The organism is Humibacter ginsengisoli, from assembly GCF_054780095.1.
The window spans coordinates 514,110-741,731 of sequence record NZ_BAAGWZ010000006.1; the positions used below are offsets into that span (position 1 = coordinate 514,110).

The following is a 227,622-nucleotide window of genomic DNA, read 5'->3' on the forward strand; positions in this document are numbered from 1 at the left end:
CTGTGCTTTCGAGCGTGGGGGTTCAAGTCCCCTCTCCCGCACTCACGAGTGAGGCGAGAGAATCGAAAGCTCGCTTTCGCTTCAGAGCCGATTGTGTGAGGTAAGCGGTGCGGCAACGCCGCATCGAGATCACCTCGATTCGTGGGGTTAACACCCGGTTTCGCTCGACCCGCCGTCGGTAGACTCACTGCAAACGCGTATTCGACGCACTGCTCAGCGTCACATCCCTCAGCTCATCGCCGATGGCCGGTTGCCGCGTTCAGCGGGCGCCGACGACAGGAGACTCGTGTTCCACACCGCACTCATACCGTGGCTCGACCCCAACGTCATCATCCACTCGGTCGGTCCGTGGGCACTTCTCGTGGTGTGCGGGATCATCTTCGCGGAGACCGGGCTGCTGGTGGGATTCATCCTGCCCGGCGACACGCTTCTGGTGATCAGCGGCATCCTGACGTTCACGAAGATGGTCTACGGCCTGCCGATCTGGTGGGTCTGCGTCTTCATCGCCATCGCCGCGTTCATCGGCGGAGAAGTGGGCTACCTCATCGGCCACAAAGCCGGACCGAGCATCTTCGAACGCAAAGAGAGCGGATTGTTCAGCATTGAGAACGTGAAGCGGACGAACCGGTTCTTCGAACGCTTCGGACCGTTCGCGATCATCCTCGCGCGCTTCGTGCCCGTGGTGCGAACGTTCGCCCCGGTAGCTGCAGGCGTCGGGCACATGAGCTACCGCCGCTACACGCTCTACAACGCGATCGGTGCCTTCCTCTGGGGAGCAGGGCTGACGCTGTTCGGCTGGCTGCTCGGCTTCATCCCGCCCGTCGCGCACTTCGTCGAGCACTACATCGACATGATCCTGATCCTCGCCGTGGTGGTGACGGTGGTCCCGGCCCTTGTGCACTACCTGCTGGGCCTTCGCAAGTCGCGCAAGGCCAAGGCGGAGGCTGCGGCGACGGGTGCTCACTCCGCCACGCCCGATCCGGCGGTGGCGTCCGAGCCGGCTTCGTCCTCGAAGCGTCACGCCGACGAGCCCGAGGTCTTCGGCGGCTGATCTCAGCGCAACTCGAGACGTCAGCGATGCGTGTCGCCCTCGTGCTCCGCGTGTTCGGCCGGCTCGAGCTGGAACGTCGAGTGTGCGACGTCGAAGTGCTCGCTCAGGCATCCGCCCAGCTGGTCTAGCAGTGCGCCGGCCTGACCGTGCGCGAAGATGTCCGGCGACACGACCACATGCGCGGAGAACACCGGAGCACCCGAAGTGATCGCCCACACGTGCACATCGTGAACCGCGACCACTCCGTCCGTGCCCAGAATGTGTTTGCGGATCTCGGCCACATCGGTCGACGCGGGCGCCGACTCGCTGAGCACGCGCACCACCTCGCGCAGCAGGCTGAGCGCGCGAGGAACGATCAGCGCCGCGATGACGAGCGACGCGATGGCGTCGGCCCAGCCGAGCCCGGTGGCCAGAATGACCACTGCAGCGGCGATCGTGGCGAGCGAGCCCAGAGCGTCACCGAGCACTTCGAGGTACGCGCCCCGCATGTTGATGGATGCCTGCGCTCCGCCTCGCAGCACCAGCAGCCCGGCCACATTGCCGGCGAGCCCGATCACGGCGACCACGAGCATCCAGCCGCCCTGCACGTCCGGATGCCCGCCCAGACGGAACGCCGCGCCGATCGCGACCGACACGGCCACACCGATCAGGATGAGGGAATTCACGAGCGCACCGAACACCTCGACCCGCCGGAATCCGAACGTCTGGCGATCGGTGGCAGGACGAGCGGCGACCGTCGCGGCGACGAGCGCCACGATCAAGCCGACCAGGTCGCTGACGAGATGTCCGGCGTCCGCGAGCAGCGCGAGGGATCCGCTGAGGAGCGCGCCGATGATCTCGAGCACGAAGACACCGAGCACGATCGCGATGACGACCACCAGGCGGCGCCTGCTGGATGCGTGAGCGCCGTGGTCGTGGCCGACGCCGTGATCGTGGGAATACGACATGTCTCTTCAAGGGTAGGCGCGCATCCAGGGCGCCGATCGGGTGGCTACTCCCCCGCGAGCAACTCGTGCAGCACCGGAACCATCGCGCGGAACGCCCGCGCTCGGTGACTGTCCGCGTTCTTGACGTCGGAGTCGAGCTCGGCGGCCGTGTGCGTCGAACCGTCGGGCACGAATGCGGGGTCGTAGCCGAACCCGTTGGTCCCGCGCGGCTCGCGCGCTAGCGCGCCGTCCCACTCCCCCTCCACAGTGCGCTCGTCGGCGACGCGGCCGTCTTCGGCAGGTCTCACGAGTGCGATGGCGCAGGTGTAGTGCGCGCCGCGGTGGCGGTCGGGCACGTCGGCGACCTGAGCGAGGAGCAGAGCCAGGTTTCCGGCGTCGTCGCCGTGCCTGCCGCTCCAGCGTGCGGAGAACACGCCTGGCGAGCCGCCGAGCACGTCTACGCAGATGCCCGAGTCGTCCGCGAGCGCGATGAGGCCGGTGTGCTCCGCCGCGACGCGCGCTTTGATGAGCGCGTTCTCGGCGAACGTCACCCCGTCTTCGACCGGCTCCGGCCCGTCGTACTCGACGAGTTCGACCTGGGGCATGCGCTGCGCGATGATCGCGCCGAACTCCTCGAGCTTGTGCTTGTTGTGCGTCGCGAGCACGACACGGACCCGATCATCCGTTCGGATGCCCGCCTGTTGCACCTCGCTCACGACCCCGCAGCGTCGGACCCGCTGCTCGCCGCGCCCTGCTGGCCACCACGACGGTCGGCCTCGCCTTCGGACGAGTCGCCACCGAGAGCCCGGGACTGGAACGAAGCCAGCTCGCGGCATCCGTTCTCCGCCAGGTCGAGCAGGGAGCCGAGCTCGCGGCGGTCGAACGGCGCACCCTCGGCGGTTCCCTGCACCTCGACGAAGAGGCCACGACCTGTGACGACGACGTTCATATCCGTTTCGGCGCGTACGTCTTCGACATATGCCAGATCGAGCATGGGCTCGCCGTCGATGATCCCGACCGACACCGCGGAGACGCTGTCGATGAGCGGTGTCGCGCGCTGCGCGATGAACTTGCGCTCCTTGCCCCACGCCAGCGCATCCGCGAGCGCGACGTAGGCGCCGGTGATGGCCGCGGTGCGGGTGCCGCCGTCTGCCTGCAGCACGTCGCAGTCGAGCACGATCGTGTTCTCTCCGAGCGCCTTCATGTCCACGACGGCGCGGAGGCTGCGTCCGATCAGGCGGCTGATCTCGTGCGTCCGGCCACCGATGCGTCCCTTCACCGATTCCCGATCGGTGCGCTCGTTGGTCGATCGCGGCAGCATCGAGTACTCGGCGGTCACCCACCCCTTGCCCTTGCCGGTCAGCCAACGCGGAACGCCGTTCGTGAAGGATGCCGTGCACAGCACGCGTGTGCGCCCGAACGAGATGAGCGCACTTCCCTCCGCCTGTTCGTTCCAGCCCCGCACGATGCTGATCGGGCGCAGCTGGTCGGTCGTTCTGCCGTCGGCTCGGATGGTCTCGCTCACCGCTCCACCCTATCGGCGAGCGTCGAACCCGGGCAGATCGATCGCGCCGGTGCGCACGACGTCGACGACCGGCACCTCAGTGCCGAGCATCCGGCGCGCGAGCCGCACGAAGGCTTCTGTGTCGTCGCCGGTCGCCTCGTACCGGATGCTCGGCTCGCTCGCCGCCGTGCGCTCCAGTCCCTGCGACACCAGCACCCGGTACACGTCGTTCGCCGTCTCCACATCGCTGGAGACCAGCGACACTCCCTCGCCCATCACGTACGAGATCGCGCCTTTGAGGAACGGGTAGTGCGTGCACCCGAGCACCAGCGTGTCCACACGGGCGTCTTGAAGCGGACGCAGGTAATCCGCCGCGACATCCAGCAGCTCTGGTCCGCTCGTCACGCCCGCCTCCACGAACTCCACGAAACGCGGACACGCCTGCGTGAAGAGCTGCAGCGACGGAGCGGCGGCGAACGCGTCCTCGTAGGCGCGGGAATTCACCGTTCCGACGGTGCCGATCACCCCGACGCGGCCGCTGCGCGTCGTGGCGACGGCCCGGCGCACAGCGGGCTGAATCACCTCGATGACTGGAACGTCGTAGCGTTCGCGCGCGTCCCGCAGCATGGCTGACGATGCGGTGTTGCACGCGATCACCAGCATCTTGACGCCCTGCTCTACCAGGAAGTCCAGCGCCTCGAGCGCGAGTGCGCGCACCTGTGCGATCGGCTTCGGACCATACGGCGAGTTCGCCGTATCTCCGACGTACAGCACCGACTCGTTCGGCAGCTGGTCGCGCACGGCGCGGGCGACGGTGAGCCCGCCCACCCCCGAATCGAAGATGCCGATCGGAGCGTCTGTCACAGTTCTCCAGGATACGGCCGCCACCTGCTCCAATAGGCTGAGGCACGTGACGCCACCGCACGAGCGCCGCTCCTCCGCGCTACTCACGGACCGCTATGAACTCACCATGCTCGACGCCGCCATGCTCTCCGGCACCCACGAACGCGAGTCCGTGTTCGAGGTCTTCGCACGTTCGCTGCCGGGCGGACGTCGCTACGGCGTCGTCGCTGGTACGGGACGGCTGCTCGAGCTGATCGAGCGATTCCGGTTCGAGGATGCAGAACTCGAGTGGCTGCGCGACAACCGCGTCGTGCGCGACGAGACGCTCGACTGGCTGGCCGACTACCGGTTCAACGGCACGATCCGCGGCTATCGGGAAGGCGAACTGTACTTTCCGGGGTCGCCGATCCTGGTCGTGGATGCCCCGTTCGGCGAGGGCGTGCTGCTGGAGACCCTGGCGCTGAGCGTGCTGAACCATGACTCCGCGATCGCCAGCGCGGCCGCACGCATGGTCTCCGCCGCAGCTGGACGACCCTTGGCCGAGATGGGCTCTCGGCGCGCACATGAAGAGGCGGCGATCGCCGCTGCCCGTGCCGCCTACATCGCGGGGTTCAGCGCGACATCCAACCTCGAGGCCGGCCGCACCTGGGGCATCCCCACCATGGGCACCGCCGCGCACGCGTTCACCCTTCTGCACGACAGCGAAGAGGATGCCTTCCGCGCGCAGGTGCGCTCCCTCGGTCCCGGAACCACGCTTCTCGTGGACACCTACGATGTGCACAAGGCGATAGAGACCGCCGTCCGCGTCGCGGGGACCGAGCTGGGAGCCGTGCGGCTCGACTCGGGCGACCTGCCGGTTCTCGTCGGGTCGGTGCGAGCACAGCTCGACGCACTCGGTGCTCGCAACACCCGCATCACCGTGACGAACGACCTGGACGAGTTCGCCATCGCCGCGCTGCGCGCCTCGCCCGTCGATTCATATGGAGTGGGTACGTCGCTGGTGACCGGATCCGGTGCGCCGACGGCCGGCATGGTGTACAAGCTCGTTGCGCGAAAGGATGCGGCCGGCGCGTGGGTGCCGGTGGCCAAGGCATCCACCGGCAAGGCGTCCATCGGCGGAGCCAAGGTGCCCGTGCGGGCGATCGACAAGCTCGGTATGGCATCCGCAGAGGAGATCCACGTGCTGCAGAGCACGACCCCGATGCCGGCGGGCCGCCACCTGCACGTTCCGCTCATGCGCGACGGCGTCGCCGGGCGCGAGTATCTCGGCGCGGCGGGCGTCGAGGCGGCGCGACGCCATCACGCGATAGTGCGGGAGGAACTGCCCGAATCGGCGTTCCGGCTCGGGCGTGGCGAGCCGGCCCTGCAGACGGAGTACGTCTGAGATGCGCTACTCGTCGCTGAGACCCTCGTAGATCTTCTTGCACTCCGGGCATACCGGGAACTTCTGGGGGTCGCGATTCGGCGTCCACTTTTTGCCGCACAGCGCGATGACCGGCTTGCCCGTGACCGCGGACTCCAGGATCTGCTCCTTGCGCACGTAGTGCGAGAAGCGCTCGTGGTCGCCCGGCTCCATCTGCTCGTTCTGGATCAGCTCCTCGAGCTCGCGGTCGAGGGTGGCCAGGCCGCCGCCATCGGGTGCCGCGCCGGGACCGCCGGGTTCTGCGATGCTGTTGTCGACCATCCCGACAGCTTAACCGAGCGGCCGCCGGACGTCAGGCGTTGCGCAGTGCGAACGCCATGATCTCGGGTCCCCTGCGGTTGTAGGCGACCGCGCCGAGCAGCACGCCGGCGACGAAGACGACAACTCCGATGCCGAGCCCGGTCCACAGGCACATCGTGAACCACTCCGGGCTCTGCACGACGCCGAGCACCATCATGGCGATGGGCGCTCCCGCGAACAGCGCGGTGAGCAACAGACTCGCGAACTGCGCGAACGTCGCCGCTCCGCCTGTGTGCTGCGGATGCGCGAACGCGCTGTCACCGGGACGCGGAGCCGCATACGGCGTGAGCGCCGACGACACGCTGGAGAGTCCGAGCCCGGTCAGCACGAGGCACACGCTCACGCCCGTCACCGCGGGCAGAACGTCCCAGTTCCCATACGCGAGCACCGTGAGGATGCTCCCCACCGCGACCACGGGAACCGCGATCAGCACCACAGGGGCGAGGCGCCCGAGGCGATCGGGAACACCGCGGGTTCCGGAGGCGATGTGCAGCCAGATGGCCGTTCCGTCGTACGCGATGTCGTTGTGCGCCACCCACCCGACGAACAGGCAGATCACGGGCAGCGGGATGAGCGCGAGGTCATGCGGCCGCACAGCGCCGGAGATGAGCAGCGCCGCCACCATGATGAGCGGGAACAGCGGGACGAGCACGAGCTGCACCCAGTAACGCGAGTCGCGGCCCCAGTAGGTGAGGCTGCGGGCGGCGATCGCACCTGCCGGGCGCGCGGGCATCCTGCCGAACCAGCCCAGACCGGCGTAGGTCTTCACCGACACCTGCCGATCGGGCGTGACGACCATGTGGCGCACCAGGGCCCACCATGCGCCGGCGACGATGGCGAGCGTCACGATCGCGATCAGGAGCTTCAGCACGGCCAGGCCCCATCGACCGGCTGCAGCGTCGCCGCCCACCGACCAGGCGGCCCCGAAAGGCGTCCAGCTCACCCAGTTCGCTGCGGAGTGCACGACCCGGAGACCGTCTCGGCTCCAGTTCAGGGTCGCCAGGAAGAACGCGACAGGCAGAAGCATGACCACGATCAGCACCGCGACCGTCGCACTGAACTCCCGGGCGCGACGCGTCGACAGCGCGAACGCGGCAACGGATGACGTCAGTCGCGCCGCGAGCATCCACGTCGGCACGCAGATCACCGCCGCGATGAACGCGAGCACGGCCGCGCCCGGGGATCTCGACCACGTCACCACGGTGAACAACGAGCACACGAGAAGCACGAGCGCCGGCACCGATGCCAGCGCCGCGGCGCCCAGCCCGACAGCGATCTGCCGTGACTCGAGGCCCAGCATGGCGTACGACCGCGGGTCGAACGTCCCGTCGTGCCTGCTGAACAGCGGAACGAGCAGGAAGCACAAGGCGGCGGCGCCGCCGGCGATCACGAGGATGTCGCGCACCAGCTGCCCGTCGCTGGCAGTGCGCGCCGACGCCAGAACCCCGCAGACGACGACGGTCAGCGCCGCCGTGTAGAGCAGGCCGACGACCAGTCCGAACGTGTGCCAGCCGCCCCGACGGAATCCGCTGCCGAGCGACGCCAGCTTCAGTCGGAGAAACTGTGCAACCATTCGAGCCCCTCCACGGCCTTGCGGCCGCCTGCGAGTTCGATGAAGTGGTCCTCGAGCGTCTTCTCGCCGCGCACCTCGTCCACGGGTCCGGAGTCGAGCACGATACCGCCGACGATGATCGCGACGCTGTCGCAGATGCGCTGCACAAGGTCCATGCCGTGGCTGGAGAGCAGCACTGTGCCCCCGGCATCCACATAACGCTGAAGGATGCCCGTGACGGTCGCCGCCGACACCGGATCGACCCCCTCGAACGGTTCATCGAGCACCAGAAGTCTGGGCGAGTGGATCATGGCCGCGGCCAGCGACACCTTCTTCGTCATGCCCGCCGAGTAGTCCGCGACCAGACGGCCCATGGCGTCTTCGATGCCGAATGCGGCGGCGAGGTCGGCTGAGCGCTGCCGGGTCGTGGAGGCGTCGAGCCCGCGCAGCGTTCCTGCGTAGTACAGAAGCTGCGCGCCGGTGAGCTTGTCGAAGGTGCGCAGGTGGTCGGGCAGCACCCCGATGGCGCGTTTCGCGGCTCGCGGATGCTTGCGGGCATCCACACCGTTGACAAAGACGGCACCGGAGTCGGCTCGGAGCAGGCCGGTGACGATGGACAGCGTGGTGGTCTTGCCGGCGCCGTTCGGTCCGACAATGCCGTACATCGATCCGGCACGGATGCTGAGGTTGACGCCGTCGACCGCGACCACGTCGCCATACCGCTTGTGCAGGCCCGTCACTGCCAGCACCACCGGCGCCGTCGTCGGCGGAGCCGGCCGCGCCGGCGGGTAGGCCCGGGTCTCGGCCGCGCGGCGCGCGCGCGGGGGCGGCGAGGTTTCGAGCCCGGTCGCGGATGAGTCGTCCTGGCGCGTCAGCGTCGAGCGATCGATCGTCTCCTGCAGGAACTCGTCCTCGGGCGCACGCGCATTGAGCGTCTCTTCTCGCCGATCAGGTTCGAGCTGCTCCACGGACGGCGCGCGGCTAGGCGTGTCGTCCGCCTCGGTCTCCCGTACCAGCTCCGCCAGCAGGTCGGACCCGCCGTCTTCCACCTCTCGCTCGGTCTCAGCGGGCGCTGCCGCCGCTGCAGCGGCCCGTCGCCGCCGTCCGAAGAGCGTGATGCGCTGGCGGGATCCGGTGTTCTCGTCGACTGCCGAGGACAGCACGGGCATCGGTCCAGTGTCGACGTTGTCGTGATCCGGCTCGGGGGCCTTCGGCTCGACCGTTGTCGGCTCTGCGATCGGAGGCCCGACCGTTGCCGGCTCCGCCGCCTTCGGCTCGAACTTCCGCGGTTCCGCAGTCTTCGGCTCAGTAGTTCTCGGCTCGGCGACCGCAGGCGTCCTCGGCTCGACGACGGCGGGCCGAGCCGAGGTCGACATGCCGGCTCCCTTCGTCGCCCGGGTCACCGTGCCGCGAGCGCGTGAGGAGCCCCTCGGACCGCGCGGTCCCGTGGCCGTCACGACGGCGGCAGGTTCGCCCGCAGCAGCATCGGCCACGACGGAGGTGTCCGCGGCAGCCCCGGTCGCGCGAGGCCTCCCACCACGGCGAGCATCGCTCGACTTCGCGCCACGCGTGCCGACAACGGGGGCGTCGCCTGATGAGCCGGAACTGGGAGTATCCGTTCCACTCACCGTCTGGGCGCCACCCGCGATTGTCGTCTGCGGGTCTTCTTGCACGCGCCTTACCCCCGTTACCGTGGTCCCCTCGAACGCTCTACGCTAACGTACCAATCTTCGTCGGAACACCCCTGGATGGACCCATCGTTCTCTGCTGTCATGGTGCCTGCGCCACAAGGTGTGGTTCCCGTCGAACATCCCGTTCTGATCCTCCGAAACTCAGGTGGAACAGGCAGACATTCAGGCGGCCGGCCGACATCCGCTTTCTAAGAGCACTCCCATAAAACGATCACGAAACGGCAACGCCCCGCATTCGGGGCGCAGAGAGCCGGTAGATTCGATTTCGGCACAACGCGGTGTCTTTGTACACACGCATCAGTGACACTTCGGTGAACGGAAGCGGTCGGCGCGGAAACGCACCTCCAAGATTCACTGCCGATCGGCTGTCATCCGCAAGTCACACAGTTCAACTCATGGGGGGTCGACTATGCGCACGAATGACAGGAGACGAAACGTGACCACCGCACCGCAGGTCGTGATTCTCGCGGCAGGTATGGGCAGCCGGCTCGGGCGTTCGCTCCCGAAGCCGCTGACGGAGCTCAGTGACGGCCGCACGATCATGCAGCAGCAGTTCGACAACATCCACGCCGCCTTCGGACCGAAGGTCAAGGTCACCATCGTCGTCGGCTACAAGCTCGAGCACATCGTCGAGGCGTTCCCGGACGCGTCCTTCGTCTACAACGAGCAGTACGACCAGACCAACACGTCGAAGAGCCTCATGCGTGCGCTCAAGTCGAGCGGCAACGGTGGCGTGCTCTGGATGAACGGCGACGTCGTCTTCGACCCCGGTGTGCTGGTGCGCGCTGCGGCCGCGATCGCTCGCGATCAGTCGTTCGTCACGGTGAACACCGCCAAGGTCTCCGACGAAGAGGTCAAGTACACCACCGGCGCCGAGGGCTACATCGAGAAGCTCTCGAAGACCGTCAAGGGTGGACTCGGCGAGGCCGTCGGCATCAACTACGTCTCCAGCCACGACAAGGCCGCACTGCTGCACCACCTGCAGCGCGTCGACGACCAGGACTACTTCGAGCGCGGCCTCGAGCTGGCCATCCAGCACGACGGAATGCTCGTGGAGCCCATCGACATCTCCGACCTGTACGCGGTCGAGATCGACTTCGCAGAAGACCTGGAGCGCGCGAACCTCTTCGTCTGAACCAACCGCCCCACAATGTGACGGATGCCGTCGGCCCGCTGGGTCGGCGGCATCCGTCTTCTGCACAGCCGGTCATCGCTACGATCGTGGAGTGACGATCTCTGCCGCCGCGCGACCGACCGAGCGCATTCAGCGGTCGCCGGTCGGGCGCTACCGGCATTCACTGTGGTTGCTGACCAAGCGCGACCTGCACGTGCGCTACGCGACGAACGCGCTCGGTTACGTGTGGTCGATTCTCGACCCACTGCTCATGGCGGGCATCTACTTCCTCGTCTTCACCGTGATCTTCCACCGCGGTGGCATCACCGAGGAGCCGTACATCGTCTTCCTGCTCTCCGGGATGCTGCCGTGGACGTGGTTCAACGGGGCCGTCTCCGACTTCACCCGGGCGTACAGCCGAGACGCCAAGCTCATCCGTTCCGTAGCGATTCCGCGCACGATCTGGATCAACCGCATCGTGCTCAGCAAGGGCATCGAGTATCTCTTCTCGCTTCCCGTGCTGGCGTTCTTCGTCATCGTTACCGGCGCACAGGTGCACTGGCAGCTCGCGCTCATGCCCCTTGCGCTCCTCATCCAGGCTGTGCTGCTCATCGGCCTGGGGCTGCTGGTCGCCCCACTCGTGATGTTCTTCCGCGACCTCGAGCGCGTCGTCAGGCTGCTGCTCCGTCTGCTCTTCTACGTCTCCGCCGTGCTCTATCCGGCGACTGCCGTGCCCAAAGACATCCCGATCTTCAAGGTGTTCTCGGACCTGAATCCCCTGGTGGGTCTGTTCGGCATCTACCATTCGGCGTTCTTCCCGAACGACTTGCACTGGGATCTGGTGCTCAGCTCGGCGATCGGCAGCGTGATCTTTCTCATCATCGGCTGGCTGGTCTACTCCCGCACGATCCGCAGCGTGCTGAAGGAGATGTGATGACGACTTCGACGACCACCGGCACGATGATCGAGGCGACGGATGTCGGCATCCGCTTCAAGAGGAACCGTTCCTCGCGTCGTAGCTTCAAGGATCTGTTCTCGTCGCGCCAGCGCCGATCGAAGCCCGACGAGTTCTGGGCTCTGCGCAGCGTGTCGTTCGCGGTGCCCGCGGGTGAGGCGGTCGGTGTTGTCGGACGCAACGGGCAGGGCAAGTCCACGCTGCTGAAGTTGGTGGCCGGCGTCATCCTGCCCGACGAGGGCACGGTCGAGGTGAAGGCGGGAACCGCGCCGCTCATCGAGATCACCGGCGGCTTCGTCGACGACCTGAGCGTGCGCGACAACGTCTACCTGACCGCAGGACTCCACGGCATGTCCAAGGCGGAAATCGACGAGCGATTCGACGACATCACGGGCTTCGCCGACATCGGCAACTTCCTGGACACGCCGTACAAGCACCTCTCCAGCGGCATGAAGGTGCGCATCGCGTTCGCGGTGATCACGCAGCTCGACGAGCCGATTCTCATCGTGGACGAGGTGCTCGCGGTGGGCGACCGCATGTTCCGGGAGAAGTGCTACAAGCGCATCGAAGAGATGCTCGGCGAGGGTCGCACGATGTTCTTCGTCTCGCACAATGAGAAGGAGATCCGCCGTTTCTGCACCCGCGGTCTCTATCTCAATGACCACGGACTCGCGCTCGACTCCGACATCGATTCCGTTCTGTCACGGTACAACAGCGATTACGGCGCCTGAGGCCTCCCAGTTCAGACCGGCTCTCTCCGTCCACAGAAGACCGGTCGACGAGGGCATGCACATCGGATGCCCGCTCGTCGGATGCCCCGCCTAGCCTGCCTGCATGACCACGACTCGACCCGACGAGACCATCGACGACTCGACCCTCGCCTACCCGGTTCCGTTCGTCTTCGACCGCAGCTCTCCCCCGCGCTATCGTCTGCGCAACGCGAGTCTGGAGACATTGACCGGCGTGAGGTTCTCCCTCCTCGGTGCGGGCAGCATGCCCGTGCAGGCACCGATCACACTCGAACCGGGCGCGGTCGCCGAGATCCCGATCTACGGGCACGATCTCGCGCGGTCGACAGTTCTCGTCGTGCGATGGCACCGGGCCAACGGCGACGAGTACCTGTGGCGAGCGAGCTTCTGACGCGCGCTAACGCATCCGTTGGCGCGCTTCGAGCCACTCTTTGGCAGTGACGTTGTGCTGATGGCCCGGGTAGTCCGCCGTCGTCAGCCCCTGCAGCAACTCCCCCGGTTCGACTCCGAGCACGGTGGAGATTCGGATGATCGTCTCCATGTTCGGGTTCGCGCGACCGCGTTCGAGCTTGCCGTAATTGGTCGGGTGGATCTCCGCGAGGTGCGCCACCTCTTCCTGGCTCAGCGCCAGCCCGGTGCGGATGGCGCGCAGCCGCTTCCCGAAGACGCCAGCGGCGTTGGAGAACGGCTCGACCACGCCTTCTTGTCTACGAATCAGGCAGCGTTCGTATCCAGAGTGTTCGTGCCCTATGGATCAGTTCCGTAGAGAACTAGGCCTTCGAGATCTGAGCTTCTCCTCCCCAGATCCCGATGGGGCATCGTTATCCCACGAGCACGCCTGCGGAATGTCGACGCTGGAATCCCGCCCATAGAGTCCGGTGATTACACTGTAATTACCATGAAGGGCAAGATTGTGCGGATCGGGAACTCGCAGGGGGTTCGCATCCCGAAACCGATTCTTGAGGAAGCCGGGATCAGCGGACCACTCGAGATGGTTGTCGTGGATGACGGCATTCTGCTGTCACCTGCGCCCGAGCCGGAGTCAGATCTGGCTCTGATGCTCATGTCGCGCGACGCCCTGTCTGATTGGGAACGACCCGAAGAGGACGAGGCGTGGGCGTTCCTTCAGTAGGCGACATCGTGGTGCTTCCGTTTCGGCTTTCTGACGGAAGCGGTGTCAAACGGCGGCCGGCGCTAGTGCTCGCAGAAGCCGACGATCGCGATGTCATCGTGTGCCAAGTTACTTCTCGGCCCTACGCCAGCAGGCACCACGTGAAGATCGGCCTCGACTCCTTCTCGCATGGATCCCTACCCCTCGTGAGCTTTGCTCGACCGGAGAAGCTCTTCACCGCCAGCCGGGCATCCCTTGGCACTCCGGTTGCGGGAGTCGACGACGAGGTACTTCAGGCCGCCTTGTCGATCGCACGCGAGCTATTCGGGCATTCCCAGAACTGAGTCGGCACCCGCTCGCTATCGCCCTTCGTCTTCGCGGAAGACCAGCGGGTCCGGGTTCTCCCAGCCACGAGCGGCCGCGACGCGCTCGGCCTCCTGATCCATCGCATCCTGCGGCTTTCCGGCGCGACGACGCGTCGCCCAGCGGAACGTCAGCGCACGAGCGGCAGCCAGGTCGCCGACATCTGTGCGTTCGGAAACGCGCACGCACATCGCGAACCAGCGCTCGGCGTCATCCAGCCTTCCGAAGTAGGCCAGCTCCTCACCCACCCGCTCGAGCACCGTCCACGGAAGCGCACTCGCATCCTCACGAACGAGAGCACGTGCTTCCTTCACAACGTCTGTCACCTCGTCACCTCGGTCGAGTGTGAGAAGCGCCGTCACGAGGTCGGGGACCGCATCGAATGAGTCGGGGTCGCCGCTGGCCTTTGCGGCGCGCGCCAGTTCGAGGGCCCGCGGCGCATCGCCCAGGGTCAAGGAGTGCTCCGCCGCGATGCAGAGCAGGTGAGCGCGCGTGATGCCATCCAGCTCGATGTCCGCGCTGTAGGTCCATTCGATCAGCGTCTCGATACGCTGCCGCAGCATGTCGTCGCGTGATTGACCCTTCGCGGGCCGGGAGACCTCGAGGGCGCGGACGTCGTCTTCGGTGATCGTGCGAGGCACCCGTCTCACTCCTCGTCGGACTCGAGCTCGGCCGCGTAGCGCTCGATGATGATCGCGGCCGCGTCGTCGAGGGTGTCGCGCGGCATCCCGAGCTCGGAGCGAACACGTGCTCGGCCGATCAGCATCGACTCGTACTGCGACTCCGAGCCCGCGACGTTGCCGCTGTCCATCGCGCGGATGCCCATCGAGTACCAGCGCTGCGCCTGCTTGAACTCATCGACGAGTTCGAAGAACCCACCCAGCACCAGGAACGTATTGAGCTGCCGCGGGGACTCCTTGCGCAAGGCGTCCGCGAGCTCGAGTGCGGCATCCGTCTGACCGCCCTGGTACAGCGCCTGCACGATCAGGGCACGCGGATCGACGTAGGCGGGACCGCCGTCGTCCCGGGCCGCCTCGTACATGCGCAGCGCCTCGGCATGGTTGCCCGCATAACCGAAGTCCTCGCCGGCCTCGATCAGCACGGCTGCGCGCGAGACCTCGTCTGCAAGGCGATAACGGTCGGTCTCCATCGCCCACGCACGCAAGGTCTCGGCGATGGAGCCGTCCGCTCGGTCGGCGCGGAGGCGCACGTCGTCGAAGTCGTTCTGCGTGATCAGGCGAGGCACCCGGCCAGCTTAGGAGAAACCATCCAAGGTGCAGTCCCGCGGTCGCCTATGCGGCGTGCGGAATACGTCGCGTCCTTAGACTCGGATGCATGGCTCGCTCCAAGAAGGTCAAGCCGTTCGTCGGCGTCACCGGCACGAGCACAGCTCGCGGTGTCGCCATCCCGACCCGGCTGAACCGCGGGGTCGACCGCTTTCTCGCCGTGCAGCGACCCGTGGTGCTGTCGCATCTGAGAAGCATCAGGCGCAGGCATCCGGATGCCACACCCGGCGAAGTCGCGTACATCCTGGGCCGGCGCTACCTGGCGGCCGTCACCACGAGCGGTGCAGCGGTGGGTACGACTGCCGTGATTCCGGCGGTCGGCACCGTCACGACGCTGGCGCTCTCGGCGGTGGAGACCGCGGCGTTCCTCGAGGCGACGGCGCTGTTCGCTCAGTCGATCGCCGAACTGCACGGGCTGCCCGTTGACGACCCGGAACGCGCCCGCGCGCTGGTGCTGGCGCTCATGCTCGGCAAAGAGGGGTCCGACCTCGTGCGTCAGTGGGGCGTCGAGCTGACCGAGAAGGAGGCGACGCGCGAGCTGTATTGGCGTCAGGTCGTCTCCAGCAGCATCCCGCGCGTCGTCGTCGGCCCGCTCGTGCAACGACTCCAGTCCGCCGCGGCGAAGCGGCTGGCGACCACCGGAACGGCGAGCATCCTCGGCAAAGCGCTTCCGTTCGGCATCGGCGCCGTCGTCGGCGGAGCGGGAAACCGCATCACGGGATCCCGGGTCGTGCGATCCGCGCACGTCGCGTTCGGGTCGCTGCCAGAGGCCTTTCCTGCGGCACTGGACGTTGCGGCCACTGAGGAACCTGTCGACGGAGCCGAGCTGGCTGCGGTCGACTAGCGGCGGTTTCGGTACGCCTGCTTCGCGGCGCGCGGCGCGGTCGACGGCTATTGCTGATCAGACGACGGGCGGGCGGCCGGCCAGTGTCATGCGCCACACGGTGCGCCAGCGGATCGGGCGTCGTTCGCCGGGGTCGTCTCTCCAGCCCGCCGCCCAGCCGGCGAACCAGGGACGCAGCGTCTTCGGGCTGCGGCCGCCACGCAGGAGCTGCACGCCCGTCCACGTCGCCACATACACGGGCGCGAGCACGGCAGGAAGGTTGCGCCTTGCGACCCACACCCGGTTGCGCGCGTTGCGCCAGTAGAAGTCCCTGTGCCGGGTCGTCGGCACGTTCGGATGCCGTGCCTGCAAGTCGCCCGCGTACCAGGCACGTTTGCCCTGGTCCCAGACACGCCACGCGAGCTCGATGCCCTCGTGGGCGTAGAAGAACGGCCCGGCCCAGCCGCCCACCGCCTCGAACACGCTGCGTGGCATCACGATCGCGCCCTCGACGAGCGAGAAGACGGCGCTCGGCCGTGCAGGATCCCCCTTCCGCATGCGCGGGACCCAGCGGCGCGGTGGGATCGAGTCGTCGATCGTGCGCACCCGCGGCTGCAGCACCCCGATCGTGCGGTCGGCACGGAAGCGAGCGATGGCATCGATAAGGAACGTCTCGGACTCGACGTATTCGTCGTCGTCCAGAAAGAACAGGAACTCCCCCGTCGTCTCCGGCACACCGGCATTGCGGCCGGCAGGGATGCCGAGGTTCTCGGGCAGCCCGAGCGCTTTCACCCGCGCCGGCAGGCCGGTCGGCCTCCAGCCGTTGCCCACGCAGACGATGTCGACCTCGACGTCGCGCTGTGCGAGAACGGATGCCAGTGCCTGCGCGAGTTCCCGCGGCCGTGTTCCCTGCGTGAGCACCACGACGCCGACCGTGGGCACGCCGGAGCTCATGACTTGAGCCGCTTCGAACTCATGATCGCCAGGAAGTGACCGATCAGCCCCAGGATCGCGAATGCGAGCAGTACGACGAGGTAGACACGTTCAGTGACCGGCGACCCGGTGAACAGGGCGATGATGGCGACGACGAACGTGAGCAGCGTCAGCTCGACGGAGTGGAACATCCGGTGGAACGGGAAGAACTTCACCGCGCGACGAGCCAAGGCGATGAGGCGGTGCTGCGGGGCGGCATCCGCTTCGGCATTGCCGAGCCGGGGCAGGCCGGCATAGGCGCGTGCGACCCGGGTGAGATCGTTCAGCGCCTTGTTGAGCACGAGCACGAGGGCGAGCGCGAAGCCGAACGTGGTCCACAGGTAGTCGTCCGGTGCCTCGAACGGCCACGCCGCGGCGCGCAGGCCGAGGACGATGGCGATGAACGTCTCCGTGGAGTAATGGCCGACGGCATCCAGGAAGTGCCCCGCCGGCGACGAACTGTTGCGCCATCTGGCGACCTCGCCGTCGCAGCAGTCGAACAGCATCTGCAGCTGGCCGAGCACGACGGCGATCAGTGCACCCCAGAAACCGGGGATGAGCAGGGCGGCCGCGGTGAGCCATCCGGTCAGGATCATGAAGCCCGTCACGCCGTTCGCGCTGATGCGGGTCTTCAAGAGCGTCCAGGTGAGATACGGCGAGATGTCGCGCAGGTAGAGGTGCGCCGTCCAGTGCTCGGCGTTGCGCCGCTGCCGCACCTCAGGCGGTTGCGTCACTTCGCGCAATTGGGCGATGGACGCCGGCCGGCGGTAGGAATCCGAAGCCGACACGCTACCTCCCGGATCGGCTGTGCAGGTCGTGCGACAGCTCGAAGAATCCGCCGATGAAACCGATGCCCCAGCTCAGGTGGATCGTCGGCACGACGATGACGAAACGCAGCATAGCGGGGCCCCCGTCTCGGGAGCCGATGGTGAACGAGGCGGCGAGAACGAACAGAAGGTAGAGCACGGGAATGACGAAGGCCAGGGTCAGCCAGCCGAGCGGCGCTCCGATGATCAGACCAGCGATGCCCAGCAGGCCGACGATGACCGCTGCCGCGAGCAGGAGGACGAGCACGGGCGGCGCCAAGTAGCGCAATGAGTTCGCGGACGGGAAACGTCGCACGAGCTCGCCACGCCACATGCCGGTGGCGAAGAACTGGTTGACAAGCGAGCGGATGCTCGACCGCGGCTGATACGTCACCACAAGTCGCGGAGTGAACCAGACGGTGCCCCCGGCGGCTCGCAGGCGGCGGTTGAGCTCCCAGTCCTGGCCGCGACGCACGCCCTCGTCGAACAGACCCGCCGCCTCGAGGCGGTCACGCCGGAACGAGCCGAGATACGCGGTCTGCGCAGGGCCCTCCTTGCCGCCGACGTGGTGCTGCGTGCCGCCGAGGCCGATCCGGGAACGGTAGGCACGGGCGACCGCCTTCTCGAAGGGGGTCGTGCCGCGGGCATCCATCAGTCCCCCGACGTTGTCGGCGCCTGTGAGCTGCAGCGTCTCGACGGCGATCCGGGTGTACTCGGGTGGCAGCAGCGAGTGCGCGTCGACACGCACCACGATCGGGTACGAAGATGCCCTGATCGCGGCGTTCAGTCCGGCGGAGGTGGACGCGACCGGATTGGGCACGACGCGCACGTTCGGATGCTCGCGCGCCAGCTCGTCGAGCACGTCCTCGGTGCCGTCGGTGCTGGGTCCGACCGCGAGCGTGATGTCGTAGGGGCCCTGGTAGTCCTGAGCGAGAAGACGCTCCACCGCCGCGCGCACGTACGGCGCTTCGTTCAGCACCGGCATCACGTACGAGACACCTGGAAGTGCACCCGCCCTGTCGAGGGCGCTTTCGGCGCCTGAACTGCTGGCCTCGCCCATCACATCCGCTCGTCGAATCGTCGGCTCAGCCTATCAGCGCGATGAGAGCGGGCTCAGCGCGCTAGCGGGCAGAAACGATCGCGGGGTTGAGTCCGATTGTTCGAACTCAACCCGCGGCGCCGTGCTCCGACTCAGTCGCTCGACAGCGTGCCGAGCGTGACGTCGACCTGCTTCGTCTGCCCGCCTCGGTCGTAGGTGAGCGTGGCCTTGCTGCCGCCGGCCAGTGCCCGAACCTGGGCCGTGAGATCGGTGGAGTCGGTGATCGGTTTGCCGTTGAAGTTGGTGACGATGTCACCGGCCTGCAGGCCCGCGTTCGCCGCCGCGCCGCCAGAGCTGACCGACTTGATCAGCGCACCCACCGTCGTCGCGTTCTTGTCCGACGTCGAGTCGGTTACCGTCGCGCCAAGCAGGCCGCTCGTGGCCTTGCCGTTCTTGATGATGTCGTTCGCGACGCGCTGAGCCACGTTCGACGGGATGGCGAAGCCCACTCCGATGCTTCCGGACTGGCCGCTGGAGTCGCTCGACGAGTTCGCACTCGCGATCGCGACGTTGATGCCCATGACCTGGCCCTTGCCGTTGAGCAGGGGGCCGCCGGAGTTGCCCGGGTTGATCGCGGCATCCGTCTGGATGACAGGGAGCGAGATGGTGCTCTGTGCCGACGACTGGCCCTGGCTGTTGCCGTTCTGCCCGAAGTTCCAGAAGTTGAACGGGCTGTTGCCACCCTGGTCGTTCTGGTCCTGCTTGGGAGCCGCGGACGAGGCGATCGAGATGCTGCGGTTCAGCGAGCTGACGATGCCGTTGGTCACGGTGCCGGACAGGCCGAGCGGAGCGCCGATCGCGATGGTCTGGTCGCCGACGTTGACCTTGTCGGAGTTCGCGAACGTCACCGGCGTGAGGCCGCTGGCGTTCTGCAGCTTGATCACCGCGAGGTCGAGGATGGGATCGGTGCCGACCACCTTGGCCTGGTAGATCTTGCCGTCGTTCGTCGTCACGCTCACAGTCGGGTTGCCGGTGGACCCGTCGAGGGTCACCACGTGCGTGTTCGTCAGGATGTAACCGTCGGAGCTGAGGATGACACCCGACCCGGTGCCCGCTTCCTGGCCGCCCGTGACGTTGATCGTGACGACGCTCGGGCTGACCTTCGACGCCACCGCGGTGACGTTGGTGGCGGTCTGCGGGTCATTCACCGTGACGTTGGTGGCGCCCGTAGATGCCACAGGCCTACCCGTGTTCGAGTTCGCCGCATAGATGCCGACCACGCCGGCACCCACGCCGCCGCCGAGGAGGCCCGCGAGCACGAATCCGGTGATGAGCAGTCCGGCCCGGTTGCCCTTGCCGTCCTTCTGCCTGGCAGGCTTCGGTGCTTCACCCGGCTGCTGCTGGGCGTAGGGCTGCTGGCCCGCGTAGGTGGGCTGGCCGAATGCTCCGTGCTGAGGAGCCTGCTGGCCCGTCGGCTGACCTGCCTGCTGCGATGCGTACTGGTAGTGACCGGGCTGCTGCGGGTAGCCGGGTTGCTGGCCGTAGTGGTAGCCCTGCTGCGCGTACGGGTTCTGCGAGCCCTGCTCGGGCTGCGCCGGTGCCGGTGCCGCGGCAGTGTACGGCGGCAGTTGCTCCGTCGGCTGGGTCTGGTTGGCCTGGGCATCGTGAGCGGACTGCTCGGCCGTGGGCTGGTCAGCCGTCGACTGCTCCGCCGCGGACTGCGCGTCCCCAGGGTGCTGGGCGGACTGCACCGCCTCAGGGTGCTGGGCGGACTGCGCCGAGTCGGCAACCGAGTCCTGCGCGGGCGGCTGCTGCGGTGCCGTCTCCGGCGTCTCCGCGGGATCCTTCGGTGTGTCGGTCATCTGTCGTGCTCCTTCCAAGCACTCCAAGCATCCGCTGTCATGCTGGGCATCGCTTATGGGCAATCTGTGAACGGACTAGAACGATCCCATGGGACCGGAATGAGTGATTGACTGACGCGCCGCGCCTGCGCGTAGCGATGTGCGGATATCGGTCCCCTTGCGTCAGCAGCCCGGGCCGCGCGGGTCGGCTTGACAGTTGCGCTGCACCAGCACGGTCTTCGCATCGGCTGCGATGACCGTGAACGTCGGTGCGGACAACGTCAGCGTACCCGGCACGTCTCGCCATGGACCGCCCCCGATTCGATATTGCGCGGTGTACTCCACGGTGAGGCTGACGCCGTAGCTGCCGGCCGCGGTGTAGACGTGGCTGGTGGGCGTCGGGCTGAACTCTGGGACGCCGAGTGAGCGCCATGTGGCACCGCCTGTCGCGGTCGATGCGTGTACGCCGTCGCCGTAGTCCCACTCGAAGCGCACCGGCGTGAAGCGCACGGTGGCGGGCTGTCCTGCCAGGGGTCCGGATGCCGTGTGGCGGCCGGCGCTGGACACGAAGTTCGCGTCGAGCCCGATGATCGCCCAACCGTTGGGCTCGCCGGAGACCGTCGGCTTCTGCGGATAGAACGACGCGAGAGCCGACATCGTGACGCCGCCCTGCACTTGCACGACAGCGTTGCCGCCGCATGCGATCCCGGCCGGACAGGGGACGCCTGCTGGCGGGGTCGCGGCATTCGTGTCGTCTGACGCCTCGTCGTCTGACGCGTTGCCGCCTGCGCTCCCGTCGGAGCCACCGTGCGCACCCACGTCGACGTGATCGCCGGCGATGGAGCCGGTGGAGCACGTTCCTCCGTATTGACCGACGGGTCCACAGTCATCAGAGGCTGAAGAAGCCACGCCACCTAAAGAAGCGACGACGAGTATTGCGGCAACTAGGACTGGCAAAAGTCGCTCCCGGTCCAGAAGTCGCGCTTCGAAATGAGTAGCGTGCTCCCTTCATCTGCCTTAGCTTCGACCTGCCATGGAGTGCGCTTAGTTCCACTCGCCGCCGCCTGCGACTGACCGGATGAATTGAGAAGATCGGTATCACTCACGTCGTCACAAACGTAGAAGGAAACGCTCTTGCTGCTCCGTTCTTGGAGCTGAACGGAGTCGAAGCGCGATTCGCCGGTCGTGTGGAGGCCCTTCTCGCGGAACTGCCTCGCTCCATCGAGGGCCTTTTCGAGCGCGGAGCCGAGAGCCACTTTCTCGTATCGGTCCGCACCTTGACCGCCAGCATGAAGAACCTCATCGGTTACGTGCTGGTACGCGGCATAGGCATCCGTTGCGGCCTTCAGCGCTTCCGCATCTGAGGCGAAGAGCGGCGTGTGTACAGGGGTGGGCGTCGGCGAGGGGGTCGGCTGCGTGGGGCTACAGGCGGCCAGCGGCATCGCGAGGAGCGCGGCGATGGCCGCTGCGGGCATCCGTCGGCGCAGTGACATGGGGACAACCGTAGGGCACGACGATGCTCGGGGCAGGTGTTATCCACAGCCACGCGGGCACATCGGTACGCAGTGGAAAACAGGCGCAGCCTCGACCGGCGCACTACCTTGAAAACACGGTCCGCGGGCGATGAGCAGCCGTGGACCACGAGGAGGCGGAGGAACGATGACGGCGTTGATTCCCGGCAACTGGCAGCGCGCGGCGCACGGGGCTGGGCTCCTGAGCCCGGAGGGCGTGGTGTACGCAACGATCTTCGCCGAGATGAGCGCGCTGGCGACGCGAACCGGAGCGATCAACCTCGGGCAGGGGTTCCCCGACGAAGACGGACCGGCCGAGGTGCTCGACGTCGCAGTGCGGAGCATCCGCGACGGCGTCAACCAGTACCCGCCGGGAATCGGAATGCCCGTGCTGCGCGAGGCGATCGCCGAGCATCAGGAGCGCTTCTACGGACTCACCGTCGATCCGGATCGGGAAGTGCTGGTCACTGCGGGAGCGACCGAGGCGATCGCCGCAACGCTGCTCGCACTGCTGCAGGACGGCGACGAGGTCGTGACGTTCGAGCCGTTCTACGACTCCTACGGAGCGATCATCGCGTTGGCGGGCGGCATCCATCGCACGGTGGCGCTGCGGGCGCCGGACTTCGAGCCGGATCTCGACGAGTTGCGATCGGCAGTGACCGACAGGACCAGGGTGATCCTGGTGAACGATCCGCACAACCCGACGGGCGCCGTATTCGGACGCGTGACGCTCGAGACCATCGTGGAGCTCGCGCACGCGCACGACGCCGTCATCGTGACGGACGAGGTGTACGAGCACCTCACGTTCGATCGGCCGCACATTCCGATCGCCACACTTCCCGGCGGCCGCGATCGCACGGTGACGATCTCGTCGGGCGGCAAGACGTTCAACACCACGGGCTGGAAGATCGGCTGGCTGACGGCTCCCCCAGCGCTCGTGACGGCGATCACCGCGGTGAAGCAGTTCCTCACCTACGTGAACGGCGCACCATTCCAGCCCGCGATCGCGGCAGGGCTGAGGATGCCCGATTCCTTCTTCACCGAGATCGCCGCGACACTCGCCGCGAAGCGCGAGCTGCTCTCGGCAGGCCTGGAAAGCGCCGGGTTCCGGGTGTTCCCGTCGCACGGCTCGTACTTCGTGGTGGCGGATGCCGCACCCCTCGGCTACGCGGATGCCGTCGCCTTCTGCCGCGAACTCCCCTCGCTCGCCGGGGTGGTCGGCGTTCCGATCAGCGCGTTCTGCGGACCGCGTACGCGCGAAGAAGCGGCATCGCTCGTGCGCTTCGCGTTCTGCAAACGCGTCGACGTGCTCGAGCGAGCCGCAGCGCAACTCGCTCGCCTCGGTCAGGCCCTCGGCACGACGGCGTAGCGGCGCAGGGACAGCGCAGGGTTCAGGCTTCGGACCTGACTGATTCGCTCGCGATCGATCAAGGCGAGGGCGAGTCCGGGCTGCTCACCGGCATCCGCCAGCACGACGCCCATCGGGTCCACGATCAGGCTCGAGCCGATACTGACGCCCCCTGCTTGGTCGGCTGCGGCGACGAACACGGTGTTCTCGATCGCTCGCGCCGTGATCAGCGTGCGCCAGTGATGCTCCTTGAGCGGGCCGCGCACCCACTCGCTCGGGACGACGACGACATCGGCACCGGCATCCACGATGGTGCGCGTGATCTCCGGGAAGCGCAGGTCGTAACAGGTTTGGAGTCCGACAGTCAGACCGTCGACGCTGAACACCTGCGGCGCCTCGAGCGGTCCGGGTTGCACGACATCGGACTCGCGCACGCCGAAAGCGTCGTACAGGTGCTGCTTGCGGTACACGGCGCGGATGCCCGAGCCCGGCGCTACGGCCGCGAGCGTGTTGGAGAAGCGGTGCGGATCATCCGTGCGCTCGGCGAAGCCCGCGACGATCGTGAGCCCGAGTTCATCCGCCAACCGTGCGAGGGAACTCGTAAAAGGGCCGTCGAGCGGCTCGGCATGGTCGAGGAAACGGGCGTCGACCGGATCGACGAAGTACGACGAGTACTCCGGGAAGATGACAAGCCGGGCGCCGCGCTGAGCAGCCTGCGATGCAAGGCCGGCGATCGCGTCGAGGTTCGCCGCCGTGTCGGGACCGGGTGCGAACTGCGCGACCGCGACCGGAACGGGCGTCTCTGAATTCGACACGATGCCACCATTCGCTCGAGCGCCTCGCGCGAGGCGATACGAAGAAGGCGCCCCTCGCGGGACGCCTTCTCATTTGGTTGCGGGGGCAGGATTTGAACCTACGACCTCTGGGTTATGAGCCCAGCGAGCTACCGAGCTGCTCCACCCCGCGGCACGATCAATGAGCCTAGCACGGTGGACCGACACCCGAAAATCGAGGCACTTCCGGCAGCATAAATCGCACACTCTCGGGCGGGAGAACGCGCACCCTCGCGGAGAAGAACGCGCACCCTCGCGGAGAAGCAGACGCACCTTCGCGCGGGAGAACGCGCACCCTCGCGATGGGCCTACTGGGAGGGCGGGGTGACGGGCTCCGCGCCGCGCTCGATCTTGACGCCGGTGAACTCCACGTCGACGGGTTCGGTGAACCGACGGCCGTTGACCTCGTCGTGACGCATGAAGGTCGGCGGGTCGACGTGCACGCGCAGCACGTACTCGCCGTCTTCGGGCAGCGTCCAGTTGCGGGCGTAGTGGTAGATCATCGGATGCCACACCAGAACCTGGTCGTGCGGTCCCAGCTCTTCGCCGCTCGGCGTGATCAGGGTCGCCGTGACGGAGACACCGGGAATGAAGCGGCCGTCCGATCCGTCGCACACGACGATCTCCAGGTGCTGGTTCTCCTCCTGCGGGTTGTTCCACGTCAGCGTGCCGTCGTCGAAGCTGTACATGCCCTCGGCATCCTCAACCGCGTAGCCGATCAGGTAGTCGCCCTTCTTCTGCATGCCGCCGCCCTTGGCGATGTCGCCGACCATGTACTCCACGGCCTTGTGATAGGCGTCGCCCTGCCCGATGGCGAGCTCCAGTTGCCGCTTCGTGGCCTCTGACGTGTTCGGGTCCATGGGCGGCCTCTCGGCACCCGACAGATGGACATTCGCGCTCATCCGCCTCTCCTCTCTACTCTGCTTTGCGAGAGCAACGCTAGGAAGGACGGCATCGCGCGTCACCCGCTTTCCTTCAACCGCGAAGGGGTGGTACAGCGGCGCCGCCTACGATGTGAGGAGTCTTTGAGCCGCATGCAAAGACTCATCGCGGCCACGTATTGCCAGGAGTCGTTAGTGAAGTCACCACTCGCACGCATCCGCCGACAAGCGCGAAAGCTCAAGCGCGCTGCCGAATACGACAGGCACGCATACTGGCGCAAGCAGCCGGTTCGTCCGGGCACGGTGCTGTACGAGTCGTTCTCCGGCAACGGCGCCCTGTGCAACCCGGAGGCGATCTTCCGCGGCCTGATCGCCGATCCCGAATTCGCCGGGTTCGAACACGTATGGGCGCTGGCCGAACGCGACTCCGCCCCCGAACTGGTGCGCGAGTTCGCGAACGATCCCCGCGTCACCTTCGTGCGATACCGCAGCGGGGCTTACTACAAGGCGCTCGCGACCAGCCAGTATCTCGTGAACAACGCGACGTTCCCCGCAGAGTTCAGCAAGCGACCTGGCCAGGTGTACCTCAACACCTGGCACGGCACTCCCCTGAAGCAGATGGGCTTCGACATGCCGGGCGGGGCGCTCGACTCGGCGAACACGCTGCGCAACTTCCTGGCCGCTGACTTCCTGCTCGCAGCGAACGACTTCATGGCCGAGCGCATGTACGAGGATGCCTACCGCCTGCGGAACGTGTACACCGGGCGCATCATCACCGAGGGCTACCCCCGCATCGACCGGCAGCGGCTGGACAGCCCGGCCATCGGGCGGGTGCGGGCTGCCCTGGAGCGGTCAGGGGCCGAACTCGGCGGGCGCGGCATCGTGCTCTACGCGCCGACCTGGCACGGCGAGACGTTCGGACGACCAGAGGATGACGTCGACCAGCTGATCGTGGACGTGCAGCGGCTGCAACGCGAGCTGGGCCCCGACCACATCGTGCTGCTGAAGACTCACCAGATCGTGCACGGATTCGCGGCATCCAGACCCGAGCTGCGGCGCATACTCGCCCCGAACTCCTTGCCGACGAACGTGATCCTCGGGGTGTGCGATGGGCTCATCACCGACTACTCCTCGATCTTCTTCGACTACCTCGCCACCGGAAAGCCGATCGTCTTCTACACGCCGGATGCCGACGAGTACACGGAGACGCGCGGAACGTACTTTCCGCCGGAGGAACTTCCGGGACCGGTCGTCGACGACGCCGCGCTGGCCGGCCAGGCGATGGCGCGACTGTTGAAGGACGATCCGCTCACCGAGCGTTACGAACAGTGGCGCGACCGCTTCGCCTCGCACGAGGACGGCCACGCGACTCAGCGCGTCATCGACATCGTGTTCAAGGGCATCGTGGACGGCCACCACGTGCGGGCCGCCGGCAACGACGGACGCCGCCGTCTGCTTCTCTACCTCGGCGGGATGCGCTCAAACGGCATCACGACCGCCGCCATGAATCTTCTGGCCGGCATCGACCCCGAGCACTACGACGTGACCGCTCTGATGTCGTATTCGCGGCGCGGATGGGCGCGCGCGAATCAGGCGCTGATCCCACCGCAGGTGCGGCAGATCTACCGTGTCGGAGGAATGAACGGCAGCAAGCTGGCTCACGTGCGCCGCAAGCTCGACGAGCGGCGTGGCGAGGTGCTCCAGCACGACGATCCGCTGCGGTACAAGGCACTGTGGGACGACGAGTGGAAGCGCGTCTTCGGCGACGCGAAGTTCGACTGGGTCGCCGACTTCAGCGGATACAGCCCGTTCTGGGCCACGCTCCTGCTGCACTCCCCTGATGCCCCGCGGGCGATCTGGCTGCACAACGAGATGGCGGCCGACCGGCACCGCGAGGTGAATGGCAAGAAGCGCATGCTGCGCAGCCTCGGCCACGTGTTCGCGCTGTATCGCTCCTACGATCAGCTGGTCTCGGTCTCTCCGCGGCTGACCGACCTGAACCGCAGCGAACTGGCGGAGTTCGCGCCGGCCGAGCGCTTCGTGACCGTGCGGAACCTCCCGAATGTGGAACGCGTGCTCTCCGGAATGCAGCAGCCGCTGGCCGAGCTCGCCGGGCATCCGATCGACCCGGAGACCGAGGAAGTGCTCGTGCCGGACTGGGTGCGGCAGCTCGAACAGCACGAGGGCCGCTGGTTCGTGACGGTGGGGCGGTTGTCGCCGGAGAAGAACCACGCGCGACTCATCCGAGCGTTCTCGACGGTGCACGAGCGGCGCCCGGATGCCCGCCTGCTGATCGTAGGCGGCGGACCGCTCCGCGACGAGCTGCAGTCCCTGATCGACGAGCTCGGACTCACAGACGTCGTGACGCTGACCGGCGCCTATCAGAACCCGTTCGCGATCCTCGCCGCATGCGATTGCTTCGTGCTCTCCAGCGTCTACGAGGGGCAGCCGATGGTGCTGCTGGAGGCCGCCGTGTGCCGTCTCCCGATCGTCTCCACCGCGTTCGCGTCCGTGCACGACGCGCTGCCGGACGACGCGATCCACGTCGTCGGTCAGACCGATTCCGCTCTGGCCGACGGCTTGCTCGCGTACCTGAACGGCGAGGTTCCGCCCAGCTCGCTCGACGCCGACGCCTACCGCGCAGAGGTGGCCGAGGAGTTCACCGGCATCGCGGATGCCGCAAGGCTGAGCGCCGGATGACCGCAAGCGATCCGCTGCGCCCGGTGCGGCATCCGATTCCCCTCCTCGTACTGGGGATCTGCGGCATCGTGCTCACCGGAGCGCTCGGATTCGCCGTCACGCACGCGCCGCAGTGGACGGCGTGGGAGACGGACGCGCTGAACGCCTTCGCGACCACCCACACGCCGGCAGGGCTGGCGCTGGCCGGGTTCATCGCGTGGTTCTTCTCCCCGCCGGTCGCGGCCCCGCTCACGTTCCTGATCGCGGTAGCGGTCTGGGCGCTGACCCGCTCATTCACGCGCGCGCTCGTGTTCGCCGTCACGGTCGGAGTGTGCTGGGGCGCCACGGAGAGCATGAAGTTCCTGGTGCAGAGGCCGCGGCCCCGCCTCTCCGCACCGGTGTTCGAGACGCCCGCCAGCTTCAGCTTTCCTAGCGGGCACACCGCGTTCGCGTGCGCAATCGTGCTCGCACTGCTGCTGACTCTGCGCGACTGGCGATACGAGTGGGTCGTCATCGTGCTCGGCTCCGGCCTCGTGGTGCTCGTGGCGTGGTCGCGGATGTATCTGGGAGTGCACTTTCCGACGGATGTCACGGCATCCGTTCTGCTGACGGTCTCTGTCGCCGGCGTCGTGATACCCCTGATCCTGAACGTTGCGATGCCCGCGGTGCGCGGACGGTGGGGTACCGGTGTGGAACGAACCGGAGCAGAGGGTGCCATTCATGGGAAATAGCGCGAACGGCGAGACACGCCCCTTCCTCCTGCTCGTCGAGGACGACCTGAAGCTGGGGCCGCTCATGGCGAAGGTGCTGCAGTCATCGTTCGAGGTCGAGCTGATAGCCGACGGGCAGCAGGGCTGCGAACGCGCCCTCAGCGGAGACCACGACGTCATGGTCATCGACCGACGGCTGCCATCGATGGACGGACTGAGCATCGTGCAGCACGTCAGGCACGAGCGCGTGGCGACGCCGATCATGCTGCTGACGGCGCTCGGCACCACTGCCGACAAGGTCGACGGGCTCGATGCGGGCGCGAACGACTACCTCGTGAAGCCGTTCGAATTCGACGAGCTGCTGGCCAGACTGCGTGCGCTCACGAGACGTTTCGATCCCCAGGGCGCCGGCCTACCCGTGGGCGAATGGACCTTCTATCCCGACGACGGATGCATCTACTCGCCGCACATCGGACGCATCCTTCTGACTCCTCGCGAATGCGCACTGCTTCGCCTGCTCGCCGAGAACCCCGAGCGCACGTTCACCAGGGAGCAGATCCTGCGCGCCGTGTTCAGCGCCGACGACCAGCCAGGAACCGTCGACACGTACGTGCATTACCTGCGCCGCAAGACCGATCGCGACATCGTGCTGACCGTTCGGCGCAAGGGCTACCGACTGGGACAGCTGTGAGCCGGCGGCGGCCGGGCGACGGAACGGATGCCGCCGCGATCTCCCACGCCTCCCGGGTCGTGACCGCGCAGATCACGGTGGCTGCCGCCGCCATAGTCGTTCTCGTTGTCGCGCTGTCGGTGGCGTTCATCAAGAAGCAGTCCGAGCCGAGGGAGCTCCTCGAGAAGCCTGCACCCGGGCAGACGAAGATCTACGTCGACGCGAACGAGATGCTCGTCGCGCTCATCGTGGTCGGCATCATCGCGATCGCGCTGGCCGGTCTGATGAGCTGGGTGATCGCCCGCCGCGCGGTGCGTCCGCTCGGCGAGGCGCTGCGCATCCAGCGCACGTTCGTCGCGGATGCCAGCCACGAGCTGCGCACGCCCGTGGCGGTCGTCGCCGCGCGCGTCGAACTGCTCGGGCAGGAGATCGACGCGGGGACGGACACGGCTGAGAACCTCGCAGGGCTGCGGGATGACGTGCGCGTGCTCGGCGACGTGATCACCGACCTGCTGCTCACCGCCGCACCCCCCGCTGATGCCGAACCGGAGCGGCTCACCTCCGTGGCAGCGCTGTCCCGCGCGACGATCGCCGATCTGCGGATGATCGCCGGCCGGCGCGACATCACGCTCTCCCTGATCGCCGACGACGACCTGGAGGGCGCCAGGCTCGAGGAGACACAAACGCGTGTGCCGGCCAGCACCCTGCGCCGCTGTATCGTGGCGCTCGTCGACAACGCGATCGCGCACTCGCCGGATGGCGGCTCAGTGGAGGTCGTGCTCGCGTCGGCCAGAGACCGCGGATACTTCACTCTCTCGGTGCGCGACCACGGAGGGGGCATCATCGGCATCGACCCGAAGCGCCTCTTCGAGCGGTTCGCTCACGGAGACGGCGCCGCCCGGGACGGTGCCCGGTCGGGATTCGGGATCGGGCTCGCGCTCGTGCGAGACATTGCCGAACGGTACGGCGGACGCATCGAGATCGCCGACACCTCCCCGGCAGGAACCACCTTCACGCTCACGCTGCCACGGGCGTGAACGTCGCGATGCAAACATCCGTGAGGCACTCGACCGGCCATCTTCTGAGACGAAACTGGGATGACGAATGGCACACTCGGCAGGAGATTCGGGAGGACCTGTGGGCGTCAAATGGATGGCCGCGACCGCGACGTTGGGTGCGACGCTGCTTGCCGGTGCGGCCTTCTTCGCGCTGGCGCTGCTCGGCAACGAGAGGCGCCTCCGGAACGAGGAGGCGACTGCCGACGACGCCGACGAGGCAGACGAGTGACGCGCCGGACGCGCTCGGCGGGTTCGGTGCTCAGCGCGACGGATTCCTGCGGCGCATCGCCGGCAGCACCAGATCGAGCATGACCGGATAGTAGATCGCTGCGACCGCGCCGCCGACCAGGACGCCGGCGACCACATCCGTAGGGTAGCCGGCTCCGAGGTAGAGCCTGGCCCAGAGCGAGACGGCCAGGGCGATGCCTCCGGCGAGCGCCACGAGCCAGCGCCAGTTGCTTCCGCGCGCGGCGAGCAGCAGCCCGATGACGGTCGCTGTGCCGAACGCCGTGGGCGTGCTCGGGTAGCTGAGCGCTCCCGGTGAGACGACGGTGTGTCCGGCGGACGACTCGAGGAGCGGCCGGTTCACCGCCAGTGACACGGCGGTCGAGGCCAGCCACGCCAGGCACACGCCGCCGACGAAGACGACGGCTGTCGCCCCGTCCGCCATCAGGTACACCATGAGCGCGGCGATGAGCAGCAGAACGACCCCTGCCGCCGTGCTGACCGTGATGTCGAAGACGAGGGCGACGACGCCGATGAGCGCCGGCGACCCGACTCCGGCCCACTCGTCGACGGCGAGCTCGGCCGCGGACCACGACGGATGTCCGTCGAGCACGAGCCCGGTCACGAGCACGAGGACCATCGCGGCGATGCCGGCTGCGACCCAGAGCGCAGGATGCCGCAACGGCGCCAGCGCGCGCCGGGCGCGCCGCGTCTCCTGGGCGCCGGCCTCCGGCGAAAGCGGAGGCGCGGTGCGCGTTCGGGCATCCACGGCACCATGTTCGTCTCGGCGTCCTCATCGTGGTCTAAGAAACCTCATGTGCAGGTCTTCGGGCCGGCCGGTGATCTCCTCTCTGAATGCTGACAGGAAGCGCGCCGAACGGCGCGGTCTTAGCCGGTTCTTGGACTCGCGCGATTTGACTGCCAGCATGGTCGACACTGCCACCGCACCGGTCGTCAGCGCCGTCCGCATGAGCGAGAGACGCCGTCTCGGCGTCATTGCCGTGGCGGCGGGCGCGGCTGCCATGGTGGTCAGCCTGGTCGGCTCATGGATTCCCTCGCTGTGGGGCGACGAGGCTGCCAGCCTGCTGTCGGCGCAGCGCTCGTTCGGGAGCCTCTTCACGATGCTCGGACACGTGGATGCCGTGCACGGCCTCTACTACGTGCTGCTGCACTTCTGGGTGCACCTCGCGGGCACATCGCCGTTCGCCATCCGGCTGCCGAGCGCGGTCGGCGTGGGCATCGGCGCGGCCGCCGTGGCCTGGATGTGCGGCAGGATGCGCGGCGCACGGTTCGCCGTGATCGCCGGCATCGTCGTCGCCGTGCTTCCCCGCCTGACCTATGCGGGCGAGGAGGCGCGGTCGTACGCCACGGATGCCGCCCTCTGCGCCGTGCTGTGCGCGATCGTCGTCGAGATCGTCCTCAGCCGCCGGCGGAGCCTGGGTCTGTGGACGGCGTACGGCATCGTGCTCGTCTTCGCCACCTACCTGTTCCTCTACAACCTGCTCATCGTGATCGCGATCGGTGTGTTCCTCGCCATGACGCCGATGGCGCGCAGGCACCTCCGCGCGTTCGTGACGGCGACCGGCATCGCCGTGCTCGCCTCGGCGCCGCTGCTCGTGTTCGCCTATCTGGAACGCGCCCAGGTGGCGTACCTGGCCGATCAGGCGGAGGTGACGTCGTCGGCCGTCTTCGTGCAGATGTGGTTCAGCGCCGTGCCGTTCGCCATCGTGGCATGGCTCCTCATCCTCGTGGCCGTCGGCGACCTGGTGCTGCGCACCGAGCGCAGCCGCCGGCGGTCGCGCTCCATGCCGGCCGGCGCCGCCGCCTCGGTGCGCAGCTTCGCAGGTGGCAAGGCTGACCTCGTCGTGCTCGGGCTGTGCTGGCTCGTGCTGCCCATGGGCATCCTGATCGCGACGAGCGCCGTCTTCAACGACTTCACCGCCAGATACGGCACCATGGCGGCACCCGCTGCGGCCATCCTCATCGCCGCCGGCATCGATCGCCTCGTGAGCCTGACCGCACGCCGGTGGGGTCTGACCGCCCACCGATGGGTGGGCATCGCCGGCATCGCCGCCGTGCTGATCGCCGCTGCGCCGGTCTGGGTGAGCCAGCGCGGGCCCTACTCGATGAACGAGTCGGATTGGAACGAGATCGCCGCGACCGTGCACGCGAACGCCCATCAGGGTGACGGCATCGTGTTCGACGAGGGCGTTCGTCCGTCCCGCCGCACCCGGCTCGCGATGAGTACGGACCCGGCGGCATTCTCGGCCGTGAAAGATGTCACACTGCGGGTGCCATACGCGCAGAACGACACTTGGTACGACTCGGCGTATTCGGTGCAGCAGGCTGCCGAGCTCGGCCGCTTTCACGGAATCGACCGGGTGTGGGTCGTGGAGTACTCCATGCCGGGCCAGGTGTACCTGTGGGGCACCGAGTCGCTCGAGCGGCTGGGCTACCACGAGACCGCGCACTACTCGCTGCATCGAAGCGTGATCTACCTGTTCACCCGCTGACAGGCATCCAAGACCCCCAGCACCCCATCGACAGAGACAACGGATGACACCACCCGCCACCGCCCGCCACAGCAGCCCCCGACTCCCCCGCGTTCCCGACCCGACGCCGGTCTTCTGGATCACGAAGGCCGTCTCGACCGCCATGGGCGAGGCCGTCTCGGACTACTCCATCCACGTGCTCCCTCCGGTGGTGGCGGTGCTGTGCGGTTTCGCCCTGTTCGTGATCGCACTGATCGTGCAGCTCACCCGCGGCAGGTACACCCCCTGGTCGTACTGGCTCACCGTCGGCATGGTCGGCGTGTTCGGCACGATGGCGGCGGACGTCATGCATGTCGCGCTCGGCGTTCCCTACGTGGTGAGCACGACGTTCTACGCCGTGGTCCTGGCCGCCGTCTTCGTGCTCTGGCGACGGCTCGAGCACACGCTGTCGGTGCACGACATCGTCACCCCGCGGCGCGAACTGCTGTACTGGGCGGCCGTCGTCGCCACCTTCGCGATGGGCACCGCACTCGGCGACCTCACCGCGATCGGCTTCGGCATGGGCTATCTGGCGTCCATCGTCGTCTTCGCCGTGGTCATCCTCATTCCGGCACTCGGATTCCGGTTCGCCCGCTGGAATGGTGTGTTCTGCTTCTGGTTCGCCTACGTGGTCACCCGCCCGCTCGGCGCTTCGATCGCCGACTGGCTCGGCAAGCCGCGAGCAGACGGCGGACTCGGTGCGGGAGAAGGCCCGGTGGCGCTTGCTCTCGTGCTCTTGATGGCGGCTCTCGTCGGGTTCATCTACGTTCGGGCGCCTCGACGGGAGCGGGCACTCGCCGGCGGATCGTTCACGGGAGTCGAATCGTAGGCGGGATCCGTTCGGCCGTGCGAGCGAACTCGCCCGGCTCTCATCTCAATCGCCCATAGGCTCCTGTCATGACCACTGTGCTGGTGAACAGCCTCGTCGGCATCGCCGTTCTCATCGCCCTCGCCACCGGAGTTCTGTGGTACTACGGCGCCCCGCACCACTGGGCGCCGGCGCTGGCGGTGCTGCGCGGCATCCTGCAGCTGGCGGTCGTGAGCATCATTCTCACCGGCGTCATCACCAACGGGTGGTGGGTGGCGCTCGCGCTGCTCGTCATGTTCGGGGTGGCGTGCGCGACCGCGATCCGGCGCATCGGCTGGAACCTTCAGCACGCGATCATGATCGTTTCGGCGATGGCGGCCGGTATCGCCCTGACGCTCACGATCGTGTTCGTCACCGGCACCATCGAATTCTCAGCGCGCTATGTGCTCGCGATCGGCGGCATCGTCATCGGCAACACGATGACGATCGCCACGCTGGCCGGACGACGGTTCGTGGAGCTCGTGCGCGACCGCTGGGACCAGGTCGAGGCGTGGATGTCGCTTGGCGCGACTCCGCGCCAGTCCACTCATGAGCTCGCGCGAGACGCGGTCTACGCGGCGCTCATCCCGTCGACCGACCAGACCAAGACGACGGGGCTGGTCACACTGCCCGGCGCGTTCGTTGGTGCGATCTTCGGCGGCGTCTCACCGCTGGAGGCGGGCCGGTTCCAGATCGTGGTGCTGGCATCCATCATGGCGACCGGCGCCATCACGGCAGTGATCGTCGCGCTCTGGATGTCGCCTGTACGGGTGAAGCCCGCGGCGCTGGTGTGAGCATGCGCCGGCTTCTCGTCGGGCCCAAGCCGGCCGGAAGGCCCGAGCCGGCCGGAGGGCCCAAGCGGGCCGGAAGGCTCACTCCCGCCCGAAGATTCAGGCTGGTCGCCGCTGCAGCGGTTCTCTGCGTCGCGGGCGCCGCGCTGACGGCGTGCTCACCGGCATCCGTCGCCCCGGATGTCGCCACGCCGCCGATGGGCTGGAACAGCTGGAATCATTTCGGATGCTCCGTCACCGAGGCCGACGTGAAGGCGGCAGCCGACGCGATCGTCGCCGACGGACTGCGGTCGCCCGGCTACCGCTACGTGAACGTCGACGACTGCTGGCAGGCGCCGACCCGTGGCCGGGAGGGCGCACTGCGTGCGGATCCGAAGCGGTTTCCCGACGGCATCGCCGCGCTGGCCGCCTACGTGCACTCGAAGGGTCTGAGGTTCGGCATCTACGCCTCGCCCGGCGCGCAGACGTGCGCAGAGCGCTACCAGGGATACCCCGGACGGCTCGGCAGCCTGGGGCACGAGCAGCAGGATGCCGACACGTTCGCGGACTGGGGCGTCGACTACCTGAAGTACGACTGGTGCGCCGCCGATCGCGAGGGCGTCGGCCACGAGCAGGGGTTCGCGCGCATGCGGGCCGCGCTGAACGCGACCGGCCGTTCTATCGTGCTCAGCATCCACGACAAGCCGGAGCAGCCGGTGCCTGCCTGGCGCCACTGGGTGTCCGACCTCTCCCGCACCACGCCCGACATCCAGGACTCGTGGGCCTCTGTCGTCTCGATCGTGCGCTCGACGCTGAAGGTCGCGCACCTGGCCGGGCCGGGATTCTGGAACGACCCGGACATGCTCGAGGTGGGCAACGGAGGGATGAGCGCCGACGAGCAGCGCAGCCACTTCGCGCTCTGGGCGCAGCTGTCCGCGCCGCTTCTCATCGGGTGCGACCTGCGCACGGCATCGCCATCTGCGCTGCGCATCCTCGGAAACCGCGGCGTGATCAGGGTCGATCAGGACCGGCTCGGGGCCGCGCCAACGGTCATCCGATCGTCTCCGTCCGAGCTCGTGCTGCTCAAACGCCTCGCCGACGGTTCGTCGTCTCTCACGATCACGAACCTCGCGTCACACCCGCAGCGGCTGAAGGTGACGGCGGAGTCGCTCGGCATCGGTGCAGACTTCACCGCCCGGGACCTGTGGACCACGACGAAGGTCACCATGAGGCGCGGCTCGACCGGCGCCGAACAGGTCAGCGCTCGCTTAGCGTCGCATGCGACCGCGATGTATCTGCTTTCGCCGCGGTCGTAGCCGCGCTCGTCTCGCTGCGGGCTCGCTGCTCCCGCGCGGAGACGACCGCCGCAGCCAGGAAGAGCGCGCCGAGCCCCATCGCGGCGACGACGAACCCCACGGTCACCCACGCCCAGATCATCTCGGCACCCCCTTCGAGGTCAGGAATACTCCCGCGGGAACCGGTCCGCACCGGGAGACGCACCTTGGCGTCAGCCTTTCCATAGCGCTCTCAGAATTCGCCCAGGCGCCGGATGCCCTAGGGTGTTCAGGTCCTTCGTCCCCATGGAAGCCCTCGACACCATGGACGAATCCGTAACCAACAGGAGACGACACGTAACAGTGACGGCGCATTCGGCTCGACGCAAGCTCTACGAACTCGAGGTCGTACGCGTACTCACTTTCGCCTGCGTCATCGCGGTGCACGTGATCAGCCACACCTCACGCGGAAGCGTGCCGATCGTCGCCTCTCTGACGCTGCTGCACTTCACGCGTGAAGTGTTCTTCGCGTTGACCGGCTTCGTTCTCACGTTCAGCTACCTGCGCAAACCGAAGCCGATGCGCCAGTTCTGGCCGAAGCGGTTCCTCCTGGTCGGCGTGCCCTACGTGGTGTGGTCGTTCGTCTACTGCGTCATCAGCGCGATCGGCAAACCGTTCGACCTCGGCGGATTCGTGCTGCACTTCCTCTATGCCACGCTGACCGGGACGGCGTACTACCACCTGTACTTCCTGCTCGTCACGATGCAGATCTATCTGCTGTTCCCGCTGCTCATCGCGCTGGTGAAGGCGACGCGCAGGTGGCACTGGCAGCTCGTCGCACTCGCGTTCGCGGTGCAACTGACGATCAGCGCTCTGGATGCCTACAAGCCCGGCTCGCTGCACTGGATCAATCTGTTCAGCAACGTGATCAACTACCAGGCGTTCATCATCGGGGGCGCCGTCGCGGCCTACCACTCGGACGCCGCGCTGCAGTGGGTGCGCGACCACCTGCGCCTCATCGCCATCGTGACGCCGATCGCCGCGGCCGCCGCGATCGGCGTGTACCTGCTGCAGCTTCAGTGGGGCTACTCCGCCTACCGGGCGGCGACCGCCTACCAGCCTGTCGTCATCGCCTGGTCTGTCGTCGCGGGCGTCGCGCTGCTGGCGATCGGCGCCTGGTGGGTGGACCGCAATCCCGGCGCCCCGCACCGCGCTCTCGACTACCTCTCGGACCGGTCGTTCGGTGTCTTCCTCGCGCATCCGCTCGTGCTGTGGGCGCTGCTCGGCCTCGCCGGCGCACTGCTGGGCTCCTGGCCGCCGCTCGTATCCACCCTCGTGGCGTACCCGATCGTGGCTCTCGGTGCGCTGGGCATCGCCGACGGCGCGCGGCGCAGCATCCTGAGCCTGCCGCTGGCCGGGCGCCCACGGACAAGCCGCCGCAAGAACAACCCCTGAATCCCGCGCAACGCCAGGGCGAGCTACCACACCTGTACATGCCTATGCATGTACTTTGACCTGCCTGGGAGAGGTCGATTCTTGCGCTCGTCTCAAAACGGCACCAGGACCATCGCAGTATGACCACGTATCGACAGGAACCTTCCCGGCTCTCGTCCGACGCCCCGAGCACCGGCGTCGCCTGGGCTGTTCCCGGCGAGCGTGGCCGCACCGTCACCGACTGGTGGCGGGTCGGCGCGGTCTCGGTGGTGTGGCTGACGAGCCTCTTCGTCGTGGCGCTCTGGGTGGGCGGCGGCGCGGTGGAGGATCTGCTGCGCTGGAACGCCGACACCATCGATACGCTCGGCCGCATCACCGGCCTCGTCGCAGCCAACCTGCTGCTGTACCAGGTGCTGCTCATGGCGCGCATCCCGCTCTTCGAGCGCGGCTTCGGCCGCGACGGCATGACGAGGATGCACCGGCTGGTCGGATTCTGGTCGTTCTGGCTCATGCTCGCCCACATCGTGCTGATCACGATCGGCTACGCCGCGGAGAGCGGCACGAACCTCGTGGTGCAGGCGTGGCAGTTCGTGTGGGACTACCCGGGCATGCTGCTGGCGACCGCCGGCACGGCGCTGCTGATCCTCGTGGTCGTGACGTCGATGCGGCGAGCGCGGCGGCGCATCCGCTACGAGTCGTGGCACCTGCTGCACCTGTACGCCTACCTCGGCGTCGGATTCTCCATCCCCCACATGCTCTGGACCGGCGCGGACTTCCTGTCGTCGGCGCCAGCCACCGTCTACTGGTGGACGCTGTGGGCGCTCGCGGCCGGAAGCGTCGTCGTGTATCGCGTAGTGGTGCCTGTGGTGCGATCGATGCGGCACAGCCTTCGGGTGGCGTCGGTGGAGCGCGACGGCGACCGTGGTGTTCTGGTGCGCATGCAGGGTCGCGGGCTCAGCAGGCTGCGCGCCGAGTCGGGTCAGTTCTTCGTCTGGCGCTTCCTCGACGGACCCGGCTGGATGCGCGGACATCCGTTCTCGCTGACCGCGGCTCCCAGCGGGGATGAGCTAGCGATCTCCGCACGGGTGCTGGGCGACGGCACCCGTCGGCTGGCGGGCATGCGACCCGGCACGCGGGTCGTCTTCGAGGGACCGTTCGGCCGGCTGACCGGCCGCGACCGGCAGGGTCGCAAGCTGATCATGCTGGGCGCCGGAGCAGGAGTCGCGCCGCTCGTGTCCCTTCTCGAGTCGGAGCCGTACGCGCCCGGTGAGGCCACGCTCGTCGTGCGCGACCGCGCGCCGGGCGACGGCCTGCGCGGAGAAGCGATCGGCGAGCTGGTGCGTGGGCGGGGCCTTCGGTACGCGCTGCTGGACGGCCGCCGCTCGAGGGGAGCATCCGTCTGGCTCCCGGAATCCCATGCGGACTGGCCGGGTGCCGAGCTGATCCGGTACCTGGCGCCGGATCTCGAGGAGTACGACGCGTACGTGTGCGGGCCCGAGCCGTGGATGCGCAGTGTCACGCACGATCTGCGGGCGGCGGGCATGCCGGCGGCGCGCATCCACACGGAACGGTTCTCGGTGTGACCGGGCGAGGAATGGAGTTCACGCGATGAAGAAGATCATCTACGGGCTGCTGGCCACCGTGACCGGCACCGTGCTGCTGCTGAGCTACCGCACGTCGCTCGAGGCGGTGAATCCGACGTCGGCGACGAGCACGACCGGCTCCGGTTCCTTCACGAGCGGCTCCGGTTCGTCGTCGGCGTCCTCGTCGAGTTCGAACTCGAGCTCGAGTTCCACGAAGAGTGGGGCGACCTCCTCCGCGTCTCCCTCGGCCTCCGCCTCCGCCTCCTCGAGCGACCTCAAGGACGGCACGTTCACGGGGCAGTCCGTTGACACCCGGTACGGTCCCGTGCAGGTGCGCGTGACCGTGTCGGACGGAAAGATCACGCAGGTGGATGTGCCCACCTACCCCACGGAGAGCTTCCGCGACCAGGAGATCAACCAGCAGGCGGTCCCGCAACTGGTCTCCGAGACGCTGAGCGCGCAGAGCGCGAAGATCGACATGGTCTCCGGCGCGACGTTCACGAGCGACGGATACGAGCAGTCGCTGCAGAGCGCTCTCGATCAGGCGAAATCATGACCTCTATTGACCGACGACGTCACGTGCTAACCGATCAGGTGATGGGCACCGTGGCGAGCATCCATCTCATCGTCGACGGCTCCGCTTCGTGCGAGGATGCCGCGCTCCCCGAGGGGCTCGAGGTCGCCGTTCGCGCTTGCTTCGAGGAGCTGCACGACCTGGATCGGGTGTTCTCGACATATCGGCCGGACTCCGACGTCTCGCGTCTGCGCACCGGCGAGCTCGACCTCGGCTCAGCAGACCCGCGCGTGGTGCTCGTCCATGGTGCTTGCGTGGAGGCGAAGGAGGCGACGGGCGGCCTCTTCGATGCCTGGCACCAGGGCTGGTTCGATCCCACCGGGTACGTCAAGGGCTGGGCGATCGAGACAGCGGCGGAGCGAGCGTTGCGCCCGCTGCTCGGTCACGGCGGCGTGCAGGCTGTCGGCCTCGGTCTGGGCGGCGACATGCAGCTGTACACGGCACCCGGCTCGGACTGGTCGTGGCACGTCGGCATCGCCGATCCACACGGAGCAGGTCAGGTCGTCGCGACCGTGGAAGTGGGAACGGGAGCGGTCGCCACCTCCGGCACGGCCGAGCGCGGATCTCACATCGTCGATCCGCGAACCGGTTCGCCTGCGCTCTCTGTCGCCTCCGCGACCGTTATAGCCGATGGTGTCACGGACGCGGACCTGTGGGCGACGACGGCCGTGATCGCCGGATTCCATGACCTCTCGTGGATCACGGCGCCACGCGTGCAGTCGGGCCTCGTCGTCTCCCCCACCGGCGGTGTGCGGCGGTTCGCGCGCGGAGTCGAGCTCACGACGTGGGACGGGTCCGCATCGGTTCCCGGCTTGCCGCCGGCAGCCTGAGCAGGAAGACCGTTCCTTCGGGAGAGGTCAACTCGACCGCGACGCTGCCACCGTAGCGAGTGGCGACCTGCCGCACCAGGGCGAGGCCGATGCCGAAGCCGCGTCGCCTGCCCGTCTCGCCGGAACGGGCGAACCTGTCGAACACGCGGTCAGGATCGATGCCCCGGATGCCGCCGCCCTCGTCCCGAACCCGCACGGTCGCGAACGCGTCCTGCCGGCCGACCTGCACGGTCACGGCGGTCTGCGCCGGCGCGTGCTGTACCGCATTGTCGATGAGGGCGATGACCACCCTGGCGATGGTCGTCGCAGGGACCTCCACCGCGACATCCGAGGCGATGTCGGCGGTGAGCCGCACATCGGCATCCTCAGCCAACGGCTCCATCGCTCCGATCGCCTGCCGGACGGCGTCCGCCACGAGCACCGGTCGTTCTGGCGCGACGGCCGTTCCCTCAGCGGTGAGCAGCAGATCGGTGAGGAGCGCCGTCATGGCGCCGACGTCGCGGCGCAGTTCCACGAGCGTTTCATCGATCGGCTGTCTGCGGTCGTGGCGGCGCTGCAGCAGCTGGATGCGGCTGCTCAGGGCGGTCAGCGGGGTGCGCAGCTCGTGGCTCGCGTCAGCGACGAAATGACGTTGCAGCGTCAGTGCATCCGACAGCGGCCGCGAGGCGCGTCGCGCGGCCAGCCAGCCGACGACGGCGAGCAATGCGACGCCGACGATGCCGAGGCCGATCACCCAGGGAAGCACGCGGTCCACGTCGACGACGAAGCTGTCGCCCACGAAACGTCGTCCATCCGGAGGTCCACCCTGCCCACCCGGGCCGCCCTCGTGCCGGCCGGTGGCGAGGATGACTGCGAGCAGAATGCCGACGCCCGCCGCGATGATCACCGCGGATGCCACGCCGACGAAGAGCCCCACGGAGAGCGAGGCTCTCCGCGCGCGCCGTTGATCATCGCTCATATCGAACCCGCCCGGTATCCGCGCGCGCGAACGGTCTCGATGACCTCTCTTGCCGTCTTGCGCCTGATGAAGTGCACGTACGTGTCGACGGAACCGGGACTCTCGCCGCCCGGAAAGACGGACGCGAGGATCTCCTCACGGGTGAACACGTGCTCCGGACTGTCGGTGAGCAGCTTCAGCAGGGCGTTCTCGGTGGTGGTCAACGCGACGCGCGAGCCGCCATGCGAGTACATCGCCTGCGAGTCGGGCACGTACAGCCAGTCCGCCACGTAGCGTCGTTGTCCCTCCGCTCGGAATCCGCGGCGGAGCGCTCGCAGCCGTGCCAGGAGTTCGTCGAAGTCGAACGGTTTGACGAGGTAGTCGTTGGCTCCGGCATCCAGCCCCTCGACGCGATCCCGGGCGGCATCCAGGGCGGTCAGCAGCAGGATCGGAGTGGTGATCTGCGCCTTGCGCACCGCCCGCACGAGTTCGATGCCATCGGACCCGGGGAGCCTCCGATCGACGATCAGCGCGTCATAGTTCTCCAGCAGTGCGTGGCGTAGCGCCGTCTCGCCGTCGGTGACGTGGTCGACGTCGTAGGTCTCGGAAAGCACCTCGATGACCATGCCCGCGATCTCGCGGTCGTCCTCGACGTACAGGATGCCAGGGCGCGGATCGTGGGACATGTCAGAAGCACACCACACCGCGTCGGGGCAGCGCACGCCGCGCGGCTGCCTCCTACCGCATTCCGAGGCAGGTGGATGCCTGTCTGAGGCGTGTCGGTCAAGCGCCCTCGTCGCCTTCCTCGTGCAGCCCGCGTTCCCCTCTGCGCATCACGTCGTCGATGTCGCCGACCTCGTCGGGCGGCGCCTCCACGTCGCCCGCGTCGTCGGGACCGCCCTCGCCAGGGCCCGCCTTCACGGCGGCCTTGTCGATGTCCGGGTCGTTCAGCGCCTCGTCGCCCTTCGGCGACTCGTGCTGCCGCACCTCCGTCTCGCGCTCGCTCGACGGGCTGTACGAGGTCTGCCGCTCGATGTTCCTCTCGTCGCGCATGCCGCGTCCTTCCCCTTTGCGGTCGGCGCAAGGCTCTCGCGAACACCAAGCGGCATCAAGGGGTTGCGCGGAACTGCACCTCTTCGATGTACTCGGTCCGTCACACCGCGATCTGCAGCGGTGGTTCGGTAGCGGCAGTGACCTGCTCGACGGTGACGTCGGGGGCGAGTTCCCTGAGCACGAGCCCGGCCTCGGTGACGTCGATCACGGCGAGGTCGGTGATGATCCGGTCCACCACGCCCTTGCCGGTCAACGGCAGCGTGCACTGGTCGACGATCTTCGGGGAGCCGTCCTTCGCCACGTGCTCCATCAGCACGATCACCTTGCGGGCACCGTGCACCAGGTCCATCGCACCGCCCGGGCCCTTGACCATCTTCCCCGGGATCATCCAGTTCGCCAGATCGCCCGTGACGGACACCTGCATCGCGCCCAGGATCGCGGCGTCGATCTTGCCGCCACGGATCATCCCGAAGCTCAGACCCGAGTCGAAGAACGCCGCGCCCGGGTTCAACGTCACCGTCTCCTTGCCGGCGTTGATCAGATCCGGGTCCACGTTCTCCTCCGTGGGATACGGTCCGACGCCGAGGATGCCGTTCTCGGACTGCAGCACCACCGTCACGCCGTCTGGCACGTAGTTCGGCACCAGGGTGGGCAGCCCGATCCCCAGGTTCACGTACGCGCCATCCGGCAGCTCCAGTGCCGCACGGGCGGCCATCTGCTCCCTGCTAAGGCCCATGCTCAGGCCTCCTTCCGCACCGTGCGTCGCTCAACGCGCTTCTCGACATCCGGACCGACCACCACGACCCGGTCGACGTAGATCCCAGGCAGGTGCACCGCATCGGGATCGATCGCACCGGCATCCACCACCTGCTCCACCTGCGCGACACACACCCGGCCGGCCATGGCCGCCAGCGGGGAGAAGTTGCGGGCGGACTCGTGGAACACCAGATTCCCGTGCCGATCCGCCACCCTGGCATGCACCAGCGAGAAGTCGGTGCTGATCGCCTCCTCCAGCACGAAGTCCTTCTCCACCCCGTCCACGGTGAAGGACTGCACCGGCTTCGCCGGAGACGCCACCGCCACACTGCCATCCGCGTTGTACCGGCGCGGAAGGCCGCCCTCGGCGACCTGCGTCCCCACACCGGTCTGCGTGAAGAATGCGGCGATGCCGCTGCCACCGGCGCGCAACTTCTCCGCCAGCGTGCCCTGCGGCGTCAACTCCAACTCCAGCTCACCGGAGAGGAACTGCCGCTCGAACTCCTTGTTCTCGCCCACATACGACGACGTCATCTTGCGGATGCGGTGCGCGGCGAGCAGTACGCCGAGACCCCAGTCGTCCACGCCGCAGTTGTTCGAGACGACGCTCAGCTCGTCGACACCCGCCTCCAGAAGAGCGCCGATCAGCACCATCGGAATACCGCACAGGCCGAATCCACCGACGGCCACGCTGGCACCGCTCGGGATGTCGGCGACCGCCTCAGCCGCTGAACCCACCACCTTGTCGATCACGGCGCGGTCACCCCCGCAGCTCGATTCGAGAACGTCCGATGGTTGTACATGCCGGCCTCCTTGCCTGCTCGGGGGTCGCGCGGTCCCTTATGAGGATGCGTCGAGCCCGCGGATTCACGCGTGCCCGCGATCCGCGTGGTGGCGGGCCGCAGGCGCTCACTTCCACCATGGCACGACCGGCAGCGGTTCAGCGGCCGAAGCTCAGAGCTTGAAGTCGAAGATCGACGAGTCGAATCTGTTGTAGCCCTCGTAATCGATGAGATCGTAGAGCTCGGAACGGTGCTGCATGTCGCCGAGCTTGCCCGTCAGAGAGCCGTTGTCGACCAGCTCGTCGAGGCCGCTCATCGCGGCGCCCATCGCCAGACGCAGGAGTGACACCGGCCAGATCACGATGTTCAAGCCCACATCGGCGAGCTGCTGCACGGTGAACAGCTCGCTCTTGCCGAACTCCGTCATGTTCGCCAGCAGCGGCACGTCGACAGCGGCTCGCACCGCAGAGAACTCCTCCAAAGTCGTCATCGCTTCGGGGAAGATCGCGTCCGCACCGGCATCTTCAAGCGCCTTCGCCCGGTCGATTGCAGCCTCGAGGCCATCGACAGCACGGATGTCCGTGCGCGCCATCACCAGGAAGTTCGAGTCGCGACGCGCATCCACCGCCGCACGGATCCGCTGCAGCGCAGTCTGCTCGTCGACCACCTGCTTGCCGTCGAGATGGCCGCACCGCTTGGGATTCACCTGGTCTTCGATGTGCAGCCCGGCGAGTCCGGCATCCTCCAGCTCCTGCACGGTGCGTGCGACGTTCATCGGCTCGCCGAAACCGGTGTCCGCGTCGACGAGGGCCGGCAGATCCGTCATGCGAGCGATCTGACGCGCCCGCCCGGCGACCTCGGTGAGAGTCGTGAGGCCGATGTCCGGAAGGCCGAGATCGGCGGAGAGAACGGCGCCGGAGATGTAGACCCCGTCGAAGCCCTTGCGCTCGATCAGTCGTGCGCTGAGCGGGTTGAAGGCGCCCGGGAACCGCAGGAGACCGCCGGCGGCGAGCGCGGCTCGCAGGTCGGCTCGCTTGTCGGCGGGGCTCTTGGCTGAGTACAGCATCGATGCGGCCTTTCGCGTGATACGTGCGTCGCGCTGCGGTGGTTGCGCCGAGCGCTGTGCGCTTCTGCTGCCCGGATGCTCCACGGCGGCGGATCTTTCGACGTGAAGCTCCCGGCGATGCGCTCCCTCGAACGTAACAGCGCGCGCTGTCAACGTCTCGCACACGCGATCCCGGGCTGGCTAGCATCGCCCGCATGACGGCGGAGAGCAGGGCACTCGACACGGGCGACGAAAGGACATCCGCCATCGCATCCGTCACCGACACGGCCGCCGTTGTGCGGCGGGCACGGCTGAAGCGCAGCGATCCGAACGGACCGGGCATCCATCGCGTGAACGCTGATCCGCCCAGGTTCGTGGATGCCCGAGGACGGCACCTCACCGATCGGCACCAGCTGGATCGGATCCTCGCGCTCGCGATCCCGCCCGCGTGGCAGGAGGTCTGGATCAGCGCGGACGAACGCGGGCACATCCAAGCGGTGGGCACCGACGACGCGGGGCGGCGGCAATACCTCTATCACGAGGACTGGCGCAAGCAACGGGATGCCGCCAAGTTCGACCGCGCGCTTCTGCTGGCCCGTGCGCTCCCAGCCGCGCGACGCGGCGTCACCCGTGACCTGAAGCGAGACGGGTTCACTCACGAGCGTGCACTGGCGGCCGCGTTCAGGGTCATCGACCGTGTCTCGCTGCGCATCGGCAGCGAGGAGTATCTGCGACGCTACGGCAGCCGTGGCCTCACCACGCTGCAGTGCCGCGACGTGGTGGTCGACGGCGACGAGCTCACGCTCCACTTCCCCGCCAAGAGCGGCCAGCGGTTCGAGTCGCGGGTCGCGGACGCCGAACTGGCGCGCTTCCTCGGCGAGGTGATCGGCACCCGCCGCCCCACCGGTCGGGCGATCGCGTGGCGCACCTCCGCCTGGCACGCGCTCACCACCGGCGAGGTCAACGGCTACATCCGGCTTCGAACGGGAGTGGATGCCACAGCCAAGGACTTCCGCACTCTTCGGGGCACGATCGTGGCGGCCTCGGCGCTGGCCGAGATCGGTCCGCAACGCACCAAGCGCGAACGGGACTCGGCCGCCCGCGCTGCCGTCAACGCCGCAGCCGAGGCGCTCGGCAACACACCTGCTGTCGCCCGGGCCAGCTACATCGACCCGCGTGTGCTCGATCGGTATCGCGCCGGCGAGCTGCTGTCGCTCAAAGGGGCACCCGAGGCTGCACTGTGCACTCTGCTGGGGTGAGGATGCTGTTGCCTGCATGTGCCCGGCAGCGCATCCTGAAACGTAGGAGAGGCGGTCGACGATGTCCGAACCTGCTGCACGAGAACACGTGCTGGTCGTGGGCGTCATGGCCGGTGAATCGGGCAACGTGACCTCCGACGCCGTGCTGATCGAGGCCATCCGCTTCGCCCGGATGATGGGCGCCGAACTCGTTCTGGCGAACGTCGACACGACCAGGTACACGACCCGACGCAACGCAGACGGGACGGTGTCCGCCTTCCCGATCGATCCGGACTCCGCCGACTCCGTCACGGAAGTCGTCGATCCGCGTCTGACCGAACACGTCACGCCGATGCTGGAGCGCTCGGGCATCCGATGGAGCTTTCGTGCACTGGCCGGAGACCCTGCCCACGAACTGGCTAGGCTTGCGCACGAGGTGAACGCCTTGGCCATCGTCGTCGGCACACGCAAGCGCGGCCTGCGAACGACGGCGCACGAGTTCTTCAACGGATCCGTAGCCGTTCACCTCGCCCACCGACAGCACCACCCGGTGATCGTCATCCCGCTCGACCCCGTCGCCCACGACGAACCGCTTCCCTGGGAGGTATAGCCACCGGTGCACACCGCCGTCCTCGCCGCATCGCACGGCACCTCCTCCATTGCCGGACGCACGGCGGTACGGATGCTCGTGGAGCGCGTTGCCACCTCGCTCGACATTCCGGTGATCGGATGCCACGTGGACGTTGAGCAACCGGATGTCGACACCGCGCTCGCCGGTATCGCGGACAATGCCGAGCGAGCCGTCATCGTACCGTTGCTGCTCTCCGCCGGGTATCACGTGTACGTCGACCTCGCGGAGAGTGCGGAGCGGGCGCCGCTTCCGGCGACGGTCGCTGCCGCGCTCGGCCCGGATGACCGGCTGGTCGCAGTGCTGGCCCGGCGTCTTCGCGAAGCGGGATATGCACCCGGCACATCCGTGGTGCTCGGCGCTGCAGGCTCCAGCGATGAACGAGCCGTCGCGGACTGCCGGCGCACAGCCGGCATGCTCGCCGATGAACTCGGCATTCCGGTCGAGGCCGGGTTCATCTCCGCGGCCCAGCCGCCACTTGCCGAGGCCATCTCGTCAGCGCGGCGTCGGAATCCAGGGGCGCCCGTCGCGATCGCAACCTATCTCCTGGCACCGGGGTACTTCGCGGATCTCACGCATCAGGCGGGAGCGGACCTCGTGTCCGAGCCTCTGCTCACACCGCATTCGACGCCTCAGGAGCTGGTCGGTATCGTGCTGGATCGGGCCGCCGCACTCGTCTGACGCATCGGCAGGCGCTCATATGAGCAACGCCTCCCCAGCGCAAGCACGTCACGAACTATGACGCTCCGTGTACCGCTGTTGCGGCGGCGGTCGCGCATCCAGACGGGCGCACGTAGCGTGAACGCCGGTCCGGACATACAGCACCGTCATTCCAAGCGCAGCAGCACTGCGCAACCGTCGCCGGACCGACTCCAGCGAGGTGAGCATGACGTCAGTGGAATCACGACCGGCACGGCGGGTGCGCCCGCCGCGAGCGGGCACCCCGAACGGGCAGTGGAAGGTCGACGGCGCCGAACCGCTGAACCCGACCGAAGTGCTCAAACGCGACGACGACGGACTCAACGTGCGCGAGCGCATCGAGACCATCTACGCGAAGAACGGCTTCGACAGCATCGAGTCGACCGACCTGCACGGCAGGTTCCGGTGGTGGGGCCTCTACACACAGCGCCGGCAGGGCATCGACGGCGGCAAGACCGCGACGCTCGAGCCTGAAGAGCTCGAAGACCGCTACTTCATGATGCGCATCCGCACCGACGGGGGTGTGCTGAACACCATGCAGGTGCGGACGATCGGCGAGCTCTCCCGCGATTTCGCCCGCAACACAGCCGACATCAGCGACCGGCAGAACGTGCAGCTGCACTGGGTCGAGATCGAGAACGTGCCCGAGATCTGGCGCCGGCTCGAGGAAGTCGGCATGCGCACCACCGAGGCGTGCGGTGACGTGCCGCGCACCATGCTCGGCAGCCCGGTGGCCGGTATCGCGGCGGACGAGATCATCGACCCGACCGCCGCGCTCCGCGTGCTGAGCGAACGGTACATCGGAGACCCCAGGTACTCGAACCTGCCGCGCAAGTACAAGACCGCGATCACCGGGCATCCGAGTCTCGACGTCGCCCACGAGATCAACGACGTGTCGTTCGTCGGCGTCGTGCATCCCGAGCTCGGCCCCGGCTTCGACCTCTGGGTCGGCGGGGCGCTCGCTGCGACTCCGAGATTCGCCGAGCGACTCGGAGCGTTCGTCTCCGAGGAGCGGGTGCCGGAGGTGTGGGAGGGTGTCACCGGCATCTTCCGGGACTACGGATACCGCCGGTTGCGCAACAAGGCCAGGCTGAAGTTCCTGCTCGCCGACTGGGGACCTGAACGGTTCCGGCACGTTCTGGAGACCGAATACCTCGGTTACTCGTTGCCCGACGGCCCCGCCCCGCGGCGGGCGACCGGCCCAGGCGACCACGTCGGCGTGCACAAGCAGAAGGATGGCCGTTACTACATCGGCGCAGCGACCACGGTCGGCCGTACCTCTGGCACGGAGCTCATCCAGCTGGCGGACGCCGTCGAGCGGCACGGGTCCGAGCGCCTGCGGTTCACCGCATTCCAGAAGGTGCTCGTTCTCGACATCGCCGAGGAGCTCGTTCCCTCCATGGTCGCTGACCTGGACGCCCTCGGCCTCTCCAGCAGACCGAGTCCGTTCCGCCGCAGCACCATGGCGTGCACCGGGCTGGAGTACTGCAAGCTCGCCATCGTCGACACGAAGGACACGGCGCGCGACACGATCGCGGAGCTCGAGCGACGGCTCGCCGACGTCGAGCTGCCGGAGGCCATCAGCCTTCACGTGAACGGATGCCCGAACTCGTGCGCGCGCATCCAGGCTGCCGACATCGGGCTGAAGGGCCAGATCGTCACCGACGAGCATGGCGTGCAGCATCCGGGGTTCCAGGTGCACCTCGGCGGGGGTCTCGCCTCGCACACGCGGGCAGAGGCAGCGCTCGGTCGCACCGTGCGCGGGCTCAAGGTCATCGCATCCGATCTGCCCGACTACGTCGAGCGGCTCGTGCGCCGGTACCTCGCCGACCGCAGCGACGGCCAGACGTTCGCCGAGTGGGCGAATGCCGCAGACGAGGAGGCGCTGCGATGAGCGAAACGCGAACCCGCACCCGCTCGGCGGAGGAGCTGCGGAAGCTGGCAGAGGCCGGTGCCGCAGCCGTCGGTTCGGGAACGGATGTCGAGCCATCCGCCGCCGAGGTCGTCGCATGGGTCGCGGAGAACTTCGGCGTGCGTGCTGCAGCCGTCGCCTGCTCCATGGCGGATGCCGTGCTGCCGCACCTCGTCTCGCAGCAGCTGCCCGGTGTCGATGTGCTGTTTCTCGACACGGGCTATCACTTTCTGGAGACGAGGATCACGCGCGACGAGGTGGCTCGGTCGCTCGACGTCACCGTGGTCGATGTGCTGCCCGAACAGACCGTCGCGCAGCAGGACGCCGAGTACGGCGCCGAGCTCTTCTCCCGCGATCCTGGCCTCTGCTGCGCCCTGCGCAAGGTAGCACCGTTGAAGAAGGCGCTGGCCGGCTACGAGGTGTGGTTCACCGGGGTGCGTCGCGATGAGGCACCCACCCGCACCGGGACCCCGCTGATCCAGTGGGACGAGCGCCACGGGCTGGTCAAAGTGAACCCGCTTGCCGCGTGGAGCTTCGACGAGCTGCTCGACTACGCCGCCGAGCACGCCGTGCCGCTGAACCTGCTGCTGAGCAACGGGTATCCGTCGATCGGGTGCGAACCGTGCACGCGGCAGGTGGCGCCCGGAGAGGATCCGCGGTCCGGTCGCTGGGCCGGGCTCGCCAAGACGGAATGCGGGATACATCTATGAGCGACGCGACGCTGACCGCGACGGCGGGTTTCGATACGCGCGTTGCCGTGCCCGGCGAGGCCGGCGGGCGTACGGGCTCCGGCAGTGCAGGCACCGCCTTGGACGCGCTCGAGAACGAGGCGATCCACATCATCCGCGAGGTCGTCGCCGAGTTCGAGCGGCCGGTGATGCTGTTCTCCGGCGGCAAGGACTCCGTCGTCATGCTGCACCTGGCGGCAAAGGCGTTCTGGCCAGCGCGCATACCGTTCCCCGTGCTGCACGTGGACACCGGGCACAACTTCCCCGAGGTGATCGCGTTCCGAGACGCGACGGTCGAACGACTCGGGCTACGGCTGCACGTCGCGCGCGTGCAGGACTACATCGACGACGGACGCCTGTCCGAGCGTCCCGACGGCACCCGCAACCCGTTGCAGACGCTGCCCCTGCTCGACGCCATCCGCGAAGGAAGGCACGATGCCGTCTTCGGCGGCGGACGGCGAGACGAGGACAAGGCCAGGGCAAAGGAACGCATCATCTCGCTGCGCGACGAGTTCGGCCAGTGGGATCCGCGCAACCAACGGCCCGAGCTCTGGAACCTCTACAACGGCCGGCACACGCCCGGACAGCATGTGCGTGCGTTCCCGATCAGCAACTGGGCAGAGCTCGACGTGTGGCGATACATCCAGCGCGAGGGAATCGAGCTGCCGCCTCTGTACTACGCGCACGAACGCGACGTGTACCGGCGCGACGGGATGTGGCGCGCGGTCGGCCCGGTCTCCCCGCCCCGTCCGGACGAGCACGTCGAACGACGCTCGGTGCGCTATCGAACGGTTGGCGACATGTCGTGCACGGGAGCCGTTGAGTCGGATGCCGCCGACGTCGCCGCCGTCGTGCGCGAGGTGGCGGCATCCACCATCACCGAGCGCGGTGCCACCCGAGCCGACGACCGCATCTCAGAGGCCGGGATGGAAGATCGCAAGAAGGACGGGTACTTCTGATGCGCGGTGGAGCTGAAAGCGAAGGTCCAGTGAACCTTCGCCGCGACCCCAGCGCCGAGACAGCTGTGCTGTCGCGGGCCGATAACACGCTGTTCCGGTTCGCCACGGCCGGGTCCGTCGATGACGGCAAGTCCACCCTCGTCGGACGCCTGCTGCACGACAGCAAAGCCATCCTCGTCGACCAGCTGGATGCCCTCACCCGGGCCAGCGCCGCCCGCGGATTCGGCGGCGGCGATCGTCTCGACTTCGCGCTGCTCACCGACGGGCTCCGGGCCGAGCGCGAGCAAGGCATCACGATCGACGTCGCCTACCGGTACTTCGCGACCGACCGGCGCAGCTTCATCCTCGCCGACTGCCCCGGTCACGTGCAGTACACCCGCAACATGGTCACCGGAGCGACCACAGCGGACGCGGTCGTCGTGCTGGTCGACGTGCGCAAGGGCGTTCTCGAGCAGACCCGCCGCCACCTGTCGGTCGTGCGGCTGCTGCGCGTTCCGCACCTCGTCGTGGCCGTCAACAAGGTCGACCTCGTCGGCTACGAGGAGGCGGTCTTCCGGGGAGTCGAGTCGGAGGTGATCGCCGTCGCGACCGAACTCGGCATCGACGACCTACGGGTCATCCCGGTGTCCGCGCTGGAGGGAGACAACGTCGTCGAGCCGTCCGCGAACACGCCGTGGTACGAGGGTCCGGCCCTGCTCGAGCTGCTGGAGACCCTCAGCGTCGTCGACGAGGTGGAGTCCGCGACGGCGCCCTTCCGATTTCCGGTGCAATCGGTCATCCGTCCGCAGGGTGCTCTCGCGCCTGGACTGGATGCCGATGACTACCGGGACTATCGCGGGTATGCCGGCCAGGTCGCATCCGGCTCCGTACGGGTGGGCGACCGCGTCACCGTGATCCCCGGCGGCGCAACGACCACCGTCACCGCGATAGACCGTGCCGGCGAGGCGAGAGAGACCGCGTTCGCCACGCAGTCGCTCGCGCTGCGGCTGGCGGACGACCTCGACGTGGCGCGTGGGCACGTGATCGTGGGGGAGGGCACGCATCCGCTCCCCTCGTCCGACCTCACGGCGTCGCTGTTCTGGCTCGACCCGCGTCCGCTCACGCCCGGAGCGCGCGTTCTCGTGAAATACGGCACCGCGACCGTGCAGGCGCTCGTGCGGGAACTGCAGGGCAGGTTCGACCTCGACACGCTCGGGCTGCATCCGGCCGAGCGGCTCGAGATCAACGACATCGGACGGGCGACCCTGCGCCTGGCGTCGGCGCTGCCGCTGCAGCCGTACGCCGAGCACCGCAGGGCCGGAGCGTTCGTCGTCATCCATCCGCAGGACGGCGCCACACTCGCGGCCGGCACGGTCATCGACGCCGCCGCCTGAACCTGCATCCGCAACGAATCGCCGACACGAAAGGAGCACCACCATGGCGTTACGCACCCGTAAGCCCATCCTCCGACTCCTGAGCGTGCTGGCGATGTGCGCCGGCGTGGCGATCATGGCATCCGGATGCTCCTCCCCCGCCGCCGACGCCGCGGCGACCACGAGCGCTGCCAGGCAACTCAGGCTCGGGTACTTCGACAACGTCACCCATGCGCCCGCGTTGATCGGCGTGCAGGAGGGCATTTTCAGCAAGTCGCTCGGCTCCGTGGCGCTCAAGACCGAGCGATTCAATGCCGGCCCTGCCACCATTGAGGCGCTGAGCGCCGGCGCGATCGATGCCGCCTTCCTCGGTCCGTCTCCCGCGATCAACTCGTTCACGGCCAGCGGCGGCGCATCGCTCCGGGTGGTCGCCGGGGCGACCAACGGCGGTGCCGCGCTCGTCGTGCGCAAGGGCATCGACAACGTGTCACAGCTGAAGGGCACCACGCTCGCGACGCCCCAGCTCGGCAACACGCAAGACGTCGCTCTGCGCACCTACCTGGCGAAGAACGGCCTGAAGACCTCGGTCAGCGGCGGCGGCGACATCACCATCACCCCGACGGACAACGCCCAGACCCTGCAGCTCTTCAAGCAGGGCAAGGTGGATGGCGCGTGGCTGCCGGAGCCCTGGGCGTCCCGCCTGGCTCTGGATGCCGGTGCTCACGTTCTCGTCGACGAGCACACGCAGTGGAAGGGCGGCGCGTTCCCCACGACGGTGCTCGTGGTGCGCACCGACTTCTTGCAACAGCATCCGCAGACCGTCGCCGCCCTGATCGCCGGCGAGCGGGATGCCATCTCCTGGCTGAACCACCACGACTCCGCAGAGTCGGTGAAGGCGATCAACGCCCGGCTGACTGCGGACGGCGGATCCGCACTCCCCGACGCCGTCGTCGCGCGTGCGCTGAAGAACGTGTCGTTCAGCGTCGACCCTCTCGCCTCGACTTTCCCCCTGCAGCTGAAGCATGCCGTCGACGCGGGGCTGGCGAAGAACGCGAAGCTGAACGGCCTCTTCGATCTGCGCACCGTGAACACGGCGCTGAAGAAGAGCGGGGCTGCGCCGGTCTCCGCGGCAGGGCTGGGTCGACAATGAGCGCCGTGTCCACGGGTGCCGGCACGCCGCCTCGCGGCTACGCGGCCGGCCGGGAGACTGCCGCCGTCGACATCCGGGCGCTGACGAAACGCTATGCCGCCCGCGGGCCCGTCGTGCTGGACGATGTCTCACTCTCCATCGCGAAGGGTGAGTTCGCGTGTCTGGTCGGGGCATCCGGATGCGGCAAGTCCACACTCTTGAACATCATCGCGGGCCTGGAAGCCCCTACCTCGGGCACCGTCGACGTGCCCAGCGGCCGCGCCGCCGTGATGTTCCAGGAGCCTGCGCTGTTTCCCTGGCTGAGTGCATCCCGCAACGTCGAACTCGCTCTGAAGCTCGCGGGCACGCCCAAATCGCGCCGCCGCCCCCGGGCGCTCGAGCTGCTCGACCTCGTGAACCTGGCAGACGCCGCGGACCGACGGCCGCACGAGCTCTCCGGAGGCATGCGGCAACGCGTCGCACTGGCCAGGGCACTTGCCCAGGATCGCGACGTGCTCCTGATGGACGAACCGTTCGCCGCCCTGGATGCCATCACCCGCGACCTCCTGCACGACGAGCTCGTGCGGGTCTGGCGGGAAACGGGTCGCACGATCGTCTTCGTCACGCACAACGTGCGCGAGGCCGTGCGCCTCGGTGAGCGGGTCGTGCTGCTGTCGTCACGGCCCGGACGCATCGCGGCGCAGTGGCAGGTCGGGTCCGCCTTCGACGAAGCCGACGACCGCCGCATCGAATCGCCGGAGGTCTCGCGCCTGGCGATCGAGATCACCGACCACCTCCGAACGGAGATCCGCCGTGCCGCTTGACGCCCCGGTCACCACAGCTCGCCTTCCGGCAAGCTCAGGATCCGTCGCGCGCGACGACCGGAAGGACGCGTATCGAGACGACGCCGATGCACCGTCATCCGTCGGCGGTCCCCTGGACTCCGACCTGCGGTCCCTCGAGTCCGAGCTCGACTCCCTGCAAGCGGAGAACACGGGGTCGGGCCGCTCGTGGCGCCGCGTGCTGGGCAGCGTGCTGCTGCCCGTCGCGCTCCTCGTCGTGCTGGTCGTCGCGTGGCAGTTGTACGTGACGCTCGCGCATCCGCGTCCGGACATCGTGCCGAGCCCCGGAGACGTGGTGGGCTCGTTCGGCCAGCTGTGGTCCGCGGGGCGCCTGCAGGAGGCCGTGCTCACGAGCCTCGAGCGCGGTGTGATCGGGTTTCTCGTCGCCGCGGCCGTCGCGACACCGTTCGGGCTGCTGCTGGCCGAGGTGCGGGTGCTGCGACGTGCGTTCGGCCCGCTGATCACCGGGCTGCAGGTGCTTCCGTCGGTCGCGTGGGTTCCGGCCGCGATCCTCTGGTTCGGACTCACGGATGCCACCGCATACTTCGTCGTGCTGATGGGGGCGATCCCGTCGATCGTGAACGGTCTGCTGAACGGCGTCGACCAGGTGCCGCCGCTGTTCCGGCGCGTCGGAACCGTGCTCGGTGCCGGGCGTGTGCAGCAGGGCGCGCTGATCGTGCTCCCGGCCGCCTTGCCCGGGTATCTCGGCGGGCTCAAACAGGGCTGGGCGTTCAGCTGGCGCTCGCTCATGGCGGCCGAGATCATCACGACCGGCGGCACCATGGGTTTCGGGCTCGGCACCCTGCTCGACCAGAGCAGGCAGCTCGCCGACATCTCGGGGGTCTTCGTCGCGATCCTGTCGATCCTCGCGATCGGCATCGTCGTCGAACTGCTCGTTTTCGCCCCGATCGAACGCAGGCTCGCTCGCTCCCGCGGCCTTGCGCGCGGTGGTGAGCGGTGAGCGAGTCCGCCGCATCCGCCGTGGTCACCGCGGAGATCGGCAGTGTCGCGCTGATCGGCGGCGGCCCCGGCGACGCGGGACTGATCACCGTACGCGGGCTCGAGCTGCTGCACGCCGCCGACGTCGTCGTCGCCGACCGGCTCGGCCCCCGCTCTCTGCTCGGCGAGCTCGCTGACGACGTGCTCGTGATCGACGTGGGCAAGCACCCAGGCCATCATCCGGTGCCGCAGCACGAGATCGACCGCATCATCGTCGAGCACGCCCTCGCCGGCCGGGCCGTCGTGCGGTTGAAGGGCGGCGACCCGTTCGTGTTCGGCAGAGGTCCGGAAGAGGTCGCCGCGTGCCGCACGGCCGGGGTGCCCGTCGAGGTCGTACCCGGAGTCTCCAGCGCGATCGCCGTGCCGGCAGCCGTCGGCATTCCCGTGACGGCGCGCGGTATCGCGAACGGCTTCACGGTGCTCACCGGACACGAGGACATCGCCGACATCCCCCGCGGATCGAACCACACCGTCGTGCTGCTGATGGGCGTAGGCGGTCTCGCCGCAAGCGCGGCCGCCCTGGTGCGAGCCGGCCGACGCCCCGAAACCCCGGTCGCCGTGATCGAAGACGGCTTCGGACCGCGGCAGCGCGTGACGACCGGCACGCTCGGCACCATCGCGGCGATCGCTGCGATCGCAGACATCCGTCCGCCCGCCGTCACCGTGGTGGGCGACGTCGTGAACCTGTACGAGAGGAACCAACAGCAATGACCCGGCACCAAGAGATTCCGCCGACGGGTGGCGCCTACTGCGGTGTGCTGTCGCCGTCTCCTGCTGCGTTGTCGTCGTCGGCCTCACCACCAGTGAGGCACTCCTCCTCCGCCTTGCACGAGACGGCGACAGCACATCCTCGCTACGGCACCACCCCTCGGCGCAACCTCTTACGCGTCGCGATCGTCGGCGCCGGACCGGCCGGCATCTACGCCGGCGACATCCTGAGCCGAACCGGACTGGACGTCTCGATCGACCTGTTCGAGGCGCTGCCGGCGCCATATGGTCTGATCCGCTACGGCGTCGCCCCCGATCACCCGCGCATCAAGGGCATCGTGAACTCCCTGCACGAGATGCTCGACGGCGGCAGCATCAGGCTGCTCGGCAACGTCACGTTCGGTCGCGACCTCACTCTGGCCGACGCACGCCGGCTGTACGACGCGGTCATCATCGCGACCGGGGCGTCCCGCGATGCCGAGCTCGACATCCCGGACATCGACCTGCCCGGATCGTTCGGTGCGGCGGATGTCGTGAGCTGGTACGACGGGCATCCGGATGTGCCGCGCGAGTGGCCCTTGAACGCCCGCGAGATCGCTGTCATCGGCAACGGCAATGTGGCGCTCGACGTTGCACGCGTGCTCGCGAAGCTGCCACAGGACATGCTGCGCACCGACATCCCGGCCAACGTGTACGCCGGTCTGGCCGCGTCGCCCGTGACCGACGTGCACGTGTTCGGCCGGCGCGGCCCTGCGCACGTACGGTTCACGCCCATCGAGCTGCGCGAGCTCGGCGAGATCCCGGGCGTCGACACGATCGTGTACGAGGAGGACTTCGCCGACGCCGCGGGCATCGACGAGGTCGTCGCGGCGGCGGGCACGAACCAGGTCAAGGTGATGACGCGCACCATGCGCGGCTGGCTCGAGCGTGCGCGAACGGATGCCGCGCGCAGGCTGCACCTGCACTTCTGGCACCGGCCGGTGCAGGTGCTCGGCACGGATGGGGTCGAGGGCGTGCGGTTCGAGCGCACGGTTCTGCGCGGCGGCGCGGCCGTCGGCACGGGCGAGTTCCGCGACCACTCCGTGCAGGCGCTCTACCGCGCGGTCGGCTACGTCGGGTCGCCGGTGCCCGACGTGCCGTTCGACGTCGAGCACGGGGTCGTGCGCAACGAGGAGGGACGGGTTCTGGGCGAGGACGGCGTCCCGATTCCCGGCCTGTACACGACCGGCTGGATCAAGCGCGGCCCGGTCGGCCTGATCGGCCACACCAAAGGCGACGCAATGGAGACGATCGAACACCTGGTCAGCGACTTCGACGATCTGCCCCGGGCAGCCGAGCCCGACCCGGACGCCGTGCTCGCGCTGCTGGAGGGGCGTGGCATCCAGTACACGACGTGGCAGGGCTGGCTGGCCCTCGATGCCCACGAGCGCGCACTCGGCGCGGCCGACACGTCACCCGTGGAGCGCGAGCGGGTCAAGGTCGTCTCACGCGACGAGCAGGTCGCCGTCTCGAACGCCGCGGTGTCGGTCGGGTGAGCCGGCCCCGACGACCAGTCCACCGGGTGAGCCGGCCGCGCCACGTCCGCGCGGCGCAGCCTCCCACTCGCATGAGTTACGGTGAACCCCGATGACAACGCAGGAGCAGGCCGCGGTCGGAACGCGCAGCAGGTGGCGTCCGCTCACGTGGATCATCCCGCTCGTCGTCGTGGGCGCCGTGGTCGTGGTGCTCGTCGCACGCTGGTTCGTGGCGCTTCCGGCCGTCGCCGACTTCATCCGTACGTACCCCGGGCAGAGCGAGTTGCCGTCGTGGGCGCCTGTCGGCTTTCCGCTGTGGCTGGCGGTCCTGCACTTCCTGAGCGGCGCGTTCCTGCTGTTCATCGTGCTCTCCGGCTGGACCGTGCGGCGCACCCGGCGCTCAGGCACCCGGCCGCGCGAGTTCTGGATCCGCGACAACGACCGCCTCGTCCGCACGCCCAACCCGCCGGTGCGCATCACGCTCACGTCGTGGTGGCACCTCACTGTGGACGCCCTCTGGGTGCTCACCGGTCTGCTGTTCGTCGTGCTGCTGTTCAGCACGGGGCAGTGGGTGCGCATCGTTCCGACCAGGTGGGATGCGATCCCGAACGCCGTCTCCGCCGCGCTGCAGTACGTCTCGTTCCACTGGCCGCACACCGACGGCTGGGTGAATTACAACGCACTGCAGCTGCTGACCTACTTCGTCACCGTGTTCCTCGCGGCGCCGCTCGCGGTGCTCACGGGCATCCGTCTCGCACCGGGCCTCTCCGTTCGGTGGCGGCGGTTCGACAAGCGGTTCCCGCTGCCGGTGGCCCGGGTCATCCATTTCGCGACGATGATCTGGTTCGTGGCGTTCACCGTGGTGCACGTTGCGCTCGTTCTGCTCACCGAGCCGCTGCGCAACCTCAACCACCTGTACGGGCTGCGAGATGACGACACCTGGGTCGGCCTCGTCGTGTTCGTCGTCTCGCTCATCGTGATCGCCGTCGCGTGGGCCGTGCTGCGTCCGCCGCGACTGGATGCCGTCGCCGAGCTGACCGGCAGCGTCAAGCGGCGCTGAGCACTCGCCTCGGCCCCGGGCTCAGCGTGCGGTCCACCCGCCGTCTACGGCGAGCGTCTGACCCGTGATCAGCGATGCGGCCGGTGAGGCGAGAAACACGGCCGCACCGGACACTTCGCGCGGGGTGCCGATGCGATGGAGGCCGGCGATGCGCTCCACCGTGTCCGCTCGGAACGCAGGGTCGGAGAGTGCCGCCTCGGTGCCGTCGGTCTCGATGAAGGTCGGGGCGAGCGCGTTCACCCGGATGCCGTATTCGCCCCACTCGACCGCGTGGCATCGCGTCATGTGCACGACGGCCGCCTTCGCGATGCAGTACGACGACTCCCCTGGCAGTGCCACGAGCCCGGCCTGGGAGGCAATGTTCACGATCGCACCGCCGCCCGCGTTTCGCATGTGCCGGGCGGCGTGCTGCGACAGGAAGTACGTCGACTTCGTGTTGAGCGCCCACACCCCGTCGAAGTCCTGCTCCGTCACGTCGATGGCCGGTGCCACGATTCCACCGCCGGCGTTGTTGACCAGGGTGTGAAGCCGGCCGAACTCGTCGACCGTGCGGTCGATGGCCGTCCTGGCTGCGTCGAGGTCAGTGACATCCATGCGCACCGGCAGTGCGCGACGACCGAGAGCCTCGATCTCGGATGCCAGTCCTGCGTCGTCCGTCTCGTCGCGCAGTCCGATGGCGACGTCGGCGCCTGAGCGGGCGAACTCGAGGGCGATGGCGCGGCCGAGTCCGCGCCGGGCGCCCGTGACGAGCACGGTGCTGCCGGAAAGGTCGAACGGCGAGTCTGGGATGAGGGGTTCGGTCATGTCAGCCACGCTAGGCCGTCTTCCGAATCTCGTGCTGGCTTGCGGTGCGCTCGGCTAGGCCTGGGCCGTCAGCACCCGCACCGGCGTGCCGCCGAGGTACGCCAGAACGTCGTCGACGGCGTCGCCGTAGAACGCCCGGTAGTTGTCGGTGGAGACGTAGCCGATGTGTGGGAGCAGCAGCGTATTCGGCGCGGAACGCAACGGGTGGTCGGCCGGCATCGGCTCGCGGTCGTACACGTCGAGCGCCGCGCCCGCGATGCTGCCGTTGCGCAGGGCATCCAGCAGCGCCGCCTCATCGACGATGGGGCCGCGGGAGGTGTTGATCAGGTAGGCGTCCTCACGCATCAGTGCGAGCTCTGCTGCACCGACGAGACCACGCGTTCCCGGTGTGAGCGGCAGATGGATCGTCAGGATGTCCGGCACCGAGAACAGTTCGTCGCGTGTCACAGCCGTCACACCGTGCTCTGCGGCACGACCCTGCGTCAGCGAACGGCTCCACGCGATCACACGCATGCCGAACGCCTGTGCCAGCCGCGCGACCGGGACGCCGAGACGTCCGAGCCCGAGCACACCCAGCGTGCGCCCGGCGAGCCCTGGCCCGATCGTGTGCTGCCATCCGCCCGAGCGGACGGCGGCGTCCTCCTCCACGAAGTGCCGCATCAATGCGATCATCATGCCGATCGTCAGCTCTGCGACGCCGTTGCCCGCCGACCCCGTGCCGCACACGACGATGCCCGCCCGGCTCGCGGCATCCAGATCGATCGACGCGTTGCGCATGCCCGTCGTGATGAGAAGCCGCAACGACGGCAAACTCTCCAGCACCTCGGCCGGGAACGCGGTGCGTTCTCGCATGGCCACGATCGCCTCGCTGGAGCGGATGCGCTCCAGCAGCTCTGCCCCCTCGAGATGCCGCTCCACGACGTCGATGTCGAACACGTCGAGGAGCGATGACCAGTCCGCGGAGCGCAGCGCGATCCCCTGGTAGTCGTCGAGGATCGTCAGAACGCGACGTTTGCCCGCCGACGACACCCCTCCGCCCACGCCGAGTCTCGCTACTTCGAGCCGGACGACGAACTCGAACCCGACGAACCCGAGCCGGAGAGCGCCTGTTGTGCGGCGAGCGCGTCGGCGAGGTCTTTCTGCAGCCGGGCATCCTGTGCGCCATATGTTGTCCAGTCGCCCGCCTTGAGCGCGGCGTCACGGTCGGCGAGTGCCTGCTTCGCGTCGGTCAGCGCAGCCTGTAGCTTCTGCTCCTCTGAGGCGTTCTGCGACGATGCGCCGGAACCGCCCGTGCCGGTGGACGGGCTGGTCGTCGGCTCGCTCGTGGAGCCCGCCCCTGTGTCGCCGGCCGTCGCACCGGAGTCGCCTCCGAACAGCACGTCGAGCGCGCCGTCGAGGGTGTTCTCGAACGCGATCTTGTCACCGAACGAGACCAGCACCTTCTGCAGAAGCGGGTAGCTCGTGGAACCGCTGGACTGCACGTACACCGGTTCGACATAGAGAAGGCCGCCGCCGACGGGCAACGTCAGCAGGTTGCCGTTGATCACCTTCGTCGACCCCTGTCTCAGCAGGTTCAACGCCGTGGACACTCCCGGATCGGAGTCGAAATTGTTCTGCACCTGGCCCGGCCCGGGGATCGTGTCCTGCGACGGCAGACGCAGTAGTCGCAGCGTTCCGTAGTCGGATGCCTTCGTGCCCGGCTTGTTCCCGGCGTTCGAGTCGACCGCCAGGTATCCCTTGAGGATGCTGCGGTTCGATGCGCTCGTCGACTGCGGAATGTAGGTGGTGTAGAGCGAGAACTGCGGCGACTTCTGGCCGGGCATCTGCATCGTCAGGTAGTACGGCGGCTGCAGCGACGTGGCATCCGAGCTCGAGGGATCGTCGGGAACCTGCCACGCGTCGGTGCGCGAGAAGAACGACCCGGGATCGGTCACGTGGTACTGAGCGAGGATCTCGCGCTGCACCTTGAACAGGTCGGCCGGGTAGCGCACGTGGCTCATCAGAGCACCGCTCATGTCGCTGAGCGGCTTCACCGTGCCGGGGAAGATCTTCTCCCACGTCTTCAGCACGGGGTCCGAGGCGTCCCACGCGTACAGCGTCACCTTGCCCGAATACGCGTCGACCGTGGCCTTCACCGAGTTGCGGATGTAGTTCACGTTGTCCATGCCGAACCCGGCGGTCGAGGAGTTCTGCGAGTCGGAGATGGCGTCGCCGTACGAGACCTCCTGAGAGTACGGGTACTGGTCGCTGGTCGTGTATCCGTCGATGATCCATACGATGCGGCCGTTCACCACCGAAGGGTACGGGTCGCTGTCCAACGTGAGATACGGCGCCACCTGTCGCACGCGCGAGAGCGGGTCTCGGTTGTAGAGGATCTGCGAGTCGTTGTTGACGGCATCCGACAGCACGATCTGCTCATCCTGGAACTTGATCGCGTAGGCGAGACGCGTGAAGAGGTTGTCGAGCTTCGGGCCGCCGTTGCCGGAGTACGTGGTGTACGTCGCCTGCTCGCTGCCCGAGCCGGCCGGGTAGTCCAGCTCGACCGGTTTCGAGCCCTTCGGGGCACCCACGATCGAGTACCGCGGCGAGTCCTCGCCGAAGTACACCCGCGGCTGGTATTCGCCGAGCGCGCCTGAGGTCGGAATGCCGGATTCGAAGAAGTCCGGCTGTCCGTCGGCTTGCCGCTTGTTGCCGTACGCGGCGACGAGGCCATAGCCGTGCGTGTACACGAAGGTGTCGTTGTACTTGCCGGAGTCGCCCAGGCCGGACTGGTGCAGCTCGCGCACCGCCACCACGCTGTCCTGCTCCTTGCCGTCGATCGTGTAGCGATCCACGTCGAGGTCCTGACTGAACCCGTAGTACTGCCGGAACTGCTGCAACTGGGCGAACGCCCCCGACACGACGGACGGGTCGAGGATGCGGATGCTCGCCGTGGTGTCGGCATCCTTGCGCAGCGCGCCCTGCTTGGCATCCGTCTTCGCGTCGTACGTGCTCACCTTCACGTTGTCGACGCCGAACGCCTGCTGCGTCGACTTGATCGATCTGGCGATGTACGTGGACTCGATCGTCTTCTCGCTCGGCGCGACGATGAGCTTCTGCACACCCCACGGATAGATGACCCCGACGATGATGGCCGAGACGATGAGCAGCGCCGTGCCGACCAGCGGGTAGCGCCACCTGCCGATGAACGCGGTCAGCACGAAGAGCAGGGCCACGAGCGCGGCGATGCCGGCGAGGATGGCCCGGCCGGGAATCGTGGCCGTCACGTCCGTGTACGCGGCGCCGTTGACCCGGCCGCCGACGGTGGAGTCCGTGAGCGAGGCGTACCGGTCGAGCCAGATGCTGACTGCCTGCAGCAGCAGGTAGAAGGCGGCGATCACGGCGATCTGTACTCTCGCGGCCCGGGAGATGCGCACCTCGCGGCCGTTCACCCGAACCGAGCCGTAGAGGTAGCAGGTGGCGATCGTCGCCAGCAGCACGATGATCGTGACGGCCGACATGTACGCGAGCACGCTGCGGTAGAACGGCAGCGCGAACATGTAGAACGACACGTCGAGATGGAACTGCGGGTCGGTTTTGCCCGTAGACACGCCGTTCAGCCACAGGGCGGCGGTCTGCCATCTGCTCGAGGCGGCTGCTCCGGCGAAGAGGCCGAAGATGATCGGGATGCCGTAGGTCGCCACCCGACGGAGAGGCTCCACGACCTGCTGGTAGCGCCCGACGCCGGAGTCGAGCTTCGCGTACACGGGACGCAGGCGGTAGGCGAGGAACATGCACAGCCAGAGCGGGATCGCCATGGCGAAGAAGCCGACGAAGAACATCGCCCACCCCGCGAACCACTGCGTGGTGAGCACCTCGAGGTAGCCGAGCTGCTGGAACCACAGCACGTCCGTGTACAGGCTCGTGAAGATGAAGAACGCGATGACGAGCACGGCGACGATACCGAGCGTGATCCAGATCGCCGCTCGGCGACGTCGACCGGGGCGGCCTACTGCTGCGGATGTCACGAATGATCCTCTTGGTGGGGGCGCGCGAGCCTCACGGTTCGCTGTCGGGCGTCAGGATGCGCGTGCCGTGTGCCCGCTCGCGCGCCCTGAAACACCCATCCTAGGGTGGGCATCCCGCGCGCCGGTCGGATGTGACCTGGGAACGCGCTGGATGCGCGGTGCGACCCCTATGACGCCTTGCAGGTGGGAAGGTGCGCGGTGCTCGAGCCCGTACGCACGGCATCCAGCACCTTGAGCGAGTCGTTCAGGGTCTTGACCGCGTAGACGTGCAGGCCGGCCGGGATGTGCCCGGTCACCTCGTCGCAGTTGGAAGCCGGTGCGAGGAACACGGTCGCCCCCGCCGAGCGGGCGCCGAACATCTTCTGCCGAATGCCGCCGATCGGCCCTACGTTGCCCTCGTTGTCGATCGTGCCCGTGCCGGCGACGTGAGCTCCGCCGTTGAGCGAGCCGGGTGTGAGCTTGTCCATGATGCCGAGCGCGAACATCTGGCCGGCGCTCGGTCCGCCGACGTTGTTCAGCTGGATCGTGACGTCGAACGGGAAGGTGTAATCCATGGTCGCGCCGATGCCGATCACGACGGAGCCGGCGGTCTTCTCCGGCGTCACCGTGACGTTCTGCTTCTTGCCGTCCCGCACGATCGTGATGGTCGCCGGCGTTCCGGCCCCGTTCTTCGCCAGCTGGTCGCGCAGCGACTGCACGCCTTTCACTGTGGCCCCGTTGACGGCGGTGATCTCGTCGCCGACGTCGATGACCCCCTTCGCCGGGCCGTTCGCCACCTGTTTCACCATGATGCGCTGGGAAAAGTGGTAGCCGAGCTCGTTCAGGGCAGCGGCGACGGCATCCTTCTGCGAGTCCGTCATCAGCTGCGCGTTCTCGGCGTTCTGCTGCTGCACGTTCTGGCCGGGCGGGAACGCGATGCCGACCGGAATCACGGCGCGTGACGGCGAGAGCCACGCCTGGATGACCTCGCCCCAGTTGGGCAGCTGGCCCGGCGCGCCGATCTCGGAGACCGTGAGCAGGTCGAGCGACCCCTTCGTCGGGTAGGTCTTGTGCCCGTCCACCACGATGAGCGGCTTCTTCGCGTCAGCGTTCGACGGCGTCTGCCCGACCGGATGGTCGTCGCCGAGCGTGTTGAATACCGGCCCGGGCGCTTCGATCACGTACGGCGCTGGTGAGAGCGCCATCACGAGAAGCAGCACGAACGCCACGACCACGAGCGCGGCGCCGATTCGGCGTGAGCGGGAAACGCGAGCGTCGCCGGATGCCTCGTCGCCGGCATCCGCTGCCTCTCCGGTGCTTTCCGCCTGCGCGTCATCGGAGAACAGCGACACGGATGGCTCCTGTTCGCGACGGGCGGACGGCGGACCAGCCCAGCGTAGGCGATTTCCCACCTGCGGCTGCTGTGCAGCGGTCTAGCGTTGTTTCAGACGGTGATTCGCAACACACGGCGACGACGGGAAGAGGCATCGCATGTCCGATGACGACCGGAACGACCCCGACGACGAGCTGCGCGACATGCTGCGGCAGTTCCTGTCGGGAAACGCGTCGTTCGATCCCAGCCAGCTCGCCGGCGCGGCGGGACTGCCTGGCGATGCTGCAAGCATCCAGGCGCTGATGAGCCAGCTGCAGGGCGCGTTGCGCTCCTCCTCCGACGGTATCGACTGGAACATCGCGCTCGAGCAGGGCACGACGATCGCCTCGAAGGATGCCGTGGAGGCGACGCCTGCGGATCGCGCGTCGCTCGACCAGGCGTTCACCGTCGCGGCGCTCTGGCTCGACGAGGTGACGAGCATCTCCGAGCTGATGACCACACCGGTGCTGATGAGTCGCCGGCAGTGGGTGAAAGACACCATGCCGGTGTGGACGCAGCTGGCCGAGCCGGTGGCGACGAGCATCTCGGATGCCCTCACGACCGTCATGCAGGAGCAGGCACCCGAAGAGATGCGCGGCATGCTGCAGAACGCGAGCCACATCGTACGTGCCGTCGGCGGCACGCTGTTCGCCGTGCAGCTCGGCCAGGTGGTCGGGCAGCTGTCTGCCGAGGTGGTGTCCGGGGGTGACGTGGGCATCCCGCTGCTGGGCGACGGTACGGCCGCGCTTCTGCCGCAGAACGTCGCCGCGTTCGGCGAGGGGCTCGACATCCCCACCGACCAGGTGGCGATCTATCTCGCGGTGCGCGAACTGGCGCATGCCAGGCTGTTCCGGCACGCGAAGTGGCTGCGGTTGCGGCTGATCACCGCGATCACCGAGTTCGCCCGTGGGGTCACCATCGACGCCGACCGCATGCAGGAGCTCGCGGAGGGCTTCGATCCGTCCAACCCGGAGGAGCTGCGCGAGGCGATGGTGAGCGGTGCCCTGATCCCGCCCAGGACGGAGGCGCAGGAAGCGGCGCTCGCCCGGCTGGAGACTCTGCTCGCCCTCATCGAGGGCTGGGTCGACGTTGTTACGGCACGTGCCACATCGCGTCTGCCGAAGTCCGACGCCGTCGCCGAGACTGTGCGACGCAGGCGCGCTGCGGGAGGTCCGGCGGAGTCCGCGTTCGCGACGCTCGTCGGGCTCGAGTTGCGTCCCCGCCGGCTGCGCGAGGCGGCGGCGATGTGGTCGCAGGTGACGGATGCTGCAGGTGACGACGAGCGGGACCGCCTGTGGTCGCACCCCGATCTGCTTCCGAGCTCCGAGGACATCGACGACCCGAGCCGTCTCGTCGCGCGGCTCACGGCATCCGCTTCCGGCGCGGAGCCGGAGTACGACGAGATGGACGAGGCCATTGCGGCGCTGCTGAACGGTGTGGACATGGGCGAGGCGCCCGCCGGGGGCGACGGACGGCCGAGCGTCGATGGGTCGCAGAGTGGCGGCGGATCGCCGAGTGGTGACGACGAGAAGCCGGATGACGCCGGCGAGGGGCCGAAGCCCGTCTGATTCCGGCCGTCGGACTCTGGCTCGGCCGTGGACGCAGTCGAGGCTCGAGTCAGACGCGGAGCCGTTCGTGGGCGAGTGCCGACAGGATGGCCTGATCCTGGTACTCGCCATCGTGGAAGATGGCTTGCCGCCGGACACCCTCCTCGACGTATCCGCATTTGCGGTAAGCAGCACGGGCGCGGGTGTTGAAGGCCATGACACCGATCTCGATGCGGTGCAGACCCATTTCACGAAATCCGTAGCGGGTGAGAGTTCGGACGGCATCGACGCCATAGCCATGCCCGACGAACTCCCCGCCTGGCCGCACCGTTCAGCGTGTCGATCGATTCGATGGGAATGGGTTCGTGTTCGTTACCTCCCCCGTCTTTCCGTCCACAAGCGCCTTTCCTTCCGGTTTGTGCACAGGCAGATTCCCTGGTCAGGGGACGGTTCGGAATGTCGGTGGTCTCGCTTAGTGTCGAAGACATGAACGAGGATGAGGTGCCGGACGCCGAGCTGGAGGGCCAGCTGTGGTGGGTGGATGTCATCGACGAGTCCTCGCTCGTCGACGACTCCGACCGGTCCTTGTTCCAGTACTGGTCCGGCGCATCCTTCTCGGCGGAAGGGTTCGTGTCCTCGGCGAGAACGGTGTCGGGTGAGGAGGTGATCCGGTTCGCGTTGGATGATGCTGTGGCGTCGCAGACGATGGTGAATATTGAGGCGGCGCGGCAGTTGTTCGCGATCCGGGAAGCGTTCCAGATCGCGCGGCAGGACCCACGGATCTACGTCCCGGTGGGTGCGTGCGAGCGGGACCCTCGGGCGGATGAGGTGGACTTCGCTCTCCGGTCGGTCGCGTTCGATCTCGCCCAGCGGTTGCATGTCAGCGAGAACACGGTGCGGAACATGGCGTGGGAAGCAGATGTCCTCATCGCCTCCTTGCCGAAGTTGCGTGACCTGTTCACCTCGGGTCGGATCAGTGTGCAGCATGTGCGCGCCGTCGTGGATGCCTCCACCGGGCTCCCGGACGCTGTGCTGGGCACGTACGACGCACGCCTCGCCGGTGTCGCGGAACGGTTGACGCCGGGAGTGTTGGGGCGCAGGGCCCGGCTGTTGCGGGAGCGCCTGTGTGTGGACACCCTGGAGCAACGCCACCAGGAGGCTCGGCAGCGTCGCCGGGTGTGTGTGGAACCGGCCGAGGATGCGATGGGCTGGTTGTCCGTGTGCGGGCCGGTGCTTCAGATCGCGCAAGCCGAAGCCCGGCTCACCGCGGAGGCACGCCGCCTGCACGCCTTGCCGGGTGAGAAGCGCACCCTGGACCAGTTACGGGCCGACCTGGCCTTGCAACTCCTCACCATCGGCGGCACGACCACCCGCGGCGGCACCACTGGCGACGGTGACGCCGGCGGGGCGGGTGTCGCACCGGTGAAGACCGGGGTGCAACCGTTCGTGCTGATCGACGCGGATGGCCGGTTCGCGGAGCTTCTGGGCTATGGGCCGATCCCGCCCAGTGCCGCTGCGAAAGCGTTACGGGACGCGCCCTCGTTCCGGAAGGTGCTGGCGGCCCCCATCCGGCCGGCGACCTTGGACCTGGACACGAAGCGGTATCGTCCGACCCCGGATCAGCGGACCTGGTTGACGTTGAAGTTCGGGCTGGATGAGGACGCCGCCACGTTCCTGCCGGTCGGGGTCGCCACCGGTGCCGAGGTCGACCACGTGATCGAACGACAACATGGCGGGCCCACTGATGTGGCCAACCTGGCACCGTTCAAACCGAGGCTGCACCGGTTGAAGACCGTGACCATGATCCGGTTGGACCCCAAACCCGACGGCGGCATCCGAGTACGAACACCCACCGGATACGACAGCGACCCACCACCCTTCTAACAAGCCGGAGCTGAATTGCCGTCCCGGGGCCAAGGTGTTCGTGGTTGCAAGAGGATCGACGAAGGCGTAGCCGGCGCCGGCGTGCGAGTGCGCTCAGTGGAAGACTTGGCTCCCGGACAGCGCCACGATGACCGCCACGACCGCCGCGGTGACAACGACGGCTACCGCGATCAGAACCCAGCCTTGCCATGTAGACGGTGCATAGTTGCTCCCCGTCATGAAGAACCACGATGAGGAACTGGGCTTCTTCGTCTTGCGCGTCATTAAGGACCCCCAAGTGTGCAGGCCGACAAGCGCAGCACGCGAGAGCCCTTGGAGCCCGGCGTCGGCACGCTGTCACTCTATGCCGCGCTCTCATTCCACTACATACCGACGATGCGTTAGGCAGCCGGGAACGCCATTCAGCCGAGCAAGTGCCTCAGGTACCGCTGCGGGGAATCGAGATATGAGCGCCAGTGCTGCACCAGCGCAAGGTCTTCCCAGGTCACGTCGCGCATGCCCCATTCGCCCAGCTCGAGGATGCGTGCACCAGGCAGCGCTGCCAGCACCGGCGAATGCGTTGCACAGATCACCTGACCACCCTCGTCGGCGATTCGGTGCAGCGTGGCCACGAGCGTGAGCGTCGACCCGAACGACAGGGCGGCCTCCGGCTCGTCAAGGCAATAGAACCCGGGCGAATCGAAACGCGTCTCCAGAATGGCGAGGAACGACTCGCCGTGACTCATCTCGTGGAAGGCGGGCTCGGGCCCGCGGCGGGAGTTCGACGGGTGGTGTTCGAGATACGTGTAGAACGAGTGCATCGTCTCCGCGCGAAGGAAGAACCCCCAACGTCCGGAGCCGATACCGCGCTGCAGCTGCAACCAGTCCGACAACGCCGACTCGGTCGCGCGCGTGCTGTGCTGGGCGTACGCCGAACCACCTTCAAGCGAGAAGCCGTACGCGAGCGCGATACCCTCCACGATCGTCGACTTCCCCGACCCGTTCTCGCCCACGAGAAACGTGACCCCCGGCGAAGGCTCGAGGCCATTCTCGAGGAGTTGCGCGACAGCGGGCACGGTTAGCGGCCATTCCCCGACTCGGTCGCCGGCATCCGGCCTCCGCGAAATCGCGACCACGGGCGACTGCGAGAACGAACCAGGGGTGCTCACGCCAGCCAGTCTCGCAGCCACCGGAGACACACGGCACCCGAGGCTGTGGAGAACAGAATCGGGGCTGCCTCGAGCCTGGGCATGATGGCGCACATGATCCTTCGCCTCGATCCCGCGATACCGCTCGTGTGGCGCGACCCGCACACGCTGCAGTTGGGCGTGGATCGCGTGGTGTGCACGTTCGCGAACGTTGCACCGCAGACGGAGCGAATGCTCGCAGCGCTGCGCACGGGAGCTCCACGCTCGGCGCTCGAGGTAGAGGCCACGCGCGGTACACGGACCGATGCCGCCCAGCAGGTGGACGCTCTGCTCGCTTCGGTCGCATCCGCTCTGGAAGCCCCGGACGCTGCCCCACCGCGCTCCATCGCGATCGACGGCGCCGGACCGACCGCGGAGCGACTGCTGCGGTTGCTGCGAGAGGCGGGACACCAGGCCGTCCCCGCCGATCGAGCGGGTGGCGAGCCGGTCGGGGTAGCCGCGGCGGTCATCGTCGGCTCGTACGTGATCCCGCCATGGCGGCACGGCCCCTGGCTGCGGCGCGACATTCCGCACCTGCCGATCGTTTTCGGGGACGACGGGGCCCAGGTGGGGCCCTTCGTCGACTCGCCGTACGCCGATCCACCGATCGATGACCACGAGCACGATCATGGCCCCTGCCTGCGCTGCCTCTCACTGGAGCGACGCGACCTGGATCCGGCTTGGCCGGCCATCGCGGTACAGCTCGATGCGCTCCCGCGCCCTCCCGAGCCGGCTCTCTTGTCAGCGCAGGCGGCGTCGCTGGCAGCACGGTGGGTGGATGCCCGGTTACGGGCGGGCGACCGCTCTCACGCGGCCACGAGCATCCATGTGCACCGTGACGGACGTGTCAGCGAGGAGTCGCACTCGCCTCACCCGCTGTGCGGATGCCGAGCTCTGCCAGAAAACGTGACGGCTCTCGTGGGCCGGCAGCGTTCGCAGCCCAGCTCAGCGTCAGCCGGCGCCTCGCGCGCGTGATGCCGACGTAGAGCAGCCTGCGCTCCTCCTCGATCGCCTCCGGAGTGCGGGCGTAGCCGATCGGCACAAGCCCGTCGCCGAGGCCGACGAGATGCACGTCGTCCCACTCCAGCCCCTTCGCGGCGTGCAGAGTGCACAGCGTCACCGCCGCGATGGTCGGTTCGTGCTGCGCCGCCTGTCTGGCGAGCAGGTCGTCGGTGAACTGCCGGAACGAGGTGCCGGCCGGCGCGTCGTCGACGAGACCCATGAGCGCGTTGAGTGACTCCCAGCGATCTCGCACACTGCCCGCGGCCTGCGGCGCCTCGAGCGTCCAGCCCAGGGAACGAAGAACGTCGCTCACGGATTGGAAGAGCGGCTCGTCCGACACCGTGAGCGACGCGGCACGCAGCGTCATCACCGCCTGACGAACTTCGGGCAGATCGAAGAACCGCTTCGAACCGCGCATCTGATACGCGACGCCGGCGTCGGTCAGCGCCGCCTCCAACGGAGCCGCCTGCGCATTCACGCGGTACAAAACGGCGAGGTTCTGCGGCTTCGCGCCGTCACGGATGCTCGCACTCAACTCTGCGGCGACCGCTGCGGCCTCCTCGGCGTCAGTGCCGTAGCCTGCAACCGACGGCGCCGGATCCTTCGGTTCCGAGGTACCGCCGGTCGAGACCGTCGAAACCGCCGCCGCCGTGCCGGACGCACCGTCGTGTCGAATCGCGTGCAACGTCAGCGCGCCTGGCCGGCCGCGCATCAACCGGTTGGCGGTCTCCACAATGGGTGCGCTGGAGCGATAGTTCTGCTCGAGACGCACGAGCGTGGCATCCGAATACCGGCGGGGAAAGTCGAGCAGGAACGAACTGGACGCACCGGCGAACGAGTAGATCGTCTGGCTCGCGTCGCCGACCACGCACAGGTCGGATCGGTCACCGAGCCACAGGTCGAGCAGACGCTGCTGCAGGGGCGAGACATCCTGATACTCGTCCACCACGAAGAAGCGGTACTGCTCGTGCACGTGCATCGCCACCGACGGCTCGGTCTCGATCATGCCGGCGCAGGCGAGCAGAACGTCTTCGAAGTCGAGCTGCCTGCGCTCGTCCTTCAGCGCTTCGTACGCGCGCTGCAGGTCGATCGCCTGTTCGGCCCTGAGCGACCCGGGCGCGGGCCGCTGCGCCCGTGCGTAGTCGTCGATGCTCAGCTCGCTGACCTTGCGCCACTCGATCTCCGCGGCCACGTCGCGCAGGGTGGCGGTGTCGACCCGCAACCGGATGCGTTCCGCCGCCTGCCCGAGCAGCCTCGCCTTGCCGTCGAGCACGCGCGGCAACCCGCCGCCGACCACGATCGGCCAGAAGTAGTTCAACTGGCTCAGCGCGGTCGCGTGGAACGTTCGCGCCGCGACCCCGGATGCCCCGAGCGCCCGCAACCTGGTGCGCAGCTCGGACGCCGCCCGGCTCGTGAAGGTGAGCGCCATGACCCGGTTCGGCGCGTAGACGCCCGTCGCCACGCCGTACGCGATGCGGTGCGTGATCGCCCGCGTCTTTCCGGTGCCTGCGCCGGCCAGCACGCACACCGGGCCGAGCAGCGCCTCCGCCACGACACGCTGCGCGTCGTCGAGCCCGTCCAGGAGAGCCTGGGGCGACCCCGGTTCCGGCGGTGCCGGATCGGATCGGGCGAAGCCGGTCACACGGTCTCCGCAGGAGGCTGGTCCAGGGGCCCTCCGTACCAGTCCCGCACGATGGCGTGCGCGATCGACGAACCGCCTGGCAGCAGGATGTCGTCACGCTGCCGCCAGATGTCGTCGCGGCTGAACCAGCGCAACGCGAGAATCTCCTCGCCATCAGGACGAAGCTCCGTGTGACCGGACACCGCGCGTGCTTCCATGCCGATCATCACGGATGCCGGGAACGGCCACGGCTGCGATCCCAGGTACTGCGGATCGGTCACCAGTACCCCGGACTCCTCCCCGACCTCGCGCACGACGGCGTCTTCGAACGACTCCCCCGCCTCGACGAATCCGGCCAGCAGCGACCACCGGTTGTTCTCCCACAACGCGTTCGAGCCGAGCAGGATGCGGTCGTCCTGGTCGAGAACCCGCATGATCACGGCTGGGTCGGTGCGCGGGAAGATCTCGTTGTTGTCGACGAAGCACCGGCGCATCCATCCGCCGTGCTCCACGACGGTCGGGGTGCCGCAGCGCGGGCAGTGCGTGTGGGATGCGTGCCAGTTCGCGACGGCGACGGACTCGGTGACCAGTCCGGCGTCCCGGTCGCTCAGGGTCGTGGCGAGTTCGCGCAGACCGCGCCACGCGCCCTCGTCCGCCTGCAGTTCGCGGGCGGCGGCATCCGTCAGAACGGAGAGGATGACCGGGGTTCCAGCAGGTTCGTCTGGCCCGGCTTCGAGGGTGCGGCCGAGGTAGACGCGCGTGAGCGCCGACGTCACCTCGTCCGCCCGGAAGAGCGTGAGGCGGGCGCGACCTTCGGCATCCTTCGCCAGCACCCGGCCGTTCCAGAGCGGGAGAACTCTGGTGGATTCGTCTGCGAGCAGTTCGTCGAACAGGGAGTCGCGGGTGCGGCTGACACCATCGCGGTCGACGGCTGATCGTGCCAGCGGCAGCGGACCGAGCGGGCGGGGCATAGGTGATCTCCTCGAAAGCGGCGCGGCCTGTGCAGCTTGGCCTGGCCTGCAACGCGTGGCGCACAGCCTCGGTGCGCAAGCGGGCGCCTAACCTTGACGGTATGGCCAGATCCCACCTCACTCTAGCCGCGCTGGCCACGTCGGCCGTGCCCGACCTGGACATCGCCGGTACCCGCAGCTACAGCTACGATCTGCACGGCGATTTCGAGTCAGCGCTGCTCACCAGCCGCGACGGCACCGAGCTGATCATCCGGGTTCCGGCATCGCAAGACGCCGAGACGGAGCAGAGCGCCGACCTCGTCGCGCTGCACTCGCTCACGCCCGGGGTGCGCGCACGTCTGCCGTTCGACGTACCGGAATATGTCGGCCAGACCCCGATCGGCGGCACCCGCGCAGTCGTCTACACGTTCCTTCCCGGCGACAAGGTCGCGCTCGAGAACGTGCAGCCCGGCGACGGCCTCGCCGCCTCGATCGGCCGGGCAGTCGCAGCCATTCACACGCTGCCGACATCGTTCGTGAGCGAGGCCGGGCTGCCCGCGCTCACTGCCTCCGAGTGCCTCGCCGCGACGAAGACGCTCATCTCCTCGGCCGGAGCGACGGGCCTCGTGCCTGCGGCGCTGTCGAAGCGCTGGAAGGAGGCGGTCGACGACGAGGAACTGTGGCGGTTCCAGCCGACCGTGATCAACGGGGCGCTCACGATCGACTCGTTCATCGTGCGCGAAGAATCCGTGGTCGGACTCATCGGCTGGTCTGCGCTGCGCGTCGGCGACCCGGCACGCGACCTGCACTGGGTGCTCGGCATGAACGCGGATGCCGCGGAGAGCGCGATCGAGGCGTACTCGCTGGCGCGCGGCGCAGCATCCGACCGCAACCTGCTCTTCCGGGCGACGCTGTACGCCGAGCTCGAGCTGGCGCGCTGGCTCATGCACGGCCGCGAGCTGCACGATCAGCTCATCGTGGACGACGCCGTGGCCATGCTCGACAGCCTCGTCGAGCGTGTTCACGACGACGACGTCGACCCGCTGGCGCCGCACACCGGCCCGATCATGGCCGTAACGGACGTCGAGGCACTCCTGGATGCCACGCCGCTCGATCGCGACCACGGCGACGCTTCCCAGGGCCTCCCGCCGGTGGCCGAGGACCGTCCGCCGGCGGAGGACGAGTTCGAACGCGACGACGACTGACCGGTTTCCGCGGGTTGTGTAACGGTCACGCCGCGACGAAGCCGCTCGCCTCTGCTCCAGTGCTGGCGCGCCAGAGCCGCAGCAGCTCGTGTTCGTCGACAAGTTCCGTCGGGCGGATGATCCGGTCGTCGGCGACGTAGTAGAACGCGGCATCCACCAGACCCGGATCGATGCCTCGCCACCGCGAGAACGCCAGGCGGTACAGAGCCAACTGGAGCTGCTTGCTGGCGAGGTCGGCGTCGTCCTTCGGCGGTTTGCCTGTCTTCCAGTCGACGATCTCGTACCGACCGTCGTTCTCGTAGACCGCGTCGATCTTGCAGATCACGAGATGGCCGTCGAACGGAAGATGGATCTCGCGCTCGACCTCCACCGGCTGCCGGCCGGCCCAGGGCGACCGCTCGAAGGTGCGCTGCAGTGCGGCAAGTCGCTCGCGCTCCACCAGGTCGCCGGAGAGCCCGCCGTCGGCGTCAGAGGATGTGAGCGCGTCCTCGTCGAGCTCCGCGGTGAACGCGTCGATCACCTCGGTACCGCCCGAGACACCGGCACGGCGCTCCACCCAGGCGTGAAAGAGTGTTCCGAGACGCGTGGCACGATACGGCCGTTCCGGCATGGGCCGGCGCAGCTCCTCCGCCACCTCGCCGGGCGCGTCGATGTAGTCCTTGAAGCGGGATGCCGGCACGCGGGTCGGCACCGCCACGTCGCCGGATGCCCGCAGCATCCGCTCGCGTTCCCGCAGCAGCAGCTCGACGTCGTGACTCCAGCGACCGCGACGCCGCGGATCCGCGCTGCGCACCTGTTCAGCCGCGCGCTCGACCGCCGCTCGGCGACCCCCGAGCGGATCGATCGGCCACCTGATCGGCTCCGCGCCGTCGCCCAGCGGGTTCTCGTCGTAGACCGACGCCTCCGGCAGAGGAGCGACGATCCCGGCGTCCGCCAGCTCGGTCAGGTAGCGGCTCGGGCGTCGCGGCTGCTTCTGAGTCGACCAGAACGATCCGGTCAGCAGAAGGGAGTGCCTGGCGCGCGTGACGGCCACGTAGGCAAGGCGCCGCTCCTCACGTTCGTAGTGCTCACCCACCTCGTCTTTGAATCGCTGCCTGGCCTCCTTGACCTCCTTGCGAGTCATCGCCTCGCGCCAGGCGAACGACGGCAACTCGTCGGCATCGCCGCGGAACTCCCACGGCAGCCGCCCGAACCCGAGCCACGCGTTGGTGCCCTCGTTCGGCTTCGAGGGCAGTTCGTCCTCGACCAGCCGCGGAACGACGACATGATCCCACTCCAGTCCCTTCGAGCCGTGGATGGTGAGGATCTGCACGCAACCCGGCTCGGGCTTCTCCGACCGCGGCGCGAGCGAGTCTCGTTGCTCGGCCTCACGGAGCCAGCCCAGGAATCCCGGCAGCCCGGCCGTCTCGCTGACCGCCAGGTAGTCGGCGAGCGCGTCGAAGAAGGCATCCATTGCCCCGCGGCCGCCGGTGCGGAACTCGTTAGCAGCTAGCTCGATGTCGAGGCCGAGCTCGTGCTCGACCAGCGTCACTAAATCGAGGAGGTCGAGTCCACTGCGAGCGCGAAGCCGGGCGAACAACTTGCCCGCGTCGCGCATCCTCGCCAGTCCCACCTCGGAGATGCCCAGCAGCATGCTGTGCCCGTCGGGGGCGTGAACAAGCGCGTCGAGTGCATCGACGACGGATGCCTGCTCACTGTCGATCACGCTGGCCCGTATCGCGGCCCGCACGCCGGCATCCAGTCGCTGCTGCTTGTAGTCGTGCTGGGCGAGCCAGCGCGCCGCATCGCGCAGCCCCCGAAGGTCGCGCACGCCGATGCGCCACCGCGCGCCTGCGAGCAACCGCACCAGCTCGGACCCGGCCGTCGGATCGTCCACCACTCGCAGGGCGCTGACCAGGTCGGCGATCTCCGGCTCGGCGAGCAGCCCGCCCACGCCGAGCACGTGGTACTTCACGCCGTGCTCGCGTAGCGCGGCCGTAAACGCGGCCTGCGTCCCGCGGGAGCGGAACAGCATCGCGGCGCTCGGCACCGCACGGCGTCCCTGCGGGTCGAGCGCCGGGCGGCCCTCTGCGTCGAGAACCGGCTCGGCAAGCCGCTCCTTCAGCCATACGGCGGCAGCATCCGCCTCCTCGGCCAGGGTCCCGGCGAACACGCTCCGGATGCCCCTTGTGCTCGCCACCGGCGACGGCGTGAGCGCGTCGACCGCGACTCGGGACCGAGCAGTCAGGGGTTGTACCAGCCGATTGGCCGCGTCGAGGATCCGAGTGCCATTGCGCCAGCTCGTGCTGAGTCCATAGCGCCGGACCTCGCCGGCATCCGACTCGCCAGGGCCGGCCCCGTCGCTGTCGGCTCCAGCACTCGACCGCTCCTGCGAACGCTCACCGAAGGCCGCCGCGAACTGATCGAGGTTCGAGGCACTTGCTCCACGCCAGCCATAGATCGACTGGTGCGGGTCACCCACGGCCATCACAGGCCGCCCGGCGAACAGCGTGGACAGAAGCCGGGTCTGCACGACGGACGTGTCCTGATACTCGTCGAGAAGCACCACGCTGTGCCGTTCTCGGATGCCCTGTGCCACGTCGGCCGACCGCTCGACGATCTGCAGCGCGAACGCCACCTGATCCGAGTACTCGACGAGTCCCCGACGCAGCTTCTCCGCGTCGAACGCTCGTGCCAGGTCGAGAAGGAGCGGCAGGTGCCCGACGGCGCGCACGGGTTCGACCACCTCCTTCTGGTACGAGCCCGATCCGCCGTTCGGCAGTTCCTCGAGACGGGCGAACTCGCTGGCCATGGCGGCGACGGCATCCGCATCCGCTGTGTTGTCGCCCAGCTCGTGGGCGAGCTGCAGCACCGCACGGGTGACCTGGTCGACGGACTGGTCGAGGTCGTGCAGCCTGGCGTCGCGACTGGAGACCACGACGCTTCGCGCGAGTTGCCATGCGGATGCCTCGCCCAGCACCGCGCCGTCGCCCTCACGTCCCAGAAGCAGGGCGTTGTCGCGGTAGATGGTGTTCGCGAACGAGTTGTAGGTGGAGACCACCGGCGGGTCGAACTCGTCGGGTTCGTCGATCACTCCGGCGGCGGCGAGGCGTGCTATTCGGTCGCGGATGCGTTCGCGCAACTCCCCCGCTGCCTTGCGTGTGAACGTCAGGCCGAGCACCTGGCCGGGTTCGACCAGACGGTTTGCAAGCAGCCAGAGCACCCGGAACGCCATGGTCTCGGTCTTGCCGCTCCCCGCACCCGCCACGACGAGTGCCGGCGCGAGCGGAGACTCGATCACGGCTCGTTGCTGGTCGGTGGGCCGATGCGTGCCCAGGGCGTCGGCAATGGCATCCGCACGCACGATCTGCGTCACGGCGCTGCGCGGCCCCGGCGCACCGAACTCGTCCACTGCACTCTTCTCACTCACCGGGCTCTGCTCACGCACCGCGCTCTGCTCACGCACCGCGCTCTGCTCACTCACCACGCTCTGCTCACTCACCACGCTCTGCTCACTCACCACGCTCTGCTCACGCAGCACGCTCTGCTCACTCACCGCGCTCTGCTCACTCACCGCGCTCTGCTCACTCAGCACGCTCTGCTCACTCACCACAGACGGCTCCCACCCGGTGCAGCCGACGCACCGCGAAACCGGGACGGTGCTCGTCGAGCTCGGCCTTGCCCTCGAACTCGGCGACGGCGATCGCCTGAGCGGCCTGGCGAATGCGCTCCCGGAACGTCTCCAGTCCCTCCTCGTCGAGCGCCGCCTGCGCACCCTCGCGATACGCCTTGCCGCGCACACCGTCGCGCACGAAGAGCAGCTTCGCTCCAGCGCTGCGATGCGGTGCGAACGGCTCGCACGGGGCGTCTAGCTGCCCGGAGGCGTAGGCGAGCTGGTAGACGCCGAGCTGCGGCATCTGAGCCAGCTTCGCTGCGTTCGTCTCCGGTTTGCCGGTCTTCAGGTCGACGATCGTGATGCCGCCGGAAGGGTCGGCCTCGACCCGGTCGATCTTGCCGTGCACCTGAGCACGGCCGACATCGAGGCTGAACCCGGTCTCTGCCGCCACGAGTCGTGCTCCGGAACGCTCTGCGTCCGCGAGGTACTCCGCGACGCCCTGCACGAGCCGCCGAGCGGCGCGCTTCTCGCGTGCAGCGATCCACGGTGCCTCGAACACGAGTTCGTTCCAGCGGGACTGAACGGCGGCGTACAACGCGTCGACCGCCGGGTCGTCCACTGTCTCCATCGCCCAGTGCACGATGGTTCCGATGCCCATCGACGTGCTCGTGCTCGATCCGGCGATGTCGTCCAGAAACCAGTCGAGCGGCGACTCCTCGATCGCTTCGATGCGCGAGGGCGAGACCGGAACGACCTCGTCGTCATCGAACAGCGGCGCCGTGCTCGATGGTTCGAGAACCCCGTGCCACTGCGACGGATGGGCGCCCGGCACACCCGCCGAAGCCAGCGCGGCCAGCGCGGATGCGGCTTCGTCGCGTGCGGCTCTCGTCGCGTCGCCTCGCGTGAGTTCGCGACGCAGCCGGCCCGTCAGCCCGCGCAACGTGAGCGCGGCAGCCGAGACATCCACCCCCGGCGTTCCCGTCGGCGCGAGGCCGAACAGCACGCTCGGCGACTCGTCATCATCGGATGCGGCAGCGAGCACGACCTGCCTGCTGGCCCGCGACACGGCGACGGCGAACATGCGCAGCTCGTCGGCGGCGACCTGCTTGCGGGCGTCGAGCACCGCATCCGGCTCGCCGGACGCCGCCCTGATCAAGGCGTCGGTGTTCAGCAGCGTGCCGCGCACGCGCAGGTCGGGCCAGACGCCCTCCTGCAGTCCGGCGACGACCACCACGTCGAACTCCTGGCCGACGACACCGGATGGCGTCGCCACGAGCACCGACTCGGCGACGCGGGTCGGCGAGAGCCTGTCCTCTGGCACGTCGGCGTCGAGCACGCGGGAGAGGAACACTGATGCCGGCGAATCCGGTTCGCGTTCACCGAATCGTTTCGCGGCGGTGAACAGTGCGACCACCCCGTCGAGGTTGCGGTTCGCCTCGGATGCCGCCACCCCCGTCCCCGACGCCGCCTGCCTCCACTGCGCCCCGCGTCCGGTACGTTCCCACACCGTCCACAGCAGCTCTTCGATTCCCGCTCCCGCGGCGGATACCTTGCGCACGGCATCCAGCGTGCGGGCGAGGCGGTCCGCATCACGTGCGATGCGGTGGTCGATGGTGGCGAGGCGACCGGGCGCGGCCATGGCCTCCACGAGGAGTTCGTCGGCGGCGCGTACGCCGCCCGAAGCCACTTCCTCGGTGCGCAGCGCCACTCGCAGCCGCCGCACCGCCAGTCGATCCAGGCGCCCGAACGGGCCGAGCAGCATGGAGGTCACCGACTCGATGTCGAGGGCCGACCGGCCGATACCGCGGTCGACCATCTCGAGCAGCGCCCTGGCCGCAGGATCGTCGCGAAGGGCCGTTGCCGCGTTCGTCGTGCGCACCGGCACCTCGGCAACGGCAAGCGCTCTCGCCACCCCGTCGATCAGCGCGCCGGAGCGCACCACGACTGCCATCCGAGACCAAGGCACGTCGTTCACGAGGTGCCGTTCCCGCAGCACGCGCGCCACGGCCGCCCACTCTCGCGCGGGCGTCGGCGCCTCGATGGTGAGGAGCGGATCCAGCGAGTCGTCAGCAGCCCTGGCCGGAAGGGCGCCACGATGGCCCACCACCCCTGCAGTACCCACTCGCTCGGTGACCTTCCGCGTGAGGTCGCGCAACACCGGTGGCTGCCGGTGCGCGACACGAAGCAGGTGGGTGGGCATCCCCGCGGCGAAGCGGCCGACTACGTCGGCCGAACCACCGCGGAAGACGCTCGTGGAGGCATCCGGGTCGCCGAACGCCACCACTGTGACACCCCGCGAGCGCAGCGCCTCGATCAACGCCAGTCCCAGTTGCGTCGCCTCCTGCAGGTCGTCGACGGCCACGAGCCTCAGCCGTGCCACCGCGTCGCTGACTTCTCCACGCTCCAGCGCGGCGACGGCGAAACGCGCCAGCTCGGCAGAGTCGAGCTGGTCGGGTCGCGCCTGCGCGATGGATGCCAGGTAGTCGTCGATGAAGTCGGCCGCGGCCACCCACTCTGCGTGTCCGTGCTCCCTGCCGAGCACACGCATCCACTCCGGCGTCACGCCGTGCTCGGTCGCCCTGGCCATCAGCTCGCGCAGCTCCGTGCGGAAGGAGCGCAGACCGCGCACCGCCTCGCCCAGATGCTCCGGCCACTGGGGCACAGGCCCGGCGGACCCGGCTGCGTCTTCGATGTGCCCGGCCAGCAGTGCGGCCACGTCGGCGTCCTGCTCCGCCCCGGTGAGCAGGGTAGGCGGCTCGGAACCGGCTCGGATCGCGGCCTGAGCCACGATGTCGAAAGCGAGCGACGACACGGTACGCGCGAGGGGACCGTTCACCGCCTCGCCGACCCGCAGGCCGAGCCGGTCGCGCAGACGCGTCGCACTCGCACGGTCGAACGTGAGAGCGAGCACGGATTCCGGGGCGAACCCGCAGCGATGCACCCGGTCGGCGAGCAGTTCGACGAGCGCGGTCGTCTTTCCGGTGCCCGGTGCGCCGATGACGACGGCGGATGCCCCGGCATCCATCGCGAGGACCGCTCGCTGCGACGAGTCGAGGTCGGCAGCGCTCGCGACGATCGGGTTCTGGTGCATCACGCCATTCACGTTATGAGCCGCCACCGACACGCGACTGAGCCACGGCGATGAAGGCTCGCTTTCGTCGCAGTGAGGGCCTGTTCAAGGGTCAAGCCGACCGCGATCGGCGATGGCGTTCTGCCGACAGTGAACCGCGCGGAACGGATCGCGCTGCTGCCGTAGTGTGACTGACAACCAGCGAACACAAGTCGGAAGGCACCCCAGGTGGATATTCGCATCGGCATTGTCAACGCTCCGCGTGAGCTCAGTTTCGAGTCGAACCAGTCGGCAGCAGAGGTCGAGGCGGCCGTCAGCGCGGCTCTCGGCAGCGACTCGAGCACGCTCGAACTGCGCGACGAGCACGGCAGCCTCTTCATCGTGCCGACCGCCGGAATCGCCTACGTGCAGATCGGCAGCGAGGAATCCCGCCGGGTCGGCTTCGTCGCGTAACGTTCCTAGAGCAATGGAGCTTCTGTTCATCACGCTGGGCGGCGCCATCATCGGCCTCATCGCCCGCTACGCCCTCCCCTACCGGCACGCGCACGGCAGCGTGCTCGTCCCGGCATTCGGCGCGGGGTTCGCCGCCGCACTCTGGGTGGCGCTCACGTGGGCGGGCCTGAAGTGGAACGGCGGCTGGATCTGGTGGATCACGCTCATCGCCACCGCCGTCATGACCGTCGGTATCGATTTGCTGCTGGGAGCGCTGCGCACCAGGGGCGACGAACGGCGCCTGCACCGCCTCACTCGATCGGGCGTCTCCTCAGCGGGCGCCTGACGTGAGCGAGGCAGATCCCGGCGACCGGAACGACGTCACAGACTCGGTGCCAGGTGCTGAGCTGTACACCGAAGGAATCCCGAACCTGAGGGATGTCGGCGGCTACCGAACGACGGACGGCAGGATGGTGCGCCTCGGCCTCGTCTTCCGGTCGACCGCTCTGGACCGCGCAACGGATTCAGACCTGGAGCTCCTCGCACAGCTCGGGTTGCACACGGTCTTCGACCTGCGGACGTCCACAGAGCGGAGGGAAGACCCGGACCGGGTGCCTCCCGCGACCTCCGAGGTCGACCTCGACGTGCTCGCTGACTCGCCCGGGTCCGCGGCAGCGCGCATTCCCGAGGTCTTCGCGCACCCCGACGAGGCGAGTCGGCTGCTGTCCAAGACCGACATCCCCGCGATCTTCGAGGAGATCTACCGAGGCCTCGTCTCGTTGCCGAGCGCCCGCGCGTCCTACCGCACGCTGTTCCTCGACCTGTCGCGGGAGACCACCCTTCCCGCCCTGTACCACTGCACCACCGGGAAGGACCGCACCGGATGGGCCACGGCAGCGCTCCTCAGCCTCCTCGGGGTTCCGAAGGAGTCCGTCTTCCACGACTACCTGCTCAGCAACGAGTACCTGCGTCACGCCATGAAGCCGTTGCTCGACTCCTTCGCCGCTCGCGGAGGCAAGCCTGATCTGCTGAAACCCATCCTGCGTGTCGAACCGGAGTACCTGGAGGCGGCGCTTACCGAGATGCACGAGAGGTACGGCACCATCGAAGGCTATTTCACGGATGGTCTGGGCCTCGGGCCCGACGTGCAGCAGCGGCTGCGCGAGCTCTTGCTGGAGTGACGTGCCTCAGGCGGTGAGCCCCAAAGCGTCCATCCGCCGGGTGTGTGCCCCGATGATCTCCGTGAACACCGGGTCGATGCGCTCCTCATCAGAACGCTGATTGCCCGAGAGCTTCAGCGCGGAACGGGCCACGAGCAGCGTGTCGCCGACGAGCCTCCTGCCCCACATGGCCAGCCGCGAGCCGAGCGTGGCATCGGCCTGGATCTCCAGTTCCAGGATGCCTGCAAGCTGCTCCGTGCTGCCCTGCGCGCCGAGCAGGCTCGCCGCGCGTGGTCCCACGTCGCCGGGAAGCCCCTGGGCCAGGCGCATGAAGAAGTCGCTGAGCAGCCCGTCGGTCACGTACACCGCGAGCAGCGTCTCCTGCCAGTCGCGGCCGATCGTGATCGCCTGGAACCCGTCGATCGCCAGCGCGAACGGTGCCATCACGTCCGCCGGCTCCGCCTCGTGCCTCCGGATCTCGGCAACCACTGACTGGTGCTTGCTGAGGGCGGCGCCCGCCGCCAGCGAGATCATCTCTTTGCTCGTCAGCGACGGCACCTTCTGCACGACACCGGAGAGCGTCTCGAAGGCCTGCAGCTGCAAGTAGGCGACCTGACCCAAGTAAGGCAGCAGGTCGGGGGCGATGTCGTGCAGGTCCACGCGTGTGCCCGCCGCCTGTTCGCGTCGCGGCTTGAGCTTCGGCGCATCGACGGGCGGCGTCCTGCGCGCGAACCAGGGTGTCACGGAACCCAAGTTTAGGGGCCTATTGGTCGCGCTTCTCGCTCCGACTGGCTCCGTCGGCTCGGCAGAGCGAGCGAGCTCTGCTCTCGGCTCAGTCGCGGGTGATCGCGGCTTCGCCGCTCAACTGACTCCATCGCCTCGGCAGAGCGAGCGAGCTCGCTCTGCTCTCGGCTCAGTCGTCAGTAGACTAGTCACGCCGTCGGCACAGGATCGACGGCCACCGTGCCCAGTGAAGACGTGACGACCCGTGCGGGCGCGGCCACGCGGATCGCCTCGATCCGCCCCATCACCTTCGACAGGCAGACAACACTTGACTTTCTCCGATCTGAACATCGATGCCGACATGGTTCAGGCACTCGCCGCAAAGGGCATCACCGAACCGTTCCCCATCCAGCAGCAGACCATTCCGCTGGCGCTCTCCGGCCAAGACATCATCGGCCAGGCCAAGACCGGCACCGGCAAGACGTTCGGCTTCGGGCTCCCGCTCATCCAGCGGCTCGGACCCGAACCCGCTCTTGGCGTGCAGGCGCTCATCGTCGCCCCGACTCGAGAGCTCGCCATCCAGGTGGCCGAAGACCTCGAGTTGGCCGCCTCTGGGCGCTCCACCACGATCGTTTCGATCTACGGCGGCAAGGCGTACGAGGGCCAGATCGAACAGATCAAGGCGGGGGCGCAGATCGTGGTCGGCACGCCCGGCCGTCTGCTCGACCTCGCCGGCCAGCGGCTCCTCGACCTCTCGCACGTGCGCGAGATGGTGCTCGACGAAGCAGACCGCATGCTCGACCTCGGCTTCCTGCCCGACGTCGAGAAGCTCTTCTCCCTCACGCCCGCAACGCGTCACACGATGCTGTTCTCGGCCACGATGCCCGCGCCGATCGTGGCGCTGGCCCGCCGGTTCATGACGCGCCCGATCCACATCAGGGCGTCCGACCCCGACGAGGGCCTCACGCAGGCGAACATCAAGCACCTCGTCTACCGCGCGCACGCACTGGACAAAGACGAGGTGATCGCGCGCATCCTGCAGGCGGAGGGCCGCGGCAAGACCGTCATCTTCACCCGCACGAAGCGGGCCGCGGCGAAGCTCGTGGAGGAGCTCAACGACCGCGGCTTCAACGCCGCGGCGGTGCACGGCGACCTGGGCCAGGAGCAGCGCGAACGTGCCATGAACGCGTTCCGCGCGGGCAAACGCGACGTGCTGATCGCCACGGATGTCGCGGCTCGCGGCATCGACGTCATCGACGTGACGCACGTGATCAATCACACGATCCCGGAAGACGAGAAGGCCTACCTGCACCGTGTCGGCCGCACCGGCCGCGCCGGACGGGAGGGCACGGCCGTCACGTTCGTCGACTGGGACGACCTTCACAAGTGGGCACTGATCAACCGCGCCCTCGAGTTCGGGCAGCCGGAGCCGACCGAGACATACTCGTCGTCGCCGCACCTCTACAGCGACCTCGGGATCCCGGAGGGAGCCAAGGGCCGTCTCAAGCCGACCCCGCCGGTGAAGAGCGACCGCCCTCGTTCACGGACCGAGTCGGGGGCCGAGGGTGAGGCATCCGGTTCGTCGAGCCGGTCGCGCAACCGCCGTCGCACCAGGAGTGCGTCCGGTTCGCCGAGCGTCGCAGCGGATGCCGCGGCAGGCGCCGAGAAGGTCGCCACTGGCACGCACGACGGCCAGGGCCACCAGCACCACGACGGCAACGCCGCTCCGCAGCGTCGGCGGCGTCGCCGCCGTCCAGCTGGCGGCGCGCCTGCGGCGCAGTAGCCCGCGGACTTCTCGCTGACCGCGCGACGAGCACCTCAGGCAGTGCGGGCCAGGTAGGCGGACTCCGCCAGGATGCGCTCCAGCGCCTCGGGCGAGGTGGTGTACTCCCCCAGCCGGTTCGGCTTGCCCGCACCGTGGTAGTCGCTGGATCCGGTGAGTACGAGTCCGTAGCGGTCAGCGAGGTCGCGCAGTGCGATCTTGCCGTCGTCGGTGTTCCCCCTGTGGTCCAGCTCGAGGCCCGCGAGCCCCGCATCGATGAGCCGTTGCAGGTAGAAGTCCTGGATGATCCCGTCGCGACCCCTGGTGGCAGGATGAGCCAGCACGGGTACCCCGCCGGCACCACGGATCAGCCGCACGCCGTCGAGCGGCGTCGGCGCATAGATCGGCTCGTAGTAGCCGCCGCGCGGGTGCAGCAGCGTCGCGAAGGCCGCCGACCGGTCGGGCACAACACCCCTGGACACCAGCGCGTCCGCGATGTGCGGCCGCCCCACCGTCGCGCCGGCAGCCGTGTGTGCCATGACGTCGTCCCAGCTCAGGTCGTAGTCGAGTGCCAGTCGGGCGACCATCGTCTCCGCGCGGCTCCTGCGTCCCTCGCGGATGCGCTCCAGCTCGGCCGCCAGCGGCTCGTCCGACGGGTCGAAGAGGTAGGCGAGCATGTGCACGCTCTTCCAGCCATACCGCGTGGAGAGCTCCATGCCGGGAATGAACGTGATGCCGACGTCGGATGCCGCGTCCGAGGCATCCGCCCATCCCGCTGTCGAGTCGTGGTCGGTGAGCGCCACAGTGCCGAGCCCCGCGCCGGCGGCCGCCCGGACTAGCTCGTCGGGCGACTCGGTGCCGTCGGAGACGCTGGAGTGCGTGTGCAGATCGATCGGGGCACGGAAATCCCGTGGGTCGTCGGCCATCCCACCATCGTATTGCCGCGCACCACCCGCCGAGCGTGCCCGAACCTCCACACGAAAGTGCGCGAACGTCCATGCGACAGCGCGCGGACGTTCACACGAAAGCGCATTCGGGCGCACGCGAGAGAATGGACGCATGTCCGACACCGCCACCTCCTCGACCGAAGCCGCGGCGACGGCAGCACCCGCGGCATCCTCCGCGACGGATGCGCCGAAACCGCGCGCCACCCAGAATCGCTCGACGACGCCCGCGTCGTCCGCGTTCGCCGAGTACATCGGCTCCGGGTGGGCGGACCGGGACGAGACGGTGCCGGGGCCCCGGGATGCCGTCGCCTCGGCGGCCGCACACCGGCGGGCGATCTCGGACAGGCATCCGGGACAGCGACTCATCGTTCCTGCCGGGCGACTCAAGCAGCGCTCGAACGACACGGACTACCCGTTCCGCGCGCACTCCGCCTTCACCCAGCTCACCGGCTGGGGATCGGATGCCGAACCGGGCAGCGTGCTCGTACTCGAGCCCACCGCGAACGGCCATGACGCAACCCTGTACTTCCGGGAGCGCGCTGGACGCGACTCCGACGAATTCTACGCCAACCCCGAGATCGGCGAGTTCTGGATCGGGCCGCGCCCATCGCTCGCGCAGGTCGCCGGAGATCTCGCGCTGCCGACGCGGCACATCGCCGAGCTACGAGAGGTACTCGACGCCCTCGACGAGTCGACGCTGGTCGTGCGGGAGGCGGATCCCGAGCTCACCGCCGAGGTCGACGGTCTCCGCCTCGTGCAGCGGGACGCTAACGACGCCGACGTCTCCGCCGAAGACGCCGACGCCGAGCTGGCACGCGACCTCTCCGAGCTGAGGCTCACGAAGAACGATTGGGAGATCGCCGAACTGCGCGCGGCCGTTGCCGCCACCGCGAGCGGCTTCGACGACATCGTGCGCGAACTCCCCCGCATCGCCGAGCACGAGCGCGGCGAGCGCATCATCGAGGGAGTGTTCAACGCCAGAGCGCGGTTGGATGGCAATGCCGTCGGCTACGACACGATCGCGGCGTCTGGGCCGCACGCGTGCATTCTGCACTGGACGCGCAACAACGGCCCGGTGCGTCCCGGCGACCTGGTGCTCATCGATGCCGGTGTCGAGGTCGACAGCCTGTTCACCGCCGACATCACGCGCACGCTGCCGGTCACCGGCACCTTCACGCCGACGCAGCGGCTGGTGTACGAGGCGGTGCGCGAGGCAGCGGATGCCGCGTTCGCGATCGTGCGTCCTGGCATCCGTTTTCGCGAGGTGCACGCAACAGCCATGGGGGTGATCGCCCGTCACGTCGCCGAGTGGGGCATGCTTCCGGTCACCGCCGAGGAGGCGCTGCAGACCGACCAGCAGCAGCACCGCCGCTATATGGTGCACGGCACGAGCCACCACCTCGGCCTGGATGTTCACGACTGCGCGCAAGCACGACGGGACTTCTACATCGACGGCGAGGTGCGCGCCGGCATGACGTTCACGATCGAGCCGGGTCTGTACTTCCAGCCGGACGACCTCACGGTTCCGGAGGAGTTCCGCGGCATCGGCGTGCGCATCGAAGACGACATCCTGGTCACCGAAGCCGGAGCCGAGAACCTCTCGATCGCCATCCCGCGCACCGCCGACGACGTCGAGGCCTGGATCGCGCGGTTGCGATAGGCAGGCCGGTCAGCGCTGGCCGTCGTGCGGCGGCTCGCCCGCCCGCTCGCCGTACCGTGGCGGCTCGCCGGTACGTTCGCCGTAGCGCGGCGGCTCCCCCGACGGTGCGTTGCCACCGTTCGGGTCGTCCTCGTGGCCGGGCTCCTGCCCTGCGGGCGGCGCGGGTGGCGGGTCCGATGGATGCTCACCAGGCGGAGCGAACGTCGGCCCGGCACTGTCACCGGCTGGTCCGGAACCACTGCCTACTCCCCCAGGACCGAGCAGGTTCCGAGCGCGGTTCGCCAGCTCGGGGTCGACGATGATCGAGTAGCTCGTCGCGAGCACCTGCGTCATCGACGTGTAGTCGCGGCGACGGCGCGTGATCGCATACGAGACCAGACCGAAGAGGATGCCGAAACCGGCACCCAGCAGCAGCGCCGCCAACAGCACGCCGAAGCTCGTCGCCGGGCTGAAGATGAGCAGCAGCAGGCCGAGGAAGATGCCCAGCCACACCCCGGATGCGGCGCCCGCCGCAGCGACCCGGCCCCACGTGAGTTTGCCGGTGACCCGCTCCACGGTCTTGAGGTCGCTGCCCACGATGGAGACCTGCGCGACAGGGAAGTCCGCCCTCGCCAGCACGTCCACGGCGGCCTGCGCCTCCGGGTACGTCTCGAACGTCGCGACCACCTCGCCTCGCGGCACCGTCGGCTGCACCCCACGCTGACGCCCGCCCAACGGGCCTTGGCTGCTCATGCGGCCATTGTTTCATGCTCCCCTTGCGGCACTCAGTTGGCTCAGCGAGCTAGGCCTAAGGTTTACATGTGAGTGCAGCACGCGTCTTCGTGGCCCGGTTGGCCGGGTGCACGGTCTTCGACCCAGCGGGTGACCGCGTGGGCAAGGTACGCGACGTGCTCGTGGTCTATCGCAAGAGCGATCCGCCGCGCGTCGTGGGACTCGTCGTCGAGATCCCCGGTAAACGTCGCGTGTTCGTCTCCATCGGCCGGGTGACCAGTATCGGCGCCGGTCAGATCATCACGACCGGGCTCATCAACGTGCGCCGTTTCGAGCAGCGCGGCGGCGAGGTGCGGGTGATCGCGGAGATCCTCGGCCGCACCGTCGACTTCCGCGACGGCTCAGGACCGGCCACCATCGAAGACGTCGCGATCGAGCAGTCCTCACCAACCGAATGGTCCATCTCACAGCTCTTCGTGCGGCGGCCGAAGACGAGCGCGTCGCCCTTCGCGAAGGGCGCCACCGCATTCGTCACCTGGAGCGACGTGCGGGAGCGCCCGGCCAAGGGCGAGCCTCAGTCCGCCGAGCAGTTGATCGCGACGTACTCGGAGTTGAAGCCTGCCGACCTGGCGAACACGCTCCTCGACCTTCCCGAGCAGCGACGGCTGGAGGTGGCGGGTGAGCTGCCCGACGACCGTCTCGCCGACGTGCTCGAGGAGATGCCGGAGAGCGACCAGCTCGAGATCCTCTCCAGCCTCGACGACAACCGGGCCGCCGACGTGCTCGACCAGATGCAGCCGGACGACGCCGCCGACCTCGTCGGGCTGCTGCCGAGCGACCGCGGCGAGCACCTGCTCGGGCTGATGGAGCCCGAAGAGGCCGACGACGTCCGCATGCTGCTCAGCTACGAACCGGACACCGCCGGCGGTCTCATGACCACCGAGCCGATCATCCTCTCCGCCGACGCCACCGTCGCCGAGGGGCTCGCGCTCATCCGCAAGCAGGAGCTCGCCCCGGCACTCGGAGCCGCGGTGTGCATCACGCTGCCACCGTACGAGCCGCCGACCGGTCGCTTCCTCGGCCTCGTGCACTTCCAGCGGATGCTCCGCTACCCGCCGCACGAACGGCTCGGCACTATCATCGACCAGACTCTGGAACCGGTCACGGCGAACACGTCGGCGGCCGAGGTCTCCCGCATCCTGGCCAGTTACAACCTGGTCTCGGTGCCTGTCGTCGACGACAACTACCGGCTCGTCGGGGTGGTGACCATTGACGACATCCTCGACTTCCTGTTGCCCGACGACTGGCGAAGTCACGACGAAGACGACGAGCTGCCCGCCGGGCAGCGCTCGGCGGCGAACGTCCGCACACGCAGCAACACGGGAAAGAGGGTGAGCCATGGCACGCGCTGATCGGGCCGTCGCACGACTGGATGCCCCGAAGGGGCTTCGATCTCCCATGCTGCGCCTCGGCGGCCCTGGCAGGGGCGGCCAGAGTGGACGCGACGCCTTCGGGCGGTTCTCGGAGGCGTTCGCTCGCGCCATGGGCACCTCGGCGTTCATCATCGGGATGACCGTTTTCGTGGCGGTGTGGCTGGTGTGGAACATCGCCATGCCGCGGCCGTTGCAGTTCGATCCGGCGGCGACGAACTTCACCCTGCTGACCCTGATGCTCTCGCTGCAGGCGTCGTATGCTGCGCCGCTCATCCTGTTGGCGCAGAACCGGCAGGACGACCGCGACCGGGTGCAGATCGAGCAGGACAGGCAGCGCGCCGAGCGCAACCTCGCCGACACGGAATACCTGGCACGCGAGGTCGTGGCCCTGCGTCTCGCCGTGAAAGACATGGCGTCGAAGGACTTCATCCGCGCCGAACTGCGTGCTCTTCTCGAGGAACTGGAACGCGGCCGCGACGAGCAGGCACAGGACGAGCCGGGAGAGCCGGTGGGTGCCGAGACGTCCGGGGTTCCGGCGCCGCGGCGCGCGGCGCGCGACGAGCCCGCGCGTGGCTGAGGCCACCGATGGCGTGCGCTCAGCGCTGGCGCGCGTCATCGACCCGGAGATCCGGCGGCCCATCACCGAGCTGGGCATGGTCGATGACGTGTCGGTGGATGCGGCAGGCCGGGCATCCGTCGGCATCAAGCTGACGATCGTCGGATGCCCCGCCGCCGACACCATAGAACGCGACGTTCGCGAGGCGGTCTCCGCGGCCCCAGGCGTGACCTCTGTCGACCTGACGGTCTCTGTCATGACGCCTGCCGAGCGTGCCGCGCTCACGGAACGGCTGCGCGGATCCCGCGGCCGAACCAACCCGTTCACGCCTGACTCGCTGACGCGCGTGTACGCGGTGACGAGCGGCAAGGGCGGCGTGGGCAAGTCGAGCATCACAGCGAACCTCGCGGTCGCGCTGGCCGAGCACGGGCTCCGGGTGGGGCTTGTGGATGCCGACGTGTACGGGTTCTCGATTCCGGGCATCCTCGGCCTCGTCCACGACGGCACCACGCAGCAGCCGACGCGGGTCGACGACATGATCCTGCCGCCGGTTGCCTACGGCGTGAAGACCATCTCGATCGGCATGTTCCTCGACCCGTCGCGGGGGCAGGGCGCCTCGACGGCCGTGGCGTGGCGTGGCCCGATGCTGCATCGCACGATCTCGCAGTTCCTCACCGACGTGTACTTCGGCGACCTCGACGTGCTGCTGCTCGACCTGCCGCCCGGCACCGGCGATGTCGCCATCTCCGTCGGGCAGCTCCTGCCGGGCGCGGACGTGATCGTGGTGACGACGCCGCAGCCCGCCGCGGCCGACGTTGCGGTGCGCAGTGGCGTCGTCGCCAGGCAGACCGGACAGAACGTGTTCGGCGTCATCGAGAACATGGCGGGACTCCCCCAGCCCGACGGCACGGTCCTCGAACTGTTCGGCTCAGGCGGGGGCGCGGAGGCAGCCGCCCGGCTGTCCGAGGCGACGGAGCACGAGGTGCCGCTGCTGGCATCCGTTCCGCTCAGCGTTGCCCTACGACGGGGCGGCGATGCCGGAGAGCCCATCGTGATCGGGGATCCCGCGGATCCCGCCGCGGTCGCGATCGCAACGGTCGCGGACCGCATCGCTTCGCGTCCCCGCGGTCTCGCCGGACGCTCCCTGAACCCACGGCCACGAACCTGATACTCCGAGTGGAGCACCACGAGCAGCCGCCGAAAAAGGTGCTACGTGGCTTCGCTGTCGAACGGAGGAAGCGCCCCGTCTTCCAATCGGGTGGACTTGGCCGGCCTGCTCAGCGTCGGAGCCGGCTCGTCGTCGAGCAGGGCGTCACGGATGATGCGGCGCGGGTCGTACTGCCTGGGATCGAGTTTTCGCCAGTCGACGTCATCGAACTCCGGCCCCAGTTCCTCGCGCATCTTCTCGGTCGCGTTGGTGGCCATGTTTCGCAGATTGCGCGCCCACTGCCCGAGCATGGCGGCGTACTTCGGCAACCGGCCCGGCCCGATGAGGAACACGGCGATCACCGCGATGATCACCAGTTTCTCCATGGTCAAACCGAACACCCGTAAAGAGTAACCCGAGCGGCTGCGCACCGGCTGCGTCATCAGCATCTCGTTATCCATTTACTCCCGGTTTCGCTCCCTCGTGCCCCTCCAGGCGTCACTGCGCGGCGCGCCGAGCCTCCGGCACGGGCAGCCGGGCTCAACCGGAGACGAGGCCGAGCGCGGTGGCGGGGAACCTCGTTGCAGTGGCCGTAGTCTTGAGGCCGAGGAAGGAGCCTCACGTGTCTCATCACGATCAGAGCTGGAAGTTCGCGAGCGACATCGTCGCCGAGCCGGAGTCGATCCAGGCGGCCAGGGCGCAGTCCCTCGAGCTCGGCATCGAGCCCGTCGCACCCGCGATCGGTGCGCAGTCCGCTGTCATCGCCGCGGCATCCAGGGCCACGAGCATCCTCGAGGTGGGCACCGGGGTCGGGGTGTCCGGTCTCTGGCTGCTGCGCGGCGGATCCTCAGCCACGCTCACCTCGATCGACGTCGAACCCGACCACCTGCACAGTGCCAGGTCCAACTTCACCGAGGCGGGCATCCAGCCGGCACGCGTGCGGCTCATTACCGGCCGTGCCCGCGACGTGCTTCCGCGGATGAACGAGAACGCGTACGACATCGTGTTCGTCGACGCAGATCCGGCCGGCGCCATCGAGTACGTCGAGCACGCGCTGCGCCTGGCGCGCCCCGGCGGCACGGTACTCGTCGCGCACGCCCTGTGGAAGGGCAGGGTCGCCGACCCCGCTCAGCGCGACGAGGTGACCACCGGCTTCCGTACCCTCGTGACCGAGATCGCCGCATCACCCGCCGTCGTCAGCGCTCTGAGCACGGTGGGCGACGGGCTGCTGCAGCTCACCAAGCTCGGCGACTGAGCCGAACCGGCCCTCACAAGCCGGTCATAAGCGAACGAGAGCGGATGCCCTGCGGCATCCGCTCTCGTTCGTGTGGTGCTTTGTTACGCGTAGCGTCAGCTGCCCGAGATGACCGCGCCGAGCACGTCGTGAAGCTCCTGAGCCTCGGCGTCATTGACCGAGACGACGAGCCGGCCTCCACCTTCAAGGGGGACGCGCACGATGATGAGCCGCCCCTCCTTCACAGCCTCCATGGGTCCGTCTCCGGTTCTCGGCTTCATGGCCGCCATGTAGCTCCCCTTTCGTGGATGTCTCTCCATTATCCGACATCTGATGAACTGCTGGGAAATCGCCTCACGGCGGAGACCAGTCGAGACCGTCGACACCCCAGCACACGAGCAGCCATCCCCACTGCAGAGCGAGGCAGAGCACGACGATCGCGACGCGGTAGGTCCTGCTCTTCGGCTGCGCGATCGCGCCGGCCAGCGGCGACATCGGTGCCAGCAGCCGGAACGTGCTCGACTGCGGAAAGAACACCGCGAGCAGGTACAGCGCGTACGAGAGCGACCAGAAGCGAAGGTCGACGCCGAGCCTGCGCACCGACGGGGCGAACATCCAGATGCCGAACAGTGCGAGCACCGTCACCAGCGTGATGTAGCCCAACCACGGCGAGGTCTGCAGGAACAGCCCGAACCACCAGTCCGCCGCCTGCACCCACGGGGCGAAGGGCATCAGATGCACATAGCCGATATAGTCGGCGCGCCACGACAGCTCGGTCGCGGTGTAGGCATCAGGAACGCCGGTCATCAAGCCCGCGATCGCCGGCCACGCGATGCCCGAGACGCCGGCGACGGCCATCACGACGATGGATGCCACTCGCTCGCGCACCGCGAAACCGTTGCGTCGCCGCACCACCCAGCGATACACCACGTGGAAGCCCATCGCGAGGGCGAAGGCGAGCCCGCTGGGGCGTGTGAAAGCCATCACCAGCACGGGCGCGAGCATCCACCAGTACTGGCGTTTCAGCAGCAGGTAGAGCGCCAGCACGAGCAAGAACAGGTACATCGACTCGGCGTACGCCAGCTGGAAGAGCGGCGAGGTGGGGCCCGCGCAGAAGATCACGGTCGCGAACAGGCTCGTCGAGCCCGGCAGGCGCAGGGCCATCAGCCGGTAGAACACGAGCGCCGCGCCCAGCCCGAACCCGAGCGAGACCAGCACGGCGGCCGGCGACCAGGGCAGGAACGTGACGGTCATGACGACGCGCACAAGGAACGGGTAGGCGGGCAGGAACGCCCACGCGTTCTGCTGCACGGTGCCGTCGGCCCCGATGGGCAGGGACTTCGGGTAGCCGGCCTCGGCGACGATGTCGTACCACCGGCCATCCCAGATCGAGGCGTAGTCGAAGTACCCGGGATGCGCTCCCGTCCACGGGTTGGGGCCCTGCACACTCGCGAGCACGAGCAGCATCACCGTGCTCGCCAGCCGCGCGAGCAGGTACGCGACGATGACCTTCACCCACCACGGAGTGAGGCGATAACGCAGGCGGATCGGAAGCATTCTCGATCCCGTCGCCCGGTAACCGGTGTCGGTGCCCGTCACAGCGTCGTCACCGTGTCGAAAATCACTGCGTCGAAAGTCACTGTGTCGAAAGTCACCGTGTCGAAAGTCACTGGGCCGTGAGCCAGCGACGCAGCCCCTGCTCGCAGGCCACGATCTCCGACAGCGCCACCCGCTCGTCGTCCGCGTGCGCCTTCAGCGGGTCGCCCGGGCCGTAGTTGACGGCGGGGATGCCGAGCGCGGCGAAGCGTGCGACATCGGTCCAGCCGTACTTCGGCTTGGCCGTCGCTCCTACCGCGGCGAGGAACTCCTGGGCGAACGGCGTGTCGAGCCCGGGCCTCGCACCCTCGGCGAGGTCGACCACCGTGACGTGGTGCTCACCGAACAGGTCGCGCACGATCTGCACCGCCTCCTCGCCCGACCTGCTGGGCGCGAACCGGTAGTTCACGTGCACGACGCATTCGTCGGGGATGACGTTCGTGGCCACTCCTCCGCTGATCATCACGGCGTTCAGCGCCTCGCGGTACACGAGCCCGTCCACGTGCACCTCGCGCGGGGTATAGCGGGCGAGGGTCTCCAGAATGGGCGCCGCCTTGTGGATGGCGTTGTCACCCACCCATGGCCTGGCCGCATGCGCGCGCAGGCCGGTGGTGCGCACGTCGACGCGGAGCGTCCCGTTGCAGCCGCCCTCGACCTCGCCGCCGCTCGGCTCGCCGAGGATCGCGAAGTCGGCCTCGAGCAGGTCGGGTCGCTCGACCGAGAGCCGGCGGAGCCCGTTCAGATCGGAGGAGACCTCCTCGTTGTCGTACCAGAGCCACGTGATGTCGTAGCGCGGATCCACCAGCTGCGGTGCCAGCGCCAGTTGCACGGCCGCACCCGCCTTCATGTCGACCGTGCCGCGTCCCCACAGGTAATCGACCCCGGCCAGCGTTTCGAACCGGGTGGGCAGGTTGTCGTTCACCGGAACGGTGTCGATGTGACCGGCGATGGCGACCCGCTTATCGCGCCCCAGGTGCGTGCGGGCGACGATGTTGTTGCCGACGCGGGTCACCTCGAGGTGGTCGAGTGCGCGAACGGCGTGCTCGATGGCATCCGCCAGCTGCTGCTCGTTCCCCGAGACGGATTCGATGTCGCAGATGGCGCGGGTGAGGTCGACAGGGCCGGCCGTGAGGTCCAGAGGCACCCCACTAATCTAGAGCCATGCCCGCCGCCTCCCCTGATGCCGCCATGCCCGCCGCTTCCTCGGCCGAGCCGACCCACGCGTGGGGATACGGCCTGGTCACCGTCGCCGGCGACGGCACCGTGCTCGACACCTGGTACCCGCAGCCACGGCTGGGTCGTCTGCCCGCTGGACGGGAGCCGTGGATCGTTCCGGCGGAGCTCGAGGCGGCGAGCGGTGAGGATGCCCGCCGCAACGTACGCGTGGACGCGCGTGCGATCGAGATCGACCTCGCGGCACCGATCGGCAGCACACCGGATGCCTACCTGCGGCTGCACCTGCTCTCCCACCTTCTGGTCGCCCCGAACACGATCGACCTAGACGGGCTCTTCGCCCACCTGCCGATCGTGGCGTGGACCAGCGCGGGGCCGATGCATCCTGACGACTACGCGCGCCTGCGTCCGTCGCTGCAGCGCGCGGGCATTCAGGCCGGCGGCATCGACAAGTTCCCCCGCCTCCTCGACTACGTCGTGCCCGACCGGGTGCGGATCGCGGATGCCTCACGTGTGCGCCTCGGCGCCCACCTCTCCCCCGGCACCACGGTGATGCACGAGGGCTTCGTCAACTACAACGCCGGCACCATGGGCGCCTCGATGGTCGAGGGACGCGTGTCGCAGGGCGTCGTGGTGGGCGAGGGCTCCGACATCGGCGGCGGCGCCTCCATCATGGGCACGCTCTCCGGTGGTGGGACGCAGCGCGTCTCGATCGGCGAGCGCTCGCTGCTCGGAGCGAACAGCGGGGTAGGCATCTCGATCGGCGACGACTGCATCGTAGAAGCAGGTCTCTACGTGATGCCCGGAACCAAGGTCGTGCTCGTTGGATCCTCTCCGGATGCCTCCGGGCGGCCGCAAACGGTCAAGGCGCTTGAGCTCTCGGGAATGCCGAATCTGCTGTTCCGCCGCAACTCTCTGACCGGTGCTGTCGAGGTGCTGCAGCGTCGCGGCGAGGGCATCCGTCTCAACGCGACACTGCACGCCTGATTCGGGCCTCGCTCACCAGACCGCCTTGTTGGCGGCGTTCGCAGGAGTTGCCCTTCTGGGAGCGGATCCACTCGAGAACCTTCTCGGCCGCGGCCAAGTGCGCCGACTTCACGTCTAGCCGGCCAGATGTGCTCCACCATCAGACTCGATCACGGTTCCGGTGATGTTGGGGTTGGTCGCGAGGAGCACGAGGGCTTGGGCGACGTCATCTGCGGTAGCGATCCGCTTGGTAGGAAGGCCTGCAGCGACCTGAGCAAACAGCCCTTCGCGATCGGCGTCCGGAACCATACTCCACCACGGGGTGTCTACGTAGCCGGGCGAGACAGCATTGACGCGAACGGGCGCGAGTTCGGCCGCCAGCGGCGCGACCAGACCTTCCACTGCCGCGTTGAGCGCACCGATGCCGGCCGTACCGGGAAGGCCGGCGCGAGCGGTGATCGCCCCGACGAGCGTGACTGAACCCAAGCGGTCAAGGTACGGGAGCGCTGCCTTGATTGCAGCGACGGTGGGCCAGAACTTCTCATCGAACGCGCTGCGCAACACGTCGAGCTCAAGGTCGGCAAGCGATCCCGCACCCTTGTTGCCGCTGAGAGTGATGACGAGGCGGTCGATGCTGCCGAGCTCGGCAGCCAGGTGCCCGAGGGCTTGCGCGTCGCCTGCGTCGACGGTATGCGGCTGCAACGCCGGATGCGCCTGCGCCACCGACGCGAGTGTCTGGGCGCGGCGGCCGGCGATGTGAACGGAATCTCCGAGTTCCGCGAGGCGGATAGCGGCGGCCAGGCCGATACCGGAGCTGCCGCCAATGACGAGGGTGGTGGGCATGAGATTCCTTTCACGAGACGTTTCGGTTCGCATTTACGATAACAGAGAAACGAACCGGAGCGTCTCGTATTTGCTAGCATCGGCTGTATGACGCAGACCGAGCCAGTGCGCCGAGGTCCGAAACGTAACGAACGGGCCCGGTTGGCCATCCTGACCGCCTCGTTCGATTTGACCCAGGAAGTCGGCTATCGCGGCTTGACGATCGAGGGGATCGCAGCCCGCGCGGGCGTGGGCAAGCAGACGGTCTACCGATGGTGGCCGACCAAGGCCGACGTGCTTCTGGAAGCAGGCGCCCTGAAAGCGGATCTAGGTGTCTCAACCGCCGATTCCGGGTCGTATCGCGGTGATCTGGAGCAGTTCCTGCGCGACTCGTTCGCACTCTTGGCGTTCCCCGGACTCGCCGGGCTCCTGCGCAGCCTGATGGCTGAGGCACAGATCGACCCGGATTTCGCGGTGCGCTTTCGCGAAGGTTTCCTGGATCGGCGCCGGAGCGCCCTCATCGGGCTCCTCGATCGTGCTCGGGCGCGCGGAGATGCACCTGGCGACCTCCCTGCCGATCTGCTCGCCGATGTCGTCTTCGGTGTGATCTGGTACCGCCTGCTCGCAACAGAGCGTCCGCTGAATGCCACCGATCTCGCACCACTGCTCGACCTTCTCGCTCCCGCTCGACAGGAGGCTGCGGCTGCGTCGAGGCCGGCTTCTACGTGATTCCGGGAGGTGACGCGGGAGCCGAGGCCGCGCTGGTCGCGTCCGTTCCGCCCCGTCGTTCTGGCCCCCGATAGCATGGCCGCGGGGAGCAACACGAAGGAGTGATGTGGGCACCGATGCACCGCGCCTGACCCGCCGGCATCCGTTCTGGCGGTTTCTGGGCATTCTGCTCGCCATCGTCGTGACGCTGGCCGTCATCGCCGCCGTGCTCGGCTTCTGGACCGTCACCCGCTCGTTCCCGCAGACCACCGGCAGTATCTCGATCCCCGGTCTGAAGGCTCAGGTGGAGGTGCGACGCGACGACGCGGGCATCCCGCAGATCACGGCATCCAGCACGCACGACCTGTTCCTGGCGGAGGGCTATGTGCACGCACAGGACCGATTCTGGGAGATGGACTTCCGCCGGCACGTCACGGCAGGGCGCCTCAGCGAGCTCTTCGGCAAGAGCCAGATCGGCACCGACGAATTCATCCGCACGCTCGGCTGGCGGCGCGTCGCCGAGCAGGAGGTCAAGAACCTCGACCCCACCTCGCTCTCCTACTACCAGGCGTATGCGGACGGCGTGAACGCCTATCTGAAAGACCACAAGGGCGCCGACATCTCGCTCGAGTACGCCGTGCTGGGACTGCAGACACCGGGCTACACGCCCGAGAAGTGGACGCCGGTCGACTCCGTCTCGTGGCTCAAGGCGATGGCGTGGGACCTGCGCTCCAACCTCGAAGACGAGCTCGACCGCGCGCTGCTGGCGACGAAGCTCTCTCCCGACCAGATCGGGCAGCTGCATCCGCAGTATCCGTACTCGTCGCATCCGACCATCACGGATGCCGGCGGGGGCGACGCCTCGCTGGTCGACCCGACCGATTCCACCGCCTCCGCAGCCGCGCTGCTCGGCTCAGGGTCATCGGGCACGAGCGCGGATGCCGCTGCACACGACATCGCGACGCTCGCGTCCCAGGTGCGGGCATCCGCCGCCGAGGTGCCGGCGCTGCTCGGGATCAACAGCGACGACATCGGATCCAACTCGTGGGTCGTCGCCGGATCCCACACGGCGACGGGCAAGCCGCTGCTGTCGAACGACCCCCACCTTGGACCTGCCGCGCCGAGCATCTGGTATCAGGTCGGCCTGCACTGCGCGCACGTGAGCGCATCCTGCCCGTTCGACGTCGCAGGGTTCAGCTTCTCGGGGCTGCCCGGCGTGGTGATCGGGCACAACGACCACATCGCCTGGGGGTTCACGAACCTCGGCCCCGACGTCACAGACCTGTACCTGGAGAAGCTGAGCGGGAAGGGCTACGAGTACGACGGACAGGTGCTGCCGTTCACCACCCGCGACGAGACGATCAAGGTCGCCGGCGGCAAGCCGGTGACCATCACGGTGCGCTCCACCGTCCACGGCCCGATCGTGTCCGGAGGCGACTACGACACCATCGTGAAGAGCCATGAGAAGCCGGCCGGCGACGCTCCAGGCGGCAAGTATGCGCTGTCGCTGCAGTGGACCGCGCTCACTCCCGGCACGACGGCCGAGTCCATCTTCACCCTCGACAGGGCCACCGACTGGCAAGGTTTCCGCGACGCTGCCCGCCAGTTCGACGTGCCGGCACAGAACCTGCTCTACGCCGACACGAAGGGGAACATCGGCTACCAGGCGCCGGGGGTGATCCCGATCCGCAAGCAGGGCGACGGCACGACCATCACCCCGGGGTGGTCGAGCGCGTACGGCTGGAGCGGCTACATCCCGTTCGATCAGTTGCCCAGCGTGTACAACCCGGCGCGAGGGTTCATCGTCACGGCGAACAACGCCGCGGTCGGACCGGACTTCCCGGTGAACCTCACAAAGGACTGGGATGCCGGCTACCGCGCCGACCGCATCACCGCGCACCTCGAGAAGCTGATCTCCTCGGGCACGAAGATCACCTCGGCCGCCATGTCGAAGATCGACGCGGATACCTACGACGCCAATGCCGCCGCCCTGGTCCCCGTATTGAAGAGCATCTCGCTCGACCACGGAACCCAGCGGGCCGTCGACCTGCTCGACCATTGGAACTACCGCGACGACGAAGACAGCGCAGCTGCCGCCTACTTCAACATCTTCTGGCGCAACCTGCTGCACGATGCGTTCGCCCGCAAGCTTCCCGCCGGCGCTGCACCGGTGGGCGGCGACCGCTGGTTCCAGGTCGTCGACAGCCTCGCCAAAGACAAGGACTCCCCATGGTGGGTCGACGACGGCCTCGGCGTAGGCGACCGAGACGAGATGTTCGCGTACGCGGCCGATCAGGCATACCACGAGGCCGTGAAGCTCATGGGGCCGGAGATGTCTGATTGGAAGTGGGGAGACATCCACACGCTCGAGGTCACGAATCAGAGTTTCGGCGAATCCGGCATCGCACCGATCGAGTGGCTGTTCAACCGGGGACCGTACAAGCTGGGCGGCGCGTCATCGGTGGTGGATGCCGTCGGCTGGGACGCCTCGCAGGGCTACCAGGTGAACTGGGTGCCCTCGATGCGCCAGGTGATCGATCTGAGCGACTTCGACCGCTCCACTTGGATCAACCTCACAGGCGACTCCGGACACGCGTTCAACCCGCACTACGTGGACCAGACGCCGCTCTGGCAGCACAACAAGACCCGTCCGTGGGCGTTCAGTGCGGATGCCATCGCGAAGTCGACGCAGGACACGCTGACGCTGATGCCTGCCGCTTAGTCTTACCGCGTTGTCCGCGGGCGTGGTCCCCCGCTGCCCGTCCCAGCCTCATCCGAGATGAAATACGTCGAGCATGTCTCAGTAGATGCGGCTCCGCCCTGGCATCCCCGCCCTTTCTGAGACGCACTCGCCGCGCATGTCGCAGATCCTGCGGAATCCGCCGCGGGGACCAACAAGAACTGAGACATATCGTTCCGCGCTCATCGCAAATCGGGACGCCAACCTCCCTCGATCAGCGCTTCCCTCACTTTCGCGACGGCCACGCCTTCGTCGGGTCGCAGATGGTGGCTGAGGATGCGCACGTGGCGCCACCCCAACGCACGGATGTCATCCCAGCGGTCGGCATCACGCGCGAACTGGTTCTCGTCGAACGCGTGCGTGCGCCCATCGTGCTCGACGGCAACGCGGTACCGCGGATACGCGAGGTCGAGCCGCGCAACAAACCGACCCTCGGGAGTGCGCAGATCGATATTCAGCTCCGGGTGGGGCAAGCCGTTGCGTGTAAGCAGAAGCCTCAGGTATGTCTCCTCCGCGGTCTCGGCGCCCACGCGGATCTCGTCGAGTGCCCGTGTGAGCACGCCGCCCGTGACATCCCCCGCGTACTCGACTTCCCGGCGAAGTTCCTCGATGGTGGCGAGCCTCCTTCGAGGAAGCACAAGGAAGTCGCCGGCGGCGACGAGGTCGTCGAGCTGCCACAGCGAGCCGGCCTGCCGCCACAGCCGAGCAGGATGTTCTATGGGCACGCCCTGGACCTTCAACCTGGCCGGGCGTCGCTCTTGCAGCCGGTGGCCGACTACGCCTTCGCGGCGCGGCTTCGCGGCAGGGCGTCGTGCCGAGACGTGCAACGCGCGTTCGTCTTCTTCCGTGTACGGCAGTGGTACACCGAGCAGCGCGAGTCCGGTGTTGTGGCTCACGAACTGGTGGCCGGTGAGTGCAGGCGCGACCTGTTCGGTGCGACGGAGGAGTTCTTTGCGGAGCCGCTCCATTCGCTCAGATGCGGTCTCCTTCTCCGGCCGTCGTGGAGCATCCACTCGAACAGCGCGGACGCCGCGCGTCGGTGCGATCAGGTCCCCCGCTCGCAGTCGTGACATCGACACCCCTGAGCGCACCGCCTCAGCGACGGCGAACGGACGACTCTGCAATTCCGGGGGCAACGGCTGTGCTCGACTCACAGAACCACTACGCCACATGAACGGCGCTCGGTTCGTCCCGGGGAGACCGAACTGTGGAGAACCTTCGGGAAGCGTCTCCTGTGGACGGGTGCCGATGGCCCGGGCGGGAGCGGCGGGACTGCTGCGACCGTTGTCGCGGCACCGCTCACCGGCTGAGACCCGATGCCGTTGGCGCGACCGGCAAGCTCTCGTGAAGGCATGTCTCAGAAGACGCGGGCTCGGGTCGCACACGGCACAGGTTCTGAGACACATCACGGGAACATGTCTCAGAACCTGCCTCTAGAGGCACGCCCGAGCCGCAATTAGTGAGACATGCCTGCGGCGGCCGGCGGCGTGCTCAGCGCTCTGCCGGGTAGTCCCGCTCCGGCGCGCCGACGTAGAGCTGCTGGGGCCGGCCGATCTTCGTGGCCGGGTCGGTGTTCAGCTCTCGCCAGTGTGCGATCCATCCCGGCAGGCGGCCGATCGCGAACAGCACGGTGAACATGCGCGTCGGGAAGCCCATCGCCTTGTAGATGACCCCGGTGTAGAAGTCCACGTTGGGATAGAGCTTGCGCTGGCTGAAGTAGTCGTCGTCGAGCGCGATCTGCTCGAGCTCCTTCGCGATGTCGAGCAGCGGGTCGTGCACGCCGAGGTCTTGCAGAACGGCATCCGCGCTCTCCTTGACGAGCTTGGCGCGCGGATCGTAGTTCTTGTACACCCGGTGGCCGAAGCCCATCAGGCGCACGCCGTCTTCCTTGTTCTTCACCCGCTCGACGTAGCGGTGCACGCTCTCGCCCGAGTCGCGGATTCGCGCAAGCATGTCGAGCACTGCTTCATTCGCGCCGCCGTGCAGAGGCCCGTAGAGCGCGTTGATGCCGGCCGAAATCGAGGCGAACAGGTTCGCCTGGGTCGATCCCACGAGACGAACCGTCGAGGTGGATGCGTTCTGCTCGTGATCCGCGTGCAAGATCAGCAGACGCTCCAGCGCCTTCGACACCGTGGGATTGACCTCATACGGCTCGGCGAGCGTGCCGAAGTTGAGCCGCAGGAAGTTGTCGACGAAGCTCAGCGAGTTGTCCGGGTAGAGGAAGGCCTGACCGAGGCTCTTCTTGTGCGCGTACGCTGCGATCACCGGCAGCTTGGCCAGCAGCCGGATGGTCGAGAGCTCCACAGCCTCCGGGTCGCTGATGCTGAGCGAGTCCTGGTAGAACGTGCCGAGCGCTGAGACGGCGCTGGAAAGCACCGACATGGGGTGCGCGTCGTGCGGCAGCGCGCCGAAGAAGCTGCGCAGGTCCTCGTGCAGGAGGGTGTGGCGGCGGATGCGCTCGTCGAAGTCGCCGAGTTCGTCCGCGGTCGGCAGTTCGCCGTGGATGAGCAGCCAGGCCACCTCGAGGAACGTGGAGTTCGCGGCGAGTTGCTCGATCGGATACCCGCGGTAGCGCAGGATGCCCGCCTCGCCGTCGATGAACGTGATCTCCGAGCGGGTGGCTGCGGTGTTCACGAAGCCGTAGTCGAGCGAGGTGAAGCCGGTCTGCTTAGCGAGCGTCGAGATGTCGATGCTCGAGGCTCCGTCGACGCTGGGCAGGATCGGGAACTCGGCTGTACCGCCCGGGTACGTCAGAGTGGCTCGCGTGTCGCCGTCCCCTCCGTCGTGACCACCTGCGTTCACTCGAGCCTCCTCACAAGCACTGCCAAAGATCGTGCCAGTACAGCCTACGGGCAAAGGTGGTCCACTGTCGTACCCGCCAATGACCGCCCGCTTCGGTGCAGTGAAACCGAAAATCGGCCGGCCGGATGCCTGAACTGATAGGGATTCAGAGCGCCGCGAGCCGTTCCGCTGCCGCAGCGATCCGCTCGTCGGTGGCCGTGAGCGAGAATCGCACGTGCTGCGGGAAGAAGTCGCCGTAGAACACGCCGGGGCCGGCCAGGACGCCCACCTCGGCCAGCCTGCCCATAGTGGTCCAGGCATCCTCTCCCGCGGTCGCCCACAGGTACAGCCCCGCCTCGCTGTGGTCGATGCGGAACCCGGATGCCTCAAGCACCGGCTTCAGCACCTCGCGCCTGCGCCGGTAGCGGTCGACCTGTTCGCGCACGGCGTCGTCGTCGCCGAGCGCAATGACCATGGCGCTCTGCAAGGGGGCGGGAAGCATCAGTCCGGCGTGCTTGCGCACCGTGAGAAGCCGCGCGATCAACGCAGGATCGCCCGCGACGAAGGCGGCCCGGTATCCGGCCATGTTGGACTGCTTGCTCAGCGAATAGACGGACAGCACACCGGAAAGGTCGTGGCCGACCACGCGCGGATCGAGGATGCTCGGCACCGGCTCGCCGGCCCAGCGCCCCTCCCAACCGAGCTCGGCATAGCACTCGTCGTTCGCGATCACCGCGCCCAGCTCACGGGCCCTCGCCACTGCATTACGCAGGAAGTCCTCGTCGAGCACGCGCCCGTCAGGGTTGCCGGGCGAGTTGAGCCAGACCAGCCGCGTGTCCTCCGGCCACTCGGCGGGCTCGTCGGATGCCAGTGGCCTCGCCTGCACGACCGCAGCCCCGATCGCATACGTCGGGTATGCGGCGCGCGGGTGCACGACGACATCGCCCGGACCCAGCCCGAGCAGCACAGGCAGGAGGGCGACGAGCTCCTTCGAGCCGATCGTGGGCAGCACGCTCGCGCCGGTGAGTGCCGGCACGCCCCTGCGCCGCTGAAACCACGACACGATGGCGTCGCGCAGTTCCGGGGTGCCGGCCGTCTGCGGGTAGGCGTGCGCATCCGTCGCCTGGGCCAGCGCCTGCCGCACGGCCTCCGGAGTCGGATCGACCGGGGATCCGATCGAGAGGTCGACGATGCCGCCGGGATGCCTGCGGGCGCGCTGCGCGTACGGCGCCACCAGGTCCCAGGGGTAGTCGGGCAGCTCGGGCCGGGTCACTTCCGCGATCCGCGCGTTCAGTGGTTCTGCGGGGGAAGCGCCGCCACCAGCGGGTGATCCTTCGGGATCACGCCCACCTTCGCCGCACCACCAGGGGATCCGATGTCATCGAAGAACTCCACGTTGGCGCGGTAGTAGTCGCTCCACACCTCGGGCAGGTCGTCTTCGTAGTAGATCGCCTCGACCGGGCAGACCGGCTCGCAGGCACCGCAGTCGACGCACTCGTCTGGGTGGATGTAGAGAGTGCGCTCGCCCTCATAGATGCAGTCCACCGGGCATTCGTCGACGCAGGCTCTGTCTTTGACGTCCACGCACGGCAGGGCGATGACATAGGTCACGGTCCACTGGCTCCTCTCGGGCTTCTTGAGCGCCATGCCAGTCTAAGGGTGCCGCCGCGCCTCGCCGACGAGTCGCCGACATGCGACGCAACGATGCAGGGGCTCAGGTAGCCGGCCTCCCTTTGGGAGCGCCCGGCCATGCGACAGCGAGCAGCGCGATCACCACGGCGCCGGCCATCCAGATCCAACCCGGCACGCTGTTCGTGATGAGAACGGATCCGCCGAAGCTCCTCTGCGAGAGCAGGGCGATGGCGACCAGGGCACCGAGCGCGGCACAAGCCGTGTAGAGGCGTCCGTCGCTCAGGAGACGGATGCCCGCCAGCAGGCAGGCCAGCGCGAGCAACGCGACCACGATGCCCCACGGTACCTGCCACGAGCCCAGCGTTGAACTGTGCACCACGGTGCCGAGCATGCCGAACACGAGCCCGACGATGCCGAGAATCACGGCCGTGAGCGCTCGCAACAACATGGCGCCATATTACGGGCGGTGCGCACAGAAGTGAGGGGCGAGTGGACAGCCCGACCCCTTCGCGCCTACAGTCGATCCAGGTAAGGTTAGCCTTACCGAAATCCCACCCGATTGATCCGAAGGCTCCGCTGTGCTCGCAACCCTGGTCATCGGCCTTCGCGAAGGCCTCGAGGCTGCGCTCATCGTCGGCATCATTGCCGCATTCCTCAAGCGCAACGGGGCATCGCTGAAGCCGATGTGGTTCGGTGTCGTGGCCGCGCTGACGCTGAGCGTCGCGGTCGGATTCATCCTGCAGGCGATCGAGGCGAGCCTCCCCCAGGCCGCTCAGGAGGGCATGGAGACGATCATCGGCGCCATCGCCGTCGTCTTCGTCACCACGATGATCGTCTGGATGAAGAAGAACTCCCGCGGCCTGAAGAAGGAGCTGGAGCGGGAGGCGGCAGCGGCACTGGGCTCAGGCACGACGTGGGCGCTGGCCGGCATGGCGTTCCTCGCGGTGCTGAAGGAGGGATTCGAGACCTCCGTGTTCCTGCTGGCCACGTTCCAGGCATCCAACAGCGCCGGAGCGGCGGCCCTCGGGGCCGTGCTCGGCATCGCCGCGGCGGTCGCGATCGGCATCGGCCTCTACACCGGTGGTGTTCGGCTCAATCTCTCGCGGTTCTTCACGGTGACGGGCATCTTCCTGGTCTTCGTGGCCGCCGGTCTCGTCGTCACCACGTTGCGCACGGCGCACGAGGCGGGCTGGATCTCATTCGGGCAGCAGGCCACCGTCGACCTCTCCTGGCTCGCTCCCGCCGGATCGGTGCAGGCGGCACTCATCACCGGCGTGCTCGGCATCCCGGCCGACCCGCGCGTCGTCGAAGTGCTCGGCTGGCTGCTGTACGTGGTGCCCGTGTTGGCGTACTCGCTGTGGCCGAAGCGGTTGAAGCTCATCGGCCGAGCCGCTTCCCGGGCGATGCTCGTCTCCGCCGCCGTGTTCGGCGTCGCGGCGATCGTGCTCGCCGTCGCCGTTCCGATGGGATCCCGGCCCGAGCTCCCCACGGCGGTGCCCGTCACGGGCGGCGGCACCGCGTCCTTCCACCCTCAGGGCAACTCGGCGCGGCTCGTGGTCACGAAACACGATCCCGGCACCTTCAGCCTCAGCGGACCGGAACCGGCCTCGCACGCGGGCGCGAACCGGTCCTGGACCTCCACCACGACGGCGCACCCCGCGGATCGCCCCGGTTCACTCGGCCTCGACGCGCTCGTGAAGCTGAACCGCGGTCGTATTCCGGTCGGCATCGACCCGGTGCGCGCCCCTGGCCCGTATTCCGCGTCCTGGACGACGACCACGTCCGTGACCGCGTACACCTTCGACGCCGGACTCGTGGATGCATCGAGCCAGGTACGCACGGTCGTCACGATCTCGGGCGGCGGGCTCGCGGCCCCGCGGGCGTTCGCCGTCGACGACGGGCACGGTGCGTGGTCTGTGAAGCGGGCGGCCGTTGCGGCCTCGAGCGGCGCTATCGCGGCGGCACAGGCATCCGCTCGCGAGGCAGTGCTGTGGAAGCTGTGGCTCCCGCTCGTGCTCGCGATCGCGGCGATCGCACTGGCCCTGCGGGGCGTCCGCGAGCGCCGTGCGATCTCCCCGACCCCCGATTCGGGGTCGGATGCCCGCGCCGCCGCGTCGGCCGCGCCGGCGGGACCACAGACCAAGCCCGCAACGACCCCCACCGACGTCGCACGATCGACGGCGTCCTGAACACCGCTGGAGTACAACGAATGCAGCCCAGTAGCCGTCGTCGCGCCCGCGCCGGCGCGACAGCCGCCGCGGTGGTGAGCGCCACGCTCCTACTCGCCGGGTGCGCAGCAGACGACAGCGGCGCGAAGCCGTCGGCTTCCGGTGCGTCGCACGTGAAGATCACGCTGGCGAACGACGGATCGGCGGATGCCTGCAGCATGGACCACGCCTCGGCGCCGGCCGGTCCGATCACGTTCACCGTGCGCAACGAGAGCGCGACGGGCATCACCGAGGTCGAGCTGCAGAGCGATCAGCGGATCATCGGCGAGAAGGAGAACCTCGCACCGGGCCTGAAGCCGGTGAGCTTCACGCTCACCCTCGGCGGTGGCAAGTACACGCTCTACTGCCCGGGCGGCAAGAACGAGAACATCGCGTTCACCGTCACGGGCAAGGCAGCGACACAGAAGACGGGGAGCGTGCAGACGCTGCTGAAACAGGGCGCGACGGACTATGCGGGATACGTCGACGACCAGCTCGCCGGCCTCGTGCAGGGTGTCGCCAGCCTGAAGTCCGCTGTCGATTCCGGCGACGTGACCGCGGCCCAGCAGGCGTATGGGAAGGCGCGCCCGTTCTACGAGCGCATCGAGTCCGATGTCGACGGGTTCGTGCTGCCCGGCACGAAGGCCAACGACAACGCCGGCAACCTGGACTACCTGATCGACATGCGGGCATCCAACCTCGATGACTCCGTCGGGTGGCACGGCTTCCACGCCATCGAGCGAGACCTGTGGCAGAACGGTGCGATCACCGACAGCACCAAACAGCTCGCCGCCGAACTGCAGAACAACGTCACCACGCTCGCCGGGCTCGCGAAGTCGCTGAGCTACAAGCCGGAAGATCTCGCCAACGGCGCAGCGGGACTCCTCGAAGAGGTGCAGTCGTCGAAGATCAAGGGCGAGGAGGAGGCGTACAGCCACACCGACCTCGCCGACTTCGCCGCGAACGTCGAGGGCTCGCAGCAGGCATTCGAATATCTGAAGCCCGGGCTCACGAAGATCGATTCGAGCCTCACTTCGCAGATCGCGACGCAGTTCGACAAGGTGAACGCGATGCTCGACACCTACCGCGACCCGTCGGCCGTTGGCGGCTACAAGACCTACACGGCCGAGCTCCGCGTGAGCGACGCGAACACGCTCAGCCAGGCGGTGCAGGCCCTGCAGGACCCGCTCTCCCGCCTCGCCGAGAAGGTCGCCACCGCGCAATGACCGACGACCGCGAGTCCGCCACCGATCCCGCCGTACTGCCAGGCGAGTCCACGCCGTCCGCCGACGCGACCACCTCGCACGTGAGCCGCCGCGGCCTGTTCGCGATGGGCGCCGGCGGCCTCGCCGTGGGCGCACTGGCCGGGGTGGGCGGCACACTCGCCGCGCAGGCTCTGACGCCTAAGGATCAGGGTGAAGCGGTCGATGCGACGCTGAGCTACCCGTTCTACGGTGGCGTGCACCAGGCGGGCATCCGCACCGAGCCGCAACGGCACTGCGTCTACATGACCTTCGACGTGGATGCCGGCAGCACGGCGACGGATCTCGAGTCCCTGTTCGCGAGGTGGTCGGCCGGCATCGCTCAGCTCATGCAGGGCAAGCCGGTCGGGCTCGTGCAGCCCACCCGTCCGGGCGCCGTGCCGCAGGACACCGGCGAGGCGGCCGACCTCAGCCCCAACGCCCTCACCGTCACGCTCGGACTCGGACCCGGCATCTTCGACGACCGTTTCGGGCTCACTGCGAAGAAGCCGAAGCTGCTTGGACCCCTTCCCGAACTGCCCAGCGACAACCTGCAGGCGGGGCTCACGGGCGGCGACCTCAGCCTGCAGGCGTGCGCCGAGGACCCGCAGGTTGCTTACCACGCCATCCGCGACCTCGCCCGAATGGGCCGCGGCACAGTGAGCACCCGGTGGACCGTGATGGGCTTCGGCCGAGCCTCAGCCGGCGCAAACCAGACCACCCCTCGCAACCTGATGGGCTTCAAGGACGGCACCCGCAACATCCGCTCCGACGACGAGTACCGCGACTTCGTCTGGCTCGGCGACGACGCCGGATGGATGTCAGGAGGCAGCTACCAGGTCGCGCGTAAGATCCAGATGAACATCGAGATCTGGGATGCCGACCGCATCGGCGACCAGCAGACCGTCTTCGGCCGCAGCAAGTCCGATGGCGCCCCGCTCACCGGCACGAAGGAGTTCGACACCCCGGACTTCGGCGAGACCGCCAACGGGCAGCACGTCATCGCGCAGAACTCGCACGTTGCGCTGGCCGCTCACGAGAACAACGGCGGAGTCAAGATCCTGAGGCGCTCCTACAACTACACCGACGGCATCAACCAGTTCGGGCAGTTGGATGCCGGCCTCATGTTCATCGCCTACACGAACAACCCGGGCAACTTCGTGACCCTTCAGAAGAAGCTGGGCTCGTACGACCGCCTCAACGAGTACATCTCGCACATCGGATCCGCTGTGTTCGCTGTGCCTCCAGCGCCGGAGCCGGGACACTACCTGGCGGAGAGCCTGTTCGCGTAGGCGGCTACTTCTTCTCGGTCACCGTATAGTTGGCGACCCATTTCGAGGAGTCCTTGGCGATGACGACCAGCACCGAGTACGGATCCTTCGTGAACGAGACGGTCCCGCCCTTGTCGGTGCGGTTGTTCAGATCCTGCCGGAAGCCGGCATCCGCGAACTGACCGACGATCGCATCGAGCGGATCCGCGCCGCTGATCTTCATGGTGACGTTCCAGATCTTGCCGTCGGACGAGCCGACAGAGGCCGCAGTGACCACGTCGCCGTGCGCCAGCGGCACCGCCTTCGGAAAGTCGGCGGGCACCGACTTGCCGTCGAGGTTGACGTGGCCATGCGTCACGTTGCGCACTATGCTCTGCACGCTGCATCCCGACAGCGCCGCGGTCGACCCGAAGGCGAGCAGCACGGCGAGCGGTACGGCGACCAGAGCACGACGGGTGCGGATCATGCTGACTCCAGGTGCTCGACGCCGGCGAGAGCCGACACCGGTAAGGTAGCGCGGCCCGGTGCGAGGTCATCCGCGATTCCAAGCATTCCTCAAGGTTGACGGATGCTCGGCGCCGGCAATGCCTGGCGGCTCGCGGTTCAGCTCTGCGATTCCCGCTTCAGCCGGGCAGCGGCACGGCCTCGCGTCTGCTGGTCCAGCTCGACCTTGCGGATGCGCACCGCTTCCGGCGTCACCTCGACGCACTCGTCTTCGCGGGCGAACTCGAGCGACTCCTCGAGCGTCAGCTGACGCGAGGGCGTCATGGACTCGAACGTGTCGGCCGTGGAGGAACGCATGTTGGTGAGCTTCTTCTCCTTGACGATGTTCACGTCCATGTCGTCGGCGCGGGAGTTCTCCCCCACGACCATGCCCTCGTACACCTCATCGGTCGGGTTCACGAAGAACGTAATGCGCTCCTGCAGCTGGATGATCGCATACGCCGTCACCGAGCCGGCCCGGTCGGCCACGATCGAGCCGTTGCTGCGGGTGACGATGGGTCCTGCCCACTCGTCGTAGCCGTGCGAGATCGCGTTCGCGATGCCCGTTCCGCGCGTCAGCGTGAGGAACTCGGTGCGGAATCCGATGAGGCCGCGCGATGGCACGATGAACTCCATGCGCACCCAGCCGGTGCCGTGATTCGACATCGACTCCATCCGGCCCTTGCGGCCGGCCAGCAACTGCGTGATGGCGCCGAGGTGCTCCTCCGGCGCGTCGATGGTGAGGTGCTCGTACGGCTCGAACGTCTTGCCGTCCACCTTCTTCGTCACGACCTGCGGCTTACCCACAGTGAGCTCGTAGCCCTCACGGCGCATCTGCTCCACCAGGATGGCCAGCGCCAGCTCGCCGCGCCCCTGCACTTCCCAGGCATCCGGGCGCCCGATGTCGAGCACCTTGATGGAGACGTTGCCGATCAGTTCCCGATCGAGCCGGTCCTTGACCATGCGAGCGGTGAGCTTGTGACCCTTCACCTTGCCCATCAGGGGGGAGGTGTTCGTGCCGATCGTCATCGAGATCGCGGGCTCGTCGATGTGGATCGCCGGCAGCGGCCGCACGTCATCGGGGTCGGCGAGCGTGTCGCCGATCATGATGTCGGCGAAGCCGGCGACGGCGACGATGTCGCCGGGACCGGCGCTCTCGGCCGGGTAGCGGTCCAGCGCCTTCGTCATCAGCAGCTCGGTTACGCGCACACTGTGCACGTCGCCGTCGTGGCGCACCCAGGCGACCGTCTGACCCTTCCTGATGGTGCCGTTGAACACGCGCAGCAGGGCGAGACGACCGAGGAACGGAGACGCATCCAGGTTCGTGACGTGCGCCTGCAGTGGAGCCTCGTCGTCGTACGTCGGCGCCGGGATGTGCGTGAGGATCGCGTCGAACAGCGGCTCCAGGTCGGGGCTGTCCGGCAGCTCGCCGTTCGCGGGCTCGGCTGCGGATGCCCGGCCCGCCTTGCCCGATGCGTACACGACCGGCACATCGAGGATCGCGTCCAGGTCGAGGTCTGGCACGTCGTCGGAGAGGTCGGACGCGAGGCCGAGCAGCAGGTCCTGACTCTCGTGCACGACCTCGGTGATGCGGGCATCCGGCCGGTCCGTCTTGTTCACCGCGAGGATGACCGGCAGCTTCGCCTCCAGAGCCTTCCGCAGCACGAAGCGGGTCTGCGGCAGCGGCCCTTCGCTGGCATCCACCAGCAGCACCACACCGTCGACCATGGAGAGGCCGCGCTCGACTTCGCCGCCGAAGTCGGCGTGGCCGGGCGTGTCGATCACGTTGATCGTCACCGGCGTGCCGTTCGCGTGCTTGCCGTTGTACGAGATCGCCGTGTTCTTGGCGAGGATCGTGATGCCCTTCTCACGCTCCAGCTCGTTGGAGTCCATCGCGCGCTCTTCGACGTGTGCGTGCTCGGCGAACGAGTGGGTCTGGTTCAGCATGGCGTCGACGAGCGTCGTCTTGCCATGGTCGACGTGGGCGACGATCGCGACGTTGCGCAGATCGTCACGGGTGCGGATGGCCATGCTGTAGTCCTCGCGTGCAGAGATGAAGTGGATGCCTGACCGCTTTCGCAGCGGCCAAGCCGAAGTCGGATGCGTCGCCTCACGCACTCGGTGCGGGCGGGCGTGACGAAGGGGCGGGAGAACCCCGCCCCTGAGAGTCTACCGGAGGATGCCCGAGTGCCCCGTCAGGGAGCGCCCGGGCATCCGCTCAGTCGGTGGGACGCTTCTCGTCCGGCTCGGGCTCCTCCCCGCCTCCGCCGTATCCCGCGGCTGCAGGGTACTGCTGCGGCTCCGCGTACTCCCCCGCCTCCGGGTGAAGCGCCTTGTTGTCGTACTCGTCGCTGCCGGCCGCGAGGATGCGCGCACGCAGTTCGCGCCGCTCCCGCTGCACTTCCGGGTCGGGAAGCGGAACGGCCGCGATGAGACGCTGCGTGTACGGGTCCTGCGGATTCCGCAGGATCTCGTCGCGCGTCCCCACCTCGGCGAGACGGCCGAGGTGCATGACCGCGATGCGGTCGGCGAGCACGTCGATGACGGCGAGGTCGTGCGTGACGAACAGGCAGGCGAACTGGAACTCGGCCTGCAGGTTCTTGATCAGCTCGAGCACCGTCGCCTGGACGGAGACATCGAGAGCGGATGTCGGTTCGTCGGCGATGAGCAGCTCGGGGTGAAGCGAGATGGCGCGCGCGATGCCCACGCGCTGCTTCTGCCCGCCGGAGAGCTCATGCGGGTACCGCGACCGGTATGCGGTGGGCAGTTCCACGCTGTCAAGCAGGCCCTGCACCTCCTTCTCCAGGGCGCGGCCCTTGAGACCCTTCGCCAGCAGCAGCGGCTCCCCGATCGACTGGCCGATCGTCATGCGCGGGTTCAGCGACGAAGCGGGGTCCTGGAACACGATGCCGGCGTTCTTGTGTACCTGCCGCACGCGCTTGCGGTTCCACGTCGAAAGGTTCACCCCCGTGACGTTGAGCTCACCGGCCGTCACCGGCAGGAGCCCGATGGCGGCACGGCCGAGCGTGGTCTTGCCGGACCCGGACTCGCCGACCAAACCCATCACCTCGCCCTTGTGCACGGTGAGGTCGACCCCGTCGATCGCCCGGAACGCCTTCACACGGCCGTGTCCCGGGTACTCGATGACGATGTTCTTGAACTCCAGGACCTTTTCGCGGGTGTCGAGTTCGGCCGCGACCTCGCGAGCCTCCTCGAGCGCGCGCTCGTTCACCTCGATCTGCTCGAGCAGACCGGTCGGGGTGTCGTCCTCAGCGAGCGCGGCTGCCGCCAACGCGACGGTGACGTCGATCTCCTGACCCTCGGCGCCCTGGCCGAGGTGCGGGACAGCATCCAGCAGGGCGATCGTGTACGGATGCTTCGGCTCGCGGAAGATCTGCAGCGTCGGCCCAGCCTCGACCACTTCACCGCGCCGCATGACCGCCACGTGGTCGGCGAGGTCCGCCACCACACCCATGTCGTGGGTGATCAGCAGAACCGCGGAATCGAGCTTGTCGCTCAGGTTGCGGATCAGATCGAGGATCTCGGCCTGCACCGTCACGTCGAGCGCCGTCGTCGGCTCGTCGGCAATCAGAAGGCCGGGGTCGCAGGCGATCGACTGGGCGATCATGGCGCGCTGCCGCTGGCCACCGGAAAGCTGGTGCGGATACGAGTTGAACGCCTTGAGCGGATCGGGCAGCTCGACGAGCCCCAGTAGTTCGATCGCTCGCTCCCTTGCCTCGTGCGGCGAGATGCCGTAGTGGATGCGCAGGGTCTCCACGATCTGGAACCCGACCGTGAGCACCGGATTCAGGGCGGTCATCGGCTCCTGGAAGATGACCGCGATGTCCTTGCCTCGGATGCCGCGCATCTGCGACGGCGGCAGACCGCGGAGCTCGCGTCCGTTCAGCTTGATCGATCCGCTGACCCGGCTGTTCGGCGGGAGCAGGTCGAGCACCGACATCGAGCTGACGCTCTTGCCCGAGCCGGACTCGCCGACGAGCGCCATGACCTCGCCGCGCTTGATCGAGTAATTGAGCTTCTTGACCGCGGGAACCCAGACGTTGTCCACGGCGAAGTCGACACTGAGGTCGGAGACCTGCAGAACGGGGGTGTTGTTCTCCGGTGCCATCAGACGGCGGCCCCTTCTCGGCCGGTGGGCCGTATTCCAAGTCGTGCACGGCCGGTGGGCCGCGACGCGAGTCGTCGTGCAGCGCGGGTCGCGGGCGGCACGTGCACGGAAGCGTAAGCGGATGCTGCCACGATGGATCCATGCATTCTTCCGCGGCCGTCGACCGTGATGTCTTCGTTTCGAGATTCAACCGCGTGCTCGCGGTCATCGTGTGGGCCCTGGACGTCTTCGTCCTGGTGGGCTACGTATGGATCCACGGCAGCCTGCGCGATCCCTTCGCGATCGTTCCGGTCGCCCTGGTCGCTCTGCTGGCATGGGTGGCACTGTGGCGTCCGAGCCTCCGGATCGACGACGGCGGCATCCAAGTGATCAATGTCTTCCGCACGATCACCGTTCCGTGGCCGGCGCTCATCCACATCGACACCAAGTTCGCGCTCACGCTCTTCACCCCTGGACACCGTTACAGCGTCTGGTCGGCTCCGGCTCCCGGTCGCACCGGAGCGGCCATGGCGGCACGCAAGCAGGAACGGGGCCGTGTCGAGATGGCGCCGGTCAGCGAAGACGGCAGCATCCGGCCCGGAGACCTGATCGCCAGCGAGTCGGGCCAGGCGGCCTACCTCATCCGCGAACGATGGGCGCGTCTGCGCGACGCCGGACGCATCGACGCCGGCATCGCCGACGCGACGCCGGTCGACGTCCGTGTGCACTGGTGGCTGAACGGCGTCATGGCCGCCCTGCTGGTCGCCACCGTGCTCGTGTTCGTGCTCTGAGTCGATCCGGGTCGACAGAACGGTCATCGGGCACCGGTCCCGCTGCCCGGTGATCCGTCCCCGGAACCCGTCGATGCTCCTCCGCTCACCGGCGGCTCGGCGGCAGCGACCGCTGCCTGCGCCTGCGCTGCCTCTTCCTCGGTCGGCTCCGGCTCACGCGTGCGCTTCAGGCTGAAGCGCTGCTGACGCGGGTCGAAGGCCTCGCGAAGACCGTCTCCGACGAAGTTCACGCAGAGCGCGAGCAGCACGATGAAGAACGCAGGCCACCAGAACAGCCACGGGCGGGTGGTGAACGCGCTCTGGTTCTGGCTGATCAGAAGACCGAGTGACGAGTCCGGCGGCTTGATGCCGAAGCCGAGGTAGCTGATCGCGGTCTCGAGAAGGATGGCCGCGGCGATCAACAGGGTCGACGCGACGATGACGACGCCGATCGCGTTCGGCAGGATGTGCCGGAAGATGATGCGCGCATCCGAGGCGCCCGCAACCCGGGCGGCTTCCACGAACTCCCGCTCGCGAAGCGCGAGGAACTCGCTTCGAACGAGGCGGGCGATCACCATCCAGGAGACGAAGGCGAGGAGCACTGCGAGGCCCAGAGCGCCCAGACCACCCGCCGTACGTCCGACGATGGCGCCGATCACGAGTGCGGGGATCACGATGAAGATGTCGGTGATGCGCATCAGCACCGCGTCGACCCAGCCCCGGAAGTAGCCGGCGATGGCGCCGACGATGACACCGATGACCGTGGCGACGACACCGAGCACGACCATCACGAGAACCGAGTTCTGGATGCCGCGCATGGTCAGGGCGAAGTAGTCCTTGCCGATGCGGTCCTGTCCGAACGGATGCTCGCCGAGACTGAACGGCCACAGCTGCAGCGTGGGTGCACCCTGGTTGACCTGCGGGTTGAGCTGCGTGTAGGTGTAGTGCCACCATCCGTGGATCGGTCCGAGACCGATGGCCGAGATGGAGAACACCAGAACCGCCACGTAGACGATCAGCGCAGCGACCGCAACCTTGTTCTTCAGGAAGCGCCGGAAGATGATCCGGCCTTGGCTCTGGCCCTTCTCGGTCTTCTCGGTCTCGGCCAGTTCGAAGCCGTCGCTCACTCCGGGCTCGGGCAGATTTCCCTGAATAGTGCTCATGCGGCCACCTCCGCGGCCAGAAGTCTCGTGAGCTTCCGCTGAATGCTCGCCCCGGTCATCGCACACGCACCCGAGGGTCGAGCGCCGAGTACGTCAGGTCGGCGAGGAAGTTGAACGTGATGGCGGTGATGGCGACCACGATGAAGTAGCCCATGATCGGATTCACGTCTGTTCGGAACAGGCCGGCGATGAAGAGCTGCCCCATGCCGCTGATGCTGAAGATGTACTCCGTGATCACGGCGCCGCCCAGCAGCGCTCCCATGTCGGTGGCGACGAGCGTCGTGATGGGGATCAGCATGTTGCGGAACGCGTGGCGCACGATCACCGTCCGTTCCGGCAGACCCTTCGCCCGCGCGGTTCGCACGTAGTCCTGGTTCAGCACCTCGAGCATCCCGGACCGCGAGTAGCGCGTGTAGCCGGCGAAGCTGATCAGGAGCAGGCTCATGGTCGGCAGCAGGAAGTGCGTGAACGTGTCGAGACCGGTGATCCACACGTCGCCGTTCAGGCCAGGTGTGCCAGCGCCCACGGTGGCCAGCGGCCGGTCGTTGGTGAGATCCATGTACGCGGGCCACGACCGCATCAGACGATCGAGCACGACGACGCCCGAGGTGAGGAACGCCGTCAGCGCGCCGATGCGCATCATCAGGCCACGGTCGTAACCGCCGACGAAGAATCCGACGAGCAGGCCGACTCCGATCGCCACGACGGCGAGGATGATCAGGGTGCCGAAGCTCGACATGTTCAGCAGCCACTGCAGCCCGAAGTAACAGGCGATCGCGATCGCCGCTGTGATGCCGCCGGTGATCCACGCCTTGCGGTTGCGGGTGCCCGCCAGGAGCGCGACGACTCCGTAGGCGATCGCCGCACAGAAGATGATCACGACCACTGGCCCCAAGGACGGCTTGATGAACCACTGGGTCACCGACATGTACCACAGGATGAGCGCGGTCACCGCGCCTGCGATGAGGAAGGTGATCACGCGCTTCCGGAAGTTGCCGCCGGCAACGAGCTGCACGACGAGGCCGACCACGATGCCCCAGACGGCAAGTGCGAGAGGCGACAGCGTGGGATCCGCGAGGAAGTTGTTGTAGCCCAGCGCGATGAAGCTCTTCAGCAGCACCGCGATGAGGAACGACGGCAACGAGAACAGGAAGAAGCTCACGAGCGTGATCGAGTAGTCGAAGCCGCTGAAGGCACGCAGCGCCGTGATGATGCCGAGCGCAACGCCGAGAACGACGGCCAGCACGAAGGCCAGCGTGACGAGCTGGATCGTCGCCAGAGTCGCCTGCGGCAGGAGCTGGGTGACCGCCTGGTTCTGGAACGTCGTTCCTAGATCGCAGCCACCGCCGACGGGAACTACGCATCGTGCGACGCCCCCGAGCCAGAGCAGCCAACGAACGGGGGCAGGCAGATCGAGGTGCTGCGTGTGGATGCGGGCTTCGATGAGGGCTTGCTTGTTGGGGGAATTGCTGCCTTCGAGATCCTGTAGCGGATCACCGGAGTTGGCCGCGAGCACATACATGATGAACGACGCGGCGATGAAGACCAGGATCGAGACGCCAATGCGTCTCGCAATGTAACTCACCATTCGTTTGGAGAACCTCTAATTCACGCAAGGCGGGAACGCATGCGCGGCGTCGTTGCCGCGGGCTGCCTTGCAGATACTACGCCGAGACGGCTGGGCCCAGCGACGGGGCGCCGGTCCAATGGACACGGCGCCCCGCGCGACTGAGTGATCTTAGCCTTTCAGTCCGAGCCTGAGAGCTACTTGCTCCAATCCCAGACGTTCCAGACGATACCCGTCTGACCACCGAACCAGCCGACGCCCTTGAGCTTCGAGCTGGTGGCGAAGACACCAGGCAGCTGGAACAGCGGGAGGCCGTAGAAGTTGGTGAAGGCGATCTTGTCCAGCTGGAACTTGATCGACTGCAGCTTCTTCGGGTCCAGAGTCGTCTGCGACTGGTTGGCCAGCGTATTCGCCTCGGGAATGTTGAAGTTGTTGTAGTTCGACCCGTTGCCGGTCTGGAACAGCTGCGGCAGTGCCGCGTTGCCCACGCCAGGGTTGATCCAACCGAACAGCGATGCGTCGTAAGCGCCACCGGGGAGCAGCGAGCTCCACTGCGGCGAACCACCGTCGACCACATTGAAGCCGGCCTTGGCAGCAGACGACTGGATCGCCTGGAACGAGTCCACGCGGTTGGGGTTGCCCGTGTTGTACAGGATCTTCACGGTCGGCGTCTTGCCCGCGAGGAGCTGCTTCGCCTTGGCGATGTCGACCTTGTCGAACTCGCTGGAGCCGTTCTGCTTGACCGTCTCGTCATATCCGGCCTGCGACGGCAGGAAGATCTGCGAGTCGAGCACCTTCGCCTTCGGGTTGATCGGCGTGATGATCGCGTTCAGGATGTCCTGGCGCGGGATCGTGAGCAGGAACGCCTCGCGTACCTTCGGGTCGCTGAACACCGGCGACTTGAAGTTCAGGTCGAGGTGGTCGTACGCGACCTGGTCACCCGTGATGGTCTTGACCCCGGATGCGGCCTTCAGCGCCTTCAGCGTGTCGGCGGATGCCTGCGGCTGGATCGCGTCGACCTCGCCGTTCTGGAGAGCGGTGACCTGCGCGTTGGCGTCACCGATGAAGCGCATGACCAGCTTGCCGAACTTCACGGCGTGCTTGCCCTTGTAGTACTTGTTCGGCACCAGGGTCATGGACTGCTTCGGCGTCCACGCGGAAACCTCAAGCGGGCCGCCGGAGACGAGGAGCTTCTTGTCCTTCGGGAGCGACGTCGCATCGAAGCCGGTGTTCCAGAACTTCGCCGCCTTCTCCAGAGTGGGGTTGGCGGGAGCGGGGTTCGACGGGTCACCGGCCGGCGTCTTCAGGAACGCGTTGGTCAGGTCCTTGGTCGAGACACCGATCTCAGCCGCGACGACGTGCGCCGGGATCTGGATCGGGTTGACGATGTTCCAGTCCACGTACGGCTGCTTGTAGGTGAACGTGATGGTGTGGTTGTTGTTGCTGATCTTCGGCAGATCCGTCTTGAACACGCAACCGGCAGCGGTCGAGAAGTACTGGGTTCCCTTCACGACGTTGCCGTTGTCGTCCAGCGTCGACGAGTCGTAGTAGCACGACGTGGTCGCCCAGCCGAGCATGAGGTCGTCGGCCGTCATCGGCGTGCCGTCCGACCACTTGTCGTCACTGTTCAGCGTGTACTCGACCTTGAGTGGGTTGTTGCTGAGCTTCTTGTACGTGCCGAGGTCGGTGTTGGGCACGACGTTGAACTTCTGGTCCAGCGTGAAGAACTGCGGCTGGGTCAGGTAGTTGATGACGCCGTTCGTGTCGAGGTTGCCCTGCGGCGTCGCCTGGTTGAACGACGTGACCTCGTTGACCTGTGCGATCGTGATGGTCTTTCCGCCGGACGATGCCTCGCTCGAAGGCGTGCTCGTCGTGCAGCCGGAGAGCACAAGCCCTGCGGCGGCGGCGACCGCGACGGCACCCACTACGGGACGCAGACGCTTTCGCGTGATCTTCAATGTTCCTCCTGGTTGGGAATTGCGCACGACGAACAGGGGTATGTCGACGCGCACGAGATAGCAACGAAGATAGACACCTCTGCGGCGCGGCACAAAACCCACGGGCGCAACCGTTACGAGGTAGTGACCGTGGAAGCGCGATTCGGGCGTCTATTTCCGGTTCGCCGCGGATTTCCGGCGCGGATTGCAACATTTGAGCAATCTCGAGCATTGCTCACTATCTCCGATATCAGCGCGCGAACCTCGCCCGGCGCCCGCGCGCGTCGTGACAGGATGACTGGCATGGGCGAGGCGGGCGACGTGCGGCTGCCACGGGCATCCTTCTCCCTCGAGGTCGTGGCGGAACGCGGCGATCGCGCGCGCCTGTGGTGGGAAGTCGGCATCGTTCTCGGCCTGTCGCTCGGGCAGTCCGCCGTGTACTCGATCTTCACGATCGTTCAACGGCTCGCGGCTCCCACCCCGCTGAAGGATCAGAGCGCGCAGCTGAATCCGTCGCAGTCGTCGACACCGTGGGTGGACTTCACGTATCAGGTGCTCGACATCGGCTTCTCGCTGATGGCCGTCGCGCTCGCCGTGTACCTGCTGTGGCAGCCGGCGCGAAGCGGCTTCCGGCGCATCGGCCTGGACTGGTCGCGGCCGTGGCGCGACCTAGGTGGTGGCGCGCTGTTGCTGGCCGTGATCGGTGTACCGGGGCTCGGCCTGTACGCCGTGGGTCGCGCGATCGGTATCACGGTCGACGTGCAGGCCTCTCCGCTCGACCAGTACTGGTGGACGGTGCCCGTTCTGCTGCTCTCCGCTGTGCGCGCGGCGTTGCAGGAGGAGATCATCATGATCGGCTACCTGTTCACGCGCCTCAAGCAGCTGGGGTGGAACTCGTGGTGGGTGATCGTCGCGTCCGCGCTCGTACGAGGCAGCTATCACCTGTACCAGGGCATCGGGCCGTTCTTCGGCAACGCGGCGATGGGGATCGTGTTCGGGTGGTGCTATCGGCGGTGGGGGCGCACGGCGCCACTCGTGGTTGCGCACAGCCTGCTCGACATCGTGTCGTTCGTGGGCTACCCGCTCGCCGTCGCGCTGTGGCCGACCGTCTTCGGCCCCTCGAAGTGACGCGAGGCGTCGAGCCCTGCGAATCGCCGAGCTCCGCGACGCCGGTGAGACCGGCGAATTGAGCTGAGCTCGCGGCATTATGCGTGGGTCTCAGCACGATCGACCGGTCTCAGGCTGGCACGCAGAGTGTGGGTGGGAGCTTTCGAGACAGCGACTCGGGCGAGTTTTCCACCGATAATGCGTTCGTTGCCACTGCGCCAATCGGTTCGAGCACGATGGAGGGATGCCCGGCCCGGTTCCCTGCCCCATTCCATTGGTCGTCGCGCGGGAGAGGCTCAGCGGAAGCACCCCATACCGCGATCGAGCTCTCGTGCGCGTGCATCCGGGTGTCTACGCGCGGCGCGACCTTTGGAGCGCCTTAGCTCCATGGGAGAAGTACATCGCTCGCATCCACGCGGTCCAACGAGCCCTGCACGATCCTGTCTTCTGTCTGGAGTCTGCCGGCGCCCTCCGTGGAGGGCCCGTATTCGGCGAGCCGCGGCACGTTCACGTGATCGGCCGCTCCGGCGCAATGTCGGTCGACGGCGGTGTCGCTGTGCACGCCTTCCGTGACGAGCGAAGCCTCGACACGTCTGGCGGGATCGTGACGACTGCCATGCCCGACACTGTGGTGGATCTCGGGCTCGTCCTGCCCCCTGCGTTCGCACTGGCAGTGGCCGATTCCGCGTTGCACCAGGGGTTGGTGACCACATCTGAACTTCTCGAGCGAGCGGAGCTCCTGTCCAGCCGTCGCGGTCGGCGTCAATTGCGCTGGGTACTGGGGGAAGCGACGCCGGATGCCGAGTCGCCCAATGAGTCGGCCAGCCGCGCGGCCATCGACTGGCTGGGCTACGAACGGCCAGAACTGCAGGTGCGGTTCAACTACGAGAACGCGCATGATCGCGTCGACTTCTACTGGCGTCTACAGCGAATCATCGGTGAGGCGGATGGCTACGGGAAGTACGACGCCGACGATGCAGAGGCGGCGAAAGCTCAGTTCGTTGCGGAGAAGACGCGCGAAGACCGTCTGCGCCGGCACGAGGGCGGATTCGCTCGGTGGGATTGGGGAGACGTCCTGAATTACGAATCGCTGGACCGCAAACTTCGCGCTGCCGGGCTCCGACCGGTGCGCCAGCGGAATGTCTCGCTTCTTGCAACGCTCACGCACAACCCGCGATCCTTCGAGGCCACGAAATCGGGTGAGACCGACTGATCGCGCCGAAACCGGCGCACAGCTCCCCGGTCTCGGCACAGTGCGGCGATCTCAGGCACACAAGCACAGCGGCGGTTCCCGCCGCCTGAGGCGTTCGCTACGCGAACACCTCGCGCGCCGAAGGCGCCTGCCAGCAAGCAGTGCAGCGGATCCCGCCGCCTGAGGGGTTCGCTAAGCGAACGCTTCAGGCGGCGGGCAGGCGCAGAACAGGTTGCGGTCGCCCCAGGCTTGGTCGATGCGGCGCACCGGCGGCCAGTACTTGGTGCGCACGAGGCCCGGAACCGGGTACACCGCCTGCTCACGCGTGTAGGGATGCGTCCACTCCCCCACGACCGACTCCGCGGTGTGCGGGGCGCCTCGCAGCGGGTTGTCGTCGGCCGGGTAGGTACCTGCACCAACGGCATCCGCCTCGGCCTTGATCGAGATCATCGCCTCGACGAACCTGTCGAGCTCGGCGAGGTCTTCGCTCTCGGTCGGTTCCACCATGAGAGTACCCGCGACCGGGAAGCTCATGGTCGGCGCGTGGAATCCGTAGTCGATCAGGCGTTTGGCGACGTCGTCTACCGTGACGCCCGTGGCATCCGTGAGCGGACGGATGTCAATGATGCACTCGTGCGCCACCAGACCACGCTCGCCCGCGTACAGCACCGGGTAGTGCTCGCGGAGCCTCGCCGCGACGTAGTTCGCGGAGACCACGGCGGCACCGGTCGCACGAGCGAGGCCCTCGGCTCCCATCATGCGCACATACGCCCAGGAGATCGGCAGGATGCTCGGGCTCCCGTACGGCGCGGCAGAGACGGGTGCGCCATCGTGCGCGTATCCCACATGGTCGTTCGACTGCATGAGCGGGTGCCCGGGCAGGAACGGCGCGAGATGGGCCTTCGCCGCAACAGGTCCGACGCCGGGGCCACCGCCGCCGTGCGGGATGCAGAAGGTCTTGTGCAGGTTGAGGTGCGAGACATCCCCGCCGAAGTCGCCGAAACGGGCGAAGCCGAGCAGCGCGTTGAGGTTGGCGCCGTCGATGTACACCTGTCCCCCGGCGGCGTGCACGGCGTCGATCACGTCGACGACGTCGTGCTCGTACACGCCGTGCGTGGAGGGGTACGTGATCATCAGGGCGGCGAGTTCGGAGGCGTGCTGGGCCACCTTGCCGCGCAGGTCGTCGAGATCGACGTTGCCCGCGGCATCCGTCGCCACGACGACCACCCGCATGCCGGCGAGCACGGCCGATGCGGCGTTCGTGCCGTGCGCGGACTGCGGGATGAGGCACACGGTGCGGTGCGCGTCGCCGTTGGCATCGTGGTAACCGCGGATCGCCAAGAGACCCGCGAGCTCGCCCTGACTGCCCGCGTTGGGCTGCAGTGAGACGGTGTCGTAGCCCGTGAGCTCCGCCAACCACGTCTCGAGCTGGGCGATCAGGTCGAGGTAGCCGCCGACATCCGATGCGGGGGCGAACGGATGCATCGCCGCGAACTCCGGCCACGTGATGGCGGCCATCTCGGTGGCGGCGTTGAGCTTCATGGTGCACGATCCGAGCGGGATCATGCCCCGGTCGAGCGCGTAGTCGCGGTCGGCGAGCAGCTTGAGGTAGCGCATCATCGCCGTCTCGGAGTGATACGAGGAGAAGACGGGGTGCGTGAGGTACTCGCTCGTGCGGGCCAGGTGCTCGGGGAAGCGACGAATGCCCGAGGACGTTCGTGCCGGCCGCACGCCAGGCTCCGGCTCGTGGTCGTTGCCGAGCCGCTCCTGCGGCGCCCCAGGGGCGACGACGCCGACGATGCGTTGTATGTCGTCGACGTTCGCCTCGTCGATGCTGAACGAGAGCGTTGTCTCGTCGACGACGTTCGCCAGGATGCCGGCGGCGTGGAGCGCGCCTCCGACGGCGTTCGCGTCGTCGACACCAACCCGGATGGTGTCGAAGTAGGAATCGGTCAACACGTGCACACCGCGCTGCACCAACATGTCGGCCAGCAACGCCGTGTTCGCGTGCACGTGCTGTGCGATCGCGCGGATGCCGCGGGGCCCGTGGTAGACCGCGTACATCGACGCCATCACAGCCGGAAGCACCTGGGCGGTGCAGATGTTGCTGGTGGCCTTCTCGCGACGGATGTGCTGCTCGCGGGTCTGCAGCGTGAGCCGGTAGGCGGGCTTGCCGGCAGCATCCTGGCTGACGCCGACGAGGCGGCCTGGGAGCTGACGCTCGAGACCCTTGCGCACGGCCATGTAGCCGGCGTGCGGGCCGCCGAAGCCCATCGGCACCCCGAATCGCTGCGTCGTACCCACCGCGATGTCGGCACCCAGCTCGCCAGGAGCCTTGAGCAGAGCCAGTGCGAGGAGGTCCGCGGCGACGACTGCGAGGCCGCCACCGGCGTGCACGGTGTCGATGACGCGCGACGGGTCCCATATGTAGCCCGAGGCGGACGGGTACTGGATGAACGCACCGAACGCCTCGGGCAACTCGACCGGGTTCGCTGAGGCGAGGTCGAGCTCGACGAGTTCGATGCCGACCGCCGCTGCGCGACCGCGCAGGATCGCGAGCGTCTGCGGGAAGGCATCCGAGTCGACGAGGAAGACGCTGGACTTCGCGCGCGATGCTCGGCGGGCCAGCAGCATCCCCTCTGCAACAGCCGTGCCCTCGTCGAGCATCGACGCGTTGGCGATGTCGAGGCCGGTGAAGTCGCACACCATCTGCTGGAAGTTGATGAGCGCCTCGAGGCGCCCCTGCGAGATCTCCGGCTGGTACGGCGTGTAGGCGGTGTACCAGCTCGGGTTCTCCAGCACGTTGCGCTGGATGACCGCGGGGGTCACGGTTCCGTAGTAGCCGAGCCCGAGGAACGACGTGTTCACGCGGTTGCCGGAGGCGAGCGCCCGAAGCTCGGTCAGGACGTCGCGCTCGCTCACGCCCTCGACGGGCAGTGACCGGTTCGGCAGGTCGACATCTGCGGGCAGCTGGATGCCCTTGGGCACGGCCGTGCGCACCAGCTCGTGCACGGAGTCGAAGCCGAGGGCGTCGAGCATGCCACGCGTGGCTTCGGCGTCCGGACCGATGTGGCGGTCGGCGAAGGTGCTTCGGGCTCCGGTTCCGTTCACTGCGCTCTGCTCATTTTGGTCATGCTCGCTGGGGCCGTGCTCGCTCGGGCCGTGCTCGTGGGGACCGGCGCTCACTCCGCGTCGCCGATCAGCGCTGCGTAGGCGGCGGCATCCAGCAGATCCTCCAGCCGCGACGCGTCGGCCACGCGCACCTTCAGCAGCCAGCCGGAGCCGAACGGGTCGGAGTTGACGAGTTCGGGCGCGTCGATCACCGCCTGGTTGGCCTCGAGCACCTCGCCGCTGACGGGCGCGAAGAGTTCGCCGACCGACTTGGTCGACTCGATCTCGCCGACGACCGACCCCTCGGCGGCGTCGCTTCCCGCTGCCGGCAGGTCGACGAAGACGACGTCGCCGAGTTTCTCGGCCGCGTACTCGGTGATGCCGACGGTGACGGTGTCGCCGTCACCGAGCACCCATTCGTGCTCTGCGGTGTAACGACGATCGGTGGGCACGGCCATGTCAGTTCTTCTTTCTGCTGTAGAAGGGCAGGGTGATGACGGTGAACGGGATGCGCGATCCGCGCACATCCACATCGAGTTCGGTGCCGACGTCGGCATACTCCGGATCCACGTAGGCGAGCGCGATCGGATGCCCGAGCGTGGGCGAGAGCGCACCGGAGGTGATCTCGCCGATCGGGGCGTCCTGGCCGGCAGCCGGCCCGGCCTCGGCCTCGCTCGCCGCATGCGCATACAGTGCGTAACCGGCGCGGGCCGCGCGCTTGCCGGCGCCTTCCAGACCCACGAGCACACGGGCATCCGGCGCCGCGCCCCGCTCGATCGCAGAGCGGCCCACGAAATCACCTGGCTTGTCGAGCACAACGACGCGACCGAGCCCTGCCTGAGACGGGAACGTTCCCGCTGTGAGCTCGTGCCCGTAGAGCGGCATGCCCGCCTCCAGGCGCAGCGTGTCGCGGGCGGCGAGACCCGCGGGCACGAGTCCTGCTCCCGCACCGGTCTCCAGCAACGCCTCCCACAGGGCAGGCGCATTGTCGGGCGCGACATAGAGCTCGAAGCCGTCTTCGCCGGTGTAGCCGGTGCGGGCGATCAGCACCGGATGATCCTGGAACGTGCCGGACAGCGACCGGTAGTACTTCAGGCCGGCGAGCGCATTCTCGACGTCGGGCTCCTCGTGGTCTTCGGGAACGTGGTCTCCCGCCTCGATGCCGAGTCCCTCGACGTTCTGCAGGATCTCCAGCGCGCGCGGGCCCTGGATCGCGATCAGCGCGATGTCGTCCGACTCGTCGTAGACATCCGCCTCGAAGGATGCCGACCGCTTCGTCAGCTCCTCCGCCACGGTCTGCCGGTTGGCCGCGTTCGCCACCACCAGATACCGGTCGACGCCGGTGCGGTAGACGACGAGATCGTCGAGGATGCCGCCCCGCTCGTTCAGCAGGAGGCTGTACTTCGCCTGCCCGAGCTGCAGCGCCGACAGGCGTCCGGCGAGCGCATGATCGAGTGCATCGGCGGCTTGCGGCCCGAGCACGACGATCTCGCCCATGTGCGAGAGGTCGAACAGTCCGGCAGCCGTGCGCACCGCGTGGTGCTCGGCGAGGTCGCTCGAGTACCGCACCGGCATCTGCCAGCCGGCGAAGTCCGTGAAGCTCGCGCCTGCGGCGATGTGCGCATCGTTCAGGGGCGATAGCTTCTGAGACGAAGCCTGCTTCTGTGAAGAGGGCTGGGCCATGAGTTCTCCGAATCTGTTCGCGTTGGGAACCTGGGGGTCACCCGTCGAGGACGGACGCGTCATGCGACACGTCTCGTGAGAACTCCCCCTCTGTCACTGAATGCCTGAGAGATTCGGCCCGCGGTCGCGGACCTTTCACCGTGGGCGAGCCCGGGCTGATACCTCGGACTGCTCTCCAGAGCGGCCAGTTCGACGCGGTAGGGGTACCTGAGAGATTGTCGGGGAGGATTGCTCCTTCGGTGCCCGCTGCGGGAAGACCCGCGCGGACTCTCCCGCATCGACCGTGTGGCCCGATCTTCTGTTGTGCGCTCAGCCTATCGCCCTCGCTGAAGGTGAGTTCCAGTCATCCACACCACAAGGTGTATGATTACTTCAGGTCAATCGAACCTTTACTCTCATGACGAACTCCATGAACACGGACGCAGGCGGCACCGCCGCACGAGCACAGGCATCCGGCGCCGATGTCGAGCTCGCGGTCTCGACGGTCATCTTCGCCCTGCGGGCGGACGATCGGTTCGGCGCTGAAGGTTCAGCTCCGACGCTGTGGCTGCCGCTCGTCCGACGCATCCGCGAGCCGTTCGAGGGTCGGTGGGCTCTGCCAGGAGGTCCGCTCCACGTGACCGAGGGACTGTCGGATGCCGCACGCCGCACGCTCGGCGATACCACGGGACTCGCGCCCCGTTACCTGGAGCAGCTCTACGCGTTCGGCGACGCCGACCGCTCCCCTGCCAGCACTTCCGATGCGGCCCGCGTCGTCTCGATCGTGTACTGGGCGCTCGTCGGCTCGGGCGAGGCCGCCAGGGCGACGGTCGGCCAGAACGTGCGCTGGTTCCCGGCCGACGAGCTGCCTCCGCTGGCTTTCGACCACAACGTGATCGTCGAGTATGCGCTGTGGCGGCTGCGCAACAAGATGGAGTACTCCCGCATCGCGCACGCACTCCTCGGTGAGACGTTCACGCTTGCCCAGCTGCGCGAGGTGCACGAGGCCGTGCTCGGCAGGCCTCTCGACCCTGCCAACTTCCGCAGGGCCATGGAGGCATCCGACACGCTCGTCGACACCGGCGAGCGACTCACCGGCACCCGGCACCGGCCGCCCAAGCTCTACCGCTACGGCGGTTCCGTCGACCTCGCCGACAACGGACCGCTGCCGCCCCCGTGACGACGTACACCGGCATCCGGCTTCAACCAGGCCACCTACACAACCGAGAAGGCATCTCATGACGATCACCGCCTCCGTCGACCGCACCATCCAGCTCATCGCGTCGGGCGAGGAGCAGGGTGAGACCTGCACGCCCGAACTCGTCGAGGCACCGTGGTCGTTCGACCTCGGAATGCCCGGGTACGGGCCCGGGGCATCGAGGGCCGACCCGATTCCTGCGGACTCCCCTACCCAGGGCGAGCTGCCGCAGGAGTACCGCGACGCATCCGCCGAGGAGCTGGCCGACCGCATCCGTGCCGCCAAAGACACGCTCGGAGAGCGTGTGATGGTGCTCGGCCACTTCTACCAGCGCGACGAGGTGGTGCAGTTCGCCGACTTCGTGGGCGACTCGTTCCAGCTCGCGAACGCGGCCAAGGCGCATCCCGAAGCCGAAGCGATCGTCTTCTGCGGTGTGCACTTCATGGCCGAGACCGCTGACATCCTGACCGCACGCGAGCAGAGCGTCATCCTCCCCAACCTCGCCGCGGGATGCTCGATGGCCGACATGGCCGACATCGACTCCGTCGAGGAGGCGTGGGAGCAGCTCATGGAGCTGTACCGGGATGAGCAGAGCGGTGCGGATGCCGACGGCACGGCATCCGTCATCCCCGTCACCTACATGAACTCATCGGCTGCGCTCAAGGCGTTCTGCGGCAGGCACGGCGGGATCGTCTGCACCTCGTCGAACGCGTCGACCGTGCTGCGCTGGGCTTTCGAGCGCGGCAAGCGGGTGCTTTTCTTCCCCGATCAGCACCTCGGACGCAACACCGCGAAGGCGATGGGCGTGCCGCTGACGGCGATGCCGATGTGGAACCCGCGCAAGAGTCTCGGCGGCAACAACGCGCAGTCGCTACGCGACGCGAAGGTCATTCTGTGGCAGGGCTTCTGCTCGGTGCACAAGCGGTTCACCGTGCCGCAGATCGCCCGGGCCCGGGCCGAGCATCCCGGCGTGCGCGTCATCGTGCACCCGGAGTGCCCGATGGACGTGGTCGACGCCGCGGACGAGTACGGCTCGACCGACTACATCGTCAAGGCGATCCAGGCGGCGCCCGCCGGGTCGACGTTCGCGATCGGCACCGAGATCAACCTGGTGCAGCGGCTGGCGGCGGAGTACCCGCAGCACACCATCTTCTGCCTCGACTCCGTGGTGTGCCCGTGTTCGACGATGTACCGCATCCACCCCGGATACGTCGCGTGGGTGCTGGAGTCGTTCGTGCGCGGCGAGGTGGTCAACCAGGTGCGCGTCACCGATGAGGTCGCGACGGATGCCCGGGTGGCACTCGAGCGGATGCTCGCGGCACGTCCCGACACGACGATGGCGGCCTGACATGTCTCGCGTTGTGGTCGTCGGCAGCGGCATCGCGGGTCTCACCGCTGCGCTGCGGATCTCGACGTTCGCGGAAGTGACGCTGATCACGAAGGGAGCGTTGCAGGAGAGCAACACGCTCTATGCGCAGGGTGGCATAGCTGCCGCGCTCTTCGACGACGACAGCGTCGAGCTGCACGTGCGGGACACGCTCCTGGCGGGCGCCGGGCTCGGGAACGAGGATGCCGTGCGCATCCTCTGCTCAGAGGGTCCGGCGCTCGTGCGTGAACTGGTGCGTTTCGGTGTGCCGTTCGACCGGTCGGGCGGCGAGCTGGCGCGCGGGCTCGAGGCCGCGCACTCACGCTCGAGGGTGCTGCACGCTGGAGGCGACGCGACCGGACGCGGGATCGAGGTGACGCTGGCGACGCGAGTGCGGGCATCCGGGATCCGCATTCTGGAGAACACGATGCTGACCGATCTCGTTGTGCGGTCCGGTCGCACGGTCGGTGTGCGCACGCTCGATGCGGACGGTACCGGCGGCGTGCTCGGGGCGGAGGCCGTGGTGCTCGCCACCGGCGGCGCTGGACGCCTGTACTCGCACACCACGAACCCGTGCGGTGCCACCGGCGACGGGATCGCGGCCGCGTGGCGGGCCGGCGCCGAGCTGGCCGACCTCGAGTTCTACCAGTTCCATCCGACGGCGCTGGCGGCGCCGGGCGGAACCCTCGTGTCGGAGGCGGTGCGTGGTGAGGGTGCCGTGCTCTTGGACGCCTCGGGATCGCGCTTCATGCAGCGCGTGCACCGGGATGCGGAGCTCGCGCCCCGCGACGTTGTCGCCCGAGCCATCGCTCGGCAGATGACCGCGCAGAACGGCGCGCCGGTTCTATTGGATGCCACAGGGCTGGGGCGCCGGTTCCTCGCGCATCGGTTCCCGACCATCCAGGCGGCGTGCGAGGCCGTTGGGCTCGACTGGGCGCTCGAGCCGATTCCGGTGACGCCCGCCGCTCACTACTGGATGGGCGGGGTGAAGACGGATGCCTGGGCCCGCACGAGCATTCCCGGTCTCTTAGCGATCGGCGAGGCGGCGTGCACCGGGGCTCAGGGGGCGAATCGGCTGGCGTCGAACTCGCTGCTGGAGGGGCTCGTGTTCGCGGCTCGTGCAGCGGATGCGCTGTCTGCTACCGAACTGCCCACGTCGCCGATCGAGGACACCGTTCTCTCCGGCTCCGCCTGCCGCGCAGCGGGCGAAGTGCCATCCGAACGCGCGGTGGACGATCTTCGCGAGGTGATGTGGCGCTATGCGGGCGTCGAAAGGAACGCTGATGGGCTGAGCGAGGCTCTGCGCCTGATCGACGAGCTGCAGCCTGCGGACTCGGTTCCGAGCATCGCCGCACAGGAGGAACTCAACCTGCTGACGCTCGGCGACCTGGTGGTGCGCGCAGCCCTGGCACGGGAGGAATCTCGAGGCGCCCACTACCGCAGCGACTTCCCGACAACCCACTCAGAGGCCGTGCACAGCCGAGTCGTCCTCCGCGATGGCGACGTGCACATCGGCACATTCACCGACGCCCGTCAGGGCATGACACGAGAGGTGGTCGGCGCGTGCTGACCCAGCAGATCATCGACCGGGTCGTCACCGCCGCCCTCGAGGAGGATGCGCCGTGGGGCGACGTGACCAGCGAACTGTTCATTCCGGCGCAGGCGACGGCATCCGCTCGCCTTGTCGCACGCGACCCAGGAGTGTTCTCCGGCGGTCAGGTACTCGAGCGCACCATGGTCGCCGTCGACGAGCGCATCGTCGTCGAGCTTCTGGTCGGCGACGGTGAGCGCTTCGAGAAGGGACAGGCGCTGGCACGTGTGGCGGGGCCGGCTCGGGGCATCCTGCGCGGCGAGCGGGTCGCACTGAATCTCGTGCAGCGCATGAGCGGAATCGCCACGCTGACCGCACGCTATGTCGAGCTTGCGGCTGGAACGAACGCGCGCATCGTCGACACTCGCAAGACCACGCCTGGGCTTCGAGCGCTCGAGCGCCACGCGGTGGTGTGCGGCGGCGGCCGCAATCACCGCAACTCGCTGTCGGATGCCGTCATGGCCAAGGACAACCACCTCGCCGTGCTCACCGCCGGCGGCCGATCGGTGACCGATGCGATCCGTTCCGTGCGGGAGCGGCTGGGACACACGACGCACCTCGAGGTCGAGGTCGATCGCATGGACCAGATCGAACCGGTGCTGGCGGGCGGCGTCGACACGATCATGCTCGACAACTTCACGGTCGACGAGCTGCGCGAGGGCGTCGCCTTGGTCGCCGGCCGGGCCATCGTGGAGGCCAGTGGCAACGTGAATCTCGACACCGTCGCCGCGATCGCCGCCACGGGGGTCGACGTGATCTCGGTCGGTGCGCTCACGCACAGCGTGCGATCGCTCGACATCGGGCTCGACCTCGACATCGACGCGGCTGCCGCCACTTCTCCTGCCACCGCCTCTTCCGCCGGTTGAGCGTGTCGAAACCACAGCGCTGATGCCCGCACCCGCCACTCTCTATCTCGACGCGGCAGCGACCACGCCGGTGCGCCGCGCCGCACTCGAGGCGGCATGGCCGTATCTGACCGGCGAGTTCGGCAACCCGTCGAGCACGCACGAGCCGGGCCTGCGCGCTGCCGCCGCGCTCACGGATGCCCGCACGCGCGTCGCGTCGGTGCTCCGGTGTCGCGCATCCGAGGTGGTGTTCACCGCAGGAGGCACCGAGGCCGACAACCTGGCGATCAAGGGCATCGCTCTCGGCGAACCGCGCGGGCGTCACGTCGTGACGGCCGCGACGGAGCACGAGGCCGTGCTCGAGTCCGTGGACTTCCTGCGCCGGGTGCACGGCTTCGAGGTGGACTTCGTGCCGCTGGACGCGCAGGGCGTGGTCACGGTCGAGGCTCTGCTCTCGGTGCTGCGTCCGGATACCACCCTCGTTTCGCTCGCGTACGCGAACAACGAGATCGGAACGGTGCAGCAGGTGGCCGAACTGGCCGAGACTGCCCATCGCGTCGGAGCCCGGTTCCACACCGACGCGGTGCAGGCGGCCGGGCGGCTCCCGCTCGACGTTCGACGGCTCGGCGTGGACGCGCTCTCGTTCTCGGGACACAAGGTGGGCGCGCCGAAGGGCTCCGGTGCCCTCTTCCTACGCGGAGGCATGCCCGTCGAGCCGGTGTTGCACGGCGGCGGCCAGGAACGCGGTCGCCGGTCGGGCACCGAGAACCTGGCATTCGCGGTCGCGCTGGCCACCGCTCTCCAAGCCGCCGAACACGAGCGGCCGGCAGCTGATGAGTCCGGCCTCACGACGGACCCGGACCGTGACGCGTTCATCGCCGCCGTCCTCACGCGAGTTGCCGGCACGACGTTGACCGGGCATCCGGAGCGGCGCACCCCGGGGCATGCATCGTTCGTGATCGACGGGGTGAACGGTGAGACCGTGTTGCTGGAACTGGAGCGGCGAGGAGTCGTCGCCTCCAGCGGTTCCGCGTGCGCTGCCGGTCGCACCGAGCCCTCCCACGTGCTCACGGCGCTCGGGGTGCCCGACGACGTAGCGAGCACGGCTCTGCGCTTTAGCTGGACGCATGCCTCCCCGGCCGACCTCGGCCGTGCGGCCGACGCCCTCGTCGAATCCGTCGTCGCTGTGCGTGGCGCGGACCCTGCGCGAAAGGCGGCCGTCAGCGCGAACGAGTCAGGAAGCCTCCGCGAGCGCGGCGAGCCGATCGATTGAAGCCATAAGCCGCTCCGAAGTGGTGGCTCGCGCGCGTTCGAGGCGAGACTCGTCGTTCAGCTGAGTCCAGTCGTAGGTGTGGGTGACCGTGGTCCGGCCGGGTTCGATCTCCTGGAGCTCCCACCGCCACAGCTGCCCGATCGGCGGCTTTCCGACCTCTGCAGGCATCCAGGCGATGCGGCGGCCCTCCTCGAACTCGACGACATGGTTCTCGCGCACACGGCCACCTCGGTTCGTCATCGCGAAGATCTGGCCGACACCGTGAACCCGCTGTCCGGGTTCGGCTTCGAGAAGGTTGTCGTTGCCGTCCCACCTCGGCTGCTGTGCCGGGTCGGCGATCAGCTCGAAGATCACCGCGGCGGACGCCTGGATGTCACGGCTTGCGGAGGTGACGCGTGTCGCGTCGTCGTGCTCAGTCATATCCCCATCGTGGCGCATCCGACAGGATGGAGGAATGACGGCATCCGACATCATTCCCGCCGACCTGAAGCCCATGCTCATCGAGCCCACCTTCGGGTTCCTGGGCACCGTCCGGCCGGACGACACCGTGCAGGTGAACCCGATGTGGTTCGAGTTCGACGGGGAGCACATCCGTTTCACGCACACCACGAAGCGGCAGAAGTACCGCAACCTGCGGCACAACTCGTCGATGAGCCTCGCGGTCGTGCGCGAGAAGGACTTCTACCGGTACCTGGAGGTGCGAGGCCGCCTCGTCGACGTCGTGCCCGACCCGGAGGGCGAGTTCTACGTGCGCCTCGGGCGCCGGTACGGAGACGCAGAAGTGCAGCCGCCTGCGGATCGCGCCGACCGTGTGATTCTCGTGATGAGCGTGGAGCACGCCGTCACGAACTGAGCGCGCGGCACGCGCTCACGAACGGAGCGCGACGAACACGAACTCCTTGCCGGGGCGATCGGGAGCGTCGCGTACCTCGCTGACCGTGAAACCCGCTTCAAGGAGCGAATGCTCGACCTCGCCGCGGGAGCGGAACCGCAGTGTCGACGTCGAGCGCAGCGGCTCACCGCTGGGCAAGACCACCCACGACTCGAACGTGACCAGCGGTGGCGAAACGTCGATCAGGTCGGTCCAGGAACGCACACGCCCCACGTCGGGAAGCTGCACGTCCTCGAAAGTGGCATCCCGAACCCATCCGAGCCACGCCTTCTGCTCGGGGTCGCGTGTCTCGAAGACCAGCCTGCCGCCCGCACGGAGCGCTTCCCGGATGCCGGTGAGCGTAGCCATCCATTCCTCGTCGGTGAGGAACACCTGGGCGACGTTACCGGTCATGAACGCGATGTCGGCATTCAGCGGCGGAAGCGACGTCGCGTCTCCGTGAATCCACCGGACGCGCTCGGCGTCCGGCTTGCCGCGTGCGACGTCGAGCGACGCCAGGGCCGGGTCGACGCCCACGACCTCGAACCCTTCCCCGGCGAGGAGGCAGGCGAAGGTGCCGGTGCCGCATCCGATGTCGAGCACGGTGTGGGCGCTGAACTCTCGCACCATCGCGAGGTATGCGTCGAGGTCGCTCCGGTCGGGGTCGAGCGGGTCGTACAGGCGCGCGAGGCGCGGGTCGTCGAAGATCGCATCGGGCACGTCGTCAGCTTGCCATGCCGGAGGTTCGGCCGGTGCGGCTGGTCCCGATTCTGCGGTGCAGGCTGTCAACCCCTGGGGGTCGTTTCCGCCCTCGCCATACCGTCGCCACCATGAGTGGAGAACTGAATGGCAAGAACGTCGCCTTCCTGGCAACGAACGGGTATGAGGACGCCGAGCTGAGCTCGCCGTGGGAGGCGCTCGAAGCGGTGGGCGCAACGCTCACGATGGTGTCGCCGGAGTCCGGATCGATCAAGGGCAAGAACGGCCACCAGCAGTCGGTGGATGCATCGCCTTCGCAGGTGCAGGCATCCGAATTCGATGCACTCGTTCTGCCCGGCGGAGTGGTGAACGCCGACCATCTGCGCACGGACGAGGCGTCGGTCGCGTTCACCAAGGGGTTCTTCGAGGAGCACAAGCCTGTCGCCGCGATCTGCCATGCGCCGTGGACGCTGATCGAGGCCGGCGTCGTGGACGGGCGGCGGATGACCAGCTACCACAGCCTGAAGACCGACCTGCGCAATGCGGGCGCCGACTGGGTGGACGAGGAGGTCGTGGTCGACCACGGCCTCGTCACCAGCCGCACCCCGGCGGATCTTCCCGCGTTCAACGCCAAGGCCGTCGAGGAGATCGGTGAGGGCAAGGACCAGGATCAGACCGCCTGAGGACGTAAGACGCGAGCGAGGTGCCGGGGTGATTCACTCCGGCACCTCGAGCGTTCAGAGCAGTTCGCCACCGGTCTGGCACTGCGGACAGTACTGAGCCGTCGTGCCTGCGAACGCGAAGTCCCGGATCGTGTCGTCGCATCCCGGGCACGGTTCACCGGCACGGCCGTGCACCAGCATCGCGGCCGTCTTCGCCGCCTTGAGTTCGGACATCGGGATGCCGCGCCGTGCGTCGATCGCTCCCCGGATGACACCGACCGTCTGCTCGAACAACCGCTCGAGCTCGGCCTCGTCGAGCGCCGACGCGTGAGCAATCGGATTCAGGCGCGCCGCGAACAGGATTTCGTCAGAGTACGCGTTGCCGATGCCTGCGATGGACTTCTGCTCCTCCAGCACGGCCTTCAACTGCTTGCGACGACCGGCGAACGCTCCGTCGAAATTGCCTCGCGAGTAGCCCGAATCGGCCGGGTCCGGTCCCAGCGCGGCGATGCCGGACACATCGAGCGGGTCATCGACGACCCAGGCGCCGAGAGATACCCAGCCACCGGCATCCGTCAGTTCCAGGCGAGTTCCGTCGTCGAAGTCGAGGATCGCCAGCGCGGGCGGCAGCTGCTCGACAGCTGTGGCGTCGCCAGCCCAGCGCGCCCAGCCGTGCCGACCGAGCGAAATCACGAGGTGCTGCTCACCGAAGACGAGATCGAGGTACTTGCCGAAACGCCGAGCGCCCGTCAGTTCGGATCCGATCAGGCTCTCCGGCGGACGGGGCCGCGTCTTGACCACACGGAACTCGAGCACGTCCACCGCGGTGAGCGCGCGACCTGCGAGCCGATCGCCGATCTGCTCGACCACGGCCTGCACCTCGGGTGACTCGGGCATGCCCCTAGCCTCGCACGGTCATCAGACAGACGCCCGGCATCGTTGGCGGATCCCGGTCGGGTCAGCGTTGTGGGCGCCGGTGAACCACGGCGCCCTGGCCCGGATCGTCGTCAAGCCCGGCTCCGCCTGTGGTCTTCGACGTCGGGCTCGGCCCGAAGCACGTCGGCGATCTCCTCTTCAGGGCGCGGCGCGATCGTCTCGTCCTCCTCGAGTTCCGGTACCGTTGGCTCTCCGGGGGCGGGTACGTGGTGCGACGAACGTTCTTCCTGAGCAGACACGTCGATGCTTCCTTCCGGCGACAGCGCAAGGATACGTCGCGAATGAAACGAGAAGCGCTTACAGAACCGCCCAGGTCTCCGACGCGATCCGTGGCACGGTCGCATGGGTCACGGCTCGATCACTTCTAGACGTTGAAGCGGAACTCCACCACGTCGCCGTCCTGCATGACGTAGTCCTTGCCCTCGAGACGAGCCTTGCCATGCGCGCGGGCCTCGTGCACAGAGCCGAGTTCGACGAGGTCGTCGAACGAGATCACCTCGGCCTTGATGAAGCCCTTCTCGAAGTCGGTGTGGATCACACCGGCAGCCTGGGGTGCCTTCCATCCCTTGTGGATGGTCCACGCCCGCGATTCCTTCGGACCGGCGGTCAGGAACGTCTGCAAGCCGAGCGTCTCGAATCCGATCCGGGCGAGCTGGTCCAGCCCGCTCTCCTCCTGACCGGTGGATGCCAGCAGCTCCGCAGCATCGTCCTCATCGAGGTCGATCAGCTCGGATTCGAGCTTCGCGTCGAGGAAGACCGCGTGGGCGGGCGCGACGAGGGCGGCCAACTCGGCCTTGCGGACGGCATCCGTCAGTACCGCCTCGTCCACGTTGAAGACGAAGATGAACGGCTTCGAGGTGAGGAGGCCGAGCTCCCTGATCGGCGCGAGGTCGAGGCCGGTGGCCGACAGCAAGGTGCCCTTCTCGAGCGCATCCTTCGCGGCGAGCGCGGTCTCGAGAACGACCGGGTCGAGCTTGCGGCCGCGCACCTCCTTCTCGTAACGCGTGATCGCCTTCTCGAGCGTCTGCAGATCCGCGAGCATGAGCTCGGCACCGATGGTCTCCAGGTCGTTCGCAGGGTTCACCTCGCCCTCCACATGCACGACGTCGGAGTCGGTGAATCCGCGCACGACCTGCGCGATGGCATCCGCCTCACGGATGTTCGCGAGGAACTGGTTGCCGAGTCCCTCACCGGTCGACGCGCCGCGCACGATCCCGGCGATGTCGACGAAGCTCACGGCGGCAGGCACCACCCGCTCGGAGTGGAACAGCTCCGCGAGCACGCCCAGCCGGGAGTCGGGCAGATTCACCACGCCGATGTTCGGCTCGATCGTCGCGAACGGATAGTTCGCCGCGAGCACCTGGTTCTTGGTCAGGGCGTTGAAGAGGGTGGACTTGCCGACGTTGGGCAGGCCGACGATGCCGATAGTGAGAGCCACGGGCATCCATCGTATCCGGCGGCCCATGACCGGCCGGGTCGCTTCCAGGCGTAGTCAGCCGGTGGCCGACCGGCTGACGTGATACCGGGGGCTCGTAGCAGTCAGGGCCGTACGTATCGGAACGCGAGCGTCACATACGGCAGCTCGATCGTCTCGCTGCCGAGGAGCTGCGGATGCTTCTCGAGCAGTTCGCGCACGGCATGCAGCGTGCGCTCCTTCTGCGGCGCGGTCATCACGGCGAAGTAGCTGCGGGAGCGCACCAGATCGATCAGGCCGTCATGGCTGAACGGCTGTGCCCACTCGAACGAGGCGGTCTCCGGCTGGCCGAACGGCGCGTGAACGTGAGGGTCGGCATCCATTCCTGTGGTGTATTGATCGCCGTCGGCGTGCATCGCGATGCCGAGTTGGCGCACCCAGTCGATGCGCTCGTCGCGGAAGTTCCAGATCAGGCCCAGCGTGCCGCCCGGCTTCAACACCCGGCCCGCCTCGGCGGAGGCCGCCTGTGCATCCACCCAGTGCCAGGCCTGCGCGTATGTGACCGCATCGACGGATTCGTCGGGAAGAGGTATCCGCTCCCCCGATCCGACGAGAGTCTGCACTCCCGGCACCGTGCTACGCAGCACCTCGAGCATCCGCGTGGACGGATCCACCGCAACGACTTCCCGGTCGCCTGCCGCCAGCGCACGCGTCAGCTTGCCCGTTCCGGCTCCGACGTCGACCACATGCGACTGTTCGGGCCGCACGAGCCAGGTCACCGCCTCCGGCGGATAGCCGGGTCGGGATGCCTCGTACACGTCGGCGACACCCCCGAACGATCGTGCATGTTCGAGCTTCGTATCGCGTGACTGCATGTGCTCACCATACGGCGGCTGCCGGCGCCATCACTCGAGCACGGCGGCATCCGGCTCGTCGCGCTCCGCGATCTCCCTGGCCTCCTGCTCGAGCGGATCCTGGATGCCCGCGAACTCCTCGTCGAGCTCCGTCGCCGCCTGCTCGAACTGGGCGTTGTAGAGCCGGTAGTACGCGCCCTTCGCCGCGATCAGCTCCTCGTGCGTGCCCTGCTCGACGATGTCGCCGTGCTCCATCACGAGGATGAGGTCGGCATCACGAATGGTCGACAACCGGTGGGCGATCACGAACGACGTGCGCCCCTGCCTCAGCGCGTTCATCGCATGCTGCAGCAGCAGCTCCGTGCGGGTGTCGACCGAGCTCGTCGCCTCGTCGAGGATGAGCACGCTCGGCTTCGCGACGAACGCGCGCGCGATGGTGATCAGCTGCTTCTCGCCCGCCGACACGTTCGATGCGTCCTCGTCGAGTTCGGTGTCGTAGCCGTCGGGCAACGAGTGCACGAAGCGGTCGACGTAGGTCGCCTCCGCCGCCTGATGGATCTCGTCGTCAGTGGCGTCCGCACGCCCGTAGCGGATGTTCTCGCGGATGGTTCCGGCGAACAGCCAGGGGTCCTGCAGCACCATTCCGGTCTTAGCGCGGATGTCGTGCCGGGTGAGGTCGGCGATGTTCTGCCCGTTCAGCAGGATGCGCCCGCCGTTCAGCTCGTAGAACCGCATGATGAGGTTCACCAGCGTCGTCTTGCCCGCGCCGGTCGGCCCCACGATCGCGACCGTCTGGCCGGGCTCGACCCGAAACGAGAGGTCGGTGATGAGCGGCCGGTCGAGACTGTACGAGAACGACACGTGGTCGAACTCGATCGTGCCGTCGCCGTCCGCGGGCGCCGGTGCATCGACGGCGTCGGGCTCCTGCTCCTCCTGGTCGAGCAGCTCGAACACCCGCTCCGCAGATGCCGTACCGGACTGCACGACCGCCGCCATGCCGCCCAGCTGCGACAGCGGCTGCGTGAACTGCTGCGAGTACTGGATGAACGCCTGCACGTCGCCGAGGCGAAGCTGGCCACCGGCGACCATGAGCGCGCCGAGCACCGCGATGCCCACATAGGTGAGGTTCCCGATGAACATCATGGCCGGCATCATCGTGTTCGACAGGAACTGCGCCTTGAACGATGCCTGGTAAAGCTCTTCGTTCTCGGAACGGAATGCCGCCCGCGAACTCTCCTCGCGGCCGAACACCTTGACCAGCGCGTGACCGGAGAACGACTCCTCGACGCGGGCGTTCAGCCGCCCGACCTTGCGCCACTGAATGCCGAACGCCTTCTGCGAGCGCGGACCGATGACGCCGAAGATCACCCCCATCAGCGGTAGCGCGACCAACGCAACCAACGTGAGCTGCCACGAGATGGACAGCATGAGGATGAGCACGCCGAGCACAGTCAGCACGCTCGTGATCGCACTGGACAGCGACTGCTGCATCATCTGCGTGATGTTGTCGATGTCGTTCGTCACCCGCGAGATGAGCTCACCACGCTGCACCCGGTCGAAATAGCTGAGCGGCAGGTGGTTGATCTTCGCCTCGACCTGCTCGCGCAGACGCCACATGGTGCGCACCATGATCACGTTGATGATATAGCCCTGCAGCCATCCGAGCACCGACGAGGCGCAATAGAGGGCGAGCACGATGACGAGCACCTGGCTCAGCCGCACGAAGTCGACGCCGTGCCCCGGGTCGAGGTTCTGCATGGCCTGCACGATGTTCGCCAGGTCATGCTGCCCTGAGCGATTGAGGCCGTCGACGATCTGCTGCTTCGTGGCACCCGCGGGAAGTTGCTTCGAGATGACGCCCTCGAACAGGATGTTCGTGGCCTCGCCGAGCACCTTCGGCGCGATGACGGTGAGCACGACGCCGATGGCGCCAAGAACCGACGCGAAGACGAATGCCACTGCGTTCGGCTTCAGCAGGCCGATGAGCCTGCGGAATGACGGCCCGAAGTTGGACGCCTTGCCCGGCGCGACTCCACCGCTCCAGTCGTCTGCACTCAGCCTGGCCTGCTCGGCGAGCTCCAGCTCGAGCTTCTCCTCTTGCGTGAGCTCCTTCGGCACAGCGTTCTTCGCGGCCCGGTTCTTCGCGGTCTTCTGGGCGGCGCTCATCGTCCGGCCTCCACTCCGAGCTGGGATTCCACGATCTCTCGATAGGTGTCGTTCGATGCAAGCAGTTCGTCGTGTGTGCCAAGGCCCACCATGCGGCCGTCGTCGAGCACGACGATGCGGTCGGCATCCGTGATGGTCGAGACGCGCTGCGCGACGACGATCTTGGTCACCTCGGGGAGCTCGCGCCACAGTGCCTGCCTGAGGCGGGCATCCGTCGCCAAGTCGAGCGCGGAGAACGAGTCGTCGAAGACGAGGATGCGCGGCCGGTGCACGATCGCTCGCGCGATCGCCAGCCGCTGTCGCTGCCCGCCCGACACGTTCGTACCGCCTTGCGCGATTCTGGCGTCGAGGCCGCCCTCCATCTGGGCGACGAAGTCGCTACCTTGGGCGATCGAGAGGGCTCGCCACAGCTCGTCGTCTGTGGCGTCCTCACGTCCGAACCGGAGGTTCGAGGCGACGGTGCCGGAGAAGAGGAACGGACGCTGCGGCACGAGCCCGATGGTCTGCCAGAGCGACGACAGGTCCGCCTGGCGCACGTCGACTCCGTTGACCTTGGCGGCACCGTCGGTGACGTCGAACAGCCGCGGAAGCAGTGAGATCAAGGTGGTCTTGCCCGCGCCGGTCGATCCGACGATGGCCACGGTCTCTCCGGGGTTCGCCGTGAAGCTGATCCCGGAGAGCACCGGATGCTCGGCTCCCGGGTAGGTGAACGACGCATCCGCCAACTCGACGGTTCCCGGTGCAGGGAAGTCGGAGACGGCGCGGTCGGACCTTTCCAGCGACGAGTCCGTGTCGAGCACCTCGCTGATGCGCTCGGCGGAGACCGCGGCGCGGGGAATCATCATCGTCATGAAGCTCGCCATCATCACGCCGGAGAGGATGATCATCACGTACTGCATGAACGCGAACAACGTTCCGATCTGCACCTCGCCCGAGTCGACCTTGACACCGCCGAACCAGATCACCCCGATCACCGTCACGTTGAGGATGAGCATGACCGCGGGGAACAGCAGGACGAAGAGCGACCCGACCTTGCGGCCGACGACCATGATGTCGGTGTTCGCATCGCGGAAGCGCTCCTCCTCGATGGGCTCGCGCACGAACGCCCGAACCACCCGGATGCCGGTGAGCTGCTCGCGCATGACGCGGTTCACCGCGTCGAGCTTCTTCTGGTAGCTGCGGAACAACGGCACCATTCGACTGATGATGAGTGCCGCGACGATGAGGAGCACGGGAACGGCGACGGCGATCAGCCAGGACAGGCTGAGGCTCTGACGCAGCGCGAGGATGATGCCGCCGATCGCCAGCAGCGGCGCCGAGACGAGGAACGTCGCCGACATCATGGCAAGCATCTGCACCTGCTGCACGTCGTTCGTGTTCCTGGTGATGAGAGACCCGGGACCGAACGAGGAGACCTCGCGCTCGGAGAACGCGGAGACCCGGTCGAAGATCTGGTCGCGGATGTCTCGCCCCGCCCGCATCGCGGCCATCGCCGCGAAGTAGGTGGCGATGACCGAGGCGACGATCTGGCCGAACGAGATGACCAGCATCAGCGTGCCGGTGCGCCAGATGTAGCCGGTGTCGCCCTTGGCGACGCCGTTGTCGATGATGTCGGCGTTGAGGCTGGGAAGGAAGAGGCTGGCGAGGGCCGACCCGAACTGGAAGACCAGCACGCCGACCAGAAGCCATTTGTACGGCTTCAGCGAACGGACGAGAAGTTTGAACAGCACAGAAGACTCCGATGGATGCGTTGCGTCGGCAGGCGGTGCGTGGCTTTGCCGGAGGGATCGTTACATTGTGGGGCATACCGCCGACATCGCGGTACGCGTTCTGTTGTCAGCGGAATCGAGCGCGGTCGAGCCACGGACAAACAGTGCCGGGTCGCGATATATCGCGAAACCTCGAACACGATATATCGTGAGCAGGCCAGCCGCAAGCACCTTCTCGGAATCGCTCTCCGCACGCTCTTTCGAGAGCACCTCCCGGGCACGCCGGAGTGGTGCTCAGAACATCGATCGCACACGTGCGAGCATGACCGCGTGCCACTGGACTTCACCGCCATCGACTTCGAAACCGCGAACTCCAGCAGCGCGTCGGCGTGTTCGGTGGGTCTCGTCAAAGTACGCGACGGTCGCGTCGTCGACACGGCGAGCTGGCTGATCAAGCCGCCGCCCGGGCACGACGCGTTCCTGGAATGGAACATCCGCATCCACGGAATCCACTCGTGGGATGTGACGGATGCCCGTGGCTGGGCGGAGCAGTTCGCCGACCTCATCGACTTCGCCGGGAACGACGCCTTCGTCGCCCACAACGCGGGCTTCGACATGGGCGTGATCCGCGGCGCGTGCGCGGCCACGGGCATCCGTTGCCCCGGCTACGACTATCTCTGCAGCCTGCAGGTCGCGCGCAAGACGTACTCTCTCGACTCGTACCGCCTGCCCGTCGCGGCGATGGCCGCCGGATTCGAGGGCTTCAACCACCACGAGGCGCTGGCCGACGCCGAAGCCTGCGCCGCCATCATCGTGCACGCTGCGGGACGACACGGCGCTCGCTCACTGGAGGAGCTGGCCGCCAACGTTCCGGTGCGCATGGGCCACATCGGAGATGTCGCAGCGGCGGCCTGAGCCCGCGCGGTACGACCTCCCCGGTTTGTGATCGCGGCTTCGCCGGGCCAGACGCGGCGCGATCGTGATGTGATCGCGGCTTGCCAGGCCAAACGCGGCTCAATCGGATGTGATCGCGGCTTCGCCAGGCCAGACGCGGCGCGATCGTGATGTGATCGCGGCTTCGCCGGGCCAAACGCGGCTCAATCGGATGTGATCGCGGCTTCGCCGGGCCAGACGCGGCGCGATCGTGATGTGATCGCGGCTTCGCCGCTCAACATCCTCAATCGGCCTTGCCATGGATGCGAGCATCCACGGCAAGGCCTCAATCGGATGTCAGTGGCCGCTGGGAGCATGGGCGCATGGACGTTCTCTTCCTCATCATCGGCCTTCTCGTCGGGGGTGCAGCCGGCGTGTTCGGCGGCCTCGTCTACGGCAGGCGGGGTGTGCACGAACCGGCGGCGGCCGAGTCTCCTGAGGTGATCGCCGCGCGGCACGCGATGGAGCTGGCCGAGGTGCGGGCAGAGGAGCAGGCGGCACAGTCGGCGCTCCGCGAGCAGCTCGCCGCCATGGCGGCGACCGCCGACGGACTGCGCGAGAGCATCCGGCGCCAGCAGCAGCAGTACGAGGAGCTGGCCGAGCGGCAGCGTCAGGAACTCGCCGCACAGCGTGAACGCGAACATGCCGAGAGCAAGGTGCTCCAGGCGCTCGCCCCGGTGCGTGAGTCGCTGCAGGGCATGCAGAAGAAGGTGGCCGACCTCGAGGAGCAGCGCAGCAGGCAGCACGGCGAGCTCGCCCAGCAACTGAGGTCCGCATCGGAATCCGAGGAGCGGCTGCGCGGCACCGCCGAAGCGCTGGCCTCCGCGCTGCGCTCGAACAGCACGAGGGGCGTCTGGGGCGAGACCCAGCTGCGCAGCGTCGTCGAGGCCGCAGGGCTGCTGGAACGCGTCGACTTCGACGTGCAGTCGAGCATCAGCTCAGACGCCGGTGCCGGCCGGCCGGACATGGTCGTGCACCTTCCGGGAGGCAAGAACATCGCGGTCGACGCGAAAGCGCCCTTCAACGCATTCCTGGAGGCGAGCCAGATTCCGGCGACAGCCACGGGCGAGGAGGCCGCACGACGTACCGCGCTCATGAAGCAGCACGTGAAGGCCGTGCGCGATCACATCACGACACTGGGCGGCAAGGCGTACTGGGCCGGTCTGGATGCCTCACCCGAGATGGTCATCGCGTTCATTCCCAGCGAGTCGCTGGTCTCCGGGGCGATGGAGGCCGATCCCACGATCATGGAGTTCGCGTTCGGCAAGCGCGTGGCACTGGCATCCCCCGTGACGCTGTGGTCGGTGCTCAAGACCGTCGCGTTCAGCTGGCAGCAGGACGTGCTGACGCAAGACGCGAAGCTGCTGTTCGACCTGAGCCGGGAGCTGTACTCACGTCTGGCCACGACGGCTGCGCACATCGACAAGCTGGGCCGCTCGATCAAGGGCACGGTCAACGACTACAACAAGTTCGTCGGCTCCCTGGAAAGGCAGGTGCTGCCGTCGGCGCGGAAGCTCGGGGCGCTCGACGAGTCGAAGGTCATCCCTTCGCTCGCCGGCCTCGAGGAGTCGCCGCGCGAACTGACGGCGTTCGAACTCGTGGGTGCGCTCGAGGCCGAACCGGAGTCCGGCGACCGGCCCGCGGAACCGATCGCCATCGGCGACCGTCGGCACTGACCCGCGTCCTGCCGAGCGCTGATCACCACCACTTCGAGACGAGGTGCTCCGCCGAGATGCGGCGCACCGTACCCGAGGTGGAACGGAGCACGATGCTGCTGGTGCGGATGAGCGGGCCCTCACGGCGCACACCGTTCACAAGGCCGCCATCGGTGACGCCGGTCGCCACGAAGATCGTGTTGTCGCCAGCTACGAGATCCTCCAGCTCGTACACCCGCTCGGGGTCGAGCCCGGAAGCGAGCGCCCGCTCGCGCTCTTCCTCGTCTCGGGGCGCTGGACGTGCCTGCATGAAACCACCGAGCGCCTTGATGGCGCACGCCGTCGTGATGCCCTCGGGGCTTCCGCCGATGCCGATGCACGCATCGATGCGCGAGTCGTGGCGGGCTGCATTGATGCCGCCGGCCACGTCGCCGTCGAGCATGAGGCGCGTGCCTGCCCCGGCCTCCCTGATTTCCTCGATCAGCTCGGTGTGACGAGGACGGTCGAGCACCGCGACGCGCAGCTCCCCGATGTCCTTGCCGAGCGCGTGGGCCAGGGCACGCAGGTTCTCCCCCACCGGCTTGCGGATGTCGACGACACCGGCACCCTCGGGTCCCGTCACGATCTTGTCCATGTAGAACACGCCGGAGGCATCCAGCATCGTGCCGCGATCGCTCACCGCGATGACGGAGAGGGCATTCTGCCGGCCGGCGGCCGTAAGCGACGTGCCATCGATCGGATCGACGGCGATGTCGCACGCGGGCCCGCGCCCGGTGCCCACGTGCTCGCCGTTGAAGAGCATGGGCGCGCGGTCCTTCTCCCCCTCGCCGATCACGACGACGCCGTCGAAGTCGACAGTGGATAGGAAGGCACGCATGGCGTCGACGGCGGCGCCGTCCGCATCGTTCTTGCGTCCCTTGCCGATCCAGGGGGTGGCGCGGATGGCCGCCGCCTCTGTGGCACGCACCAACTCGAGCGCGAGGTTGCGATCCGGTCGCAGCACCGCCGCTCGGTGTGCTTCCTCGCTCGTGGCGGCATCCTCTGCAGGTCGATCGATCAGGTCGCTGGGCACGAGCGCTCCTTCGTTTGTTGTCGAATTCAACGCTAGGAGCAGGTCGGATCTCGCCCCGCACGTAAAGCGGCGAATGAATTGCGATTCTTCACAAGACGTTAACTGGCGCCCTTGAGGACCCCGACCGCCCGCGCCGAGGCGGTCCCCCGCACTCGTTAGACTCGTGGCGAATCCGCCCCTGCTTCATGAGGAGACGTCATGCCCATCGCGACCCCGGAACAGTACGCCGAGATGCTCGATCGCGCGAAGAAGGGCGGCTTCGCCTACCCCGCGATCAATGCCTCCTCGTCGCAGTCGATCAACGCCATCCTGCAGGGACTCACCGAGGCGGGGTCCGACGGCATCATCCAGGTCACGACCGGCGGCGCTGACTACTTCGCCGGCCACACCGTGAAGGCGCGTGCGACCGGAGCCCTCGCGTTCGCCAGGTTCGCGACGGAAGTGGCGAAGAGCTACCCGATCACGGTGGCACTGCACACCGACCACTGCCCGAAGCCGGCGCTCGAGGACTTCGTGCTGCCCCTGATCGCGGCATCAGAAGAAGAGGTCAAGGCGGGACGCAACCCGATCTTCCAGTCGCACATGTGGGACGGTTCGGCTGTGCCGCTCGACGAGAACCTCGAGATCGCGCAGGAGATGCTCAAGCGCACTCGGGCGATCAACGCCATTCTCGAGGTCGAGATCGGCGTCGTCGGCGGAGAAGAAGACGGCGTCAAGCATGAGGGCACGAACGAGGCGCTGTACACCACGGTGGGCGACGTGACCAAGGCTGTCGAGGCGCTCGGCCTCGGCGAGAACGGCCGCTACATCGCGGCGCTCACGTTCGGCAACGTGCACGGGGTGTACAAGCCGGGCAACGTGAAGCTGCGACCCGAGCTGCTCGGCGAGATCCAAGAGGGCATTCAGGAGCGGTTCGGCACCGGCCCGAAGCCGCTCGACCTGGTCTTCCACGGCGGCTCCGGGTCCAGCGACGAGGAGATCGCGCAGGCGGTCGCCAACGGCGTCATCAAGATGAACATCGACACGGACACGCAGTACGCGTTCACTCGCTCCATCGCCGGGTACATGTTCGAGAACTACTCGGGGGTGCTCAAGGTCGACGGCGAGGTCGGAAACAAGAAGCAGTACGACCCTCGGGCCTGGGGCAAGGTCGCCGAGACCGCCATGGCCCAGCGCGTCATCGAGGCCACGCAACAGCTCGGCTCGGCCGGTCAGTCGCTCTCGGGCAAGTAACGATCAGCATCGAAAGAGGGGCGTCGGCTGGGAGCCGGCGCCCCTCGATCACAGATGCTGCATGTAGGCCAGGAACGTCGGGTCGTGCAAGAACAGGATGAGATAGCCGACGACATTCACCAGGCTCGCCAGGACGCCCGCCGCCAGCGGAATCCAGAACGCGATCCGGCCGCGCAGCATCGCCCAGCTGGACAGCCCGGCCGCCACGACCCACAACGCGAGGAACGCGATCGCGACGACGTCGGCGACCGTGCCGGAGAGGGGCGTCACGACGTAGTCACCGGTCAGTCCCATGCTGTGGTAGGCACTGTCGATCTGGCCGGCGATGCCGTCGCGTCCGGCGATCGTGGTGATCACGTTGAAGAGGCCGAGCACGAGCAGCGCAATGGTGACCACCCGGTCGGCCGGGTGCCGGAGCACGGCCGGAGCATCGGAAGGATGTTCGGCATCCGGTTCCTGCGCCGGGGTGAAGCGTTCCGCCGCATCCGTACGGAGCGGCGACGCCTGCGGAGCGTACGCAGGATGCTCGCCCGGCGGCGCGTAGTGCGGGTTCGTCTCCGGCGCCTTGATCGCAGCACGCTGCTCCTCCGGCGTCGCGTACTCGCCGTACTGCGGCCGGGGACGGGAGACGGGATCGCTCATCGGGCTCGTCCTCCGAGAGCGCGGGCATCCTGTGTTCCGGTCTCGTCTCGCCGCAGCTCCTTCGGCAGCGAGAACATGAGGTCCTCCTCGGCCGTCTTGACGATCTCGACGTCGCCGTAACCGGCATCCGCCAGATCGTCGAGCAGCTCCTGCACGAGCACCTCCGGCACGGATGCCCCGCTCGTGACGCCGACGGTTCTCACGCCCTCGAGCCACTCCTGCTCGACCTCGCTCGCGTAGTCCACACGGTGCGCGGCCTTCGCCCCGTTCTCCAGCGCCACCTCGACGAGCCGGACGGAGTTGGACGAGTTCGCCGATCCGACGACGAGGACGAGGTCGGCCTCCTGCGCCACCTTCTTGATGGCGACCTGGCGGTTCTGCGTGGCGTAGCAGATGTCGTCGCTCGGCGGGTCGGCGAGGTTCGGGAAGCGCGCGCGCAGGCGGCGCACGGTCTCCATCGTCTCGTCGACGGACAGCGTGGTCTGCGACAGCCACACCACACGCTCCGGATCCCGCACCCGCAGGCCGTCGACGTCGTCGGGGCCGTTCACCAGGGTGACGTGCTCCGGCGCCTCGCCTGCCGTGCCCTCGACTTCCTCGTGCCCGGCGTGGCCGATGAGCAGGATCTCGTAGTCGTCGCGGGCGAACCGCACGGCCTCGCGGTGCACCTTGGTGACGAGCGGGCAGGTGGCGTCGATGGCGCGCAGTCCACGATCGGCGGCCGCCTGTACGACGGAGGGCGCGACTCCGTGCGCACTGAACACGACGTGAGCACCCTCCGGCACCTGGTCGACGTCGTCGACGAAGATCGCACCGCGCTTCTCGAGCGTCGAGACGACATGGATGTTGTGCACGATCTGTTTGCGCACGTAAATAGGTGCGCCGTAGCGCTCGAGCGCCTTCTCGACGGCGATCACGGCTCTATCCACACCCGCGCAGTATCCACGGGGTGAGGCCAGCAGGACCCGTTTGCGTCCGACCACCGGGTTATCCTTGAGCCTGCCCCGAACGCCGGGAACGCGCGGCATCGCCAGGTCGATAGTCGTGTTGCTCACGGTACTCAAGCTTAGGTCGACAACAGTGGAGGGAACTGAGCGTGCCGGATGCCCTGCCCACGGTCGAAGCGCCGTGGCCGGTCGCCATTCTGGCCGGCAAGCTCCGCGACTACATCGACCGGCTCGGAAGCGTCTGGGTCGAGGGCGAGATTACGCAGTGGGGTGTTTCCGGCGGGAACGTCTACGGAAAGCTCAAGGACTGCGAGGCCGATGCGACGATCTCGTTCACGATCTGGTCGTCCACCCGTTCCCGTATTCCGGCCGACCTGAAGCAGGGCGACCGGGTCGTTGCCCTGATCAAGCCGAACTACTGGTTCAAGGGCGGCACGCTCACGATGCAGGTCTACGACATGCGTCATGTCGGACTCGGCGACCTGCTGGAACGGCTGGAACGGCTGCGCGCTCAGTTGCGTGAGGAAGGCCTCTTCGAGCAGAGCCGTAAGAAGGCCCTCCCCTTCCTGCCGCACTGCATAGGGTTGGTGACCGGCAAGGACTCCGACGCAGAGAAGGATGTTCTGCGCAACGCGCAGCTGCGCTGGCCTGCGGTGCGTTTCCGGGTGCGGCACGCCGCCGTACAGGGCGACCGTTCCGCGGGCGACGTCGCGGCGGGCATCCGTGAGCTCGACGCCGATCCCGAAGTCGACGTGATCATCGTCGCGCGGGGTGGTGGCGACTTCCAGAATCTGCTTCCGTTCAGCGACGAGAACCTCGTTCGCACCGCGGCCGGTTGTGCCACACCGCTGGTGAGTGCGATCGGGCACGAGAACGACCGGCCGATCCTCGACGATGTCGCCGACCTGCGAGCGTCGACGCCGACGGATGCCGCCAAGCGGGTCGTCCCCGATGTCGCAGAAGAACTGCTGCGCGTGCAGCAGGCATCGATGCGCATGACGACGAGAGTGACGGCGTTGCTCGCCCACGAGATCGACCGCATCGCCCAGTTGCGGTCGCGCCCCGCCCTGTCGTCCCACGACTGGATCGTCGCGTCCCGCGCCGAAGACCTCACTCGCTACGTCGCCCGCGGTACCGAGCTGGTCGATCGTTGCGTCGAGCGTGCGGAGAACACGACCCGTGAGCTGTCCGTGCGCCTGCGTGCGCTTTCGCCGCAGAGCACCCTCGACCGTGGATACGCGATCGTGCAAGGCCTAGACGGTGTCGTGCGCCGCCCCGAGGATGCTCCGGCCGGCTCCGAACTCCTGGTGGCCCTGGCGGAAGGGCGCCTCCGCGCGACTTCCCTTGGCGAGCATCCTTCGCACGTCGGTGACCTGGGCCGCGATGCGTCCACAGAAGCACCGGTCGGTCGTCGTTCCCCAGCCGCGAAGGCACCCAGCCCGTCTGCGGCGACCCGCTCCTAGGATGGAAGACATGCCCTCCGACTCCACCGCACTCGACTCTGCAGCGTCAGGATCCCCAGCGTCCGGCACCGATGCCGGCACGGCCGACCTCAGCTACGAGCAGGCGCGGGACGAGCTGATCGGCGTGGTGTCCCGGCTCGAGCAAGGCACGTCCACCCTCGAGGAGTCTCTCGCACTGTGGGAGCGCGGCGAAGCCCTCGCGCGGCGCTGCGAGGAGTGGCTCATCGGGGCCAAGGCGAGGCTCGATGCCGCGCGGGCGGGCATGGACTCTTCGGCGAGTTCGGACGCACCTCGAGAGGATCCGTTCTAGAGGTCATGGCAAGGAACGAACATCCGATCGTCGCCGAGCTCGGCCGGCCGGAGACGCCGGACGAGACGGCCAGGCGCAAGGCGCAGACATCCGCCGATCACCGGCGACGGCAGACCGTCAACAACCTGATCTACTCCCTGCTGGCCACCCTGGCTCTCGTCGTCGTGATCGTGCTCATGGTGCCGCGACCGACACCAGACGCGGTCAAGAACGTGGATTACGTGAAGATCGCACAGCAGGGCGCGGGCACCGAGCCCGACCCGCTCATCACACCGAAGCTGCCGTCGGACTGGAAGTCGAACTCCGCACAGCTTCGCCAGCAGACCAGCGACCGCGTCGACGAGTGGTACATCGGATTGATCACGCCTTCACAGCAGTACATCGGCATGGTTCAGGGGTTCCGCGCGAATGAGACGTGGCTGTCCGGTCAGGTGGCGAACTCGAACCCGGTCGGCAGCACGACGGTCCACGGCGTGAAGTGGAGCATCTACGACAACCGGCAGTCCAGCCGCGATGTGGGCGACGTGCAGTACGCGCTGTCCGCGGTCGAGGGCGCGAGCACCGTGGTGCTGTACGGAACCGCGGACAACCAGGAATTCACCCAACTGGCGGATGTCGTCAGCCGGCAGCTCGCCTCCGACGCGAAGGAACATGGATGACCGACAGCAGACCTGCCGATGCCTGGAAGCAGCTGAAGGAGGGCAACGAGCGATTCGTCGCGGACCGCCCGCAGCACCCCCGGCAGGACGCTGAGCGCCGCGCGGAGACGGCAGGCTCACAGGCCCCGGTCGCCACGATCTTCGGATGCAGCGATTCTCGTCTGGCGGCCGAGATCATCTTCGACCTGGGGCTCGGCGACGCGTTCGTCATCCGCAACGCGGGTCAGGTCATCTCGGAGTCGGTCCTCGGCTCGATCGAGTACGGCGTCGCGGTGCTCCACGTGCCCCTCCTCTTGGTTCTCAGTCACGACAGCTGCGGCGCAGTCCGTGCCGCGATCGATTCCGCAGCACCGGATGCAGACAGGCTCCCACCGCACATCGCCGACCTCATCGCTCCGATCGTTCCCGCTGTGCGGAGAGTCGCGGGCGACGTGGCGGACCCCTCGTCCGTGGACTCCACGGAGGTGGGACGCGAACACGTGAAGGACACCGTCAGCGAGTTGCTTCGTCGCAGCGAACTCGTCGCGCAGGCCGTCGCCGATGGCGAACTCGCCATCGTCGGTGCCAACTATCGCCTCAGCGATGGCACGGTGTCCTCGCACCTCGTCGTCGGCGAAATCTGACAACGCGAAGACCATCAAGCGCTCAGCCGACACAACGACAAAGGGATCCCAACGAATGGACAGCCAGATGCCCTCAGAGACGGACGACTTCCGCATCGAGCACGACACGATGGGCGAAGTGCGGGTACCGCGCAACGCGTTGTACAGTGCCCAGACCCAGCGAGCCGTGGAGAACTTCCCGATCTCGGGCTCGAGGCTGGAGTCCGCCCAGATCGCAGCGCTCGCCCGGATCAAGAAGTCCGCGGCCCTGGCGAACGCGGAGCTCGGCGTGCTCGATGCCGAGGTGGCCGACGCCATCGCGGCCAGCGCCGACGACGTGATCGCCGGCCTTCACGACGACGAGTTCCCGATCGACGTGTACCAGACAGGCAGCGGCACATCGTCGAACATGAACATGAACGAGGTGCTGGCGACTCTGGCGTCCCGCCGCCTCGGCCGGCCGGTGCACCCGAATGACCACGTCAACGCGTCACAGTCTTCCAACGACGTGTTCCCGACTTCGGTGCACATCGCCGTCACCGGTGCGCTCATCGATGACCTGATCCCCGCCCTTGACCACCTCGCCGTCGCATTCGAGGAGAAGGCGGAGCTCTGGAAGGATGCCGTCAAGTCCGGCCGCACGCACCTGATGGATGCCACGCCCGTCACCCTCGGCCAGGAGTTCGGCGGCTACGCGGCGCAGATGCGCCTCGGCATCGAACGTGTGCAGGCGGCGCTCCCCCGCGTCGCCGAGGTGCCCCTTGGGGGCACGGCAGTGGGCACCGGCATCAATACGCCCGCCGGCTTCCCGCAGCTGGTAATCCGGTTGCTCACGCAGGAGACGGAGCTGCCGATCACAGAGGCACGCAATCACTTCGAGGCGCAGGCGAACCGCGACGGCCTTGTGGAGGCATCCGGTGCCCTTCGCACGATCGCCGTCGGTCTCACGAAGATCTGCAACGACCTGCGGTGGATGGGCTCCGGACCGAACACGGGGCTCGGCGAGCTGCACATTCCCGATCTCCAGCCTGGATCGTCGATCATGCCTGGCAAGGTCAACCCGGTCATTCCGGAGGCGACTCTGATGGTCGCCGCACGGGTCATCGGCAACGACGCCACCATTGCATGGAGTGGCGCATCGGGTGCGTTCGAGCTCAACGTCGCCATTCCGGTGATGGGCACGGCGCTGCTGGAATCCATCAGGCTGCTCTCCAATGCCACCCGCGCCCTCGCCGACAAGACGGTTCGCGGGCTCGAGGCGAACATCGAACGAGCACGCGCTCTGGCGGAGTCGTCGCCGTCGATCGTCACTCCGCTGAACAAGATCATCGGCTACGAAGCGGCCGCGAAGATCGCGAAGCACTCGGTGGCGCAGGGCATCACGGTGCGTGAGGCGGTCATCGACCTCGGCTTCGTGGAGCGCGGCGAGATCACGCTCGAGCAACTCGACACGGCGCTCGACGTGCTCAGCATGACCACTCCGCCTACCGCCAAGTAGGTCTGCGAAGCCTGACGTGGACCAGCCGGCGCGATCGACGTTCTGATCGCGCCGGTCACGCGTCTCAGGCGACGAGCGGAAGCGCCGCGACGGATGCCCAGAAGCCGCCCAGAAGGTACGGGCCGAAAGCGATGCTCCCGCCTCCGCCCCGCGCGGTGAGCATCACCACGGCACCGACTCCGGCCGCGATGAAACCCAGCACGACCGTTCCCGCCACCACGAGCGCGGACGCCGCGCCGCCGGCCAGCGCCAGCACTGCCGCGAGCTTCACGTCGCCCATGCCGACGCCACCGGTGACAGCGAGAAGAGCGAAGAATCCGCCGACCGCCGCCGCGGCCAGAGCCGCTGCCGTCGGAGGTCTTCCGGTGGCGAGCCAGCCGAAGACCGCACCGATCGCAGCGAAGGCGAAGCCCGGCAGCACTATGGCGTTCGGCAGCCGGTGCTCCGTCAGATCGACGCGGCACAGTTCGGGGGTGACGAACGCGAGATACAGGCATCCGACCAGTTCGAATCGCACGCCGACGCCGAAGACGGCGATCACGATGAGCACGGCCATGAGCGCGCACTGCCACACGAGCCGCGCACGGCGATTGCCTGGTCGGCTGGAGGCCTTCCGGTGATCGAAACCGTGGAGCGTGGTGGACACGGCTCGACGCTAGCGGGAACGGGAAGCCGAGCACGTGATCTTTCCACAGGCGGGTACGCGTTGCCGGCCCGCGCCGGCCGTCCGCGGCGATGGACGGCTCGAAGCGGTCGCGAGGCCATGGACTGCTGCACGACCGTCCGGCCCGTTGCAGCGGCCGGCGCCTGGGGCCGCGCGCCGGCCCCTCCCCGGCGCGCGGCAGCTTCTCAGGCGATCTCGCCGAACTCCAGGAGCTCGGTGACCAGTGCCGCGATCGCGGAGCGCTCGGAACGCGTCAGCGTGACGTGCCCGAACAGCGGGTGACCCTTCAGGGTCTCGATCACGGAGGCGACACCGTCGTGGCGCCCGACCCGCAGGTTGTCGCGCTGGGCCACGTCGTGTGTGAGCACCACCTTCGAACCCTGACCGATGCGGCTGAGCACGGTCAGCAGAACGTTGCGCTCCAGCGACTGTGCCTCATCGACGATGACGAACGCGTCGTGCAGCGAGCGCCCGCGGATGTGGGTGAGCGGCAGCACCTCGAGGATGCCGCGCTCCACCACCTCGTCGATGACGTTCTGCGAGACGACAGCACCGAGCGTGTCGTACACCGCCTCGCCCCACGGGGTCATCTTCTCGCCCTGGTCGCCGGGAAGGTACCCGAGCTCCTGGCCGCCGACCGCATACAACGGGCGGAACACCATGATCTTCTTGTGCTGCTGTCGTTCGAGCACCGACTCGAGGCCCGCGCACAGGGCGAGCGCGGACTTGCCCGTGCCTGCACGACCGCCGAGCGACAGGATGCCGATCTCGGGGTCGAGCAGCATGTCGATGGCGAGGCGCTGCTCTGCCGAACGCCCATGCAGACCGAAGACGTCGCGGTCACCGCGCACGAGCTTCATCGTTCCGCCACCGGTCACTCGGCCGAGTGCCGACCCTCGATCGGAGTGGACGATGAGCCCGGTGTTGACGGGGAGACCGTCGAGGGCATCCGACTCCAGCTCCTCACGCTCGTACAGCCTTGCCATGTCGGCCGAGCCGAGGTCGACGTCGGCAACCCCGGTCCAGCCGGACTCCGGCGCAAGCTCGGCGCGGTACTCCTCCGCCAGCAGGCCGATCGAGGCCGCCTTGACGCGCAGCGGCAGGTCCTTCGACACCACGGTCACGGCCAGTCCGTCGTTCGCCAGGTTCTGCGCGACGGCGAGGATGCGGGAGTCGTTGTCGCCCAACTGCAGTCCGCTGGGCAGGACGGACATGCTGGAGTGGTTCAGTTCGACGCGCAGCGACCCGCCATCGCCGACCGGAACGGGAAAGTCGAGGCGTCCGTGCTGCACGCGCATCTCGTCGAGCAGCCGCAGTGCCTGGCGGGCGAAGTACCCGATTTCAGGATCGTTGCGCTTGCCCTCGAGTTCGCTGATCACGACCACTGGGATCACGACGGCGTGCTCGGCGAACCGGAACAGCGCGCGCGGGTCCGACAGCAGCACCGATGTGTCGAGCACATACGTGCGCTCGATCTGGTGCGTCTGCGTGTCGACACTCGACTGCGCCGTTGTACGGGCCGCCGGAACCTGGGTTTGCATCGCGGTCACAACCACTCCCACCCCGCGCGTCCCACGGTGTGGGATTCTGCGCGGATCCTGTCGACGAAGCGGCCGCACCTTTCAAGACGATTCCGTGACGGACGCCCCGGCCGGGCCCGATGCCCGACACCTCGACGCTAGGCCCCGCCGCCGACATCCACGGGGAGACACGCGCGGCGGAGGGGTCTACGCCGTCGAGTATGACGTGAACGCGGCGCGCAGCATCTCAAGCGTCTCGTCGCCGAACGAGACATGGGCGCTCAACCGCACGGTTCCCGCGCGGGTCGTGGCCGTGATGCCGTGGTTGAACAGCGACGCGCTGAGCGCCGTCAGCTGCTCGCGCGATGGCTCGAGCACGACGATCCCCGCGCGTTCCGGCGTCTCGCGTGCCGATGCGACCGGAATCGCGTACTCGTCGGCGAGGTCGATGATGCGGTCGACACGACCGGCCACGGCGGCCTCGAGCACGTCGACGCCCACGGATGCCACGTCTTCCAATGCTGCAGACATCCGTGCCTGGGCGACGCTGTCGGCTCGTGCGACGGTGAACGCTCCCGCACCCCGCTCGGGCGGGAGCACCTCATCGAACGGATCGACCACACCGGCACCCGTGTGACCGCTCCAGACCGGAGTGAGGTTGTCTATCGCGCGCTCGGACAACGACATGAACGCTGCGCCCCACCCGGCGCGCAGCCACTTCTCCGCGCCGACCACGACGACGTCCGCGACTTCGTACGGGGCATCCACCACGCCGAAGCCCTGCACGGCGTCGACGATGAGCAGCCGGTCGCCGATGACCTGGCGGATGCCGTCGATGTCGGCCAGGTAGCCGGTACGCGAGTCCACCAGGCTGACCGCGACGGCGGTGACCGAGTCGGTCAGCTGCTCACGCACGGTGCCGGGGGTGACCCTGCCGTGGTGCGTCTCGAGCCACACCGGCTGCACCGCATGCAGCGCTTCGGATGCCCGTGCCGCCGAGAAGGTGAGCGACGGGAACTCGGCCCTGGAGAGCAGAACGGCACCGGTGAGCCCGAACATGGCGTGCATGAGGCCCGTGCCCACGTTCGGCTGGAACACGATCTGATCGGCGGGGAAGCCGGTGAGGGCGGACGCCGCCGTGCGCATCCGCTCGTCCTCGTTGCGCAGCGGCGCGAGTGAGCCGAACCTGCCCCGGGAGAGTACTTCGTTGACGCCCTGCACCTCGGCGACCACGGATGCGGAGAGCGGTCCGACCCTGGCGAAATCCAGATAGCCGGGTTCTTCCAGGAAACCTTCGGCGAACTCTTCAACCGTTGTCACGCGACCTCCCAGAGTCATTCTGCTGTGTCGCAGACAGTAGACAACAGGGTCAGTGCATCGTCGGCACGACTGCCGTCAACTGCGGCGTGCCGCCTCATCCGCCGTAGCGGCGGTTGCGGCGGGAGTAGTCGCGCACCGCCCGCAGGAAGTCGACCTCGCGCAGGTCCGGCCCGAGTGCCTCCACGAAGTAGAACTCGCTGTGCGCGCTCTGCCACAGCATGAAGTCGCTCAGGCGCTGCTCACCGGAGGTGCGGATGACCAGGTCGGGATCGGGCTGCCCCCCGGTGTACAGATGAGCCCCTATGAGGTCGGGTGTGAGCCGCTCGGCCAGCTCCTCCAGGCTGCGCCCCTCTGCGTGATGTTCCGCGACGATGCTGCGCATGGCATCCACGATCTCCTTGCGCCCGCCGTAGCCGACGGCGAGGTTCACGTGCATGCCGGGATTCTCCTTCGTGCTCTGCTCCGCGTCGCCGAGCGCCTGAACGAGGCGCTTCGGCAGCCCGGACGTCGTGCCGACGTGCTGCACGCGCCAGTCCCCCGCCGCCGACACGGCGTGCGCGAGATCGGCGATGATCTCGATCAGATCGGCGAGCTCGCTGCGGTCGCGATTGCTCAGGTTGTCGGCGGACAGCAGGTACAGCGTGACGACCTTGACACCGAGTTCGTCGCACCAGGTGAGGAACTCGAGCATCTTCGCTGCGCCGGCCCGGTGACCGTGTGCGACCGTCTCCAGCCCGAGTTGCCGCGCCCATCGCCGGTTGCCGTCGATGATCATGGCGACGTGTTGGGGCACCGACGCCGGATCCAGACTGCGCCGAAGCCGGTTCTGGTACAGCCCGTACAGGAAGCCGGGGCCGGGCTTCGGTATCCGGCTAGAAGTCACCCGATTACGTTATCGCGCGCGCGGCGGAGCTCGGTTGTGGTCAGACGATTGCCACCTGCGTCCGCCTAGGCTTGCCTCATGCCCCGCCGCGCTTCCCGGGAATACGTCGACGTCGCCGACGAGCTCGCTCAGCCCGCCAGCAAGCTCTCGCCGTCCGACGCTGCGATCAGGGCGGACGACGAGCGTGAGAAGGGCGTCCCGAACCTGCCGCTTGTGGATGCCTCGGCCGCGCATCCGTCCGAGCTCAAGCCCACCTGGCGCGGCTGGATCCACGCCGCGACGTTCCCGCTGACGATCGCCGCCGGCATCGTGCTGATCTGCCTCGCGCACGGCGCGCCCGCGAAATGGGCGTCGGCGGTGTTCATGCTGACCTCGATGCTGCTGTTCGGCAACTCCGCGCTCTATCACCGGTTCAACTGGAAACCCCGCACCAAGCTCGTGCTGAAGCGGATCGATCACGCGAACATCTTTCTTCTCATCGCAGGCACGTACACCCCGGTCGGCATGCTCGCGCTGCCGTCGCAGAAGGGTTTGATACTGCTGTCGATCGTGTGGGGCGGGGCGCTGCTGGGCATCGCGTTCCACGTGTTCTGGATCACCGCGCCGCGCTGGCTCTACGTTCCGCTCTACGTGCTGCTCGGCTGGGCCGTGATCATGTACGTCGTCGACCTCGTGAACGCGAATGCGGCGATGATGGTTCTCGTCTTCGTCGGCGGCGGTCTGTACATGATCGGCGCACTCGTCTACGGTCTCAAGCGCCCCAACCCGTTTCCCGGCAGCTTCGGCTTCCACGAGATCTTCCACACGCTGACCGTGCTCGCCTTCCTGTGCCACTGGACCGCAGCGCTGCTGATCGCGTTGCATCCGGTCTACAACCGGTAGCGCAACGAACGCTTGCCGTCTCAGGACACGGCTGCGAGCGCGAGCGTCGCAGCGACTACGGTCACCGGCGCCACGGCGAGACCGATGAGCATGTAGCGCCCCCACGGCACGTCCACGCCGAGCCGCTTCAACCGGGAGTGCCACAGCAACGTGGCCAGCGAGGCCCACGGCGTGATGAGCGGGCCGACGTTCACGCCGATGAGCAGCGCCATGAGCTGAAGCGGATGCTGCACCATCGGCTCCAGAGCCAGGTACGCCGGCAGGTTGTTCACCACGTTCGCGCCGACGAGTCCCGCGCCGGCGACGCGGAGCAGGTCGCCCGGGGAGACGCCAGGGGCCGCGATCGCCGAAAGCACCGCGCGAGAGCCGACCGCCTCGAGGGCCCCCATGGCGAGGAAGAGACCGCCGGCGAAGACGACGGTCGACCACGGGAGCAGTCCGAGGTGCAGGGCATCGCGACGCAGCGCCGTGAACACCACGACGAGCACGAGCGCCGCGATGCACGCTGGAACCCACACCGGAATGCCCGAGACGAGCGCCGGGAGAAGCGCCAGCACGACGATCGCGGCGGCGAGCGTGAGGCGTCGATCCACCACCTTCTCCGCCGAAGGCACGACGTAGCGGGCGGCGAGCGTGCGGCGCCCGATCACGGCAATCGCGATCACCGGCAGCAGCACCGCCACGATGGCCGGCGCCCAACTCAGCGCGACGAAGCCGGCCGCGCCCACTCCCCCGAGCTTCTGCTCCGCGAGCAGATTCGTGAGGTTCGAGACCGGCAGCAGAAGCGACGCGCAGTTGGCGAGCATGACGGTGGTGAGCGCGAACGGCAGCGGATCCAGTCGCACATGCCGCGCCATGGTGACCACGATCGGGGTGAGCAGCACGGCGGTGGTGTCGAGCGACAGGAAGATCGTACTGACGGTCGCGACCGCGACCGTGAGGAGCCAGAGCATCCAGGCGCTGCCGCGTGCAGCTCGCGTGCTCCACCCTGCGACGACGTCGAACAGCCCGGCCTCCGCGGCGAGTTCGGCGACGACGGTGATGGCCAGCACGAAGAGCAGCACAGGCCAGACGCGGTCGACGAGGGTGAGGGCATCCCGTGCCGGATAGACGCCGAACAGGATGGCGATGCCGCCGGCAACGAGCAAGCCCGCGCCGACGATCAGGCTGCGCACGTCCGCGTTCTCAGGAAGCGGCCGTCAGTCGCGGTCCGGACGCCGTGCGGCGTCGGTTCCGCCCCGCGCCTCGCCATCCGCCTTGACGACATCCGTGCCGCGCTGTGCCTCCTCGGCATCGAGCTTCGCGTTCACCTCGGCCCGGTAGCGGGCGCGGCGCACCCGGCGCATCATGTCCCAGATCAACAGGATCGTCACCACGGCGATCATCAGCGTGATGACGAAACCCCACACCCCGGGAGTGACCAGGTCGGCATTCGGGATCTTCGGCGACGGCGTGGGCGACGGCGTGACGGCCAGCAGCACTGTGGCGAGCACTCAGCGTGCCTCGATTCGCGCATCGAGAACGACGCTGTCGTCCTCGATCCCGGCGAAGAGATCGTTCTCGGGCACTGTGGTCTCCACCTTCGAGTCGATGAGTTGGTAGTCCTCGTACGGCCACGCCTTGCGCTGCACGTCGTTGGGCCAGAAGAAGAACGAGCTGTCGGCTGACACCTGGCTGGCGTGCGACTTGAGCGCGGCGTCCCTGGCCTCGAAGAAGTCGCCGGCCGGAACACGGGTGGTGGCGAGGTCGGGCTGCTCGCCGAACCGCTCCATCATGCCCTCGAAGTGCTCGAGCAGCGGTGACTGGGGGTCATCGGCACGCACCTGTTCGAAGACGCTGGCCATGCGCTTCGCGTTGAAGATGCGGTCGTAGTAGAGCTTCGCGATCTGCCACGGCTCGCCGGCATCCGGATATCGCTCCGCATCCGCGGCCCACTCGTACGCCGCCACCGAGACGTCGTGGCAGCGGATGTGGTCGGGGTGCGGGTAGCCGCCGTTCTCGTCGTAGGTGAGGAGAACGTGCGGCCGGAACTCGCGGATCACTGCGACAAGCGGCTCGGCCGAGATCTCCAGCGGGATGTCGGCGAACGAGTTCGCCGGCACGCTGCCGTCGTCGCTGGGCATGCCGGAGTCGACGTATCCGAGCCAGCGGTGACGCACGCCCATCACCTTCGCTGCGGCATCCATCTCGATCCTGCGCAGTCCGGGCAGGTCTCGCTCGGCCATCGCCCGGGCGGCGAGCGAATCGTTGAGGATGTCTCCGCGCTCGCCGCCGGTGCAGCTCACGATCATGACGTCCACGCCGTGGTGGACGTAGTACGCGTACGTCGCAGCGCCCTTGCTGGACTCGTCGTCGGGGTGGGCATGCACGGCGAGAAGTCGGAGAGTCATGGCAGGCATCCGGCAATCTGTGCGAGTCGCGCGGCGGTGCGAGCCGGCAACTGAGGGGCTGGTGAGTGGGGCGGACGAAGTCCGCGCCGACGGGCCTTCACAGCGAAAGCACGTAGGCTTGATGCCCAGCCTAATCGTTCGATATCGGAGGTTGCCTCGTGCCCGAACCCACGGCATCCGGGGCGCCGGCCGTCGGTGCGCGATACGGTCGCACGGCGCGCACGAGAAGGCGGGATCGCTGGCTGCTCGTGGCGCTCGGCGTCTTCATCGTGGTCGTGGTGGCGTGCTGGACGGTGTGGGCCGGCCTCGACCAGGTGCGCGGTTCGGGCATCACCGTCGACACCGGAGCGAACCAGGTGCTCGACGACCAGCACGTGAAGGTGTCGTACACGGTCTCGTCGGATGCCGGCGCATCGGTCGCCTGCGCGATCGAGGCCCAGGACGTGGATTTCACGGTCACCGGATGGAAGATCGTGCAGCTTCCGCGGTCGTCTCAGACCACGCGATCCTTCACCACGACGGTGCGCACGATGCAGCCCAGCGTGAGCGGATCGGTGGACTCCTGCTGGTCTTCGGCGGCACGCTGACGTAGAATCATCTGATACGCCCTGACGGACACGTTGGGGCGTACATGTTTGATATGCCCGTTCGTCCTCCCCCATCCGTAGGAGTTCACATGTCCCAGGACACGCAGGTCACCTTCCTGACCCAGGAGGCGCACGACCGTCTCTCCGCTGAACTCGAGCACCTCAGCACTGTCGGCCGCAGCGAGATCGCCAAGCGCATCGAGGCCGCTCGCGAGGAGGGTGACCTCAAGGAGAACGGGGGCTACCACGCCGCCAAGGACGCCCAGGGCGTTCAGGAGGCCCGCATCGCCCAGCTCACCGAGCTGCTGCGCCACGCCAAGGTCGGCGAGGCCCCTCAGAGCCGAGGCGTGGTCGAGCCCGGAACGGTGGTGACGGCGGTCATCGCAGGCGACGAAGACACGTTCATCATCGGAAACCGTGAGATCGGCGACGGCAGCGAGCTCTCCGTGTACAGCGAGGCGAGCCCTCTCGGTGCCGCGATCCTCGGCCTCAGCGTGGGCGAGTCGACCTCGTACACGGCTCCGAATGGGCGCGAGATCCAGGTGAAGGTCACGAACGTGGAGACCTGGACGGGGCAGTAGCCGCTGATCGACAGCGCTCAGTCGACGATGGGGTCGTAGCCCGCTTCGCGCAGGATGCGCACCACTTCGGCCTTGTGCTCGGGTCCGCGCGTCTCGACGCTGACCTCGAGTTCGACCTGGCTGATCTGCAGGCCGTTGCCGTGCCGCGTGTGCAGCACCTCCACCACGTTGGCGTTGGCGGCAGCGATCAACTCCGACGTGCGAGCGAGCTGGCCCGGCCTGTCGGGAAGCATCAGCCGCAACTTGAGGTAGCGGTCCGAGACGGCGAGGCCGGCGTCGACCACGCGCTGCATGAGCAGCGGATCGATGTTGCCTCCGGAGAGCACGACCACCGTGCGCCCCAGCTCCCCGGCGGATGCCTGCAAGGCGCCGGAGAGCAGCGCTGCCACCCCGACAGCCCCGGCCGGCTCGACCACGAGCTTGGAACGCTCCAGCAGCACGAGAATGGCGCGTGCGGTGTCGTCATCGCTCACGGTGACGATGTCGTCGACCAGTTCCCGCACGATCTCGAAGTTCAACGCCCCCGGCCGTCCGACCGCGATGCCGTCGGCGATGGTGGGCCCCACGGCGATATCGGTCGGCGCACCGGCCGCCAGCGACACGGGGAACGCTGCGGCGTTCTCGGCTTGCACACCGATGATCCTGATGTCACGTCCCTCGAGCCTCGCCCTCTGCTTGACGGCGGAAGCGACTCCGGCGATCAGTCCGCCGCCACCGATCGGGACCACGATCGTCTCGACATCGGGAACGTCGTCGAGGATGTCCAGCCCCAGCGCGGCCTGTCCCGTGATGACATCCGCATGATCGAACGGCGGAACGAGGATCGCACCCGTGTCGCGGGCGAACTCGGCGGCCGCCCGCAGAGGCTCCTCGACGGTCGCACCGCCCAGCACCACGTGCGCGCCATAGTCGCGGGTCGCCTGAAGCTTCGGAAGCGCGACGCCCAGGGGCATGAAGATGGTGGACTTGACGCCGAGCTGGCGAGCGGCGAACGCGACGCCTTGCGCGTGATTCCCCGCCGAGGCCGCGACCACGCCGCGTGCGCGCTGCTCTTCGCTCAGCTTGGACATCATGTAGTAGGCGCCGCGGATCTTGTACGACCCGGTGCGCTGCAAGTTCTCGCACTTCAGCAGCACAGGGGACCCGAGCAGCTCGGTGAGGTGGTTCGAGGTCTCGACCGGCGTCTTCTTCGCTACACGCGAGACGATCTCGTGGGCGTGCTCGATCTCGTCCAGGGCAGGGCCGACGGTATAGGGACGAGGAGTTTCGCTCACGGACGTCACCGCCACAGTTTACGTTCCCGGCCATTCCCGGCCGGCCATGAGACATCCCGCGCCGCTCGCGCAGAACCGGGGGCGCGGTGCACGCTCAGGACGAAGCAGCGCTGCGCCGGTCGCGCCAGCGACGCGGGCGGGGCACGGTCTTCCACAAGGCATCCGGGGGCCCGGCGTACGCAGCGCCCGGCCCTGCGCGCCATGCTCCCGACGACACATACCTGACCATGACGTTGAGCACGGCCGCGAACGGCACGGCGAACAGTGCCCCGGGGATGCCCGCCAGCAGCGATCCCGCCGCCACCACCAGCACCACGGCGAGCGGGTGCACCTTCACGGCCGATCCCATGATGAGCGGTTGCAGCACGTGACCCTCGAGCTGCTGCACCGCGAGAACCCCGGCCAGCATGATGATCGCGGCGACCCAGCCGTTGTAGACCAGTGCGACGACCACCGCGAGCGCACCGGTGATGACTGCGCCCACGATCGGGATGAACGACCCGAGAAAGACCAGCACGGCGATCGGGATGACCAGGGGCAGGCCGAGGAAGAAGGCGACCAGCCCGATGCCGAGCGCGTCGATCGACGCGACCAGAACCTGCACGCGGGCGAAGCTGGCCAGTGTGACCCAGCCGGCGCGACCGGCGCCATCCGTCGCGGCCCGCGCGCGCCGGGGGAGGATGCGCACGATCCACGACCAGATGCCCTTGCCGTCGATCAGGATGAAGAGCGTGCTGAAGGCGGTGAGCACCGCGCCGGTGAGCACGTGCCCGAGCGTCGAGCCGATCGACAACGCGCCGGAGATGAGCACCTGGCTGTCTTGCTGCAGAGCCTTCAGTGCCTGGGAGACGTAGCTGTCGATCTGCTTGTCGGTGAGTTCCAGCGGCGGTGCCTGCAGCCACGCCTTGAAGCCGTCGAAGGCTTGCGCGCTCCGATGCTGAAGCGCCTGCGCCTCCCCGCGGATCTGCCACACGACGAGCACCACGAGACCCCCCACCGCGACGAGAACGGCCGCCAGTGCCACGACGATCGCGAGCCAGCGCGGCCACCTGTGGTGTGCGAGCCAATCGACGAACGGCACCAGCAACGCCGCGAGAAGCACAGCGACGAACACCGGCACCACGATGAGCCTCAGCTGCACGATGAGGAAGATCACGACCGCGATCACGGCGCCGATCAGCAGGAGGCGCCATGACCACGCCGCGGAGAGCCGCACGCCGCGGGGAATGGATGACTCGACGGTTTCGTGGATGCTCGTCTCGTCGGTGCTTGTGCCTTTGGGCACGGGATGGTTCGGCGCAGCTGGTCGGGCCATCGCGACAGTCTATTTGCGTTTGCTGAGCGTTGGCGATGTTCCCGGCGGCCGGAAAGACAGTGGGTGCGGCTAGCGTCGTGCCGTGGCATCCAGTGCATCGGCAACACCCAGGATCTCCCCTGCCCTCGCCCGGCGAATCGCGCTTGCGGCTCAGGGGTTCGGCAGGCCGCGTCCTGCGACGGTGGGCACCCGCCAGCTGAACGGCCTCATCGACCGCATCGGCCTGCTTCAGATCGATTCGGTCAACGTGTTCGAGCGCAGCCACTACCTTCCCGTGTTCGCCCGGCTCGGCGGGTACGACAAGGGGCTGCTGGACGCTCTCACGATGCGTTCGCGCGCGCCTTACACCGAGTACGTGGCACACGAGGCTGCGTTCCTACGGAGAGAGGACCGGTCGCTGTTCCAGTGGCGCATGGACGCGATGCGGAATCGCTATGGCGCGGGGACCGAGGAGTGGAACGCGGCCCACAGCAGTACCGCTCGGTGGCTGCTCGACGAGCTGGCGGCGAACGGCCCGATGGCCGCCAGCGACATCGAGCACGAGGAGAATGTGCGCAAGGGCCCCTGGTGGGGCTGGTCCGAGGTGAAGCACACTCTCGAGCTGCTCTTCCGGTTCGGTGACGTCGCGATCGCCGGCCGCAACAGATTCGAGCGTCGCTATGCCCTGCCAGAACAGGTGTTTCCGTCGTCGATGCTGGAGACGAGGATCGCGACTGCGGATGCCGTTCGCGAGCTCGTTCGCCGGTCCGTGCGTGCGCTGGGCATCGGCACGCTGGGCGACATCGCCGACTATTACCGGCTGAAGTCCATTCCGACCCAGGCCGCGCTGGCCGAGCTCGAGGAGACGGGCGAGGTGCGTCGCGTCACGGTTCCAGGGTGGGAGCGTGCGCGGCGGCCGGCGCCCGTATGGCTCGCGACGGATGCCCGCCTGCCGCGCCGGGTGCAGGCATCCGCTCTGCTGTCGCCGTTCGATCCGATCGTGTGGGAACGTGCACGAGCGCTGCGGATGTTCGGCCTGGACTATCGCATCGAGATCTATACGCCGGCGCCGAAGCGAGTGTATGGCTACTACGTGCTTCCGGTGCTGCAGGACGACCGCATCGTGGCCCGGGTCGACCTGAAGAGCGACCGCCAGGCGGGCGTGCTCATCGTGCAGTCCGCCTGGGCCGAGGCCGAGGCCGATGCGGAGACTCCGTTGCGCCTTGCCGCTCTGCTTCGCGAGGCGGCCGAGTGGCAGGGGCTCTCGGGGGTGCAGGTGCGCGACCGCGGAACCCTCTCCAGGGAGCTCGCGTCGGCGGTGGCGGCCGGCTGACCAGCCACCACCGCCTACGTGTCAAGAACCGCGGCCGTCGAGCTCGGGCTCCAGCGGCGGTTGCTGCTGCTCGATCGCGACCACCTTCGGGTCGTTCTCGTCGGCTCCGTAGTCCGACGCACGCGTGGCATCCGTGGTGTCCTTCACCCGGAATGCGCGCAGCACCAGCGTCACCACCGTGGCGACGACCGCGTTCAGCACGAACGCGGAGACGCCGATGTACACCGGGACCGCGGTGAACGGGAACGGGGCGATCGACCCGCCGAAGTGCGCGTGGGTTGCGGGGTTGATCACGTTGTATGCCGCCCATGTGCCGTAGGCGATTCCGACCGCCCAGCCGGCGAACAGCGCCCATTTGTTGAACCAGCGCGTGTACAGACCGGCGACGATCGCGGGGAACGTCTGCAGAATCCAGATGCCGCCCAGCAGTTGCAGGTTGATCGCCGACGACTGATCCATGCCCAGCACGAAGACCAGTGCGCCGAGCTTCACGAGCAGCGAGACCAGCTTGGAGACGCCCGCCTCCTGCTTCGGCGTGGCGTTCTTCTTGAACAGGTCCTTGTAGATGTTGCGCGTGAACAGGTTGGATGCCGCGATCGACATGATCGCCGCCGGCACGAGCGCGCCGATCGCGATCGCGGCGAGCGCGATGCCGCTGAACCACGACGGGAACGAGTCCAGGAACAACTGCGGCACGATCAGTTGCGCGTTGATCGCACCGTTCGTGTCGATGGGCTGGGTTCCTGCCTTGATCGCCACATAGCCGAGCAGGGCGAGAAAGCCGAGCATCAGCGAGTACAACGGCAGCACCATCGCATTACGCCGGATGGTGTTGCGGCTCTTCGTGGACAGCACGCCCGTGATGGAGTGCGGATACATGAAGAGAGCCATCGCGCTGCCGAGCGCCAGGGTCCAGTACGCGTTGAAGCTGGCCGCTCCCGGGATGACGGCACCGAACGGGTTGCCGGTGGCCGGATTGACGGTGCTCAGCTTCTTCTCGGCGGCGCCGAAGATTCCCTCCCAACCGCCGAAGTGGGCAGGAAGGTAGGCGATCGCCACGATGATCGCGATGTAGATCAGGATGTCTTTCACGATCGCGATCAGCGCGGGGGCCCGCAGACCTCCGGTGTACGTGTAGGCGGCGAGCACGATGAACGCGATGATGAGCGGAAGGTCGGCCATGAACGGGTTCGTGTTGGAGCCGAGGCCGAGCACGGTGAGCACGGCCTTGATCCCGACCAGCTGCAGCGCGATGTACGGCATCGTGGCGATGATGCCGGTGACGGCGACCGCCACCGAGAGCCAGCGGCTGCCGTAGCGTCCGCCGACGAAGTCCGCCGGCGTGACGTAGCCGTGCCGGTGCGAGACGGACCACAGCCTCGACATCAGCAGGAACACGATCGGGTACAACACGATCGTGTACGGCACCGCGAAGAAGCCGCTGACGGCACCGGATGCCCACATCGCGGCGGGAACCGCGACGAAGGTATATGCGGTGTACAGGTCTCCGCCGAGGAGGAACCAGGTGACCCAGGTTCCGAAGCCGCGGCCGCCGAGGCCCCACTCGTCGAGCGAGTTCAGGCCGCGGGCGCTCGGGTCGGTGCGCCAGCGGGAGGCGAGGAATCCGATCACCGCCACGACGACGAACAGCACGATGACCACGATGAGGGCGATCCAGTTGACCGGTCGGTTGCCATGGGCATCCGGACCAGTGGCGGCGACGTGGCCGGCGAGGGCGAGCAGGTGCGTCATCGGTCGTTCTCCTCGTCGTCGGCCGTGCTGGAGTCGGTGCCGGAGCGCCGGTCACGGCCATCCGTCGGAAGCGGCGTCGTGGAGCCCGCACCGCGCACCGCCGCACGGCGTCGCCTGTCTTCCTTGCGCATGATGAGATACGCGATGCCCAGCAGGCCGGAGGCGATGAACACCCACAGCAGCTGGTACCAGTAGAAGAACGGCATTCCCCACAGGGCCGGCTCCGCAGACGCGTAGAGCGGCACGATCAACGGCAAGATGATCGCGATCGCGATCAGGATGCCCGCGATCACGTACGGAACCGGCCTCGCCGGCCCGCGCGTGGGCATATCGGGTTCAGACACCATCGTCTCCTCGGCAGTGCTCGTGACAGAAGGCCGCCGGCCCCAGGTGCGGGCCAGCGCAGAGACAACCTTTCACCCGGCGATCAGTCCGCGTCAAGAGCCGCGCCGACAAGGCTCGCGGAGTGGCCTGATGAAGGGACAAGCCGCCCTGTCGCGGACGCGAGACGCTCTGCGAGGCGGCGGCGTGTACGGCGCCCGAACCCAGCCAGGTGCTCAGTCGACCGCGGCACGCCTGGTCTCGCCAGGCGTGCAAGACAACTCAGAAGCTGGTGCCGATCTTCTTCAGACGGGCGATGCGATCCTCGATGGGCGGGTGGGTGGAGAACAACCGGCTCATCATGCTCGGCTTGAGCGGGTTCGCGATCCACAGGTGCGACATCGAGGAGTTCTGCCGCCGCAGGGGGCGTCCGTACTGTCCCAGCTTGGCGAGCGCGCTGGCGAGCTCGTCGGGGTTGCGCGTGGTCATGGCACTGGTGGCATCCGCCAGGTACTCGCGCTGACGCGAGATCGCCAGTTGCACGAGCGACGCCATCAGCGGTGCCAGGATCAGCGCGACGATGCCCACGATCAGAAGGATCGGGTTTCCGCCGCCTCCGCCGCTGTTGTTGTTGCGGTTGTTGCCTCCGGCGAACGCGCCGAACATGCTCATGCGCAACAGGATGTCGGCGATCAGCCCGACGGCGACAACGAGACCGAACACGATCATCGACACCCGGATGTCGTAGTTGCGCACGTGGCCGAGCTCGTGAGCCATGACGCCCTCGAGCTCGGAGTCATCCATGATGTCCAGAAGCCCCGTGGTCGCGGCGACCACGGCGTGCTGCGGATCGCGCCCGGTGGCGAATGCGTTCGGGGCGGGGTCGTTGATGATGTACACCTTCGGCATCGGCATCCCCGTGGCGATGGACAGGTTCTCCACCGTGTTCCACAGGCGCGGGTTGTCGGCCTTCTGGATCTCCACAGCACCCGACGCCACAATGGCCTGCCCGGAGGCGGCGAAGTACTGGATGAGGGCGTACGCCACGGCCACGATCATCACGACGATGAGGATCGCCCAGCTGTGGAACAGGGCGCTGGCGAGCCAGCCGATCAGGCCGATGATGACCAGGAAGAAGATGATGATGAAGACGGTGTTCCGCTTGTTCGCGGCTATCGCCCTGTACATAGACGGGTGTCCTGCAGTCCGGAGGTGTCGGGGTTACGAGATCGGCTGACGCGGCGGTCAGAACTGTACGCGCGGAGGCTCGGCGATGGCGTTCGCGTCGGCGACCTCGAAGAACTCGCGTGCGCTGAACCCGAGGCGCTTGGCGAACAGGTTGTTCGGGAACACCCGGATCTTCGTGTTGAACTCGCGTACTCCGCCGTTGTAGAAGCGGCGGGCGGCCTGGATCTTGTCTTCGGTGTCGACCAGATCGGACTGCAGGCGCAGGAAGTTCTGGCTCGCCTGCAACTGCGGGTACGCCTCGGCGACCGCGAAGATGCTCTTCAGCGCCTGCTGGATGTGGTTCTCGGCGGCGGACGCCTCTGCCGGTCCCTGCGCGGAGAGCGTCTCGGCGCGCGCCTTGGTGACGTCTTCGAAGACGGTCTTCTCGTGTGCGGCGTAGCCCTTGACGGTCTCGATCAGGTTGGGGATCAGATCGGCACGCCGCTTGAGCTGCACGGTGATGTCGCTCCACGCCTCGTCGACGCGCACGTTCAGCGTGACGAGCGAGTTGTACATCGCCCAGAAGTAGATGCCGATGATCACCAGAATCACGACGATGATGATGACGGGGATCAGCCATTCCATGGCGGGCTACTCCTTGCGAGCGTGGGCGGGCGTGTCAGCGCGACACCCGGTCATCCTACCGGCGCGCCGCCGACACTCTGCGCGTTCCCACGACTCTCGGAGCTAGGCCGTGGCAGGTGCACAGCGAAGGGTCGTGGCGGGCGGGTTCAGGCCAGTTCTACCGGCGGCTTTCGATGCCGACCGGCATGCTCAACCGGCGCTGCCTGCGCCCACGCGCACCGGGCCAAGAACGGATCGCAGGTAGCGGTTCTCGAACACCCCGGCGGGGTCCAGCCGGTCGCGCACCGCCACGAAGTCGTCGAAGCGCGGGTACGCCGGCCGCAGGTCGTCGGCCGTGCGCGTGTGCATCTTGCCCCAGTGCGGTCGTCCGTCATGAGAGCGCATGATGGCCTCGACCGCGGCGAAATACTCCTTGGGGTCCTCACGGTGGTAGCGGTGCACCGCGATGTAGCCGGTGTCGCGACCGTAGGCGGTGGACATCCAGTTGTCGTCCGCGGCCGCCGAACGGACCTCGACCGGGAACGAGATGCGCCAGCCCCGGGAGCGGATGAGCGCATCCACCTCGCGCACGGCGTGCGGCACCGCCTCGCGCGGCAGGGCGTATTCCATCTCCCGGAAACGCACCGAGCGGTCGCTGACGAAGACACGGGGCGAGTCGTCGGTGAAGTCGCCATTGCCCATCAGGCGTGCCGCGAGACGATTCACCGGCGGAACCATGGCAGGAAAGACCGAGCCGAACGCACAGATCGCTCGATAGGCCCCATTCGCGACCAGTTCGTCGTCGACCCAGGAACCGAACCGGGGGCGCGGATGCCGGTCCGCGTCGGCGGGCAGGCGCGTGTTCGTCTTCGTGACCGCCGTGTCGGTGTGCGGAAACCAGTAGAACTCGAAGTGGTCCTCGTTCGCTGACCGGTCGAGGTAGGCATCCAGAACCTCCCCGAGCGGTTCGGAGCGCTCAACGGCGTGCAGCAGAAAAGCGGGCACGCACTGGATGGTGAGGTCGACGAGCACGCCGAGTGCGCCGAGCCCGAGACGCACCGCAGGCAGCAGCTCGGCGTTCTCGGTCTCGTTCACGCTCAGGAGGGATCCGTCGCCGGTGACGAGCGTCGCGCCCGCGATCTGCGTGGCCAGCCCGCCGAATCGGCCTCCCGTGCCGTGCGTACCGGTCGAGGTGGCGCCTGCGATCGTCTGCCGGTCGATGTCGCCCATGTTCTCCAGGGCCAGCCCGTACGGCTCCAGAAGCTCGGGGAGCCGGTACAGATTCGTGCCTGCGCCGAGCGTGACCCGAGCGGATGCCTCATCGACCGCGAGCACGCCGCTCAGCTCATGCAGGTCCAGCTGCACGCCCGGCGCGACCGCGACTCCTGAGAAGCTGTGCCCCGCACCGATCGGCTTGACATGCAGCCCGCGCGTCGCCGCCGCCACGACCGCGCGTTGCACGGCACCGGCATCCTTCGGTCGCTCGACTCGAGCGGGACGGATCTTCTCGCTGCGTCCCCAGTTGCGCCACAGCGCTCCCGTCCTGGCTGCGCCGCTCACAGGAAGGCCTTCCCATCGCCGCGGTAGGTGGGCACGGAGCCGACGACCTCGCCGCCTTCGACGAGGACGAACTCGTTCACGTGCTCGCTCAGCTCCCCGGACTTCGTGTGCCGGAACCACACCCGGTCGCCTGTGCGCAGCCCCGCGGCGTTCGGGCCGCTCACCGGCGTCTGCACCTCGCCTGCCATCTCCGGCGGCGCCATCCGCAGTCCGGTGGGCCAGACGATGGAAGGCAGCCTGTCGGCGGCAGGCGGGCCGGATGCCACCCATCCGCCGCCCAGGATCGTGGCACTCCCCGCTTGCGCTTTGCGCACCACGTCGAGGGCGAACGCGGCCGCCGGCGCAGGCGAGAACGAGCGGTAGTTGTCGAACAGGTGGCCCCCGAGCAGCCCGCTGCCCGCCCCGATCTCGGTGACGGAGGGATCTGACGAGGTGAACTCGAGCGAGCCGGTTCCGCCGCCGTTGACGAACTCGAGCTCGGCGACGCGACGCACTGCTGCGACGGCGGCCGCCCTGCGCTCCAGGAGTTCCGCCTTCGAGTTGCGCTGCATCCAGCGCACGGTGGCCGCGTAGCCGGGCCGGCCGGCGGGCGCGTCGCCTTGGCCAGCGATCTGCGCCTCGTACGCCATCATGCCGACGAGCGTGAACCCCGGTCGCGCCGCGATGTGTACCGCCAGTTTCTCAGCGTCATGCGGCGTGTGTACGGGAGAGCGGAAGACGCCGATGCGGCCGATGGGGCCGAGCCAGGAGGCATCCAGTTCGAGGGCGACGCGAACGCTCTCGCGATCGCCGGGCGCTGCGACGCTGTCGATGAGGTCGAGGTGATCGACCGAATCGATCATGAGGGTGACGCGTGAGGAGAGCTCCGGCGAGGTCGCGAGGCGGTGGATGGCGGAGCGGGCAGCCGTCGGGTATCCGACGACGACGTCATCGATCGGCTCGTGCTCGTTGTCCCCCTCCGCCAGCCACAGCGCCTCTGGCAGCGTGTACGCGAGCACGCCGCGGAACCCGGGCAGCGCCAGTGCGGCCTCGACGACGGCTCGCACGCGCACGGACTTCGAGGCGATGCGGATGGGGGTTCCGCCCGCTCGGCGGAGCATGTCGTGCGCGTTGGCCCGCAACGCGTCGAGCTCGAGCACGGCGACCGGCGCGTCGAGGTGAGCGGTCGCCGCGGTCAGCGACGGCCAATACAGCGCAGGGTTCCCCCAGCGTCGTCGGGATGCCTGCGGCGGCAGCGAGAGGTCGATGGCGGAAGAGCGCATTTCGGGGCTTTCGTGCTGGGCTTGCTGGGCGATGACCGTCATCAGCGCACCGACTTCACTCGGGAGACGGCGACGGCGCCTGCGAAGGCGAACACCGCGGCCATGATGAACAGGCCCGCGAAACCTGCCACGAACACCAGCAGCGCGCCGAGCAACGGCGCTGCCGCCTGCGGCACAGCGGTCGCGATGTTCATGATGCCGAGATCCTTTCCGCGTGTTTCCGGGTCGGGGAGCACCTGGGTCGCGAGCGCCTGGTCGACCGCCAGGAAGCATCCGTAGCCGAGGCCGAGCAGGCCGGCGGCGATCATCGTGACCCCGAACGTCGGCACGAACGCCAGGATCAGCGCGGCCAGTGCCTGGAGCGTCGAGGACAGGAACACGAACGCCTTGCGTCTGCCCAGCACGTCGGAGAGCTTGCCGAGACCCAGTGCGGCCGCGATCACGAAGACCATGTAGATGAGCGTGAGCACGACGAGGTCGTCCTGCGCCTGCTTGTCGTGCAGCCCGAACTCGAGGAAGTACAGCAGCAGCGTCGTACCGAACGCGTTGCCGAAGTTCACCAGGATGCGGCTCAGCAGCGTCCAGCCGAAGTCCGGGTAGCGCTTCGGGCTGATCCACAGCGAGTCCATCATGGCCGCCAGCGACCACGGCGCCCGCTGGCTGGGCAGCAGCACGGCATCCGGGATGAACAGGAACGGGATCACGAACACGATGAGCAGCACAGCCATCGCCGCGTAGCCGAGAAACGTGCCCAGTGCGAGCATCGTGACGAGCAGGATGCCGGCGATGATACCGATCGCCTGCGGAGCCGACAACCAGCCCGAGACGTAACCGCGCTGGTCGACCGGAACCTGGTCGCTGATGGTGGCGGTGAGTGCCGCCGTGAGCACGCAGAACCCGATCAGCGCGAAGCACCAGAAGACTCCGATGCCGGCCATGGTGTTCTGCACGCCGAGCAGCAGCAGCGAGACCGCGAAGATCAACGCGCCCGCTGCTATCCAAGGCCTTCTGCGGCCGAACCGGCTCGTGGTGCGGTCGGAGAGCGCGCCCGTCACCGGAAAGGCGACGATGGCGCAGAGAGCGGAGATGCCGGAGATGATGCCGAACGCGATCACGTTCTGCACCCAGTCATCCGTCTTCAACTGATTCTGGATCTGCGAGGGCAGCAGCAGCTGGATGGGCGTGAGCTGCGCCATCCAGACGCCGAACCAGGCGAGTGCGAAGGCGGCGATCCAGCGTCCGCCGACGCGCCGGACCGGCTCGGCGAAGACGGCGACCGTCAGCGGAGCGTCGTCCGCCGTCGCGTTGTCCGCGCTCATGCACGTGCTCCCATGGCGCTGGTGCGATCTTCATGCGGCCGCACATCCACGGCTTCGGCGACCGGCTCGCTCAGCCGCGCGACGGCATCCGCTGCGAAATCGATGAGCCGATGGGCGGCCGCGTCGTCACGGGTCGCCAGCCACGTCGACGTGAGTCCGTCGGTGAGTCCGACCAGCAGGCGTCCGATCTCGTCGACCGGCCGCAGCCAGCGGGCGCCGACCAGTTCTGCCGCGGTCTCGAGCGAGGCGACGGCGAGGGCAAAGTAGCTCTCGTACTGCAGCCGCGCGAGGTGCTCAGCGCCCGGCGTGCGCTGCGAGTACTGCGCCAGCTCGTACATCGCCCGCTCGTGATCGGGGTCGGCAACGACTCCGGCGAAGTAGTGCTGTAGGCCGCCGCGCAGCGCCTCGCGCATGTCAGCGGGAGCGGATGCCGGCACCATCGCGGGCAGGATCGAGCGCTCTTCCTGCTCCACGACGTGCTTCACCACCTCGCGCATCAGCTCGTCGCGGGATTCGAAGGCGTAGTGGAACGATGCCTGCGGCATGCCGGCATCCGCGGAGATCGCGCGCGTCGTGGCGGCCGAGACCCCCTCCCGCGCGATCACCCGCAGTGCGGCGCTGACGAGGGCGGCTCGTCGCTCGGAGACCGACATGCGCGTCATGCGCCGGGCCGTTCGGGTTGCGATGTGGTGTGCTGCATGATGGCTCCTGCTCCTCGTCGAACAGAGACAACGAGATCGACGGGTACCCGTCCGCCGAACTTGGTCAGTTGACCAAGTATGCATCATCCAAGATCGAACCGCACCCCTGCGCCGCACCGAAGGTGTGCCAATCCTTGCTGGATACGACGCGCAACGTGTGATGTGCTTCCGACATGTCCGAACAGAATGTTCCGGTACCGGGTCAGCATGCGGATGAGCCGCACCGCGTCGGCCTCGCGCAGCGGCTGAACTGGCTGCGAGCCGGGGTGCTGGGCGCCAACGACGGAATCGTGTCGGTGGCGGCGATCGTCGTCGGTGTCGCGGGTGCGACACCCAGCATCGGCCCGATCGTCGTCGCCGGTCTTGCAGCGCTCGTGGGCGGAGCCGTTTCGATGGCGCTCGGAGAATACGTCTCGGTGTCCAGCCAGCGCGACAGCCAACGCGCGCTGATCGCGAAGGAGACCGAGGAGCTCGCCACCATGCCCGAGGAGGAGTTCGAGGAGCTTGCCGGTCTGTACCGGGCGAAGGGGCTCTCGGAGAAGACCGCGTACCTGGTGGCGACCGAGCTGACCGAACACGACGCCCTCCGGGCGCACCTGTCAGCGGAGCTCGACATCGACCCCGACGACGTCGTCAGTCCTTGGCATGCGGCCCTGGCGTCGGCGCTGTCGTTCTTCGTCGGCGGCGCGCTCCCGATGCTGACGATCCTGCTCCCGGCGGCGTACCGCATCCCGATCACGTTCGCCGCGGTCATCGTGGCGCTCGGACTCACCGGATACGCCGCCGCAGCGATCGGCGGAAGCCCGCGCTGGAGAGCCGCATTCCGTGTCGTGATCGGCGGAGCCATCGCGCTGGCGGCCACCTTCGTCATCGGCCGGATCTTCCACACCTCAGGCGTGTGAGGCGCGCCAGGGAGTGGGCTCGATGCGCCTACGCTCCCCCGGCACTCACGATGAAGTCCGTCACGAAGCCCGCGATCAGCCCGATCATGACCCCGACATAGAGCGTGTAGCCGCGGCTCATCTTGAGCGCGACTCCGATCAGCTGCACGAGCACGTAGATGATCGACCCTGCGGCGAGCGCCAGGAAGACCAGGCCGAGCGCGTCGTTGACCACGACGCTGCCGAGCAGGGTTCCGACCAAGGTGGGGCCACCGCCGATCACACCGAGAATCGCCAGTTGACGCCAGCGCGGCCGTACTGACGACGCCGCCATCGGCGCGGTGATACCGAAGCCCTCCGTCGCGTTGTGCAGGGCGAAGCCGATGACGAGGGTGACCGCGAGCTGCAACTGGCCAGAAGCGGCCGACTGGCCGATCGCAAGACCTTCGGAGAAGTTGTGCAGCCCGATGCCCACCGCGATGAGGAACGCGAGCCTGCTGGCCGGGTCGCCGAGCCGGAGCACGCCATGGATCGGCACGTGCAGCTCGCGAGGTCTCCGCGCGATCCAGCGGTCGTAGGCGACGAGCCCGATGAGCCCCATGGCAATGCCTGCGAACAACAGCGCCGCGAGCCCGGCGAACGGCCACCAGGACCGGCCGTCCGTCGCTGCGGTGAGCGCGGCATCCACCGGGTCGACGGCGTGCGCGAGCACGTCCCAGAGCAGGAAGAGCAGGACCCCGATGGTGATGGCGTTGAGGAGTGCCCGCAGACCCGCGCCGCGTGCTGGAAGCCTTCCGATCGGAAGACCGATGAAGATCGTCCCACCCGCGATGATGCCCATCACGATGACGGTCCCTGTGGTCACGCACACTCTCTTTCGCCGGGAAGCTTAGGCATACCTAACCTAGTGGACGGAATGCACTCCTCCGTACCGCGGGTCTCCTCGTGAGCCGGAGAGTCCCTGTGTGCGTGACTTATGAGCTGCTGACGAGAACGTTGTGAGACGCGGCCAACCGCGGACTCTTGTTCGTTCCTGTGGGTGCTGAGCGTGCGATGGGTTCATGACGGTTCTCGCTCCGCGCAGCATACGAGTGCCGTCTCGCCCGCACGGGAACCCGCCAGAGGCACCGGACCATCGTCTCCGGCGTCGCGCCCTGTTCTCCCTCGGGTTCCCAGCTGCCGCGCTGGGTGCGGCGCTGCTGGTGTGGTTCCGCTTGCCTCCGGTGGCGCACGACACTCTGTGGGCCGAAGACGGCCGGCTGTTCCTCTTCGGTGCGGAGCAACACGGACCCTTCGGCGCGACGTTCGTCCCCTACGCCGGTTACCTCCAGTTCGTCCCGCGCCTGATCGCCGGAGCGGTGGTGCGGTGGCTACCCGCAGCCGATTGGGCGCTGGGGATGGCCGCGGGCGCGTGCCTGGTCACCGGAGCGATCGCGTGCATCGTCTTCGTGGCCTCGCGCGACGTGCTGTCAAGCCGAACCCTGCGCGTGATCCTGGCCTCCGTCGTCGTGCTGCTTCCGCTCGGCCCCCGCGACGTTCTCGGCACCCCGACGAACCTGCACTCCCTGCTCATGTGGATGCTGTTCTGGCTGCTCCTCTTCACGCCCCGCACCCGAGGCGGTGCCGTCACCATGAGCCTGATCGGCCTCGCCGCCGCACTCAGCGAGATCCAGGCCGTCTTCCTTCTCCCCCTGCTGGTTCCGGCGACACGCAGGCGACACGGGTGGCTCCTCGTCTCCGGGCCGGTGATCGGAATTGCCACGCAGCTCGTCGTCACCCTCCTGGCGCCGCGAAGCCTGCCGACCGCAGCACAGGACTCGCCCCTCTCGATCGCGGAGGGATACCTGATCAACGCGATCGTTCCCGACCTCATGCCGCAGAGCCAGGTCGGGCGGTTCGTGGCGACCGGAGGCCTGATCCTCGCCGTGGCCATCGTCGCGCTGCTCGCCGGGCTGGTGGCCGTCGCCTGGCGTCACGCCCTTGCGCGGCAACGCCTGGGCATCCTCGCGGCGGCAACCCTCTCGATCGTCGTCTGGACGGCATCCGTCGTGGACAACCCCGCTCCGTTCTACGACTACGCAGCGCTCTCGCACAGTCAGCTGCTGCACGTCTGGCTGACCAGGTACGGCGTGGTCCCGGAATGCTGTTGATCAGCATCGCGCTCGTCGCCACCGACGTGCTGCTTCGCCGGCGCCGGCACCCGACCGATCGAGCACCGGATGGCCATCCAAGGCGACGGTCCGGAAGCAATCTGACTACCCGAGCGCCTATGGTGCCGGTACCTCCGACGACGACGATCCTGGGCATGTCCTGACTCCTCGCTGTCAGTGGGTCGGGTGCGCCGCGGCTCCCATCTGATGCTGGGCGATGCGCCGGTCGCGCGCAATCGTGACGAGGATGATCGCGATGCCGAGCAGGGCGACCGAGGCGTTCGCGGCGGTGAGAGCGATCGCCTCACCGACGGTAGCGCCTTCGAGATGGGCGACGTGGAAGAAGAAGTGCGGCACGGCGAAGATCGAGTAGGCCAGCGCCGCGGGGATGACGAAGTGTGCCTTCGGCTTGAAGAAGGCGATGCCGAGCAGGAGCGCGATGCCGAGGGTCGCGCCGCCGAAGTCGCGGGCGTAGTGCTCGCTGAACGGCGGGGTCAGGTCAACGGTCGGGAAGTAGCGGTAGAAGGTCTCGGGAGAGATCGCGTTCCACGCGCCGACCACGAGTTCGTCGAGGAACAAGATGGCGAGTCCGATTCGGATGAAGACGGTCATTGGGGTTTCTCTTTCTCCCAGGGCGGCACGGTCGGTGCGTGTCCGCGCTCCGCGTCGTGTGGGTGTCACTGGATATGACCGCGTAGGGCGTCCTTTCGTGAGGACGCCCCCATGACCTCACATCGCGAGGCCCTGCCCGGTCGTGACTGATGAGACCGGCAGACGAAGCCAAACGAAGGAAGCCAGATGCACACCGCCGCGCGATCAAGCCATAGACACCCTCGATGGGGACTCGCTGGTGCGCTCGTGCTGTCACTCGTGCTGATCGTCCTGTTGCCCGCGCAGAGGGCTTCGGCGCATAGCCCGCTGGAGTCGAGCACCCCCGAAGCCGGGGCGAGCATCGCGACGATGCCCGCGCAGATCGAGCTGACGTTCGGAGCAGCCGTGCAGGACGTCGGGGTGACCGTCGTGCTGGCCGACGAGCAGGGGGCGATTGGACTGCGGGACCTGCGATTGTGGAGGACGAGACGGTCGTCTCCTCGCCGGTCAAGCCCAACGCCCCCGAGGGCCGGTACGAGATTCGATGGAGCGTTGTCTCCGCCGACGGCGCCCCGATGTCGGGCGTCATCCGGTTCACGCTGGGGACCGCGGTCGCGGACATCAATCCTCTCGACACGGTATTGACAGCCGCGGACGCGTCCTGGGTGCTCGTGGGTGCATGCGCCGTCGTCGGTGCGCTGCTGGTCTACATGGTCTATGGACTCATAACGGTCTACGGACGTCACGAAAAGAAGGCCGCTATCGGCCAGAAGGAGATGCGTCATGAGTAACACCGAGCGCCGCCTGGCGACCGCCGTCCTGGTGATCGGCACCGGCGGGTCGGGGCTTCGGGCCGCGATCGAGCTCGCGGAGAGCGGCGTCGATGTGATCGCCGTCGGAAAGCGCCCTCGCCTGGATGCGCACACCTCCCTCGCAGCCGGGGCATCAACGCCGCTCTGGGCACGATGGACCCGGCGGATACCTGGCAGCAGCACGCCGCCGACACGATCAAGGAGAGCTACTTCCTTGCCAACCCGCACACCGTCGAGGTCGTCACCCGCGGCGCGGAGGAAGGCATCCGCGATCTCGAACGGTACGGGATGGCCTTCGCACGGGAGGCGGACGGGCGAATCTCCCAACGATTCTTCGGCGCCCACACCTGGCGTCGCACCGCGTTCGCCGGCGACTACACCGGCCTGGAGATCCAGCGCGCGCTCGTCGCTCGCGTCGAGCAGCTTCGTGTGCCAATCCTCGACGGCATCTACATCACGCGGCTTCTGGTCCGTGACAATGCGGTGTTCGGCGCCTACGGGTTCGATATCGCGGACGGAACCGGCTACCTGATCCACGCCGATGCGGTGATCCTCGCCGCGGGCGGGCACAACCGCATCTGGCGGCGCACTTCGTCGCGCCGCGACGAGAACACCGGTGACTCGTTCCGGCTGGCAGTGGATGCGGGAGCCCGGCTGCGAGACGCCGAGCTCGTGCAGTTCCATCCCTCGGGCGTCCTGGAACCGGAGAACGCGGCCGGGACGCTCATCTCCGAGGCCGCGCGCGGCGAGGGCGGCATCCTCCGCAACGCGCTCGGTGAGCGCTTCATGGAGCGCTACGACCCCGAGCGCATGGAGTTGTCGACTCGTGATCGTGTCGCTCTGGCCGCGTACACCGAGATCAAGGAGGGCCGCGGCACCGAGAAGGGCGGGGTCTGGCTCGACGTCTCGCATCTGCCGCGGGAGACGATCATGCAGCGGCTTCCCCGCGTCTATCAGACGATGATGGAGCTGCAGATGCTCGACATCACCCGCGACCCGATCGAGATCGCCCCGACCGCCCACTACTCGATGGGTGGGGTCTGGGTTCGCCCGGAGGACCACGGCTCCGACGTCGACGGGCTCTACGCGATCGGCGAAGCGTCGAGCGGGCTCCACGGCGCCAACCGCCTCGGCGGGAACTCGCTGATCGAGTTGCTTGTCTACGGGCGGATCGTCGGGCAGGCGGCGGCCTCCTACTCGGCATCGCTGTCAGAGCAACGCCGGTCGAATGGAGCGACCACGGATGCTCGTGCCGAGGTCGACTCGCTCCTTGCTGGTGACGGCACGGAGAACGTCCGTGCGCTGCAGCGGGCGATCCGCAACACGATGACCGAGCATGCCGGCCTCGTCCGGGACGAGACCGGCCTGACAGCGGGTCTCGATGACATCGCCGCGATCGACGAGCGGATGGAGAACATCGGCATCCATCCCGACATCGCCGGCTTCCAAGACCTCGCGCACGCCTTCGACCTGAAAGCCTCCCTGATCGCCGCTCGGGCGACTCTGGAGTCCGCCAGAGAACGGCGCGAGACCCGCGGATGCCACAACCGCAGCGACTACCCGGACCTCGACCCCTCGCTCCAGGTCAACCTCGTCTGGTCACCGACGAGCGGCGTGACCCACGAAGCAATCCCGCCTGTGCCCGAGGAGATCACTGAGCTCATCCGAGACGTCTCCACCGTCGGGAAGCTCGTCGAATAGACGCCCCCTGGGGCCGACGGAGGTCCCTTGACCTCGCTCGCCTCATTATCAAACGCGACGCCCGTCGCACTCGCACAGGGACGACATCTGGTCGTCCAGAATGGAGCACCAGAAATGGCTGAATCTGACCCCAACATCCGCCTGCTGGATCAGGCCCACCTCGATCAGGGGTTCGGCCCGTCGCACGTGATGACGGTGACCATCGAGCTCGAACCCGGTTCGGCCGGCTCGCCGCCGCACCGGCATTCCGGCCCGGTGTTCGGGTATCTCGTCGAGGGCGAGCTCATTTTCGAGCTCGAGGGTGAGCCGGAGCGCGTCATCCGTGCCGGAGAGGCGTTCTGGGAGCCCGGTGGCGACGTCATCCACTACCAGGCCGCCAACAACCTCACCGACGCCCGTACCGTCTTCGTCGCGGTGATGGTCTGCGCGCCGGATCAGGAGATGCTGACCTACGTGAGCACCGAGGAGCTGGCGGCGCGGGCGCACCTGCGTCATCCGCGTCCGGCGGCTTGACACACGAGGAGGGCGGGAGCACGGTTCAGCCGTGCTCCCGCCTGCCTTCACGTCATGCCCGAGGGAAACCCTCGCGCCAGGTCGGGTACATCGGGGTCCAGCCAGCGGTGCGGGCCTTCGTGTTGGAGGCGCCACGACCCAGCGGAGCGCCTTCGGGTAGGTCCGCGATTGTCGGCGCGGGGGCGCCGAGCCCGGCGGCGTATGCGGGAAGCCACTCGGTGGCGGGCGCGGGCTCGTCATCGACGATGTTGTAGGCCCCATCGGGCCAGTCGATGGCCTGGACGGTCGCGGCGATCACATCGTCGATGTGGACGAAGGAGGTGATCGCCGGGGTGGCGGGGACAAGGCCGGCTGTGACGGCGTTTGCCATGCGGGCGCCCGGCGCGTACCACGTGTCGGGTCCGTAGAGCATGCCGTAGCGGAGCACCGTCGCGTGGGGAAGGCGACACACGAGGTCTTCCATCACCTCGATCGGTGAGCCAGCCTGGATCGAGTCGTCCTCGACGGCCGGGGCGCTGCCTTCTTCATACGCCCACGCGATGCTCTGGACCATCATGCGGCCCACATCCGCGGCCTGCGCCGCGGCGACCAGGTTCGCGGTTCCCGCACGTCGGAGCCGGGCGTTAGCCTCGGTGTCGAAGTCGCTCAGGTCGGTCAGCTCGTGCAGGATGAGGTCGGGCGCGGCGTCTGCCACGGCGGCTGTCAGGTGAGGGGCGTCGTAGACGTCGACCACGACGGGGCGCGCGCCTCGATCTCTGAGGTAGTCGATGTTCTCCGCGCGACGCGTCGTCGCGGTGATGTCATGTCCCGCCTCGGCAAGCACCGGGATCAGTCGGCTTCCGATGACGCCGGAGCCGCCGGCGAGGAAGATGCGCATGGGTTGTCCTTTCTCATACGAGGTTCGAGGGGTCAGATGTGTTGACCTTTGCGGTGATGGGAGGTCAGCGGGTTTGCGCGGCGAGCCATTCATCGAAGGGCTGCCGCCCAAGTCGCGTCCCCGCCTTCGGCAGCAGGGAGCCGTCCCGCATTCCACGGCCCCAGGCTCCGGGGATCGAGAGCTCGATGACGGGCCGGCGCTGGCCGGTCGCGGCAAGGTAGCGCCGGACGAGGTCGGCCATCCTTTCCTCCCGTGGGCCGGCGAGCTCGGGTTCGATCCCGCGAGGATCGCCGGACGCGATGGCGACGAGCTCGGCGGCGACCTCGGTGGCCGCGATCGGCTGCGACCGCATCTTCGGAACCCCCTGGAACGGGCCGAGCTTGCCGTGAGCCACGAGCTGACGAGCGAACTCGTGGAACTGCGTCGTGCGCAGCAGCGACCAGCCTCCCGGCTCTGCTCGCAGGATTTCCTCCTGGGCAGCCTTGCCCGCGTAGTAGTTCGCGTTCACCTTGGCGGCGCCGATGATGGAGATCGCGACGTGATGGGGCACGCCCGCCGCACGCTCAGCGGCAAGCAGGTTCCGCGTCACGGTCGTGAAGAACTCGACCGACTCCTTCGTGGACGTGCTGCTCGTCGCGGACGCGTCGATGACCGCCGACGCGCCTCGTAGCGCTTCCGTGAGTCCGGCGCCGCTGATGAGGTCGACGCCCGTCTCTCGACTGATCGACACCGGCTCGTGACCGGCGGCGCGAACCGCCTCGACGACCTGTGTTCCCAGGGAGCCGGTCGCACCGGCGACGACGATCTTCATCGTGTCACCCCCGCGACCTCGGCCTGCTTCGGGAACGGGAGATGATGGGAGAGGGGTTTTGCGTTCATACCCTCCAGGACAGCGCAGGCGACCCGGATGTGAGGTCTCTCCCTCACAAATCGGCCGGCAGCCCGGTCAGATAGTCGAAAGGAGGACGCGATGACCCCCCAAGAACGTGGCGCGCTGCATGCTGAGGTGCTGGGCGAGCGACGGCACCTGGTCTCCCTCGCGTTCCGGATGCTCGGCACCGTCGCCGAGGCCGAAGACGCGGTGCAGGAGACCTACATCCGTTGGTACCGGCTCAGTCAGGCCGAACGCGATGCGATCGAGGTTCCACGAGCCTGGTTGACCCGCGTCGCCAGCCGGGTCTGCCTGAACGTCCTCGACTCCGCACGACGCAGGCGTGAGCGATACGTCGGGCCGTGGCTTCCAGAGCCGGTTCCGGCTTACGCGTTCCCCGCTGCGACGGACGCCGGCGAAGACCCGCTCGAACGCGTCACGCTAGACGAGTCGATCAGCACCGCTTTGCTCGTCGTGCTGGAGGCCATGACACCAGCGGAACGGGTCTCGTTCGTTCTGCACGACGTGTTCGCGATGCCCTTCGACGAGATTGCCGAGATCGTCGGACGCACCCCCGCGGCATGCCGGCAGCTCGCCACCTCGGCTCGCCGACGTGTGCAACAGAGCCGCAGCCGTCGCGTCTCGCGTGCCGAGCACGACGAAGTAGTCAGAGCGTTCGCGGCGGCGGCACGGACAGGAGACATCGCCAGTCTCATCACCGTCCTCGACCCGGACGTGGTACTTCGCTCCGATGGCGGCGGCATCGTCACCGCTGCACGCAACCCGGTCTTCGGCGCAGACAAGGTGGCCCGATTCCTGTTCGGCGCGCTGAAAAAGAACCCGAAAGCGGCCGTCCTGGACCAGGAGACCCCGGACGGGCTCGGGTTCGCACTCTGGGACGAAGGCCGGATCATCGGCGTCGTCAGCCTCGATGTCGTTGCCGGGCTCGTGACCGATGTGCGACTGATGATGAACCCGGACAAGCTCACGCTCTGGAACTGAACCTCACATCCCATCGGGGTATCCGGTCCTGTTCATCGACGGCGCCTCTCCGCGCGCCGCGATTGGAGAGAGAGCGTGGCTACGACCCACACCGCGAGCATCGCGAATCAGGATGAGGACTATCGGCGTATCGGCATCAGCCGAGACGAGATCACTCGCCGGGAAGACGGCGCCCGTACCGATGGTCGCAGCGGCACCTACGAGTGGTGGTACTTCGACGCCCATCTCGACAACGGCGCGAAGCTCGTCGTGATCTTCATGACGAAGGACCTCTCCGCACCCAAGCGCCCGCTCAGTCCCATGATCCGCATGAACCTCGACCTACCGGACGGACGCAGCCTGAACTTCATCCGCGACTACCCCGCCGACTCCTTCTCAGCGGCCACGGATCACGCCGACGTGCGGATCGGTGAGAACCGCTTCACCGGCGATCTGACCCACTACGAGATCGACGCGGAGATCGACGACGTGAAGGTTCATGTGACCCTCGACGCGCAGATACGCCCCTGGCGTCCAGAGACCGGATACCTCGTGTTCGGCGAGAAGCGCGACCTGGAGTTCTCATGGTTGCCCGCCGTGCCGCAGGGCGCAGTCCAAGGCTCCTACGAGGTCGACGGGATTCGCACCGAGGTGAGGGGCGTCGGATACCACGACCACAACTGGGGCAACGTCGGGATGATGTCGATCATCAACGACTGGTACTGGGCGCGCGGGCAGGCTGGCCCGTACTCCGTCATCGCCTCGTACATCACCGCGCACGAGAAGTATGGCTACGATCCGATCCCGATCTTCATGCTCGCCCGCGACGGCCAGATCGTGGCCGACGACGCACGGTTCGTGCGTTTCCTCGCGAAAGACGCCCACACGGACCCGAAGACGGGCAAGCCCGTCGCGAACGTCACGTCGTACTACTACGACGACGGAACTGATCGGTACGTCGTGACGTTCAAGCGCGAGCGCGACCTCGTTGCAAACACCTTCGTCGAGCAGATGAAGGGCCTCCGAAAGCTCGCCGCACGACTCATCCGCTTCGACGGCGCCTACCTACGCTTCGTCGGCCAGCTCACCATCGAACGATGGTCAGGAACCAAGCTCGTGGAGTCGTTCAACGACGAGGCGATCTGGGAGCTCATGTACTTCGGGCATGCTCGCACCGACGAGCGGTCTCCGGTTCGCCCCGCTTGAGAATGCTGCGTCGACCCCGTATCCCGCGCGACTCCGACGAAGCGCCACAGTCCGTACCGCGGACTCAAACACGTTGCCTCGACTCGTCAGCCGGGAGTCTGGACGCCGAGGAAGGCAGGCGGAAGCTGGTTGCGACTTCCCGCCCTCCGCACGGTGCAGGCGCCTGACGGGCGCGCTGGCGGCGCTGAACTCCGGCCCTCGTCTGCTAGCGAGCCCACGGAGGCTAGTTCCCCAACGCCGCCGACATCTCGTGCGTTCATCGCGGCTGTCGAGAGCATCCGAACTCTGCCGATGAACCGAGCGATCTTCGATCACGCGAAGATCGTGTATGTGTTCGAGGGCAACGCCCGCGTCGAAACAGAGCGCGGCATCGTTGACATGCGCGAAGGAGATGCGCTCGCGCTGGGCGCAGGCGCATGGTGCTCTGTCCGCCCGTTGCCGCAGATACGCATGTGGACGCTCTATGTCGACGAGCCTCTTCTCCGCAACCAGATGAACTGGCTCTTGCCTAACCCGGACCGTGTGCAGCCCGGTGTTCATCCATCCGAGTGGACAGGCGGGCCTTTGCTGCTGAGACCGGGCATGGCGGTGCTCCTTCGAGTTGAGCCGCTGTTTCGACAGGTGAGCGTGCTCAGGGACGGATCGGTGGAACCCGAGGTGGCGACGGTACGCGCGCTGGCTCTCCTTCTTCGCGCAACGGAGATGTTGCTTCCGGTCCTTCTGGACGCTCGTCGGTTCCCTCTCGCTCCCGTCGCTGATGGCTTTCCGATCCGAGGAACCCTGACGTCCGCAGCCTCCGTCGGTCACGTTGGGCGCGCCGTACAGCATCTTCGACAGAACCTTGCGCACCAATGGAACGTCGATCTCCTGTCGCGATCCGTTTCACTTTCGCGGACTCACCTCACAAGGCAGTTCACGTCGCTCGTCGGGCTTCCTCCAATGCGATTCCTCAACGAGGTTCGGTTGACCGAGTTCACGCGTCTCATCGAGGAGACCGATGAGACGATCGAAGCCGCAGCGCGTGCGGTTGGCTGGACGGATGCCCGAGTGGCCGCAGCGTGGTTCCGCAGAAGGTTCGGGATATCACCCTCCCACTACCGCAGCCACCCGCACCCCTTCAAGCACGGGCGCACTACGGATGGGCAGAGCTCGGGTCAGCCGACCCCGTAGATGACTTCGCGTTCGCGATGTATCGCGGCGGTTGTCGCGTGATTCGCGGCAGGAGAACCCCATTGCCCTCGTATCGTTGATCCGCTCCACCCTGCTGGTCTACTCCGTTGGGACACGTCGGGTTCATCGTGGAGCCTGACGGTCGCCACTCCTGTTCCGTCCGTCTCGTCCTCTGATCCTCCTGGCGTACCTCATGGTCGCAAGGGCTACTGGCGCATGCTTTCGGCCCTCACCGGGAGGAGGTCGATCATGGCGACAGACGAGGAGACACGAGCGGCGCGGGACGCGGAGCTCGATGAGTTGCACGAGCGGCTGGCTGGTGCCGTCGAGCGGCTGGTGTCCGGCGATGACTGGCGGCGTGCGCTGGAGTTCGCGGCGCGGTTCCGGTCGAGGTCGTTCGGGAACACGCTGCTGATCTTCGCGCAGCACCTCGACGCCTACGAGAAGGGCCGTGTGCCCGACCCGGAGCCCTCCTATGTCGCCGGCTACAAGCAATGGCAGTCTCTCGGCCGGCAGGTCGCCAAGGGGCAGTCGGGCTACGTGATCTTCGCCCCGGTGACGGGGCGGTTCGCGTCCTCGACGCCGCAGGATGCGGAGTCCTGGCGGCGGCTCGGCCGGTTCGAGAAGCCGAAGCCGGGCGAGGCGGTGCGCTCGCGGATGATCGCCGCGAAGCCGGCCTACGTCTGGGATGCCTCGCAGACCACGGGCGATCCGATCCCCGAGCGGCCCGTGCCCCGGCTGCTGGAAGGCGAGGCGCCCGCCGGGCTGTGGGACGGCTTGGCGGCGCTGGTCGAGGCGGACGGCTACCGGGTGCTGCGGGTCGAGCACGAGGGCATGATCCGCGGAGCGAACGGCCTGACCGACTTCCAGGCGCGCACCGTCGCGGTGCGGACGAACATGGACCCGGCCGCGCAGGTGAAGACCCTCGCGCACGAGCTCGGCCACGTCCGGCTCCACGGTCCGGACAACCCCGATTGGGCGAAGCACCGCGGCATCGGGGAGGTCGAGGCCGAGTCGGTGGCGCTGATGATCGGCGCCGCGCACGGCATGGACACCAGCTCCTACTCCGTGTCCTACGTCTCCGGCTGGGCGGGCACGGTGAAGGACAAGGAGCCCTGTGCAACCAGGCGTTCTTCACCAAGGTCTACGTCGATGAGGACGATGAGCTGCGTGTCGAGAACGCCCGCCCGTTCGAGATGCTGCTGGACACCGCCGTCAACGCCGACGCCCTGACCTGGGCTGCAGAAGCAGACAAGACCCGAACCCCAGCCCTTGATTCTTTGGGCCAAGGTTCGAGCCTTGTGCGTTGGGTGCCCCCGCTGGGACTCGAACCCAGACTGAAGCGATTTTAAGTCGCCTGCCTCTGCCGATTGGGCTACGGGGGCGTCGCGCAGCTACACGCAGGTTAGCCGCCTTCGTGCCGCGAGCCACCCGCATGTTGCCGAGCCACCCGCGAATTCGCGGCGATTCCTGGGTGGCTCGGCACTTCGAGGGTGGTTCGGCGCAGGCAGTGCGACGGCGACACGAACGACCGCGCAGGTCTCGCCCGCGCGGCCGTTCGACGTCGTACTCAGCTGGCGACGGATGCCTTGGCCGGCTCCTTCTTCGCCGCCGGCTTCTTGGCCGCGGCAGGCGCGGCGTCGTTCTTCGGCGAGGCCGCCTCGACCTGAGGTTTCGGACGCGCCGCGAACTCCTCGAAGACGCCTCGCGGGTTCTGCACGGCGGCCAGCGAGACGTTGTCGCGGCCGAGCCAGAAGTCCAGCCACCAGTCGCCCAGCACGCGCCACTTGCGTTCCCAGCTCGGCATGGCCAGGCCGTGGTATCCGCGGTGCATGAACCATGCGATCAGGCCCTTGATGGCGAGGTTCTTGTACTGGTAGACACCGATGCCGAGGCCGAGACCGGCCACCGCGCCCAGGGGCTTGTGGAAGTACTCCTTGATGCCCTCGCCGCGCAGCGCGGCGACGATGTTCTTCGCCAGCAGCTTTGCCTGACGCACGGCGTGCTGGGCGTTCGGAACGCAGTACCCTCCGACACCGAAGCCGGTGAGGTCGGGAACGGCCGCCACGTCTCCGCAGCCCCAGGCGTCCGCGATGATGTCGTCATCGGTTCCGACGCGCAGGTCGGCGCGAACGCGGAGTCGTCCGCGCTCCTCGATCGGCAGGTCGGTGTGCCGCACGATCTGCGGGTTCGCCATGACACCGGCGGTCCACACGATCAGGTCGGAGTCGAAGCTCTCACCAGTGGACAGTTCGATGTGGCCGTCGACCGCGCTGGAGAGCTGGGTCTCGAGGTGGATCTGCGCACCGCGCTCGGCCAGGTTCTTGATCACCCAGTGGCTCGTGGGCAGCGAGACCTCGGGCATGATGCGGCCCATCGCCTCGATCAGGTGGAAGTGCGTCTCCTCGAACGTGATCTGCGGGTACTGCTTCAGCAGCGCGCTCGCGAACGCCCGCATCTCGGCGAAGGCCTCGATGCCGGCGAACCCACCACCGACGACGACGAACGTGAGCAGTCGCTCGCGCTCCGGCCCGGGCGGGAGCGCCGCAGCCTTGTCGAAGTTGCCCAGGATGCGATCGCGGATCGCGACGGCTTCCTCGATGTTCTTCAGGCCGATCGCCTGGTCGGCCACGCCCGGGATCGGGAACGTGCGGCTCACCGCACCGGCGGTGACCACGACCTGGTCGTACTCGAACTCCCACGGCTCGCCGATAGCCGGCGTGATCGTCGCCTTCTTCTCGGCGTGGTTCACGTAGGTGACCTTCGCCGTGATCACGTTCGTCTTCTTGAGGTGACGGCGGTGGGAGACGACCGCGTGGCGCGGCTCGATCTCACCAGCGGCGACCTCGGGGAGGAAGGGCTGGTACGTCATGTAGGGAAGCGGGTCAACGAGCGTGACCTCTGCCTCGCCCTTGCGCAGCCACTTCTCGAGTTTCCAGGCCGTGTAGAAGCCGGCGTATCCGCCGCCGACGATCAGGATTTTGGGCACAGTGCAGCGTCTCCTTGAAACGAAAAGTATGAGTCCAATCTACCGCACGGGGTAGTCGGCACATTCGCAGGCATCCGGCGACCAGTCGCCACGCGCCAGCGCGAGGTCGCCGATCGGATTCACTCCCGGTCCTGCCGCCAGCGCATGTGCGGCCAGCGCGTGCAGGCATTTGACCCGGGTGGGCATGCCGCCGGCGGAGAATCCGTCGATCTCCTCGACATGCTCCACGCTGTCACGGTCGGCGAGGTACGCGGCGTGAGCACGCTGGTAGGCAGCACGCAATTCTTCGTCATCTTCGAGCATCCGGCCGAATTCGGCCATGACTCCGGATGCTTCCAGCCTCGACATCGCGGCCGTCGCGGCCGGATGGCTCAGGTAGTAGAGCGTCGGGAAGGGTGCACCGCCGGGCAGCCGTGGCGCGGTGGCCACCACGGTGGGAGCGCCGCACACGCATCGCGCGGCGATGCCGATCACGCCACGTGCCGGGCGGCCGAGCTGTGCTGAGACGACCTCGATGTCGCGCGCCGACACCGCATCGAACGGGGGTGTTGTCATCGGATCACTCTGGAGAAATCATCGGGAGAGCTGTGCGGCCGTCTGGTCGGTCAGCCCCGCAGTGAGGAACGATCCGGCGATCGTGGTGAGCCAGTCCGACTTGGTCTTCTGGATGCTAGAACTCACCGGTGCGTCATTCTTCTTAGGTGCCGGCGGCCGGTCGTCGATCACAAGATAGCTGGTCTCCCCCGGCATCACGAAGAGCAGTCGCTGCCTGGCCTGGGCCTTGATGTAGTCCGGATCGCTCCAGTCCGCGACCTGCTTGTTCAGATCGGTGACCTTCTTCGCCGTGTCGGCGTTGCTCTGCTCGAGCTTCGCGATCTGGTGCTGCTGGTCGACGTAGAGGTTCAGCGTGGGCGCAACGACCAGCACACCCAGCACGACGAGGCCGAGCATCACAAGGCTGAACCAAGAAAAGCGGATGCCGCGCAGCCATTTCGCGGAGGCGCGAACGTTCGAGGCGGGCATGCTTCCAGTCTGGTGCACGCCCGCCCCGAATCCCGTGAGCTACGCCGTGAAGCGCGGGAAGGCGCTGCGGCCGGCGTACTCTGCTGCCGTGTCGAGCTCCTCCTCGATGCGCAGCAGCTGGTTGTACTTGGCGACGCGTTCGCTTCGAGCGGGTGCACCGCTCTTGATCTGACCGGAGTTCACCGCCACGACGAGGTCGGCGATGGTGGTGTCCTCGGTCTCGCCTGAGCGGTGCGAGAACATCGTGGTGTAGCCGGAGCGGTGCGCCAGAGCGACAGCGTCGAGCGTCTCCGTGAGGGTGCCGATCTGGTTGACCTTGACCAGCAGTGAGTTGGCGACCCCGAGCTCGATGCCCTTGGCCAGGCGCTTCGGGTTGGTGACGAACAGGTCGTCGCCGACGAGCTGGATCTTCTTTCCGAGCTTCTCGGTGAGCAGCTGCCAGTTCTCCCAGTCGTCTTCGGCGAGGCCGTCCTCGATCGTCACGATCGGGTACGAGTCGACGAGGTCGGCGTAGTAGTCGATCAGCTCGGGCGCCGACCACTGCTTTTTGTCGAGCGTGTACACGCCGTCGTCGAAGAACTCGGTGGCCGCCGCATCCAGCCCGAGGGCGATGTCGCTGCCCGGGGTGAAGCCCGCCTTCTCGATCGCCTTGACGAGGAAGTCGAGACCCTCCCGGTTGCTCGGCAGGTCGGGGGCGAAGCCGCCCTCGTCGCCGAGGCCCGTGCTGAACCCCGCCGCCTTGAGCTCGGACTTGAGAACGTGGTAGGTCTCTGCACCCCAGCGCAGCGCCTCGCGGAAGGTCGATGCGCCGATCGGCGCGAGGAAGAACTCCTGCATGTCGATGCCGTTGTCGGCGTGCTCGCCGCCGTTGATGACGTTGAACAGAGGCACCGGGAGCACGTGCGCGTTAGGGCCGCCCACGTAACGGAAGAGCGGAAGGTCGGCGGCGTCGGCCGCCGCACGGGCGACGGCGAGGCTGACGCCCAGGATGGCGTTGGCTCCGACGCGGCTCTTGTTCTCGGTGCCGTCGACCTCGATAAGCGCCGCGTCGACCGCACGCTGTTCGGATGCCTCGAATCCCTCGATCGCCGGGCCCAGTTCGTCGAGCACAGCGTCAACGGCCTTCTCGACGCCCTTGCCGCCGTAGCGCGACTTGTCGCCGTCGCGGAGCTCGTACGCCTCGAACGCTCCGGTGGATGCGCCGGAGGGAACAGCCGCACGCGACACGGTGCCGTCTTCGAGAAGCACCTCGACCTCGACGGTCGGGTTGCCGCGGGAATCCAGAATCTCGCGAGCGCCTACAGCCTCGATCAAAGCCACAACGGTCTCCTTGTTTCTTCATGGGTGAGGGGGTATCGCCGGCGACGGCGCCGACAGGGGCACGGGCGAGCGCCCGGCGCGGCCAAGTCTATATCCGCGCTCGGGCGCCTCTCGGCGCTGCAAAGCAGCGGGCGGCCGTCCTCACGACGACCGCCCGCTGACGTGGAGTTGCCCGCTACTTGCTGGTGCCCTGCGACACCGATCCCTGCAGCTGACGCTGGAAGAAGACGTACACGATGAGCACGGGGATGACCGTGATGACGACAGCCGCGTACAGCGCGCCGAAGTCGACGGAGTAGCCCGCCTGCGACGCGAAGGATGCCATGCCCTGGGTGAGCACGTAGTTGCTCTGGTTCGAGTTCAACGCCACGGGCAGGAGGAACTGGTTCCACAGGCCGAGGAAGTTGAAGATCGCGACGGCTGCCATGCCGGGGGTGGCCATCGGCAGCATCACCTGGAAGAACGTGCGCCACTCGCTGGCTCCGTCGACCTGCGCTGCCTCGTAGATCTCGTCCGGCAGCCCTTGGAAGAAGGAGTACAGGAAGAAGACCGTGAACGGGAGCGCGAACGCGACGTACGTGAGGATCAGGCCGGGCAGGGTGTTCAGCAGGCCGATGCCCTGCAGGATCTTGAACAGCGGCACGATCGCGAGGAAAGGCGGGAACGTGAGGCCGGCGAGCATCAGATAGTAGATCGCCCGGGCGCCGAAGAATTTGAAACGTGCGAGCACGTAGGCGCACATGGCGCCGAGGATCATGACGATCACGAGCGCGCTCACGACCACGATCAGGGTGTTGGCGAAGTAGCTGCCGATGCCCGACCCGTTCCACGCGTTGACGTAGTTCGTGAAGTCGAGCTTCTGCGGCAGGCTGAACGGGCTGTCGAGGATCTGCTTCGTCGTCTTGAACGACGACATGAACACCCACAGCAGCGGGATGCCCACGATCAGCGACCAGGCGACCAGCAGGACGTGCGAGGCGGTGCCGACAGCGACGTCGCCGCCGGTGAGCTTCGTCTTGTTACGGGAAGGCTTGAGGCCGGCCGTGCCGGCCTTCACGGTCGAGGCGGTGGCGGTCATGCTCGGCCCTTCTCTTCTCGTCCCTTGCTCAGCCGGTTCACCGCGAACACGATCGCCGCGAACAGCAGCGTGATCGCCGCGAGAACGACGCCCATCGCCGTTGCGTAGCCGAACTGGCCCTTGCGGAACGCCGTGTTGAACAGGTCCTGGCTGATCACGAGCGTCGTGTTGGCCGGTCCGCCGGCATTGGGGAACAGCGCGGACATGTAGACGAAGGAGTCGAGGGCCGCGATGCCCAAGTAGATGTATGCGGTCTGGATGTTGTCGCGGATCGACGGGATCGTGATCGAGATCGCGGTGCGGAAGCGCCCTGCACCGTCGAGGCGGACGGCTTCGTAGGTTTCGGCCGGGATGGCCTTGATCGCTGCGACGAACAGCACCGTGTAGAAGCCGATGAAGCCCCAGATGATGACGAACATCGACGCCGGCATCGCGGTGGCCACCACGCCCAGCCAGGCGAAGTTCGTGAACTGGTGAAGGCCGATCGCGGTGAGGAAACCGTTCAGCAGGCCGGAACTCGGGTCGTACACCTCCGCCCAGATCAGGCCGATCACGATGGCCGGGATGCAGTACGGGAAGAACGAGACGGTGCGGTAGAAGCCCGAGCCCTTAATGCCGCGGATCTGCCCCTTGCTGGGACCGGCGACCGTGACCACACTCGCGATCACGAGTGCGACGAAGATCGTGACGAAAGGCACGATCAAGCCCAGCAGGATGCAGTTGAGCACCGCGTGCATGAACGTCGAGTCCTGCGCGAGGTTGATGAAGTTCGTGAAGCCGATGAAGTTCATCGTCGGCGAGAACCCGCCCCAGTCCGTGAGCGAGTAGTAGATGGCCTGGACGAACGGCAGGATCACGAAGATCAGGAAGATCGCCAGGGGCAGGATCAGGAACACCGCCATGAAGCTGACCCGGTCGAAGGTCCACCTGGTCGTGCGGCGGCGCCCGGGGGGCGGGGCGAGCCGCCCCCCGGTCGTCGTGGTGCTGTTCGGTACGGTCACTTGGATGCCGCGGCCTTGTCCGAGATCGCCTGCATCTGCTGCGTCAACTGCGCGACCGTGGCAGCCCCTGAGAGGAACGAGTTCCAGATCACGAGCTGGTCGGTGTTGAGACCGTAGAGGCTGGAGAACTCCCAGTCGAAGATGTTGTCGCCTGCGGCGTCGAGCATCTTCGTCTGCGAGACGAGCGCGGTCGAGCCGAAGCCGTCTGAGGGCACGAGCCCCTTGACGATCGTCGGTGCCAGACGCGTCTTGGAGAAGTTCGTTGCGGCGTCCTTGGAGAGCATGGCGCGCATGATCTCCTTGCCGCCGGCAACGTTCTTGCCCTGCGACGGGACGATGTACGGCTCACCGGCCGCTGCCCGCAGCGATTCGTACGGCATCTTCGGGCTCGAGGTGACGGTCGGGCACGGGGCACCGGTCATCTTGAAGTTGGCCGCCGTGGCCTTCTTCATCTCATTCTCGATCCAGCCGCCCGACGGGTAGAGGATGGCCTGCTGGTCGTTGCTCCACTTGGCCTGTGCCGCCGTGAACTGTGTTCCGGCACCACCGGGGATGAAGTATCCGGCCTGAACGATCTGCGCGAGCTTGTTGAAGACATCCTGGATCGGCTTCTGCGACCAGGCGTTCTTCTCGAGGTTGTTCACAGCGTTCAGGACATCCTTGCCGCCCTCCTTGATGGCCGAGTCGAGGGCCAGGGTGAGGTAGTAGGTCGCCGCTTCCTTGCCCCAGACGAAGAGGTACTTGCCCTTGGCCTTGGCCTTGGCGCCCAGGTCGATGGCCTCGTCCCACGTCTTCGGCGGGGTCCAGCCGTTCTCCTCGAACAGGCTTGCCGAGTACCAGATCGCGTAGACGGTCATCACATAGTTCATCGCAACGAACTTGTTGCTGAACGTGCCCGGCGTCTTCACGTTCGGGTAGAGGGTGTCGGAGATCTTCTTGCCCTCGTAGTTGTTCGCCTCGAATACGTCGTCGAGGGTCTCGAGGCTCTTCAGGATCGTGTTGAAGCCGATCTGGTTCGCACCCGAGTTGTCGATGAGGTCCGGCGGGTTACCACCGACGAAGCGAGGCTGCAGCGACTGCGCGATGTTCGTCTGCGGCGTGACCTTGGACTTCGTCTTCCACTTCTTGTCGACGAGGTTCGCCGCGAAGGTGACGTAGTCGTAGCCGTAGCCGCCGTTGAAGATCACGGCTTCGATGCTCGAGCTCTCCTTGATGCCGAACGGGTTCGACGCCGACTTCGTGCCGCCACCGCCGCCACCGTTGCCGCTCCCGCTGGAGCAGGATGCGAGCGAGACAGTGATCGGCACGGCGACCGCGGCGGCCAAGGCGCCGCGCAGGAACATGCGCCGGTCCAGTCCTCTGTTTTCTGTGGTCATGGTAGGTATGTTGCCTTTCCGTGTTCTCGAATGTGTTGGTGGTGCGTCAGGTGCGGCCGGATCGCCGGCTGGTCAGGCGGTCCGGCTGATTCGGTCTCGATAGAGGTCCTCCAATGCCTGGTTGTGCTCGTCCCCGCCCGGAATGTTCGCCGAGATGTAGACGGGCGGGGTCTGCCCGGATTCGGCGATGCGCTCGGCGACGGCGAGAGTGAGCAGCTGTGCGATGAACGCCGCCGTGATCGACGAGATGGCGCCGGCCTTCACTCCGCCGGACAGCTCGAGCGTGGCGTCGCCGTACGGAGCCTTGTTGTCGATGACGACATCCGCGATGTCGCGCAGCTTCTTGCCGCTCGGATGCTTCGGCTCGACCGCGTCGGTGTGCTCGAGGCTGGTCACCGCGATCACCTTGTGTCCGGTCTCCTTCGCCTTCAGTGCCATGCCGACGATGGAGCCGTTCACACCGGAGTTCGACGCGATGAGGAAGACGTCGTGCTCTCCCACCGGGGTCAGCTCGAAGAGCTCGTCGACGATCGCCGGGTCGCGCTCCAGGCTGCTGCCTCCCAGGATGTCCACCTCGCGAGAGCCGCGCAGCACGACGTCGCGCAGGGCGATGCGGTTCGTGGGGATGAGTCCGCCCGCCCGTCCGGCGATCTCCATCGCGAACGCCTCCGAGTGCCCCGTGCCGAAGGCTTGGAGCACGCCGCCTGCCACGACCGCGTCGACCAGCAGGTCGATGGCGGGGTCGAGGGCACCGGCATCCGCCTCGGCCGTCAACGCGGCGATGCGCGTCTCGGCCTCGTGCCGGAAGTCGTCGAAGAGGCGGGTCATGCGTGCTCCTTTTCGTGTGAGTCCTCGCGTCGTTCGGAGGTCGTGCGACCGGACTTCTCCAGGTCGCGCGGCCTGCGACCCCGTGTCGAGCGGCGGTGCGGCGACACCGCGAGTGCAGACGCAGCGAGCGTCGTCGTCGTACGCCCGAAGTTGCGCTGTGCGACCAGCAGATAGAGCAGGTCGAGCACGAACAGCTGGGAGTGCTTGGCCGAGAGGTCGTCGGGCTGCAGGAACTGCTCGTGCGCCAGAGTCACGATGTGCTCGTGCGCCACCTGCGCCAGCGGCGAGTCCGGTGAGTTGGTGACGGCGATGGTGAGGGCACCGGTCGACTTGGCGCACTCGAGCATCTGAATGGTCTCTTCGGTGAGACCGGTGTTCGAGATGCCGATGGCGACCGAATGCTCGTCCTGCAGCGCGGCACTCGTGAGACCCGCGTGCACCTCTGGCCAGAAGTGCGAGTTGATCCCGATGCGGTACAGCCGGGACTGCATCTCCTCGGCCATGATCGCGCTGCCGCCGATGCCGTACAGGTCGACATGGCGACTGGTGGCCACGCGCGTGGCGATCCGCTCGAGCCGGGCGAGGTCGATGAGCTCCGCCGTCTCGTGCAGCGACCGGGTGTGCGCGGTGAGCAGGGTGCTCATGACCTGCGTGGGCGAGTCGTCCGGGCCGAACGCCCGGCCGATGTCTTCGCTCCAGGTCTCGCGCGCTCGCTCGCGCCCGACATCCGATGCGACGGCGACGCGTAGCGGCACATACCCGGAGAAGCCGATGGTTCGGCAGAACCGCGTCACGGTGGCGGGAGAAGTACCGGCGGATTCGGCGAGCTCGGTGATCGAGAGCCGGAGCGGCGCGTCCGGGGATTCCAGCAGCAGCGAGGCGATCTTCGCCATTGCCTGCGACATCTGGGGAAGGCGAGACTGGATGCGCATGCCGACGCCCGGGCCCGCAGCGGCCGGGACGGCGCCCTGGTCGCTGGTCACTCCGGGGGAAGCATTCATGTGAAAATCCGTCTCACTTCGTCGGGGTCTGGCTGAAAAGTATTATCAGGACATCTGGCCCGCTTATCAAGCTCCGAAATCGAAACGCAACCTATGGGAAATCTCCTCGCCGTCGACGCAGGCGGCACGTCCACCCGCGCGGTGGTGCTCACGGCCACAGGCCAATGCCTCGGCTACGGCAAGGCGGGATCGGGGAATCCGATCTCGTCGGGTACCGAACATGCCGCACGAGAAGTGGTGGCCGCGGCGCGGTCGGCGCTGGCACAGGCATCCGTGTCCGCGATCGACGACACAGCGGTGCTCGCCATGGCCGGGTCGCGCACCTACGTCTCCACCGACTGGATCACCGCCGCCCTGAACGCGGTGGATGTGCGGGGTCGCGTGGTGCTGGAGTCCGACCTGCTGGCGACGTTCTGCTCCGGGGCGTGGGAGCCGGACGGGTACGCCGTGGTGGCCGGCACGGGCGCCGCCGCGATCAGGGTGCGGGGCGGGCAGCAGGACCTCTCGGCCGACGGCCTTGGCTGGCTGCTGGGCGACGACGGCTCCGGGTTCTGGCTGGGCCAGCAGGTGGTGCGCTCGGTCGCCGCCCAGCTGGACGGGCGCGGTCCGCGCACGTCACTGACTCCCCTACTTTTGGGGGTGCTGAACGTGCCGGCCGACGCGTCGAACACGCCCGGCTACGACGGACGGCCGGAGTCCCTTCGGCTGCTGCTCGACGCTGTGTACGCCCTGCGTCCGATCGAGCTCGCCAGGTTCGCCCCGCTCGTGTTCAGGGCCGGCGACGACGAGGTCGCCAGCAGGATCGTGACGGATGCGCGTGCCGCCTTGCACACGACGCTCGCCGCGATCGACACCGCCGCCGTGCGCGGGCCCGTCGTGTGCGGTGGGGGTGTGCTCGGAGCGCTGGGACAGCCCGTCGAGGGTCTCTCCGGCGTGACGGAGGTACGATCGGTGCCCGACGGTGCGGTGGGGGCCGCGGTGCTGGCGCTTCGCCACAACGGCGTCACCGTCGATCGCGACGTTTTCGAGCGGGTGCGGGAGACTCTGGAGTCGCTGCGCGGTTAGGTGGCAGCCGCTGCCGGTCAGCCCAGGTCGCGGAACTGCAGGTCGTCGACCTCGGTCGTCGCGGGGGTGACGGGCGCGAATCGCGTGTACCCGGCATCCGCCAGGCGTGCCAGCAGCGGTTTGAGGTTCTTCACGCGGCGTTCCACCCGCACCCGGGCGCCGGAGTCCACGAGCTGCGCCTTGAGCCGGAACAGCGTCGGCGCGTCGACGTCGCGGTCGTAGACGAGCACCACCGCGTCTCCCGCGGCCTGCTCAGGCACCTCCACGAGGTCGACGATGCGCTCGAACCCGAGTGAGAAGCCCACGGCGGGCACATCAGTGCCGAGGAAGCGGCCGATCATGCCGTCGTACCGGCCTCCCCCGCCCAGCGAGTACCCGAACTCGGGGTGCTGGATCTCGAAGATCGCGCCCGTGTAGTAGCCCATTCCGCGCACCAGGTTGTGCGAGAAGACCAGCGGAGTGCCCGGAGAGACGGCGGCGACCGCATCCCGGATCTCGTGCAGGCTCCGGTACGCATCCGTGTCGAGCCAGGCAGGCGGTGGCACGACGCCGCGGTCGAGGTTCCAGCCGTCGTCGGGAAGGCCGGAGAGGCTCTCGGCGACGACGGCCGAGGTGGATTCCGGCACGAGACCCAGTTCGACGAGTTCGGCGACCACGCCGTCGACCCCGATCTTGTCCTCCTTGTCGATCGTGATCATGGCGCGTTCATAGTCGGCCTCGGCCACACCCCACGACGCGATCAGTCCACGCAGGATCGCCCTGTGGTTGATCCGGATCGTGCAGCCGGTGAGCCCGAGAGCGTCGAGCGTGGCGATCGTCGCCGTGATCAGCTCGATCTCGGCGATGACGCCCTGCTCGCCGATGATGTCGATGTCGCACTGCACGAACTGCCGGTAACGGCCCTTCTGCGGGCGCTCCGCCCGCCAGACCGGCGCGATCTGGATCGACTTGAACACGCTCGGCAGCGCCGCCCGGTGGCTGGCGTAGAACCGTGCGAGCGGCACGGTGAGATCGAAGCGCAGACCAAGATCGGTGAGAGCCTCGAGGTCACCGGCCGTCGCCAGCTCCGCGACCGCCTCCTGCGTGAGACCTCGGCGCAGGATGCCGAACGCGAGCTTCTCGTTGTCGCCGCCGAGTCCCGAGTGCAGTCGCGAGGCATCCTCCATGACCGGCGTCTCGATCTCATCGAAGCCCTGCGCCGCATAGCTGGAGCGGATGATGCCCAGCGCGTGCTCGCGGCGGGCCTTGTCGGCTGGGAGGAAGTCGCGCATGCCGCGGGGCGGGTTCACGGGTTGGGCCATGGCATCCATTCTTTCAGGGCCAGGCCGGACCCTTTTTGCGGTCTAGGTTCCGCCGCAGGTCTTACCGGCTTCGTTATACGTACCGCGAGAGGAGCGCCAGGCCGGCTTCACCATGGCCGTCGCGGATCGCGCGTTCGATGGTGTGTTGAGTCGCTCGCAAAGCACTGGCGTCGAGTCCCGATGCATCGGCAGTTTCGATGATGTGGGTGATGCCGGAGCGTGCGGAGGAGATGGTCGAGTGCTCGCCCGGGTAGCTGTCGTGCTCGAGCTGTTGGGCGAATCTGGTGATCATCTCCGGGAGCATCGCGCCGATCCCGGTCGCGAAGCGTGCGAATGCCGTTGGGGCGATCTGCTGTGCCCGCGCGAGAGCGAATCCGTGGACGACGCCGTGGACAGCCGTCGCGAAGACATCGAGCAGAGAGACGTCGAACGCGTTCGCGAGTCCCATCTCGTCTCCGAGGTCGACCGTGGTTCCGGCGAGTGCGCTTCGGATCGTCGACAGCGACTCGTACTCCACCTTGTTGCCGGAGAACAGGATCACACCTCCCGGAGTGCCGATCGTCGGGGTCGGGGTGAGGATCGCGCCCTCGAGGTATCGAACGCCTCGCGCCCGTGCCCAGGCCATGAAGTCGGTCGCCTCGGCCGGCGTTCCGCTGGCGAGGTTCACGAGGACGCGGCCGTTCCAGTTCAGGTCCGTTTTCTGCACGACCGAGCGGACGGCGGCGTAGTCGAGCAGGCAGGCGATGATGACGCTGCTCGCGTCGATGGCGTCGGAGACGGCGGCTGTCTCGGTCGCTCCGGCAGCGACGAGGTCGTCGCCCTTGCCTGCGGTTCGGTTCCAGATCGTGGTGCGGACGTCGGCGGTGAGGAGTGCGGTGGAGATGGCGCGGCCCATCGGGCCGAGCCCGAGGACGGTGGCGGATGGCTTGTCAGTCGTCATGGGCCCGACCGTATAGATTGACGTCAACGTGAAGGTCAAGAGGCTGTGAGCATGAGAATCGGAGATCTCGCCAAGCGGGCGGGTGTCACCCCTCGCGCACTTCGGTACTACGAGGAGGTGGGCCTGCTCGCCCCTGCCCGCTCATCGGCCAACTATCGCGAATACGCCGAGGCGGACGTGGCGACGGTCGAGCGCATCCAGGTGCTCCTCGCCGCTGGGTTATCGTCGTCCGCGATCGCGGAGATCCTTCCCTGCGTGCAGGACCCGACGGTGGTCGTCAGCGGCAGCTGCCCCGAGCTGATCGACGGCATCGCGGCCGAACGTGCGCGCATCACCGAGTCGATCGACCGCCTGCTCCAAGCCCGAGCCGTGCTCGACTCCATCGTCGGACTCCCGCTTCGCAGCACGCGCACGATCGGCGAGGCCGCGTAAAGGCATTCGGCGCACTCCCTTACGGATTTCGCCGTGACTACGGGCCTCACGCGGACGGCCCGTCGGCGCGCCGCCCCGCGGGGAATAGCGGAGGCGGCATCGGGATTGCACCATGCGATGTCAGAGAACACGATCTCCCGGGACGGCGTAGGGCTGCGCTCCGAGCGCGGTCCCATCCTCCTCTCGCTCATGCTCGCTACGGCTCTCGTGGCCCTGGACTCGACGATCATCGCCACGGCGTCGACGTCGATCGCGCGCGAGCTCGGCAACTTCTCGCAGATCCCCTGGCTGTTCTCGATCTACGTGCTCGCACAGGCGGTCTCGGTGCCGATCTACGGGCGTCTCGCCGACTTCTTCGGCCGCAAGCACCTCATGCTGATCGGCATCGGCCTGTTCCTGGCCGGATCGATCCTGGCGGGGTTCGCGTGGTCGATGCCGGTTCTCATCGCTGCGCGCGTCGTGCAGGGCCTGGGCGCCGGTGCCGTCCTGCCCATGAGCATGACCATCGCGAGCGACATCTACACGCTGAAGGAGCGCGCCAAGACGCAGGGATACCTCGCCAGCGTGTGGGGCATCTCGGCCGTCGTCGGGCCGACGCTCGGCGGCGTGTTCAGCGAGTTCGTGAGCTGGCGCTGGATCTTCTTCATCAACATCCCGCTGTCTCTGCTGGCGGCATGGATGCTGTGGCGCAAGTTCAGCGAGAAGAACCACGGCGAGCGCACCCGCCCGCGCATCGACTACGCGGGCGCCATCCTGCTCACCCTGGGGACGGCGCTGGTCATCCTCGGGCTGCTCGAGGGTGGCACTGCCTGGGCGTGGGCTTCGGTCACGTCGATCGCCGTCTTCGCGGTGGGTGCCGCCGCGCTGGTGGCGTTCGTACTCGTGGAGCTCAGGGCGGAGCATCCGATTTTGCCGCTCGGCGTGCTGAAGCGCCGCGTGATCTGGAGTTCCACCGTGGCGTCGCTGATCATCGGCGCCGTCGTGCTCGGCCTGACCACTTATGTGCCGATCTACGCGCAGAACGTGCTCGGCACGAGTGCCCTGATCGCCGGATTCGCCGTGGCCGCGCTGACCGTCGGCTGGCCGCTCACCTCCTCGATCGCTGGCCGGTTCTATCTGCGGATCGGGTTCCGGTCGACCGCGGTGATCGGCTCGGTGATCGTGGTAGGGGGCACTCTGCTGCTCACCATGCTCGCCACCGGGACCAGCGTGTGGCTGGTGGCATTGTTCTGCTTCGTGATCGGCGCAGGGATGGGGCTGACGGCGGTGCCGACGCTGATCGCGGCGCAGAGCTCGGTGGAGTGGCAGGAGCGTGGCCTGGTGACGGGGACGAACATGTTCGCCCGCTCGATCGGCTCGGCGATCGGTGTGGCGGTGTTCGGCGCGATCGTCAACGCGAACGCGACGATCGGCCCCGACGGCGCACCGCACGGTCCGCAGCTGGCGACGGCGACGCACCTGGTGTTCCTCGCGATCGCGATCGTCGCGCTCGCGCTCTTCGTGGTCGTGCTGCTGATGCCGACGAGGCGTTCGTCAGAGGTCGGGACCGCCACCGCGTCCACGGAGACCGCAGCCGCGCAGTGACTCGCGCCGTGGCTCAGGTGCGATCATCCTCGTCCGGGGCCGCTTCCGCCGAGCGGATGTCGTCCTGCAGGCCGCGCACGGCGATGCGCAGCGCGCGCTCCGCGTCCAGACCTTGGGCGCGGGCGGATGCCACGATCGACAGGAGCGCGGCGCCGAGCGCAGGCTCGCCGGCGAAGCGCTGGGACACACGCTCGACGGCCACCCCCACCCGGCCGGCGCGTGAGATGACCTTGTCCGCCAGGGCGAGGGCGGGCATCCCCTGCGGGATGCCGTCCAGCACGCTGGCGCGCTGACGCTTCTCGGCCGCCTTGGCCGCCGTCCAGAGCCGCAGCACCTCCTCGGGCGTCTCCGCCACCTCGTCACCGAACACGTGCGGATGCCTGCGCACCATCTTCTCGGTGACGTGGGCGGCGACATCCTGGATGTCGAACCTCTCCCCCGCTGTGCGCGAGGCGATCTCGGAGTGGAACGCCACCTGCCAGAGCACGTCGCCGAGCTCCTCGATGATCTCCTCGGTCGTGCCCGCCTCGATCGCGTCCACGAGCTCGTACGTCTCCTCGATCAGATAGGGCACGAGCGTCTCGTGCGTCATGGTCTGCGACCAGACGCATTTGTCGAGAACGGATGCCATGGCATCCGCGAACGCGTCCAGTCGCGACTGCGCGTCGGTCATCGGCTCTCCTGTCGTCTCGCTCGCCGCGCTTCATGTCGCCGGCGCCCTCTACGCTATTCGTGTGACCACGGCTCATCACGGGACCACTTCTGTTCACGGCACGTCTGTGCATCGGATCGTCGTATCGGTGTCGGACTTGGAGCGGTCGCTGGCCGTGTACGAACACGCGCTGGGGCTGTCGCGTCTGTGGTCGAACGACGAGGTGGCCCGCCTCAGCGCAGGCGACGTGGAGCTCATGCTGCACCAGCGCATCCACGCGCCGTCCGAGCTCGGCGTGGCGGCGACATTCGCCGTCGATGACGTCGATGCCGTGACGGCCGCGGCGGTCGCGGCGGGCTCGCAGATCGTGCACGGCCCGAACGATGAGCCGTGGGGCGAGCGTCAAACGGTGCTGCACGATCCGGACGGGCACGTGTTCTGCCTGGTCACGCCCATCCGCACGGCATGAGCCTTATCCGGTCGGAGCGTGCCGCCGCCGGCATCCTGCTGGGCGCAGCCGTGCTCGGGCTGGTGCTGGCCAACACGGCGTTCGGCCCGGTGCTGCAAGAGGTGAAGGCCGCGTCGTTCGGTCCGGCGTCGTTGCACCTCGAGCTGAGCGTCGGCGCGTGGATCAGCGACGGGCTGCTCGCGGTGTTCTTCTTCATCGTCGCGATCGAGCTGCGGCACGAGCTGACGGTGGGCGAGCTGAGCTCGTGGCAGAAGGCGCTGCATCCCGCCATCGCGGCGGTCTTCGGCGTGATCGCCCCCGCCCTCGTCTATCTCGCGTTCGCCACGGGCAGCGGGTTCGAGGCCGGATGGCCGATTCCGACCGCGACCGACATCGCCTTCGCGCTGGGGGTGCTCGCCGTCTTCGGGCGGGGTCTTCCGCATCGCATCCGGGTCTTCCTGCTCGCGCTCGCGGTGCTCGACGACCTGATCGCGATCGTCATCATCGCCGTGTTCTTCACCTCGAACCCCAATCTCGCCGACCTCGGGCTTGCCGTCGTGTGCGTCGTCGCGTTCGGCCTGCTGAGCCGGATGCTCCGTGGCCGCCTGCGGGGCCCGGTGGCGGTGCTCATGGTGCTGCTGGGCATCCTGACCTGGATGCTCGTGCATGCTTCGGGCGTTCACGCCACGATCGCGGGCGTCGCGCTCGGCCTCGTCATGTCGCGGGGGCCGGCGCGCCGAACTGCGCACGCGCTCGAACCGTGGTCGAACGGACTCGTGCTTCCGCTGTTCGCGTTCGCCGCTGCCCTCGTAGCGGTACCGGGGGTCCCGATCGACCGGTTGTCGCCGGCATTCTGGGGGATCCTGGTGGCGCTGCCGGTGGGCAAGTTCGTCGGCATCACGATCGGCGGTTGGATCGGCGGGCGGATCGGTCCGCGAACCAGCCGGCAGTCGAACGGTCTCGTCGACGGTCTGGTCGTCGCCGCGCTCGGCGGCATCGGGTTCACCGTCTCGCTGCTGATGAACGAACTCGCGTTCGAGAAGACTGCCGAGGTTCGCGACGAAGGCGTGCTGGCGGTGCTGCTCGGGTCATCCGTCTCGATCGTCGCCGGTGGCATCGCCGTCGCCGCTCTTGCGCGACGCTACCGGCGGCTGCATCCGCACGCCTGAGGAACGCATCCGTCTCAGCGGCTCGCGGGCGCACCGGTCGGCGGCGCCCATTCCTGAAGAGGCTTCTTGCGCAGCAGGCGCGGCTGCTTGCGAAACTGCCCGGTGACAGCGAGCACGACGATGATCACGGCCGCCACCGCCCACGGCACCAGTCCGAGCGGGCCGACGAGCACGGGGCTCGCGGTGGTGCCTGCCGCAGCGACCAGGGCGAGGAATCCACCGGCTGCGTTGAATCCGGCGTGCGCGAACACGGAGGGCCAGAGTGAGCCGCTGCGCAGGCGCAGCCAGCCGAACAGGATGCCGAGGAACACGCATCCACCCACCATCATCAGCACACCGAAGGCGTTCGGCTGAGCGAAGTTGTAGCCGAGAAGGATGACCGGCGAGTGCCACAGTCCCCACACCGCCCCTGTGACGACGAGCGCGGGCCAGGTGCCGAGGGGTCGCAGGCTGGGCAGCAGCCAGCCGCGCCAGCCGAACTCCTCACCGATCGTCGCGAACGCGTTGAACAGCGCTCCGAACGGGAGCGAGAGAAGCTGGATCAGCACCAGCAGACCGACGGGCACCGGGATGGGGCGACCGTGGGAGGAGACCTCGAGAATTCGCTGGAAGCCGGAGAAGTGCACGAGGTCAAGGTGCACGAGGCCGAACGCCGCCGAGATGAAGACGCCCGCGATGACCAGCAGCACGCTGCCGAACAGCCCGACGAGCGTCATTCCGATCACTCGTTTCACCGGCCGGAGGGGCCAGAGTCCGAGGTATTCGGGCAGCGGGCGCGGCCTGGGTCGTTGAATGAAGAACGCGACGATCAGGGCGGCCGCTGCCGGGGCGTACATCATGCCCGCGATGAGGAAGGTCGCTCCCGGCGTCGCCAGGCCCCTTCCGCTCAGCCACAGCGGCAGGGCGATCAGCCACGCGAGACCGAACGCGATGACGACGAACGCCGCCACGGAGGTCCACGGCACGCGCGCAGGGAATGGCGAGGGCTGGGCGGGAGAAGTCACGACGATTGACCTTTCGTTGTCTTGAAGTTCAGGGCATTTCGAGCTCAGTGAGTCGCGCCGGCAACGATCGAGGTGACGATCGATCCCACCACGACGACCGCAGCGATGATGCCGAACGCGATGCCGCCGGGACTGCCCAGGTTGATGGTCCAGCCCACGCCGAAACGCTTGGGCACGAAGGTCGCCGGGTCGTCCCGGTTGACGTAGAGCACGCCGAGCTTCCAGTACCGGTCGTCGTCGGGAGCCTCAGGCCGCGGCGACTCGGCAGCCGGATGCGCGGCCGCATGCGAATGCGTGGCAACTGCGCCACCTGCTGCGGCGGGAACCCCGGCGGAGTGCGTAGCGAGCGCATTCGCTCGTGTCATCGCCCTGCCGTACGCGACGACGATCCCGGCGGTCGCGCCGAGCGTGAGCACGAGCGTCAGGCCGATCGAGGCGAACATGAGGCCGGGCGACGACGGTGCGAGCCACGTTGTCGCGGCCGAGGCGCCGAGCCCGAGCGTGAGAGCCAGGGACAGGATGCCGAGACCGGTTGACGCGAGGTGCCGCTGTGCATCCGCTCGCATCGCCGACTGCGCAGGGGTGTCGGACGCCACCCTGCGGCCGCCGTTCGACCTCGTGACCCATGACATGCCATAGAGCCCGATCGACAGCGCGCCTGCCACGATCGGCAGGCTGAAGACGCTCCACACCGACTTCGGCGCCGTGCGGTCGACGTGACCGCCCGCTCCCCAGTGCACCGGCACGATGTCGGGCAACGACGCGTAGACGGCGATGCCGAGCGCGACGACGGCACACACCACGGCCAGTGACGCGAGCAGCCAGCCGATCGGCGGATGCCCGTGGCGGCGCGGTGAGGCGTCCGCCACGAGCCTCGTGGGCTTGCCCTCGTACCACCCGCCGTCGCGTTTGGCGGCGACGATGCTCCTTCGTACGACGACGTAGACGATGAACGAGAGCACCAGGAACAGCAGCGGCATGATCGCCACCGTCAAAACCGGGACGATGAGTGCGACGAGCGCACCGACGATGACGCAGATCAGCCATGCGATCGTGACGCACCAGCGGTAAAGGCGCACGGCCGATCGCACGGCCGGATCGGAGACGCGCTCGGTCGGCACGCTGACGCCGAGCGGCAGGGTAGGCCGCACGATCGACGGCATCGCCAGCAGGAGCGCTGCGATCACCGCGGTGACGACGATGGTGAACACGATGGCGAAGATGGTCACGAACGTGCGTCCTTCCGGAGATCGGGCTTCTCGCTCGCGGTGGGCGGAGTGCCCGGCCTTCTCCGCTCATCGTTCCGCGGGAATTCATCGAGCACCTCGCCGAGGAGTGCGGCGATGCGGCTCGTCTCCGCGCCGTGAGCGATAGCCTCGGCGACCAGCGTGAACAGCCGAGATCGCCATGCCGCCTCGGCCGCGTCGTTCCAGCCCTGCAAGGCGCCAGGAGCGACGACGGAGCCGGCGCTCCGGTGCGTGGTGAGCAGCCCCTCGGCACGCAACAGGTCGTAACCCTTGGCCACCGTCGCCGGATTGATACCAAATTCCATGGCGAGCTGACGAACCGAGGCGAGCGCTTCACCCGGCTCGAGCTCTCGCGTGGCGATGCCCTCGACGATGCGGTCGCGCAGCTGCTGGTAGAGCGGAACGTCCGACAGTGGGTCGATGGCGATCTGCATCATCCGCACTCCCGTTCTCGCTCACCGTACTATCTGTATTAGTAGTTATAACACAGTAGGAGCGGCGGAGTTCAACTCCGCGGGAACAGCTCCGCGATTGCGACGACGTCCTCGGGCGACGGATGCCATGCGGTGCCAGCTTGCGCATTGGCGACGACCTGCTCCGGTGTCGTCGCTCCGGCGATCACGCTCGTCAGCGCCGGCTGCGCGAGCAGCCAGCCGAACGTGGCCTGCAGCATCGTGACGCCGCGCTCGTCGCAGAACCGCTGGTAGGCATCCAGAGCGTCCCACGGCGCCTCGTCGAGGATGTGCCGCCGCTGCCGCATGATGCGGCTGTCGTCGGGTCCGCCCTTGCGAGAGAACTTGCCGGTGAAGAGCCCGTTGTACAGGGGGAAGAACGGCAGGAACCCGAGTCCGTAGTGCCGAGCGGCGGGGAGCACCTCGTGCTCGGCCTCGCGGTGCAGCAGGTTGTACTGATTCTGGGCGGAGACGAATCGCGGATGCCCGTGCAGCACGGCTTGGTATTCGGCGTCCGCGATCTGCCAGCCTGCGAGGTTGGAGTGCCCGATGTAGCGCACCTTGCCCTCGGCGATGAGGTCGTCGAGCACCTCGAGGGTCTCTTCGATCGGCGTGACCGGGTCGGGAGCGTGCAACTGGTAGAGGTCGATCCAGTCCGTCTTCAGTCGGCCGAGGGATGCCTCGACCGCGAGCCGCACGTAGCGGCGGGAGCCGCGCGCACCCCAGTCGGGGCCGTTGGCGCCGCGCATGTCCATGCCGAACTTCGTCGCGAGCACGACGCCATCGCGGCGCCCACGAAGCGCGTTGCCCATCAGCACCTCGCTGAGCCCCGGCTCCCTGCCATAGATGTCTGCGGTGTCGAAGAAGGTGATGCCCGCATCGATCGCGGCGTCGATGACCGCGGTCGTGCCCTCCTGCGTCTCGGTGCGCGTGTCGGCGCGACCGAAGTTGTTGCAGCCGAGGCCGACGGTGGAGACGACGAGGCCGGAGGGTCCGAGGGTGCGGTATTCGATATCTGGCATGGTGTCGACGTTATCGCCGGTGACGCATCAGCGACCGGCGGCGTAGCCCTGCGTACCGCGCGGGTTGGCGGCCGCCCAGAACAGACGCGGCGACTCCGTTCCGGCACCCGCCGGTTCCATGCCAACGGCGCTAAGGCGGCCGAGCGCCCAGGGGCCGGAGACCGTGACGCGGTGTCCGCGCCGACGAAGCTCCTCGATCACATCCGGACCGATCCGCTCCTCTACGACGAGACCTGCCGGCTCCCAGTCGCGCGGCCAGAAGCTGGAGATATGGCTGGTGGTGTGGAACGTGGGGGCGTCGATCGCGGCCTGCGCGCTCCAGCCTCCCACGAGCATCCTGAGCAGCGCCGGCAGCTGCCACTGGTCCTGCTGGTCGCCGCCGGGCGTGCCGAGCGTCAGCACGTGCTCGCCGCCCCCCGGCTCGGATGCCGTGATCAGCGTCGCCGACAAAGTCGTTCGCGGGCGCGCACCGGGTCGCAGAACCGTGGAAACGCTCTCGTCGAGCCACGCCATCTGCAGCCGCGTGCCGAGGCAGAAGCCGAGTTCGGGGATCGTCGGGGACGACTGCAGCCATCCGCCCGACGGAGTCACAGTGATGATGTTGCCCCAGCGGTCGACCACATCGAGGTGGCACGTGTCGCCGCGGGTCTGACCGTGCCGGTCGACGGTCGGCTCGCCGACGCCTGCCGCGCGGTCCTCGGTCTCGCCGGCAGCGTCGGACTCTTCGAGGCCGTCCTTGCCGGCGCCGGTCGCCACCGCCGGCAGGTGGGGAGTGCGCCCGTCAGGTGCGCCGGGTCGAAGCTCAGCGCTGGCGCTCTCCCCGATGAGAGCGGCACGGGACTCCGCGTACTCGGCCGACAACAACGTCGACAGCGGCACGTCGACGAAGGCCGGATCGCCGTACCAGGCGTCGCGGTCGGCGAGCGCGAGCTTCTCCGCCTCCGCGATCGTATGGATGCCGAGCGCGGTCGACGGGTCGAGGTGCTCGTCGTCGAGCGAGTGCAGGCGTCCGTATGCGTCGAGGATCGCGAGCATCTGCAGCAGTACCGGGCCCTGGCCCCACGGGCCGGTCTTGTGCACGCGCCATCCGCGGAAGTCGTAGGTCGCGGCATCCTCGTCGCCCGCGTCGAAGGCGGCGAGATCGGATGCCCGCATCACCCCGGCGTGATCGCGGCCGTCGCTGTGACGGTGCGGCTGCCGCGCGAACCTCTCGACGGCGTCGGCGACGAAGCCCGACTTCCACTCCCGCCGGGCAGCGTCGATCCGGTCCGTGCGGCCCGCGCCCTCCCCCGCGGGTTCGGCTGCCGCCAGCCGCCGAAGCACCGCCGCGTACGCAGGGTTCACGAGCAGTGCGCCCTCGACAGGCGCGTTGCCGTCGGCATCCAGCCAGAGAGCGGCCGATGTCGGCCAGTGCTGCGTGAAGTGCTCCCGGATGCGCTCGATCGTCGTCACCACGTTCTGATGTGCCGGATGCCCGTGCTCGGCATACCCGATCGCGTACGCGAGCACGTCTCCGAGCTCCCAGGTGCCGTGTTCGACGAGGAGCCAGAGCCAGGCATCCACAGACCCCGGAACGGCTGCGGCGAGCGCACCGGCACCCGGCACTTCGGCGAGGCCCTCGGCGTCGCGATAGTGCTCGAGGGTCGCGCCTGCTGGCGCCGGCCCCTGGCCCATGAGCACGCGGACCTCGCCGCCCGCGACGCGGAACAATCCCGTGAGATCGCCACCCGGGCCATTCAGGTGCGGCTCGACGATGTGCAGCACGAACCCGGCCGCTACCGCCGCATCGAACGCGTTGCCGCCGCGCTCCAGCACCGACTGCGCGGTCGCGGTGGCGAGCCAATGCGTGGAGGCCGACATGCCGAACGTGCCACGCAGCGTCGGGCGAGTGGTGAATGCGGGTGCTGGGGTGAAGGTCACGTGGTCAACCGTAGCGACGGGGCACGTCCGCACAGACGGCATTCCATTCCTTGTCATATTCCATCCCGCGGACTATCGTCCGGTGCATGAAGACGAACGAGCTGCGAGATCCGGCACTGTCGATTTTGACCGTACTTGCCGGTGGCCGACGACACGGATACGCCATCATCCGCGAGGCCGGTGAGATCAGTGAAGGGCGGGTGCGTCTGAAAGTGAGTTCGCTGTACGCGGCCCTCGACCGCCTCGCCACTGACGGGCTGGTGTGCCGCGCAGGCGACGAGACCGTGGATGGGCGGCTGCGCCGGTACTTCGCCTTGACGGATGCCGGCGAAGAGACGCTGCGCGTGGAAGCGGAGCGCCTGGAAGCGCGAGCCGCAATTGCGAGGCAGCGTCTTGCCGCTCGGCGATCCGCTCGCCTGGCGGGTGGCGTGGCATGAACCTTGCCATGAAGCGCGACTTCCACCGTTGGTCCGCCTGGTATCCGGCACGTTGGCAGGAACAGAACGGGGCCGCGATGCTCGGCACCTACCTCGACCTCGCCGACGCCGAAGGCCGTGATCGGCTGACTCGGTCGGAGAAGGTCGCGATGGTGGTCGGAGGGCTGGACGCGCGTGCCGAGCGGCTCGTTCCCGGTGCCGTGCGGGATCGGCTCACTATCGTCATGACCGGTCTGCTCGGCGCGTATGGGCTGATCACTGGACTGATCTTTGAATGGGCTCCCTGGACGTCAGCGGCGCGCGCGAATTGGCTCGACGGATACGGGAGCGCGGATCCGATCGGTTTCGGTCCATTCCTCAGTGCATTCGTCATCGTCGCCGGCCTTGCGATCGTCGCGTGGGCTTCCTCACTCGTCGGCCCGGTGTGGCTCTACCGATCCCTGCTAGTGGCCACGGCCGCCGCTGGCACCACCCTCGCTGGCGTGGGGCATCTCGGCGTACTCGGCGACCAGCCCTGGCTGAGCAGCGTCTCCTGTGCCTTCGCCGCGCTGATCGCACTCTTGGCGTTGCCGGGCCGACGTCCACGAGCGTCTCAATCGCTGATATGCGCTGGGATCTGGATTCTCGCATTCTGCGCATCCACCATCGCGTTTGGCCCGTGGAAGCCGGCTCACTTCTTCACCGGAACGGTTCCGGTTCTGGAATTCTTCAGCGGGGTCGTTCAGCCGATGCTCGCGTACACGGGATCGGTCCTTGCCCTCATCGTGGCGCTCCTGTTCGCTTTGATGCGCAGGTCCAGGATTGCGGCCGTCATCGTGCTTGCCACGACTCCGTGGTCGCTCCTGCTCATCAACAACGCTGGGCCCCTCGCGGGAGGCTCCCCCACCCACGAGTTGATGCTGGCGATCCCCCTCATTCTCGGATATGTCACGGCGACGGCGTTCGCGGTGGTGCTCCGACGCCGAGCGGATGTCCGCAACCAGACGGGACGCGCTGCGGAGATCGGAAGACGCTAGCCCGCCGCGGCCTCTTCGGTCTGTGCCGCCTCCGGCTGTGGGAAGATCGCGTCGAGCAGCCCTCGCACCCAGCCGATCAGGTCGGCATCCGGCAGTGATTCGCCGTCCACGACCGGGAGGGGCACGAGCAGCACCTTCTGAGCCGCCACGATGCGCGATTTCGGGTACATGCGCTGCAGTCGCACCTGCAGCGAGTCCCGCAGCTCGGCCGGCGCGATGCGCAGATTCGAACCCATCGCCACGACATCCGACAGCCCGGCCTGCTGGGCGCGGCGGCGCAGCCGTGAGACGGAGATGAGGTTGGTCACCGCCTCCGGCGGTGCTCCGTAGCGATCCGTGAGCTCCTCGAGCACGAGATCGATGGCATCCGGCTTCGCGTTCGGAGCGGATGCCGCCGACAGCTTCTGATACGCCTCGAGCCGCAGTCGCTCGGAGTCGACGTACTCCTCCGGAATGTGGGCATCCACCGGCAGTTCCAGCCGCAGTTCCGTCTGTCCCTCGGCGACCTCGCCGCGGAACGTGCCGACCGCCTCGCCGATCATGCGCAGGTAGAGGTCGAATCCGACGCCGGCGATGTGGCCGGACTGCTCGCCGCCGAGCAGGTTGCCGGCACCGCGCAGCTCGAGGTCTTTCAGCGCCACCTGCATGCCGCTGCCCAGTTCGTTGTTCGCCGCGATCGTCGAGAGCCGATCGTGGGCGGTCTCGGAGAGCGGCTTGTCGGCATCCCACAGAAAGTACGCGTACGCGCGTTCGCGGCCCCGGCCCACACGCCCGCGCAGCTGGTGCAGCTGCGACAACCCGTACTTGTCGGCGCGATCGATGATGATCGTGTTCGCGTTGGCGATATCGAGCCCGGTCTCGATGATCGTCGTCGAGACCAGCACGTCGAACTTGCGCTCCCAGAAGTCGACGACCATCTGCTCCAGCACGTGCTCGTTCATCTGCCCGTGCGCTACCGCGATCCGGGCCTCGGGAACGAGTTCGGCAAGCTGCGATGCGATGCGCTGGATGCTCGACACCCGGTTGTGCACGAAGAAGACCTGTCCCTCGCGCAGCAGCTCGCGCCGAATCGCGGCCGCCACCTGCTTGTCGGAGTACGGCCCCACGAACGTGAGGATCGGATGCCTGTCCTCCGGCGGCGTCGCCAGGGTCGACATCTCGCGGATGCCGGTGACCGCCATCTCGAGTGTTCGCGGAATGGGTGTCGCGCTCATCGCGAGCACGTCGACGTTCGTCTTCAGCTTCTTGAGGGCATCCTTGTGCTCCACACCGAAGCGCTGTTCCTCGTCGACGATCACCAGCCCGAGGTCTTTCACGACGAGGTTCTTCGAGAGCAGCCGGTGCGTGCCGATCACGACGTCGACCGTGCCGTCGGCGAGACCGTCCATGACCTCCTTCGCCTCACGGTCGCTCTGGAACCGGCTGAGCTGCCGTAGGTGCACCGGGAACCCGGCGAACCGTTCCTGGAACGTCTCGAAGTGCTGGCGAACGAGCAACGTGGTGGGCACGAGCAGAAGCACCTGCTTGCCGTCTTGCACGGCCTTGAACGCAGCTCGTACCGCGATCTCGGTCTTGCCGAAGCCGACGTCGCCGGAGACCAGACGATCCATCGGGATCGGGCGCTCCATGTCGGCCTTCACCTCGTCGATGGTCTGCAGCTGGTCGGGGGTCTCCACGAACGGGAACGCCTCCTCCAGCTCGCGCTGCCACGGCGTATCCGGCCCGAATGCGTGACCCTTCGACGCCATCCGCGCCGAATACAGCTTCACGAGCTCGACGGCGATGTCGCGCACCGCTTTTCGCGCGCGACCCTTCGCCTGCGACCAGTCGCTGCCGCCCATCTTCGACAGCTGCGGAGCCTCGCCGCCGACGTAGCGGCTTAGCAGATCCAGCTGGTCGGTCGGAACGTAAAGCTTGTCGCCCGGATACCCGCGCTTCGACGGCGCGTACTGCAGCACTAGGTACTCGCGTTTGGATTTCACCGCGTTGCGGCCGCCGCTGGAGACCTCGCGCTGCACGAGCTCCACGAACTTCCCGATGCCATGCGTCTCGTGCACCACGAAGTCGCCCGCCTTCAACTGCAGCGGATCCACGACGTTCTTGCGCCGAACGCCGAGCTTCTTGACCTGCCTGGAGTCGTAGCCGATCGTGCGGCCATAGAACTCGGTCTCGCCGATCAGGGCGAGCTTCGCCTCCGGCAGCTCGAAGCCCTGCTCGACGGATGCCGCAAGCACGTAGGCGACGCCGCTGGAGGCATCCGCCGGGTAGTCCTCGACCTGCCGCGCAGCGATCCCGTGCTCGGACAGCACGTCGACCGCGCGTTCCACGAGACCGTGTCCCTCCGCGACGATGGCGATCCGCCATCCTTCGGACAACCTCTGGGCCACGTGGCCCACCGCGCCGTCGACGTTCCCCGCGAAGCTCGGGACGGCTTCGGCCGCCACGCGCACGTAGTCGCCCGCAGACTCGACGAGGTCTTCGACGGACTGCTCGGCGATCGGCACGATCGGCTCGGCTCCCCCGGTGTCGAAGCCGGAGAACGTCCACCAGGGGTGGTCGGGCGCCTGCTCTCCCGGCCGGCTGAGCTGCGCGGCGTCGCGTAACTGCCGCAGCGACAGGAAGTCGCCGGAGGCCAGGTCGATCGGCGCGGCGGCACCGACCGTCGCCGCACTCCACGCGGCCTCGAGGAACTCGCGGTTCGTCTCCGCCAGGCTCACCGCTCGCGCGGCGACGCGCTCCGGACCCATCACGGCCACTGCTGCCCCGTCCGGCAGATACTCAGTGAGCGGCACCAGCCGGTCGACGAGGGCCGGTGCCAGCGATTCCATTCCCTCGACCGGGATGCCCTCCGCCACCTTGGTCAGCAGCTGCTCGAGGCCGGGGAACTCGTGCGCCATCTCGGCGGCGCGTTGCCTGACGGCGTCCGTCAGCAGCAGCTCGCGCGCGGGCGCCAGTTGCACCTCGGGCACATCGTGCGGCAGCGACCGCTGGTCGGCCACCGAGAATGCCCGGATCTGCTCGACCTCGTCACCGAAGAAGTCCACCCGCACCGGATGCTCCGCCGTCGGCGGGAACACGTCGAGGATGCCTCCACGCACCGCGAACTCACCCCGGCGCGTCACCATGTCGACGCGTGCGTACGCCATGTCGACGAGGTGCGACGCAATGCCGGTCAGATCGTTGCCCCTGCTGCCCTCGGCCAGCACGATGGGCTCCAGCAGGTCCAGGCCCGCGGCGAGCGGCTGGAGCGCGGCGCGAACCGAGGCGACGACGACAAGCGGATGCCCGGCATCCGGCTCCCACTTGGTCAGCCTTCGCAGCGCGGTCAGTCGTTTGCCCACGATCTCGGCGCTCGGGCTCAATCGCTCGTGCGGCAGGGTCTCCCACGCCGGGAACTCCACCACCTCCGCGTGCGGTGCCACGGACCCGAGTGCGGAGCGCAGGGCCTCCGACTCTCGGCCCGTGGCGGTGACGACGAGCAGCACCTGCTTGTCGGCGGGACGATTGCCGAGCAGCGCCACCGCGAGGGGAACGCGCAGGCCACTCGTCACCGAGAAGTCCGCATCGCGGTTCGCGTAGGCGAGGGCGTCAGCGAATGTCTGGGCGCGCGAGAGCGCCTCGGTCAAGCCCTCGAGGATCACTCGGTCCAGTGTAGATACCGCGTCAGACACCGTCGGACACCTGCCTCGCGAACTTTTTCTCTGAGCGCGGAATACCGCTCCATCCCATGCGTTTGCATACGTGTGCGGCACCGGCCCGCACGACTCTTTCCTTTCATCAGCACACGAGGAGAACCATGACCGACACCGCCACGACCACACTCGAGATTCCCGGCTACCGCGAGGGCACCTGGGTGATCGACCCCGCGCACAGCGAGGTGGGTTTCAGCATCCGTCACCTGATGATCAGCAAGGTGAAGGGCAAGTTCGAGAAGTTCCAGGCGTCGTTCGTCACGCCAGCCAACCCGCTCGAGGCGAGCGTGACGGCCAGCGCCGAGGTGGCATCCATCTCCACCGGTGACCCGAACCGTGACGGCCACCTGCGCACCGGCGACTTCTTCGAGGCCGACACCTACCCGACCATCGACTTCGTCTCCACCGGCGCCCGCGTGGAGAACGGCGACTTCTTCGTCGACGGAGATCTGACCATCAAGGGCGTCACCAAGCCGGTCACGTTCGAGTTCGACTTCGGCGGTTTCGGGGCGGATGCCTACGGCAACTACAAGGCAGGCGCCAGCGCCAAGGCTGTCGTCAACCGTGAAGACTTCGGTCTCACCTGGAACGCGGCGCTCGAGACCGGCGGCATGCTTCTCGGCGACACCGTGACCATCACGATCGACTTGCAGGCAGCCCTGGAGTCCTGACACTCCGCCCGGCGAGCCCCGCACGTCGAGCCACCCCCGTACTGCCGAGCCACCCCCAGATTCACGCGAATATGGGGGTGGTTCGGCAGTTTGCGGCTGGCTGGGCGAGGTGCCCGATGGTACCCGCAACCCCGTGACGGGTGCGAGGCAGCGTCGATAGGCTCGCCGCATGGCGACCGAGATCACGACCATCGACTACACCGTCCCCGCCGATGTCTATGCCCGCTACGGAGCCGACTTCGACACCGAGGCGGTGAATGACGCCGTGCTGGCCGAGCTGAACGCGATCATCCCGCAAGGGATCGTCGTGCAGCGCAACGGCCGGGTGTTCGCGGAGAAGGATGTCGAGGATGTCGCGCGCGAGCTCGACTGGACGCAGCTGCTCGCCCACATCGACCTCGACCAGATCCTCGCGGCCCACGGCCGCTGAGGCGGCCGAACCCGTCCGGCCGCGGAGGAGATTCCGGCAGCCGCTGACCACCCTGCGGCGTAGTAGAGGAAGAGCAGTTCGAGCTCGTCATCGTCGCGGCGAGCTTGCCTCTGCGTCGTCCTCTGCGCCGGTGCCGCCGCCGACGGCCGCCCGCACGCGCAGCACGCCGATGAGCGACACGAGCGACACGATCGCCCACACGCCCTCCAGCAGCAGGAATCCCCACTGCGCCTCGACCACCGCATCGACGGCGAGGATGCCCGAACCCACCACGTTCAGAACGAGATACGTCGGCGACTTCGGATTCAGCACACCCCACTGAGCGAGTGCGAACCCCGCGAGCACGAGTAGCGAGCCGATGACCTGGATGAGGATGTCCACGATGCTCTCCCGAGCGTCGTCGTCGGATCCGGGTACGGCGCGTCTCGTCCGGGGAACGACGAGAAACCGCCGGTCCTCGGCGACGCTATCCGATCGGCCTGGGCACGCACTGGGCAGCCCCGGGCCGCTCGGCTACCGAGGTTCAGAGCGTGATCTCGTAGTGGATGAATCCGCTCCGCTGTGCCACCCGATCGTAGAGGGAACGAGCGGTGGCGTTCGTCTCGGCCGTAAGCCAGTAGACCTTCGCCGAACCGTGTTCCTCCGCCCACGCTCGCACATGCTCGATCAATGCCGCGCCTGCTCCGGTGCGACGTGCATCCGGTGAGACGAAGAGATCCTCGAGGTAGCAGTAGTCCGCCGTCGTCCAGGTCGCAGCGTGCGTCAGCCAGTGGACCAGCCCGATCGCCCGCCCTTGCTCATCCCGAGCCAGCGCACCGTGGATCTCCGTGTCGAGCAATCGGGTGAACAGCGCGTCGATGGTCGCTTCATCCAGGTGGGCTGCATAGAACGTGAGGTATCCGCGGAACAGCTCGAGCCATTCGGCGCGATCTTCGGGGCGCACGGGCGCGATGCCAACCATTGTCGAAGCTTAGGCGACGCTCCGCCGCTCGATCGACGTGGGAACCGCGTCAGACCCAGCCGCGCAGGGCCCTCTGGAAGCCGTCGAAGTCGTCCCGGTGCACGGTGTGGCCGGCGCCGGCGACGACGCGAACTTCGAAGCCGAGGCCACGCATCCGCTCCGCCACGGGCTCGCTCACCAGCCGGGAGCGGTCGGCGAGCATCATCAGCGACGGCACGACCATGCGGTCGGGCGCACTCAGGGGCATGGCCCGGCCGTCGCCGAACCGCCGGAAGAAGCGCCGGTCGAATGCCGCGTAGTCGGAAACCTCGATCTCGACGTCGACCTTGTGCCAGCGCGGGTTGCTGCGGGCGACCGCCTTCTCCGGCCGGTTGAGCAGGCTGTGGAAGAGCATCGGCGCTCCTGCGCGTTGCCACCAGGGCAGCCGCGTGCCGAGGAACGCCGGATCGATGTAGACGGCACGCTCGGGCTGAAGCCGTCGCACGAGACGCGAAAGCGTCAGGCCCCCGAGCGAATGCCCGATGGCGAGCTCCGGTCTCAGGGGAACGCTGTCAGCGATGCTCCGCACGAGCTCCGCAACGGAATACGACAGCGAGCGCGGGCTCTTCCCGTGTCCGGCGAGGTCGACGGCGACGACGCGGTAGCCCTGTTCGGCGAGCGCGGGACCTACCCGGTGCCAGGTGCGAGAGCTGCTGAACAGGCCGTGCACGAGAACGGCCACCCGGTCGCCGGTGCCCCATTCCCGGGTGAACAACTGCATGGTGCGAAGCTACGTCACGCTGGTGTGCGGATGCCTCGGAGCAGCAGGATGCCGGCTATGAGCCGGCCGTGAGTCACTCGGATGGCGCGTGGTATTTCTGCTGCGCCACGAGCAGGCCGTCCGTCGTGACGAGCTCGACGGCATCCGCCGCGTCGGAGATCAGGCTCGGAAGCACCTGCCGTTGCGCCGACGTGAAGGGACTGAGAACGTGATCGGCGGCGTCCGTTCGTCCAGGGGGACGACCGACGCCGACACGCACGCGGGTGAAGTCGGGGTTGCGCAGGGCGCTGGCGATGTCGCGCACCCCGTTGTGGCCCCCGTGGCCGCCGCCTGACTTCAGCTTGATCGTGTCGAAGGGGATGTCCAGCTCGTCGTGCACCACGATGAGCCGATCCGGCTGCAGCGAGTAGAACCGCATGAGCTGCGCGACGGGACCGCCCGAGACGTTCATGTACGTGTTCGGCTTGGCCAGGACCAGGCGAGGGCCGCCGGGGACGATGCGTCCCTCGGCGACCCTCGCGTTGGTCTTGTGCGACTTGAACACGGCGGATGCCCGGCCTGCGAGCTCGTCCACCACCATCTGCCCGATGTTGTGGCGGGTGCGCTCGTACTGCGCGCCGGGGTTGCCGAGGCCGACGATGAGCCAGGGCTGTTCCGCCATCCGTGTGCCGTCCGGCCCGAGCTACTCGGCGGACTCGGCGGGTGCTTCCGACGCCGCCTCGGCCTCGGCGGCCTCCTCGGCCTCCTCCGTCTCCTCGGCCGCCGGCGCGGACGGCGTGCTGATGGCGACGACCAGGGCCTCCGGCTCGCTCAGCAGGGAGACACCGTTCGGCAGCTTGATGTCTGCGGCAGTGATGTGAGTGCCGTCTTCCAGGCCCTCGACGTCGACGACCACGCGCTCCGGGATGTGGGTGGCCTCGGCCTCGACGGAGATGGTCGAGAGGTCTTGCACCACGATCGTGCCGGAGAACGGCTCGCCCTCGACGTGCACCGGAACCTCGATCTGAACCTTCTCGCCGCGACGCACGATGATGAGGTCGATGTGCTCGATGATCTGGTGCACCGGGTCTTTCTGCACGTCCTTCACGAGGGCGAGCTGCGACTTGCCGGCGATGTCGAGGTCGAGCACCGCGTTCGCCTTGCGCAGGATCAGCCCGAGCTGGTGCGCGGGCAGGGTCAGGTGCTGCGGGTCCGTGCCGTGACCGTAGAGAACCGCAGGGATCTTGCCCGCCGCACGGATCTTGCGCGCCGCGCCCTTGCCGAATCGGTCGCGGGTCTCCGCGGCCACCTTGTTGCTGTCGTCAGCCATGGTGATGTCTCGCTTTCGGTGGGCTTCAGCGGCCCACATCGTTTGAAGGGATTCGTTGTCAACTCGTGCTGCATGTCAGCGTGAGGACAGACGTGAGCCTGATCCACCGCGTCGATCACGGATGCCGGCGCTTTCGGAAGCGCGCATCCCTCGCCGAAGTTCGGTGCACAAGTCTACCAGCGCGCTCGAGCTTGGAACGACGGTCCAGCGGACCGTCGCGCTCGCGCGGGTTGTGGTTCAACGCTTCGCCCAGGCGTCGGCGCAGAGCTCGCCGAAGATCTCCTCCGGATCGCTGTCGAGCCCGCGCCTGGCGAACCAGGTGCACACGTTGCGAACGTCGCGTTCGAGGAGCTCGATGCCGTTCGGGTTGCCGATCACATCGACGATCTGCGGGAGGTCGATCACGACGACGCGCCCTTCGTGCACGAGCAGGTTGTACGGCGACAGGTCGCCATGAGCGGTGCCGGCGAGGGCGAAGCGGTGCATGATCTCGATGACCTGGTCGAAGCAGGACTCGAGTTCGACCGGGGTGAGCGCAGCGGATGCCAGTCGTGGTGCCGCTACTCCGCGGTCGGCATCCCCGATGAACTCCATCAAGATCTCCGTGCCGCTCAGCTGAACCGGATACGGAACGGGCACGCCCGCCACCCATGCGGCGCACAGCCCGGCGAACTCGGCCGCCGCCCACTGCCCCGCGGCGACCTCCCGTCCGTACGAGGACTTGCGGCTCATGGCGCGCATGTCGCGCGTGTTGCGGAGGCGTCGCCCCTCCGTGTAGGAGGCAGAACGGTGGAAGTCGCTGGTCTCTGCTCCTCGGTACCGCTTGGCGGCGAGGATGGCGGAGCGTGCGCCGGAGACGGATGTCACGACATCCGGCACCGCACGTTCGAGCAGCCAGACGTCGGCTTCTTTGCCCGACTTGACGATGCCGAGTTCGGTGTCGATGGCATCCGCGGAGGTGACGACCCAGTCGGGGCGCGGCATCGGTCCGCGCTCGCTGGGCATGGTGGCAGGCCAGGTCGAGCTGCGCTGGCCGTCTTCAAGACGCAAGTCGGCGAAGGTGGGGACGACGAAGTCGTCGCCGAAGAAAGACACTGCGGTCTCCAAATGACGAGGAGGCCGCGGCGGTCGCAGGCGTTGACGTCAGCGACGAACGGCCCCGAATCGAGTGAGAGGTCGGACGGAGGCGCGGAAGAATACCGTCACGTCATCACCTCCTCGATTCGAAGCACCAGCGGCGCATGTCGGTGCGGCCAGTACTGGCTCGCACCCGAGCGAGACTACCAGTCGTGCATCGCGCCGTCGAGCAGCCGGTTCACCGGCAGGTACGCCCCGGAATACGGATGCGCCGCAGCGACCTCGTCGTCATAGTCGACTCCGAGACCAGGGGCATCCGACGGATTCAGCATGCCGTTCTCGAACGAATAGGTGGTGCGGAACACCTCGTGCGTGACCGGCGCATGCCGCATGTACTCCTGGATGCCGAAGTTGGGGATCGCAAGCCCGAGGTGGATCGCGGCGGCCAGCCCGACCGGCGAGATATCGGTGGGGCCGTGCGCGCCCGACTTGATCTGGTAGACGGCGGCGTAGTCGAAGATGCGGCGCAGGCCAGTGATACCACCGGCGTGGGTGACAGGGCTGCGCACGTAGTCGATAAGCTGCTCCTCGAACAGCTCGCGATAGTCCCAGATGGTGTTGAAGACCTCACCGATCGCAAGCGGCGTCGTGGTATGCTCGCGCACCCTGCGCAGCACGGCCTGGTTCTCGGCAGGCGTGACATCTTCGAGCCAGAACAGGTCGTACGGCTCCAGCGACTTGCCGAGCTTCGCCGCCTGGATGGGCGTGAGCCGGTGATGCGCGTCGTGCAAAAGCGGCAGCTCGGGCCCGAACTCGTTCCGCACCGCCTCGAAGACGCCGGGGATGTGCCGCAGGTACGCGCGGGTGTCCCAGGTCTCCTCGACCGGTAGCGCGCTGCGGCGCGCCGGCTCGTAGTCGTAGCGGGCGTCCGTTCCGGCTTCCGTGCCCGCTTCGGCGTTGCGGCTGTGTGCCACGCCGTACACGGAAGGCAGGCCGGGGATGCCGGTCTGGATGCGGATCGCGCGGTAGCCCTCCTCGAGGTGCTCGCGGATCGAGTCGAACAGTTCGGGCAGCTCGAGGCCTGATGCGTGTCCGTATACGAGTAGGCCGTCGCGGCTGCGCCCGCCCAGCAGCTGGTAGAGCGGCATGCCTGCGGCCTTCGCCTTGATGTCCCAGAGTGCGGTGTCGACGGCGGCGATCGCGGCCATGGTCACCGGCCCGCGTCGCCAGTATGCGCCCCGATACAGGTACTGCCAGGTGTCTTCGATGCGGCTCGCCTCGCGCCCGATGAGCAGCGGGACGACGTGCTCCTTCAGGTACGCGGCCACCGCGAGCTCACGGCCGTTCAGTGTGGCGTCACCGAGACCGGTGTACCCGTCGTCGGTCGTGATGCGCAGGGTGACGAAGTTGCGCCCGGGACTCGCGACGAGCACCTCGGCGGACTGGATCAGCATGGTCTCTCCCTACGTTGTGGAGTTCGGGTTGTCGTTCGGTTCAGTTGGCGTAGACGCGCCGGGCAAGGCCCGGCTGCAGCACGTCGAGCGCCTCGGCCAGATCGAGTCCGCGGGTGCGCCCCCATGACTCGACGGTAGCGAGGGATGCGCGCCCCGGCTCGTCCCCGTTCTCGAGCCGTGCGGCGACGATCGCGGCCTGCCTCTGGCGCAGTTTCTGCAGGCTGCCGTCGTCGATCTGCGTCAGGCGGTGCGCGATGCGCGGGTTGGCGAAGCGGGTGCGCAGGGCGGAGAGGAAGGCATCCGTCGACCCCTCGTCGAACGGGAGCACGCCCCGCGCCTCCGCCCATAGGTCTTCGAGCAGCATGCGGCACTCGGGATCGGCGAACGCGGCGGCTACCGTTTCGTGGCCGCGCGGGAGTCCGACCGCGGCCAGCAGCGTGTGGCCGGCGTTGAGCAGCCAGAGCTTGCGACGCTCGTACGGTTCGATGTCGTCGACGAAACGGGCGCCGACCCGATCCCACTCGGGACGGCCGGCGGGGAAGGCCCCGCTGAGGATCCATTCGCTGAACGGCTCCGTGACGACCGGAGCCGCGTCGTCGTATCCGGTGAGCTCGCGGGCGGTGGCGCGGTCGGCATCCGTGGTTCCCGGCGTTATGCGGTCGACCATGGTCGAGACGAACGAGACGTTCTCGCCGACCCAGGCGGCCAGATCCGCGTCGGACGCGGCCAGCACCGCGCCCCGCAGTGCCTCGCCATTCCCGCTCAGATTGTCGCAGCTGACGAGGGCGATCGGACCGGCGGATGCCCGCGCCCGCGCTGCGAGACCGCGTGCGATACGCGCACCGGCGCTCTCGCCACCGGCAGCGGCGCCTGAGGCGTTGCCGGCCTCGTATCCGCGCTCCGTCACGGTGACGGTGAGCACGGCGACGACCGGGTCGGCGACCGTCGCCTCCCATTCCGAGCCGCCACCGTCGCTTGCCTGCACGATCGACTGCACGATCTCGGCGGAGTCGCCGTCGGCGGCGCGGGTGATGAGGCTGTAGACGCAGTCCTGCTCGGCCAGCACCTCGGCGGCCCGCGGCGAACGCCCTGTGAAGGCCGCGATGCCCCAGCCGTCCGACGATCCGGAGAATGCGTTCACGTGCTGCGTGTACCAGGCCTGATGCGCGCGGTGGAAGTGGCCCAGCCCGAGGTGCGCGATGCGCACCGGAGGCCGCGATGTGCGCGCCTCAGCGACGGACGGCATCCGCGCCTTCCCCATCGGACGGCGTCCGCTGCAGGGCCGGTGCCGTGAAGACCGCGAACATCATGCGGTGACCTGGGTGTTCGTTGTCTCGGTGTGCACGTCCTGGTCGTCGTACACACCATCGAGCACGTCGTCGACGAGCACCTCGCGGCCGAGCGTGGCCGAGAGGTAGAGCGCACGGACGACGGCGAGCGACAGCAGCGCATCGGTCACTGTCACGCCGGGCTCGCGGTGAGTGCGGATGGCGTCGACGATGTCGTCGTACTGCCTGCGGTGTCCGACGACGAATGCGTCCGCTCCGCGCGGGCTGCCGTAAAGCTGGGACGGCTCCACCAACTCGGACGCGCGGTTCTCGCCCGCGGAGCGCGTCGGGTCGGCGTTACCCGCGGCATCCGCAGTGCCTCCTGACGCGAAGTATGCGAGCTGGTCGTTCTCGATGACCGCCGAACCGTTCGAGCCGTGCACCTGAACGCGCACGGACAGCCCGGGGAACGCGGCGGTCGTGGCGTGCAGCACGGCGATGGCGCCGTTGTCGAAACGCACGGTCGCGACGGCCGTGTCTTCCACCTCGATGCGCTCGTGGGCGAGGCGGGCCGTGTGGGCGTAGACGGCCACGGGGCGTCCCATGAACCAGACCAGAAGGTCGACGGTGTGCACGCCCTGGTTCATGACGGCGCCGCCGCCGTCGAGCTCCCACGTGCCGCGCCACTGGCCGGAGTCGTAGTACTCCTGGGTGCGCCACCACGCGACGGATGCGACGGCGCTGGTCAGCACACCGAACTCGCCGGAGTGCGCGGCGCGGGCCACGACCGCCGACGCCGGGTCGAATCGGTGCTGACTGATCACGGTGGCCACCAGCCCCCGCTTCGCGGCCCCGTCGGCGAGCTCGCGGATACGCCTGGCGCGGGGCACGGAGACGTCGAGCGGCTTCTCGATGACGACGTTGCTTCCGGCGTTCAGAGCGGTCTCCGCCAGGCGCACATGCAGACCGCTCGGTGTCAGCACGACGACGATGTCCACCGGATGCTCCGCCAGCGCCTCGCCGAGATCGGCGAAAAGCGCGGGCCGGGGCATCCCGACCTCCTCGACCAACGTGGCCACGCGCTCGGCTGCTGGCGCCACCGTGTCGACGAGGGCGACGATCGACACGTCTCCCCTGGCCGCAAGCGCCCGCACGTGGTTGTCGGCGATGACACCGCAGCCGACGATCGCAGCGGTGAGAGTGGGCGCCGAATTCGTGTCGGCCTGGTCGTTCATGCTGTGGTGACTCCGATCGCGTCGGTCAGGCGGGCGAACGCGCGAGCGGCGGTGCCGAACGCGCGCGGGCCGGAGAAGCCGCCGAGCGCGAACCCGCCGGCGAGGTGCGGCTCGAGGGAGGCGAAGCCGCGGTAACCGTCATCCCGCAGCGCGGTCACCGTCTCCAGGAGCTGGCCATCGCCCTCACCGGCCGGCACGACGGTGCCGTCGGCGAACAGCGCGTCCTTCACCTGCAGGTACTCGACGTGCTCGTGAAGCAGCGGCCACGCATCCGTGAACGGCTTCACGCCGCACTGCACGAAATTCGCGTTGTCCCAGGCGAGACGCAGAGCATCGGACCCCACGGACTCGACGATGTCGAGCACCCGCTCGGGCACGTCGCCGTAGATCCCCTTCTCGTTCTCGTGCAGCAGCACCACGCCCTCGCGCTCGGCGAGGTCGGCGAGTGCACGCATGCGCACGATCACGTCGTCGCGGATGGCCTCCGCCGAGATGCCCTCGCCCCGGTAGAAGGAGAAGATGCGCACGTAGCGCGAGCCGAGCAGGTGCGCGGCGTTGGTCGCTCGTGCCAGGCGTTCCACCTCGTGCTCGACGGGCAACGAGACATCCACCTTGCCGATCGGCGAGGCGATGGCGGAGACGCCGAAGCCTGCTGCGTCGATGATCGACTTGAGAGCGCTGAGCTGCTCCGCGTCGAGGTCGACGATGTTCACCCCCCAGGCGCTGCGTACCTCGATGTGCCGGGCACCGAGGGCCTCGAGCACGGCCAGTTGCACCTGCGGTGACTCGTCGATCTCGTCGCCGAATCCGGAGAGGTTCCAGGTGACGTCGTCGCCCGTGGAAGTGGAGCTCATGCCATTCAGGTTAGGCAGCGGCGCGGAGTCGCTGCAAACGTTTGCCATGCGTTGCCACGGCGCGTAGCCCGGAGGGCGATACCGGTCGTGCGCGGGAGTGCCTCTGAGGGAGCGGTCAGCTGATCATCTCGTGGAATCCGGTCAGCACCGAGCTGCCGCCGGTGATGCCGAAGACCTCGAGCGAGAGGATGCGCAGAACCGGCACCGATCCGTCCGACGACGGCGGGTGCTGGATGTCGTACTGCACGGCCTTCCCGTTGTCGAGCACGGCCTTGAACGATGCGAGGTATGTGTTCACTCCCCCGCTGAACGACATGGACGTCGCGACGGTGTCGGTGCCCGCACCGTTCGCGTCGCGGGTGTCCAGCCGGAATCCAGGGATGGTCACGCTGTCCATCGAGAGCTTGAGCACGGTCGCCGTGCTGCCGTCCGACAGGCGCACGGTGGCGAGCCCGAGGTAGCGCAGCCCTGAGAACGACAGCGACGAGCCCTGCAGCAGTGCGGGCTTTCCGGTGAACACGGGCGAGTCGGATGCCGGTGCGATCAAGGTCGGTCCGGTAGGGGCCGGAGGTGTGGCTGCGTCGCCGGTCCCGTTGGCGCTGCCCGGCGATGGCGACGGTGCGGGCGTAGAGGGGGTGCCGGGGGCAGTCGTCGACGTGGGCGTCGGGGTGGGACTCGGCGTCGGACTCGGGTTGGAGCAGTCGCCGATGAACCCGAGGATGCACACTCCGCTGGCCTCTGCCGCGGAGGCGGACTGCGGATGCGCCGCCACGAGTCCGAGACTCATCGCCGCCGTGAGCGCCACCGCGAGAGCGCCTCCCGAGGCCCGCCGCGCGGTGTCTCCACCTCGTCGTCTCCGACCGCGTTCCGCGGCGGGGGCGTCGCGCTCAGCGTCGGCAGTGGTGTCCGCGGCCTTGTCCGGCCCCCTCGGCATCCACGAGACGATCAGCACACCGCCAACGCTGGCGAGGATCATGCCCGCGAAGAAGCCGCCGAGGTTCACTCCGACGAGCGAGTACACCGCGACGACGAGCGCGATCACGCCGTAGAAGATGCGGTGCTGCGGCATGAGCGTCGCCAGCACGCCGAGCACCACGAGCACGATCGGGATGAGCATCGCCTGGAAGCCTTCGATCCCGACCTGCACCCGCATGGCGCCGACCGAGAGCTGACCGGAGAAGAACATCTCGACGCCGCCGAGCACGGTCAGCAGACCGCCGATGAACGGACGCCGCCGCGACCACGCGACGAACGCGTGCCACCATTCCCTGAGTCGCTGCATCTGGCCTAGAAGCAGGTCGTCTTGCCGTCGGTCAGCTGCAGGTGCAGCCCGGCGAGGTTGAAGACGGATGCCTGCGTGCTCCACGCGGTCTGCTTGAGGTTCTTGATCTCGACCGAGTCGGCATCCTGAGCGAAGTCGCCCACCGAGCCCTTGGCATCCGTGTTCACCGTCGAGGCGTCGACGCCGATGCGGATGTTGTTGAACGTCGCGTCGCCCTGCAGGTCGGTCATGCCGATCTGCATGTTCGTCGCCGTGGCGGGCGTACCGCCACCACCTGCGGTGATCTTCAACCCCACCGGCATGCCGGGCACCGTCACCGACTGGCACAGGTCGTAGAGCTTCGCGCTGGCGATGTTCGCGACCGAGACCGGATGCGTCGAGCCATCCTTCAGCGTCACGGTTCCGGCGTACTGGGAGAAGCCGGTGCCCTCAAGCTGCGAGGCGGCGACCTGGAACGTGGACCCCGAGACAGTGAACGCCACCGGGACCGCACCGTTGGCCACGCCCGTCATCAGAAGGCCTGCGACGATGCCTACCGGTATGCCGGCAAGTGCGACGCGCCCCGCGCGCTTCGCCGTCAGGGAACGTAGCTTCATAGATCCTCCTCGATCCGCGCAACTCCTGGATGACGACCCTTACTGACGCGACGTCAGTAACTATTTACCATGAGTCAGTACCGCGCGCCAGTCTATGGTGTCGACCCGCGGACGGGGCACACCGCAGTCGATGCCAGGCATGCGACGTGCGACGAGGCCTCGCACGCCCGCTGGGGCGCCGCGAGCCGGCGTGCTGGCTCTGTCGAGATCATTCATGCCCAATCGCCCATATCCTCGAGAGATGCCTTCCGAGCGCCGCACCCGTATGACGCCCGAGGAACGCCGTGCGCA

212 protein-coding genes, 3 tRNA genes, 3 pseudogenes and 3 riboswitches (2 of these 221 running past the window's edge) are annotated in these 227,622 nt (G+C 67.8%); of the genes and pseudogenes, 97 read left to right on the plus strand and 121 right to left on the minus strand.

Annotated features, from left to right (window positions below; all coding sequences use genetic code 11):
* Together ACYVI5_RS10685 and ACYVI5_RS10690 are read left to right on the plus strand one after the other, a co-directional pair.
* Positions 1-41: transfer RNA gene (locus ACYVI5_RS10685), tRNA-Leu, on the plus strand; it begins 41 nt to the left of the window's first position.
* Positions 42-286: 245 nt separating this feature from the next.
* Positions 287-1,051, plus strand: a complete 765-nt coding sequence (locus ACYVI5_RS10690) for a DedA family protein (RefSeq protein ID WP_460580152.1) — start codon at positions 287-289, stop codon at positions 1,049-1,051.
* Between the two features lie 20 nt (positions 1,052-1,071).
* Here ACYVI5_RS10690 and ACYVI5_RS10695 read toward each other — a convergent pair whose 3' ends face one another.
* From ACYVI5_RS10695 to murI, 4 genes are read right to left on the minus strand one after another with little or no spacing between them, the layout of a single operon-like run.
* Complete coding sequence (locus ACYVI5_RS10695; RefSeq protein ID WP_460580153.1) at positions 1,072-1,998, minus strand: cation diffusion facilitator family transporter; 927 nt, start codon at positions 1,996-1,998, stop codon at positions 1,072-1,074.
* Between the two features lie 44 nt (positions 1,999-2,042).
* Positions 2,043-2,693 carry an RdgB/HAM1 family non-canonical purine NTP pyrophosphatase gene (rdgB, locus tag ACYVI5_RS10700; RefSeq protein ID WP_460580154.1) on the minus strand — a complete coding sequence of 217 codons (651 nt, stop codon included), beginning with the start codon at positions 2,691-2,693 and terminating at the stop codon, positions 2,043-2,045.
* Complete coding sequence (gene rph / locus ACYVI5_RS10705; protein ID WP_460580155.1) at positions 2,690-3,502, minus strand: ribonuclease PH; 813 nt, start codon at positions 3,500-3,502, stop codon at positions 2,690-2,692. Before rph ends, rdgB begins: the two co-directional genes overlap by 4 nt.
* A gap of 9 nt (positions 3,503-3,511) precedes the next feature.
* Positions 3,512-4,345 carry a glutamate racemase gene (gene murI, locus ACYVI5_RS10710; RefSeq protein WP_460580156.1) on the minus strand — a complete coding sequence of 278 codons (834 nt, stop codon included), beginning with the start codon at positions 4,343-4,345 and terminating at the stop codon, positions 3,512-3,514.
* Between the two features lie 106 nt (positions 4,346-4,451).
* On the opposite strand from murI, the gene ACYVI5_RS10715 reads away from it, so the two are divergent.
* The gene (locus ACYVI5_RS10715; RefSeq protein WP_460580586.1) at positions 4,452-5,708 is read left to right on the plus strand and encodes a nicotinate phosphoribosyltransferase; all 1,257 of its coding nucleotides are present in this window, start codon (positions 4,452-4,454) and stop codon (positions 5,706-5,708) included.
* Between the two features lie 6 nt (positions 5,709-5,714).
* Here the strand turns inward: ACYVI5_RS10715 and ACYVI5_RS10720 are convergent, their stop codons facing one another.
* The 3 genes from ACYVI5_RS10720 to ACYVI5_RS10730 are packed head-to-tail and all read right to left on the minus strand — an operon-like array spanning position 5,715 to position 8,975.
* Positions 5,715-6,008 carry a DUF3039 domain-containing protein gene (locus tag ACYVI5_RS10720; protein ID WP_460580157.1) on the minus strand — a complete coding sequence of 98 codons (294 nt, stop codon included), beginning with the start codon at positions 6,006-6,008 and terminating at the stop codon, positions 5,715-5,717.
* Positions 6,009-6,039: 31 nt separating this feature from the next.
* Positions 6,040-7,620 carry a hypothetical protein gene (locus ACYVI5_RS10725; protein WP_460580158.1) on the minus strand — a complete coding sequence of 527 codons (1,581 nt, stop codon included), beginning with the start codon at positions 7,618-7,620 and terminating at the stop codon, positions 6,040-6,042.
* A complete protein-coding gene (locus ACYVI5_RS10730) occupies positions 7,596-8,975 on the minus strand; it encodes an ABC transporter ATP-binding protein (RefSeq protein ID WP_460580159.1) in 1,380 nt (459 codons plus the stop codon). Before ACYVI5_RS10730 ends, ACYVI5_RS10725 begins: the two co-directional genes overlap by 25 nt.
* Positions 8,976-9,726: 751 nt before the next feature.
* Between ACYVI5_RS10730 and ACYVI5_RS10735 the strand changes: the two genes are divergently transcribed.
* The 4 genes from ACYVI5_RS10735 (at position 9,727) to ACYVI5_RS10750 (ending at position 12,499) form a co-directional block, all read left to right on the plus strand.
* On the plus strand, positions 9,727-10,425 hold the full coding sequence (locus tag ACYVI5_RS10735) for a phosphocholine cytidylyltransferase family protein (RefSeq protein WP_460580160.1): 699 nt from the start codon (positions 9,727-9,729) through the stop codon (positions 10,423-10,425).
* A 97-nt stretch (positions 10,426-10,522) separates the two neighbouring features.
* Positions 10,523-11,338 carry an ABC transporter permease gene (locus ACYVI5_RS10740; RefSeq protein ID WP_460580587.1) on the plus strand — a complete coding sequence of 272 codons (816 nt, stop codon included), beginning with the start codon at positions 10,523-10,525 and terminating at the stop codon, positions 11,336-11,338.
* Positions 11,338-12,090, plus strand: coding sequence for an ABC transporter ATP-binding protein (locus ACYVI5_RS10745; protein WP_460580161.1), 753 nt, complete (start codon positions 11,338-11,340; stop codon positions 12,088-12,090). The genes ACYVI5_RS10740 and ACYVI5_RS10745 overlap by 1 nt, the downstream gene beginning before the upstream one ends.
* A 103-nt stretch (positions 12,091-12,193) precedes the next feature.
* Positions 12,194-12,499: a hypothetical protein gene (locus ACYVI5_RS10750; RefSeq protein ID WP_460580162.1), complete on the plus strand. Its 306-nt coding sequence runs from the start codon at positions 12,194-12,196 to the stop codon at positions 12,497-12,499.
* Positions 12,500-12,505: 6 nt separating this feature from the next.
* Here ACYVI5_RS10750 and ACYVI5_RS10755 read toward each other — a convergent pair whose 3' ends face one another.
* Positions 12,506-12,805, minus strand: coding sequence for a helix-turn-helix domain-containing protein (locus ACYVI5_RS10755; RefSeq protein WP_460535822.1), 300 nt, complete (start codon positions 12,803-12,805; stop codon positions 12,506-12,508).
* Positions 12,806-13,006: 201 nt separating this feature from the next.
* Between ACYVI5_RS10755 and ACYVI5_RS10760 the strand changes: the two genes are divergently transcribed.
* Together ACYVI5_RS10760 and ACYVI5_RS10765 are read left to right on the plus strand one after the other, a co-directional pair.
* Positions 13,007-13,240 carry an AbrB/MazE/SpoVT family DNA-binding domain-containing protein gene (locus ACYVI5_RS10760; RefSeq protein ID WP_460580163.1) on the plus strand — a complete coding sequence of 78 codons (234 nt, stop codon included), beginning with the start codon at positions 13,007-13,009 and terminating at the stop codon, positions 13,238-13,240.
* An 11-nt stretch (positions 13,241-13,251) separates the two neighbouring features.
* Positions 13,252-13,563, plus strand: coding sequence for a type II toxin-antitoxin system PemK/MazF family toxin (locus tag ACYVI5_RS10765; RefSeq protein ID WP_460580588.1), 312 nt, complete (start codon positions 13,252-13,254; stop codon positions 13,561-13,563).
* Between the two features lie 15 nt (positions 13,564-13,578).
* Here the strand turns inward: ACYVI5_RS10765 and ACYVI5_RS10770 are convergent, their stop codons facing one another.
* Positions 13,579-14,223, minus strand: coding sequence for a hypothetical protein (locus ACYVI5_RS10770; RefSeq protein ID WP_460580164.1), 645 nt, complete (start codon positions 14,221-14,223; stop codon positions 13,579-13,581).
* 5 nt (positions 14,224-14,228) lie between these two features.
* Positions 14,229-14,828 carry a tetratricopeptide repeat protein gene (locus tag ACYVI5_RS10775; protein ID WP_460580165.1) on the minus strand — a complete coding sequence of 200 codons (600 nt, stop codon included), beginning with the start codon at positions 14,826-14,828 and terminating at the stop codon, positions 14,229-14,231.
* Between the two features lie 89 nt (positions 14,829-14,917).
* On the opposite strand from ACYVI5_RS10775, the gene ACYVI5_RS10780 reads away from it, so the two are divergent.
* Positions 14,918-15,712, plus strand: coding sequence for a hypothetical protein (locus tag ACYVI5_RS10780; protein ID WP_460580166.1), 795 nt, complete (start codon positions 14,918-14,920; stop codon positions 15,710-15,712).
* Between the two features lie 57 nt (positions 15,713-15,769).
* Here the strand turns inward: ACYVI5_RS10780 and ACYVI5_RS10785 are convergent, their stop codons facing one another.
* From ACYVI5_RS10785 to ACYVI5_RS10810, 6 genes are all read right to left on the minus strand, one after another.
* Positions 15,770-16,645 (minus strand): glycosyltransferase family 2 protein, encoded by an 876-nt coding sequence (locus ACYVI5_RS10785; protein WP_460580167.1) that lies wholly within the window; start codon positions 16,643-16,645, stop codon positions 15,770-15,772.
* A complete protein-coding gene (locus ACYVI5_RS10790) occupies positions 16,642-17,397 on the minus strand; it encodes a CDP-alcohol phosphatidyltransferase family protein (protein WP_460580168.1) in 756 nt (251 codons plus the stop codon). The genes ACYVI5_RS10785 and ACYVI5_RS10790 overlap by 4 nt, the downstream gene beginning before the upstream one ends.
* A gap of 55 nt (positions 17,398-17,452) precedes the next feature.
* Positions 17,453-18,529 (minus strand): glycosyltransferase family 2 protein, encoded by a 1,077-nt coding sequence (locus ACYVI5_RS10795; protein ID WP_460580169.1) that lies wholly within the window; start codon positions 18,527-18,529, stop codon positions 17,453-17,455.
* 131 nt (positions 18,530-18,660) lie between these two features.
* A complete protein-coding gene (locus ACYVI5_RS10800) occupies positions 18,661-20,370 on the minus strand; it encodes a S1C family serine protease (protein ID WP_460580170.1) in 1,710 nt (569 codons plus the stop codon).
* A gap of 162 nt (positions 20,371-20,532) precedes the next feature.
* A complete protein-coding gene (locus ACYVI5_RS10805; protein ID WP_460580171.1) occupies positions 20,533-21,168 on the minus strand; it encodes a PKD domain-containing protein in 636 nt (211 codons plus the stop codon).
* A gap of 125 nt (positions 21,169-21,293) precedes the next feature.
* Complete coding sequence (locus tag ACYVI5_RS10810) at positions 21,294-21,842, minus strand: hypothetical protein (protein ID WP_460580172.1); 549 nt, start codon at positions 21,840-21,842, stop codon at positions 21,294-21,296.
* Positions 21,843-22,008: 166 nt separating this feature from the next.
* On the opposite strand from ACYVI5_RS10810, the gene ACYVI5_RS10815 reads away from it, so the two are divergent.
* Positions 22,009-23,229, plus strand: a complete 1,221-nt coding sequence (locus ACYVI5_RS10815; RefSeq protein ID WP_460580173.1) for a pyridoxal phosphate-dependent aminotransferase — start codon at positions 22,009-22,011, stop codon at positions 23,227-23,229.
* Here the strand turns inward: ACYVI5_RS10815 and ACYVI5_RS10820 are convergent.
* From ACYVI5_RS10820 to ACYVI5_RS10830, 3 genes are all read right to left on the minus strand, one after another.
* On the minus strand, positions 23,205-24,023 hold the full coding sequence (locus ACYVI5_RS10820) for a carbon-nitrogen hydrolase family protein (protein WP_460580174.1): 819 nt from the start codon (positions 24,021-24,023) through the stop codon (positions 23,205-23,207). The two genes, ACYVI5_RS10815 and ACYVI5_RS10820, sit on opposite strands and share 25 nt — an antisense overlap.
* 74 nt (positions 24,024-24,097) lie before the next feature.
* Positions 24,098-24,174, minus strand: a tRNA-Met gene (locus tag ACYVI5_RS10825).
* 175 nt (positions 24,175-24,349) lie between these two features.
* Positions 24,350-24,943, minus strand: a complete 594-nt coding sequence (locus tag ACYVI5_RS10830) for an iron transporter (protein ID WP_460580175.1) — start codon at positions 24,941-24,943, stop codon at positions 24,350-24,352.
* A 174-nt stretch (positions 24,944-25,117) separates the two neighbouring features.
* On the opposite strand from ACYVI5_RS10830, the gene ACYVI5_RS10835 reads away from it, so the two are divergent.
* The 5 genes from ACYVI5_RS10835 (at position 25,118) to ACYVI5_RS10855 (ending at position 30,268) form a co-directional block, all read left to right on the plus strand.
* Positions 25,118-27,622 carry a CDP-glycerol glycerophosphotransferase family protein gene (locus ACYVI5_RS10835; RefSeq protein ID WP_460580176.1) on the plus strand — a complete coding sequence of 835 codons (2,505 nt, stop codon included), beginning with the start codon at positions 25,118-25,120 and terminating at the stop codon, positions 27,620-27,622.
* Positions 27,619-28,332 carry a phosphatase PAP2 family protein gene (locus tag ACYVI5_RS10840; protein ID WP_460580177.1) on the plus strand — a complete coding sequence of 238 codons (714 nt, stop codon included), beginning with the start codon at positions 27,619-27,621 and terminating at the stop codon, positions 28,330-28,332. Before ACYVI5_RS10835 ends, ACYVI5_RS10840 begins: the two co-directional genes overlap by 4 nt.
* On the plus strand, positions 28,322-29,002 hold the full coding sequence (locus tag ACYVI5_RS10845) for a response regulator transcription factor (RefSeq protein WP_460580178.1): 681 nt from the start codon (positions 28,322-28,324) through the stop codon (positions 29,000-29,002). The genes ACYVI5_RS10840 and ACYVI5_RS10845 overlap by 11 nt, the downstream gene beginning before the upstream one ends.
* Positions 28,999-30,018: a sensor histidine kinase gene (locus ACYVI5_RS10850; RefSeq protein ID WP_460580179.1), complete on the plus strand. Its 1,020-nt coding sequence runs from the start codon at positions 28,999-29,001 to the stop codon at positions 30,016-30,018. The genes ACYVI5_RS10845 and ACYVI5_RS10850 overlap by 4 nt, the downstream gene beginning before the upstream one ends.
* A gap of 67 nt (positions 30,019-30,085) precedes the next feature.
* Complete coding sequence (locus ACYVI5_RS10855) at positions 30,086-30,268, plus strand: hypothetical protein (RefSeq protein WP_460580180.1); 183 nt, start codon at positions 30,086-30,088, stop codon at positions 30,266-30,268.
* Between the two features lie 30 nt (positions 30,269-30,298).
* On the opposite strand, the gene ACYVI5_RS10860 is transcribed toward ACYVI5_RS10855, so the two are convergent.
* On the minus strand, positions 30,299-31,033 hold the full coding sequence (locus ACYVI5_RS10860; protein WP_460535786.1) for a phosphatase PAP2 family protein: 735 nt from the start codon (positions 31,031-31,033) through the stop codon (positions 30,299-30,301).
* A 157-nt stretch (positions 31,034-31,190) separates the two neighbouring features.
* Between ACYVI5_RS10860 and ACYVI5_RS10865 the strand changes: the two genes are divergently transcribed.
* The 8 genes from ACYVI5_RS10865 (at position 31,191) to ACYVI5_RS10900 (ending at position 40,107) form a co-directional block, all read left to right on the plus strand.
* Positions 31,191-32,777, plus strand: coding sequence for a glycosyltransferase family 39 protein (locus ACYVI5_RS10865; protein ID WP_460580181.1), 1,587 nt, complete (start codon positions 31,191-31,193; stop codon positions 32,775-32,777).
* Between the two features lie 43 nt (positions 32,778-32,820).
* Positions 32,821-33,624, plus strand: a complete 804-nt coding sequence (locus tag ACYVI5_RS10870; protein ID WP_460535782.1) for a COG4705 family protein — start codon at positions 32,821-32,823, stop codon at positions 33,622-33,624.
* Between the two features lie 68 nt (positions 33,625-33,692).
* Positions 33,693-34,436, plus strand: a complete 744-nt coding sequence (locus tag ACYVI5_RS10875; RefSeq protein WP_460580182.1) for an ABC transporter permease — start codon at positions 33,693-33,695, stop codon at positions 34,434-34,436.
* Between the two features lie 2 nt (positions 34,437-34,438).
* A complete protein-coding gene (locus tag ACYVI5_RS10880; RefSeq protein WP_460580183.1) occupies positions 34,439-35,728 on the plus strand; it encodes a glycoside hydrolase family 27 protein in 1,290 nt (429 codons plus the stop codon).
* A 321-nt stretch (positions 35,729-36,049) separates the two neighbouring features.
* Positions 36,050-37,141: an acyltransferase gene (locus tag ACYVI5_RS10885; RefSeq protein WP_460580184.1), complete on the plus strand. Its 1,092-nt coding sequence runs from the start codon at positions 36,050-36,052 to the stop codon at positions 37,139-37,141.
* A gap of 119 nt (positions 37,142-37,260) precedes the next feature.
* A complete protein-coding gene (locus ACYVI5_RS10890) occupies positions 37,261-38,703 on the plus strand; it encodes a ferredoxin reductase family protein (protein ID WP_460580185.1) in 1,443 nt (480 codons plus the stop codon).
* Positions 38,704-38,728: 25 nt separating this feature from the next.
* Positions 38,729-39,259 (plus strand): FMN-binding protein, encoded by a 531-nt coding sequence (locus ACYVI5_RS10895; RefSeq protein WP_460580186.1) that lies wholly within the window; start codon positions 38,729-38,731, stop codon positions 39,257-39,259.
* On the plus strand, positions 39,256-40,107 hold the full coding sequence (locus ACYVI5_RS10900; protein ID WP_460580187.1) for an FAD:protein FMN transferase: 852 nt from the start codon (positions 39,256-39,258) through the stop codon (positions 40,105-40,107). The genes ACYVI5_RS10895 and ACYVI5_RS10900 overlap by 4 nt, the downstream gene beginning before the upstream one ends.
* Here ACYVI5_RS10900 and ACYVI5_RS10905 read toward each other — a convergent pair.
* From ACYVI5_RS10905 to prpB, 6 genes are all read right to left on the minus strand, one after another.
* The gene (locus tag ACYVI5_RS10905; RefSeq protein ID WP_460580188.1) at positions 40,055-41,023 is read right to left on the minus strand and encodes a sensor histidine kinase; all 969 of its coding nucleotides are present in this window, start codon (positions 41,021-41,023) and stop codon (positions 40,055-40,057) included. The genes ACYVI5_RS10900 and ACYVI5_RS10905 overlap by 53 nt on opposite strands.
* Before the next feature lie 38 nt (positions 41,024-41,061).
* Positions 41,062-41,730, minus strand: a complete 669-nt coding sequence (locus tag ACYVI5_RS10910) for a response regulator transcription factor (protein ID WP_460580189.1) — start codon at positions 41,728-41,730, stop codon at positions 41,062-41,064.
* Between the two features lie 97 nt (positions 41,731-41,827).
* Positions 41,828-42,097, minus strand: coding sequence for a hypothetical protein (locus ACYVI5_RS10915; RefSeq protein WP_460580190.1), 270 nt, complete (start codon positions 42,095-42,097; stop codon positions 41,828-41,830).
* Positions 42,098-42,197: 100 nt separating this feature from the next.
* Positions 42,198-42,833 (minus strand): CoA transferase subunit B, encoded by a 636-nt coding sequence (locus ACYVI5_RS10920; protein ID WP_460580191.1) that lies wholly within the window; start codon positions 42,831-42,833, stop codon positions 42,198-42,200.
* 2 nt (positions 42,834-42,835) lie between these two features.
* Positions 42,836-43,606, minus strand: a complete 771-nt coding sequence (locus ACYVI5_RS10925; protein ID WP_460580192.1) for a CoA transferase subunit A — start codon at positions 43,604-43,606, stop codon at positions 42,836-42,838.
* Positions 43,607-43,807: 201 nt separating this feature from the next.
* On the minus strand, positions 43,808-44,701 hold the full coding sequence (gene prpB / locus ACYVI5_RS10930) for an isocitrate lyase/PEP mutase family protein (protein WP_460580193.1): 894 nt from the start codon (positions 44,699-44,701) through the stop codon (positions 43,808-43,810).
* Between the two features lie 194 nt (positions 44,702-44,895).
* On the opposite strand from prpB, the gene ACYVI5_RS10935 reads away from it, so the two are divergent.
* The 13 genes and pseudogenes from ACYVI5_RS10935 to ACYVI5_RS10995 all read left to right on the plus strand — a co-directional run bounded on the left by ACYVI5_RS10935 (position 44,896) and on the right by ACYVI5_RS10995 (position 58,448).
* Positions 44,896-45,939, plus strand: a complete 1,044-nt coding sequence (locus ACYVI5_RS10935; protein WP_460580194.1) for a DNA topoisomerase IB — start codon at positions 44,896-44,898, stop codon at positions 45,937-45,939.
* 61 nt (positions 45,940-46,000) lie between these two features.
* Positions 46,001-46,528, plus strand: coding sequence for a universal stress protein (locus ACYVI5_RS10940; RefSeq protein WP_460580195.1), 528 nt, complete (start codon positions 46,001-46,003; stop codon positions 46,526-46,528).
* A 6-nt stretch (positions 46,529-46,534) separates the two neighbouring features.
* On the plus strand, positions 46,535-47,227 hold the full coding sequence (locus ACYVI5_RS10945) for a sirohydrochlorin chelatase (protein ID WP_460580196.1): 693 nt from the start codon (positions 46,535-46,537) through the stop codon (positions 47,225-47,227).
* Positions 47,228-47,432: 205 nt separating this feature from the next.
* A complete protein-coding gene (locus tag ACYVI5_RS10950; protein WP_460580197.1) occupies positions 47,433-49,139 on the plus strand; it encodes a nitrite/sulfite reductase in 1,707 nt (568 codons plus the stop codon).
* Positions 49,136-49,867, plus strand: coding sequence for an adenylyl/phosphoadenylyl-sulfate reductase (locus tag ACYVI5_RS10955; RefSeq protein ID WP_460580198.1), 732 nt, complete (start codon positions 49,136-49,138; stop codon positions 49,865-49,867). Before ACYVI5_RS10950 ends, ACYVI5_RS10955 begins: the two co-directional genes overlap by 4 nt.
* Positions 49,864-50,844 (plus strand): sulfate adenylyltransferase subunit CysD, encoded by a 981-nt coding sequence (gene cysD / locus ACYVI5_RS10960; protein WP_460580199.1) that lies wholly within the window; start codon positions 49,864-49,866, stop codon positions 50,842-50,844. The genes ACYVI5_RS10955 and cysD overlap by 4 nt, the downstream gene beginning before the upstream one ends.
* A 29-nt stretch (positions 50,845-50,873) precedes the next feature.
* Positions 50,874-52,217, plus strand: coding sequence for a sulfate adenylyltransferase subunit 1 (locus ACYVI5_RS10965; protein WP_460580200.1), 1,344 nt, complete (start codon positions 50,874-50,876; stop codon positions 52,215-52,217).
* A gap of 43 nt (positions 52,218-52,260) precedes the next feature.
* Positions 52,261-53,346 (plus strand): ABC transporter substrate-binding protein, encoded by a 1,086-nt coding sequence (locus ACYVI5_RS10970; RefSeq protein WP_460580201.1) that lies wholly within the window; start codon positions 52,261-52,263, stop codon positions 53,344-53,346.
* 71 nt (positions 53,347-53,417) lie between these two features.
* Positions 53,418-54,149: an ABC transporter ATP-binding protein gene (locus ACYVI5_RS10975; RefSeq protein ID WP_460535997.1), complete on the plus strand. Its 732-nt coding sequence runs from the start codon at positions 53,418-53,420 to the stop codon at positions 54,147-54,149.
* Positions 54,139-55,128 carry an ABC transporter permease gene (locus ACYVI5_RS10980; RefSeq protein ID WP_460580202.1) on the plus strand — a complete coding sequence of 330 codons (990 nt, stop codon included), beginning with the start codon at positions 54,139-54,141 and terminating at the stop codon, positions 55,126-55,128. The genes ACYVI5_RS10975 and ACYVI5_RS10980 overlap by 11 nt, the downstream gene beginning before the upstream one ends.
* A gap of 35 nt (positions 55,129-55,163) precedes the next feature.
* Positions 55,164-55,877, plus strand: a pseudogene (gene cobA / locus ACYVI5_RS10985) (uroporphyrinogen-III C-methyltransferase); the annotation flags it as partial.
* Entirely contained in the window at positions 55,874-57,409 is a 1,536-nt protein-coding gene (locus tag ACYVI5_RS10990; protein WP_460580203.1) for a ferredoxin--NADP reductase domain-containing protein, read from the plus strand. The pseudogene cobA and the gene ACYVI5_RS10990, both read left to right, overlap by 4 nt.
* 91 nt (positions 57,410-57,500) lie before the next feature.
* On the plus strand, positions 57,501-58,448 hold the full coding sequence (locus ACYVI5_RS10995) for a cytochrome b/b6 domain-containing protein (protein ID WP_460580204.1): 948 nt from the start codon (positions 57,501-57,503) through the stop codon (positions 58,446-58,448).
* Positions 58,449-58,469: 21 nt separating this feature from the next.
* Here the strand turns inward: ACYVI5_RS10995 and ACYVI5_RS11000 are convergent, their stop codons facing one another.
* The 4 genes from ACYVI5_RS11000 to ACYVI5_RS11015 all read right to left on the minus strand — a co-directional run bounded on the left by ACYVI5_RS11000 (position 58,470) and on the right by ACYVI5_RS11015 (position 64,590).
* Positions 58,470-59,252: an SDR family NAD(P)-dependent oxidoreductase gene (locus tag ACYVI5_RS11000; protein WP_460580205.1), complete on the minus strand. Its 783-nt coding sequence runs from the start codon at positions 59,250-59,252 to the stop codon at positions 58,470-58,472.
* A 54-nt stretch (positions 59,253-59,306) separates the two neighbouring features.
* Positions 59,307-60,293 (minus strand): D-2-hydroxyacid dehydrogenase family protein, encoded by a 987-nt coding sequence (locus tag ACYVI5_RS11005; protein WP_460580206.1) that lies wholly within the window; start codon positions 60,291-60,293, stop codon positions 59,307-59,309.
* An 11-nt stretch (positions 60,294-60,304) separates the two neighbouring features.
* Positions 60,305-63,259, minus strand: a complete 2,955-nt coding sequence (locus tag ACYVI5_RS11010; RefSeq protein ID WP_460580207.1) for a UPF0182 family membrane protein — start codon at positions 63,257-63,259, stop codon at positions 60,305-60,307.
* Between the two features lie 167 nt (positions 63,260-63,426).
* Positions 63,427-64,590, minus strand: coding sequence for a YlbL family protein (locus ACYVI5_RS11015; RefSeq protein WP_460580208.1), 1,164 nt, complete (start codon positions 64,588-64,590; stop codon positions 63,427-63,429).
* A gap of 139 nt (positions 64,591-64,729) precedes the next feature.
* Between ACYVI5_RS11015 and ACYVI5_RS11020 the strand changes: the two genes are divergently transcribed.
* Entirely contained in the window at positions 64,730-66,178 is a 1,449-nt protein-coding gene (locus ACYVI5_RS11020) for a zinc-dependent metalloprotease (protein WP_460580209.1), read from the plus strand.
* A 49-nt stretch (positions 66,179-66,227) separates the two neighbouring features.
* Here the strand turns inward: ACYVI5_RS11020 and ACYVI5_RS11025 are convergent, their stop codons facing one another.
* On the minus strand, positions 66,228-66,485 hold the full coding sequence (locus ACYVI5_RS11025; protein WP_460580210.1) for a GNAT family N-acetyltransferase: 258 nt from the start codon (positions 66,483-66,485) through the stop codon (positions 66,228-66,230).
* Positions 66,486-66,643: 158 nt separating this feature from the next.
* Between ACYVI5_RS11025 and ACYVI5_RS11030 the strand changes: the two genes are divergently transcribed.
* Positions 66,644-68,041, plus strand: coding sequence for an HNH endonuclease signature motif containing protein (locus ACYVI5_RS11030; RefSeq protein WP_460580211.1), 1,398 nt, complete (start codon positions 66,644-66,646; stop codon positions 68,039-68,041).
* A gap of 93 nt (positions 68,042-68,134) precedes the next feature.
* On the opposite strand, the gene ACYVI5_RS11035 is transcribed toward ACYVI5_RS11030, so the two are convergent.
* The 4 genes from ACYVI5_RS11035 to nudC all read right to left on the minus strand — a co-directional run bounded on the left by ACYVI5_RS11035 (position 68,135) and on the right by nudC (position 72,801).
* A complete protein-coding gene (locus tag ACYVI5_RS11035; protein WP_460580212.1) occupies positions 68,135-68,305 on the minus strand; it encodes a hypothetical protein in 171 nt (56 codons plus the stop codon).
* 137 nt (positions 68,306-68,442) lie between these two features.
* Complete coding sequence (locus ACYVI5_RS11040; RefSeq protein WP_460580213.1) at positions 68,443-69,189, minus strand: AAA family ATPase; 747 nt, start codon at positions 69,187-69,189, stop codon at positions 68,443-68,445.
* Positions 69,190-70,054: 865 nt separating this feature from the next.
* Positions 70,055-71,851: an ATP-dependent helicase gene (locus ACYVI5_RS11045; RefSeq protein WP_460580214.1), complete on the minus strand. Its 1,797-nt coding sequence runs from the start codon at positions 71,849-71,851 to the stop codon at positions 70,055-70,057.
* Complete coding sequence (gene nudC, locus ACYVI5_RS11050) at positions 71,848-72,801, minus strand: NAD(+) diphosphatase (protein WP_460580215.1); 954 nt, start codon at positions 72,799-72,801, stop codon at positions 71,848-71,850. Before nudC ends, ACYVI5_RS11045 begins: the two co-directional genes overlap by 4 nt.
* A 101-nt stretch (positions 72,802-72,902) precedes the next feature.
* Here nudC and ACYVI5_RS11055 point away from each other — a divergent pair, with 101 nt between their 5' ends.
* A complete protein-coding gene (locus ACYVI5_RS11055) occupies positions 72,903-73,985 on the plus strand; it encodes a phosphotransferase (RefSeq protein ID WP_460534437.1) in 1,083 nt (360 codons plus the stop codon).
* 25 nt (positions 73,986-74,010) lie between these two features.
* On the opposite strand, the gene ACYVI5_RS11060 is transcribed toward ACYVI5_RS11055, so the two are convergent.
* Entirely contained in the window at positions 74,011-77,574 is a 3,564-nt protein-coding gene (locus ACYVI5_RS11060) for an ATP-dependent helicase (protein WP_460580216.1), read from the minus strand.
* Positions 77,567-80,671, minus strand: coding sequence for an ATP-dependent helicase (locus ACYVI5_RS11065; RefSeq protein ID WP_460580589.1), 3,105 nt, complete (start codon positions 80,669-80,671; stop codon positions 77,567-77,569). Before ACYVI5_RS11065 ends, ACYVI5_RS11060 begins: the two co-directional genes overlap by 8 nt.
* Positions 80,672-80,878: 207 nt before the next feature.
* Between ACYVI5_RS11065 and ACYVI5_RS11070 the strand changes: the two genes are divergently transcribed.
* The 3 genes from ACYVI5_RS11070 to ACYVI5_RS11080 are packed head-to-tail and all read left to right on the plus strand — an operon-like array spanning position 80,879 to position 82,263.
* On the plus strand, positions 80,879-81,103 hold the full coding sequence (locus ACYVI5_RS11070) for a DUF3107 domain-containing protein (protein WP_460580217.1): 225 nt from the start codon (positions 80,879-80,881) through the stop codon (positions 81,101-81,103).
* Positions 81,104-81,116: 13 nt separating this feature from the next.
* A complete protein-coding gene (locus ACYVI5_RS11075; protein WP_460534443.1) occupies positions 81,117-81,428 on the plus strand; it encodes a hypothetical protein in 312 nt (103 codons plus the stop codon).
* 1 nt (position 81,429) lies between these two features.
* Positions 81,430-82,263 (plus strand): tyrosine-protein phosphatase, encoded by an 834-nt coding sequence (locus tag ACYVI5_RS11080; RefSeq protein ID WP_460580218.1) that lies wholly within the window; start codon positions 81,430-81,432, stop codon positions 82,261-82,263.
* Positions 82,264-82,269: 6 nt separating this feature from the next.
* On the opposite strand, the gene ACYVI5_RS11085 is transcribed toward ACYVI5_RS11080, so the two are convergent.
* Complete coding sequence (locus ACYVI5_RS11085; protein WP_460534447.1) at positions 82,270-82,986, minus strand: ferritin-like fold-containing protein; 717 nt, start codon at positions 82,984-82,986, stop codon at positions 82,270-82,272.
* Between the two features lie 307 nt (positions 82,987-83,293).
* On the opposite strand from ACYVI5_RS11085, the gene ACYVI5_RS11090 reads away from it, so the two are divergent.
* Entirely contained in the window at positions 83,294-84,748 is a 1,455-nt protein-coding gene (locus ACYVI5_RS11090; RefSeq protein WP_460534449.1) for a DEAD/DEAH box helicase, read from the plus strand.
* Positions 84,749-84,783: 35 nt separating this feature from the next.
* Here ACYVI5_RS11090 and ACYVI5_RS11095 read toward each other — a convergent pair whose 3' ends face one another.
* Positions 84,784-85,653: a PHP domain-containing protein gene (locus tag ACYVI5_RS11095; RefSeq protein WP_460580219.1), complete on the minus strand. Its 870-nt coding sequence runs from the start codon at positions 85,651-85,653 to the stop codon at positions 84,784-84,786.
* A 133-nt stretch (positions 85,654-85,786) separates the two neighbouring features.
* On the opposite strand from ACYVI5_RS11095, the gene ACYVI5_RS11100 reads away from it, so the two are divergent.
* The gene (locus tag ACYVI5_RS11100; RefSeq protein ID WP_460580220.1) at positions 85,787-87,334 is read left to right on the plus strand and encodes an aminopeptidase P family protein; all 1,548 of its coding nucleotides are present in this window, start codon (positions 85,787-85,789) and stop codon (positions 87,332-87,334) included.
* A gap of 9 nt (positions 87,335-87,343) precedes the next feature.
* Here ACYVI5_RS11100 and ACYVI5_RS11105 read toward each other — a convergent pair whose 3' ends face one another.
* Positions 87,344-88,066 carry a YflT domain-containing protein gene (locus ACYVI5_RS11105; protein WP_460580221.1) on the minus strand — a complete coding sequence of 241 codons (723 nt, stop codon included), beginning with the start codon at positions 88,064-88,066 and terminating at the stop codon, positions 87,344-87,346.
* Positions 88,067-88,134: 68 nt separating this feature from the next.
* Here ACYVI5_RS11105 and ACYVI5_RS11110 point away from each other — a divergent pair, with 68 nt between their 5' ends.
* From ACYVI5_RS11110 to ACYVI5_RS11120, 3 genes are read left to right on the plus strand one after another with little or no spacing between them, the layout of a single operon-like run.
* On the plus strand, positions 88,135-89,457 hold the full coding sequence (locus tag ACYVI5_RS11110; RefSeq protein ID WP_460534457.1) for a magnesium transporter MgtE N-terminal domain-containing protein: 1,323 nt from the start codon (positions 88,135-88,137) through the stop codon (positions 89,455-89,457).
* Complete coding sequence (locus ACYVI5_RS11115; RefSeq protein ID WP_460580222.1) at positions 89,444-90,055, plus strand: DUF1003 domain-containing protein; 612 nt, start codon at positions 89,444-89,446, stop codon at positions 90,053-90,055. The genes ACYVI5_RS11110 and ACYVI5_RS11115 overlap by 14 nt, the downstream gene beginning before the upstream one ends.
* Positions 90,048-91,202 carry a P-loop NTPase gene (locus ACYVI5_RS11120; protein ID WP_460580223.1) on the plus strand — a complete coding sequence of 385 codons (1,155 nt, stop codon included), beginning with the start codon at positions 90,048-90,050 and terminating at the stop codon, positions 91,200-91,202. The genes ACYVI5_RS11115 and ACYVI5_RS11120 overlap by 8 nt, the downstream gene beginning before the upstream one ends.
* 41 nt (positions 91,203-91,243) lie before the next feature.
* Here the strand turns inward: ACYVI5_RS11120 and ACYVI5_RS11125 are convergent, their stop codons facing one another.
* Entirely contained in the window at positions 91,244-91,624 is a 381-nt protein-coding gene (locus tag ACYVI5_RS11125) for a twin-arginine translocase TatA/TatE family subunit (protein WP_460580224.1), read from the minus strand.
* Positions 91,625-91,803: 179 nt separating this feature from the next.
* On the opposite strand from ACYVI5_RS11125, the gene ACYVI5_RS11130 reads away from it, so the two are divergent.
* Positions 91,804-92,436, plus strand: a complete 633-nt coding sequence (locus ACYVI5_RS11130; protein WP_460534465.1) for an O-methyltransferase — start codon at positions 91,804-91,806, stop codon at positions 92,434-92,436.
* 95 nt (positions 92,437-92,531) lie between these two features.
* Here ACYVI5_RS11130 and ACYVI5_RS11135 read toward each other — a convergent pair whose 3' ends face one another.
* The 3 genes from ACYVI5_RS11135 to dapE form a co-directional block, all read right to left on the minus strand.
* Positions 92,532-92,705: a DUF3117 domain-containing protein gene (locus ACYVI5_RS11135; protein ID WP_440294658.1), complete on the minus strand. Its 174-nt coding sequence runs from the start codon at positions 92,703-92,705 to the stop codon at positions 92,532-92,534.
* 64 nt (positions 92,706-92,769) lie between these two features.
* A complete protein-coding gene (locus tag ACYVI5_RS11140; protein WP_460580225.1) occupies positions 92,770-93,972 on the minus strand; it encodes a hypothetical protein in 1,203 nt (400 codons plus the stop codon).
* A gap of 109 nt (positions 93,973-94,081) precedes the next feature.
* On the minus strand, positions 94,082-95,155 hold the full coding sequence (gene dapE, locus ACYVI5_RS11145) for a succinyl-diaminopimelate desuccinylase (protein ID WP_460580226.1): 1,074 nt from the start codon (positions 95,153-95,155) through the stop codon (positions 94,082-94,084).
* A 17-nt stretch (positions 95,156-95,172) separates the two neighbouring features.
* On the opposite strand from dapE, the gene dapD reads away from it, so the two are divergent.
* On the plus strand, positions 95,173-96,171 hold the full coding sequence (dapD, locus tag ACYVI5_RS11150; protein ID WP_460580227.1) for a 2,3,4,5-tetrahydropyridine-2,6-dicarboxylate N-succinyltransferase: 999 nt from the start codon (positions 95,173-95,175) through the stop codon (positions 96,169-96,171).
* Between the two features lie 114 nt (positions 96,172-96,285).
* Here the strand turns inward: dapD and ACYVI5_RS11155 are convergent, their stop codons facing one another.
* Positions 96,286-96,993 carry an SDR family oxidoreductase gene (locus ACYVI5_RS11155; protein ID WP_460580228.1) on the minus strand — a complete coding sequence of 236 codons (708 nt, stop codon included), beginning with the start codon at positions 96,991-96,993 and terminating at the stop codon, positions 96,286-96,288.
* 87 nt (positions 96,994-97,080) lie between these two features.
* Between ACYVI5_RS11155 and ACYVI5_RS11160 the strand changes: the two genes are divergently transcribed.
* Both ACYVI5_RS11160 and ACYVI5_RS11165 read left to right on the plus strand, forming a co-directional pair.
* Positions 97,081-97,701: a TetR/AcrR family transcriptional regulator gene (locus tag ACYVI5_RS11160; RefSeq protein WP_460580229.1), complete on the plus strand. Its 621-nt coding sequence runs from the start codon at positions 97,081-97,083 to the stop codon at positions 97,699-97,701.
* 106 nt (positions 97,702-97,807) lie between these two features.
* Positions 97,808-100,402, plus strand: coding sequence for a penicillin acylase family protein (locus ACYVI5_RS11165; protein WP_460580230.1), 2,595 nt, complete (start codon positions 97,808-97,810; stop codon positions 100,400-100,402).
* Between the two features lie 200 nt (positions 100,403-100,602).
* Here the strand turns inward: ACYVI5_RS11165 and ACYVI5_RS11170 are convergent, their stop codons facing one another.
* The 5 genes from ACYVI5_RS11170 to ACYVI5_RS11190 form a co-directional block, all read right to left on the minus strand.
* A complete protein-coding gene (locus tag ACYVI5_RS11170; protein WP_460580231.1) occupies positions 100,603-101,493 on the minus strand; it encodes a hypothetical protein in 891 nt (296 codons plus the stop codon).
* Positions 101,494-101,911: 418 nt separating this feature from the next.
* A complete protein-coding gene (locus tag ACYVI5_RS11175; protein ID WP_460580232.1) occupies positions 101,912-103,222 on the minus strand; it encodes a type II citrate synthase in 1,311 nt (436 codons plus the stop codon).
* Between the two features lie 145 nt (positions 103,223-103,367).
* Positions 103,368-104,474 (minus strand): succinyldiaminopimelate transaminase, encoded by a 1,107-nt coding sequence (dapC, locus tag ACYVI5_RS11180; protein WP_460580233.1) that lies wholly within the window; start codon positions 104,472-104,474, stop codon positions 103,368-103,370.
* A gap of 17 nt (positions 104,475-104,491) precedes the next feature.
* Positions 104,492-104,812 carry a ferredoxin gene (gene fdxA, locus ACYVI5_RS11185; protein WP_325454634.1) on the minus strand — a complete coding sequence of 107 codons (321 nt, stop codon included), beginning with the start codon at positions 104,810-104,812 and terminating at the stop codon, positions 104,492-104,494.
* A gap of 103 nt (positions 104,813-104,915) precedes the next feature.
* The gene (locus ACYVI5_RS11190; protein ID WP_460580234.1) at positions 104,916-105,281 is read right to left on the minus strand and encodes a hypothetical protein; all 366 of its coding nucleotides are present in this window, start codon (positions 105,279-105,281) and stop codon (positions 104,916-104,918) included.
* A 130-nt stretch (positions 105,282-105,411) separates the two neighbouring features.
* Between ACYVI5_RS11190 and efeU the strand changes: the two genes are divergently transcribed.
* From efeU to efeB, 3 genes are read left to right on the plus strand one after another with little or no spacing between them, the layout of a single operon-like run.
* The gene (gene efeU, locus ACYVI5_RS11195) at positions 105,412-107,022 is read left to right on the plus strand and encodes an FTR1 family iron permease (protein ID WP_460580235.1); all 1,611 of its coding nucleotides are present in this window, start codon (positions 105,412-105,414) and stop codon (positions 107,020-107,022) included.
* Between the two features lie 20 nt (positions 107,023-107,042).
* Positions 107,043-108,266, plus strand: a complete 1,224-nt coding sequence (gene efeO, locus ACYVI5_RS11200) for an EfeM/EfeO family lipoprotein (protein WP_460580236.1) — start codon at positions 107,043-107,045, stop codon at positions 108,264-108,266.
* Positions 108,263-109,573, plus strand: coding sequence for a Dyp-type peroxidase (efeB, locus tag ACYVI5_RS11205; protein ID WP_460580237.1), 1,311 nt, complete (start codon positions 108,263-108,265; stop codon positions 109,571-109,573). The genes efeO and efeB overlap by 4 nt, the downstream gene beginning before the upstream one ends.
* 4 nt (positions 109,574-109,577) lie before the next feature.
* On the opposite strand, the gene ACYVI5_RS11210 is transcribed toward efeB, so the two are convergent.
* From ACYVI5_RS11210 to ACYVI5_RS11220, 3 genes are all read right to left on the minus strand, one after another.
* Positions 109,578-110,018, minus strand: coding sequence for a hypothetical protein (locus ACYVI5_RS11210; RefSeq protein ID WP_460580238.1), 441 nt, complete (start codon positions 110,016-110,018; stop codon positions 109,578-109,580).
* Positions 110,019-110,155: 137 nt separating this feature from the next.
* Positions 110,156-112,066 (minus strand): translational GTPase TypA, encoded by a 1,911-nt coding sequence (gene typA, locus ACYVI5_RS11215; protein WP_460580239.1) that lies wholly within the window; start codon positions 112,064-112,066, stop codon positions 110,156-110,158.
* A gap of 187 nt (positions 112,067-112,253) precedes the next feature.
* Positions 112,254-114,164, minus strand: a complete 1,911-nt coding sequence (locus ACYVI5_RS11220; protein ID WP_460580240.1) for an ABC transporter ATP-binding protein — start codon at positions 114,162-114,164, stop codon at positions 112,254-112,256.
* A 140-nt stretch (positions 114,165-114,304) separates the two neighbouring features.
* Between ACYVI5_RS11220 and ACYVI5_RS11225 the strand changes: the two genes are divergently transcribed.
* Entirely contained in the window at positions 114,305-114,934 is a 630-nt protein-coding gene (locus tag ACYVI5_RS11225; protein WP_460580241.1) for a PH domain-containing protein, read from the plus strand.
* 23 nt (positions 114,935-114,957) lie between these two features.
* Here ACYVI5_RS11225 and ACYVI5_RS11230 read toward each other — a convergent pair whose 3' ends face one another.
* The 3 genes from ACYVI5_RS11230 to ACYVI5_RS11240 all read right to left on the minus strand — a co-directional run bounded on the left by ACYVI5_RS11230 (position 114,958) and on the right by ACYVI5_RS11240 (position 119,601).
* Entirely contained in the window at positions 114,958-116,076 is a 1,119-nt protein-coding gene (locus ACYVI5_RS11230) for an ABC transporter permease (protein ID WP_460580242.1), read from the minus strand.
* A 55-nt stretch (positions 116,077-116,131) separates the two neighbouring features.
* Positions 116,132-117,664: an ABC transporter permease gene (locus ACYVI5_RS11235; RefSeq protein WP_460580243.1), complete on the minus strand. Its 1,533-nt coding sequence runs from the start codon at positions 117,662-117,664 to the stop codon at positions 116,132-116,134.
* Between the two features lie 176 nt (positions 117,665-117,840).
* Positions 117,841-119,601 (minus strand): ABC transporter family substrate-binding protein, encoded by a 1,761-nt coding sequence (locus ACYVI5_RS11240; protein ID WP_460580244.1) that lies wholly within the window; start codon positions 119,599-119,601, stop codon positions 117,841-117,843.
* Positions 119,602-119,883: 282 nt separating this feature from the next.
* Between ACYVI5_RS11240 and ACYVI5_RS11245 the strand changes: the two genes are divergently transcribed.
* Complete coding sequence (locus tag ACYVI5_RS11245) at positions 119,884-120,708, plus strand: CPBP family intramembrane glutamic endopeptidase (protein ID WP_460580245.1); 825 nt, start codon at positions 119,884-119,886, stop codon at positions 120,706-120,708.
* A 310-nt stretch (positions 120,709-121,018) separates the two neighbouring features.
* Positions 121,019-121,900 carry a hypothetical protein gene (locus ACYVI5_RS11250; RefSeq protein WP_460580246.1) on the plus strand — a complete coding sequence of 294 codons (882 nt, stop codon included), beginning with the start codon at positions 121,019-121,021 and terminating at the stop codon, positions 121,898-121,900.
* Between the two features lie 171 nt (positions 121,901-122,071).
* On the opposite strand, the gene gcvP is transcribed toward ACYVI5_RS11250, so the two are convergent.
* From gcvP to gcvT, 3 genes are all read right to left on the minus strand, one after another.
* Entirely contained in the window at positions 122,072-124,918 is a 2,847-nt protein-coding gene (gene gcvP, locus ACYVI5_RS11255; RefSeq protein ID WP_460580590.1) for an aminomethyl-transferring glycine dehydrogenase, read from the minus strand.
* A gap of 143 nt (positions 124,919-125,061) precedes the next feature.
* Positions 125,062-125,448, minus strand: coding sequence for a glycine cleavage system protein H (gene gcvH / locus ACYVI5_RS11260; RefSeq protein WP_460580247.1), 387 nt, complete (start codon positions 125,446-125,448; stop codon positions 125,062-125,064).
* Position 125,449: 1 nt separating this feature from the next.
* Positions 125,450-126,673 (minus strand): glycine cleavage system aminomethyltransferase GcvT, encoded by a 1,224-nt coding sequence (gene gcvT, locus ACYVI5_RS11265; protein WP_460580248.1) that lies wholly within the window; start codon positions 126,671-126,673, stop codon positions 125,450-125,452.
* Between the two features lie 83 nt (positions 126,674-126,756).
* A riboswitch (glycine riboswitch) is annotated at positions 126,757-126,857 on the minus strand.
* 1 nt (position 126,858) lies between these two features.
* Positions 126,859-126,958, minus strand: a riboswitch (glycine riboswitch).
* Between the two features lie 124 nt (positions 126,959-127,082).
* On the opposite strand from gcvT, the gene ACYVI5_RS11270 reads away from it, so the two are divergent.
* From ACYVI5_RS11270 to ACYVI5_RS11290, 5 genes are read left to right on the plus strand one after another with little or no spacing between them, the layout of a single operon-like run.
* Positions 127,083-127,832, plus strand: a complete 750-nt coding sequence (locus tag ACYVI5_RS11270) for an NUDIX hydrolase (RefSeq protein ID WP_460580591.1) — start codon at positions 127,083-127,085, stop codon at positions 127,830-127,832.
* 58 nt (positions 127,833-127,890) lie between these two features.
* Positions 127,891-129,198 carry a quinolinate synthase NadA gene (nadA, locus tag ACYVI5_RS11275; protein WP_460580249.1) on the plus strand — a complete coding sequence of 436 codons (1,308 nt, stop codon included), beginning with the start codon at positions 127,891-127,893 and terminating at the stop codon, positions 129,196-129,198.
* A gap of 1 nt (position 129,199) precedes the next feature.
* A complete protein-coding gene (nadB, locus tag ACYVI5_RS11280) occupies positions 129,200-130,786 on the plus strand; it encodes an L-aspartate oxidase (RefSeq protein ID WP_460580250.1) in 1,587 nt (528 codons plus the stop codon).
* On the plus strand, positions 130,780-131,673 hold the full coding sequence (gene nadC / locus ACYVI5_RS11285) for a nicotinate-nucleotide diphosphorylase (protein WP_460580251.1): 894 nt from the start codon (positions 130,780-130,782) through the stop codon (positions 131,671-131,673). The genes nadB and nadC overlap by 7 nt, the downstream gene beginning before the upstream one ends.
* Before the next feature lie 22 nt (positions 131,674-131,695).
* Positions 131,696-132,925 (plus strand): cysteine desulfurase family protein, encoded by a 1,230-nt coding sequence (locus tag ACYVI5_RS11290; RefSeq protein ID WP_460580252.1) that lies wholly within the window; start codon positions 131,696-131,698, stop codon positions 132,923-132,925.
* On the opposite strand, the gene ACYVI5_RS11295 is transcribed toward ACYVI5_RS11290, so the two are convergent.
* Positions 132,887-133,345 carry an SRPBCC family protein gene (locus ACYVI5_RS11295; protein WP_460534524.1) on the minus strand — a complete coding sequence of 153 codons (459 nt, stop codon included), beginning with the start codon at positions 133,343-133,345 and terminating at the stop codon, positions 132,887-132,889. The genes ACYVI5_RS11290 and ACYVI5_RS11295 overlap by 39 nt on opposite strands.
* A 34-nt stretch (positions 133,346-133,379) precedes the next feature.
* Here ACYVI5_RS11295 and ACYVI5_RS11300 point away from each other — a divergent pair, with 34 nt between their 5' ends.
* Complete coding sequence (locus ACYVI5_RS11300) at positions 133,380-133,778, plus strand: PPOX class F420-dependent oxidoreductase (RefSeq protein ID WP_460580253.1); 399 nt, start codon at positions 133,380-133,382, stop codon at positions 133,776-133,778.
* Positions 133,779-133,793: 15 nt separating this feature from the next.
* Here ACYVI5_RS11300 and ACYVI5_RS11305 read toward each other — a convergent pair whose 3' ends face one another.
* Positions 133,794-134,516 (minus strand): class I SAM-dependent methyltransferase, encoded by a 723-nt coding sequence (locus ACYVI5_RS11305; protein WP_460580254.1) that lies wholly within the window; start codon positions 134,514-134,516, stop codon positions 133,794-133,796.
* A 110-nt stretch (positions 134,517-134,626) separates the two neighbouring features.
* Here ACYVI5_RS11305 and ACYVI5_RS11310 point away from each other — a divergent pair, with 110 nt between their 5' ends.
* Positions 134,627-135,178, plus strand: coding sequence for a type 1 glutamine amidotransferase domain-containing protein (locus tag ACYVI5_RS11310; RefSeq protein ID WP_460580255.1), 552 nt, complete (start codon positions 134,627-134,629; stop codon positions 135,176-135,178).
* A 54-nt stretch (positions 135,179-135,232) separates the two neighbouring features.
* Here the strand turns inward: ACYVI5_RS11310 and ACYVI5_RS11315 are convergent, their stop codons facing one another.
* The 5 genes from ACYVI5_RS11315 to ACYVI5_RS11335 all read right to left on the minus strand — a co-directional run bounded on the left by ACYVI5_RS11315 (position 135,233) and on the right by ACYVI5_RS11335 (position 142,257).
* Positions 135,233-136,054: an Fpg/Nei family DNA glycosylase gene (locus ACYVI5_RS11315; RefSeq protein WP_460580256.1), complete on the minus strand. Its 822-nt coding sequence runs from the start codon at positions 136,052-136,054 to the stop codon at positions 135,233-135,235.
* Between the two features lie 403 nt (positions 136,055-136,457).
* Positions 136,458-137,531 carry a redox-regulated ATPase YchF gene (gene ychF, locus ACYVI5_RS11320; protein WP_460580257.1) on the minus strand — a complete coding sequence of 358 codons (1,074 nt, stop codon included), beginning with the start codon at positions 137,529-137,531 and terminating at the stop codon, positions 136,458-136,460.
* A gap of 101 nt (positions 137,532-137,632) precedes the next feature.
* Positions 137,633-138,382: a class I SAM-dependent methyltransferase gene (locus tag ACYVI5_RS11325; RefSeq protein WP_460580258.1), complete on the minus strand. Its 750-nt coding sequence runs from the start codon at positions 138,380-138,382 to the stop codon at positions 137,633-137,635.
* A 30-nt stretch (positions 138,383-138,412) separates the two neighbouring features.
* Positions 138,413-140,527: an ABC transporter ATP-binding protein gene (locus ACYVI5_RS11330; RefSeq protein WP_460580259.1), complete on the minus strand. Its 2,115-nt coding sequence runs from the start codon at positions 140,525-140,527 to the stop codon at positions 138,413-138,415.
* Positions 140,524-142,257 carry an ABC transporter ATP-binding protein gene (locus ACYVI5_RS11335; RefSeq protein ID WP_460580260.1) on the minus strand — a complete coding sequence of 578 codons (1,734 nt, stop codon included), beginning with the start codon at positions 142,255-142,257 and terminating at the stop codon, positions 140,524-140,526. The genes ACYVI5_RS11330 and ACYVI5_RS11335 overlap by 4 nt, the downstream gene beginning before the upstream one ends.
* Positions 142,258-142,566: 309 nt before the next feature.
* Here ACYVI5_RS11335 and ACYVI5_RS11340 point away from each other — a divergent pair, with 309 nt between their 5' ends.
* Both ACYVI5_RS11340 and ACYVI5_RS11345 read left to right on the plus strand, forming a co-directional pair.
* Entirely contained in the window at positions 142,567-143,151 is a 585-nt protein-coding gene (locus ACYVI5_RS11340) for a 3'-5' exonuclease family protein (protein WP_460580261.1), read from the plus strand.
* A gap of 341 nt (positions 143,152-143,492) precedes the next feature.
* Positions 143,493-144,845 carry a DNA recombination protein RmuC gene (locus ACYVI5_RS11345; protein WP_460580262.1) on the plus strand — a complete coding sequence of 451 codons (1,353 nt, stop codon included), beginning with the start codon at positions 143,493-143,495 and terminating at the stop codon, positions 144,843-144,845.
* 22 nt (positions 144,846-144,867) lie between these two features.
* On the opposite strand, the gene glpX is transcribed toward ACYVI5_RS11345, so the two are convergent.
* The gene (gene glpX, locus ACYVI5_RS11350; RefSeq protein ID WP_460580592.1) at positions 144,868-145,827 is read right to left on the minus strand and encodes a class II fructose-bisphosphatase; all 960 of its coding nucleotides are present in this window, start codon (positions 145,825-145,827) and stop codon (positions 144,868-144,870) included.
* A 267-nt stretch (positions 145,828-146,094) separates the two neighbouring features.
* On the opposite strand from glpX, the gene fbaA reads away from it, so the two are divergent.
* Positions 146,095-147,129, plus strand: a complete 1,035-nt coding sequence (gene fbaA / locus ACYVI5_RS11355; RefSeq protein ID WP_460534548.1) for a class II fructose-bisphosphate aldolase — start codon at positions 146,095-146,097, stop codon at positions 147,127-147,129.
* A gap of 48 nt (positions 147,130-147,177) precedes the next feature.
* Here fbaA and ACYVI5_RS11360 read toward each other — a convergent pair whose 3' ends face one another.
* On the minus strand, positions 147,178-147,771 hold the full coding sequence (locus tag ACYVI5_RS11360) for a DUF6264 family protein (protein ID WP_460580263.1): 594 nt from the start codon (positions 147,769-147,771) through the stop codon (positions 147,178-147,180).
* Positions 147,768-148,799: a 4-hydroxy-3-methylbut-2-enyl diphosphate reductase gene (locus ACYVI5_RS11365; RefSeq protein ID WP_460580593.1), complete on the minus strand. Its 1,032-nt coding sequence runs from the start codon at positions 148,797-148,799 to the stop codon at positions 147,768-147,770. The genes ACYVI5_RS11360 and ACYVI5_RS11365 overlap by 4 nt, the downstream gene beginning before the upstream one ends.
* Before the next feature lie 62 nt (positions 148,800-148,861).
* On the opposite strand from ACYVI5_RS11365, the gene xseA reads away from it, so the two are divergent.
* From xseA to ACYVI5_RS11390, 5 genes are all read left to right on the plus strand, one after another.
* Complete coding sequence (gene xseA / locus ACYVI5_RS11370) at positions 148,862-150,181, plus strand: exodeoxyribonuclease VII large subunit (protein WP_460580594.1); 1,320 nt, start codon at positions 148,862-148,864, stop codon at positions 150,179-150,181.
* A 10-nt stretch (positions 150,182-150,191) separates the two neighbouring features.
* The gene (locus ACYVI5_RS11375) at positions 150,192-150,491 is read left to right on the plus strand and encodes an exodeoxyribonuclease VII small subunit (protein ID WP_460580264.1); all 300 of its coding nucleotides are present in this window, start codon (positions 150,192-150,194) and stop codon (positions 150,489-150,491) included.
* Positions 150,492-150,496: 5 nt separating this feature from the next.
* Positions 150,497-151,150, plus strand: a complete 654-nt coding sequence (locus tag ACYVI5_RS11380; protein WP_460580265.1) for a DUF4245 domain-containing protein — start codon at positions 150,497-150,499, stop codon at positions 151,148-151,150.
* Positions 151,147-151,773: a carbonic anhydrase gene (locus ACYVI5_RS11385; protein WP_460580266.1), complete on the plus strand. Its 627-nt coding sequence runs from the start codon at positions 151,147-151,149 to the stop codon at positions 151,771-151,773. Before ACYVI5_RS11380 ends, ACYVI5_RS11385 begins: the two co-directional genes overlap by 4 nt.
* A gap of 67 nt (positions 151,774-151,840) precedes the next feature.
* On the plus strand, positions 151,841-153,250 hold the full coding sequence (locus tag ACYVI5_RS11390; protein WP_460534558.1) for a class II fumarate hydratase: 1,410 nt from the start codon (positions 151,841-151,843) through the stop codon (positions 153,248-153,250).
* Positions 153,251-153,314: 64 nt separating this feature from the next.
* Here ACYVI5_RS11390 and ACYVI5_RS11395 read toward each other — a convergent pair whose 3' ends face one another.
* From ACYVI5_RS11395 to ACYVI5_RS11410, 4 genes are all read right to left on the minus strand, one after another.
* On the minus strand, positions 153,315-153,896 hold the full coding sequence (locus ACYVI5_RS11395) for a prepilin peptidase (RefSeq protein ID WP_460580267.1): 582 nt from the start codon (positions 153,894-153,896) through the stop codon (positions 153,315-153,317).
* 203 nt (positions 153,897-154,099) lie between these two features.
* Positions 154,100-155,455 (minus strand): PhoH family protein, encoded by a 1,356-nt coding sequence (locus tag ACYVI5_RS11400; protein WP_460534830.1) that lies wholly within the window; start codon positions 155,453-155,455, stop codon positions 154,100-154,102.
* Between the two features lie 186 nt (positions 155,456-155,641).
* On the minus strand, positions 155,642-156,754 hold the full coding sequence (locus ACYVI5_RS11405) for an aminotransferase class V-fold PLP-dependent enzyme (protein WP_460580268.1): 1,113 nt from the start codon (positions 156,752-156,754) through the stop codon (positions 155,642-155,644).
* A 94-nt stretch (positions 156,755-156,848) separates the two neighbouring features.
* The gene (locus tag ACYVI5_RS11410) at positions 156,849-157,637 is read right to left on the minus strand and encodes an undecaprenyl diphosphate synthase family protein (protein WP_460534564.1); all 789 of its coding nucleotides are present in this window, start codon (positions 157,635-157,637) and stop codon (positions 156,849-156,851) included.
* 78 nt (positions 157,638-157,715) lie between these two features.
* Here ACYVI5_RS11410 and trhA point away from each other — a divergent pair, with 78 nt between their 5' ends.
* Positions 157,716-158,519 (plus strand): PAQR family membrane homeostasis protein, encoded by an 804-nt coding sequence (gene trhA / locus ACYVI5_RS11415; RefSeq protein ID WP_460580269.1) that lies wholly within the window; start codon positions 157,716-157,718, stop codon positions 158,517-158,519.
* 20 nt (positions 158,520-158,539) lie between these two features.
* Here trhA and ACYVI5_RS11420 read toward each other — a convergent pair whose 3' ends face one another.
* From ACYVI5_RS11420 to mca, 3 genes are read right to left on the minus strand one after another with little or no spacing between them, the layout of a single operon-like run.
* The gene (locus tag ACYVI5_RS11420; protein WP_460580270.1) at positions 158,540-159,694 is read right to left on the minus strand and encodes an ArsB/NhaD family transporter; all 1,155 of its coding nucleotides are present in this window, start codon (positions 159,692-159,694) and stop codon (positions 158,540-158,542) included.
* Between the two features lie 24 nt (positions 159,695-159,718).
* The gene (locus ACYVI5_RS11425; RefSeq protein ID WP_460534570.1) at positions 159,719-160,012 is read right to left on the minus strand and encodes a hypothetical protein; all 294 of its coding nucleotides are present in this window, start codon (positions 160,010-160,012) and stop codon (positions 159,719-159,721) included.
* Positions 160,013-160,909 carry a mycothiol conjugate amidase Mca gene (gene mca, locus ACYVI5_RS11430; protein ID WP_460580271.1) on the minus strand — a complete coding sequence of 299 codons (897 nt, stop codon included), beginning with the start codon at positions 160,907-160,909 and terminating at the stop codon, positions 160,013-160,015.
* Positions 160,910-161,067: 158 nt separating this feature from the next.
* On the opposite strand from mca, the gene ACYVI5_RS11435 reads away from it, so the two are divergent.
* Complete coding sequence (locus tag ACYVI5_RS11435; protein ID WP_460580272.1) at positions 161,068-161,496, plus strand: DUF4307 domain-containing protein; 429 nt, start codon at positions 161,068-161,070, stop codon at positions 161,494-161,496.
* Between the two features lie 89 nt (positions 161,497-161,585).
* Complete coding sequence (gene greA / locus ACYVI5_RS11440) at positions 161,586-162,077, plus strand: GreA/GreB family elongation factor (protein WP_460534576.1); 492 nt, start codon at positions 161,586-161,588, stop codon at positions 162,075-162,077.
* 17 nt (positions 162,078-162,094) lie between these two features.
* Here the strand turns inward: greA and ilvA are convergent, their stop codons facing one another.
* Together ilvA and ACYVI5_RS11450 are read right to left on the minus strand one after the other, a co-directional pair.
* A complete protein-coding gene (gene ilvA / locus ACYVI5_RS11445) occupies positions 162,095-163,351 on the minus strand; it encodes a threonine ammonia-lyase (RefSeq protein ID WP_460580273.1) in 1,257 nt (418 codons plus the stop codon).
* Positions 163,352-163,445: 94 nt separating this feature from the next.
* Positions 163,446-164,666 carry an AI-2E family transporter gene (locus ACYVI5_RS11450; protein WP_460580274.1) on the minus strand — a complete coding sequence of 407 codons (1,221 nt, stop codon included), beginning with the start codon at positions 164,664-164,666 and terminating at the stop codon, positions 163,446-163,448.
* An 82-nt stretch (positions 164,667-164,748) separates the two neighbouring features.
* Between ACYVI5_RS11450 and ACYVI5_RS11455 the strand changes: the two genes are divergently transcribed.
* Positions 164,749-165,978, plus strand: a complete 1,230-nt coding sequence (locus ACYVI5_RS11455; protein WP_460580275.1) for a winged helix-turn-helix domain-containing protein — start codon at positions 164,749-164,751, stop codon at positions 165,976-165,978.
* 21 nt (positions 165,979-165,999) lie between these two features.
* Here ACYVI5_RS11455 and mctP read toward each other — a convergent pair whose 3' ends face one another.
* The 8 genes from mctP to ACYVI5_RS11495 all read right to left on the minus strand — a co-directional run bounded on the left by mctP (position 166,000) and on the right by ACYVI5_RS11495 (position 174,645).
* Positions 166,000-167,730 carry a sodium:solute symporter family protein gene (gene mctP / locus ACYVI5_RS11460; protein ID WP_460534584.1) on the minus strand — a complete coding sequence of 577 codons (1,731 nt, stop codon included), beginning with the start codon at positions 167,728-167,730 and terminating at the stop codon, positions 166,000-166,002.
* Positions 167,727-168,074: a DUF3311 domain-containing protein gene (locus ACYVI5_RS11465; protein ID WP_460580276.1), complete on the minus strand. Its 348-nt coding sequence runs from the start codon at positions 168,072-168,074 to the stop codon at positions 167,727-167,729. Before ACYVI5_RS11465 ends, mctP begins: the two co-directional genes overlap by 4 nt.
* Before the next feature lie 259 nt (positions 168,075-168,333).
* Positions 168,334-169,239, minus strand: coding sequence for a M48 family metallopeptidase (locus tag ACYVI5_RS11470; RefSeq protein ID WP_460580277.1), 906 nt, complete (start codon positions 169,237-169,239; stop codon positions 168,334-168,336).
* Between the two features lie 57 nt (positions 169,240-169,296).
* Positions 169,297-169,863, minus strand: a complete 567-nt coding sequence (locus ACYVI5_RS11475) for a LemA family protein (RefSeq protein WP_460534590.1) — start codon at positions 169,861-169,863, stop codon at positions 169,297-169,299.
* Positions 169,864-170,052: 189 nt separating this feature from the next.
* Complete coding sequence (locus ACYVI5_RS11480; protein WP_460580278.1) at positions 170,053-171,402, minus strand: FAD-binding oxidoreductase; 1,350 nt, start codon at positions 171,400-171,402, stop codon at positions 170,053-170,055.
* Positions 171,399-172,664: an alanine racemase gene (locus ACYVI5_RS11485; RefSeq protein ID WP_460580595.1), complete on the minus strand. Its 1,266-nt coding sequence runs from the start codon at positions 172,662-172,664 to the stop codon at positions 171,399-171,401. The genes ACYVI5_RS11480 and ACYVI5_RS11485 overlap by 4 nt, the downstream gene beginning before the upstream one ends.
* A gap of 41 nt (positions 172,665-172,705) precedes the next feature.
* A complete protein-coding gene (locus ACYVI5_RS11490) occupies positions 172,706-173,983 on the minus strand; it encodes an MFS transporter (protein WP_460580279.1) in 1,278 nt (425 codons plus the stop codon).
* Positions 173,980-174,645, minus strand: coding sequence for a TetR/AcrR family transcriptional regulator (locus ACYVI5_RS11495; RefSeq protein ID WP_460580280.1), 666 nt, complete (start codon positions 174,643-174,645; stop codon positions 173,980-173,982). Before ACYVI5_RS11495 ends, ACYVI5_RS11490 begins: the two co-directional genes overlap by 4 nt.
* 212 nt (positions 174,646-174,857) lie before the next feature.
* Here ACYVI5_RS11495 and ACYVI5_RS11500 point away from each other — a divergent pair, with 212 nt between their 5' ends.
* Positions 174,858-175,586: a VIT1/CCC1 transporter family protein gene (locus ACYVI5_RS11500; RefSeq protein ID WP_460580281.1), complete on the plus strand. Its 729-nt coding sequence runs from the start codon at positions 174,858-174,860 to the stop codon at positions 175,584-175,586.
* Positions 175,587-175,614: 28 nt separating this feature from the next.
* Here ACYVI5_RS11500 and ACYVI5_RS11505 read toward each other — a convergent pair whose 3' ends face one another.
* Positions 175,615-176,430 (minus strand): ZIP family metal transporter, encoded by an 816-nt coding sequence (locus tag ACYVI5_RS11505; RefSeq protein ID WP_460580282.1) that lies wholly within the window; start codon positions 176,428-176,430, stop codon positions 175,615-175,617.
* Between the two features lie 196 nt (positions 176,431-176,626).
* Here ACYVI5_RS11505 and ACYVI5_RS11510 point away from each other — a divergent pair, with 196 nt between their 5' ends.
* Positions 176,627-177,715 (plus strand): hypothetical protein, encoded by a 1,089-nt coding sequence (locus tag ACYVI5_RS11510; RefSeq protein WP_460580283.1) that lies wholly within the window; start codon positions 176,627-176,629, stop codon positions 177,713-177,715.
* A gap of 174 nt (positions 177,716-177,889) precedes the next feature.
* Here ACYVI5_RS11510 and ACYVI5_RS11515 read toward each other — a convergent pair whose 3' ends face one another.
* Positions 177,890-178,327, minus strand: coding sequence for a hypothetical protein (locus tag ACYVI5_RS11515; RefSeq protein ID WP_460580284.1), 438 nt, complete (start codon positions 178,325-178,327; stop codon positions 177,890-177,892).
* Between the two features lie 186 nt (positions 178,328-178,513).
* Between ACYVI5_RS11515 and ACYVI5_RS11520 the strand changes: the two are divergent.
* From ACYVI5_RS11520 to ACYVI5_RS11535, 4 genes and pseudogenes are all read left to right on the plus strand, one after another.
* Positions 178,514-178,762, plus strand: a pseudogene (locus tag ACYVI5_RS11520) (copper resistance protein CopC); the annotation flags it as partial.
* A 20-nt stretch (positions 178,763-178,782) separates the two neighbouring features.
* Positions 178,783-179,097 (plus strand): copper resistance protein CopC, encoded by a 315-nt coding sequence (locus ACYVI5_RS11525; protein ID WP_460580285.1) that lies wholly within the window; start codon positions 178,783-178,785, stop codon positions 179,095-179,097.
* Positions 179,090-180,819: pseudogene (locus ACYVI5_RS11530) on the plus strand (L-aspartate oxidase). The gene ACYVI5_RS11525 and the pseudogene ACYVI5_RS11530 overlap by 8 nt, the downstream one beginning before the upstream one ends.
* A gap of 114 nt (positions 180,820-180,933) precedes the next feature.
* Positions 180,934-181,332: a cupin domain-containing protein gene (locus ACYVI5_RS11535; protein ID WP_460580286.1), complete on the plus strand. Its 399-nt coding sequence runs from the start codon at positions 180,934-180,936 to the stop codon at positions 181,330-181,332.
* A 52-nt stretch (positions 181,333-181,384) separates the two neighbouring features.
* On the opposite strand, the gene ACYVI5_RS11540 is transcribed toward ACYVI5_RS11535, so the two are convergent.
* Positions 181,385-182,209, minus strand: a complete 825-nt coding sequence (locus ACYVI5_RS11540) for an NAD-dependent epimerase/dehydratase family protein (protein WP_460580287.1) — start codon at positions 182,207-182,209, stop codon at positions 181,385-181,387.
* Positions 182,210-182,273: 64 nt separating this feature from the next.
* The gene (locus ACYVI5_RS11545; protein WP_460580288.1) at positions 182,274-183,020 is read right to left on the minus strand and encodes an SDR family oxidoreductase; all 747 of its coding nucleotides are present in this window, start codon (positions 183,018-183,020) and stop codon (positions 182,274-182,276) included.
* A gap of 159 nt (positions 183,021-183,179) precedes the next feature.
* Here ACYVI5_RS11545 and sigJ point away from each other — a divergent pair, with 159 nt between their 5' ends.
* The 4 genes from sigJ (at position 183,180) to ACYVI5_RS11565 (ending at position 187,670) form a co-directional block, all read left to right on the plus strand.
* On the plus strand, positions 183,180-184,082 hold the full coding sequence (sigJ, locus tag ACYVI5_RS11550) for a sigma-70 family RNA polymerase sigma factor family protein (protein WP_460580289.1): 903 nt from the start codon (positions 183,180-183,182) through the stop codon (positions 184,080-184,082).
* Positions 184,083-184,157: 75 nt separating this feature from the next.
* Positions 184,158-185,267, plus strand: coding sequence for a lipocalin-like domain-containing protein (locus tag ACYVI5_RS11555; RefSeq protein WP_460580290.1), 1,110 nt, complete (start codon positions 184,158-184,160; stop codon positions 185,265-185,267).
* Positions 185,268-185,969: 702 nt separating this feature from the next.
* Entirely contained in the window at positions 185,970-186,437 is a 468-nt protein-coding gene (locus tag ACYVI5_RS11560; protein ID WP_460580596.1) for a helix-turn-helix domain-containing protein, read from the plus strand.
* A 249-nt stretch (positions 186,438-186,686) separates the two neighbouring features.
* Positions 186,687-187,670: an ArdC-like ssDNA-binding domain-containing protein gene (locus ACYVI5_RS11565; RefSeq protein WP_460580291.1), complete on the plus strand. Its 984-nt coding sequence runs from the start codon at positions 186,687-186,689 to the stop codon at positions 187,668-187,670.
* 78 nt (positions 187,671-187,748) lie between these two features.
* Here the strand turns inward: ACYVI5_RS11565 and ACYVI5_RS11570 are convergent.
* The 10 genes from ACYVI5_RS11570 to ACYVI5_RS11615 all read right to left on the minus strand — a co-directional run bounded on the left by ACYVI5_RS11570 (position 187,749) and on the right by ACYVI5_RS11615 (position 197,053).
* Positions 187,749-187,822 (minus strand) — tRNA-Leu (locus ACYVI5_RS11570).
* Positions 187,823-188,007: 185 nt separating this feature from the next.
* Positions 188,008-189,426, minus strand: a complete 1,419-nt coding sequence (locus ACYVI5_RS11575; protein WP_460534604.1) for an NAD(P)/FAD-dependent oxidoreductase — start codon at positions 189,424-189,426, stop codon at positions 188,008-188,010.
* Positions 189,427-189,465: 39 nt separating this feature from the next.
* Positions 189,466-189,981, minus strand: coding sequence for a DUF501 domain-containing protein (locus ACYVI5_RS11580; RefSeq protein ID WP_460580292.1), 516 nt, complete (start codon positions 189,979-189,981; stop codon positions 189,466-189,468).
* Positions 189,982-189,999: 18 nt separating this feature from the next.
* Positions 190,000-190,449, minus strand: a complete 450-nt coding sequence (locus ACYVI5_RS11585; protein WP_460534608.1) for an FtsB family cell division protein — start codon at positions 190,447-190,449, stop codon at positions 190,000-190,002.
* Positions 190,450-190,488: 39 nt separating this feature from the next.
* On the minus strand, positions 190,489-191,769 hold the full coding sequence (gene eno, locus ACYVI5_RS11590; RefSeq protein WP_460580293.1) for a phosphopyruvate hydratase: 1,281 nt from the start codon (positions 191,767-191,769) through the stop codon (positions 190,489-190,491).
* 175 nt (positions 191,770-191,944) lie between these two features.
* Entirely contained in the window at positions 191,945-192,847 is a 903-nt protein-coding gene (locus tag ACYVI5_RS11595) for a carbohydrate ABC transporter permease (protein WP_460534612.1), read from the minus strand.
* Entirely contained in the window at positions 192,844-193,848 is a 1,005-nt protein-coding gene (locus tag ACYVI5_RS11600; RefSeq protein ID WP_460580294.1) for a carbohydrate ABC transporter permease, read from the minus strand. The genes ACYVI5_RS11595 and ACYVI5_RS11600 overlap by 4 nt, the downstream gene beginning before the upstream one ends.
* Positions 193,845-195,224 (minus strand): type 2 periplasmic-binding domain-containing protein, encoded by a 1,380-nt coding sequence (ngcE, locus tag ACYVI5_RS11605; RefSeq protein WP_460580295.1) that lies wholly within the window; start codon positions 195,222-195,224, stop codon positions 193,845-193,847. The genes ACYVI5_RS11600 and ngcE overlap by 4 nt, the downstream gene beginning before the upstream one ends.
* Positions 195,225-195,296: 72 nt before the next feature.
* The gene (locus ACYVI5_RS11610; RefSeq protein WP_460580296.1) at positions 195,297-196,052 is read right to left on the minus strand and encodes a sugar isomerase domain-containing protein; all 756 of its coding nucleotides are present in this window, start codon (positions 196,050-196,052) and stop codon (positions 195,297-195,299) included.
* Positions 196,049-197,053, minus strand: a complete 1,005-nt coding sequence (locus tag ACYVI5_RS11615; RefSeq protein ID WP_460580297.1) for a MurR/RpiR family transcriptional regulator — start codon at positions 197,051-197,053, stop codon at positions 196,049-196,051. Before ACYVI5_RS11615 ends, ACYVI5_RS11610 begins: the two co-directional genes overlap by 4 nt.
* Before the next feature lie 93 nt (positions 197,054-197,146).
* On the opposite strand from ACYVI5_RS11615, the gene ACYVI5_RS11620 reads away from it, so the two are divergent.
* On the plus strand, positions 197,147-198,118 hold the full coding sequence (locus tag ACYVI5_RS11620; protein ID WP_460580298.1) for an N-acetylglucosamine kinase: 972 nt from the start codon (positions 197,147-197,149) through the stop codon (positions 198,116-198,118).
* 17 nt (positions 198,119-198,135) lie between these two features.
* Here the strand turns inward: ACYVI5_RS11620 and hisS are convergent, their stop codons facing one another.
* Together hisS and ACYVI5_RS11630 are read right to left on the minus strand one after the other, a co-directional pair.
* Entirely contained in the window at positions 198,136-199,419 is a 1,284-nt protein-coding gene (gene hisS, locus ACYVI5_RS11625) for a histidine--tRNA ligase (protein WP_460580299.1), read from the minus strand.
* 73 nt (positions 199,420-199,492) lie between these two features.
* Positions 199,493-200,359 carry an NAD(P)-dependent oxidoreductase gene (locus tag ACYVI5_RS11630; RefSeq protein WP_460580300.1) on the minus strand — a complete coding sequence of 289 codons (867 nt, stop codon included), beginning with the start codon at positions 200,357-200,359 and terminating at the stop codon, positions 199,493-199,495.
* 51 nt (positions 200,360-200,410) lie between these two features.
* Between ACYVI5_RS11630 and ACYVI5_RS11635 the strand changes: the two genes are divergently transcribed.
* Both ACYVI5_RS11635 and ACYVI5_RS11640 read left to right on the plus strand, forming a co-directional pair.
* Positions 200,411-200,791 (plus strand): MerR family transcriptional regulator, encoded by a 381-nt coding sequence (locus ACYVI5_RS11635; protein ID WP_460580301.1) that lies wholly within the window; start codon positions 200,411-200,413, stop codon positions 200,789-200,791.
* 117 nt (positions 200,792-200,908) lie between these two features.
* Positions 200,909-202,375, plus strand: a complete 1,467-nt coding sequence (locus ACYVI5_RS11640) for an MDR family MFS transporter (RefSeq protein WP_460580302.1) — start codon at positions 200,909-200,911, stop codon at positions 202,373-202,375.
* Positions 202,376-202,388: 13 nt separating this feature from the next.
* Here the strand turns inward: ACYVI5_RS11640 and ACYVI5_RS11645 are convergent, their stop codons facing one another.
* The gene (locus ACYVI5_RS11645; protein ID WP_460580303.1) at positions 202,389-203,048 is read right to left on the minus strand and encodes a nucleoside triphosphate pyrophosphohydrolase; all 660 of its coding nucleotides are present in this window, start codon (positions 203,046-203,048) and stop codon (positions 202,389-202,391) included.
* On the opposite strand from ACYVI5_RS11645, the gene ACYVI5_RS11650 reads away from it, so the two are divergent.
* Positions 203,005-203,496: a VOC family protein gene (locus ACYVI5_RS11650; RefSeq protein ID WP_460580304.1), complete on the plus strand. Its 492-nt coding sequence runs from the start codon at positions 203,005-203,007 to the stop codon at positions 203,494-203,496. The two genes, ACYVI5_RS11645 and ACYVI5_RS11650, sit on opposite strands and share 44 nt — an antisense overlap.
* Positions 203,493-204,644, plus strand: coding sequence for a Na+/H+ antiporter NhaA (gene nhaA, locus ACYVI5_RS11655; protein WP_460580305.1), 1,152 nt, complete (start codon positions 203,493-203,495; stop codon positions 204,642-204,644). The genes ACYVI5_RS11650 and nhaA overlap by 4 nt, the downstream gene beginning before the upstream one ends.
* Positions 204,645-204,658: 14 nt before the next feature.
* Here the strand turns inward: nhaA and ACYVI5_RS11660 are convergent, their stop codons facing one another.
* The 5 genes from ACYVI5_RS11660 to ACYVI5_RS11680 all read right to left on the minus strand — a co-directional run bounded on the left by ACYVI5_RS11660 (position 204,659) and on the right by ACYVI5_RS11680 (position 210,289).
* Positions 204,659-205,609, minus strand: coding sequence for a lysostaphin resistance A-like protein (locus tag ACYVI5_RS11660; RefSeq protein WP_460580306.1), 951 nt, complete (start codon positions 205,607-205,609; stop codon positions 204,659-204,661).
* A gap of 83 nt (positions 205,610-205,692) precedes the next feature.
* The gene (locus ACYVI5_RS11665) at positions 205,693-206,877 is read right to left on the minus strand and encodes a DUF1648 domain-containing protein (RefSeq protein WP_460580307.1); all 1,185 of its coding nucleotides are present in this window, start codon (positions 206,875-206,877) and stop codon (positions 205,693-205,695) included.
* On the minus strand, positions 206,874-207,332 hold the full coding sequence (locus ACYVI5_RS11670) for a GntR family transcriptional regulator (RefSeq protein WP_460580308.1): 459 nt from the start codon (positions 207,330-207,332) through the stop codon (positions 206,874-206,876). Before ACYVI5_RS11670 ends, ACYVI5_RS11665 begins: the two co-directional genes overlap by 4 nt.
* A 68-nt stretch (positions 207,333-207,400) precedes the next feature.
* Positions 207,401-208,369 (minus strand): aldo/keto reductase, encoded by a 969-nt coding sequence (locus tag ACYVI5_RS11675; protein WP_460580309.1) that lies wholly within the window; start codon positions 208,367-208,369, stop codon positions 207,401-207,403.
* Between the two features lie 27 nt (positions 208,370-208,396).
* Complete coding sequence (locus tag ACYVI5_RS11680) at positions 208,397-210,289, minus strand: gamma-glutamyltransferase family protein (protein ID WP_460580310.1); 1,893 nt, start codon at positions 210,287-210,289, stop codon at positions 208,397-208,399.
* An 86-nt stretch (positions 210,290-210,375) separates the two neighbouring features.
* Between ACYVI5_RS11680 and ACYVI5_RS11685 the strand changes: the two genes are divergently transcribed.
* The gene (locus ACYVI5_RS11685) at positions 210,376-210,726 is read left to right on the plus strand and encodes a PadR family transcriptional regulator (RefSeq protein WP_460580311.1); all 351 of its coding nucleotides are present in this window, start codon (positions 210,376-210,378) and stop codon (positions 210,724-210,726) included.
* Positions 210,723-211,742 (plus strand): hypothetical protein, encoded by a 1,020-nt coding sequence (locus ACYVI5_RS11690; protein WP_460580312.1) that lies wholly within the window; start codon positions 210,723-210,725, stop codon positions 211,740-211,742. Before ACYVI5_RS11685 ends, ACYVI5_RS11690 begins: the two co-directional genes overlap by 4 nt.
* On the opposite strand, the gene mfd is transcribed toward ACYVI5_RS11690, so the two are convergent.
* Positions 211,739-215,383 (minus strand): transcription-repair coupling factor, encoded by a 3,645-nt coding sequence (mfd, locus tag ACYVI5_RS11695; protein ID WP_460580313.1) that lies wholly within the window; start codon positions 215,381-215,383, stop codon positions 211,739-211,741. The genes ACYVI5_RS11690 and mfd overlap by 4 nt on opposite strands.
* 155 nt (positions 215,384-215,538) lie before the next feature.
* On the opposite strand from mfd, the gene ACYVI5_RS11700 reads away from it, so the two are divergent.
* Both ACYVI5_RS11700 and ACYVI5_RS11705 read left to right on the plus strand, forming a co-directional pair.
* Complete coding sequence (locus ACYVI5_RS11700) at positions 215,539-216,105, plus strand: YceI family protein (protein ID WP_460534646.1); 567 nt, start codon at positions 215,539-215,541, stop codon at positions 216,103-216,105.
* A 169-nt stretch (positions 216,106-216,274) separates the two neighbouring features.
* The gene (locus ACYVI5_RS11705) at positions 216,275-216,535 is read left to right on the plus strand and encodes a hypothetical protein (protein ID WP_460534648.1); all 261 of its coding nucleotides are present in this window, start codon (positions 216,275-216,277) and stop codon (positions 216,533-216,535) included.
* A gap of 87 nt (positions 216,536-216,622) precedes the next feature.
* Here ACYVI5_RS11705 and ACYVI5_RS11710 read toward each other — a convergent pair whose 3' ends face one another.
* The 12 genes from ACYVI5_RS11710 to ACYVI5_RS11765 form a co-directional block, all read right to left on the minus strand.
* Positions 216,623-216,916: a CBU_0592 family membrane protein gene (locus ACYVI5_RS11710; protein ID WP_460580314.1), complete on the minus strand. Its 294-nt coding sequence runs from the start codon at positions 216,914-216,916 to the stop codon at positions 216,623-216,625.
* 10 nt (positions 216,917-216,926) lie between these two features.
* Positions 216,927-216,992: riboswitch (guanidine-III (ykkC-III) riboswitch) on the minus strand.
* Positions 216,993-217,058: 66 nt separating this feature from the next.
* On the minus strand, positions 217,059-217,496 hold the full coding sequence (locus ACYVI5_RS11715) for a GNAT family N-acetyltransferase (RefSeq protein ID WP_460580315.1): 438 nt from the start codon (positions 217,494-217,496) through the stop codon (positions 217,059-217,061).
* Positions 217,497-217,545: 49 nt separating this feature from the next.
* On the minus strand, positions 217,546-218,256 hold the full coding sequence (locus ACYVI5_RS11720; RefSeq protein WP_460580316.1) for an alpha/beta fold hydrolase: 711 nt from the start codon (positions 218,254-218,256) through the stop codon (positions 217,546-217,548).
* 73 nt (positions 218,257-218,329) lie between these two features.
* The gene (gene pth, locus ACYVI5_RS11725) at positions 218,330-218,917 is read right to left on the minus strand and encodes an aminoacyl-tRNA hydrolase (protein ID WP_460580317.1); all 588 of its coding nucleotides are present in this window, start codon (positions 218,915-218,917) and stop codon (positions 218,330-218,332) included.
* Positions 218,918-218,938: 21 nt separating this feature from the next.
* Positions 218,939-219,565: a 50S ribosomal protein L25/general stress protein Ctc gene (locus ACYVI5_RS11730; protein ID WP_460580318.1), complete on the minus strand. Its 627-nt coding sequence runs from the start codon at positions 219,563-219,565 to the stop codon at positions 218,939-218,941.
* Between the two features lie 237 nt (positions 219,566-219,802).
* Positions 219,803-220,660, minus strand: a complete 858-nt coding sequence (locus tag ACYVI5_RS11735) for a serine protein kinase RIO (RefSeq protein ID WP_460580319.1) — start codon at positions 220,658-220,660, stop codon at positions 219,803-219,805.
* A gap of 185 nt (positions 220,661-220,845) precedes the next feature.
* The gene (manD, locus tag ACYVI5_RS11740) at positions 220,846-222,096 is read right to left on the minus strand and encodes a D-galactonate dehydratase family protein (RefSeq protein WP_460580320.1); all 1,251 of its coding nucleotides are present in this window, start codon (positions 222,094-222,096) and stop codon (positions 220,846-220,848) included.
* A 40-nt stretch (positions 222,097-222,136) separates the two neighbouring features.
* Positions 222,137-223,342 carry a mannitol dehydrogenase family protein gene (locus ACYVI5_RS11745; protein WP_460580321.1) on the minus strand — a complete coding sequence of 402 codons (1,206 nt, stop codon included), beginning with the start codon at positions 223,340-223,342 and terminating at the stop codon, positions 222,137-222,139.
* Between the two features lie 60 nt (positions 223,343-223,402).
* On the minus strand, positions 223,403-224,599 hold the full coding sequence (locus ACYVI5_RS11750) for a Gfo/Idh/MocA family protein (RefSeq protein WP_460580322.1): 1,197 nt from the start codon (positions 224,597-224,599) through the stop codon (positions 223,403-223,405).
* A complete protein-coding gene (locus ACYVI5_RS11755) occupies positions 224,596-225,453 on the minus strand; it encodes a sugar phosphate isomerase/epimerase family protein (RefSeq protein ID WP_460580323.1) in 858 nt (285 codons plus the stop codon). Before ACYVI5_RS11755 ends, ACYVI5_RS11750 begins: the two co-directional genes overlap by 4 nt.
* A gap of 115 nt (positions 225,454-225,568) precedes the next feature.
* Positions 225,569-226,735, minus strand: coding sequence for a DUF6114 domain-containing protein (locus ACYVI5_RS11760; RefSeq protein ID WP_460580324.1), 1,167 nt, complete (start codon positions 226,733-226,735; stop codon positions 225,569-225,571).
* Positions 226,736-226,740: 5 nt separating this feature from the next.
* Positions 226,741-227,331, minus strand: coding sequence for a DUF6230 family protein (locus ACYVI5_RS11765; protein ID WP_460534672.1), 591 nt, complete (start codon positions 227,329-227,331; stop codon positions 226,741-226,743).
* Between the two features lie 241 nt (positions 227,332-227,572).
* On the opposite strand from ACYVI5_RS11765, the gene ACYVI5_RS11770 reads away from it, so the two are divergent.
* A protein-coding gene (locus ACYVI5_RS11770) for a TetR/AcrR family transcriptional regulator (protein WP_460580325.1) crosses the window boundary here: on the plus strand, positions 227,573-227,622 show its start. The gene runs 565 nt beyond the window's last position; the window shows 50 of its 615 coding nt (coding positions 1-50); the start codon lies at positions 227,573-227,575; the stop codon falls past the right edge of the window.

What these genes read in the sequence shown, in the direction of transcription:
- ACYVI5_RS11315 (WP_460580256.1), bottom strand. Translation starts at nt 136,054, where the DNA reads ATGCCCGAGTCACCCGAGGTGCAGGCCGTGGTCGAGCAGATCGGCGAT.
- ACYVI5_RS10940 (WP_460580195.1), top strand. Translation starts at nt 46,001, where the DNA reads ATGTCCGAACCTGCTGCACGAGAACACGTGCTGGTCGTGGGCGTCATG.
- ACYVI5_RS11750 (WP_460580322.1), bottom strand. Translation starts at nt 224,599, where the DNA reads ATGAACGACCAGGCCGACACGAATTCGGCGCCCACTCTCACCGCTGCG.
- ACYVI5_RS10760 (WP_460580163.1), top strand. Translation starts at nt 13,007, where the DNA reads ATGAAGGGCAAGATTGTGCGGATCGGGAACTCGCAGGGGGTTCGCATC.
- ACYVI5_RS11290 (WP_460580252.1), top strand. Translation starts at nt 131,696, where the DNA reads ATGCCCGCACCCGCCACTCTCTATCTCGACGCGGCAGCGACCACGCCG.
- ACYVI5_RS10840 (WP_460580177.1), top strand. Translation starts at nt 27,619, where the DNA reads ATGACCGCAAGCGATCCGCTGCGCCCGGTGCGGCATCCGATTCCCCTC.
- ACYVI5_RS11580 (WP_460580292.1), bottom strand. Translation starts at nt 189,981, where the DNA reads ATGACAACACCCCCGTTCGATGCGGTGTCGGCGCGCGACATCGAGGTC.
- manD (WP_460580320.1), bottom strand. Translation starts at nt 222,096, where the DNA reads ATGCTGATCCAGTCCGCCGAGGTGCTCGTCGCGAGTCCCGGGCGCAAC.
- ACYVI5_RS11675 (WP_460580309.1), bottom strand. Translation starts at nt 208,369, where the DNA reads ATGCCAGATATCGAATACCGCACCCTCGGACCCTCCGGCCTCGTCGTC.
- pth (WP_460580317.1), bottom strand. Translation starts at nt 218,917, where the DNA reads ATGGCGGAACAGCCCTGGCTCATCGTCGGCCTCGGCAACCCCGGCGCG.
- ACYVI5_RS10715 (WP_460580586.1), top strand. Translation starts at nt 4,452, where the DNA reads ATGCTCGACGCCGCCATGCTCTCCGGCACCCACGAACGCGAGTCCGTG.
- ACYVI5_RS11565 (WP_460580291.1), top strand. Translation starts at nt 186,687, where the DNA reads ATGGCGACAGACGAGGAGACACGAGCGGCGCGGGACGCGGAGCTCGAT.
- ACYVI5_RS10915 (WP_460580190.1), bottom strand. Translation starts at nt 42,097, where the DNA reads ATGCGCGACGAGAGGAACATCGAGCGGCAGACCTCGTACAGCCCGTCG.
- efeB (WP_460580237.1), top strand. Translation starts at nt 108,263, where the DNA reads ATGACCGACGACCGCGAGTCCGCCACCGATCCCGCCGTACTGCCAGGC.
- ACYVI5_RS10920 (WP_460580191.1), bottom strand. Translation starts at nt 42,833, where the DNA reads ATGGGCCTTAGCAGGGAGCAGATGGCCGCCCGTGCGGCACTGGAGCTG.
- gcvT (WP_460580248.1), bottom strand. Translation starts at nt 126,673, where the DNA reads ATGGCCCAGCCCTCTTCACAGAAGCAGGCTTCGTCTCAGAAGCTATCG.
- ACYVI5_RS10990 (WP_460580203.1), top strand. Translation starts at nt 55,874, where the DNA reads ATGACCCGGCACCAAGAGATTCCGCCGACGGGTGGCGCCTACTGCGGT.
- ACYVI5_RS11115 (WP_460580222.1), top strand. Translation starts at nt 89,444, where the DNA reads ATGGCACGCGCTGATCGGGCCGTCGCACGACTGGATGCCCCGAAGGGG.
- ACYVI5_RS11510 (WP_460580283.1), top strand. Translation starts at nt 176,627, where the DNA reads ATGACGGTTCTCGCTCCGCGCAGCATACGAGTGCCGTCTCGCCCGCAC.
- ACYVI5_RS11380 (WP_460580265.1), top strand. Translation starts at nt 150,497, where the DNA reads ATGGCAAGGAACGAACATCCGATCGTCGCCGAGCTCGGCCGGCCGGAG.
- ACYVI5_RS11000 (WP_460580205.1), bottom strand. Translation starts at nt 59,252, where the DNA reads ATGACCGAACCCCTCATCCCAGACTCGCCGTTCGACCTTTCCGGCAGC.
- ACYVI5_RS11075 (WP_460534443.1), top strand. Translation starts at nt 81,117, where the DNA reads ATGGAGCTTCTGTTCATCACGCTGGGCGGCGCCATCATCGGCCTCATC.
- ACYVI5_RS11385 (WP_460580266.1), top strand. Translation starts at nt 151,147, where the DNA reads ATGACCGACAGCAGACCTGCCGATGCCTGGAAGCAGCTGAAGGAGGGC.
- ACYVI5_RS10830 (WP_460580175.1), bottom strand. Translation starts at nt 24,943, where the DNA reads ATGAGCGCGAATGTCCATCTGTCGGGTGCCGAGAGGCCGCCCATGGAC.
- ACYVI5_RS11140 (WP_460580225.1), bottom strand. Translation starts at nt 93,972, where the DNA reads ATGCTTCCGATCCGCCTGCGTTATCGCCTCACTCCGTGGTGGGTGAAG.
- sigJ (WP_460580289.1), top strand. Translation starts at nt 183,180, where the DNA reads ATGACCCCCCAAGAACGTGGCGCGCTGCATGCTGAGGTGCTGGGCGAG.
- ACYVI5_RS11450 (WP_460580274.1), bottom strand. Translation starts at nt 164,666, where the DNA reads ATGGCCCGACCAGCTGCGCCGAACCATCCCGTGCCCAAAGGCACAAGC.
- ACYVI5_RS11325 (WP_460580258.1), bottom strand. Translation starts at nt 138,382, where the DNA reads ATGCAGTCACGCGATACGAAGCTCGAACATGCACGATCGTTCGGGGGT.
- ACYVI5_RS10795 (WP_460580169.1), bottom strand. Translation starts at nt 18,529, where the DNA reads ATGGGCGAGGCCAGCAGTTCAGGCGCCGAAAGCGCCCTCGACAGGGCG.
- ACYVI5_RS10745 (WP_460580161.1), top strand. Translation starts at nt 11,338, where the DNA reads ATGACGACTTCGACGACCACCGGCACGATGATCGAGGCGACGGATGTC.
- ACYVI5_RS11365 (WP_460580593.1), bottom strand. Translation starts at nt 148,799, where the DNA reads ATGCCGCGCGTTCCCGGCGTTCGGGGCAGGCTCAAGGATAACCCGGTG.
- ACYVI5_RS11020 (WP_460580209.1), top strand. Translation starts at nt 64,730, where the DNA reads ATGTCCGATGACGACCGGAACGACCCCGACGACGAGCTGCGCGACATG.
- ACYVI5_RS10955 (WP_460580198.1), top strand. Translation starts at nt 49,136, where the DNA reads ATGAGCGAAACGCGAACCCGCACCCGCTCGGCGGAGGAGCTGCGGAAG.
- ACYVI5_RS11560 (WP_460580596.1), top strand. Translation starts at nt 185,970, where the DNA reads ATGTTGCTTCCGGTCCTTCTGGACGCTCGTCGGTTCCCTCTCGCTCCC.
- ACYVI5_RS10815 (WP_460580173.1), top strand. Translation starts at nt 22,009, where the DNA reads ATGACGGCGTTGATTCCCGGCAACTGGCAGCGCGCGGCGCACGGGGCT.
- ACYVI5_RS11490 (WP_460580279.1), bottom strand. Translation starts at nt 173,983, where the DNA reads ATGAGCGCGGACAACGCGACGGCGGACGACGCTCCGCTGACGGTCGCC.
- ACYVI5_RS11610 (WP_460580296.1), bottom strand. Translation starts at nt 196,052, where the DNA reads ATGACCCGCCTCTTCGACGACTTCCGGCACGAGGCCGAGACGCGCATC.
- ACYVI5_RS11345 (WP_460580262.1), top strand. Translation starts at nt 143,493, where the DNA reads ATGGACGTTCTCTTCCTCATCATCGGCCTTCTCGTCGGGGGTGCAGCC.
- ACYVI5_RS11065 (WP_460580589.1), bottom strand. Translation starts at nt 80,671, where the DNA reads ATGCACCAGAACCCGATCGTCGCGAGCGCTGCCGACCTCGACTCGTCG.
- ACYVI5_RS11125 (WP_460580224.1), bottom strand. Translation starts at nt 91,624, where the DNA reads ATGACGCAGCCGGTGCGCAGCCGCTCGGGTTACTCTTTACGGGTGTTC.
- ACYVI5_RS10730 (WP_460580159.1), bottom strand. Translation starts at nt 8,975, where the DNA reads ATGTCGACCTCGGCTCGGCCCGCCGTCGTCGAGCCGAGGACGCCTGCG.
- ACYVI5_RS11690 (WP_460580312.1), top strand. Translation starts at nt 210,723, where the DNA reads ATGAACCTTGCCATGAAGCGCGACTTCCACCGTTGGTCCGCCTGGTAT.
- ACYVI5_RS10725 (WP_460580158.1), bottom strand. Translation starts at nt 7,620, where the DNA reads ATGGTTGCACAGTTTCTCCGACTGAAGCTGGCGTCGCTCGGCAGCGGA.
- ACYVI5_RS11540 (WP_460580287.1), bottom strand. Translation starts at nt 182,209, where the DNA reads ATGCGCATCTTCCTCGCCGGCGGCTCCGGCGTCATCGGAAGCCGACTG.
- ACYVI5_RS11470 (WP_460580277.1), bottom strand. Translation starts at nt 169,239, where the DNA reads ATGTACAGGGCGATAGCCGCGAACAAGCGGAACACCGTCTTCATCATC.
- ACYVI5_RS11400 (WP_460534830.1), bottom strand. Translation starts at nt 155,455, where the DNA reads ATGCAAACCCAGGTTCCGGCGGCCCGTACAACGGCGCAGTCGAGTGTC.
- gcvH (WP_460580247.1), bottom strand. Translation starts at nt 125,448, where the DNA reads ATGGCCGTGCCCACCGATCGTCGTTACACCGCAGAGCACGAATGGGTG.
- ACYVI5_RS10895 (WP_460580186.1), top strand. Translation starts at nt 38,729, where the DNA reads ATGAAGAAGATCATCTACGGGCTGCTGGCCACCGTGACCGGCACCGTG.
- ACYVI5_RS11030 (WP_460580211.1), top strand. Translation starts at nt 66,644, where the DNA reads ATGAACGAGGATGAGGTGCCGGACGCCGAGCTGGAGGGCCAGCTGTGG.
- ACYVI5_RS10845 (WP_460580178.1), top strand. Translation starts at nt 28,322, where the DNA reads ATGGGAAATAGCGCGAACGGCGAGACACGCCCCTTCCTCCTGCTCGTC.
- ACYVI5_RS11755 (WP_460580323.1), bottom strand. Translation starts at nt 225,453, where the DNA reads ATGAGCTCCACTTCCACGGGCGACGACGTCACCTGGAACCTCTCCGGA.
- ACYVI5_RS10995 (WP_460580204.1), top strand. Translation starts at nt 57,501, where the DNA reads ATGACAACGCAGGAGCAGGCCGCGGTCGGAACGCGCAGCAGGTGGCGT.
- dapD (WP_460580227.1), top strand. Translation starts at nt 95,173, where the DNA reads ATGCCCGCCGCCTCCCCTGATGCCGCCATGCCCGCCGCTTCCTCGGCC.
- ACYVI5_RS11390 (WP_460534558.1), top strand. Translation starts at nt 151,841, where the DNA reads ATGCCCTCAGAGACGGACGACTTCCGCATCGAGCACGACACGATGGGC.
- ACYVI5_RS10695 (WP_460580153.1), bottom strand. Translation starts at nt 1,998, where the DNA reads ATGTCGTATTCCCACGATCACGGCGTCGGCCACGACCACGGCGCTCAC.
- ACYVI5_RS11270 (WP_460580591.1), top strand. Translation starts at nt 127,083, where the DNA reads ATGAACACGGACGCAGGCGGCACCGCCGCACGAGCACAGGCATCCGGC.
- ACYVI5_RS11500 (WP_460580281.1), top strand. Translation starts at nt 174,858, where the DNA reads ATGTCCGAACAGAATGTTCCGGTACCGGGTCAGCATGCGGATGAGCCG.
- ACYVI5_RS10950 (WP_460580197.1), top strand. Translation starts at nt 47,433, where the DNA reads ATGACGTCAGTGGAATCACGACCGGCACGGCGGGTGCGCCCGCCGCGA.
- nadA (WP_460580249.1), top strand. Translation starts at nt 127,891, where the DNA reads ATGACGATCACCGCCTCCGTCGACCGCACCATCCAGCTCATCGCGTCG.
- ACYVI5_RS10970 (WP_460580201.1), top strand. Translation starts at nt 52,261, where the DNA reads ATGGCGTTACGCACCCGTAAGCCCATCCTCCGACTCCTGAGCGTGCTG.
- ACYVI5_RS11705 (WP_460534648.1), top strand. Translation starts at nt 216,275, where the DNA reads ATGGCGACCGAGATCACGACCATCGACTACACCGTCCCCGCCGATGTC.
- ACYVI5_RS10880 (WP_460580183.1), top strand. Translation starts at nt 34,439, where the DNA reads ATGCGCCGGCTTCTCGTCGGGCCCAAGCCGGCCGGAAGGCCCGAGCCG.
- mca (WP_460580271.1), bottom strand. Translation starts at nt 160,909, where the DNA reads ATGACTCTCCGACTTCTCGCCGTGCATGCCCACCCCGACGACGAGTCC.
- ACYVI5_RS11295 (WP_460534524.1), bottom strand. Translation starts at nt 133,345, where the DNA reads ATGACTGAGCACGACGACGCGACACGCGTCACCTCCGCAAGCCGTGAC.
- ACYVI5_RS11300 (WP_460580253.1), top strand. Translation starts at nt 133,380, where the DNA reads ATGACGGCATCCGACATCATTCCCGCCGACCTGAAGCCCATGCTCATC.
- ACYVI5_RS11545 (WP_460580288.1), bottom strand. Translation starts at nt 183,020, where the DNA reads ATGAAGATCGTCGTCGCCGGTGCGACCGGCTCCCTGGGAACACAGGTC.
- ACYVI5_RS10910 (WP_460580189.1), bottom strand. Translation starts at nt 41,730, where the DNA reads ATGTCCCACGATCCGCGCCCTGGCATCCTGTACGTCGAGGACGACCGC.
- ACYVI5_RS11475 (WP_460534590.1), bottom strand. Translation starts at nt 169,863, where the DNA reads ATGGAATGGCTGATCCCCGTCATCATCATCGTCGTGATTCTGGTGATC.
- ACYVI5_RS11245 (WP_460580245.1), top strand. Translation starts at nt 119,884, where the DNA reads ATGGGCGAGGCGGGCGACGTGCGGCTGCCACGGGCATCCTTCTCCCTC.
- ACYVI5_RS11155 (WP_460580228.1), bottom strand. Translation starts at nt 96,993, where the DNA reads ATGCCCACCACCCTCGTCATTGGCGGCAGCTCCGGTATCGGCCTGGCC.
- ACYVI5_RS11635 (WP_460580301.1), top strand. Translation starts at nt 200,411, where the DNA reads ATGAGAATCGGAGATCTCGCCAAGCGGGCGGGTGTCACCCCTCGCGCA.
- ACYVI5_RS11135 (WP_440294658.1), bottom strand. Translation starts at nt 92,705, where the DNA reads ATGGCGGCCATGAAGCCGAGAACCGGAGACGGACCCATGGAGGCTGTG.
- gcvP (WP_460580590.1), bottom strand. Translation starts at nt 124,918, where the DNA reads ATGCTCGACGCCCTCGGCTTCGACTCCGTGCACGAGCTGGTGCGCACG.
- ACYVI5_RS11595 (WP_460534612.1), bottom strand. Translation starts at nt 192,847, where the DNA reads ATGACCGCCACCGCCTCGACCGTGAAGGCCGGCACGGCCGGCCTCAAG.
- ACYVI5_RS11615 (WP_460580297.1), bottom strand. Translation starts at nt 197,053, where the DNA reads ATGAATGCTTCCCCCGGAGTGACCAGCGACCAGGGCGCCGTCCCGGCC.
- ACYVI5_RS11330 (WP_460580259.1), bottom strand. Translation starts at nt 140,527, where the DNA reads ATGAGCGCCGCCCAGAAGACCGCGAAGAACCGGGCCGCGAAGAACGCT.
- ngcE (WP_460580295.1), bottom strand. Translation starts at nt 195,224, where the DNA reads ATGACCACAGAAAACAGAGGACTGGACCGGCGCATGTTCCTGCGCGGC.
- ACYVI5_RS11745 (WP_460580321.1), bottom strand. Translation starts at nt 223,342, where the DNA reads ATGCCGTCCGTCGCTGAGGCGCGCACATCGCGGCCTCCGGTGCGCATC.
- ACYVI5_RS10900 (WP_460580187.1), top strand. Translation starts at nt 39,256, where the DNA reads ATGACCTCTATTGACCGACGACGTCACGTGCTAACCGATCAGGTGATG.
- ACYVI5_RS10800 (WP_460580170.1), bottom strand. Translation starts at nt 20,370, where the DNA reads ATGACCGACACACCGAAGGATCCCGCGGAGACGCCGGAGACGGCACCG.
- ACYVI5_RS11515 (WP_460580284.1), bottom strand. Translation starts at nt 178,327, where the DNA reads ATGACCGTCTTCATCCGAATCGGACTCGCCATCTTGTTCCTCGACGAA.
- ACYVI5_RS11310 (WP_460580255.1), top strand. Translation starts at nt 134,627, where the DNA reads ATGAGTGGAGAACTGAATGGCAAGAACGTCGCCTTCCTGGCAACGAAC.
- efeO (WP_460580236.1), top strand. Translation starts at nt 107,043, where the DNA reads ATGCAGCCCAGTAGCCGTCGTCGCGCCCGCGCCGGCGCGACAGCCGCC.
- ACYVI5_RS11715 (WP_460580315.1), bottom strand. Translation starts at nt 217,496, where the DNA reads ATGGTTGGCATCGCGCCCGTGCGCCCCGAAGATCGCGCCGAATGGCTC.
- ACYVI5_RS11105 (WP_460580221.1), bottom strand. Translation starts at nt 88,066, where the DNA reads ATGAGCAGCCAAGGCCCGTTGGGCGGGCGTCAGCGTGGGGTGCAGCCG.
- typA (WP_460580239.1), bottom strand. Translation starts at nt 112,066, where the DNA reads ATGGCCATCCGCACCCGTGACGATCTGCGCAACGTCGCGATCGTCGCC.
- ACYVI5_RS11645 (WP_460580303.1), bottom strand. Translation starts at nt 203,048, where the DNA reads ATGACCGACGCGCAGTCGCGACTGGACGCGTTCGCGGATGCCATGGCA.
- ACYVI5_RS10890 (WP_460580185.1), top strand. Translation starts at nt 37,261, where the DNA reads ATGACCACGTATCGACAGGAACCTTCCCGGCTCTCGTCCGACGCCCCG.
- greA (WP_460534576.1), top strand. Translation starts at nt 161,586, where the DNA reads ATGTCCCAGGACACGCAGGTCACCTTCCTGACCCAGGAGGCGCACGAC.
- ACYVI5_RS11485 (WP_460580595.1), bottom strand. Translation starts at nt 172,664, where the DNA reads ATGCGCTCTTCCGCCATCGACCTCTCGCTGCCGCCGCAGGCATCCCGA.
- ACYVI5_RS11225 (WP_460580241.1), top strand. Translation starts at nt 114,305, where the DNA reads ATGCATTCTTCCGCGGCCGTCGACCGTGATGTCTTCGTTTCGAGATTC.
- ACYVI5_RS11720 (WP_460580316.1), bottom strand. Translation starts at nt 218,256, where the DNA reads ATGCAGTTGTTCACCCGGGAATGGGGCACCGGCGACCGGGTGGCCGTT.
- ACYVI5_RS11535 (WP_460580286.1), top strand. Translation starts at nt 180,934, where the DNA reads ATGGCTGAATCTGACCCCAACATCCGCCTGCTGGATCAGGCCCACCTC.
- ACYVI5_RS11095 (WP_460580219.1), bottom strand. Translation starts at nt 85,653, where the DNA reads ATGGCCGACGACCCACGGGATTTCCGTGCCCCGATCGATCTGCACACG.
- trhA (WP_460580269.1), top strand. Translation starts at nt 157,716, where the DNA reads ATGCCCCGCCGCGCTTCCCGGGAATACGTCGACGTCGCCGACGAGCTC.
- ACYVI5_RS10870 (WP_460535782.1), top strand. Translation starts at nt 32,821, where the DNA reads ATGACACCACCCGCCACCGCCCGCCACAGCAGCCCCCGACTCCCCCGC.
- ACYVI5_RS11210 (WP_460580238.1), bottom strand. Translation starts at nt 110,018, where the DNA reads ATGATCCGCACCCGTCGTGCTCTGGTCGCCGTACCGCTCGCCGTGCTG.
- ACYVI5_RS11035 (WP_460580212.1), bottom strand. Translation starts at nt 68,305, where the DNA reads ATGACGCGCAAGACGAAGAAGCCCAGTTCCTCATCGTGGTTCTTCATG.
- ACYVI5_RS10720 (WP_460580157.1), bottom strand. Translation starts at nt 6,008, where the DNA reads ATGGTCGACAACAGCATCGCAGAACCCGGCGGTCCCGGCGCGGCACCC.
- ACYVI5_RS11585 (WP_460534608.1), bottom strand. Translation starts at nt 190,449, where the DNA reads ATGCCCGCCTCGAACGTTCGCGCCTCCGCGAAATGGCTGCGCGGCATC.
- ACYVI5_RS11685 (WP_460580311.1), top strand. Translation starts at nt 210,376, where the DNA reads ATGAAGACGAACGAGCTGCGAGATCCGGCACTGTCGATTTTGACCGTA.
- ACYVI5_RS11760 (WP_460580324.1), bottom strand. Translation starts at nt 226,735, where the DNA reads ATGCAGCGACTCAGGGAATGGTGGCACGCGTTCGTCGCGTGGTCGCGG.
- ACYVI5_RS11650 (WP_460580304.1), top strand. Translation starts at nt 203,005, where the DNA reads ATGGCATCCGCGAACGCGTCCAGTCGCGACTGCGCGTCGGTCATCGGC.
- ACYVI5_RS10875 (WP_460580182.1), top strand. Translation starts at nt 33,693, where the DNA reads ATGACCACTGTGCTGGTGAACAGCCTCGTCGGCATCGCCGTTCTCATC.
- ACYVI5_RS11360 (WP_460580263.1), bottom strand. Translation starts at nt 147,771, where the DNA reads ATGAGCGATCCCGTCTCCCGTCCCCGGCCGCAGTACGGCGAGTACGCG.
- ACYVI5_RS11055 (WP_460534437.1), top strand. Translation starts at nt 72,903, where the DNA reads ATGGCCAGATCCCACCTCACTCTAGCCGCGCTGGCCACGTCGGCCGTG.
- ACYVI5_RS11160 (WP_460580229.1), top strand. Translation starts at nt 97,081, where the DNA reads ATGACGCAGACCGAGCCAGTGCGCCGAGGTCCGAAACGTAACGAACGG.
- nadB (WP_460580250.1), top strand. Translation starts at nt 129,200, where the DNA reads ATGTCTCGCGTTGTGGTCGTCGGCAGCGGCATCGCGGGTCTCACCGCT.
- ACYVI5_RS11230 (WP_460580242.1), bottom strand. Translation starts at nt 116,076, where the DNA reads ATGAGCACTATTCAGGGAAATCTGCCCGAGCCCGGAGTGAGCGACGGC.
- mctP (WP_460534584.1), bottom strand. Translation starts at nt 167,730, where the DNA reads ATGACGCACCTGCTCGCCCTCGCCGGCCACGTCGCCGCCACTGGTCCG.
- prpB (WP_460580193.1), bottom strand. Translation starts at nt 44,701, where the DNA reads ATGCTGTACTCAGCCAAGAGCCCCGCCGACAAGCGAGCCGACCTGCGA.
- ACYVI5_RS11220 (WP_460580240.1), bottom strand. Translation starts at nt 114,164, where the DNA reads ATGGCACCGGAGAACAACACCCCCGTTCTGCAGGTCTCCGACCTCAGT.
- fbaA (WP_460534548.1), top strand. Translation starts at nt 146,095, where the DNA reads ATGCCCATCGCGACCCCGGAACAGTACGCCGAGATGCTCGATCGCGCG.
- ACYVI5_RS10785 (WP_460580167.1), bottom strand. Translation starts at nt 16,645, where the DNA reads ATGAGCTCCGGCGTGCCCACGGTCGGCGTCGTGGTGCTCACGCAGGGA.
- ACYVI5_RS11640 (WP_460580302.1), top strand. Translation starts at nt 200,909, where the DNA reads ATGTCAGAGAACACGATCTCCCGGGACGGCGTAGGGCTGCGCTCCGAG.
- ACYVI5_RS11190 (WP_460580234.1), bottom strand. Translation starts at nt 105,281, where the DNA reads ATGTTGTTGCGAGCGCTCACGGCCGTGATTCTCGGCATCGTCGGGCTC.
- cysD (WP_460580199.1), top strand. Translation starts at nt 49,864, where the DNA reads ATGAGCGACGCGACGCTGACCGCGACGGCGGGTTTCGATACGCGCGTT.
- ACYVI5_RS11765 (WP_460534672.1), bottom strand. Translation starts at nt 227,331, where the DNA reads ATGAAGCTACGTTCCCTGACGGCGAAGCGCGCGGGGCGCGTCGCACTT.
- hisS (WP_460580299.1), bottom strand. Translation starts at nt 199,419, where the DNA reads ATGGCCCAACCCGTGAACCCGCCCCGCGGCATGCGCGACTTCCTCCCA.
- ACYVI5_RS11100 (WP_460580220.1), top strand. Translation starts at nt 85,787, where the DNA reads ATGTCCGACACCGCCACCTCCTCGACCGAAGCCGCGGCGACGGCAGCA.
- ACYVI5_RS11730 (WP_460580318.1), bottom strand. Translation starts at nt 219,565, where the DNA reads ATGGCTGACGACAGCAACAAGGTGGCCGCGGAGACCCGCGACCGATTC.
- ACYVI5_RS10865 (WP_460580181.1), top strand. Translation starts at nt 31,191, where the DNA reads ATGGTCGACACTGCCACCGCACCGGTCGTCAGCGCCGTCCGCATGAGC.
- ACYVI5_RS10780 (WP_460580166.1), top strand. Translation starts at nt 14,918, where the DNA reads ATGGCTCGCTCCAAGAAGGTCAAGCCGTTCGTCGGCGTCACCGGCACG.
- ACYVI5_RS11700 (WP_460534646.1), top strand. Translation starts at nt 215,539, where the DNA reads ATGACCGACACCGCCACGACCACACTCGAGATTCCCGGCTACCGCGAG.
- ACYVI5_RS11630 (WP_460580300.1), bottom strand. Translation starts at nt 200,359, where the DNA reads ATGACGACTGACAAGCCATCCGCCACCGTCCTCGGGCTCGGCCCGATG.
- ACYVI5_RS11495 (WP_460580280.1), bottom strand. Translation starts at nt 174,645, where the DNA reads ATGACGCGCATGTCGGTCTCCGAGCGACGAGCCGCCCTCGTCAGCGCC.
- ACYVI5_RS10855 (WP_460580180.1), top strand. Translation starts at nt 30,086, where the DNA reads ATGGCACACTCGGCAGGAGATTCGGGAGGACCTGTGGGCGTCAAATGG.
- nhaA (WP_460580305.1), top strand. Translation starts at nt 203,493, where the DNA reads ATGAGCCTTATCCGGTCGGAGCGTGCCGCCGCCGGCATCCTGCTGGGC.
- ACYVI5_RS11170 (WP_460580231.1), bottom strand. Translation starts at nt 101,493, where the DNA reads ATGTCACGACTGCGAGCGGGGGACCTGATCGCACCGACGCGCGGCGTC.
- ACYVI5_RS11670 (WP_460580308.1), bottom strand. Translation starts at nt 207,332, where the DNA reads ATGATGCAGATCGCCATCGACCCACTGTCGGACGTTCCGCTCTACCAG.
- ACYVI5_RS11375 (WP_460580264.1), top strand. Translation starts at nt 150,192, where the DNA reads ATGCCCTCCGACTCCACCGCACTCGACTCTGCAGCGTCAGGATCCCCA.
- ACYVI5_RS10935 (WP_460580194.1), top strand. Translation starts at nt 44,896, where the DNA reads ATGACGGCGGAGAGCAGGGCACTCGACACGGGCGACGAAAGGACATCC.
- nudC (WP_460580215.1), bottom strand. Translation starts at nt 72,801, where the DNA reads ATGCCCCGCCCGCTCGGTCCGCTGCCGCTGGCACGATCAGCCGTCGAC.
- ACYVI5_RS10810 (WP_460580172.1), bottom strand. Translation starts at nt 21,842, where the DNA reads ATGTCACTGCGCCGACGGATGCCCGCAGCGGCCATCGCCGCGCTCCTC.
- ACYVI5_RS10750 (WP_460580162.1), top strand. Translation starts at nt 12,194, where the DNA reads ATGACCACGACTCGACCCGACGAGACCATCGACGACTCGACCCTCGCC.
- ACYVI5_RS11235 (WP_460580243.1), bottom strand. Translation starts at nt 117,664, where the DNA reads ATGGTGAGTTACATTGCGAGACGCATTGGCGTCTCGATCCTGGTCTTC.
- ACYVI5_RS11620 (WP_460580298.1), top strand. Translation starts at nt 197,147, where the DNA reads ATGGGAAATCTCCTCGCCGTCGACGCAGGCGGCACGTCCACCCGCGCG.